The 168644-nt window shown below is 71.4% G+C and carries 148 protein-coding genes, 7 pseudogenes and 1 riboswitch (1 of these 156 running past the window's edge); of the genes and pseudogenes, 93 read left to right on the top strand and 62 right to left on the bottom strand.

The annotated features are described in order from the left end of the window. The 6 genes from HNQ79_RS25915 to HNQ79_RS25940 all read left to right on the top strand — a co-directional run. Nucleotides 1-417, top strand: partial view of a helix-turn-helix domain-containing protein gene (locus HNQ79_RS25915; protein ID WP_311772312.1) — the 3' portion only. The gene continues 384 nt to the left of window position 1, outside the view; the window shows 417 of its 801 coding nt (coding positions 385-801); the start codon falls outside the window, past its left edge; its stop codon occupies nucleotides 415-417. 126 nt (nucleotides 418-543) lie between these two features. Beyond that, nucleotides 544-1089: a hypothetical protein gene (locus HNQ79_RS25920; RefSeq protein WP_185035138.1), complete on the top strand. Its 546-nt coding sequence runs from the start codon at nucleotides 544-546 to the stop codon at nucleotides 1087-1089. A 193-nt stretch (nucleotides 1090-1282) separates the two neighbouring features. Continuing rightward, on the top strand, nucleotides 1283-2167 hold the full coding sequence (locus HNQ79_RS25925) for a hypothetical protein (protein ID WP_185035140.1): 885 nt from the start codon (nucleotides 1283-1285) through the stop codon (nucleotides 2165-2167). Between the two features lie 50 nt (nucleotides 2168-2217). Then, nucleotides 2218-2502: a hypothetical protein gene (locus HNQ79_RS25930; RefSeq protein ID WP_185035142.1), complete on the top strand. Its 285-nt coding sequence runs from the start codon at nucleotides 2218-2220 to the stop codon at nucleotides 2500-2502. A 264-nt stretch (nucleotides 2503-2766) separates the two neighbouring features. Next, on the top strand, nucleotides 2767-3177 hold the full coding sequence (locus HNQ79_RS25935) for a DUF6153 family protein (protein ID WP_185035144.1): 411 nt from the start codon (nucleotides 2767-2769) through the stop codon (nucleotides 3175-3177). A 124-nt stretch (nucleotides 3178-3301) separates the two neighbouring features. After that, the gene (locus tag HNQ79_RS25940; RefSeq protein WP_185035146.1) at nucleotides 3302-3937 is read left to right on the top strand and encodes a DUF305 domain-containing protein; all 636 of its coding nucleotides are present in this window, start codon (nucleotides 3302-3304) and stop codon (nucleotides 3935-3937) included. A 211-nt stretch (nucleotides 3938-4148) separates the two neighbouring features. On the opposite strand, the pseudogene HNQ79_RS34820 reads toward HNQ79_RS25940, so the two are convergent. Beyond that, nucleotides 4149-4532 (bottom strand): annotated as a pseudogene (locus tag HNQ79_RS34820) (DUF998 domain-containing protein); the annotation flags it as partial. Between the two features lie 214 nt (nucleotides 4533-4746). Between HNQ79_RS34820 and HNQ79_RS25950 the strand changes: the two are divergent. After that, the gene (locus tag HNQ79_RS25950) at nucleotides 4747-5802 is read left to right on the top strand and encodes a glycosyl hydrolase family 18 protein (protein WP_185035148.1); all 1056 of its coding nucleotides are present in this window, start codon (nucleotides 4747-4749) and stop codon (nucleotides 5800-5802) included. Nucleotides 5803-5917: 115 nt separating this feature from the next. Here the strand turns inward: HNQ79_RS25950 and HNQ79_RS25955 are convergent, their stop codons facing one another. Both HNQ79_RS25955 and HNQ79_RS25960 read right to left on the bottom strand, forming a co-directional pair. Then, entirely contained in the window at nucleotides 5918-6613 is a 696-nt protein-coding gene (locus HNQ79_RS25955; RefSeq protein ID WP_185035150.1) for an alpha/beta fold hydrolase, read from the bottom strand. Between the two features lie 150 nt (nucleotides 6614-6763). Further along, nucleotides 6764-8014, bottom strand: coding sequence for an MFS transporter (locus HNQ79_RS25960; RefSeq protein ID WP_185035152.1), 1251 nt, complete (start codon nucleotides 8012-8014; stop codon nucleotides 6764-6766). A gap of 180 nt (nucleotides 8015-8194) precedes the next feature. Between HNQ79_RS25960 and HNQ79_RS25965 the strand changes: the two genes are divergently transcribed. Together HNQ79_RS25965 and HNQ79_RS25970 are read left to right on the top strand one after the other, a co-directional pair. Next, on the top strand, nucleotides 8195-9229 hold the full coding sequence (locus HNQ79_RS25965) for a LacI family DNA-binding transcriptional regulator (protein ID WP_373312616.1): 1035 nt from the start codon (nucleotides 8195-8197) through the stop codon (nucleotides 9227-9229). Between the two features lie 155 nt (nucleotides 9230-9384). Next, nucleotides 9385-10581 (top strand): thiolase family protein, encoded by a 1197-nt coding sequence (locus HNQ79_RS25970; RefSeq protein ID WP_185035156.1) that lies wholly within the window; start codon nucleotides 9385-9387, stop codon nucleotides 10579-10581. 187 nt (nucleotides 10582-10768) lie between these two features. On the opposite strand, the gene trxA is transcribed toward HNQ79_RS25970, so the two are convergent. Beyond that, entirely contained in the window at nucleotides 10769-11161 is a 393-nt protein-coding gene (gene trxA, locus HNQ79_RS25975; RefSeq protein WP_185035158.1) for a thioredoxin, read from the bottom strand. Nucleotides 11162-11287: 126 nt separating this feature from the next. On the opposite strand from trxA, the gene HNQ79_RS25980 reads away from it, so the two are divergent. The 8 genes from HNQ79_RS25980 (at nucleotide 11288) to HNQ79_RS26015 (ending at nucleotide 21199) form a co-directional block, all read left to right on the top strand. Further along, entirely contained in the window at nucleotides 11288-12742 is a 1455-nt protein-coding gene (locus tag HNQ79_RS25980; RefSeq protein ID WP_185035160.1) for a dihydrolipoyl dehydrogenase family protein, read from the top strand. Nucleotides 12743-13182: 440 nt separating this feature from the next. Continuing rightward, nucleotides 13183-13638: a cupin domain-containing protein gene (locus tag HNQ79_RS25985; RefSeq protein WP_185035162.1), complete on the top strand. Its 456-nt coding sequence runs from the start codon at nucleotides 13183-13185 to the stop codon at nucleotides 13636-13638. 249 nt (nucleotides 13639-13887) lie between these two features. Then, nucleotides 13888-14763 carry an SGNH/GDSL hydrolase family protein gene (locus tag HNQ79_RS25990; protein ID WP_185035164.1) on the top strand — a complete coding sequence of 292 codons (876 nt, stop codon included), beginning with the start codon at nucleotides 13888-13890 and terminating at the stop codon, nucleotides 14761-14763. A gap of 279 nt (nucleotides 14764-15042) precedes the next feature. Then, nucleotides 15043-16071: an L-threonine 3-dehydrogenase gene (gene tdh, locus HNQ79_RS25995; protein ID WP_185035166.1), complete on the top strand. Its 1029-nt coding sequence runs from the start codon at nucleotides 15043-15045 to the stop codon at nucleotides 16069-16071. A 31-nt stretch (nucleotides 16072-16102) separates the two neighbouring features. Next, entirely contained in the window at nucleotides 16103-17296 is a 1194-nt protein-coding gene (locus HNQ79_RS26000) for a glycine C-acetyltransferase (protein WP_185035168.1), read from the top strand. Continuing rightward, nucleotides 17293-18207, top strand: a complete 915-nt coding sequence (locus tag HNQ79_RS26005; protein WP_185035170.1) for a LysR family transcriptional regulator — start codon at nucleotides 17293-17295, stop codon at nucleotides 18205-18207. Before HNQ79_RS26000 ends, HNQ79_RS26005 begins: the two co-directional genes overlap by 4 nt. Nucleotides 18208-18371: 164 nt before the next feature. After that, entirely contained in the window at nucleotides 18372-20261 is a 1890-nt protein-coding gene (locus HNQ79_RS26010; protein ID WP_185035172.1) for an ABC transporter ATP-binding protein, read from the top strand. Between the two features lie 71 nt (nucleotides 20262-20332). After that, entirely contained in the window at nucleotides 20333-21199 is an 867-nt protein-coding gene (locus HNQ79_RS26015) for a winged helix-turn-helix transcriptional regulator (protein WP_185035174.1), read from the top strand. A gap of 6 nt (nucleotides 21200-21205) precedes the next feature. Here the strand turns inward: HNQ79_RS26015 and HNQ79_RS26020 are convergent, their stop codons facing one another. Continuing rightward, the gene (locus HNQ79_RS26020) at nucleotides 21206-21655 is read right to left on the bottom strand and encodes a nucleoside deaminase (RefSeq protein WP_185035176.1); all 450 of its coding nucleotides are present in this window, start codon (nucleotides 21653-21655) and stop codon (nucleotides 21206-21208) included. 170 nt (nucleotides 21656-21825) lie between these two features. On the opposite strand from HNQ79_RS26020, the gene HNQ79_RS26025 reads away from it, so the two are divergent. Beyond that, the gene (locus tag HNQ79_RS26025; protein WP_185035178.1) at nucleotides 21826-23004 is read left to right on the top strand and encodes a methyltransferase; all 1179 of its coding nucleotides are present in this window, start codon (nucleotides 21826-21828) and stop codon (nucleotides 23002-23004) included. A 21-nt stretch (nucleotides 23005-23025) separates the two neighbouring features. Here HNQ79_RS26025 and HNQ79_RS26030 read toward each other — a convergent pair whose 3' ends face one another. Further along, entirely contained in the window at nucleotides 23026-23409 is a 384-nt protein-coding gene (locus HNQ79_RS26030; RefSeq protein ID WP_229923676.1) for a tetratricopeptide repeat protein, read from the bottom strand. Between the two features lie 143 nt (nucleotides 23410-23552). On the opposite strand from HNQ79_RS26030, the gene HNQ79_RS26035 reads away from it, so the two are divergent. From HNQ79_RS26035 to HNQ79_RS26060, 6 genes are all read left to right on the top strand, one after another. After that, nucleotides 23553-24518: a pirin family protein gene (locus HNQ79_RS26035; protein ID WP_185035180.1), complete on the top strand. Its 966-nt coding sequence runs from the start codon at nucleotides 23553-23555 to the stop codon at nucleotides 24516-24518. Nucleotides 24519-24626: 108 nt separating this feature from the next. Beyond that, nucleotides 24627-25958: an ATP-grasp domain-containing protein gene (locus HNQ79_RS26040; protein WP_185035182.1), complete on the top strand. Its 1332-nt coding sequence runs from the start codon at nucleotides 24627-24629 to the stop codon at nucleotides 25956-25958. 47 nt (nucleotides 25959-26005) lie between these two features. After that, nucleotides 26006-28039 (top strand): CocE/NonD family hydrolase, encoded by a 2034-nt coding sequence (locus HNQ79_RS26045; protein WP_185035184.1) that lies wholly within the window; start codon nucleotides 26006-26008, stop codon nucleotides 28037-28039. A 66-nt stretch (nucleotides 28040-28105) separates the two neighbouring features. After that, on the top strand, nucleotides 28106-28777 hold the full coding sequence (locus HNQ79_RS26050; RefSeq protein ID WP_185035186.1) for an ABC transporter permease: 672 nt from the start codon (nucleotides 28106-28108) through the stop codon (nucleotides 28775-28777). Beyond that, nucleotides 28774-29448: an ABC transporter permease gene (locus HNQ79_RS26055; RefSeq protein WP_185035188.1), complete on the top strand. Its 675-nt coding sequence runs from the start codon at nucleotides 28774-28776 to the stop codon at nucleotides 29446-29448. The genes HNQ79_RS26050 and HNQ79_RS26055 overlap by 4 nt, the downstream gene beginning before the upstream one ends. Continuing rightward, nucleotides 29445-30383: an ABC transporter substrate-binding protein gene (locus HNQ79_RS26060; RefSeq protein ID WP_185035190.1), complete on the top strand. Its 939-nt coding sequence runs from the start codon at nucleotides 29445-29447 to the stop codon at nucleotides 30381-30383. The genes HNQ79_RS26055 and HNQ79_RS26060 overlap by 4 nt, the downstream gene beginning before the upstream one ends. Here the strand turns inward: HNQ79_RS26060 and HNQ79_RS26065 are convergent. Together HNQ79_RS26065 and HNQ79_RS26070 are read right to left on the bottom strand one after the other, a co-directional pair. Further along, nucleotides 30356-31273 (bottom strand): ion transporter, encoded by a 918-nt coding sequence (locus HNQ79_RS26065; protein WP_185035192.1) that lies wholly within the window; start codon nucleotides 31271-31273, stop codon nucleotides 30356-30358. The genes HNQ79_RS26060 and HNQ79_RS26065 overlap by 28 nt on opposite strands. Nucleotides 31274-31431: 158 nt before the next feature. Further along, nucleotides 31432-32595 carry an ABC transporter ATP-binding protein gene (locus HNQ79_RS26070; RefSeq protein ID WP_185035194.1) on the bottom strand — a complete coding sequence of 388 codons (1164 nt, stop codon included), beginning with the start codon at nucleotides 32593-32595 and terminating at the stop codon, nucleotides 31432-31434. 179 nt (nucleotides 32596-32774) lie between these two features. On the opposite strand from HNQ79_RS26070, the gene HNQ79_RS26075 reads away from it, so the two are divergent. The 10 genes from HNQ79_RS26075 to HNQ79_RS26120 all read left to right on the top strand — a co-directional run bounded on the left by HNQ79_RS26075 (nucleotide 32775) and on the right by HNQ79_RS26120 (nucleotide 43706). After that, nucleotides 32775-34073, top strand: coding sequence for an alpha/beta fold hydrolase (locus tag HNQ79_RS26075; RefSeq protein WP_185035196.1), 1299 nt, complete (start codon nucleotides 32775-32777; stop codon nucleotides 34071-34073). 78 nt (nucleotides 34074-34151) lie between these two features. Then, entirely contained in the window at nucleotides 34152-34898 is a 747-nt protein-coding gene (locus HNQ79_RS26080; RefSeq protein ID WP_185035198.1) for a PIG-L deacetylase family protein, read from the top strand. Between the two features lie 228 nt (nucleotides 34899-35126). After that, on the top strand, nucleotides 35127-36095 hold the full coding sequence (locus HNQ79_RS26085; protein WP_185035200.1) for an NADPH:quinone oxidoreductase family protein: 969 nt from the start codon (nucleotides 35127-35129) through the stop codon (nucleotides 36093-36095). Next, on the top strand, nucleotides 36092-37273 hold the full coding sequence (locus HNQ79_RS26090) for an acyl-CoA dehydrogenase family protein (protein WP_185035202.1): 1182 nt from the start codon (nucleotides 36092-36094) through the stop codon (nucleotides 37271-37273). The genes HNQ79_RS26085 and HNQ79_RS26090 overlap by 4 nt, the downstream gene beginning before the upstream one ends. Next, entirely contained in the window at nucleotides 37270-38394 is a 1125-nt protein-coding gene (locus tag HNQ79_RS26095; protein ID WP_185035204.1) for an acyl-CoA dehydrogenase family protein, read from the top strand. Before HNQ79_RS26090 ends, HNQ79_RS26095 begins: the two co-directional genes overlap by 4 nt. Before the next feature lie 134 nt (nucleotides 38395-38528). Beyond that, entirely contained in the window at nucleotides 38529-40130 is a 1602-nt protein-coding gene (locus HNQ79_RS26100) for an ABC transporter substrate-binding protein (protein ID WP_185035206.1), read from the top strand. A gap of 29 nt (nucleotides 40131-40159) precedes the next feature. After that, nucleotides 40160-41125 carry an ABC transporter permease gene (locus tag HNQ79_RS26105; protein ID WP_185035413.1) on the top strand — a complete coding sequence of 322 codons (966 nt, stop codon included), beginning with the start codon at nucleotides 40160-40162 and terminating at the stop codon, nucleotides 41123-41125. Further along, complete coding sequence (locus HNQ79_RS26110) at nucleotides 41118-42026, top strand: ABC transporter permease (RefSeq protein ID WP_185035208.1); 909 nt, start codon at nucleotides 41118-41120, stop codon at nucleotides 42024-42026. Before HNQ79_RS26105 ends, HNQ79_RS26110 begins: the two co-directional genes overlap by 8 nt. Nucleotides 42027-42124: 98 nt before the next feature. After that, entirely contained in the window at nucleotides 42125-43030 is a 906-nt protein-coding gene (locus HNQ79_RS26115) for an ABC transporter ATP-binding protein (protein ID WP_185035412.1), read from the top strand. Next, nucleotides 43023-43706 carry an ABC transporter ATP-binding protein gene (locus HNQ79_RS26120; RefSeq protein WP_185035210.1) on the top strand — a complete coding sequence of 228 codons (684 nt, stop codon included), beginning with the start codon at nucleotides 43023-43025 and terminating at the stop codon, nucleotides 43704-43706. Before HNQ79_RS26115 ends, HNQ79_RS26120 begins: the two co-directional genes overlap by 8 nt. A 45-nt stretch (nucleotides 43707-43751) precedes the next feature. Here HNQ79_RS26120 and HNQ79_RS26125 read toward each other — a convergent pair whose 3' ends face one another. Beyond that, the gene (locus tag HNQ79_RS26125; RefSeq protein WP_185035212.1) at nucleotides 43752-44087 is read right to left on the bottom strand and encodes a hypothetical protein; all 336 of its coding nucleotides are present in this window, start codon (nucleotides 44085-44087) and stop codon (nucleotides 43752-43754) included. A gap of 184 nt (nucleotides 44088-44271) precedes the next feature. On the opposite strand from HNQ79_RS26125, the gene HNQ79_RS26130 reads away from it, so the two are divergent. Continuing rightward, nucleotides 44272-45156: a phosphatidylinositol-specific phospholipase C/glycerophosphodiester phosphodiesterase family protein gene (locus HNQ79_RS26130; RefSeq protein ID WP_185035214.1), complete on the top strand. Its 885-nt coding sequence runs from the start codon at nucleotides 44272-44274 to the stop codon at nucleotides 45154-45156. Between the two features lie 56 nt (nucleotides 45157-45212). Here HNQ79_RS26130 and HNQ79_RS26135 read toward each other — a convergent pair whose 3' ends face one another. Continuing rightward, nucleotides 45213-45617 (bottom strand): DUF779 domain-containing protein, encoded by a 405-nt coding sequence (locus HNQ79_RS26135; RefSeq protein WP_185035216.1) that lies wholly within the window; start codon nucleotides 45615-45617, stop codon nucleotides 45213-45215. A 131-nt stretch (nucleotides 45618-45748) separates the two neighbouring features. Next, nucleotides 45749-47398: a phosphoglucomutase (alpha-D-glucose-1,6-bisphosphate-dependent) gene (pgm, locus tag HNQ79_RS26140; RefSeq protein WP_185035218.1), complete on the bottom strand. Its 1650-nt coding sequence runs from the start codon at nucleotides 47396-47398 to the stop codon at nucleotides 45749-45751. Nucleotides 47399-47614: 216 nt separating this feature from the next. On the opposite strand from pgm, the gene HNQ79_RS34825 reads away from it, so the two are divergent. From HNQ79_RS34825 to cobM, 3 genes are all read left to right on the top strand, one after another. Next, entirely contained in the window at nucleotides 47615-47692 is a 78-nt protein-coding gene (locus tag HNQ79_RS34825) for a 50S ribosomal protein bL37 (RefSeq protein WP_373312619.1), read from the top strand. 241 nt (nucleotides 47693-47933) lie between these two features. Next, nucleotides 47934-49214: a precorrin-6y C5,15-methyltransferase (decarboxylating) subunit CbiE gene (gene cbiE, locus HNQ79_RS26145; protein WP_185035220.1), complete on the top strand. Its 1281-nt coding sequence runs from the start codon at nucleotides 47934-47936 to the stop codon at nucleotides 49212-49214. Further along, nucleotides 49211-49960, top strand: a complete 750-nt coding sequence (gene cobM / locus HNQ79_RS26150; protein WP_185035222.1) for a precorrin-4 C(11)-methyltransferase — start codon at nucleotides 49211-49213, stop codon at nucleotides 49958-49960. Before cbiE ends, cobM begins: the two co-directional genes overlap by 4 nt. Nucleotides 49961-49989: 29 nt before the next feature. Here the strand turns inward: cobM and HNQ79_RS26155 are convergent, their stop codons facing one another. Further along, nucleotides 49990-51141: a cobalt-precorrin-5B (C(1))-methyltransferase gene (locus HNQ79_RS26155; RefSeq protein ID WP_185035224.1), complete on the bottom strand. Its 1152-nt coding sequence runs from the start codon at nucleotides 51139-51141 to the stop codon at nucleotides 49990-49992. 11 nt (nucleotides 51142-51152) lie between these two features. Between HNQ79_RS26155 and HNQ79_RS26160 the strand changes: the two genes are divergently transcribed. Then, the gene (locus HNQ79_RS26160; protein ID WP_185035226.1) at nucleotides 51153-51920 is read left to right on the top strand and encodes a cobalt-precorrin-6A reductase; all 768 of its coding nucleotides are present in this window, start codon (nucleotides 51153-51155) and stop codon (nucleotides 51918-51920) included. Here HNQ79_RS26160 and HNQ79_RS26165 read toward each other — a convergent pair. The 3 genes from HNQ79_RS26165 to cobG all read right to left on the bottom strand — a co-directional run bounded on the left by HNQ79_RS26165 (nucleotide 51917) and on the right by cobG (nucleotide 55503). Continuing rightward, complete coding sequence (locus tag HNQ79_RS26165) at nucleotides 51917-53443, bottom strand: precorrin-2 C(20)-methyltransferase (RefSeq protein ID WP_185035228.1); 1527 nt, start codon at nucleotides 53441-53443, stop codon at nucleotides 51917-51919. The two genes, HNQ79_RS26160 and HNQ79_RS26165, sit on opposite strands and share 4 nt — an antisense overlap. Then, complete coding sequence (locus tag HNQ79_RS26170; RefSeq protein ID WP_185035230.1) at nucleotides 53440-54066, bottom strand: precorrin-8X methylmutase; 627 nt, start codon at nucleotides 54064-54066, stop codon at nucleotides 53440-53442. Before HNQ79_RS26170 ends, HNQ79_RS26165 begins: the two co-directional genes overlap by 4 nt. Before the next feature lie 81 nt (nucleotides 54067-54147). Further along, nucleotides 54148-55503, bottom strand: coding sequence for a precorrin-3B synthase (gene cobG / locus HNQ79_RS26175; protein WP_185035232.1), 1356 nt, complete (start codon nucleotides 55501-55503; stop codon nucleotides 54148-54150). Between the two features lie 114 nt (nucleotides 55504-55617). Further along, nucleotides 55618-55692, top strand: a riboswitch (cobalamin riboswitch). Between the two features lie 91 nt (nucleotides 55693-55783). Between cobG and cobN the strand changes: the two genes are divergently transcribed. Further along, on the top strand, nucleotides 55784-59383 hold the full coding sequence (gene cobN / locus HNQ79_RS26180; protein WP_185035234.1) for a cobaltochelatase subunit CobN: 3600 nt from the start codon (nucleotides 55784-55786) through the stop codon (nucleotides 59381-59383). Nucleotides 59384-59494: 111 nt separating this feature from the next. Here cobN and HNQ79_RS26185 read toward each other — a convergent pair whose 3' ends face one another. Then, nucleotides 59495-60736 (bottom strand): cation:proton antiporter, encoded by a 1242-nt coding sequence (locus tag HNQ79_RS26185; protein ID WP_185035235.1) that lies wholly within the window; start codon nucleotides 60734-60736, stop codon nucleotides 59495-59497. Between the two features lie 274 nt (nucleotides 60737-61010). Between HNQ79_RS26185 and HNQ79_RS26190 the strand changes: the two genes are divergently transcribed. Continuing rightward, nucleotides 61011-63026 carry an NAD-binding protein gene (locus HNQ79_RS26190; RefSeq protein WP_229923675.1) on the top strand — a complete coding sequence of 672 codons (2016 nt, stop codon included), beginning with the start codon at nucleotides 61011-61013 and terminating at the stop codon, nucleotides 63024-63026. A gap of 81 nt (nucleotides 63027-63107) precedes the next feature. Here HNQ79_RS26190 and HNQ79_RS26195 read toward each other — a convergent pair whose 3' ends face one another. The 4 genes from HNQ79_RS26195 to HNQ79_RS26210 all read right to left on the bottom strand — a co-directional run bounded on the left by HNQ79_RS26195 (nucleotide 63108) and on the right by HNQ79_RS26210 (nucleotide 71427). After that, entirely contained in the window at nucleotides 63108-63458 is a 351-nt protein-coding gene (locus HNQ79_RS26195; RefSeq protein ID WP_185035237.1) for an alpha/beta fold hydrolase, read from the bottom strand. A gap of 46 nt (nucleotides 63459-63504) precedes the next feature. Next, nucleotides 63505-68424 (bottom strand): DNA repair ATPase, encoded by a 4920-nt coding sequence (locus HNQ79_RS26200; protein WP_185035415.1) that lies wholly within the window; start codon nucleotides 68422-68424, stop codon nucleotides 63505-63507. A 228-nt stretch (nucleotides 68425-68652) separates the two neighbouring features. Next, complete coding sequence (locus tag HNQ79_RS26205; RefSeq protein WP_185035239.1) at nucleotides 68653-70764, bottom strand: flotillin family protein; 2112 nt, start codon at nucleotides 70762-70764, stop codon at nucleotides 68653-68655. A gap of 63 nt (nucleotides 70765-70827) precedes the next feature. Next, on the bottom strand, nucleotides 70828-71427 hold the full coding sequence (locus HNQ79_RS26210; protein WP_185035241.1) for a hypothetical protein: 600 nt from the start codon (nucleotides 71425-71427) through the stop codon (nucleotides 70828-70830). Nucleotides 71428-71607: 180 nt separating this feature from the next. Between HNQ79_RS26210 and HNQ79_RS26215 the strand changes: the two genes are divergently transcribed. From HNQ79_RS26215 to HNQ79_RS26230, 4 genes are all read left to right on the top strand, one after another. Beyond that, on the top strand, nucleotides 71608-72672 hold the full coding sequence (locus HNQ79_RS26215) for a PucR family transcriptional regulator (protein ID WP_185035243.1): 1065 nt from the start codon (nucleotides 71608-71610) through the stop codon (nucleotides 72670-72672). A gap of 260 nt (nucleotides 72673-72932) precedes the next feature. Continuing rightward, complete coding sequence (locus tag HNQ79_RS26220; RefSeq protein WP_185035245.1) at nucleotides 72933-74060, top strand: amidinotransferase; 1128 nt, start codon at nucleotides 72933-72935, stop codon at nucleotides 74058-74060. 489 nt (nucleotides 74061-74549) lie between these two features. Continuing rightward, a complete protein-coding gene (locus tag HNQ79_RS26225; protein WP_373312618.1) occupies nucleotides 74550-75056 on the top strand; it encodes a nucleoside deaminase in 507 nt (168 codons plus the stop codon). 279 nt (nucleotides 75057-75335) lie between these two features. Then, nucleotides 75336-76019 carry a phosphatase PAP2 family protein gene (locus tag HNQ79_RS26230; protein ID WP_185035249.1) on the top strand — a complete coding sequence of 228 codons (684 nt, stop codon included), beginning with the start codon at nucleotides 75336-75338 and terminating at the stop codon, nucleotides 76017-76019. 2 nt (nucleotides 76020-76021) lie between these two features. Here the strand turns inward: HNQ79_RS26230 and HNQ79_RS26235 are convergent. Then, a pseudogene (locus HNQ79_RS26235) lies at nucleotides 76022-76360 on the bottom strand (glutamate-1-semialdehyde 2,1-aminomutase); the annotation flags it as partial. On the opposite strand from HNQ79_RS26235, the pseudogene HNQ79_RS26240 reads away from it, so the two are divergent. Continuing rightward, nucleotides 76338-76515: pseudogene (locus HNQ79_RS26240) on the top strand (SAM-dependent methyltransferase); the annotation flags it as partial. The pseudogenes HNQ79_RS26235 and HNQ79_RS26240 overlap by 23 nt on opposite strands. 57 nt (nucleotides 76516-76572) lie before the next feature. On the opposite strand, the gene adh reads toward HNQ79_RS26240, so the two are convergent. From adh to HNQ79_RS26260, 4 genes are all read right to left on the bottom strand, one after another. Continuing rightward, a complete protein-coding gene (gene adh / locus HNQ79_RS26245) occupies nucleotides 76573-78096 on the bottom strand; it encodes an aldehyde dehydrogenase (protein WP_185035251.1) in 1524 nt (507 codons plus the stop codon). Between the two features lie 56 nt (nucleotides 78097-78152). Further along, a complete protein-coding gene (locus HNQ79_RS26250; RefSeq protein WP_229923673.1) occupies nucleotides 78153-79451 on the bottom strand; it encodes a GAF domain-containing protein in 1299 nt (432 codons plus the stop codon). 134 nt (nucleotides 79452-79585) lie between these two features. After that, nucleotides 79586-79843, bottom strand: a complete 258-nt coding sequence (locus HNQ79_RS26255; RefSeq protein WP_185035254.1) for a hypothetical protein — start codon at nucleotides 79841-79843, stop codon at nucleotides 79586-79588. 10 nt (nucleotides 79844-79853) lie between these two features. After that, a complete protein-coding gene (locus HNQ79_RS26260; protein ID WP_185035256.1) occupies nucleotides 79854-80072 on the bottom strand; it encodes a hypothetical protein in 219 nt (72 codons plus the stop codon). A gap of 428 nt (nucleotides 80073-80500) precedes the next feature. Between HNQ79_RS26260 and HNQ79_RS26265 the strand changes: the two genes are divergently transcribed. The 4 genes from HNQ79_RS26265 to HNQ79_RS26280 all read left to right on the top strand — a co-directional run bounded on the left by HNQ79_RS26265 (nucleotide 80501) and on the right by HNQ79_RS26280 (nucleotide 82948). Beyond that, nucleotides 80501-80752, top strand: coding sequence for a hypothetical protein (locus HNQ79_RS26265; protein ID WP_229923672.1), 252 nt, complete (start codon nucleotides 80501-80503; stop codon nucleotides 80750-80752). Nucleotides 80753-80923: 171 nt separating this feature from the next. Next, entirely contained in the window at nucleotides 80924-82057 is a 1134-nt protein-coding gene (locus tag HNQ79_RS26270; RefSeq protein ID WP_185035258.1) for a fatty acid desaturase family protein, read from the top strand. A gap of 82 nt (nucleotides 82058-82139) precedes the next feature. Continuing rightward, nucleotides 82140-82322, top strand: a complete 183-nt coding sequence (locus HNQ79_RS26275; RefSeq protein ID WP_185035260.1) for a tail-anchor membrane protein — start codon at nucleotides 82140-82142, stop codon at nucleotides 82320-82322. Nucleotides 82323-82405: 83 nt separating this feature from the next. Continuing rightward, nucleotides 82406-82948: an MOSC domain-containing protein gene (locus HNQ79_RS26280; RefSeq protein WP_185035262.1), complete on the top strand. Its 543-nt coding sequence runs from the start codon at nucleotides 82406-82408 to the stop codon at nucleotides 82946-82948. A gap of 199 nt (nucleotides 82949-83147) precedes the next feature. Here HNQ79_RS26280 and HNQ79_RS26285 read toward each other — a convergent pair whose 3' ends face one another. After that, nucleotides 83148-83456, bottom strand: a complete 309-nt coding sequence (locus HNQ79_RS26285) for a hypothetical protein (RefSeq protein ID WP_185035263.1) — start codon at nucleotides 83454-83456, stop codon at nucleotides 83148-83150. A gap of 140 nt (nucleotides 83457-83596) precedes the next feature. On the opposite strand from HNQ79_RS26285, the gene HNQ79_RS26290 reads away from it, so the two are divergent. Next, nucleotides 83597-84484: an oxygenase MpaB family protein gene (locus HNQ79_RS26290; RefSeq protein WP_185035265.1), complete on the top strand. Its 888-nt coding sequence runs from the start codon at nucleotides 83597-83599 to the stop codon at nucleotides 84482-84484. 16 nt (nucleotides 84485-84500) lie between these two features. Here the strand turns inward: HNQ79_RS26290 and HNQ79_RS26295 are convergent, their stop codons facing one another. After that, entirely contained in the window at nucleotides 84501-85130 is a 630-nt protein-coding gene (locus HNQ79_RS26295) for a class I SAM-dependent methyltransferase (protein WP_185035267.1), read from the bottom strand. Nucleotides 85131-85374: 244 nt separating this feature from the next. Between HNQ79_RS26295 and HNQ79_RS26300 the strand changes: the two genes are divergently transcribed. The 3 genes from HNQ79_RS26300 to HNQ79_RS26310 all read left to right on the top strand — a co-directional run bounded on the left by HNQ79_RS26300 (nucleotide 85375) and on the right by HNQ79_RS26310 (nucleotide 87088). Beyond that, nucleotides 85375-85770, top strand: a complete 396-nt coding sequence (locus tag HNQ79_RS26300; protein WP_185035269.1) for a roadblock/LC7 domain-containing protein — start codon at nucleotides 85375-85377, stop codon at nucleotides 85768-85770. A gap of 112 nt (nucleotides 85771-85882) precedes the next feature. Continuing rightward, nucleotides 85883-86857: a DUF6397 family protein gene (locus HNQ79_RS26305; protein ID WP_185035271.1), complete on the top strand. Its 975-nt coding sequence runs from the start codon at nucleotides 85883-85885 to the stop codon at nucleotides 86855-86857. Nucleotides 86858-86872: 15 nt separating this feature from the next. Next, the gene (locus HNQ79_RS26310) at nucleotides 86873-87088 is read left to right on the top strand and encodes a hypothetical protein (protein ID WP_185035273.1); all 216 of its coding nucleotides are present in this window, start codon (nucleotides 86873-86875) and stop codon (nucleotides 87086-87088) included. On the opposite strand, the gene HNQ79_RS26315 is transcribed toward HNQ79_RS26310, so the two are convergent. From HNQ79_RS26315 to HNQ79_RS26330, 4 genes are all read right to left on the bottom strand, one after another. Further along, entirely contained in the window at nucleotides 87070-87492 is a 423-nt protein-coding gene (locus HNQ79_RS26315; protein ID WP_185035275.1) for a YchJ family protein, read from the bottom strand. The two genes, HNQ79_RS26310 and HNQ79_RS26315, sit on opposite strands and share 19 nt — an antisense overlap. Nucleotides 87493-87590: 98 nt before the next feature. Continuing rightward, a complete protein-coding gene (locus HNQ79_RS26320) occupies nucleotides 87591-87965 on the bottom strand; it encodes an Hsp15 family ribosome-associated heat shock protein (RefSeq protein ID WP_185035277.1) in 375 nt (124 codons plus the stop codon). Between the two features lie 111 nt (nucleotides 87966-88076). Further along, a complete protein-coding gene (locus HNQ79_RS26325; protein ID WP_185035279.1) occupies nucleotides 88077-88790 on the bottom strand; it encodes a DUF2470 domain-containing protein in 714 nt (237 codons plus the stop codon). Nucleotides 88791-88889: 99 nt separating this feature from the next. Beyond that, nucleotides 88890-89510 (bottom strand): L-threonylcarbamoyladenylate synthase, encoded by a 621-nt coding sequence (locus tag HNQ79_RS26330; RefSeq protein ID WP_185035281.1) that lies wholly within the window; start codon nucleotides 89508-89510, stop codon nucleotides 88890-88892. A 264-nt stretch (nucleotides 89511-89774) separates the two neighbouring features. Between HNQ79_RS26330 and HNQ79_RS26335 the strand changes: the two genes are divergently transcribed. From HNQ79_RS26335 to HNQ79_RS26345, 3 genes are all read left to right on the top strand, one after another. Next, nucleotides 89775-90317 carry a heme-binding beta-barrel domain-containing protein gene (locus HNQ79_RS26335; RefSeq protein ID WP_185035283.1) on the top strand — a complete coding sequence of 181 codons (543 nt, stop codon included), beginning with the start codon at nucleotides 89775-89777 and terminating at the stop codon, nucleotides 90315-90317. 199 nt (nucleotides 90318-90516) lie between these two features. After that, the gene (locus HNQ79_RS26340) at nucleotides 90517-90846 is read left to right on the top strand and encodes an alpha-amylase inhibitor (protein ID WP_185035284.1); all 330 of its coding nucleotides are present in this window, start codon (nucleotides 90517-90519) and stop codon (nucleotides 90844-90846) included. Nucleotides 90847-91028: 182 nt separating this feature from the next. Continuing rightward, nucleotides 91029-91607 (top strand): Type-2Aa cytolytic delta-endotoxin, encoded by a 579-nt coding sequence (locus tag HNQ79_RS26345; RefSeq protein ID WP_185035286.1) that lies wholly within the window; start codon nucleotides 91029-91031, stop codon nucleotides 91605-91607. A gap of 200 nt (nucleotides 91608-91807) precedes the next feature. On the opposite strand, the gene HNQ79_RS26350 is transcribed toward HNQ79_RS26345, so the two are convergent. The 6 genes from HNQ79_RS26350 to HNQ79_RS26375 all read right to left on the bottom strand — a co-directional run bounded on the left by HNQ79_RS26350 (nucleotide 91808) and on the right by HNQ79_RS26375 (nucleotide 101507). Further along, nucleotides 91808-92896 carry a serine hydrolase domain-containing protein gene (locus HNQ79_RS26350; RefSeq protein ID WP_229923670.1) on the bottom strand — a complete coding sequence of 363 codons (1089 nt, stop codon included), beginning with the start codon at nucleotides 92894-92896 and terminating at the stop codon, nucleotides 91808-91810. Nucleotides 92897-92944: 48 nt separating this feature from the next. Continuing rightward, nucleotides 92945-95710 (bottom strand): AAA family ATPase, encoded by a 2766-nt coding sequence (locus HNQ79_RS26355; RefSeq protein WP_229923669.1) that lies wholly within the window; start codon nucleotides 95708-95710, stop codon nucleotides 92945-92947. 142 nt (nucleotides 95711-95852) lie between these two features. Next, on the bottom strand, nucleotides 95853-96785 hold the full coding sequence (gene bdeA / locus HNQ79_RS26360) for a bis(hydroxyethyl) terephthalate hydrolase (protein WP_444545297.1): 933 nt from the start codon (nucleotides 96783-96785) through the stop codon (nucleotides 95853-95855). A gap of 297 nt (nucleotides 96786-97082) precedes the next feature. Beyond that, nucleotides 97083-98741, bottom strand: coding sequence for a glycoside hydrolase family 6 protein (locus HNQ79_RS26365; RefSeq protein WP_229923681.1), 1659 nt, complete (start codon nucleotides 98739-98741; stop codon nucleotides 97083-97085). A 396-nt stretch (nucleotides 98742-99137) separates the two neighbouring features. Next, nucleotides 99138-100346: a cytochrome P450 gene (locus HNQ79_RS26370; RefSeq protein ID WP_185035290.1), complete on the bottom strand. Its 1209-nt coding sequence runs from the start codon at nucleotides 100344-100346 to the stop codon at nucleotides 99138-99140. 120 nt (nucleotides 100347-100466) lie between these two features. Further along, entirely contained in the window at nucleotides 100467-101507 is a 1041-nt protein-coding gene (locus tag HNQ79_RS26375) for a PHP domain-containing protein (protein ID WP_185035292.1), read from the bottom strand. Between the two features lie 630 nt (nucleotides 101508-102137). On the opposite strand from HNQ79_RS26375, the gene HNQ79_RS26380 reads away from it, so the two are divergent. The 4 genes and pseudogenes from HNQ79_RS26380 to HNQ79_RS26395 all read left to right on the top strand — a co-directional run. Beyond that, entirely contained in the window at nucleotides 102138-102662 is a 525-nt protein-coding gene (locus tag HNQ79_RS26380) for a VOC family protein (protein WP_185035294.1), read from the top strand. 557 nt (nucleotides 102663-103219) lie between these two features. Further along, nucleotides 103220-103990: a GntR family transcriptional regulator gene (locus HNQ79_RS26385; protein ID WP_185035297.1), complete on the top strand. Its 771-nt coding sequence runs from the start codon at nucleotides 103220-103222 to the stop codon at nucleotides 103988-103990. A gap of 203 nt (nucleotides 103991-104193) precedes the next feature. Further along, entirely contained in the window at nucleotides 104194-104577 is a 384-nt protein-coding gene (locus tag HNQ79_RS26390) for a PA14 domain-containing protein (protein WP_185035299.1), read from the top strand. A 16-nt stretch (nucleotides 104578-104593) separates the two neighbouring features. After that, nucleotides 104594-104824: pseudogene (locus HNQ79_RS26395) on the top strand (RICIN domain-containing protein); the annotation flags it as partial. A 252-nt stretch (nucleotides 104825-105076) separates the two neighbouring features. Here HNQ79_RS26395 and HNQ79_RS26400 read toward each other — a convergent pair. Next, entirely contained in the window at nucleotides 105077-105298 is a 222-nt protein-coding gene (locus HNQ79_RS26400; protein WP_185035301.1) for a hypothetical protein, read from the bottom strand. Then, nucleotides 105292-105807, bottom strand: coding sequence for a winged helix-turn-helix domain-containing protein (locus HNQ79_RS34585; protein ID WP_185035302.1), 516 nt, complete (start codon nucleotides 105805-105807; stop codon nucleotides 105292-105294). The genes HNQ79_RS26400 and HNQ79_RS34585 overlap by 7 nt, the downstream gene beginning before the upstream one ends. A 585-nt stretch (nucleotides 105808-106392) precedes the next feature. Between HNQ79_RS34585 and HNQ79_RS26410 the strand changes: the two genes are divergently transcribed. Next, nucleotides 106393-106899, top strand: coding sequence for a DinB family protein (locus tag HNQ79_RS26410; RefSeq protein WP_185035304.1), 507 nt, complete (start codon nucleotides 106393-106395; stop codon nucleotides 106897-106899). Nucleotides 106900-107401: 502 nt separating this feature from the next. Here the strand turns inward: HNQ79_RS26410 and HNQ79_RS26415 are convergent. The 4 genes from HNQ79_RS26415 to HNQ79_RS26430 all read right to left on the bottom strand — a co-directional run bounded on the left by HNQ79_RS26415 (nucleotide 107402) and on the right by HNQ79_RS26430 (nucleotide 110796). Further along, the gene (locus tag HNQ79_RS26415; RefSeq protein ID WP_185035306.1) at nucleotides 107402-107791 is read right to left on the bottom strand and encodes a hypothetical protein; all 390 of its coding nucleotides are present in this window, start codon (nucleotides 107789-107791) and stop codon (nucleotides 107402-107404) included. A gap of 443 nt (nucleotides 107792-108234) precedes the next feature. After that, nucleotides 108235-109125: a cytochrome c biogenesis CcdA family protein gene (locus HNQ79_RS26420; protein WP_185035308.1), complete on the bottom strand. Its 891-nt coding sequence runs from the start codon at nucleotides 109123-109125 to the stop codon at nucleotides 108235-108237. Between the two features lie 6 nt (nucleotides 109126-109131). Next, entirely contained in the window at nucleotides 109132-109719 is a 588-nt protein-coding gene (locus tag HNQ79_RS26425; RefSeq protein WP_185035310.1) for a redoxin domain-containing protein, read from the bottom strand. A gap of 165 nt (nucleotides 109720-109884) precedes the next feature. Further along, nucleotides 109885-110796, bottom strand: a complete 912-nt coding sequence (locus HNQ79_RS26430) for a helix-turn-helix domain-containing protein (RefSeq protein ID WP_185035312.1) — start codon at nucleotides 110794-110796, stop codon at nucleotides 109885-109887. A gap of 259 nt (nucleotides 110797-111055) precedes the next feature. Here HNQ79_RS26430 and HNQ79_RS26435 point away from each other — a divergent pair, with 259 nt between their 5' ends. Further along, complete coding sequence (locus tag HNQ79_RS26435; RefSeq protein WP_185035314.1) at nucleotides 111056-112072, top strand: helix-turn-helix domain-containing protein; 1017 nt, start codon at nucleotides 111056-111058, stop codon at nucleotides 112070-112072. 272 nt (nucleotides 112073-112344) lie between these two features. After that, nucleotides 112345-112635: a DUF6355 family natural product biosynthesis protein gene (locus tag HNQ79_RS34830; RefSeq protein WP_376699996.1), complete on the top strand. Its 291-nt coding sequence runs from the start codon at nucleotides 112345-112347 to the stop codon at nucleotides 112633-112635. Between the two features lie 242 nt (nucleotides 112636-112877). Here HNQ79_RS34830 and HNQ79_RS26440 read toward each other — a convergent pair whose 3' ends face one another. Then, entirely contained in the window at nucleotides 112878-113474 is a 597-nt protein-coding gene (locus HNQ79_RS26440) for a hypothetical protein (protein ID WP_185035316.1), read from the bottom strand. A gap of 565 nt (nucleotides 113475-114039) precedes the next feature. Between HNQ79_RS26440 and HNQ79_RS26445 the strand changes: the two genes are divergently transcribed. The 3 genes and pseudogenes from HNQ79_RS26445 to HNQ79_RS26455 all read left to right on the top strand — a co-directional run bounded on the left by HNQ79_RS26445 (nucleotide 114040) and on the right by HNQ79_RS26455 (nucleotide 115889). Then, nucleotides 114040-114702: a hydrolase gene (locus HNQ79_RS26445; protein WP_185035318.1), complete on the top strand. Its 663-nt coding sequence runs from the start codon at nucleotides 114040-114042 to the stop codon at nucleotides 114700-114702. Between the two features lie 5 nt (nucleotides 114703-114707). Continuing rightward, entirely contained in the window at nucleotides 114708-115214 is a 507-nt protein-coding gene (locus HNQ79_RS26450) for a DoxX family membrane protein (RefSeq protein ID WP_185035320.1), read from the top strand. Between the two features lie 94 nt (nucleotides 115215-115308). Next, nucleotides 115309-115889: pseudogene (locus HNQ79_RS26455) on the top strand (Dps family protein). Nucleotides 115890-116030: 141 nt separating this feature from the next. Here HNQ79_RS26455 and HNQ79_RS26460 read toward each other — a convergent pair. Then, nucleotides 116031-116282: a hypothetical protein gene (locus HNQ79_RS26460; RefSeq protein ID WP_185035322.1), complete on the bottom strand. Its 252-nt coding sequence runs from the start codon at nucleotides 116280-116282 to the stop codon at nucleotides 116031-116033. 86 nt (nucleotides 116283-116368) lie between these two features. Here HNQ79_RS26460 and HNQ79_RS26465 point away from each other — a divergent pair, with 86 nt between their 5' ends. The 17 genes from HNQ79_RS26465 (at nucleotide 116369) to HNQ79_RS26545 (ending at nucleotide 137123) form a co-directional block, all read left to right on the top strand. Then, on the top strand, nucleotides 116369-117322 hold the full coding sequence (locus tag HNQ79_RS26465; RefSeq protein ID WP_185035324.1) for an alpha/beta hydrolase: 954 nt from the start codon (nucleotides 116369-116371) through the stop codon (nucleotides 117320-117322). Further along, nucleotides 117319-119205, top strand: coding sequence for an amidohydrolase (locus HNQ79_RS26470; RefSeq protein ID WP_185035326.1), 1887 nt, complete (start codon nucleotides 117319-117321; stop codon nucleotides 119203-119205). The genes HNQ79_RS26465 and HNQ79_RS26470 overlap by 4 nt, the downstream gene beginning before the upstream one ends. Before the next feature lie 16 nt (nucleotides 119206-119221). Beyond that, nucleotides 119222-119956, top strand: a complete 735-nt coding sequence (locus HNQ79_RS26475; RefSeq protein WP_185035328.1) for a GPR1/FUN34/YaaH family transporter — start codon at nucleotides 119222-119224, stop codon at nucleotides 119954-119956. Between the two features lie 46 nt (nucleotides 119957-120002). Continuing rightward, nucleotides 120003-120317 carry a GNAT family N-acetyltransferase gene (locus tag HNQ79_RS26480; protein ID WP_185035330.1) on the top strand — a complete coding sequence of 105 codons (315 nt, stop codon included), beginning with the start codon at nucleotides 120003-120005 and terminating at the stop codon, nucleotides 120315-120317. 64 nt (nucleotides 120318-120381) lie between these two features. Continuing rightward, nucleotides 120382-121107, top strand: coding sequence for an alpha/beta fold hydrolase (locus HNQ79_RS26485; protein ID WP_185035332.1), 726 nt, complete (start codon nucleotides 120382-120384; stop codon nucleotides 121105-121107). Nucleotides 121108-121210: 103 nt separating this feature from the next. Continuing rightward, nucleotides 121211-122542, top strand: coding sequence for an ABC transporter substrate-binding protein (locus HNQ79_RS26490; protein ID WP_185035334.1), 1332 nt, complete (start codon nucleotides 121211-121213; stop codon nucleotides 122540-122542). Further along, on the top strand, nucleotides 122542-123507 hold the full coding sequence (locus HNQ79_RS26495; RefSeq protein ID WP_185035336.1) for a carbohydrate ABC transporter permease: 966 nt from the start codon (nucleotides 122542-122544) through the stop codon (nucleotides 123505-123507). Before HNQ79_RS26490 ends, HNQ79_RS26495 begins: the two co-directional genes overlap by 1 nt. After that, a complete protein-coding gene (locus HNQ79_RS26500; RefSeq protein ID WP_229923668.1) occupies nucleotides 123504-124391 on the top strand; it encodes a carbohydrate ABC transporter permease in 888 nt (295 codons plus the stop codon). The genes HNQ79_RS26495 and HNQ79_RS26500 overlap by 4 nt, the downstream gene beginning before the upstream one ends. Further along, the gene (locus HNQ79_RS26505) at nucleotides 124388-127156 is read left to right on the top strand and encodes a helix-turn-helix transcriptional regulator (protein WP_185035338.1); all 2769 of its coding nucleotides are present in this window, start codon (nucleotides 124388-124390) and stop codon (nucleotides 127154-127156) included. The genes HNQ79_RS26500 and HNQ79_RS26505 overlap by 4 nt, the downstream gene beginning before the upstream one ends. A 134-nt stretch (nucleotides 127157-127290) precedes the next feature. Next, nucleotides 127291-128127, top strand: a complete 837-nt coding sequence (locus tag HNQ79_RS26510) for an alpha/beta fold hydrolase (RefSeq protein WP_185035340.1) — start codon at nucleotides 127291-127293, stop codon at nucleotides 128125-128127. 105 nt (nucleotides 128128-128232) lie between these two features. Then, entirely contained in the window at nucleotides 128233-129318 is a 1086-nt protein-coding gene (locus tag HNQ79_RS26515) for an LLM class flavin-dependent oxidoreductase (RefSeq protein ID WP_185035342.1), read from the top strand. Continuing rightward, the gene (locus HNQ79_RS26520; protein WP_185035343.1) at nucleotides 129315-129929 is read left to right on the top strand and encodes an FMN reductase; all 615 of its coding nucleotides are present in this window, start codon (nucleotides 129315-129317) and stop codon (nucleotides 129927-129929) included. The genes HNQ79_RS26515 and HNQ79_RS26520 overlap by 4 nt, the downstream gene beginning before the upstream one ends. 60 nt (nucleotides 129930-129989) lie before the next feature. Next, nucleotides 129990-132866: a helix-turn-helix transcriptional regulator gene (locus HNQ79_RS26525; protein ID WP_185035345.1), complete on the top strand. Its 2877-nt coding sequence runs from the start codon at nucleotides 129990-129992 to the stop codon at nucleotides 132864-132866. A 135-nt stretch (nucleotides 132867-133001) separates the two neighbouring features. After that, nucleotides 133002-134249, top strand: coding sequence for a PucR family transcriptional regulator (locus HNQ79_RS26530; RefSeq protein WP_185035346.1), 1248 nt, complete (start codon nucleotides 133002-133004; stop codon nucleotides 134247-134249). Between the two features lie 138 nt (nucleotides 134250-134387). Continuing rightward, nucleotides 134388-135239 carry an alpha/beta fold hydrolase gene (locus HNQ79_RS26535; protein WP_185035348.1) on the top strand — a complete coding sequence of 284 codons (852 nt, stop codon included), beginning with the start codon at nucleotides 134388-134390 and terminating at the stop codon, nucleotides 135237-135239. Between the two features lie 41 nt (nucleotides 135240-135280). Next, the gene (locus HNQ79_RS26540; RefSeq protein ID WP_229923667.1) at nucleotides 135281-136189 is read left to right on the top strand and encodes a helix-turn-helix domain-containing protein; all 909 of its coding nucleotides are present in this window, start codon (nucleotides 135281-135283) and stop codon (nucleotides 136187-136189) included. Between the two features lie 169 nt (nucleotides 136190-136358). Further along, the gene (locus HNQ79_RS26545) at nucleotides 136359-137123 is read left to right on the top strand and encodes an alpha/beta fold hydrolase (RefSeq protein ID WP_185035352.1); all 765 of its coding nucleotides are present in this window, start codon (nucleotides 136359-136361) and stop codon (nucleotides 137121-137123) included. On the opposite strand, the gene HNQ79_RS26550 is transcribed toward HNQ79_RS26545, so the two are convergent. After that, on the bottom strand, nucleotides 137111-137398 hold the full coding sequence (locus tag HNQ79_RS26550; RefSeq protein WP_185035354.1) for a hypothetical protein: 288 nt from the start codon (nucleotides 137396-137398) through the stop codon (nucleotides 137111-137113). The genes HNQ79_RS26545 and HNQ79_RS26550 overlap by 13 nt on opposite strands. A 431-nt stretch (nucleotides 137399-137829) precedes the next feature. Continuing rightward, a complete protein-coding gene (locus HNQ79_RS26555; RefSeq protein WP_185035421.1) occupies nucleotides 137830-140316 on the bottom strand; it encodes a helix-turn-helix domain-containing protein in 2487 nt (828 codons plus the stop codon). Between the two features lie 407 nt (nucleotides 140317-140723). On the opposite strand from HNQ79_RS26555, the gene HNQ79_RS26560 reads away from it, so the two are divergent. Beyond that, nucleotides 140724-141272, top strand: coding sequence for a phosphatase PAP2 family protein (locus HNQ79_RS26560; RefSeq protein ID WP_185035356.1), 549 nt, complete (start codon nucleotides 140724-140726; stop codon nucleotides 141270-141272). Between the two features lie 191 nt (nucleotides 141273-141463). Here HNQ79_RS26560 and rbsD read toward each other — a convergent pair whose 3' ends face one another. The 10 genes from rbsD to HNQ79_RS26610 form a co-directional block, all read right to left on the bottom strand. Beyond that, entirely contained in the window at nucleotides 141464-141853 is a 390-nt protein-coding gene (rbsD, locus tag HNQ79_RS26565) for a D-ribose pyranase (protein WP_185035358.1), read from the bottom strand. Beyond that, entirely contained in the window at nucleotides 141850-142773 is a 924-nt protein-coding gene (locus HNQ79_RS26570) for a ribokinase (RefSeq protein ID WP_185035360.1), read from the bottom strand. Before HNQ79_RS26570 ends, rbsD begins: the two co-directional genes overlap by 4 nt. Before the next feature lie 57 nt (nucleotides 142774-142830). After that, nucleotides 142831-144786: an ABC transporter permease/substrate-binding protein gene (locus tag HNQ79_RS26575; RefSeq protein ID WP_185035362.1), complete on the bottom strand. Its 1956-nt coding sequence runs from the start codon at nucleotides 144784-144786 to the stop codon at nucleotides 142831-142833. After that, nucleotides 144776-146362, bottom strand: coding sequence for a sugar ABC transporter ATP-binding protein (locus HNQ79_RS26580; protein WP_185035364.1), 1587 nt, complete (start codon nucleotides 146360-146362; stop codon nucleotides 144776-144778). Before HNQ79_RS26580 ends, HNQ79_RS26575 begins: the two co-directional genes overlap by 11 nt. After that, nucleotides 146359-147375 carry a LacI family DNA-binding transcriptional regulator gene (locus tag HNQ79_RS26585; protein WP_185035366.1) on the bottom strand — a complete coding sequence of 339 codons (1017 nt, stop codon included), beginning with the start codon at nucleotides 147373-147375 and terminating at the stop codon, nucleotides 146359-146361. Before HNQ79_RS26585 ends, HNQ79_RS26580 begins: the two co-directional genes overlap by 4 nt. A gap of 278 nt (nucleotides 147376-147653) precedes the next feature. Further along, complete coding sequence (locus HNQ79_RS26590) at nucleotides 147654-148280, bottom strand: histidine phosphatase family protein (protein ID WP_185035368.1); 627 nt, start codon at nucleotides 148278-148280, stop codon at nucleotides 147654-147656. A gap of 13 nt (nucleotides 148281-148293) precedes the next feature. Continuing rightward, nucleotides 148294-148773, bottom strand: a complete 480-nt coding sequence (locus HNQ79_RS26595; RefSeq protein ID WP_185035370.1) for an SRPBCC family protein — start codon at nucleotides 148771-148773, stop codon at nucleotides 148294-148296. Between the two features lie 11 nt (nucleotides 148774-148784). Beyond that, on the bottom strand, nucleotides 148785-150557 hold the full coding sequence (locus tag HNQ79_RS26600) for a carbamoyltransferase family protein (protein ID WP_308437362.1): 1773 nt from the start codon (nucleotides 150555-150557) through the stop codon (nucleotides 148785-148787). 96 nt (nucleotides 150558-150653) lie between these two features. Beyond that, entirely contained in the window at nucleotides 150654-151700 is a 1047-nt protein-coding gene (locus HNQ79_RS26605; protein WP_185035374.1) for an NAD(P)/FAD-dependent oxidoreductase, read from the bottom strand. Continuing rightward, entirely contained in the window at nucleotides 151697-152662 is a 966-nt protein-coding gene (locus HNQ79_RS26610; protein ID WP_185035376.1) for a cucumopine synthase-related protein, read from the bottom strand. The genes HNQ79_RS26605 and HNQ79_RS26610 overlap by 4 nt, the downstream gene beginning before the upstream one ends. A gap of 636 nt (nucleotides 152663-153298) precedes the next feature. On the opposite strand from HNQ79_RS26610, the gene HNQ79_RS26615 reads away from it, so the two are divergent. Beyond that, complete coding sequence (locus tag HNQ79_RS26615) at nucleotides 153299-154165, top strand: SigB/SigF/SigG family RNA polymerase sigma factor (RefSeq protein ID WP_185035378.1); 867 nt, start codon at nucleotides 153299-153301, stop codon at nucleotides 154163-154165. A gap of 343 nt (nucleotides 154166-154508) precedes the next feature. Here HNQ79_RS26615 and HNQ79_RS26620 read toward each other — a convergent pair whose 3' ends face one another. Further along, complete coding sequence (locus HNQ79_RS26620) at nucleotides 154509-157169, bottom strand: carbohydrate-binding protein (RefSeq protein WP_185035422.1); 2661 nt, start codon at nucleotides 157167-157169, stop codon at nucleotides 154509-154511. Between the two features lie 429 nt (nucleotides 157170-157598). Between HNQ79_RS26620 and HNQ79_RS26625 the strand changes: the two genes are divergently transcribed. The 6 genes from HNQ79_RS26625 (at nucleotide 157599) to HNQ79_RS26650 (ending at nucleotide 164690) form a co-directional block, all read left to right on the top strand. Further along, the gene (locus HNQ79_RS26625; RefSeq protein WP_185035380.1) at nucleotides 157599-158654 is read left to right on the top strand and encodes a LacI family DNA-binding transcriptional regulator; all 1056 of its coding nucleotides are present in this window, start codon (nucleotides 157599-157601) and stop codon (nucleotides 158652-158654) included. 149 nt (nucleotides 158655-158803) lie between these two features. Next, nucleotides 158804-160039 (top strand): sugar ABC transporter substrate-binding protein, encoded by a 1236-nt coding sequence (locus HNQ79_RS26630; protein ID WP_185035382.1) that lies wholly within the window; start codon nucleotides 158804-158806, stop codon nucleotides 160037-160039. A gap of 45 nt (nucleotides 160040-160084) precedes the next feature. Next, nucleotides 160085-161062 carry a carbohydrate ABC transporter permease gene (locus HNQ79_RS26635; RefSeq protein ID WP_185035384.1) on the top strand — a complete coding sequence of 326 codons (978 nt, stop codon included), beginning with the start codon at nucleotides 160085-160087 and terminating at the stop codon, nucleotides 161060-161062. Continuing rightward, nucleotides 161059-161904 carry a carbohydrate ABC transporter permease gene (locus tag HNQ79_RS26640; protein ID WP_185035386.1) on the top strand — a complete coding sequence of 282 codons (846 nt, stop codon included), beginning with the start codon at nucleotides 161059-161061 and terminating at the stop codon, nucleotides 161902-161904. Before HNQ79_RS26635 ends, HNQ79_RS26640 begins: the two co-directional genes overlap by 4 nt. Nucleotides 161905-161993: 89 nt before the next feature. After that, entirely contained in the window at nucleotides 161994-163748 is a 1755-nt protein-coding gene (locus HNQ79_RS26645) for an amylo-alpha-1,6-glucosidase (protein ID WP_185035388.1), read from the top strand. 258 nt (nucleotides 163749-164006) lie between these two features. Then, nucleotides 164007-164690 (top strand): hypothetical protein, encoded by a 684-nt coding sequence (locus tag HNQ79_RS26650; protein WP_185035390.1) that lies wholly within the window; start codon nucleotides 164007-164009, stop codon nucleotides 164688-164690. Between the two features lie 259 nt (nucleotides 164691-164949). Here the strand turns inward: HNQ79_RS26650 and HNQ79_RS34015 are convergent. Together HNQ79_RS34015 and HNQ79_RS26660 are read right to left on the bottom strand one after the other, a co-directional pair. Continuing rightward, nucleotides 164950-165036, bottom strand: a pseudogene (locus tag HNQ79_RS34015) (hypothetical protein); the annotation flags it as partial. A 51-nt stretch (nucleotides 165037-165087) separates the two neighbouring features. Beyond that, complete coding sequence (locus HNQ79_RS26660; protein ID WP_185035392.1) at nucleotides 165088-165678, bottom strand: DUF2165 domain-containing protein; 591 nt, start codon at nucleotides 165676-165678, stop codon at nucleotides 165088-165090. Nucleotides 165679-166309: 631 nt separating this feature from the next. Between HNQ79_RS26660 and HNQ79_RS26665 the strand changes: the two genes are divergently transcribed. Next, on the top strand, nucleotides 166310-166684 hold the full coding sequence (locus HNQ79_RS26665) for a hypothetical protein (protein WP_185035394.1): 375 nt from the start codon (nucleotides 166310-166312) through the stop codon (nucleotides 166682-166684). A 611-nt stretch (nucleotides 166685-167295) separates the two neighbouring features. On the opposite strand, the pseudogene HNQ79_RS34020 reads toward HNQ79_RS26665, so the two are convergent. Together HNQ79_RS34020 and HNQ79_RS26675 are read right to left on the bottom strand one after the other, a co-directional pair. Beyond that, nucleotides 167296-167394: pseudogene (locus tag HNQ79_RS34020) on the bottom strand (3-hydroxybutyrate dehydrogenase); the annotation flags it as partial. Nucleotides 167395-167729: 335 nt separating this feature from the next. After that, nucleotides 167730-168104 carry a hypothetical protein gene (locus tag HNQ79_RS26675; RefSeq protein ID WP_185035398.1) on the bottom strand — a complete coding sequence of 125 codons (375 nt, stop codon included), beginning with the start codon at nucleotides 168102-168104 and terminating at the stop codon, nucleotides 167730-167732. Between the last annotated feature and the right edge of the window lie 540 nt (nucleotides 168105-168644).

Raw genomic sequence — 168644 nt, forward strand, 5'->3', positions numbered from 1 at the left:
TCGGCAACCCCTGACTGGACTCAGCGTTTCGACCTGCTGGACGCCGCGTTGCTGACCCGGCTGGACCGTGGCCCCGATCCCTCGCCCGAGGTCGCGCATGCCTGGCGGCTTCTCGCGCGGTCGGCGGGAACGATCCCTGTTGCCCGGATCGCCGCCGAAGTCGGCTGGAGTCACGGCCACTTGGTCCGGCGCTTCACCCATCAGGTCGGGTTGACGCCCAAGGCGACTGCGAGGGTGCTGCGATTCCACCGGTCGGTGGAACTGCTGTCCCGCGAAGGGACGGACCTCAGACAACTGGCGGCCACCTGCGGCTTCTACGACCAGGCCCACCTCAACCGCGAGTTCCGCGCCCTGGCCGACATCACTCCTGCCGGATTGGCCGCCGCACGCCGCGTGGAGGGCGCCCACGAGCTGTGAACGGCGCTGCTCGGCCGGCCGGCCGAACAGCGAGATCAAATTTGTCCAAGCAATTCCGCCCGTGCCGTCTCTAAGGTCCCTGGAGAGTAGGCAGTCGTTCCGCACAGTCACACCAAGGGGATACGCATGTCGGTGCCGAATCCGAGGTCGGGCAACCAGCCCGCACGCCGCGGCCGGTGGGAGCGGTTCAAGGTGACGCGTCCGTTCTCGCCCCAGGACCTGGCCGGTCTGTGGGGCTCGATCCTGGGCGTTGTGGCCCTCGCCCTTGTGCTCGGGTGGGCGCTCGACATGAAGGGCGGTGTGGTGATCGTCGCGGCGATCCCGTTCATCTCGTCCTGGTTCGACTCACGCCGCATCCTGTTCCAGTTCGACGCAGCCGGCGTACGGGTCGCCGATGTACTGCTGCCCTGGAACGACGTCACTCAGTTCGTCGTGGCGACGCCCGAAAGCGGTGAGCACGTGCTCATCGGTGTGCGGCTGCGCCAGGGAGCGACGGTGCCGGCCGGTACGGGGGTCCGGCCGGCACATCCGGCGATGCCGGCGCCGCTGCACGTGGCCGTGCAGCGCGACAAGTTCGACCTGGACAAGATGCTCACCAAGGCACGCAAGTACGCGCCGTCGCACGTCCAGGTAGTAGTGGCCGAGCCGACGGGAGAGCGGGTGGCTTCCTGACACGGGGCACTGGTGACGGGGGCCCGCCGATGTCCGGTGCGACCCCTGGCCAGCTCTCCGTAGACCTGTCCCACCGCCCGGAAAGGCCCCGGCCGGTCCGTGTGCGGCAAGGATGTGAAGCAAGCGGAGCTTCTCTTGTTCCTTGCGTCCAACGGTGTGGTCGGCCATACGAGCACCACAAGGAGAAGACCCGATGAGCTACGACCAGCCCGGCCCGTACGGCGGCCGGCCTCAGCAGCCCGGCCCGGGTCAGCCGCAGCAGCCGGGCCCCTACGGTCACCAGCCACAGGCCCCGCAGGGCGTGCCCCCGCAGGGTCACGGCGGTCCACAGCAAGGAGGGCCCGGCGGCTCCAGCCAGCCGCAGCACCCCGGGCACCATGGGGGGTGGGCCCATCACGGCCAGGTGCCGACGCCTCCGCCGGGTGGAGGTGGCGGCAAGAAGGTCGGGCTCGTCGCGGGCGCCGTGGTGGCCCTCGCCGCCATGGCCGGTGGGGTCTGGTACTTCACCGGGAGCGGGGGCGCGAAGCCGAAGGATGACGGACCCCATCGGCTGACAGCCCCGGCCGCGGTATTGGGCGGCACGTACAGAAGCGTGACAAAGAAGACCGACGAGCCGCGGCCTCTCAACGGGTCCAAGGCGAAGTACCTGGCGGGAACCGGCATTTCAGGGGACTCCCAATCCGTCGTCAACGTGTACTCGACCTCCGCCGAACTGCATGACGTACCGAAAGCGGAGGGCCTGGTGTTCCTCGGTGTCTACGGTGAGGTCGAGGACCCCGGAAAGACTCTCGACGCTGTGTTGGCCGAAATGAAGAAGCGCCCGGACACCACGTTCATCGGCGACCCCCAGGACATGTCACCCGAGGGTCTCGACGGCGCCGTGATGAAGTGCCGGCAAGCCGAGTCGAGGACTCCCTCCCTCCCCGCGCACACCCGGACCGGCGTCAGATGTGTCTGGGCCGACCACAGCACCGTCGGTGTGGTGACTCCCAGCAAGCCCACCGGTGGATACTCCATGGACGAAGCCGCCAGGATCGCGGCGGACCTCCGCAAGGAAGTGCGTGTCGCGGGCAAGTGACCCGTCATGCAACCCTCCGGCACCGCAGTCCTTCAGCGCAGGCGCAATCGATGTGCCCGACGATCTGCAACACGCACGGACCGGGTCTCCCGGGTTTCGGGCTGTCGACACCGAAGCGCGGCTACCGTTTCCTGCCCGAGGAGCACGCGGACGCCGTGACACTGATCATGCGGGGCAACGCTCACATCGGCTTCCGCACTCGGGAGCGCGAACGCCGGGAAGCGATCTTCACCGACCGCACCACCGTGATCGTCGAAGGTGCCGGCCCCTACGCGGAGTCCGACGCACCCGAGGAGTTCGTCGCCGCGATCCGCGGCTGGGCGTCGGCGCGGTAAGCAGGGAGAGGGCCGCGGGGTGGGTGTGCGGGACCGTCATGTGGCTGGACCAGGTGCGCCGGAATGGCTCCTCTCGCCGGCCGGCCCCGTCCTCAAGGATGGTGGCGGGCCCTCAGGGCGTTCGTGGCTCCCGGTGGGCCGGGCATGTGTCCGCGAAGTGAAACAGCCGTGCGGCCGCGGCGACACACCACATCCCGCGGCCAAGATCGAGGCTGCCGGGCAACCAGTGCATCCGTACCCGTGGCCGGGACCTACGATGACCGTATGACCAGCACGATGCAGCCGTCGAGCCGCCGCCCCGTCGGGCGCGGCTTTGTGCTGCTCGTGCTGGCAGTGCTGGCCGGTGTACTGGCGATGCACGGCCTGGGGCCGGGACTCGGTCCCGCGAAGGCGTCGGCCGCCGCCGGTGGCCACGTCATGGCGACGGTCCACGAGGAGTCCACCCCACAGGCGGTGGGGGCCTGCTCGCACACGGATGGCAAACAGGGACACATGGACCACGCGGACGCCACGTGCGCGGCGGCAGGCATCGGCGCTGCCTATGCGCCTCCGATCCTGGCTGCCGCCCTCGATGCGGTCCCCGCACCCATGGCGCCGTCCCGCAGTACGGCATGGTTCCCCGACAGCGGGCGGGCGCCGCCCGACCTCTCCGAACTGCAGCTCCTGCGGATATAGGACCCGCCCGCACGGCCCCCTGGCCGCCCCGTCCTCGGTCGGCGAGGGGTGCCGTGCCCCGGCACATCCTCATTCCGTATCGGCGCCCGCCCACTCGGGCGGCGCATCAAGGAGTCGCATCACCATGAACACCCACCGTTCCCTCGTCCGCCGGGCCTCCGCTGTCGCGGCCGCGACCACGGCCGCCCTCGTCGTTGCCGCCTGCGGCTCGAACGGCGACAGCCCGGCCGGGCACGGCGGCCACGGCTCGAAGCTGCCGACCGCCTCGGCTCCGGCAGCGAAGGGGCAGCACAACACCGCTGACGTCGCGTTCGCCAAGGGGATGATTCCCCACCACCGTCAGGCCGTGGAGATGGCCGACCTCGCCCCCAGCCGCGCGAAGTCCGCCGATGTCAAGAAGCTCGCCGACGAGATCAAGAAGGCACAGGACCCGGAGATCAAGACGCTTGCGGGCTGGCTGACCTCCTGGGGTGAGCGGGTTCCCGCCGACGGCGCGATGGACCACTCGGGGCACTCCGGGCACGGCATGGCCGGGATGATGACGGCCGAGGAGATGGACAAGCTGAAGGCGTCCTCGGGCAAGGCGTTCGACACCGCCTTCATGGACATGATGATCAAGCACCACGAGGGTGCCGTGGCCATGGCGAGGACGGAGCTGGCCGACGGCGCCTTTCCCGACGCCAGGACCATGGCCGACGCCATCATCACCTCACAGACCGCCGAGATCACCAGGATGAACAACCTGCTCGGCAGGAACTGACCCTCCTGACAGTGGGGTGCGCCGGACCGCGACGGCCCGGCGCACCCCCGCCCCTCGATCTCGTGCGGCTCGACATCGGTGTGGACGGCCGGGCCGGCGCTCCGGGGCGGGAATCTCATGCGGCGAATGTGCGGGCAGTGGGGGCAATCGCGACGCCTTCGGATTCCCACCGGACCGCCGGGCGCGTGCACCGCGAAGTACGGTGACGCCGTCAGCGGGGTGCCGGGGCGGTGGCCAGGCGGGCAGTCACCGCGGCCAGCCACAGGAGTCCGAGGCCCGCCCCCGCGGGGAAGGCCAGGACGGAGCCGGCGGAGGCCGTGAACCCGGCGAGGACGGCCACGGGCACGAGACGCGAGGCCACGGCCCAGCCGTGAAAGTCTCGGCCGACGAGGGCACGGGCCAGGACGACGAACGCCGCGCAGAGCACGAGTGACCGGCCATCCCGGCAGCCATGTGTCCGACTCCGTGGCCACTCATCGCCGTTGCCTGCGGGGCGCCCGACGGGAAAGCCCGCCCCGGCGTCGGCGGGCATGAGGGCCGCGGCCCAGAAGGAGACCCCGAAGACGCCCGCCAGCCCGGGCCCCCAAGTGCCGCCCGTGAGCGGGCCTTCCCGGCGTCGTTGAGGTTGCCTGTAGGACCGGCCGGGGACGGCGAAATCATCGGTGCGCACGACGTGGCCCGGAACACGCGTCGCAGCGCGGGCGAGTCGCCGGGACGGGTCCAGGGGCACAGGGCGCGGCGGCACGCCCGTGCGGCCGACCGGCCCACTCCACAGGGCGCCCGTCCTGCCGCACGCAAAGGCTCGGTCCATGAAAGCAACGCTGCTCGCCCTGCTCACCACCGTCGGACTCATCGCCCAGGCGGCGCCGCCGTCGCCCGCCGAGGCGCCCTCCCCGGCTGCCGGGGCACAGGCGCCGCCGCCCCGTACCGTCTCCGCCTGGCTGCCGTACTGGGACCAGGAGACGGCCTACCGCGACGCGCTCGCGCACACCGACCAGCTCCACACCGTCAGCCCGTTCTGGTACCGGGCCGAGGCCGCCGACCGGATCGACCCGCACTACAGCGCCGAGAAGAAGAGCGTCGTCGACGGTCTCCACCGGGCCGGCGTCAAGGTCGTCCCGACCGTCATGGAGACCCTCCCCGCCGGGGCCCTCGACGCGATCGTCACCGACCCGGACCGTCGCGCCACCCACGTCCGCGCGCTGCTGGCCGTCGCCGGGAGGGGTGACTACGACGGGCTGGAACTGGACTACGAGACCCTCGCCCCCACCGGCGACGCCCGGTACAAGGCGGTCCGCGACGGCTACGCCGCCCTCGTCACCGACCTGTGCAGGGTGCTGCACGCCGCCCGCAAGACGTGCGCGGTCGCCGTCACCCCCCAGACGGACGGCAGCGGACGCATCTGGGACTATCCGGCGCTCGGCCGGGCCGCCGACCGGGTGCGCATCATGGCGTACAACCTGCACTGGGAGGGCGGCAGGCCCGGACCGCTGGCCACCCCGCAGTGGTACGACCGGATTCTGACCCGCGCCACCGCCCTCATCCCGCGGGCCAAGATCGAGATGGCGCTCCCCGCGTACGGGTGGGACTGGACGACCGGCGGCGCGACCAAGCACGTCACCTGGAAGGAGGCGGAGGCGCTGCGCAGGCGTACCGGCGCCCCGTACCGCCTGGACCCGGAGTCCGGCTCGCCCCACTTCTCGTACACGGACGCCAACGGGCGCAAGCGCACCGTCTGGTACCAGGACGCACGCGGTGTCGCCGCCCACCTGCCGGTACTGCGCAAGCACGGCGTCAGCCAGACCGGTCTGTGGGCGCTGGGCTTCGAGGACCCGGCGCTTTGGGGGGTACTGGCGCGGGGCTGACCGTATGTCAGCATCCGCATGTCCTCATGTCCTCATGTCCTCATGTCCTCATGTCCTCATGTCCGGACAGGGCGGCCGGCCCCCTCCGGAGGGAACGGGTTGCTCGGATCACGGATCAGATCCAGCCATCCAGCGACGACATGAATCTGTCGAAGTCGTCGCGCTGGATGGTGTGGCCCGCACCCTTGACCGTCCGGACCTCGAAGCCGCGCGCACGCAACAGCGCGGCCCGTTCCTCGTTGATGATCAGGCTCGGGTCGGCCAACTGCACCAGGGACGGCACCACCGCGGTCCGGGGCAGCAGGTCGCGCTCCACGAGCGCAGCCAGGCCGAGCGCGGAAGCCTCGTCCCAGAGCGCCAGCGTCGCCACCTCGACATCGACGTCCTCGGCGTCCCAGCGCGGGTTCATCGCCGCGATGTGCGCCCTGGGGACCGACTTGAACTCGGCGAAGGCCTCGGGGCCGACGCCTCCGGGCAGTTCCAGGTGCCAGGCCGGGTCGGAGTACACCGCGCGCTTCGGGCGCAGCCGGTCCACGGCGAGAGAGAGCGTGAGCCCGCCCAACGAGTGTCCGAGGGCGAGTTCGGCGCCCGCCGGAAGGGTCTCCGCGAGGTCGTCCGCGAAGGCCTCCGGCGTGTACGCGTCGCCGCGCCCGCTGAGGCCGTGGCCGCGCAGGTCGACGGCGATGACGCGGTAGCCCTTGCCGGCCAGCGCGGGACCGACGGTCCGCCACGCGCGGTGGTCGGCCATGATCCCGTGGATCAGGAGGGCGATGCGGTCGCCCTCGCCCCAGGTGTGGGTGTGCAGCTGCACGACGGTGCCTTTCTGGACGGTGTGTGCGGGGCGGCAAAGCCGTCCCGTGGCGTATGTGGTGGCTCTGTGGCCGGCCCGCGGATGCGATGGCAGGCGCTTGGATTCTGCCGACCGGCCCGGCGGCCCGGATCAGCCGGGTGGTCGGGCGGTTCAGCGGACGGTACGGATGGGACGCACCGCGAGGGCGCCCAGCAGCGAGAGGACCGCCGCGACCAGGAAGAGCGCGGTGTAGCCGCCGGTGGCCTGGACGACGAGCCCGGCGATGAACGGGGCGGCGATCTGTGGCCCCGCGTTGGCGACGTTGAGGATGCCCATGTCGCGGGCGGCGTCCTCGGACTTCGGCAGCACCATCGTCACCAGGGCGGTGTCCACGGCCATGTAGCAGCCGAAGCCCAGTCCGTTGACGGCGCCGAAGAGCAGCATCGCGGTCCAGCTCGTCGAGACCGCCGGGAAGATCATCGCGACGGCGGCCAGCAGCGCCGAGACGCCCACGAAGAGCTTGCGACGGTCGTACTTGTCGGACAGCCAGCCGCCGAGAACCGTGGAGACCACCGAGGCGGCCGCGTTGACCATGGTCAGGATCGCCGCGGCCGTCGGCGGGCCAAGGCCCGCGGGCAGGTCGGTGTGGTCCTGGAGGATGTACAGCTGGAAGCCGAGGACCGCGAAATAACCGAGGATGAGCAGCGCGCGTCCGATGAACGCCCAGCGGAAGTCGTGGTGCGCCAGGGCGCTCGCGAAGGAGGCGATCTGCTGCTTCAAGGGCAGCGGGGCCTTGCCGGGACGGCGCTCCTCACGGGCGCAGCCGGTGAACAGTACGGCGGCCGCGGCCACCAATGCGCCGAACACCAGATATCCGGTGCGGTAGTTGTCGGAGAAGGCGGCGCCGATCAGCGCGCCGATCGTGGAGCCGATGGGTATGCCCAGCCCGACGGCGGCGGAGGCCCTGCCGCGCGAGGCGATCGGAACGCGGTCCGGAACGACGGAAGTCAGAGCCGCCTGGTAGAAGTTCATCGCGGCCTGGCCCAGGCACCAGACGAGTGTCACCAGCAGCACGGTGTCGACGCTGCCCAGCAGGGCCATCACGGCGAGGGCGCCGATGCCGCCGCCGAGGATCCACGGGTTGCGGCGTCCGGACCGGTCGGACAGGGCGCCCGCTATCGGGTTGAAGAGCGTGGCGAAGATCGCCGAGACGCCGGAGACCACGGTCATGTTGCCGACCTTGTTCGCCGGGTCGATGTTCGCGATCTGAAGAGCCATCACGAAGCCGGGTACGCCGATGTAGAGCGCGTACATGACGGTGTTGCCCACGAGCAGCAGCGGCAGCAGCCCTCGGGTCGGGTGGTACGCCTTGGCGGAGTCGGTACCGGCTGCTGCGCCGGTACCGGGGGAGGAAAGGGCCACGCTGCCCTCCAGGGTGAAGTGAAGACGCCGACGGGACGGGAGGAACTCCGCCGCGGGCTGCCCAAGGGGTGCGCCGCAGCGTTTCAAGTGCGAGGTGACACGTGTCACTGACGCGTGTCACGCTTTGTAGCACCGAATTCCGGCCAACCGCCAGACCCCGGGGCGCACGCGTCTGGAAGGATGCCGAACGCGATGAGCCAGTCACCGAAGAAGTCAGCCGACCAGACCGTCCCCACCAGCACCGATGTCGCACGCCTGGCCGGAGTTTCACGCGCCACCGTGTCGTACGTGCTGAACAACACCTCGGCCGTACGGATCAGCGAGCCGACCCGTCGACGGGTCCGTGCGGCGGCCGAGGAACTCGGTTACGTCCCGCACGCGGCCGCGCGCAGCCTGCGCGCCGGGCACACCCGTATGGTCCTGCTCCCGACGGCGCACATCCCCGTCGGGCCGCTCTACGGCACGTTCTTCAACGAACTGCACTGGGCGCTGCGCGACCTCGACTACACGGTCGTGCAGTACGGCAGCCTCGGTCTCACCGGTGACGAGGCGGCCCGTGCCTGGGCCGAACTGCGGCCGGTCGCCGTTGTCTCGCTCGGCGAGATCACCCTGAACCCGCGCGGTGTGCAGCTCCTCAAGAGGTCGGGGGCGAAGGCGGTTGTCACCCTCGGCGCGCAACGCGTCGAGGGCGCGCACTCGTTGGTGATGGACCAGCGTGAGGTCGGCATCGCCGCCGCCGGGCATCTGCTGGAGCGCGGGCACCGCAGGATCGGCGCCGTGGTACCGGAGGAACCCGGTCTGGAGATCTTCTCCAAGCCGCGGCTGGCGGGCCTGCGCAAGGCGGTCACCGGCACCGGGGCCACCGTCGAGCCGCTGGCCATGCGCTACGACGAGGAGTCGGCCGCCGCGCTGGCGGCCCGCTGGCGCGACCTCGCTCTGGACGCGGTGTTCGCGTACAACGACGAGTACGCCCAGCTCCTCATGAGGGCGCTCCAGGACGCCGGCGTCGACGTGCCGGGCCACACCGCCGTCATGGGCGCCGACAACCTCCTCATGGGCAAGCTCCTGCGCCCCCGCCTCAGCACGGTGCAGCTGGAGCTGCCGCCCGGCCAGTACCTCGCGGACCTCATCGACCGGCTCGTGCGGCATCCGTCGGAGGATGTGGAGGACAGCGGCCTGATGGGCGCGTACGCGGTGCCCCGCGAATCGAGCTGACACCCCTGTGCCCCGTCCCAACGTTGGAGCGTGTGCCCCGTCCGCCGTTGACAGCCGACGGGACGCGCCACAGACTCGGACGCGGGCGATCAAGGGGGGTTGGTGCCGCCGGCGGGAGCCCGGTCCGAACGCCCTTGAACCCCAGGAGAGTGGCGATGCCCGCGAGCATCCGTGACGTCTACGTCGTCGACGCCGTCCGCACGCCGATCGGCAAGTTCGGGGGCGCGCTGTCGGGCGTACGGCCGGACGACCTCGCCGCACACGTGGTGCGGGAGCTGGTCGGCCGCTCACCGGAGCTCGACCCCGCGCGCATCGACGACGTGTACTTCGGCGACGCCAACGGGGCCGGGGAGGACAACCGGGACGTGGCCCGCATGGCGGTGCTGCTGGCCGGACTCCCGGTGACCGTGCCCGGCGTCACGGTCAACCGGCTCTGCGGATCGGGACTGGAGGCGGTGATCCAGGCCGCCCGCGCGATCGCTCTCGGTGACGCGTCCGTGGCGGTCGCAGGCGGTGTCGAGTCGATGTCCCGCGCCCCCTGGGTCCTCCAGAAGCCCGAACGCGCCTTCCCGGCCGGCCACCAGCAGCTCCACTCGACGACCCTCGGCTGGCGGATGACCAACCCCGCGATGCCCGCCGAGTGGACCGTCCCGCTCGGCGAGGGTGCCGAACAGGTCGCCGACAAGCACAAGATCGGCCGTGCGGAACAGGACGCCTTCGCCCTCGTCAGCCACCACAAAGCTGCGGCCGCATGGGCCGCGGGGCACTACGACGCCGAGGTCGTGCCCTACGAGGGCGTGGCCATGCTCCGTGACGAGTGCATCCGGGAGGCCTCGACGATCGAGACCCTGGCGCGGCTCAAGCCCGTCTTCCGCACCGACGGCACGGGCACGGTCACCGCGGGCAACTCCTCGCCCCTCAACGACGGGGCGGCGGCCCTGCTGCTCGTCGACGACGCCGGACTGCGCGCCACCGGCCGCGAACCGCTCGCCCGGATCCGTGCCTCCGCCGTCACCGGCGTCGAACCCCAGCTCTTCGGACTCGGACCGGTCGAGGCGGTCGGCCGGGCCCTCGGCAAGGCGGGCCGTACCTTCGCCGACCTCACGGTCTTCGAGCTGAACGAGGCGTTCGCCGCGCAGTCCCTCGGCTGCCTCGCCGAATGGCCCGAGCTGGACCCGGCCGTGGTCAACCCGCGCGGAGGCGCACTCGCCCTCGGGCACCCGCTGGGGGCCTCCGGGGCGCGCCTGGCCGGGGCTGTCGCGCACCAGCTCGCGGCAGCGGGCTCGGGCACCGGGATCGCCGCCCTGTGCATCGGTGTCGGGCAGGGGCTGGCGCTGGTCCTGGAACGCTGACAGGACCGGGGCGGCCGACCGCCCGGCGGCCGGGCGGCACACCGCGCTGCCCGGCGGGCCCGCGCACGGACGAGCAGTGCACGCACGGACGCGAGTCACGACGACGGGTGCACGAGCGCGCGCGTACAGGGAAGGGCGCCGCCCGGTGAGGCGGCGCCCTTCCTGGGGCCGGGGGAGGAGCGCGGCGTCAGCCTGCCTCCTGCTGCCCGCCCGCGCCCTCGGTCTGCGCCTTCTCGATCGACGTGCGTACCTCGTCCATGTCCAGGTTGCGGGCCTGGCCGATGATGTCCTCGAGCGCGGCCTCCGGAAGAGCGCCCGGCTGGGCGAACACCGCGACGTTCTCACGGACGATCATCAGGGTCGGGATCGACTGGATCTCGAAGGCGGCGGCGAGTTCCTGTTGCGCCTCCGTGTCGACCTTGGCGAAGACCAGGTCCTCGTGACGCTCGGAAGCCCCCTCGTAGACCGGCGCGAACTGACGGCAGGGGCCGCACCACGACGCCCAGAAGTCGATCAGGACGAAGTCGTTTTCGGACACTACGCTGTCGAAGTTCTCTTTGGTCAGCTCGACAGTGGCCATGGTGTGCTCCTCTTCCGTCATTCAGGACGTCGCCGTATGCCGCACAACGGCGACCGGCGGCGCCCTATTCCGTCGGTGCCCCTTCCCCTGTGGTCCCCGCGCACACCACCGAGCAGACTGTGTTTCATGACATCCGACACAGACAGCGGCACGGACCGCGGGGCCCTTGAGTACGACGTGGTGGTGCTGGGCGCCGGCCCGGTGGGGGAGAACGTCGCCGACCGGGCGCGCGCGGCCGGGCTGAGCGTGGCAATCGTGGAGTCCGAACTGATCGGCGGGGAGTGCTCCTACTGGGCGTGCATGCCCAGCAAGGCCCTGCTGCGGCCGGTCACCGCACGGGCCGACGCCCGCCGCGTCCCCGGACTGCAGCAGTCCGTCCAGGGGCCGCTGGACGTCCCCGCGGTCCTCGCCCACCGCGACTACTACACCTCGAACTGGCAGGACGACGGCCAGGTGGACTGGCTGAAGTCGATCGACGTGACGATCCACCGCGGACACGGCCGCCTGACGGGCCCCCGAAGGGTCACCGTGACCGCGCCCGACGGCGCGCGCACGACACTCACCGCCCGGCACGCCGTCGCCGTCTGCACCGGCAGCCGGGCGGTCGTCCCGGACCTGCCCGGCATCGCGGACGCCGCACCGTGGACGAGCCGGGAGGCGACCAGCGCCAAGGAGGCCCCCGGCCGACTGGTCGTCGTCGGCGGGGGCGTGGTGGGCGTGGAGATGGCCACCGCCTGGCAGGCGCTCGGCTCCCGGGTGACCGTGCTCGTGCGGGGGGAGGGTCTCCTGCCGAAGATGGAACCCTTCGTGGGCGAACACGTCGCCGCCGCCCTGACGGAGGCGGGCGCGACCGTACGCACCGGAGCGTCGGTCGCGGCGGTGGACCGTGACGGCACGGGCCTGACGGTCACCCTGGAGGGCGGAGAGCAGCTCCGGGCCGACGAGATCCTCTTCGCCGTGGGCCGCGCCCCCAGGACCGACGACATCGGCCTGGACACGGTCGGACTCAAGCCGGGAACCTGGCTGTCCGTCGACGACAGCTGCCGGGTCACGGACGTGGACGGCGACTGGCTGTACGCGGTGGGCGACGTCAACCACCGGGCGCTGCTCACCCACCAGGGCAAGTACCAGGCGCGACTGGCGGGCGACGCGATCGGCGCGCGCGCCCTGGGCCGTCCCGTCGACGACACGCCCTGGGGTGCGCACGCGGCGACCGCCGACCACGCCGCCGTCCCCCAGGTGGTCTTCGCCGACCCGGAGGCGGGTTCCGTCGGCCTCACCCTGGCCGAGGCGGAGCGCACCGGCCGCCGGGTGCGGGCCGTCGACTACGACATGGCCTCGGTCGCCGGAGCCGGCCTGTACGCCGACGGTTACCGGGGGCGCGCCCGCATGGTCGTCGACCTCGACACCGAAACGCTCCTCGGGGTCACCTTCGTGGGCCCCGCCGTCAGTGAACTGGTGCACTCCGCGACGGTGGCGGTGGTGGGCGAGGTGCCCCTGTCACGGCTGTGGCACGCGGTCCCGTCGTACCCGACGGTCAGCGAGGTGTGGCTGCGACTGCTGGAGACGTACCGCGGTTGAACACCGGCGGCGGCGGGGCGAAGGCGCGGTACGGCTCGAAGGGTCCCGCCCCGTCGTTGGACCGGAGGCGTCGGCGGAGCCGGGCGCGGTCCGCCACCCCGGAGGGGCAGGACGTCATCTCAGGCATCCGGCACCGGGCTCGCCCATGTGTTTCGTCGGCGCACGAGCGGCTCCCCGCACCCGCCCCGGCGCGGATGCCGACCGTGGGTGAACCGGCACACCCTTCCGGGCGTTCAGGTGAGGGGAAGGGAGATCCCGGGCCCGCGTACGAGCTGTTCCACGAAGCCGTGCCGGTGATCGGGGTGGAGAACTCTTCCGCAGACCCAGAAGACCAGTTGCGCTGCTGAGCGGCGGACTGGACATTCCACATTGTGCCCAGGAGCAGGAAGAGCGGTTGTTCTTCCTGCTCCTCGGCCTGCCTGTCGAGCAAGGAGCTCATCATGCTGGATCGTCGCTCTCTCCTGCGGACCAGTGGCGTGGCGGCAGCCGGCGCGCTCGGTGCCGCCGCCTTCGCCTCGGCTGCCGAGGCGTCCTCCGGGCCGTCCTCCGGACATCACCCGTCCGTTCCCGACCCGACCGAAGGCGTGACGCGCACCCTGCTTCAGGAGAACCCCTCGCCCGCGAAGGGCTGGAAGACCGTGCAGACACTCGTCGAGATACCCCGGCGCAGGCAGTCCGGGCGCCACAGCCACCCCGGAGTGGAGGTCGGATACATCGTCCGGGGCGACGTACTGATGGAGTTCGACGACGGCAGCACGGTACGGCTCCGCACCGGCGACCCCTTCTTCATCCCCTCGGACACGGTCCACAACGCCCGCAACATCGGGAAGGTGACCACGGTGATGCTGTCCACCTATGTCGTCGACGAGACCAAGCCGCTGGTGACCAAGCACTAGCCGAGGCCGCGTCCCTGCACCACGAGCCCGAGGAGTGAACGGGCCGGCCAGGAGGGCGGCAGCGGCAACGTGGCAGGCCTCCTGGTCCCGGCGGTGCCGGATGTCACCCGGCACCGCCGAGGAACGGCTCGCCCGGGGTGAACCCGGCGGGCACCGCTGTCGTAGAGGCGAAGGACACGCCCGCACGCGTCGCGTGCCCGAGGGCAGGCCGGCAACTAGCACGGCCTCTTTCCGTCTCAAGGGGATTCCATGGCTCACTCTCGCCCGTACCCGACACTCCGCGCAGGGATGGTGACGGCCGCCGTCCTCACCGCCTCGTTGCTGACATCCGGAGCCGCCCCCGCCACCGCGGCCGGAGGCTCCGGACCGCGACCCGTCAACCACTACGTGGCCCTCGGTGACTCCTACGCCGCCGGAACGGGCCTGCCCCGGCAGACGGACGCGGAGTGCATGCGTTCCCTGGGCAGCTACCCGGCGTTGCTCGCCGAGACGTACAAGCCGTCCGTCTTCAAGGACGTCACCTGCGGTGGAGCCACCACTCGCTCCCTGTGGAATCACCAGGGCTCGGCCGCACCCCAGGTCGACGCCCTCACCCGGGACACCGACCTGGTGACCGTCACGCTCGGCGGCAACGACCTCGGCTTCTCCTCCGTTCTCACCAGATGCGTCCTGGCCGGTCTCGGCACGCGAGAGGGATCTCCCTGCCGGGACAAGGCGGCGCAGGAGGTGGACGCGGGCTTCGCGCGGCTGAACACGCGCCTGCCCGACATGCTCACCGATATCAAGCGGCGCAGCCCGCGAGCGCGTGTCGTCGTGGTCGGGTACCCCAACCCGTTCCCCGCCGACGGAAGCACCTGCGGTTCCGCGGTGCCCCTGGCCAAGGGTGACGTCACCTGGCTCCACCAGACCACGAACCGGCTGAACTTCATGCTGGAGCTGGTGGCCTACACGAAGCAGGCCGAGTTCGTCGACACCTCGTCGGTGTTCCGGGGTCACGACATGTGCCGGTCGTCCGCCGAACGGTGGATCAACCCGCTGCTGCCGCAGACGTCCGGATCCGCGCATCCCCACGCGGTCGGCCACCTGATCACCGCCGTCGAAGTGTACGAACGGCTCAAGAAGTAGTCACCTCCCTCCCCGGGGCCCGTAGCTGTACTTCGGCCCCGGGGAGGGGGGCCGGATCCGACAGGCCCCGGGCGCCGTCCGCTGTCGGGAGGGCGCGGAATCCGCGTGCGCTGGTGTGCGAATGAAGCTCGGCTTGGGGGCCGGTTAAGAAAACCTCGATGGACGCGGCCCGTCCGGATCGGCAGATTGGTGCACGCAAGCGATCACCACGAACCCTGCCCCGGATCAGCGCTGCCCCGAAGGCGCTGCCCCCACGCCACACCGCCTGGAGCCACAGCCATGAGAGCACTCGTCAAGCACAAGGCCGAGCCCGGGCTGTGGCTCATGGACGTGCCCGAACCCGAAACCGGTCCCGGCGACGTGCTGATCAAGGTGCTGCGCACCGGCATCTGCGGCACCGACCTGCACATCCGCAACTGGGACGGCTGGGCGCAGCAGGCCGTCACCACGCCCCGCGTGCTGGGCCACGAGTTCGTCGGTGAGGTCGCGCACACCGGCGCGGACGTCCAGGACATCAAGGTCGGGGACATCGTCAGCGGTGAGGGCCACCTCGTGTGCGGCAAGTGCCGCAACTGTCTGGCCGGGCGCCGCCACCTGTGCCGCTCCACCGTCGGCCTGGGGGTCGGCGTGGACGGCGCCTTCGCGGAGTACGTGGCCCTGCCCGCCTCCAACGTGTGGGTGCACCGCACCAAGGTCGACCTGGACGTCGCGGCGATCTTCGACCCGTTCGGCAACGCCGTGCACACCGCGCTGTCCTTCCCGCTGGTCGGCGAGGACGTCCTGATCACCGGCGCGGGACCGATCGGCATCATGGCCGCCGCCGTCGCCAGGCACGCGGGCGCACGCAGCGTCGTCATCACCGACGTCAGCGAGCCCCGCCTGGAGCTGGCCCGTCAGGTCGGCGCGACCCTCGCCGTCAACGTGGCACAGAGCAGCATCAAGGAGGCCCAGGCCAAGCTCGGCCTCAAGGAGGGCTTCGACATCGGCCTGGAGATGTCCGGCCGCCCCGAAGCGATGCGCGACATGGTCGACAACATGACGCACGGCGGCCGCATCGCCATGCTCGGCCTGCCCGCCGAGGAATTCGCCGTCGACTGGTCCCGGATCGTCACATCGATGATCACCGTCAAGGGCATCTACGGCCGCGAGATGTACGAGACCTGGTACGCGATGACCGTCCTGATCGAGGCCGGACTCGACCTGCGCCCCGTCATCACCGGCAGCTACGCCTACCAGGACTTCCAGGCCGCCTTCGACGAGGCCGCCACCGCCCGCAGCGGCAAGATCATCCTCGACTGGACCGTCTGACCTCCCCGACTCTTCCTCCAAGGAGCACCTCATGTACGCGTCCGTCCGCGACGAACTGCGCACCACCCTCGACGAGATCCGCGAAGCCGGACTCTTCAAGCCCGAGCGCGTCATCAGCAGCCCGCAGAGCGCCACCGTCGGCGTCACCGCCGACGGGCAGGCGGCCGACGTGCTCAACTTCTGCGCCAACAACTACCTCGGTCTCGCCGACCACCCCGAGGTCGTCGCCGCCGCCAAGGACGCCCTGGACCGCTGGGGCTACGGCATGGCCTCCGTACGGTTCATCTGCGGCACCCAGGAGATCCACAAGGAGCTGGAGGGCCGGCTCTCCACGTTCCTCGGCCAGGAGGACACGATCCTCTACTCCTCCTGCTTCGACGCCAACGGCGGCGTCTTCGAGACCCTGCTGGGTGCCGAGGACGCGGTGATCTCCGACGCCCTCAACCACGCCAGCATCATCGACGGCATCCGCCTGTCCAAGGCCCGCCGCCACCGCTATGCCAACCGCGACCTCGCCGACCTGGAGAAGCAGCTCCAGGACACCCAGGACGCCCGCCGCCGCCTCATCGTCACCGACGGCGTCTTCTCCATGGACGGCTACGTCGCCCCCCTGACGGAGATCTGCGACCTCGCCGACCGCTACGACGCGATGGTCATGGTCGACGACTCGCACGCGGTCGGCTTCGTCGGCGAGGGCGGCCGCGGCACCCCCGAGCTGCACGGCGTGATGGACCGCGTCGACATCATCACCGGCACCCTCGGCAAGGCACTCGGCGGCGCGTCCGGCGGCTACGTCGCCGCCCGCGCGGAGATCGTCGCCCTGCTGCGCCAGCGCTCGCGCCCGTACCTGTTCTCCAACTCGCTCGCCCCGGTCATCGCCGCCGCCTCCCTCAAGGTCCTCGACCTGCTGGAGTCGGCGGGCGACCTGCGCGGGAAGCTCGCCGCCAACACGAAGCTGTTCCGCACGAAGATGACCGAGGCGGGCTTCGACATCCTGCCCGGCGACCACGCCATCGCCCCCGTCATGATCGGCGACGCCGCCGAGGCGGGCCGCATGGCGGAGCTGCTCCTGGAGCGCGGCGTGTACGTCATCGGCTTCTCCTACCCGGTCGTCCCGATGGGCAAGGCGCGCATCCGCGTCCAGCTCTCCGCCGCGCACTCCACCGAGGACGTCGAGCGGGCGATTGCGGCGTTCGTCGACGCACGGGCGACACTGGCTGGGTGATCGACCCCAGACGGCTCCGCATTCTGAGGGCCGTGGCGGACCACCGTACGGTGACCGCCGCGGCCTCCGCGCTGTACCTGACCCCTTCCGCCGTGTCCCAGCAGCTCAACGCGCTGGAGCAGGAGACCGGGCACGCCCTGCTGATCCGCAGCGGCAAGGGGGTGGAGCTGACCGCGGCGGGCGAGATCCTGCTCGCCCACGCCCACGCCGTCCTCGCTCAGCTGGAACGTGCCGAGGCGGAGCTCGCCGACTACGCGGGCGGTGCCGCCGGAGAGGTCATGGTCGCCTCCTTCGCCACCGGTATCGCGGAGGTCGTCGCCCCCGCCGTCGGCAGGCTGGCCACCGCGCATCCCGGCATCCGCATGCGGGTGTGGGACGCGGAGGGCGACGAGAGCCTCCCGCTGGTCCTGGGCGGCAAGGCGGACGTCGCGGTCGCCGTCGACTACCGGGGCGCGCCCCGCGAGGACGACCTGCGCCTGGCGCGCGTACCGCTGTACGCCGAGCCCTTCGACGCGGTGCTGCCCGCGGAGCACCCGCTGTCCGGTGTGGACCACGTCGCACTCGCGGGACTCGCCGACAGCGACTGGATCGGCCCCTACCCCGGCAACCCCTGCCACGACATGGTCCTGCTCGCCTGTGAACTCGCCGGTTTCCAGCCCCGCCTCAAGCACTCCTCCGACGACTTCCGTGCGGTGGTCGCCCTCGCGGGCGCCGGCGCGGGAGTGGCGCTCGTGCCGCGTTCCGCCCTGCGCGGGATGGAACTGAAGGACGCCGTCGTACGTCCCGTGGCGGGGCCCGCGGCGACCCGCCGGGTGTTCGCCGCCGTACGTCGCGGCGCGGAGGAGCACCCGCTGATCCGGCCGGTGCTCGACGCCCTCGTCACCTCGGCGGGCGGCCTCACCACCGGATGACCGGGCGGGAGCGTCAGTACGGCGTACCGGAGCACCCGTGGGGGTGCACTCCGGGAATCGATTGACCCCAAGTCCGGTTGAGGTCCTAGCGTGCGCAGTGCTCCCCGGTCCGGCTCCGCCGACGGGTCACCGAGCAGCGGACCTACACCTTCCGGAGGCACCCCGTGGACATGGAAGTCACCGCGTGGACATCGATGCACAGCGTCATGACCGCGCAGGACGACAAGCGTCCCTTCTCCCGCGCCACCCTGCGCCGCATCCTCTCCTTCGCGGGCCCGCACCGCGCCAAGCTGCTCCAGTTCCTGGCGCTGAGCGTCGTCACCGCACTCCTCGCCGTCGCCACCCCCGTACTCGCGGGCCGGGTCGTCGACGCCATCGTCAAGGGGGACGCCGACGGCACCATCACCCGGCTCGCCCTGCTCATCGCACTGATCGCGGTCGTCGAGGCGGTACTGGCGCTGGCCACCAGGTGGCTGTCGGCCAACCTCGGTGAGGGGCTGATCCTCGACCTGCGCACCGCAGTCTTCGACCACGTCCAGCGGATGCCGGTCGCCTTCTTCACCCGTACCCGCACCGGTGCGCTCGTCAGCCGCCTCAACAATGACGTCATCGGCGCCCAGCGCGCCTTCAGCAACACCCTTTCCGGTGTCGTCTCCAACCTCGTCACCCTGCTGCTGACCCTCGCCGTGATGCTCAGCATCTCCTGGCAGATCACCCTGCTCGCCCTCGTGCTGCTGCCGGTCTTCGTCGTCCCGGCTCGTCGGATGGGCTCGCGGATGGCCCGGCTCCAGCGCGAGGCCGCCGCCCACAACGCCACCATGGGCACACAGATGACGGAGCGGTTCTCCGCGCCCGGAGCGACGCTGATCAAGCTGTTCGGGCGGCCCGCCGACGAGTCCGCCGAGTTCGCCGCCAGGGCCGGCCGGGTGCGTGACATCGGCGTGCGCACCGCCATGGTGCAGTCCACCTTCATCACCGCCCTCACCCTCGTCTCCGCCCTCGCGCTCGCGCTGGTCTACGGCCTCGGCGGCTTCTACGCCCTGCGCGGCAGCCTCGAACCCGGGGCCGTCGTCTCCCTGGCGCTGCTGCTCACCCGCCTCTACGCCCCGCTGACCGCCCTGGCCGGCGCGCGCGTCGAGGTGATGAGCGCGCTGGTCAGCTTCGAGCGGGTCTTCGAGATCCTCGACCTCAAGCCGCTGATCGCCGAGAAGCCCGACGCGCGGAAGGTCCCCGAGGGGCCGGTGTCCGTCGAGTTCGACAACGTCACCTTCGCCTATCCGTCCGCCGACAAGGTCTCCCTCGCCTCCCTCGAAGACGTGGCCGTCCTCGACAACAGGGGTGGCACGGACGTCCTGCACGACGTGTCCTTCCGTGCCGAGCCCGGCAGGATGGTCGCCCTCGTCGGCTCCTCCGGCGCGGGCAAGTCGACCATCGCGCAACTTCTGCCCCGGCTGTACGACGCGGACGCGGGCGCGGTGCGGCTCGGCGGCGTCGACGTGCGCGAACTGAGCACCGACTCGATCCGGGCGACCCTCGGCATGGTCACCCAGGACGGCCACCTCTTCCACGAGTCCGTCCGCGCCAACCTCCTTCTGGCCCGCCCGGAAGCCACCGAGGAGGAGGTCTGGGACGCCCTGCGCCGCTCCCGTCTCGACGACCTCGTGGCCTCCCTGCCCGACGGCCTGGACACCGTCGTGGGGGAGCGCGGCTACCGGCTCTCCGGCGGCGAACGCCAGCGCCTCACCATCGCCCGGCTGCTCCTCGCCCGCCAGCGCGTCGTCATCCTCGACGAGGCGACCGCCCACCTCGACTCGACATCGGAGGCGGCGGTGCAGGAGGCACTGGCCGAGGCCCTGGAGGGGCGCACCGCGGTCGTCATCGCGCACCGGCTCTCCACCGTCCGGGCCGCCGACCTGATCCTCGTCGTCGAAGACGGGCGGATCGTCGAGCGGGGCACCCACACCGAACTGCTGGCGGCAGGCGGCCGGTACGAGCAGCTGTACCGCACCCAGTTCGAGCGCCCCGGATCCGAGGAGCCCCAGCCGGTCGCCTGATCCGTACGGAAGGAGAACCCACCGGCCTACGATGGGCGGATGAGCCCCGACAGCCTCCTGGTAGCACACCCGTGACCCGCCGCCGCCAGACCGACGACACCTGCGGCATCGCCCAGGCCGCAGGCGTCGTCGGCGACTGGTGGACCCTGCTGGTCCTGCGCGAGATCGCCCGCGGGCACGTGCGGTTCGACCGTCTCGCGGCCGAACTGGGGCTGTCCCGCAAGGTGCTCTCCGAGCGGCTGACCACGCTCACCGGGCACGAGGTGCTGGAGCGCCGCCCCTACCAGGACAGGCCGACGCGTTACGAGTACGTCCTCACCGAGCGCGGCCGGGACCTGCTCCCGGTGCTGGTCTCCCTCCAGGACTGGGCCGACCGGTGGCTGCTCGGCGACGGAACCCTGACGGGGACCGCCACGGGCGGAAGCGGCGAAACGATCCGCGTCCACCAGCTCGTCGGCACCCGGATCCCCGACGGGCTGGAGCTGCCCGGCACGGACGGGGACGTCCACTCCCCGGTCGCGCCGGGAGCCCGTGCCACCGTCCTGTTCGCCTACCCCGCCACCGGCGTCCCCGGCGGCCCGCCCCGGCCTGACGTCCCCGGGGCCGCGGGCTGCACCCTGGAGAACCGGCTCTTCGGCGAGGCCTGGCCGCGGTTCGACGCCGCGGGGATCGCCGTACGCGGCGTGAGTACCCAGCTGCCGGGCGAGCAGGCGCGCTTCGCGGCGGCCGAGAACCTGCCCTTCGTCCTGCTCTCCGACGAACGGCTCCGGCTCGCCGCCGCCCTGCGCCTGCCGACGTTCCGGTCGGCCCAGGACCTCCGTCTCAAGAGGCTGATCCTGGTCGTCGACGCGCAGCGCACCCTGCGGCACGCCCTGTTCCCCGTGACCGACATCCCGGCGGCGGTCGAGGAGGCACTCGCCCTCGGCAGCTCCCTGTGACGGCCGCTACGCGCCGATGTCCTCGCCCCACAGCTCGGGCTTCGCCGCGATGAAGTCCGCCATCATCCGCGCGCACCGCACGTCGTTCAACTGCACGATCTCCACCCCGTGCGAGGCCAGCCAGTCGTGCCCGCCGTGGAAGGTCTCGGACTCGCCCACGACCACCCGCGAGATACCGAACTGGCGCACCAGACCGCTGCAGTACCAGCACGGCGACAGCGTCGTCACCATGGTGGTGCCCCGGTACGAACGTTGCCGGCCCGCGTTGCGGAACGCCGCCGTCTCCGCGTGCATCGACGGGTCGCCGTTCTGCACCCGCAGGTTGCGGCCGCGTCCCAGCAGCGTGCCGTCCGCCCCGTACAGGGCGGCCCCGATCGGGATGCCACCCTCGGCCAGCCCCCTCCGGGCCTCCTCGACGGCGGTCGCCAGCCACTGCCGGGCCTGTGCCTGATCCATGGACGTCTCCTGGTCTGCTCCTGGTCCGCGGTGCGGGGCTGCGCTCCCGCACCAGTGTGCGGCAACGGAAGGGACCGCCGCTGACCTGGGGCTCCGTGCACGGCCGCGGGCCCGGCCGACCGGGGGCGGCCGTTTCCGGGGCCGCCGCCCCGGGTTAGCCTGAACCCACGATGAACCGTCTTCCGACGCCCTGGGGCGTGTCCGAGCTCGCCCGCTTTCCCGAGGACCCCCGCGACACGCTGCGCGCGTGGGACGCCGCCGACGAGTACCTGCTGCGGCATCTGGCGGGCACCGCTGAGGTCCCGCCGGTGGACCTCGGCGGCAGCGTCGTGATCCTGGGCGACCGGTGGGGCGCGCTCACCACGGTGCTGGCCGGACACCGCCCCGCGCAGATCACCGACTCGTACCTCGGGCAGCGGGCGACCCGCGCCAACCTCGCCCGCAACGGCGCGGACCCGGACGCCGTCACCCTGCTGTCGACGCGGGACACCCCGCCCGACCGCATCGACGTCCTGCTGATCCGGGTGCCCAAGAGCCTCGCGCTGCTGGAGGACCAGCTGCACCGGCTCGCCCCGGGCCTTCACGAGGGCACGGTCGTCGTCGGCACCGGCATGGTGAAGGAGATCCACACCTCCACGCTGCGCCTGTTCGAGAGGATCGTCGGCCCGACCCGTACCTCCCTCGCGGAGAAGAAGGCCCGGCTGATCTTCTGCACCCCCGGCCAGGTACGGGACCGGAGCGCGGGCCCGTGGCCGGTGACGTACACGCTGGACGCCGACGCCGGAGCCGGCTCCGGGGTGACCGTCACCAACCACGCCGGGATCTTCTGCGCCGAGCGCCTCGACATCGGCACCCGGTTCTTCCTCCAGCACCTGACCAGGAGCCGGCACCTGGCGCCGGGCCCGGGCCCCACCCGGATCCTGGACCTGGGCTGCGGCAACGGAGTCGTCGGCACGGCGGCGGCACTCGCCCGACCGGGGGCGGAAGTCGTCTTCGCCGACGAATCGTTCCAGGCCGTCGCCTCGGCGGAGGCGACCTGCCGCGCGAACCTTCCCGGAGCGGCGGGCAAGGCGGAGTTCCTGGTGGGCGACGGCACCGCGGGCATCCCCGGCGAGTCCGTCGACCTCGTGCTGAACAACCCCCCGTTCCACTCCCATCAGGCGACCACCGACGCGACCGCCCGGCGGATGTTCGCCGGGGCGCGCGACGTGCTGCGACCCGGCGGCGAACTCCTGGTCGTCGGCAACCGGCACCTCGGCTACCACGTACGGCTGCGCAGGCTCTTCGGCAACTGCGAAGTGATCGCCGGCGACCCGAAGTTCGTCGTCCTGCGCGCCGTCAAACGCTGACCGCCGGGCGGGTCCGGGCGCTCAGTGCCCGGCGAGGCCCTCCGGTGACCCGAAGTCGCCGGACAGCGCGGCCGCGGTCCGCAGGTACGGCGCCGCCTCCGCGTGCCGTCCCTGGCGCTCCAGGGTGCGGCCCAGCATCAGCTGCGCGTAGGTCTCGACCGGGCATACCTCCAGCACCGTGCGCAGCTCCTGCTCCGCCTTGGAGAGCTGGGCGGAGTGGTAGTACGAACGGGCCAGCAGCAGCCGCGGCGAGGTCAGCTCCGGGGCCTCCGCCACGAGGGAGGTGAGGACGCGGGCCGCCTTGTCGTACTCCTTCGCGTCGAAGAACAACTGCGCGCGGTCCCAGCGCTCGGCCGCGGTGCCCTGCCGGTAGTACGCGTCGTTGAGGTTGACCTGCACGTTCACTGGTACTCCTTCTGGCCTGTCGGTACGGGATCGGCCGTACCGAGCCGTTCACCCCCTCCAACACACCCCTGTCGTTGAACATTCCACCAAGGGGAGCGGCGTCCGGACTCCGCGATCCCGGCCCCCGGCGCTACGTTGACGCCATGAGCAATCTCGATCTCCAGGCGACCCCCTCGGTCTGCGGCGGGCGCGGCTTCGTCGCCGCCGAACCGGTCCGCGAACTCCTCTCGCCCCGCCGGGTGCAGCTCGGCGCCTCCACCGAGGTGCGGCGGCTGCTGCCCAACCTGGGCCGCCGCATGGTCGGCGCCTGGGCCTTCGTCGACCACTACGGCCCCGACGACATCGCCGACGAGCCCGGTATGCAGGTCCCGCCGCACCCCCACATGGGCCTGCAGACCGTCAGCTGGCTGCACGACGGCGAGGTCCTGCACCGCGACAGCACCGGCGGCCTCGCCACCATCCGCCCCCGCGAACTCGGCCTGATGACCTCGGGGCGTGCCATCAGCCACTCCGAGGAGAGCCCCAGACAGCACGCGCGCCTCCTGCACGGCGCGCAGCTCTGGGTGGCCCTCCCCGATGCCCACCGCCACACCGAACCGCACTTCCAGCACCACACCGACCTGCCGACGGTCACCGCCCCCGGCCTCGCGGCCACCGTGATCCTCGGCGAGCTGGACGGTGCGGCGTCGCCCGGAACCTCGTACACCCCGATCGTCGGCGCCGACCTCACCCTGGCGCGCGGCGCGCAGGCCTCCCTGCCGCTCGACCCGGACTTCGAGTACGCCGTGCTTTCCATGTCCGGCGAGGCGCACGTCGACGGGGTGCCGGTCCTGCCCGGCTCGATGCTCTACCTCGGCTGCGGACGCACGCGGCTGCCCCTGCGCGCCGAGTCCGACGCGAGCCTGATGCTCCTGGGCGGTGAACCCTTCGAGGAGGAACTCGTCATGTTCTGGAACTGGATCGGCCGCTCCCACGAAGAGATCGCCCAGGCCCGTACCGACTGGATGGAGGGCACCCGGTTCGGTGAGGTGAAGGGGTACGACGGGCCCCCGCTGCCCGCACCCGCACTGCCCACGGGCCCCCTGAAGCCGCGCGGACGGGTGCGCTGACGCCGCACCGGCGCACGCGCTGAACAACGGATTCCGCTTGAGTGCGTGTGAAACCGGTGGTGCGAGGAAGGCGCACAGCGACAGATCCGCACCACCGGAGGCACATCCTTGAGTGACAGCGAGAACACCCGCGAGACCACCAGGAACATCTTCGTACTCGGCCTCGACGAGGCCAACCTGCCCACCCTGAACGCGGTGCCGCATGCCGAGGAGTACCGGTTCCACCCGTTGCTCACCATCGAAGAGCTCCAGGTCGGCGAGGTGTCGGTGCCCGACCTCATCGACAAGGCACAGGCCGTCCTGGACGCCTTCGACGGACCCATCGACGCGATCGTCGGCTACTGGGACTTCCCCGTCAGCACCCTCGTGCCGATCCTGAGCGAGCGCTACGGCACCCGCAGCACCAGCCTCGAATCCGTCGTCAAGTGCGAGCACAAGTACTGGAGCCGGCTGGAGCAGGAGAAGGTCGTCGACGAGCACCCCCGGTTCGGCCGGGTCGACCTCGAAGCCGACGACCCCCGGCCGCCCGAGGGCATGAGCTTCCCCATGTGGGTCAAGCCCGCCCTCTCGTACTCCTCGGAGCTGGCGTTCGGCGTCAAGGACCAGCACGAGTTCCGCGAGGCGGTCGGGGAGATAGCCAAGGGCGTCGCCCGGGTGGGCCGCCCCTTCGAGTACGTGCTCGACCAGCTCGACCTGCCCGAGGAGATGACCGGCGTCGGCGGCCAGGTCTGCCTCGCCGAGGAGGCGCTCACCGGCGTCCAGGTCGCGGTCGAGGGCTACGTGCACGACGGCGAGGTCACCGTCTACGGCGTCCTCGACTCCATCAACTACCCCGGCTCCTCCAGCTTCCTGCGCCACCAGTACCCCTCCGCGCTGCCGGAACCGGTGATCGGGCGGCTGCACGACGTCTCGAAGAAGGTGATGCGCCAGGTCGGCATGGACGCCGCGACCTTCAGCATCGAGTACTTCTACGACCCGCAGCGCGACGCCCTCAACCTGCTGGAGATCAACCCGCGGCACTCGCAGTCCCACGCGGAACTCTTCGAGTACGTCGACGGCGTCCCCAACCACCACTGCATGCTCAGCCTGGCCCTTGGCCGCGACCCCGCACTGCCGCACCGCGCGGGCCCGTACCAGGTCGCCGCGAAGTGGTACTACCGCTGGTTCGCGGACGGCACGGTGCGCCAGGCGCCCGGGCCCGAGGACATCGCACGGATCGAGAAGGAGATCCCGGGCGTACGCATCGACATCGTTCCCGACGAGGGCCAGCGGCTCTCCGACACCGAGCAGCAGGACAGCTACAGCTACGAGATCGCGCACATCTTCACCGGCGGCGACAGCGAGGAGGACATCCGCGCCAAGTACGACCGCTGCGTCGCGGCCCTGGGCCTCGACTTCGCCGACACCGTGCCCGGCGGCCGGGACCAGAAGAACCTCTGACACCGGCACCGGACACCGAACCAGCAGGAGAGGAGCGAGACCGCCCCATGCGCCATGTGAGCAACCTCCCGTACGACACCAAGGAGGAGGAGCACGTCGTCGTCCCCGCCCGCGACGGCACCCGCCTGTCGGCCCGGATCTGGCGGCCCGTCGGCTCCGACGGGGAACCGGTGCCCGCCGTCCTGGAGTACATCCCATACCGCAAGCGCGACCTGTCCGCCGTACGGGACTCCATCCACCACCCGTACATCGCCGGCCACGGCTACGCCTGCGTACGCGTCGACCTGCGCGGCACCGGCGAGTCCGAGGGCGTCCTCGCCGACGAGTACCTGGAGCAGGAGCAGACCGACGCCGAGGACATCCTCGCCTGGATCGCCGAACAGCCCTGGTGCGACGGGAACACCGGCATGATGGGCATCTCCTGGGGTGCCTTCGCCGCCCTCCAGACCGCCGCCCGCAGGCCGCCGAGCCTGCGCGCCGTCGTCCTCGCGTCGTTCACCGACGACCGGTACGCCGACGACATGCACTACATGGGCGGCGCCATGCTCTCCGACAACCTCGCCGAGGCGGGCACCATGTTCGCCTACGCCACCTGTCCGCCGGACCCCGCCGTCGTCGGCGAACGCTGGCGCGGGATGTGGCAGGAGCGGATGGAGAACACCCGCCCGTGGATCCTCAACTGGCTGCGCCACCAGCGCCGCGACGACTACTGGCGGCACGCCTCCGTCTGCGAGGACTACACCGCCGTACAGGTACCGGTCCTGGCGTCCAGCGGCTGGGCCGACGGGTACTCCAACGCCGTCACGCGCGTACTGGAACACCTCGACGTGCCCCGCAAGGGCCTGATCGGGCCGTGGTCGCACAAGTACCCGCACCTGGGCGAGCCCGGGCCCGCCATCGGCTACCTCCAGGAAGTCGTCCGCTGGTGGGACCACTGGCTCAAGGGCATCGACAACCACGTCATGGACGGGCCCATGCTCCAGGCCTGGATGCAGGACAGCGTGCCGCCCTCCACCTCCTACGAGGAACGCCCCGGCCGCTGGGTCGGCGAACCCTCCTGGCCCTCCCCGCACGTCACCCCCGTCACCCACCCCCTGCTGCGCCACCGCATCGCGTCACCCGGCCAGGAACCGCCGGAGGGCGGCGGTGAGGCCATGTCCGTGCGGTCGCCGCTGTCGGTGGGGCAGTTCGCCGGCAAGTGGGCCTCGTACAACGCACCGCCCGACCTGCCCTACGACCAGCGCGAGGAGGACGGCGGCTCGCTCGTCTTCGACACCGCACCCCTTGAGGAGCGGACGGAGATCCTCGGCACGGCGACGGTCGAACTGGACCTGACGGTGAGCGAGCCCGTCGCCACCGTCGCCGCCCGGCTCTCCGACGTCGCCCCCGACGGCAGCGCCACCCGCGTCACCTACGGCGTCCTCAACCTGACGCACCGCGACGGCACGGGCGAGCCCGAACTCCTGGAGCCCGGCAGGCGCTACCGCGCCACCGTCCAGCTCAACGGAGCCGCCCAGGCCTTCCCGCCCGGGCACCGCATCCGGCTCTCCCTGTCCACCTCGTACTGGCCGCTCGCCTGGCCCGCACCCCGGCCCGCCACGCTGCACGTGTACGAGGGAACCAGCACCCTCACCCTGCCGGTGCGCCCCAACGAGGAGCCCGACGAGGCCCCGCAGCAGCCCTTCGACGAACCGGAGGGGTGCCCGCCGCTGTCCGCCACCCGGCTCACCCCGCCCGAGGAGCGCTGGGAGGTCAAGCGCGACCTCATCGGCTACGGGTCCACCCTGGAGATCGTCAAGGACCGCGGCACCGTGCGCATCGACGACATCGCTCTCGACACCGGCCTGCGCGCCGAGGAGCGCTACACCGCGACCGCCGACGACTTCACCTCCGTCGCCGGCGAGACGGCCTGGACGATGCGCTTCGCCCGCGACGACTGGAACGTCCGCGTGGAGACCCGCACGGAGCTGCGCTGCACCGAGACGGACTTCCTCGTGGACGCCACCCTCGACGGCTACGAGGGGGAGCGCAGGGTCTTCTCCCGGACCTGGAACGAGACCGTGCCCAGGGACGGCCTGTAGCGTTCGTTCCACTCGTACGGACCGTCCGGACGCGCGGTCACCTGCCCCGAAGGCTGCAATGGACAGGTGACCGCGCCCCCGGACGACTGCCTCGCCCGCAACGACTGGATCTGCGGCGCGTATCTGTCCAGCCGCCGCGAGATCCTCCTCGACGCGGTGCTCCAGCACCTCCACCTGACCGTGGTGTCGGTGCTTCTGGGGCTCCTCGTCGCCGTGCCCCTGGCCCTCGCGGCCCGCCGCTGGCGGTGGGCCGCCGGGCCGGTCCTCGGGCTGACGACGGTGCTCTACACCATCCCCTCCCTCGCGATGTTCTCGCTGCTGCTGCCCGTGTACGGACTCTCCGCGTCCCTCGTGATCGCCGGACTCGTCCTGTACTCGCTGACCCTGCTCGTACGCAACCTCCTCGCCGGCCTGCGCGCCGTGCCCGAGGAAACCCGGCAGGCAGCCCGCGGCATGGGCTACGGGCCGGTCCGGCTGCTGCTCGGCGTGGAACTGCCGCTCGCCGTGCCCGCCGCCATGGCCGGGCTGCGCATCGCCACCGTCTCGGCCGTCTCCCTGGTCACCGTCGGTGCGATCGTCGGCCACGGCGGGCTCGGCAACCTCATCTACACCGGGATGAACTCCTACTTCAAGGCGCAGGTCCTCACCGCCTCCGTGCTCTGCGTGGTCATCGCCGTCGCCGTCGATCTCCTGCTGCTCGGCCTGCAACGCCTGCTCACCCCCTGGACGCGCGCATGAACACCCTCACCGCCGCCTGGGACTATCTCACCGACGCCACGCACTGGAACGCCGAAGGCGGCATCTGGGACCGGCTCGGCGAGCACCTCTTCCTCACCGTCGTCTGCCTCCTGCTCAGCTGCCTGATCGCGCTGCCGGTCGCCCTCGTGCTCGGCCACCTCGGCAGGGGCGGGGCGCTCGCCGTCAACATCTCCAACGTCGGCCGGGCCGTGCCGACCTTCGCCGTGCTGGTCCTGCTGCTCCTGACCCCGCTCGGGACGAAGGGGGAGTGGCCGACGATCGTCGCGCTGGTGCTGTTCGCGGTGCCGCCGCTGCTCACCAACGCGTACGTCGGGATGCGCGGCGTCGACCAGGACACCGTCCGGGCCGCCCGGGGGATGGGCATGACGGGGCGGCAGGTGATGTTTCACGTGGAACTTCCCCTCGCCCTGCCGCTCGTCCTGACCGGAGTGCGCATCGCCGCCGTCCAGCTCGTGGCGACCGCGACGCTCGCCGCGCTGGCGGGCGGCGGCGGACTGGGACGCATCATCACCGCGGGATTCAACCTGGCCAGCACCCCGCAGGTGGTGGCGGGCGCGGTCCTGGTCGCCGCTTTCGCGCTCCTGGTGGAGGGTCTCTTCGAAGTGGGCCACAAGTGCGTGCCCTCGTGGGCGAGGGGGCGGACGGGATGAAGCCACGCCTGTACGCGGCGGTGCTCGCGCTCCTCACCCTCACGGCCTGCGCCACCGGCCCCTCGCTGGAGGACCGCGGCGAGGTCACCGGTGAGCCCGGCGACAGCCACGACCTGACCATCGGCTCGGCCGGCTTCACCGAGAGCGACCTCCTCGCCCAGATGTACGCGCTCCTCCTGCAGAAGGCCGGACACCGCACCGGCATCCTGTCCGTCTCCAACCGGGAACTGTATGAACCGGCCCTGGAGAGCGGCCAGATCGATGTCGTACCCGAGTACGCGGCCACCTTCGCCGACTGGCTCAACGCGAAGACGAACGGCGCGGACGCGCCGCCCGTCGGCTCACCCGACCTGAACGCCACCATGCGCGCGCTGCGCGAGCTCGCCGCGCCGCGCGGGCTCACCGTCCTCGACGCGGGCCGCGCCGTCGACCAGAACGCCTTCGCCGTCACAGAGGCCTACGCGCGCCGGCACCGCCTCAGGACGCTCACCGACCTGGGAAGGTCCGGGCTGCCGGTACGGCTCGCGGCGGGCGACGAGTGCGTGCAGCGCCCGTACTGCGCGCCGGGGCTGAGGAAGACGTACGGCATCGACATCACGGCCGTCGACCCCAAGGGCGTGGGCACCACTCCCGCCAAGCAGGCCGTGCAGAACGGCCAGGACCAGATGGTCCTCACCACCACCACCGACGCCACCCTCGACGCGTTCGGCCTGGTCCTGCTGGAGGACGACAAGCACCTCCAGAACGCCGACCACATCGTGCCGGTGGTGAACGGGCGACAGGCCGGTTCGGCGCGTGTCACCAAGGCACTGGACAAGCTCAACACGGTCCTGACCACCGAGGACCTTGCGTCGCTCAACCAGCAGGTGGACAGCTGGCGCAGGCTGCCGCAGGACGTGGCGCGTGCCTATCTGGAGTCCAAGGGGCTGATCTGAAGGAGCCGCTCCGCGTCGTCCAGCGCCAGCCGGGCGGCCGCGATGCGGTCCCGGACGTCGAACCGGTCGGGCGGGTCCTCATCCCGGGCACACCGCTGCGGCTCCGGCGGCCCGCAGTCGGTCTTCGCCACCGGCAGATCGTCCCGGGCCTGCTCCAGGGAGTTGATGACGACGCCGATCAACAGGTTCACCAGGAGGAAGGAGCTGAGAAGCACGTACGTGCCGTAGTACGCGAGCGACCAGGGGGAGATCAGCAGCCCGGCGTGCACCGCCTCGCCCAGCCCGTCGAGCGACATGAGGATGAACAGGGTGACCACCGCCCGCCCGAGCGACCCGTAGTGCTCGGGATCGGAGGCCGCGAAGCAGAGCCAGCCCACCATCGCGTACACGTAGATCAGCAGCGCGCCGACCATCACGAAACTCACGGTCCCCGGCAGGCACTTCCCCAGGGCGGTGACGATCACCCGCAGCTGCGGCAGAAAGCGTGCGGTGCGCAGCACCCGCGGGAGCCGCAACAGTCGCAGCAGCGTGCTGTTGTCCCCGGTCACGGGGAGGAACGCGAGGAGGACCACCGCCGCGTCGAAGACGTTCCACGGATTGCGGAAGAAGTCCGCGGGCCGGTCGGCGTGCGCGGCCAGCCGCAGCAGCGACTCGGCCGCGAACAGCGCGAGGAAGAGGTGCTCCAGCAGGGCGAGCGGTTCCTGCCAGCGTTCCGCCAGACCCGGGTACGTCTCCACGCCGAGGAGTACGGCGTTGGCGAGGATCGCGGTCATCACCAGGACCGGGAAGCCGCGTGCGTCGACCAGCCGGCCGGCCCTCCCGGCCAGCGCCCGCCGTCTGCCCGCGCGCACTGCGGGGGAGCCGTGAATACCGCGATGCAAGAGGTTCATGAGGTCGAGTCCACCCGGCGTGAGGTAAGCGGATGACGAACGTTGACCGCAGCCCTGTCCGTGCACCACAGCGATCACACCGGACTCAGCGGTTCTCACCGGGGAAGAGGACCGGGCGTACGTCTGTACGGCCCGGCCCGTCGCGCTGCCGTGCGCGTCTACGCGTCCGCGACCGAGTCGAATTCCACCTGGTCGCGCTGGACGCCCTGCTGGTCCGCGTCGACCGAACGCCGCAGCGCCTCGTGCAGTTTCCCCGGGGTCAGCACGCCGACCAGGCGCGCCCCGTCGAGCACCGCCACCCACCCGGCGTCCCACTGGAGCATCTCGCTGAACGCGTGCTTGAGGGGCGCCCCCACCGGAATCCAGGCGTCCATCCGGCGGGCCAGGTCGCCGACGGTGCCCGTGGGGCCCGCGAGCGCCAGATCGTCGGCGGCCACCCAGCCGTGCAGTGCGCCGTCCTCGTCCAGCACGACCGCCCAGCGGGCCCCCTCCGTACGCAGCCGGGCGGCGGCCGGGGCCACCTGCTCGTCGAGCCGTACCCGCGGCGGGTCCTCCAGGTCGTCCTGTTCGACGGTGGTCACCGACAACCTCTTGAGGCCGCGGTCCGCGCCGACGAACTGCGCCACATAAGGGGTGGCGGGTGCGCCCAGCACGGCGGCGGGGGAGTCGAACTGCTCGATGCGGCCCTGCCCGTACACCGCGATCCGGTCGCCCATCCGTACCGCCTCCTCGATGTCGTGCGTGACGAGCAGGACGGTCTTGCGGACGGTGGACTGGAGGGTCAGGAACTCGTCCTGGAGCCGTTCGCGGGCCACCGGGTCGACAGCGCCGAAGGGTTCGTCCATGAGGAGGACCGGGGGGTCTGCGGCCAGGGCGCGGGCGACGCCGACGCGCTGGCGCTGGCCGCCGGAGAGCTGGGCCGGGTAGCGGGGGCCGTAGACCTTCGGGTCGAGGCCGACCAGGTCGAGGAGTTCGGCGGCGCGCGCACGGGCCCTGTCCTTCTTCCAGCCCGTCAGGAGGGGCACGGTGGCGGTGTTGTCGAGGATCGTGCGGTGCGGGAAGAGGCCGACCTGCTGGATGACGTACCCGATGCGCCGCCGCAGTTCGACCGGGTCGGCGCCGGCGATGTCCTCGCCGTCCATCAGGATCCGGCCCGACGAGGGCTGGATGAGCCGGTTCACCATCATCATGGTGGTCGTCTTGCCGCACCCCGAGGGCCCCACCAGCGTGACCAGCTCGCCCTCGGCCACCTCGAAGGACAGGTCGTCGACGGCCGTGGTGCCGTCCGGGTACACCTTGCTGACCTGCTCGAACCGGATCATGCACACACGCTAGGAGCGGCCGGGTCGGCACGCACACGGGCCGGGACTGTCCGGGTGGAGGCGCGGCGACCCGGATTCCGGTCCCGGGGTCCGGGGTCCGGGGTCCGGGAAGGACCGCCCCACAGGGGTGTGCTGAACTGGACGACGAAGACCGCCGCAGCACAGAAGCAGGAGCAGGAGTGAGCAGCTACCGTCAGCCCGGCACGGTGTGCACCGACCACCGCTTCACCGTCCCCCTCGACCACGCACACCCCTCCGGCGAACAGATCGAGCTGTACGCGCGCGAGGTGGTGGCCGCGGGCCGGGCGGCCGACGACCTCCCCTGGCTGCTCTACCTCGAAGGCGGACCCGGGTTCGGCGCCCGCCGCTTCGTCGGACGGCAGGCGTGGCTGGGCAGGGCGCTGAAGGAGTTCCGCGTCCTGCTCCTCGACCAGCGCGGCACCGGCCTGTCCACCCCGGCCAACCGGCAGACCCTGCCGCTGCGCGGCGGACCCGCCGAACAGGCCGCGTACCTCGCGCACTTCCGTGCCGACTCCATCGTCCGCGACTGCGAAACCCTGCGTCCCCTGCTGACCGGCGGCGCTCCCTGGACCGTGCTCGGCCAGAGCTTCGGCGGGTTCTGCGCCACGCACTATCTGTCCACCGCCCCCGAGGGCCTGAACACGGTCCTGATCACCGGCGGCCTGCCCTCCCTCCACGCGCGCGTGGACGACGTGTACCGGGCCGCCTACCCCCGCATGGAACGCAAGGTCGCCGCGCACTACGCGCGCTACCCGCAGGACGTCGCCCGCGCGCGGGACGTCGCCGCCCACCTGGCCGCGGACAGGACCGTCACGCCCAACGGCTACATCCTCACCCCGGAGGCCTTCCAGTCCCTCGGCATCGTCCTGGGCGGCTCGGACGGCACCCACCAGCTCCACCACCTCCTGGAGAACGCCTTCGTGCGCACACCGCGGGGACCGGAGCTCTCCGACAGCTTCCTGGAGGCCGTCCAGTCCGCCCTGTCCTTCGCCGGACATCCCCTGTACGCGCTGCTGCACGAGTCCATCTACGGGCAGAGGCACGAACCCACCGCATGGGGTGCGGAGCGGGTGCGCGCCGAGTTCCCCCGCTTCGACGCCGGTGCCGCGCTCGCCGGGAGCGGACCGCTGCTGTTCACCGGCGAGACCGTCCACCCCTGGCACTTCGACTGCGACCCGGCGCTGCGCCCGCTGCGCGAGAGCGCCGAACTGCTCGCCGCCCGCACCGACTGGCCGCCGCTCTACGACCAGGCCCGGCTCGCCGCCAACGAGGTGCCGGTCGCGGCCGCCGTCTACCACGACGACATGTACGTCGACACCGAGCACTCCCTCGCCACCGCGCGCTCCGTCCGGGGACTGCGGACCTGGGTCACCGACGAGTTCGAGCACGACGGACTGCGGGCCGGCGGGCCGCGCGTACTGGACCGGCTGCTGGCGCTGGCCCGCGGCGAGGTCTGAGAGTGCCGGGGAACGGAGGCGCCAACTCCGTTTCCCCACGGCCGCGTCGGTGTCGGCGGCGGCGCCTATCCTGCCCGTATGACGACAGAATCGGCCTTCGCTCAGCTTCAGCCCATGCCGGACGACTGGCAGCGCGCCCTGGCCGTCGTCGCGCATCCGGACGACCTGGAGTACGGGTGCGCGGCGGCCGTCGCCGCGTGGACCGACGGTGGCCGCGAGGTGACGTACGTCCTGGCCACCCGCGGCGAGGCGGGCATCGACACGCTGGATCCCGCCAAGTGCGGTCCGCTGCGCGAGCAGGAGCAACGGGCCAGTGCCGCGGTCGTCGGTGTGCGGGAGGTCGAGTTCCTCGGCCACCGCGACGGCGTGATCGAGTACGGTCCCGCGCTGCGGCGGGACATCGCCGCCGCCATCCGCAAGTACCGGCCCGAACTCGTCATCACCCTCAACCACCGCGACACCTGGGGCACCCATGCCTGGAACACTCCGGACCACCTCGCCGTCGGCCGCGCCACCCTGGACGCGGCGGGCGACGCCGGGAACCGCTGGATCTTCCCGGAGCTGACGGAGCAGGGCCTTGCGCCCTGGGACGGAGTGCGCTGGGTGGCCGTCGCGGGCAGCACCACGCCCACCCACGCCGTCGACGCGCGGCCGGGCCTCGAACGCTCGGTGCGGTCGCTGCTCGAACACCGCGCGTACATCGAGGCGTTGACCGACGAGGACCCCGAGCACTACTGCCGCAGTTTCCTGACCGCGAACGTCACGGCCGCCGCCGAGCGCTTCGGGGGCGTCCCGGCCGTCCCCTTCGAGGTCTTCGGCCGCTGACCGGCGCTCCGTACCCGCACGGGAGCCGCACCGGCGCCCCGGTGCGCGGTCCGTCCCGCGCCGCCCCGCACCCGTCCCGTACGACCGGCGCGGCATCCCCCAGCTCGGGTGGGCGATGCCGCGCCTCCTCGCGTCCGGCCGATGCGGCAGAGCCCTTCCCCCCAAGACAAGCGACCGCTTAGTATGCGGAGGCACGGTACTGCCGACGACAGCGCGTGGAGGCCCCTGATGCAGGCATGGCGAGTGCACGAGAACGGTGAGCCGGGCGAGGTGATGCGCCTGGAGGAGGTCGACCGGCCGGTGCCCGGCGACGGGCAGGTGCTGCTCAAGGTCCGTGCCGCGAACATCAACTTCCCCGACGCGCTGCTGTGCCGCGGCCAGTACCAGGTCAGGCCGCCGCTGCCGTTCACCCCCGGCGTCGAGATCTGCGGCGAGACCGGGGACGGGCGGCGCGTCCTCGCCAACCCGATGCTGCCCTACGGCGGTTTCGCCGAGTACGTTCTCGCCGACGAGGCCGCCCTGCTGCCCGCTCCCGACTCCCTCGACGACGCGGAGGCCGCCGCTCTGCACATCGGCTACCAGACGGGCTGGTTCGGCCTGCACCGGCGTGCCCGGATCCAGCCGGGGGAGACCCTGCTGGTGCACGCGGCGGCGGGCGGCGTCGGCAGCGCCGCCGTACAGCTCGGCAAGGCCGCCGGGGCCCGGGTCATCGGCGTCGTCGGCGGACCCGAGAAGGCCGCCGTGGCACGGGGACTGGGCTGCGACCTGGTCATCGACCGACGCAGCGAGAACGTCATCGGCGCGGTCAAGGAAGCCACCGCGGGACGCGGCGCGGACGTCGTCTACGACCCGGTCGGCGGCGACGCGTACACCCAGTCCACCAAGTGCATCGCCTTCGAGGGGCGGATCGTCGTCGTCGGCTTCGCGAGCGGCACCATCCCCGCCCCCGCACTCAACCACGCACTGGTGAAGAACTACGCCGTCCTCGGCCTGCACTGGGGCCTCTACGCCCGCAAGGACCCGGCGGCCGTCGTCGGCTGCCACACCGAACTCACCCGGCTCGCCGCCGAAGGCACCGTCAAACCGCTCGTCAGCGAACGCGTCCCCCTCAAGGACGCCGCCGACGCGGTCCAGCGGGTCGCCGACGGGCGCAGCACCGGTCGTATCGCCGTCCTGCCCGAGGGAGCCGCCCGATGACCACCGCCGCCGACTTGCGCGCCCGTACGAAGGAACTGCTCGCCGCGCACCCGCCGGCCACCACCGAGCGCACCGCGTTCCTCAGAGCGCGCTTCGACGCGGGACTGGCCTGGGTGCACTACCCCGTCGGTCTCGGAGGGCTGGACGCGCCGCGCGGCCTGCAAGCCGTCGTCGACGCCGAACTCGGAGCGGCGGGCGCCCCCGACAACGACCCGCGCCGTATCGGCATCGGGCTCGGCATGGCCGCGCCGACCATCCTGCGGTACGGCACCGACGAGCAGAAGCGGCGTCTGCTGCGCCCCCTGTGGGTCGGCGAGGAAGTGTGGTGCCAGCTCTTCAGCGAGCCCGGCGCCGGCTCCGACCTCGCCGCGCTCGGCACCCGCGCCGTCCGCGACGGCGACCACTGGGTCGTCGACGGGCAGAAGGTGTGGACGTCCAGCGCACACGTCGCCCGGTGGGCGATCCTCGTCGCCCGCACCGACCCCGACCAGCCCAAACACCGCGGGATGACGTACTTCCTGTGCGACATGACCGACCCCGGCGTGGACGTGCGGCCGCTGCGGCAGATCACCGGCGAGGCCGAGTTCAACGAGGTCTTCCTCAGCGGCGTGCGCATCCCCGACAGCATGCGGCTCGGAGAGGTGGGGGAGGGCTGGAAGGTCGCCCAGACCACTCTCATGAACGAGCGCGTCTCCATCGGGGGATCCCGTATCCCGCGCGAGGGCGGCATGATCGGCACGGTCGCCAGAACCTGGCGGGAACGGCCCGAACTGCGCACCCGCGACACCCACCAGCGCCTGCTGGAACTGTGGGTGGACGCCGAGGTGGCCCGTCTCACCGGCGAACGGCTGCGCCAGCAGCTCGTCGCGGGGCACCCCGGGCCCGAGGGCTCCGGCATGAAGCTCGCCTTCGCCCGCCTCAACCAGGAGATCAGCTCGCTGGAGGTCGAACTGCTGGGCGACGAGGGGCTGCTGTACGACGACTGGACCCTGCGCCGCCCGGACAAGGTCGACTTCACCGGGCGCGAGGCCGGGTACCGCTACCTGCGCTCCAAGGGCAACTCCATCGAGGGCGGCACCTCCGAGGTGCTGCTGAACATCGTCGCCGAGCGGGTCCTGGGCCTGCCCTCGGAACCCCGCACCGACAAGGACGTCGCCTGGAAGGACCTCGCCCGATGAATCCGACGACCGAACCGCACCAGGCCGACCTTCTCTACTCCGAGGCGGAGGAGGACCTGCGCGCCGCCGTGCGCGCCCTGCTCACCGACCGCAACGACCCCGCCCGGGTCGCCGTCCGCGCCGAGGAGGGCGCGCCGTACGACGCCGGGCTGTGGAAGGCGCTCGCCGCCGACATGGGCGTCGCCGGCCTGCTCGTACCGGAGGAACTCGGCGGGCAGGGGGCCTCGCACCGCGAAGCGGCGGTCGTACTGGAGGAGCTGGGGCGGGCCATCGCCCCCGCGCCGTACCTCACCAGCGCGGTCGTGGCCACCGAAGTGCTCCTCGCCTGCGGTACGGGCGGCTCCGCGGCGTCCTCGCTGCTCGGCGACCTTGCGTCGGGGCGGCGCACCGCCGCGCTCGTCGTCCCGTTCGCCACCGGCCCGGAGGCCCTCCGGCTGCCCGGCGGTACCGCCTGCATGGTCACCGCGGTCGCGGACGCCGCGACCGCCGACGTGCTGCTCGTACCGAGCACCGCGGGCCTGTACGCCGTCGAGCGGGCCGAGGCGGGGGTGGACGTCGCCCCCCTGGTGCCGTTCGACCTCACCCGCCCGCTCGCCACGGTCACCCTCACCGAGGAGGCCGCGGCCGCCGCGACACCGCTTGCCGGTGCCGAAACCGCCCTGGCGGCCGTACGGCAGGGCCTGACCGCCGGCGCCGGGCTCCTGGCCTCGGAGCAGCTCGGCCTCGCCGAATGGTGCCTGGAGGAGACCGTCCGCTACACGAAGGAACGGCACCAGTTCAACCGGCCCGTCGGCTCCTTCCAGGCGCTCAAACACCGCATGGCACAGCTGTGGCTGGAGGTGGTCTCCGCCCGTGCGGCCGCCCGCAACGCCGCCGACTCGCTGGCCGCGGGCAGCCCGGACGCGCCCCTGGCCGCGGCGCTCGCCCAGGCGTACTGCGCCAGGGTCGCCGTCCACGCGGCGGAGGAGTGCGTACAGCTGCACGGCGGCATCGGCATGACCTGGGAGCATCCGGCACACCTGTACCTCAAGCGGGCCAAGGCCGACTCGATCGCACTCGGGGCCCCGGGCGCGCACCGGGAGACAGTGGGCAGGCTGGCGGGGCTTCCCACCCCCGCCTGACCTTGTGACCTGCGGCGCTGTCCCGCCCCCCGGAGGGGCGGGGCAGCGCTCACCCCTTTACATGCTGTTTAATGCACGCATTAATGCATGCGGTTTGCAATAACAGTTGATCTTTATTAGGGGTGTGGGGAGTCATGACGGCCCGATCGATACGCACGGCCACCGCCGCGGCAGTGGCAGGAGCCCTGGCCCTCGGCGCGGCCGCCTGCTCCAAGCCGGGAACGAGCGCCACCGGTGCGGGCTCCGGCGCCAAGGACTCGGCCGTCGTGGGCATCGCGTACGAGCCGGAGTCCCTCAGCCCGCTCCTCGGCTACGGCAAGGACGGCAACTCGAAGATCTTCGACGGGCTGCTCGCCCTGGACGGCTCGATGAAGCTCCGGCCCGCGCTCGCCGTCGAGCTGCCGAAGATCAGCGCCGACGGCCTGACGTACACCTACACGCTGCGCAAGGGCGTGAAGTTCAGCGACGGCAAGCCCTTCGGCGCCAAGGACGTCGTCTTCACGTACGAGACCATCCTCGACGAGAAGACCAACAACGCCGCCAAGACCGAACTCGACGCCGTCAAGAGCGTGAAGGCCGAGGGCGACAGCACGGTCGTCTTCACCCTGAAGTACCCCTACGCGCCGTTCGCCGAGCGCACCGTCCTGCCGATCGCCCCCCAGCACGTCGCCGGCAAGCAGGACGTGAACACGGGCCCCTTCACCACCCAGCCCGTCGGCACGGGCCCGTACGTCCTGACCAAGTGGTCCAAGGGCGAGAAGCTCAGCTTCAAGGCCAACCCCGACTACTGGGGCGGCGCCCCCGCCGTGAAGAAGTTCACGATGGCCGTCGTCAAGGACGACGACGTCCGCGCCACCCGGCTGCGCACCGGCGACCTCGACGGGGCGATCCTGCCGCCCAACCTCGCCAAGTCCTTCAAGTCCGACAGCGGCAAGAAGACGTACGCGGCGAAGTCCTTCGACTACCGCACCGTCACCCTGCCCACCCACCACAAGGTCACGGGCGACACCGCCGTCCGGCGCGCCCTGGACGTGGCCGTCGACCGCCGGACCATGGTCGACAAGATTCTCGAAGGGGCCGGAAAGCCCGCCTACGGGCCCGTCCCCACCGACAGCCCCTGGTTCGCCGCGGGCACCGAGCGCACCCACGACCCGGCCGCGGCGCGGAAGATCCTCGACGAGGCCGGATGGAAACCGGGCGCCGACGGCGTCCGCACCAAGGACGGCGTGCGCGCCGAGTTCCCGCTCTGGTACCTCTCCGGCGACAAGCTCCGCCAGGACCACGCCCTCGCCTACGCCTCGGACGCCAAGAAGGTCGGCATCGACATCAAGACCCAGGCGGGCACCTGGGAGGTCATCGAGCCGCGCATGAAGACCGACGCCGTCCTCGCCGGCGGCGGCGCGCCCGCCGACCCCGACTTCGACCAGTACACCCTGCTGAAGTCCTCCCTCGCGGGTGACGGCTTCAACAACATGGCCTGGTACGACAACAAGGCCGTCGACAAGGCCCTGGAGGCGGGCCGCAGGAGCGGCAAGGACGAGGAGCGCAAGGCGGCCTACACCACCGTCCAGCAGGAACTCGTCAAGAACCCCGGCTACACCTTCCTCACCCACATCGACCACCTCTACGTCGTCAACGACTCCTGGGACGGCCTGAGCACCCAGACCGAGCCGCACGACCACGGCCTGGCCTCCGGCCCCTGGTGGAACGTCGAGGACTGGAAGCCCAAGAAGTGACCACGCGCCGCACGCTCCCCTGGGGGCCGATGGCGCGGATGACGGGGCGGCGGGCACTGTTCGCGGTCCCCGTCCTCCTCGTGGTGACCTTCGGCGTCTTCGCCGTCGCCGCCGCCTCGCCCTTCGACCCCGTGAAGGCCTACGCGGGCACCGCCGGACTCACCTCCTCCCAGGCCAACCTCGACCAGCTGCGCGCCAACCTCGGCGCCGACCAGCCGCTGGTGGCCCGCTGGTGGGACTGGCTCACCTCCGCCCTCACCGGCGACCTCGGCGACTCCAGCGTGATGCGCCAGCCCGTCGCCGACGTCATCGTCGAACGTCTCGGCTGGTCCACCCTGCTGGCCGCCACCGCCTTCCTCCTCGCCATCCTCCTCGGCACCGCCCTCGGCGTACTGGCCGCCCGCCGTCCCGGCGGCTGGCTCGACCGGTGCGCGAGCTCCGCCGCCTACACCCTGGAAGCGGCGCCCGCCTTCTGGCTCGGGCTGCTCGCCATCTGGTTCTTCGCCCTGAAGCTGGGCGTGCTGCCCGCCGGCGGACTCACCGACACCGACAGCGACGTCATCACCCTCGGGCAGGTCGCCTCCCACCTCGTGCTGCCGGCCGCAGTCCTGGGCGTGAGCCAGCTCCCCTGGTTCTTCCTGTACGTACGCCAGGGTGTCGGCGACGCCCTGGAGGAGGACCCGGTGCGCGGGGCACGCGCGCGGGGCACGAGCGAGCGCACGGTGCTGTTCGGGCACGCCCTGCGCTCCGGGATGCTGCCGATGCTCACCCTCGTCGGCTCGCGCGTCCCCGAACTGATCACCGGCGCACTGCTCATCGAGACGGTGTTCAGCTGGCCCGGCATCGCCGCCGCCACCGTGCAGGCCGCCCTCGCCGTCGACTTCCCGCTGCTCGCCGCACTGACCGTGCTCGCCACGGCAGCCGTCCTCGCGGGCAACCTGCTCTCCGACCTCCTGTACGGACTCGCCGACCCGAGGGTGGGCTTCGATGGCTGACCTCACCAAGCCCGCCCGCGCGCCGCGCCCGACGGCGGAGCCCTCCCGGTGGCGCGCCCACGGGCGCACCCGCCGCTCCACCCGCACCCTGCGCGTGCGGACCTCCGCGGTGATCGTCGTGGCCGTGGCGCTCGCCGTCCTCGTCGTACCGCCGCTCGCGAACCTCGACGAACAGGCCGTCGACCTGGCCCTCAAGCTCCAGCCGCCGTCCCTCGCCCACCCCTTCGGCACCGACGACGTCGGCCGCGACCTGCTGCTGCGCTGCGTCTACGGGCTGCGCGTCTCCCTGCTCGTCGGCCTCGTCGCAGCTCTCGTCGCCACCGTCATCGGGACGGCCGTGGGTGCGGCCGCCGCCGCCTTCGGAGGGTGGACGGACCGGGTGGTGATGCGCCTGGTCGACACCTTCTCCTCGGTGCCGCACCTGCTGCTCGGCATCTTCATCGTCGCCATGTTCCGGCCCGGAGTGTGGCCGGTGATCGTCTCGGTCGCCCTCACCCACTGGCTGTCCACGGCACGCATCGTCCGCTCCGAAGTGCTGTCGCTGCGCGCACGCCCGTACGTCGACGCGGCGATTTCCGGCGGCGCCTCCCGGTGGCGGGTGGCCGTACGGCACCTGCTGCCCGGCGTGCTGCCGCAGGCGGCGCTCGCGGCCGTCCTGATGGTGCCGCACGCCATGTGGCACGAGTCCGCGCTGTCCTTCCTCGGCCTCGGCCTGCCCTCCCACGAGGCGAGCCTGGGCAACCTCATCCAGTCCGCGCGCGGTTCGCTGCTCGCGGGGGACTGGTGGCCCACGCTCTTCCCCGGCCTCTTCCTGATCGTCCCGACCCTCGCCATCGCGGGCCTCGCCGGAGCCTGGCGGGAACGCATCAACCCGCGCCGCCGATCGGAGCTGATGCTGTGACCTCCCTGAGCCGCCCCCTCGCCACGCGTGAGGAAACCGTCGTGCGGGCCGCCGCCGCCCCGCTGCTCTCCGTACAGGAACTGTCGGTACGGTTCCGGATGCGCGGCGGACGGCACATCGCCGCCGTCACCGACGCCTCCTTCGCCCTGGCGGCGGGGGAGTGCCTGGCGCTCGTCGGCGAGAGCGGCTGCGGCAAGTCCGTCCTGGCCTCGGCCCTCCTCGGGCTGCTCCCCGGCAACGCACAGACCGCCGGGCGCGCCCTGCTGGGCGAGACCGACCTGCTCACCGCGGACGAGCGGACCCTCGCCCGTACGGTACGGGGCCGCCGCGTCGGACTCGTCCCGCAGAGCCCCGCAGCACACCTCACCCCCGTACGCACCGTCGGTTCGCAGCTCGGCGAGACACTCCGCCAGCTGACCGGGACGCGCAAGCCGGACGTCCGCGCCGCGGTGCGCGCGGCGGCGGAGCGGGCGGCGTTCCCCGCCGACCACCTGGACCGCTACCCGCACGAGCTGTCCGGCGGGCTCGCCCAGCGCGCCGCGACCGCGCTGGCCCTGGTCGGGGACGCCCCGCTGCTGCTGGCCGACGAGCCGACCACCGGACTCGACCGCGACCTGGTCAACCGCACCGTCGACGAACTGCGCCGGCACGTCGACGCCGGCCACGCCCTCCTGATGATCACCCATGACCTCGCGGCCGCCGAGCGCGTCGCCGACCGCGTCGCCGTCATGTACGCGGGACGCATCGTCGAACTCGCCGACGCGGGCGCCTTCTTCGGCACGCCGGGACCGCGGCACCCCTACGCGCGAGGTCTGCTGAACGCCCTGCCCGAGCGGGACTTCGCCCCGATCCCCGGGATGCCGCCCGAACTGGGAGACCTCCCCGAGGGCTGCGCGTTCGCCCCCCGCTGCCCGCACGCCGCCGAAGCCTGTACCGCGCCGCCGCAGTTCGCGGACCGGATCGCCTGCCACTACCCGCCGGACGAGGAGCTTGCCCGTGCTTGAACTCCAAGGCATCACCGCCGGATACGAGCGCGGCAACCCGGTCGTGCGCGACGCCCGGCTCACCGTCGCCGCGGGGGAGTCCGTCGGGCTGCTCGGCCCCAGCGGCTGCGGCAAGTCCACCCTCGCCAGGGTCGCCGCCCTGCTGCACCGCCCCGACGCCGGGAACGTCGTCCTCGACGGCACGCGGGTGCGGGGCTGGCGGCACCGGGCGCCGCGCTCGCAGCGCACCGCGATCGGCGTCGTCTTCCAGCAGCCGCGGCTCTCCGCCGACCCCCGCCTGCGGCTGCGCGACCTGATCGCGGAACCGCTGCGCGCCAACGGACGCCGCCGGGAAGCTGCCTCGCGGGTGGCCGAGCTGAGTGAAACCGTCGGCCTCGGCGACGAGCTGCTGGACCGCCGTCCGCACGAGGTCAGCGACGGACAGCTGCAACGCGCCTGCCTGGCACGGGCGTTGGTGCTGCGCCCGCACTGGCTGGTCTGTGACGAGATGACGGCGATGCTGGACGCCTCCACCACGGCGGCGCTCGTCGCCGTCGTCGAGGACTACCGCGCCTCGCAGGGTGCGGGACTGCTCACCGTCGGGCACGACAGGGTGCTGCTGGAGCGGTGGTGCGACCGCACGGTGCGCTGGCAGGACGTGGCGGCCCCGCACACCGCCCGTACCGCAGAGCTGTGAGGTGACGGAGCGGCAGCGGCCGGGCGGGTGCGGACCGCCGGTGGCTCAGGCGTCGTTGGGGTTGTCCGGCTTGTCGGTCACGCCGTCCAGGCAGCCCCGCACCCACGAGTGCGGGTCCAGGTCCGCCTTCTTGCCGGCGGAGCTCACCCAGCTCTCGCACCCCCCGCCGACGGCTTCGGCCACCTTCGTGCCGTCGCGGTCCACCTTGCGGACCTGGATGCCCCGGTTGTACCCCGCCTCGTAGGCCACGTTCTGCGGCCACAGGGGGCGTTCGTTGAACTGCGAGATCACCACCCACCCCGCCGCGGCGAGCACGGCAACGGCGGAAAGAAGCGCGATCACCAGATTCTTCCGGCGCGGACCCGGGACATGAGTGGTCATATCTCCTGTGAGAACCATGTGAGCACCCTGCCAGACGCCCCGCACGCGTGATCCACCGGGCCCCGGTCGTCGCAGTGTGACGAAACACCCCCCGAACTCCCGCACATTCCCTGCCCGTTGAACGCCTCCACGACAGATACTCGGCGCACCCGATGCGCCGCATCGCCGAACCCGGAGTCCTCACATGTCCCTCACCACGCGACGCGCCGCGGCCGCCACGCTCGCCGGAGCGCTCGTCGCAACAGCGGGCTGGGCGAGCACGCTGTCCGCGTCCGCCACCACGCCCACGGCAGCCCCCGCGCGCCGTCCGCTGCGGCGCGCGCACGCCCACAACGACTACGCGCACCCGCGGCCCCTGCTGGACGCCCTGTCGCACGGGTTCACCAGCGTCGAGGCCGACATCCACCTCGTCGACGGACGGCTCCTCGTCGCCCACGACCCGCAGGACCTCGACCCCGCCCGCACTCTGGAAGCCCTCTACCTCGACCCCCTGGCGGCCCTCGTACGGGCCCACCGCGGCAGCGTGCACCCGGGCCACCGCCGGCCCGTGCAACTGCTCGTGGACATCAAGACGCAGGGCGCGGCGACCTATCTCGAACTGCACCGCAGGCTGCGGCCGTTCCGCCGGATGCTCAGTACGTGCGACAACGGCCGGGTGCGCCTCGGCGCGGTCACCGCCGTGATTTCCGGCGACCGCGCGGCACGCGCCCCGATGGAGGCCCAGCGCACCCGTCACGCCTTCTACGACGGACGCCCCGACGACCTCACCGCGCCCGCGCCGGCCCCCGCCTCCCTCATCCCGCTGATCAGTGGGAACTGGACGTCGAGCTTCGGCTGGACCGGCGTCGGACCGTTTCCGCGGGCCGAACGCGACCGGCTGCACTCCCTGGTGCGCACCGCTCACCGGCGCAGGCAGCGCGTGCGGTTCTGGGCGACGCCCGACCAGCCGGGGCCCGCTCGCGAGGCGCTGTGGCGCGAACTGCTCGCCGCCCGTGTCGACCACCTCAACACGGACGATCTGGCGGGTCTGGAGACGTTCCTCAGGCGCTACGACCGGCAGGGCGGGTAGGGCGGCCGGTGAGCCCGGCGCGCGGCCGGACCCACCGAACAGTCTGCCGGGCGGGCTCAGATCACCCGCGACCTGATGAGAAACCGCACGCCCTCGGGCGCCTCCAGGGAGAACCCGGAACCGCGTCCCTCGACCACGTCGACGATCAGCCGGGTGTGCCGCCACACCTCGTACTGGCTGGTCGACATCCAGAACGGCACGGACTCCTTGACGCCCTCGACGGCGAGGGAGGCGAGGAGCACGTCGGAGCCGCCGGTACGGAACTCGCCGTCCGGGTAGCACATGGGCGCGCTGCCGTCGCAGCACCCGCCCGACTGGTGGAACATCAACGGTCCGTGCGTGTCGTGCAGTTGGCGCAGCAGGCCGGCGGCCGCAGGCGTCAGTTCGACGAGCGGTGACCCGGTGTGCGCGGAGCCGGCGGATGTGCTGTCAACGGCCGGGGTATCGGGGACGGAACTCATCGGTGCAGCCCCTCTCACGTTCGGTGGGTGGTGGCGCTGTACCGCACAGTTTCGTCCCTGGTGCGGCACAGCGCGACACGTTCGCCCGCCAAACCCCGTGGTGGCGCTCCCGGTTCCCCGTGCGGAGCCGGTCAGCCCGCGTCGGCGGTCAGTGCCGCCGAGACGACCGCCTTCGCCTCCTCCTGCACCCGGCCCAGGTGCTCCGCGCCGTGGAAGGACTCGGCGTAGATCTTGTAGACGTCCTCGGTGCCGGAGGGGCGCGCGGCGAACCAGGCGTTCTCGGTGGTCACCTTGATGCCGCCGAGCGGCGCGCCGTTGCCGGGGGCCGACGTGAGGACCGCGGTGACCGGCTCGCCGGCCAGCGTGTCCGCGCCGACCTGCTGCGGCGACAGCCTGCCGAGGACCGCCTTCTCCCCGGGGGTGGCCGCCGCGTCGATCCGCGCGTACGCGGGCTCGCCGAACCGGGCCGTGAGGTCCGCGTAACCCTGCGACGGGCTGCGCCCGGTGACCGCCAGCATCTCCGACGCGAGCAGCGCCAGGATGATGCCGTCCTTGTCGGTGGTCCACACGGAGCCGTCGTGCCGCAGGAACGACGCCCCGGCCGACTCCTCGCCGCCGAAGCCCAGCGAGCCGTCCGCGAGGCCGTCCACGAACCACTTGAAGCCCACCGGCACCTCGACCAGCGTGCGCCCCAGGGACCCGGCGACCCGGTCGATCATCGACGACGAGACGAGGGTCTTGCCGACGCCCGCCGACGCCGCCCACTGGGAGCGGTGCGCGAACAGGTAGGAGATGGCGGCCGCCAGGTAGTGGTTGGGGTTCATCAGCCCGCCGTCGGGGGTGACGATGCCGTGCCGGTCGGCGTCGGCGTCGTTGCCGGTGGCGATCTGGAAGCGGTCGCGCTGCTCGATGAGCGAGGCCATCGCGTACGGCGACGAGCAGTCCATCCGGATCTTCGCGTCCCAGTCCAGCGTCATGAAGCGCCAGGTCGGGTCGGTCAGCGGGTTGACCACGGTGAGGTCGATGCGGTGCTGCTCGGCGATCCGGCCCCAGTACGCGACGGAGGCGCCGCCCAGCGGGTCCGCGCCGATGCGCACTCCGGCAGCGCGCACGGCGTCCAGGTCCAGCACGGACGGCAGGTCGGCGACGTACGTTCCCAGGAAGTCGTAGCGGCCGGTGGTGTCGGCGGCGAGGGCGCGGGTGTACGGGATGCGGCGGACGTCCTTGAGACCGCCCGCGATCAGGGCGTTGGCCCGGTCCTGGATCCACCCGGTGGCGTCCGAGCCGGCCGGGCCGCCGTTCGGCGGGTTGTACTTGAAGCCGCCGTCGGCCGGCGGATTGTGCGACGGGGTGACGACGACACCGTCCGCGAGACCGTCCGTGCGGCCCTTGTTGTACGCCAGGATCGCGTGCGAGACCGCCGGGGTGGGGGTGTAGCCGTCCGCTTCGTCGATCAGGACCCGTACGCCGTTGGCGGCGAACACCTCGACCGCGGTGACCTTGGCGGGCTCCGACAGGGCGTGGGTGTCCGCGCCCAGGAACAGCGGCCCGTCGATCCCCTGTTGGGCGCGGTATTCGCAGATCGCCTGGCTGGTGGCGGCGATGTGGTCCTCGTTGAACGCGGTGTTCAGCGAGGAGCCCCGGTGGCCCGACGTGCCGAAGGCCACCCGCTGGCGGGGTTCGGACGGGTCCGGGTGGAGCGCGTAGTACGCGGTCACCAGCCGGGACACGTCGACGAGATCTTCCGGCCCGGTCTGCTGTCCCGCTCGTTGGTGCGGCATCCGCCCGTTACCTCCATGGTGTGCGTCGCTGAGTGCTTTCGGCCATTCTCCCGGACGGGAGGGGATGAGCGCACGCACGGATGTTCTCCGTGGTGGGGGAGGAGTGAAGTGTGGTGCCGTGGGGTAGCAGGGCCGAAGTCAACGAGTGGAATACCCCGGCGAACGGGTGGAAACTCGTCGAAGTGCACGGAATCACCGAACGTGAGGAGAAGCGCCATGTCGTCCAAGCGTCGCCGCAAGAAGAGGGCACGTCGCAAGAACGGTGCCAACCACGGCAGCCGCCCCCAGTGCTGAACCGCCGCTGACGTGGTGCCGATGTGGCGTCCGCCCCGGAACGCACCGGACGGACGCCACTTCGCTGCCCCGCGCGCAGCTTTTCCGGTGACGGGAGCCCTGCCGCCCCGGGCGGCACGTGGGCCCCGCAGCCCCGGGGTGACAGGGGTGCGCCGAGCGCCGTCCGCCCTGGTCGGAGCCCGGTGACGACCGGCCAGTAGAGTTCGGCTGCGTCGTCCCCCGAGCACCGAGGTTTACGTCCGTGGCCCCCGCAGCACCCGAGAACTCCGCCCCGCCCGCGGTGTCCGTCATAGGCATCGGCGCCGACGGATGGACGGGCCTGCCCGACGCGTCCCGGGCCGCGCTCAGGGACGCCCAGGTCCTGATCGGCGGCGCACGCCAGCTCGCGCTCCTGCCGCAGCGGTGCACGGGGCAACGCGTGACCTGGCCCACCCCGCTGCGCCCCGCCGTTCCGGCCCTGCTCACCGCCCACCGGGGAAGCCGCATCGCCGTGCTGGCCAGCGGCGACCCGATGTTCTACGGCATCGGCCGCGCCCTCGCCGAAACCCTCGGACCGGACGCGCTGCACGTCCTGCCGCACCCCTCGTCCGTCTCGTACGCCTGCGCCCGCATCGGCTGGCCGCTGGAGGACACCGAGACCGTCACCCTCGTCGGACGTCCCGCCGCCCGCCTCGCCGCCGCCCTGCACGACGGGCGCCGCCTGCTCGTCCTCAGCGCGGACGCGGCCACCCCGGCCACGGTGGCCGCCCTGCTGCGCGAACGCGGCTTCGGGCCGAGCCGGATGCGCGTACTGGAGCAGCTCGGCGGCGAGCACGAGGACTGCACGGACGGCACCGCCGACACCTGGCAGCACCCGCCCGGCGACCCGCTCAACGTCATCGCCGTCGACTGCCGGCGCGCCCCCGACGCCCTGCGCCTGGGGGCCGTCCCCGGGCTGCCCGACGCCGCCTACGAGCACGACGGCCAGCTCACCAAACGCCACATCCGCGCCGCCACCCTCGCCGCCCTCGCCCCCGCACCCGGCGAACTCCTGTGGGACGTCGGCGGCGGCTCCGGGTCGATCGCCATCGAGTGGATGCGCACCCACCCGTCCCTCCGGGCGATCGGCGTCGAACGCGACACGGCGCGCGCGGCACGCATCGCCCGCAACGCCGACCGGCTCGGTGTGCCGGGACTGCGCGTGGTCGAAGGCAGGGCGCCCGCCGCCCTGGCGGGACTGCCCGCCCCCGACGCCGTGTTCATCGGCGGCGGCCTCACCGTCCCCGGGCTCCTCGACGCCTGCTGGGACGCGCTGCCGACGGGCGGACGGCTCGTCGCCAACACGGTCACCCTGGAGTCCGAGGCCCTCCTTGCCGCCCGGCACCGCCGTCACGGCGGCGACCTCGTACGGCTCGCCGTCGCGCACGCCGTACCGGTGGGCGGCTTCACCGGCTGGCGGCAGGCGATGCCGGTCACCCAGTGGTCCGTGACCAAGAACCCCCGCACCCCCCTCGCAGCGAGAGCCCCAGGAGACAACGCATGACCGTGTACTTCATCGGCGCCGGCCCCGGCGCGGCCGACCTGATCACGGTGCGCGGCGCCCGCACCCTCGCCGCCTGCGGCGTCTGCCTGTACGCGGGCAGCCTGGTGCCCCGCGAACTGCTCGCCGAATGCCCGCCCGGCGCCCGCCTCGTCGACACCGCCCGGCTCGACATCGAGCAGATCACCGCCGAACTCACCGCGGCCCACGCCGCCGGCCACGACGTCGCCCGCCTGCACTCCGGCGACCCGTCCGTCTTCAGCGCGGTCAACGAACAGATGCGCCGCCTCGACGAGGCCCGGGTGCCGTACGAGGTGATCCCCGGCGTCCCCGCCTTCGCCGCCGCGGCAGCCGCCCTCAAACGGGAGCTGACCGTCCCCACCGTGGGCCAGACCGTCATCCTCACCCGCATCGCCCAGCGCGCCACCGCCATGCCCGAGGGCGAGGACCTGGCGACCCTGGGCCGCAGCGGCGCCCTGATCGTGCTGCACCTGGCCGCCCAGTACGTGGACCGCGTCGTCGAGGAACTGGTGCCGCACTACGGGAGCGACTGTCCGGCTGCCGTTGTCGCCTACGCCTCGCGTCCCGACGAGATCGTGCTGCGCGGCACCCTCGACGACATCGCCGCCCAGGTGAAGGCCGCCGGAGTGCTCCGTACCGCCGTCATCATGGTCGGCCGCACGCTCGGCGCCGAGCAGTTCCGGGACAGCCACCTGTACTCCCCGGCCCGCGACCGGCACACCTGCTGACACGCCTGTGAACCCGGCGGGGGCGGGACTCAGCGCACGTCGCTGCGCCCCACGACCGTCCCCGCCCGGTCGATGCAGAGCACGTCGACCGTCACCGGAGCGCCCCGCAGCACCGACAGCGCCTGGTCGCGGGCCTCCTGCGCCACCAGGTCCCCCAGCGGCACCCCGTGCGCCTGGCACAGCTGGAGCGCCGCCAGACCCGTGTTGGCGGCGGCGATCTCCTCCGCCAGGACCCCGTCCGCGCCGCCCCGCCGCGCCAGCTCCGCCAGGAACCCCTTGTCGACCTGTGAGCGGCCCGAATGCAGGTCCAGGTGCCCGGCCGCCAGCTTCGACAGCTTCGCGAAACCGCCGCAGAGCGTCAGCCGCTGCACCGGATGACGCCGCACGTACTTCAGGACCGCGCCCGCGAAGTCCCCCATGTCCAGCAGGGCGATCTCCGGCAGCCCGAACTCGGCGACGACCGTCTTCTCCGACGTCGAGCCCGTGCATCCGGCCACGTGCGTCAGCCCGGCCGCCCGCGCCACGTCCACGCCCCTGCGGATCGAGTCGATCCACGCCGAGCAGGAGTACGGCACGACGACGCCGGTCGTACCCAGGATGGAGAGGCCGCCGAGGATCCCCAGACGGGGGTTCCAGGTGGAGCGGGCGATCTCCTCGCCGTGGTCGACCGAGACCGTCACCTCGACGTCCTCGCCGCCGCCGTGTTCCTCCGCCACGCGCGCGAGGTGCTCGCGGATCATCTGCCGGGGCACCGGATTCACGGCCGCCTCCCCCACCTCCAGCGGAAGCCCCGGCAGGGTCACTGTGCCGACGCCCGGCCCGGCCACGAACACCACCCCCGAGCCCGGCGGCAGCCGCCGCACCGTCACCCGCACCAGCGCGCCGTGCGTCACGTCCGGGTCGTCACCGGCGTCCTTGACCACCCCGGCCATCGCCCGCCCGCCGCCCAGCTCCTCGACCGCGAGGGCGAACGCGGGCGTCTGGCCGCGGGGGAGCGTGATCGTTACCGGGTCGGGGAAACCGCCGGTCAGCAGCGCCGTGTACGCGGCGGTGGCCGCAGCCGTCGCACAGGCACCGGTCGTCCACCCGGACCGCAGACCGGTGTGCTTGAGTTGGGCGCTGCGCCCGCCCTCGGCCCCGCCCGGCGCCGCGTGCCCGCTCTTCTCGCTGATGTCACCCATGGAGGGACCCGATGCACATACTCGTCCTCGGCGGTACGACGGAAGCCCGCCGACTGGCGGGGCTGCTGGTGGACACGCTGCCCGCGGCCACCCGGGTGACCAGTTCCCTGGCCGGACGGGTCGCGAGCCCCAGGCTGCCCCCGGGCGAGGTGCGTGTCGGCGGGTTCGGCGGGGCCGAAGGACTGGCCGCATGGCTGCGTGCCCATGAGGTGGACGCGCTCATCGACGCCACCCATCCTTTCGCCGGAACGATCAGTTTCAGTGCGGCTGCCGCTGCCGCCGAGGCCCATGTTCCCCTGCTGGCGCTGCGCCGGCCCGGCTGGACGCCGGGCGAGGGCGACCGCTGGCACCCGGTCGGCTCCCTCGCCGAGGCCGCCCGCACGCTGCCCGCGCTGGGGGAGCGGGTCTTCCTCACCACCGGACGCATGGGCCTGGGCGCCTTCGCCGGCCTGGACGAGCAGTGGTTCCTGATGCGGTCGGTGGACGCTCCGCAGGCGCCGCACCCGCCCCGGATGGAAGTCCTCCTCGAACGTGGCCCCTTCACCCTCGAAGGCGAGCGGGAACTGCTCCGCCGCCACCGCATCGACGTGCTGGTCACCAAGGACAGCGGCGGCGCCGCCACCGCGCCCAAACTGGCCGCCGCCCGCGCGGCCGGCATCCCCGTCGTCGTGGTGCGCCGCCCCCCGGTGCCCGAAGGCGTGCCGGTGGCCGACACCCCGGAGGCGGCCCTCGCCTGGCTGCGCCGCCGGCTCGGCGACGGCCGCCCCGCGGACCTCTAGGGGGCCCCCGGATAGCGGCGGGGGGTCCAGACGATCTGTTCCCCGTCGCCCCGCCGCACCCACCGGGTCTGCGACGACCCGACGAGCAGGATCGTCCGCATGTCGACCTCCGCCGGGTCCAGATCCCCCAGCCGTACCGTGCGCACGCTCTCGGCCGGACCTCCGACGTCCCGGCCGAGCACCACCGGGGTGTCCGGCGAACGGTGCTCCAGGAGCAGGTCCCTGGCCTTGCCGACCTGCCAGGTGCGGCTGCGCGAACCCGGGTTGTACAGGGCCAGCACCAGATCCGCCGACGCCGCCGCCCGCAGCCGCTCCGCGATCACCTCCCACGGCTTGAGCCGGTCCGACAGCGAGATCGTCGCGTAGTCGTGCCCCAGCGGTGCTCCCGCCTTCGCGGCGGCCGCGTTGGCGGCCGTCACCCCCGGCAGCACCCGTACCGGAACGTCCGCGTACTCCTTCTGCGAGGCCACCTCCAGGACCGCCGTCGCCATCGCGAAGATCCCCGGGTCGCCGCCCGACACCACGGCCACCCGGTGCCCGCGCCGGGCCAGGTCGAGGGCGAACTCGGCGCGCTCGGACTCCACCTTGTTGTCCGAGCCGTGCCGCACCTGCCCCGGCCGCACCGGCACCCGGTCCAGGTACGTCGTGTACCCCACCAGGGCGTCGGCGGCGGCCAGCGCACCGCGCGTCTCGGGCGTCAGCCACAGCGGCCCGGCAGGACCGGTGCCGACCACGACGACCTCGCCGTCGCACTCACGGCGGGGTGCCGCGGGCGCGGTGTGCGCGGAACCGATCCGGCTGGGCAGTACCGCGACCGCGAAGTAGGGCACCGAATCCGCGTCCACGTCGGCCAGTTCACCGGTGCGCTCGCCGGCCATGGTCGCCCGCTCCACGTAGCGGGCCTCCGCCAGCCGCCCCGACGCCTCGAAGGCGCCGCGCACGGCGGGGAAGGTACGTCCCAGCTTCATCACCACGGCCGTGTCGGTGCTCGCGAGCCGCGCCGTCAGCTCCTCCTCGGGCAGCGTGCCCGGCAGGATCGTCAGCACCTCCTCGCCCTCCACCAGCGGCGTGCCCAGCCGGGCGGCGGCGGCGCTCACCGACGTCACCCCGGGGATCACCTCGGTGGGGAAACGGTCCGCGAGCCGCTTGTGCATGTGCATGTACGAGCCGTAGAAGAGCGGATCGCCCTCGGCGAGCACGGCGACGGTGCGCCCCGCCTCCAGATGCGCGGCGAGCCGGGCCGCCGCCTCCTCGTAGAACTCCTCCAGCGCCGCCCGGTAGCCGCCCGGGTGGTCGGTGGTCTCCGTCGTGACGGGGTAGACCAGCGCTTCCTCCACATGGTCCGCGCGGAGGTGCTTCGCCGCGATGGACCGCGCTATCGACCGCCCGTGCCGGGCACTGTGGTACGCGATCACGTCGGCCTCGGCGATGACCTCGACCGCGCGCACCGTCATCAGGGACGGGTCGCCCGGACCGAGTCCGACCCCGTACAGCCGTCCCGCCTGCTGCTCGCTCACGGTCACTCTCCCTCGCTGGCGATCGCGTTGAGCGCGGCGGCCGCGATGGCGCTGCCGCCGCGCCTGCCGCGCACGATCAGGTGCTCCAGGCCGGACCCGTGGGCGGCCAGCGCGTCCTTGGACTCCGCGGCCCCGACGAAGCCGACGGGAACGCCGATGACCGCCGCCGGCCGCGGTGCGCCCGCCTCGATCATCTCCAGCAGCCGGAACAGCGAGGTCGGCGCGTTGCCGACGGCCACCACCGAACCCGCGAGCCGGTCGCGCCACAGTTCCATGGCGGCCGCGCTGCGCGTCGTGCCGAGTTCCTTGGCCAGCGCCGGCACCGACGGGTCGGACAGCGTGCACACCACGTCGTTGTCGGCGGGCAGCCGCTTGCGGGTGACGCCGCTGGCGACCATCTGCACGTCGCACAGGATCGGTGCGCCGGAGCGCAGCGCCGCACGGGCGTCGGCCACCACGTTCGGGCTGAAGCCGATGTCGCGCACCAGGTCGACCATGCCGCAGGCGTGGATCATACGGACCGCGACCTGGCTGACGTCGGCGGGCAGACCCGCCAGATCCGCCTCGGCGCGGATCGTGGCGAAGGACTGGCGGTAGATCGCCGGTCCGTCCTTCTCGTACTGATGCACTGTGCTGTCGCTCTCTTCTGCGGGCGTGATGGACCGGGCTGGAGACGGAATCCGTACGGCGGGCGTACGGGTGGAACGGTGTCAGTCGCGGGTGCCGCGCGCGGCGGCGACCGCGGCGGACAGTGCGGACGGGCCGCAGGTGTCATCGCCGGGGACGGTGACCGGGGCGGCGCGCGTGCCGTCCCGTACGACGGAGATCTCGTGCCCCTGCGCCGTGGCGACGACGTCGACCCGGTCGCCGTGCGGATGCCCGCACCGCCGCGCGCACCCGGACCAGTAGACAGGAAGCGCACCCCGGGGGCCCACGGCGGCCCCCGCCAGGGCGCGCACGTCGGACAGCGACTTCGCGCAGCCGGGCCGGCCGATGCAGGCGCCGACGCCGCTCCACGGGGAGTCGGGGCCGGTGATCAGCCCGGCGGCGGCCAGGGCGTCCAGCGCACCGGCGGCCCGCCCCGGGGCGAGGCCGGGGACAACGACGCCGCGCCACGGAGTGAGCCGCAGCGTGCCGTCGCCCAGGTCGCGCGCGGTGTCCGTGAGCAGGCGCCACTGCGCGGCGGTGACCCGGCCCAGGGGCACCCCGACGGACAGGGCCGCGCGGGAGCGACCGCGGCCCGTCACCACCCCGGGCCGCGGCAGCGCGGACTCCGGCACGGGATGCGGCCCGTGGGCGCGGACGGCGTCGACCCCCGCCGCGCCCCACGCTCGCACCGCCTCCGCGAGGAGGGGGCCGGGGCCGTCCGGAAGTTCGGACACCCGCCACACGCCCGCGTCCCGCGCACGGTCGAGGAACGTTTCCGCGGCCACCAGCGCCGCCCGCGCCGCCTGCGTACCGGGGACCAGTACCGCGTCCCCGGCCGCGCCGACGCGCAGCAGCGCGCGCCCGTCGCCCCGCGCCTCCAGCGTCACGTCCGCGCCGAGCGAGCACACGTCCCCCCGGCCGTCGTCCAGCGCGAACAGGAACCGGCCGGACAGTTCCACGGCCCGTTCACTGCCGCACAGCAGCGCGTCGAGTTCCGTCAGCCACGGGCCGACGTCGGCGCGCCCCAGACCGTCGAGCCCGGACAGGGGGGACGCCACGACGTTGCGCACCCGCTCGTGGCGCTCGGACGGCAGCAGCCCCGACTCGCCGAGCGACCGGGCCAGTTCGCCGCCGCAGCCGGCGGCCAGCGCGCGCAGTTGCGCGTTGCCGCGGGAAGTGAGGTGAATGTCACCATCGCCCAGCCGCCCGGCCAGCTCGCCGAGGACGCCGGCCTGACCCGCGGTCAGCCGACCTCCCGGCAGCCGCACCCGGGCCAGCGCCCCGTCGTCCGCGCCGTGCAGCCGCAGGGACCCCGGGCACGCGTCACCACGGGTCCGCAGGGGGCTCCCGCAGGACCGGGGTGAACCCTCTGCGGCAGGCGGCGGCGAAGTGGCTGGTCGGGGCATGGCGGCGAGCATACCGACCACGGAGCGGCCCCGGCGCGACGACCAGGTGGGGACCACTTGACCCAGGGCTCTAATATGCCTGGTGGCGGGCCGTACGGTCCGCCGTCGCCACCGACGGCGACAGGGGAGGAAGCCCGGTGCGAATCCGGCGCGGTCCCGCCACTGTGAGCCCGGCCCACCGGCCGGGTGAGCCAGGAACTCCCTTCCCCGTGCCACCCGACCCCGGTCGGGCAGGGGAGTCCCTCCGAACACCGCCCGGGGCGTGGACACCCCGAGGAAGGCACGACGCCGCATGATCCTGCTCCTGTCGACGTCCGACACCGACCTGCTCAGCGCCCGCTCCTCCGACGGCCCGGTCGGTTACCGCTACGCCAACCCCTCCCGGCTCGCCCTGGCGGACCTCCCTGAGCTCCTCGACGGCGTCGACCTCGTCGTCGTACGCCTCCTCGGCGGTGTGCGCGCCTGGCAGGACGGCCTCGACCAGGTGCTGGCCACCGGCCGCCCCGTCGTCGTGCTCACCGGTGAACAGGCCCCGGACGCCCAGTTGATGGCCGCCTCCACCGTCCCCGTCGGCATCGCCGCCGAGGCGCACGCGTACCTGGCGCACGGCGGCCCCGCCAACCTGGAGCAGCTCGCCCGCTTCCTCTCCGACACCGTGCTCCTCACCGGCCACGGCTTCGAGTCGCCCGCCCCCGCCCCCTCCTGGGGCCCGCTGGAGCGCACCGCCCGGCAGGACATCGACGGCCCGACCATCGCGGTGCTCTACTACCGCGCCCACCACATGAGCGGCAACACCGCGTTCATCGACGCCCTGTGCGGCGCGATCGAGGCCGCCGGGGCCCGCCCGCTGCCGCTGTACGTCGCGTCCCTGCGTGCCCCCGAGCCCGAACTCATCGACGCACTGCGGGCCGCCGACGCCATCGTCACCACCGTCCTGGCCGCGGGCGGCACCCGCCCCGCCGAGGCCTCGGCCGGCGGCGACGACGAGTCCTGGGACGCGGGCGCCCTCACCCACCTCGACGTGCCGATCCTCCAGGCGCTCTGCCTCACCGGTTCGCGCGCCGACTGGGAGGACAACGACGAGGGCGTCTCCCCGCTGGACGCGGCGAGCCAGATCGCCGTGCCGGAGTTCGACGGCCGCCTGATCACCGTCCCGTTCTCCTTCAAGGAGATCGACGAGGACGGCCTGCCCGCGTACGTCGCCGACACCGAGCGTGCCGCCCGCGTCGCCGGAATCGCCGTGCGCCACGCCCGGCTTCGGCACATCCCCAACGCCGACAAGCGCCTCGCGCTCGTCCTCTCCGCGTACCCCACCAAGCACTCCCGCATCGGCAACGCGGTCGGCCTCGACACCCCCGCCAGCGCCGTCGCCCTGCTTCGCCGCCTCAAGGAGGAGGGCTACGACTTCGGCACCGAGGAGATTCCCGGCCTCGTCTCCGGCGACGGCGACGAGCTGATCTACGCCCTCATCGACGCGGGCGGCCACGACCAGGAGTGGCTCACCGAGGAGCAGCTGGCCCGCAACCCCGTGCGCATCCCGGCCGCCGACTACCGGCGCTGGTTCGCCACTCTGCCCGCCGAACTCCGCGAGTCCGTCGAGCAGCACTGGGGCCCGGCCCCCGGCGAGATGTTCGTCGACCGTTCCGCCAACCCGGACGGCGACATCGTCCTCGCCGCCCTGCGCTTCGGCAACCTGCTCATCCTCATCCAGCCGCCGCGCGGCTTCGGCGAGAACCCGATCGCGATCTACCACGACCCGGATCTGCCGCCGTCCCACCACTACCTGGCCGCCTACCGCTGGATCGCCGCCTCCGCCGACGACAACGGTTTCGGCGCCGACGCGATGGTTCACCTCGGCAAGCACGGCAACCTGGAGTGGCTGCCCGGCAAGAACGCGGGCCTGTCCGCGGCCTGCGGCCCCGACGCCGCTCTCGGCGACCTCCCGCTGATCTACCCGTTCCTGGTCAACGACCCCGGCGAGGGCACCCAGGCCAAGCGCCGCGTGCACGCCACCCTCGTCGACCACCTGGTGCCGCCGATGGCCCGTGCCGACAGCTACGGCGACATCGCCCGGCTGGAACAACTCCTCGACGAGCACGCCCAGATCGCCTCCATGGACCCGGCGAAGCTCCCGGCGATCCGTGCCCAGATCTGGACCCTCATCCAGGCGGCGAAGCTCGACCACGACCTCGGCATTGAGAACCGCCCCGAGGACGAGGGCTTCGACGACTTCATCATGCATCTCGACGGCTGGCTCTGCGAGATCAAGGACGTGCAGATCCGCGACGGCCTGCACATCCTCGGCGGCGCGCCGGCCGGAGCCGCCCGGGTCAACCTGGTCCTCGCGATCCTGCGAGCCCGTCAGATCTGGGGCGGCACCGCCTCGCTGCCCGGCCTGCGTGAAGCCCTCGGACTCGACGAGTCGGCGGCGCAGCGCACCGCCGCCGACGAGATCGAGGAGCAGGCCCGCACCCTCGTCCAGGCGATGGAGGACGCGGACTGGGACCCGGCCGCCGTCGCGGGCGTCGCCGCCGGTCACCCGCAGTCCGTCGCGGACATCCTCGCCTTCGCCGCCCGCGAAGTCGTTCCGCGCCTGGCCGCCACCACCGACGAACTCACCCACGCCGTCCACGCGCTGAACGGCGGCTTCGTTCCGGCGGGCCCCTCCGGCTCACCGCTGCGCGGCCTGGTCAACGTCCTGCCGACCGGCCGCAACTTCTACTCCGTCGACCCCAAGGCGGTCCCCTCCAAGCTCGCCTGGGAGACCGGGCAGGCCCTCGCGGACTCCCTCCTGGAGCGCTACCGCAACGACAACGGCGAATGGCCCACCTCCGTCGGCCTCTCCCTCTGGGGCACGAGCGCCATGCGCACGGCAGGCGACGACATCGCCGAAGCCTTCGCCCTGCTCGGGGTGCGGCCCCTCTGGGACGACGCGTCCCGCCGGGTCACCGGACTCGAAGCGATCCCGACCGCCGAACTCGGCCGCCCCCGCATCGACGTCACCCTGCGCATCTCGGGCTTCTTCCGCGACGCGTTCCCGCACACCATCGGCCTCCTCGACGACGCGGTGCGCCTCGCCGCCTCCCTGGAGGAGCCGGACGACATCAACTACGTACGCGCCCACACCCGGGCAGACCTCGCCGAGCACGGCGACGAACGCCGCGCCACCACCCGCATCTTCGGCTCCCGCCCAGGAACCTACGGCGCGGGCCTGCTCCAGCTCATCGACTCCCGCGACTGGCGCACCGACGCCGACCTCGCCGAGGTCTACACGGTATGGGGCGGCTACGCCTACGGCCGCGAACTCGACGGCCGCCCGGCCCGCGAGGAGATGGAGACGGCGTACAAGCGCATCGAGGTCGCGGCCAAGAACACCGACACCCGTGAGCACGACATCGCCGACTCGGACGACTACTTCCAGTACCACGGCGGCATGGTCGCCACCGTCCGCGCGCTCAAGGGCAAGGCCCCCGAGGCGTACATCGGCGACTCGACCCGGCCCGAGACGGTCCGTACCCGCACCCTCGTCGAGGAGACCTCACGCGTCTTCCGGGCCCGCGTCGTCAACCCCAAGTGGATCGAGGCGATGCGCCGTCACGGCTACAAGGGCGCCTTCGAACTCGCCGCCACCGTCGACTACCTCTTCGGATACGACGCGACGACCGGCGTGGTCGCCGACTGGATGTACGACAAGCTCACCGAGACCTACGTGCTCGACCCGGTGAACCGCGAGTTCCTCAAGGAAGCGAACCCCTGGGCGCTGCACGGCATCGCCGAACGCCTCCTGGAGGCCGAGTCCCGCGGCATGTGGGCCAAGCCCGACCCGGCCGTCCTGGACGCGCTGCGGCAGGCGTACCTGGAGACCGAGGGCGACCTGGAGGGCGAGGACTGAGCAGGGGCGGGGCGGACCCTCCGGCGTGTGGGTCCGCCCCGCCCGGGTCCCGGCCACCGCGTTCCGTCCGGGTCCCGGCCACCGTTTCTGCGCGCGGCCGGACAGGGGGAGCTATGCGCTCCGGCCCCCGTCCGGCGCGCCGTGCTTCGCCGGAGCGTCGTTGTCGTCGTCGGGGATGCCGGTCAGGTCCTCCACGTCGAAGAGCCGGGCGATCGGCACGTCCGTACTGCTGTGCGCGATGATCGACACCGCGATGCACACGGCGATCAGCGTGTACGCCTCCTCGCCCTGGGGAATGCCGGCCTGGAGGACCAGCAGCCCGTACACCACCGAGGCGAAGCCCTTCGGGCCGAACCATGCCGCCACCAGCCTCTCCCGGCGGTCGAAGCGGGTACCGATCAGCGACAGCAGCATCGAGGCGGGCCGGATGAGCACGATCGCGAGCACCACCGCCACGTAGCCGCCGAAGGACAGGTCGCCGAAGAGCTGCGGGGTGAGCAGCGCGCCGAAGACGAGCAGCGCGGCGAACTTCGCCAGCTCGGCCAGCGACTCGCCGAGCGGCTCGAACGCCGACTTCGCCTCGGGGGAGACGGTGGCGAGGACCGCGCCCGCGGAGAACGCCGCGAGGTAGGGGTTGGCGTGGGTGAGGTGGCACAGGCCGTACAGGATGACGCCGATGGCCAGCGGCAGCAGCGGCTGCAGCTTGGGCTCGGCTCCCAGCAGCGGAAGCCGTACGAGGAAACTCACGAGCAGGGGCAGCACCACGCCGAAGACCAGCCCGAGCAGCAGCTCCAGCCCGATCGCGCCCAGGGACGACTCCGCGCTGCCCGACGTCGCCCCCGCCGCTGCGATGAAGACCAGGACGACGGGGAGGGCCAGTCCGTCGTTGATGCCGCTCTCCACGTTCAGCAACTGGCGCAGCTTCGTCGGGACTTCCTTGCGGCCCACGATCGCGGACGCGAACACCGGGTCCGTGGGCGCCAGCACCGCACCCACCAGGAACGACGTCGTCCAGTCCAGGCCGACCAGGTAGTGCGTCACCAGCGCCATGCCGATGAACGCCAGCGGCATGCCCAGACCCAGCGCGCGGGCCGGGTTCTTCCAGTTCTCCCGCAGCTTGGGCACGGACACGTGCATGCCGTCGGTGAACAGCACCGCGAACAGCGCCAGGTCGGCGGTGACCGACACGATCGGGCTGTCCGGCGTGATGTGGATCAGACCGAGGAAGCCGTCACTGACCAGGGCGCCGCCCGCCAGGAAGAGCAGGGAGGTGGACAGCACCGTCCGAGCCGCCAGGCCCGACAACAGCACCGCTACGAGGAGTGCGACTCCGAAGACGGCGACGAGCAGCATGTCTGAGATCCCCTGTCCGTGAAGAGAGTTGTCCCCCATCGCCGACCAGGCTTCCCGGCACACCGCAGGGAACCCTACACGGCCCTTACGCGGTATTGACGGGTCCCTGCCGACGCACACTGCGCAGTTCACCGCACGTCGGTGAACGCCGACTGCCGGCGGCCCCCCCGGGGCCGGGCTGGACCGGAGAGCCGGGCAGCGGCAGGATCAGTCCGGCCCCGCGCGCCGACGGGGCCGCGGAAACCGCTCGACCAGGGGGAGTTGTCACCGTTCCATGTCCTTGCCCCATCAGCCGCGCGTCCGCACACCGGACCGGCCGCAGACCGGACAGATGATCGTCTGCGGGGACGACGCCCTGGCCCGGCGGCTGGCCGACGAACTGCGCGAGGTGTACGCCGAACACGTCACGCTGGTCGTTCCGGCGGGCCGAGGGGCGGCGGCCCCGGGCTCCGGCGGCCCGGGAACGGTCTCCGCGCTCGTCGGCCGGATGTCCTCCGCGGTCACCAGGAACGCACGGGCCGCCGCCCCGCCGTCCGGCCGCCCGTACACCGAGGACCTGCGGGTCCTGGAAGCGGCCGAACCGGACGACGTGACACTGGAAGCCGCCGGGATCGCGGAGGCCACCGCGCTCGCCCTCGTCTACGACGACGACGAACGCAACATCCGGGCCGCGCTCGTCGCCCGCCGCCTCAATCCCCGGCTGCGCCTGGTGATCCGGCTCTACAACCGCAAACTGGGCCAGCACCTGGAGGAGCTCCTCGATCAGGCCGCCGCCGTCGCCGCCCCCGAGCTGGACCGGGCCGCCCTGGACGCCTCCACGACCGTGCTCTCCGACGCCGACACCGCGGCCCCGGCACTGGCCGCGACCGCCGTGGCGGGCACCCGAAAGATCGTCCACGCGGCCGGGCTGCTGCTGCGGGCCGTGGAACGCACCCCGCCGGGGCCCGGCCGGGTCGCCGACCCAGGGCTGTGCACCCTGGCCCTGCTCTCCTCCACCACCCAGGACCCGGCCGGCGCCGAGGGCTCCGACCGCAGCGGCGGCGAAGCCCCCCAACTCCTTCCCGACGAACGAGCGGTGGCCGCCGCGACCGGCCGGGGCACCATCGTGCTGGAGGCGATCACCCACGCGTCCCCGGCGCCCGCCTCCCGGCTGCGCCGCCGCGCTACCAGCCGGGGGGTGCCGCTGGGCGAGCTGTTCTCACGCCGCTTCCGCTGGTCCCTGTTCGGCGCGCTGGCGGCTGTGCTCGCACTGTCCCTCGCCGCCTGGCGGATCACCGCGGACCACCCCCTGCACGCCGCGTACCTGATCCTGCTCGACGTCTTCTCCATCAACGACCCCGCCGTGGAGGAGTCGGCGGGCCGTCAGATCCTGCAGATCCTTTCCGGCTTCGCGGGTCTGCTGCTGCTCCCGCTGCTGGTGGCGGGCATCCTCGAAGCGTTCGGCACCTTCCGCAGCGCCTCCCAGCTGCGCCGCCCACCGCGCGGACTGTCCGGCCACGTCGTCCTGCTCGGCCTCGGAAAGGTCGGCACTCGGGTACTGGCGAACCTCCGCGAACTGGACATCCCCGTGGTGTGCGTGGAGTCCGACCCGCTCGCCCGGGGGCTCGCCCTGGCCCGGCGGCACCGGGTGCCCGTGGTGCTCGGCGACGTCACCGACGAAGGCGTGCTCGAAGCCGCAAAAGTGCACCGCGCCCACGCCTTCCTCGCGCTGACCAGCCTCGACACCACCAACCTGGAAGCCGCCCTGTACGCCCGGTCGGTCAAGCCCGACCTCCGGGTGGCCCTGCGGCTCTACGACGACGACTTCGCCACCGCGGTCTTCCGCACCCTGCGCGCGGCCCACCCGGGCGCCCTCACCCGCAGCCGCAGCGTCTCCACCCTCGCCGCCCCCGCCTTCGCCGGGGCGATGATGGGCCGCCAGGTGCTCGGCGCGATACCGGTCGAGCGCCGGGTACTGCTGTTCGCCGCCCTGGACGTGGCCGGGCATCCCCTCCTCGAAGGCCGTACGGTCGCCGAGGCGTTCCGCGCCGGGGCCTGGCGGATCCTGGCCCTGGACCCCACCGACGCCCGCGACCGCACCCCCGACCTCGCCTCCCCGAACGCCCGCGGGGACGCCGATGGCGCGTCCCCGCCGCCGGGACTGGTCTGGGACCTGCACCCCGGTTACGTGCTGCGTCCCGAGGACCGCGTCCTGCTGGCCACCACCCGGGGCGGTCTCGCGGAACTCCTCGTCCGCAGCGCGACCAGGCCCTCCGCGGCCGGCGGAGACGCCAGTCCCGTGCCGGGCTGAAAGTCTCCGGCCGTGTCCACGGACGGCGGAGCGCCGGCCCCGGCCGGGCCGCAGCCGGGGCCGGCCCGGTCCCGCCGACGGTCAGCGCAGGCTGAGCAGCGGCACCTTCCGTACGAGAGCGGGGTGCAGCGCGGCCGGCGCCACCGCGGTGGGCCCGCCGGCCGACACGCCGGCCACGGCATCGACCCGCTGGATGCCCAGGTGCGCGCAGAGCCCGGACACCGCGCCGGCGAACCCCGTGGGCGAGGTGCCGGTCGACACCGGGGTACGCCCGCAGCCCGGCCGGGAGGGTGCCAGCACGGTGCAGCCGGCAGCGGCGGACACCTCCTCGCCGCGCGGCGGGCCGGCCCGCAGATGGCCGCCGTGCAGGAGGACGACGGCAGCCGGACCGTCCCGCCGGTCCAGCCGGTACTCGACGGGTCCGTTCGCCAACTCCACCACCTGCGTGGCGCTTGGTCCCCGCGCACGACTCGCGTCATCACAGGTCCTCCGCCCCGGTCGCGGGTGTGCACGGTACACCGCGAAAGCCCGGCCGTCCCGTCGGCGGGCCCGGCCACAGGTCCTGTCCCGCCGACCGTACGATCGCCGATTCCACGGCCGCGATCCGGTCGGCCAGCAGCCCCAGGGCGGCCACCGCCCGCCCGATCCCGTCCTCGCCCGTCCCGCCGAGCGCCTGGCGCCGCACGTACGACGTGGTGATCTGCGACCAGCGGGCCGCCTGCTCAGGGGTGAGGGTGCCGCGCAGGGCGGCGAGCTTGAGCAGACTGGACTCGGCACCGGTGGTGAGGGTCTGCGCCTCGCCCGTGTAGTGGTCGTCCACGACCGCGGCCAGCTCGGCGTCGTTCATGACGGGGCTGATCCGCTGCACGATCTTGTTCAGGTTGCGGTACGAACCCTGCAGCAGGAACGGCGGCTCGGTACGCGAGGCGTCGGCCTGCGCGGCCGAGGCGATGTACGCCCCGTTCACGGCGAGTACGGTCGCGCGTGCGGTCAGCAGGTGGCGCAGCACGGCGAGGACGCGGTCCAGCTCGGCGGGCGCGTACGAGTGCACGAGCCGGTCGGCGCGCGCGCTCGGATCGCCCTCGGCGAGCCGCACCAGCAGGTCCAGGTCGGTGCGGTCGCGCCCGGCCAGCGGGGCGAGCACCGGGTGCGAGGTGAGGGCGTTCTCCACGAAGCTGGTGGCGAACGCGTCCTCCTTGCCTGTCAGTACGTCGCCCAGGTTCCACACGTCCGCCCGGTTGGCGAGCATGTCCGGGATGTGGAAACGCTGCCCCGACCCGGTGTACGGGTTGCCGGCCATGCACACGGCGAAGCGCTTGCCGCGCAGGTCGTGGCCGTTGAGGGTGCGGGTCGCGTCGCACAGGGGGATGAACTTCTGGAGCAGCTCGGGCGAGGTGTGCTGGATGTCGTCCAGGTAGAGGAGCGTGTTGTTCCCGGCCGCCAGCGCGAACGCGATCTTCTCGACCTCCCGGCGGGCGGTCGCGTTCGGGGCCTCGGCCGGGTCGAGCGAGGTGACGGAATGCCCCAGCGCGGGCCCGTCGACCTTCACCAGCAGCATGCCGAGCCGCTCCGCCACGTACTCCATCAGCGTCGTCTTGCCGTAACCGGGCGGCGACAGGAGGAGCAGCAGACCGCTGCTGTCGGTGCGCCGGGCGTCGCCGGCCGTGCCGATCTGCTGGGCGAGGCTGTCGCCGATCAGCGGCAGGTACACCTCGTCGACGAGCCGGTTGCGAACGAACGCCGACATCACCCGGGGCCGGAACTCCGCCAGCCGCAGCCGCTCCCGTTCGGTGGCCACCAGAGCGGCCCGCAGCTTCTGGTACGCACGGAACCCGGGCACGGTGCACTCCGCGAACTCGGTCGTCCTGAACAGGAATTCGTCGAGACGCAGGGGCAGGGAGCGGGTTCGGCGGTCGATACGCGGGTGGTCGCCGAGGAGTCCGGTGACCGTGGCGGTGAGCGGGGCGTCCATCTCGTACCGGGACAGCCCGGGGCACAGCTCGACGGCGACGGCCTCGGCGAGGTCGCCGGGGTCGGCCTCCTCGCCGGACGCGACAGCGTAGGACGTGAGCCAGCCCTCCACGAGCCGCTGCGCGGGCGCGAGCTGCCCGGCCTCCAGATGCGTGCGCACGTCCTCCTCGTAAGGGCAGGTGCCGACCGTGCGGCGGAACTTGTCGAGCAGCGTGCGGGCGGACGCGCTGACCGCGAAGGAGGGCCCGGTGGCCAGCTCCTCCACGAGGTACGCGGCGGCGCCCGCCTCGTCCCGCGCGGGGTGCCGGGGAGTGCCGGCCGGTGCGTCGCGCAGCGCGAAATCCCTTATCGATTCCGCGAGTTCCTCGCGCAGCGCGTCGAGGGCCGGCGAGCCACCGAAGGCTTCCCTGGCCCGTACCAGGGAGCGTGCCTGGCGGGCCCAGATCTCCCGCGCGGCGCCCGGGACGCCGTACGCCCAGAACAGCTGTGCCTTCGCGCGCGCGGCGGCCCGGTGGCCCAGCAGGCCCGCGCCGTCGCACAGACGCAGGACGGTACGGAGGATCTTTGCCGCGTCGTGGTCGTGGACGCCCCGCTCGTACCCCTCGTCGTACGCGGCCTCGGCGCTCCGGCGCACCAGGGCGGGCAGGTCCTCCTCCGCGGCGAGTTTCCGTGTGCCGTGCTCGGCCAGCAGACGGGCCGCCAGGTACTCCGACCGGTACACCCGGCCCGACTCCGACACCAGCGGCTGGTCCCAGTGGGCGCGGGTGGCCGCGAAGGCCGGGTCGGTGACGGGGGAGCGGTAGTCGGTCCCGGTCAGGGCGAAGGCCAGGGTGCCGTCGTCGTGCGGCACCAGGGTGAGTTCCGGGGCGCGGGTGGAGACCGCGAAGCGGTGGCGGCCCAGCCGCAGGGTGCCGCCGCCGTCCGCGTACAGGTCCGTGCGGTCGCGCAGCGCCCGGCCCGCCTCCTGGCGGGCCGCCTTGAGCCGCCCCTCCAGCTCCCCGGCCCGTACCGCCTCACCTGCTTCGCGCAGCTCCTCGACGGCGCGGCGCACCTTCGCAGCCATCGGGTCGGAGGCGAAGCAGGTGTGCACCGCGTCGGCGGAGTCGAGTCCCGCGGCGCGCCGGACCAGTGCCTCCAGCGCCCGCCCGGCGGACGCGGCGAGCTGCGCGGCGCGGCGGGCACGGGCGTCCTGGAGGGTCTGCTTACGGGCGTGGAAGGTGTCGTACACCTCGCCGCGCTGCCGCTCGACCTCGGCGAGGAAGTCCTCGTGATCGGCGAAACGCGCTTCGAGGTTCTCCCATTGGAGCATGAGGGAAGCCAGTTGGGTGTCGCAGTGCTCCGGCGTGCGGGCCGCGGAGAGCGCCCCGGCCACCGACTGGCCCAGCAGCGCGAACTCGGCGGCGAACTCCGCCCGGCCCTCCCGGTCGAGCAGTGTGCGCCGGCGGTTCTCCAGCCCCGCGCGGGACCGGTTGACGCCGCCCAGCACCTCGGCGATGCGCTCCAGGACGACGGTGCGCACCGTCGCGTCCGCGATGTCGAGACCGGCGACGACTTCGGTCAACGCCCGCAGCCCCTGCGCCTGTTCGTCCAGCCGCGCGTTGACCTGACCTGCCTCGGCCACCGTGCCGATCGCCTCGCCGTCGGCGGTCAGCCGCTCCACCTGGGCGTGGTACCCGGCGAACGCCCCGTCCCGCCGAAGGAAGGCGACGGCGCGCTGCCCCGCCGACGCCAGCTCCGCTCCGGCCTCCTCGGCGAGCGTGTCGATGCGGGCGGTGTCCGCGTACCGCATCTCCTTCAGCGTCACCAGGTGCCCCTGCGCCTGCCGCAGCCCGGTGATCCGTGCCACCCACTGCTCGGCGGACGCGGGCGCCTCGCCGCGCGACTGCCGTATCAGCCTGGTGAGGTGGGCGGCCGACGTGTCGAGAGCCTCGTGTGCCTGCCGCATCAGTGCCGTGACGGTCCCGAACTCCTCCAGCACCTGTACGGCCGTGGCCCGCACGCCCTCCAGCGGGGCGCGCAGATCGAGGGCATCCTCGTCGCCGAGCCAGTGGAACCGGTCGGCGGCCCGCCGGCAGGCGGCGACCAGTGCCTCGTACATCTCCCCGGTCGGCGTGGTGCTGCGGGCCTGCTCGGCGACCGACAGACACTCCGACACGCCCCGGACCAGATCCGGGTTGCCGATCCGGGCGAGCGGCCCGGCACCGGTGGGCGCGGTCGCCGCGTACAGGTCGGACACGTACGGGCTGTGCCACCGCTGCACCTGGTGGATGCGGCCGGGCTCCCCGGCGCGCAGGGTCAGCAGCGTCCCGTCGTCGAAGCGCGCGTATCCGTCGCAGGTGAGCGGCGTCGGGACCTGCTTGCGGACGAGGTGGTACGCCAGGAGCAGGGTGCGGCCGGCCGTGCGGGCGTGGAACGCGAACAGTACGTCCTCGCCGTTGGGGGAGCGCACCGCCCGCTCGAACTCCAGCTCCGCGGTGTCCGCGTCGAACGCCTTCACCGTGCCGGAGGCCAGACAGTAGCCGCCGGGGAAGACGACGCCCTGGTCGTCGGGGAGCCGACGGCAGGACTGCCCGATGCCGTCGAGCCGCACGACGGTGCCCAGCAGGGAGTGGAAGACGAGGTAGCGGGTGGTCTCCTCCTTGTACGGGCGGACCCGCAGCAGCAGGAGAGCGCCGACCCGGGCGTACGCGACCTCGGCGTCGGCGAGGGCCTGGAGCGGCTCGTCGACCGGCTCGGAGTGGATGCCGTCGGGAGTCTCGGTGTCGTCGTCGGTCTTGACGGTGAGGGAACCGCCGACGGTGGACAGGAACACGCTGCCGCCGTCGAGGGACAGGTGCGGGTGACGGCCGAGCACCTGGTCCTCACGGGCCGCCGGGACCCAGGTGACGTCGTGCGACGGCGGGAAGACGTGGTCGCGTTCGCCGCGCGCGTCCAGGAAACGGGCCTCGCCCGATGGGGAGAGGGTCCAGCGCAGCACCCGGATGTCCGCGGCCTTCTCACCCGTCTGGAAGACCGCCAGCAACTTGCCTTCCAAGCGGCGCAGTTGCAGCAGACGTGCGCCCCGGTAGTAGCGGTACAGAGCGGCGAACTCCGCGGTGAACGCGGGGTCGTCGAGCAGGCCGGGGACGGCATCGCGCGGAAGGGGGGCGAGGGCGCGGTCGTACAGGGCGAAGACGTCGTCGACCAAGACCTGCGGGCCGGGCGGTCCGGACCGGTTGAAGCCGAGGAGGAGCACGTCACCGACGGCGACGACGTCGCGAGGGGTGCACACCGGCCCGGTACGCAGCCGGTCGGTGCCGGTGAGGGTGAGGTCGGTCGAGCCGAACTCGGCGATACGGGCGGCGTCGAGGGCCTCCGCCCGGCGGGCCAGTTCCCGCGCCTGGGCCGCGAGGCGGTCGCGGAGGACTTCGTAGGTGCCACGGTCCATACCGGGGGAGCCGTCCACCGCGGGCCCGTCCACCGCCGAGTCGCCCACTACGGGGCCGTCCGCCTCCGTACCGTCCCGAAGACCGCCCCGGTCTGCCGCCGTCGTCGCCTGGGTCATCGCTGGTGCCTCCGGGGTGCGTGGTCTGCGTGGTGTGCGAGGTGCGGGTGGCGGGGCGGGGGTTGGGGGGGCGGACACTCCGCCGTTGCTGCTCCCCCCGGCCCGCCCCGTCTAGAGCGCCGCTGCGCCGTTGAGGCCGCTCGCAGGACGCCCGGGCGCGGTGTCCGGAGCCTTCGGCGGCGTCACCGTGCCCAGTTCCGTCACTGGCATGTCCGCCAGCCCCAGCTCCCGTGCCCTGGTGAGGAGTTGTTCGAGCTGTCCGGAGGCGAGGGAGCCCCCGCCGCCCGACATCAGCTTCATCAGCAGCGCCGACACCGTCAGGTTCTGCACGTCCCCCGTGCTCACCGGTCCCAGTACCCGGGTCAGGTCCTCGGTGAAGGACCCCGTGCCGTCCAGCCACGGTGCGGCCAGCGCCTGGGCGGTCTGCGAGTTCTGCACGAAACCGTCCAGACTCCGGCCCATCGAGATCGACGACATCAACCGGTCGAAGAACACGGACTCCCCGCCCACGATGCTGATGTCCGCGCTCTCCAGCCCGGTCGCCAGCACCGTCGCCTGCGCCTCCGCGATCTGCCGCTGGACGTCGAGACCAGCCAGCCGGACGGCCTTGTCCGCCTCCAGCCGCAGCCGGAACTCCTCATGCGTACGGGACGCCTCGTCCAGCGCGGCCATCGCCGCCGCCTTCTCGGTGAGGCCCTCCGCCTCGGCCTTCAGTTTCCCGCCGATCGCGGCGGCCTCCGCCTCGGCCATCGCACGTGCCCCCTCGGCTTCCGCTGCCAGCCGTGCCTGGGTGGCCCCGGCCTCCGCGCGGCCCGCCTTCTCCGTGACGGCCGCCTCCGCGTCCCGTACCCGCACCTCGGCCAGGCCGGCCGCGGCGGCCTCCGCCTCCACGCCCTCGGCGAGCCGCAGCTTGGCCTGCGCGTCGAGGTCGGCGGTCTTCAACCGGGCCTCGGCCAGCGTGAGTTCCTCGGACGCCCGGTGCACCGCGGCCTGCTCTGCGGCCTCCGCCGCCTTGATGTCCTTGACCAGGTTCTCCTGCGCGATGGCCTCGGCCGCGATGACGAGCGTCTGCCGGTCGCGTTCGGCCGCCTCGACGGCCCGCAGCCGCAGGATCGACTCCTCCTGCTCGGCGACCGTGCGGTCCACCGCCACCCGCTCCCGGACGACCTCGGCGATGTCCCGCTTCTCGGCCTCCACCTCCTTGTCGGCGGAGATCCGCGTCAGCTGGGTCTCCCGCTCGCGGGCGATGACCTCCAGCATCCGGTCCTTCTCGATCCGCTCGGTCTCGATGGCGATGACCCGTTCGCGGTTCTTCTGCGCCACCGCCACCTCGCGCGCCTGGTTCTCACGCTGCACCCCGAGCTGCTCCTCGGTCCTGAGGAACGCGCTCTGCGCCCGCAGCCGCTCCTCCTCCACCACCCGGGCGGTCTCCGCCTCCTCCCGTGCCCGTACGGTCTCCACCTCGCGGCGCTGCTTGCTCTCGGCGTCCGTCTGCCGGCGCTCCAGCTCCAGGATGGCCTCGCGGGCGTCCACGTTCTGGCGGGTCAGTTCCTTCTCCTCGTGCCGCTGGTACTCGTTGGTCCGCACCCGCTCCACCGACGTCAGCTCGGTGATCTTGCGGATGCCCTGTGCGTCGAGGATGTTGTGCGAGTCCAGCTGGCTGAGCGGCGTCTGCTCCAGGTGGTCGATCGCCGCGTCCTCCAGGCTGTAACCGTTCAGGTCGGTGCCGATGACCTGGATGATGCGGTCCCGCAGTTCGTCGCGCTTGGTGTAGAGATCGGTGAAGTCGAGCTGCTTGCCGACGGTCTTGAGCGCCTCGGAGAACTTCGCGTTGAAGAGTTCCTGGATCGTCTCCTTGTCGCTGGCCCGGTCGGTGCCGATGGCCTGGGCGACCTTGATGACGTCCTCGACGGTCTTGTTGACCCGTACGAAGAAGGAGATCCGGATGTCGGCGCGGATGTTGTCCTTGCAGATCAGCCCGTCCCGGCCGGTGCGGGTGATGTCGATGGTCTTCACCGAGATGTCCATCACCTCGGCCTTGTGCAGCACGGGCAGCACGACCTGCCCGGTGAAGGTCACGTCGACCTTGCGCATCTTCGAGACGATCAGCGCCTTGCCCTGCTCCACCTTGCGGAAGAGCCGGGTCAGGACCAGCAACAGGCCCACGGCCACGAGCAGGACGACGGCGCCGAGCACGACGGCGCCCACAGTGATGGCATCCATGAGGAGATCCCCCGAGGTGAGATGGGTGGGAAAAGCGGGTGGAGCACGGGCGGACGGACCGCGTCAGCCGCGCGCGGACAGCTCCGCGTCGTACGGCGAGACCCAGAAGTACTCGCCTTCCTCGTCGTAGGCGTACAGCAGTCCGGTGCTGCCGAGGCCGAGTTCCTCGGCGCCGTACTGCCGTACCTGGACGACGGCGGTGGAGCCGTCCCGGGCGGCGACCTCCGCCTGACCGAACCGCGCGTCCACCCGCCCCGTGCGGATGGTGCAGGTCAGACCGACGAAGTCCTGCCGGGACGGACCCGGTTCGTCGGGGAGGAGCCGGCGCAGCTGTGCGACGAGCAGCCGGGTCAGCAGCCCCGAGACGCCGAGGGCGATCAGCAGCACGACGACGTTCAGCAGGTGCAGCCCGGCCCCCGCGATCCCGGACCGGCCGAGCAGGACCGACCCGCTCAGCGCCAGGAACCACGCCGACGCCACCAGCAGCGACATCGCCACCGCCACCCCGCCCAACCCGAGCCCCCCGGCGCCCAGTTCGCCGTCGAAACTGTCGTGGGCAACCGCCCCGCACAGCACCAGCAGCCAGAACCCGACGACCACGACGAGTGCCGCGGTGAACAGCAGCGTGGGGAAACCGGCGGCCGCAGTCATGAACTCGCCCATCGCACGCCCCCCGGCTTCCGATCACCGGCAGGGCTCATCCCTCTGCCGGTCCTTCCCCCCATCGTGACGCGAGAGCACACCCATGTGCATTGCCGTACTCCGGCAATCTTTATGATTCCTTGATGCCGGTTGCCTTCGGCCCGCCACCGGCGGCGAAGGCCGAGAAGGAGGACGAGACCAGTGACGGACCCGGGGACCCCTGAGGAGCAGCATCTGGACGGGTACGCCCAGATCCTCACCGACGCCTGTGCCACCGGCCGCAAACTCACCCGGCAGGAGCGCGAGTCGCTGCGCCAGGGCGGCGAGCAGGCCGCGGAGGCGGGCGTGGGTCTGCGCGCCCTGGTCCGCGCCCACCTCCGCACCGCGCGGGACGTCCGCACCCGCATGACGTCCGCGGAAGCGGGCCACCTCCTCGCCGCCGTCGAGGAAGCCGTGGACGCCTTCGCCGAAGGACACGAACGTGCACAGCACCTGGCGGTACGTCAGGAGGAGGCAGCCCGGCGGGAGTTCATCGACGACCTGCTCTACGGCCGCAGCGACCTGGGCCGTCTCGCCGCCCGCGCCGAGCGCTTCGGACTGCTGCTCTCGCACGCCCACGCCGTCGCGGTCGCGCAGGGGGGCGACCCGTACGAGGACGGCCACCCGGTCACCCGCAGGGTCGAGCAGTCCCTCGTGACCCGCTTCGGCGACCGCCGCATCCTCCTCACCACCAAGGACGGCCGCCTGATCTGCATCGCTCCCGGCGACCAGTCCGACGTCCTCACCCACTTCGCCAAGCAGGCGCATGCCGCCACGGACGGCGGCCGGGTCGCGGTCGGCCGCCCCCACCCCGGAGCCGGCGGCGTCGTCCACTCCTACGAAGAGGCTCTGAACGCGCTCGACCTGGCTGCCCGCATGGACCTGGAAGGGCCGGTACTGCACGCCGCCGACCTGCTCGTCTACCCGGTGCTCACCCGGGACAGGCAGGCCATGAGCGATCTCGTACGCAGCGTGCTGGGCCCTCTGCAACTGGCACGCGGCGGCGCGCAGCCGCTCCTGGACACCCTCACCGCGTACTTCGACACGGGCTGTGTGGCCGCAGAGGCCGCCCGCCGCCTCTCGCTGAGCGTGCGGGCGATGACCTACCGCCTGGAGCGCATCCACAAGCTGACCGGCTCCGACCCCGGCGACCCCGTCCACCGCTACACCCTGCAGACCGCCGTCGTGGGAGCACGCCTGCTCGGCTGGCCCGAACAGCCGCTGTGACAGGCCGGAGCACACCCGCACGACTGCGCACCACGGAGTACGTCGCGTGCGTCCCGCACGACGAGCGCGGCCCCCACGACGGAGAACCCGGCGGGGGCACCCGCTGTCGTGTTCACGCCTCGTAGTGATCTGGTTACGATGGTGCGACGCGCATTTTCGCATGCGGAAGAGGTGGAGATGACGGCGGTGCAGAGAGCTCGCACGCTGACGGTCACGACGGCGACCACACGGAACGCCCGGACGAAGACGGTGGTGTCCCAGTGACGGCAGCTCCCGCGGAGAGCCTGACCGGAGACAGAGAGCCTCTCGACGCGCCGGTCAGCTCGCACAACGAGTGGGACCCGCTCGAAGAGATCGTCGTAGGACGTCTCGACGGCGCGACGATGCCCTCCCGCCACCCCGTGGTGTCCTGCAACGTCCCCCCGTGGGCGGCGCGCTTCCAGGGACTGGCCGCCGGTTTCAAGTACCCGCGCGTGCTGGTGGACCGGGCACAGCAGGAACTCGACGGGTTCGTCGCCCTCCTGGAGTCCCTCGACGTCACTGTCAGACGACCGGACGCCGTCGAGCACAAGAAGCACTTCGCCACCCCCGACTGGTCATCCCGCGGGTTCTGCAACACCTGCCCGCGGGACAGCATGCTCGTGATCGGCGACGAGATCATCGAGACCCCGATGGCCTGGCCGTGCCGGTACTTCGAGACGCACTCCTACCGCACGATCCTCAAGGACTACTTCCGGCGCGGCGCCCGCTGGACGGCGGCTCCGAAACCACAGCTCACCGAGGAACTCTTCGACGCGGACTTCCGCATTCCGGGCGCGGGCGACCCCATGCGGTACATCCTCACCGAGTTCGAGCCGGTCTTCGACGCCGCGGACTTCGTCCGTGCGGGACGCGACCTGTTCGTCACGCGCAGCAACGTCACCAACCGCATGGGCATCGAGTGGCTGCGCCGCCACCTAGGGAGCGGCTACCGCATCCACGAGATCGAGAGCCGCTGCCGTACGCCCATGCACATCGACACCACGTTCCTCCTGCTCGCCCCGGGCAAGGTCCTGATCAACCCCGACTACATCGACCCGGACCGGCTGCCCGAGGTGCTGAGTTCCTGGGACGTGCTGGTCGCTCCCGAGCCCGAACCGATCCGCGACCCCCTGCTCAAGCTCACGTCCATGTGCGGCAAGTGGCTCAACATGAACATCCTCATGGTCGACGAGAAGCGTGTGATCGCCGAACGGCACCACACCGGGACGCTGCGCGCACTGGAGAAGTGGGGATTCGAACCGATCCCGTGCGACCTGCTGCACTACGCACCCTTCGGCGGCTCCTTCCACTGCGCCACCCTCGATGTGCGCCGGCGTGGTGCGCTGGAGTCGTACTTCGACCGGTGAGCAACCGCGCCCCGGTGACCTGCCCGGCGCCGTCGGCGGCGCGTGGGACCGGTTCCGGCGGCATACGCGTGGCGCCCCCTCGCCCGGCCGCCGGCGTCCCGTAGGGCCCTTCGCCTGCTGCACCCCGGAGCCGGCTTTTGTAGGACTCTACAAACAGGCGGCCCCGACCTGCGGATGTGTTCATGCCTTCCACCCCTAACCCTCTGTGCCCGGTTGGCTGTGTACTCCTCACAAGAGACGAAAGAACGGGGACGACTGCCGTGGACCCACACCGATCCGCCGTCCGGGCGCGAACCCCGGGGGCACGGGTCGAGGGTGACGGACGTCGGCCACCGGGCACACAGCCAGTGGAGGCCTCCTGATGACCCGCCGGACCTCCCCGGCGAGCGTCGGCGCCCTCCGCGACGCGACGGGTCCGGACCTCACCCGCACCCCCGTCGCCACCGAGCACATCGCAGGTGTTGAGCCGCGATGACCCCAGAAGGAGCAATTGTGTCCACGCACACCGAGGAAAAGAGTGTCCGGGTGACCGAGCAGGCCTGGCTGGACGAAGCGATCGCGCGGGCGACCGACAGTGTGCGCAACGGCGGCGGCCCGTTCGGCGCGCTGATCGCCAAGGACGGCGAAGTGGTGGCGATCGGAAACAACCAGGTCACCGCCACCCTCGACCCGACGGCGCACGCAGAGGTGAGCGCCATGCGCGCCGCCTGCAAGGTGCTGAACAGCTTCTCGCTCGAAGGTTGCGTCCTGGTCACCTCGTGCGAGCCGTGCCCGATGTGTCTCTCCTCGGCACTGTGGGCGCGGGTCGACCGGATCGTCTTCGCCGCCGACCGCGACGACGCAGCTGCGGCCGGATTCGACGACCGCAAGTTCTACGACCTGTTCGAGAAGACCCCGGCCTCGATGTGGCCGATGCCGGTCGAGCAGCTGCAGGTATCGAACCGGACCGCGCCCTTCGACGCGTGGCTGGCGAAGTCCGACCGCATCGACTACTGAAAGCGGTCGGCACCGCCACGCCGTTCCCGGCCGGGTCGAGGGCTCCACGCCCCCGGCCCGGCCGGTGCCCGTGACGCGCGTGCCGGACCCGCGTGTCCGCAAGTCATCCGGGACTAGACTGCCGACGCCCCCGGCCGTCCCGGCGGGTGGCAGCGGGAGTCCGGGAAAGGCCTCGCGGTGGCGCGTCACGGCGTCGACAGCTCCGACGGGAGGGGGGAAGATGCCGCGCATCCTCCGGTGGCGGCAGACCGGCACGGGCCGAGCGGTGTCGGCGGACGGGTGACCGGCCGACAGGCGCCCACGGTGCTGCCCCCGTCACTGCGCACCCCACTCCTGCTGATCGCCGCTCTCGCCGCGCTGATGGTCGTCGCGCTCGGGATCCGGTACGCCGGCCACACCCTCCCCGACAGGGTGGACGAGTGGATCCGGTCGGCGGTGGACGGCGTGCAGCCCCCGTGGCGGCAGATCGTCCTGTCGACGGACTTCCTGGGAGAGCCCATCGGCGCGGCGGCGCTGGTCGTGGCCGCTGTGGCGGGCTGCCTCCTGCTGGGGCGACCGCGCGCGGCAGTGCTCGTCGTACTCGGCCCCGGACTGGCCGTGGCGGCGACGAGACTGCTGAAACCCCTGGTGGGACGCACCATCCACGACGTGCACCTGTCCTATCCGAGCGGCCACACCGCCTTCCTCACCGCTTTCGCCCTCGCGCTGGTGCTGCTCGCGGTCGGGCGGCCCGGACTCGGCACGGCGACCGGCACACTGCTGGTGCTCGCCGCCGCGGTGGTCGCCGGCGCCGTCATGGGCTGGGCGCAGGTGGCCCTGGCCGCGCACTATCCCACCGACGTCCTGGGCGGCTGGGGCACCGCGCTGGCGGTGACACCGGCGAGTGCGTGGCTGATCGACGGGACCGCCCATCGGCACGCCGCCCGGACGGCCGACGCCGGACGGCCTGCACAGCCCCGCTGACGTCACGCCACACGGCGGAAGACGAGCCTCACCGGCCGCCCGCCCAGCCACGGGCCGGGGACTCCCGTATCCAGCGTCTTGCGGTACACCGCACACGCCTGGGCCACCACGCCGACGGTGTGGTCGATGTCGGCGTCACTGAGCGCGCTGCTCACCACGGACGACGGCGCGAGCACCCCGCCCGTGAGCAGCCGGCGCAGGAACAGGGTGCGGTACTGCTGCGACGGCCGCCGGTGCTCGTCCTGGGTGGCGAAGACGAGATCGCCGGCTCGGCCCCGCACGACGAGGTGGTCGCCGTTGCCCGTCGTGGCCGCTGAGCTGCGCACGATGGCGGACAACCGTCTCGTCCCCCAGAGCGTCATCGACCTCACCCCCGACACCCTGCCCTACTGGAAGCTCCGTGCAACTTCTCGCTGCTCACGGGCATCGAGGACGCGTTCTCAACTCCTACGAGAACGGTTCCTTCCCGTACGTCCTGATCGCGGCCGACCGCGTCCGGCCCCGCCTGCTCCCCGGGCCCGAAGCAGGGGGCCCGGGGAGCAGGGGCCGCTGCCTAGAAGAAGCCGAGCTTCTTCGGCGAGTACGACACGAGGAGGTTCTTCGTCTGCTGGTAGTGGTCCAGCATCATCTTGTGCGTCTCGCGCCCGATGCCCGACTGCTTGTAGCCGCCGAACGCCGCGTGCGCCGGGTACGCGTGGTAGCAGTTCGTCCACACGCGTCCGGCACGGATCGCGCGGCCCGCCCGGTACGCCGTGTTCAGGTCGCGGGTCCACACGCCCGCGCCCAGGCCGTACAGGGTGTCGTTGGCCGTGGCGATCGCGTCGTCGAAGTCGGTGAAGGAGGTGACGGCGACGACCGGGCCGAAGATCTCCTCCTGGAAGACGCGCATCCGGTTGTCGCCCTCGAAGATCGTCGGCTGGACGTAATAGCCCCCGGCCAAGTCTCCGTCGTACTCGATGCGTTGGCCGCCCGTCAGGATCTTCGCGCCCTCCTGCTGGCCGATGTCCAGGTACGAGAGGATCTTCTGGAGCTGGTCGTGGGAGGCCTGTGCGCCGATCATCGTGTCCGTGTCGAGCGGGTGGCCCGGCTCGATGCGTTCGGTACGGGCGATCGCCGCCTCCAGGAACTCGCCGTAGTGGCCGCGCTGGATGAGCGCACGCGACGGGCACGTGCACACCTCGCCCTGGTTGAGCGCGAACATGGTGAAGCCTTCGAGCGCCTTGTCGCGGAAGTCGTCGTCCGCGCCCGACACGTCGTCGAAGAAGATGTTGGGGCTCTTGCCGCCGAGTTCCAGGGTGACGGGCTTGATGTTCTCCGAGGCGTACTGCATGATCAGCCGCCCCGTGGTGGTCTCCCCGGTGAACGCGATCTTCGCGACGCGCGGACTGGACGCGAGGGGCTTGCCCGCCTCCGTCCCGAAACCGTTGACGATGTTGACGACGCCCGGCGGCAGCAGGTCGGCGATCAGGCCCATCCAGAGGTGGATCGACGCCGGGGTCTGCTCGGCCGGTTTGAGGACGACCGTGTTTCCCGCGGCCAGTGCCGGCGCCAGTTTCCATGTCGCCATCAGGATCGGGAAGTTCCAGGGGATGATCTGCGCTACGACGCCGAGCGGCTCGTGGAAGTGATAGGCGATCGTGTCCTCGTCGACCTCGCTGAGCGACCCCTCCTGAGCGCGCAGGGCCCCCGCGAAGTAGCGGAAGTGGTCGATGGCGAGGGGGATGTCGGCGGCCAGCGTCTCCCGGACCGGTTTGCCGTTCTCCCAGCTCTCCGCGACCGCGAGCTCCTCCAGATGTGCTTCCATCCTGTCGGCGATCTTCAGCAGGATGTTCGCCCGGTCCCCGGGCGCGGTGCGCCCCCAGCCGGGTGCGGCCGCGTGCGCCGCGTCCAGGGCGAGTTCGACGTCCTCCGCGGTGCCCCGGGCGATCTCGCAGAACGCACGGCCGTTGACCGGGCTCGGGTTCTCGAAGTACCCGCCGCGCACCGGGGCGACGTACTCGCCACCGATCCAGTTGTCGTAACGGGACCGGTAGGAGACGAGTGCGCCGTCGCTGCCGGGCGCGGAGTATCGGGTCATCGCGGGGCCTCCCTGGGACGGTGCCGCCCGCCGTTGGACGGCATCCGTGGGGGACGCTAACCCCGCCGACGTTGCAGCCCCGTTGCGAACGTCCCGCCGTTCCCCAGCTCCGCGTCGAGTTCCCGTACGCGCGCGTGGACAACCGGTCGCTGTCGTACGGTCGCCACCGACGCGAGCGCCTGCCACGCCACGAGATCGTCCTCGCCCCACGGGCTGTACGCCCAGTCCGCCAGCAGCCCCGGGTCCGCGCGCGCCACGACCGCCGCGCGCAACTCGTCCTCCAGGCGCCGCCGCAACCGGACGACCGCCGGTGCCCGCGACCCCGGCAACAGGGGCCCCGCGTACGCCGCCATCGCGGCGGCCACCGCACCGGACCCCAGCCGTCGGGCGACCGCCGCGAAGTCCGCCTCGACCGGGGCGGTCAGCCGGTACGGCCGCGAGCGCAGCAGATCCGGGCCCAGCAGGCGGCGCAGCCGCGACAGTTCCGCCCGCAGCGTCACCGGCGTCACCGACGCGTCCTCGTACAGCTCGCACAGCAACTCCTCTCCCGTGAGCCCCTCGGGACGACGGGCGAGCAGCACCAGGATCTCGCTGTGCCGCCTGCTGAGCCGGACCCCGGTCCCACGGAGGACCAGCAGCGCCTCGTCCCGGCCCAGGGCGGCCAGCGACGCCACCGGGGCGTCCGACGGCGGCGGGGGAGCGCACAGTGCCAGGTGCGACTCCGCGGCGCGGGCGACGGCCTGGACGAACGCCAGGCTGTGCGGATGGGCGAGGCCGTCCCCGCCGGTGATGTCGACCGCGCCCAGCAGCCGTCCGGTCCGCGGATCGTGCAGGGGCGCCGCGGCGCAGGTCCAGGCGTGCGCCGGCCGCAGGAAGTGCTCGGCGGCGAAGACCTGGACCGGGCGGTCGAGGGCGAGTGCGGTGCCCGGCGCGTTCGTCCCCACCGAGGACTCGGCCCAGCGGGCCCCCGGAACGAAGTTCATGCGCCCCGCACGCCGGCGGGAAGCGGCGTCCCCCTCCACCCACAGCAGCCTGCCCTGCGCGTCGCACACCGCGACAAGATGCTCCCCGTCCCGCGCGTACGCCCCCGTCAGCTCTCGTACGACGGGCATCGCACGGGCCAGCGGGTGGCCGTCGCGGTACGTGCCGAGGTCGTCGTCCGCGAGCTCCACGCGCGCGGGTCCTTCCGGGCTGACCCGGGCCCGCGCGGAGCGCCGCCAGGAATCGGCCACCACGGGCCGCACCGGACGTTCGATGCGGCCCCCCGACGCGAACGAGTCGTACGCCCGGCGCAGTGCGCCCAGCCGCTCACCCGGATCGCACCCCGGTTCCAGAGCCACCCACGCGTCGGTCAACTCGGCCTCCCCGGCGAGGACTTCGGACGGTCCAGGGCCGCAGGGGCCCGCAACCCCATCGTCGTCCCGCCGGGGGAGGGCCACAAGCATCACCGACCACCCGGATACGGCCGCACCGGCCGACCGCCATGCCGCTATCCCGGCCGGTCCTCCGACTGCGCGGCGATGATCAGCTCCTTCATCAGCTCCCGGCTCAGCTCCGGGTCGTCCTCGAAGGGCAGCCAGTCACGCCCGCACCTGCACCGCATCCGCACCAGGTCGCCCCACCTGCCCCCGGCGGAGAAGCCGGTGACCGCCGCGCAGCCGGGGCAGGCCATCGGGCCCTCGCCCGCCACCACGATCGGGGCGAGCATCTCGATCGACCACGGGTCAAGCAGCTCGAACTCGTCCACGACCGCCCGCCTACCGGGGCAGGTTCTCGCCGAAGTCCGCGCCCAACTGCCGCAGGTCGGCCTCGGAGATCCCGCAGACCCCGGCCACCTCCCGGGCATCGGCTCCCGCACGTACAGCCGCCACGGCTTCGGTCTCGACGTCCGCGCGGGCCGCGTTCAACGCGACCTCGGATTCCTGCAGGCGCTGCACGGCGAGCTCCAGCGAGGCCAGGTTCTTCTCGGTTTCCATGCTGCGGATAGTGGCACGGGACCCGAGCGCACGGCCAACCGGCGCGGGCCCGGTCGCTCCTGCTCAACGTGCATGCGCAGCGCGGCCGCGACGCCGCTCCTCGGGCCGGCCGGTCGACGGCGGACCCCGGCCCCGGCGGCGCGTGCCCCGGCGCGGACCTGCGAGCGGCTGCGTGCGGGACGCCGACTTGTCCCCAGGGGGGTGCGGGACGGCGTCGTACGGACGATTCCGGACAGCATGGCCATGCCTCCCGTACCGCCGCAGCAGCCGCCGGGACCGCCGAACGGAGGCGGCTTCGGCCCGCCTCCCGGACCGCCGGGCGGATACGGACCGCCTAACGGACCGCCGGGCGGATACGGACCGCCCGCCGCAGGGGCCCCGGCGAACAGCCGCCCGGGGGCGCCGGCGGCAGGCGCCCCCTGGGGATCGTGCTCGCCGTCGTGGTGGCCGCGGCCGTCGTGGCGGTCGCCCTCCTCGTGGCCAGGGGCGACGGGTCAGGGGAGCCGGCGCCGCCCGTCACCAGCACGACGAAGCCGCCGTTCGGCCTCCCGAGCCAGTTCCCCACCGGCCTGCCGTCCGGCTTCCCCACACTGCCTTCCGGCTTTCCCTCGCTGCCCGCCGATTTCCCCACCGCACTCCCCGGCGACTTCCCCTCCGACTGGGAGACCTTCCTGCCCTGACCTCGCACGGAACACGGTCCAGGGGTGTACCCAGCACCCCTGTCGGAAGGGGTGCCCGCACCCGCACGGCAAGGGTGGTGCCGCCATGGCTGCGACAGGCCGGGCACCGTAGATTTCTGAGTGTCGGCCGCTCCGACGGTCAAACACCCCTCCAGAGACCGGAGTTCATACATGCCCTCAGCCACCGCCGCTGCTGCGGAGCGGTCCTCGCCCGGTGCGGCCACCGGAAGCGACTTCACACCACTCCTGCGCACGGTCCGGGCACGGGGGCTGCTGGAGCGCAGGCACGGGTGGTACGCCGCACGCGTGGCCGTGAACCTGGCCGGATTCGCCGCCGTCATCACCGGCATCGCCCTCCTCGGCCACACCTGGTGGGTCCTGCTGCTCACCGTCCCGTTCGCCCTGGTGTGGACCCGCACCGCCTATCTCAGCCACGACGCCGGGCACGCGCAGATATCGAGCAGCCGTCGCACCGGCACATGGATCTCCCTCACCCACGCCAACCTCATGCTGGGCATGAGCCAGGCTTGGTGGAACGAGAAGCACAACCGGCACCACGCAAACCCCAACCACGTGGAGAAGGACCCGGACGTGGGCGTCGGCGCCCTCGTCTGGACCCAGCAGCAGGCCGCGGGACGCGAAGGCTTCGCCCGCTGGCTCGCCCGCCACCAGGCCCGGCTGTTCTTCCCCATGCTGCTGCTCGAAGGCTTCGCCCTGAAGCTGTACGGCTTCCAGGACCTGCGTCGTCAGAAGGGGCGCGAGCGCAGGACCGAGGCCACCCTCCTGGTCACCCACCTCGCTCTGTACGCGGTGCTGCTGCTCACCACCATGTCCCCCCTCAAGGCACTCGCCTTCGCACTCCTGCACCACGCCCTCTTCGGCCTGCAGCTCGGCATGGCGTTCGCTCCCAACCACAAGGGCATGGAAATGCCCGACGCCGACGGCGAACGCTGGGGTCACCTGCGCCGCCAGGTCGTCACCTCGCGCAACGTACGCGGCGGCCCCCTCACCGACTGGTTCCTCGGCGGACTGAACTACCAGATCGAGCACCACCTGTTCCCGAACATGCCGCGCCCGCACCTGCGGCTCGCCCAGCCCCTGGTCCGCGCACACTGCCGCCAGGTCGGACTGCCGTACGCGGAAACCGGACTGATCGACTCCTACCGGCAGGCGCTGAGCTACCTGAACGAGGTCGGCGAACCCCTCCGGGGCGCGGACGCGGCCCTCACGGCTCCGTCCCGCGCAGCCGCGTCGGGCACGGCGCAGTCCCTCGCGGACCGGCCCCTGAGGGACTCGTCGATCTGAACCGCCACCGCCGGGAACCGTTGCGGCTCCCAGCGCGTTGTCAGAATCAGGAGCGGCAGCCGCCGCGAAGGAGGCGTCGAAGATGTCGAAGAGTTCGAAGGTCGCAGCCGGCGGTGTCGTCGTCGGCATCGCCCTCATCTGGATCATCGGTTTCTGGCCCGCGCTGCTGGTCATGGTGGGTGTGCCCGTCGCCGCCTACCTGATGCTGGACAAGACACAGCGACGCAGGCTGCAGCGCATCACCCGCAAGGAGATCGGTCACTGACCCCCGCCACCGCCCCGCACTGCCGCGGCGGTCGCCCCGTATACGCTCGGTGAAGATCACTGTTACGGGAGAAGGGGCTCCTCATGGGCGCAACGGTCATCGCGGTCAGCAGCAACGACACCTACACGTTCACCAAGCCGAACCGGGACAGCATCACCCTCCTGGAAGGCCTCGGTGTCGAGGGGGACGTCCACGCGGGAGTGACGGTCAAGCACCGCTCACGGGTGGCCCGGGATCCCACGCAGCCCAACCTCCGCCAGGTCCACCTCATCCACCGGGAACTCTTCGACGAGGTACGCGGGAAGGGCTTCGAGGTCGCCCCGGGTCAGCTCGGCGAGAACGTCACCACCAGCGGCATCGACCTGCTCGCCCTCCCCGCCGGCACTCTGCTGCACCTGGGGCCCGACGCGGTCGTCGAGGTGACCGGACTGCGCAACCCCTGCCTGCAGATCGACCGCTTCCAGGAAGGCCTGCTCAAGCAGGTCGTCGGCCGGGACGCCGAGGGCAACCTCGTCCGCAGGAGCGGGATCATGGGCGTGGTGCGTGCGGGCGGCGTGGTCCGTCCCGGCGACGCGATAGACGTGGAGCTCCCCGCGGCACCGCACCGCCCGCTCGAAAAGGTCTGATCCCAGCCGCGGCCCGTCTGCGACGGCCCCCCGCCCGGCGCAGCGGATCGGCGTCAGGCGGGCCGTACCGCCGGCCTGTCGAGGGACTCCAGACAGGTCGTACTCCATTCCGCAGTCCCAGGAAGCGATGGCCACGGCCACCAGCGACACGTCGTCCACGGCCACCGTCCAGCGCGTCGCGACCTCGCCGGGGTGACGATCAGGCCGCCGGCAGTCCGAGCAGGCTCCGCGCCACGCTCTGCGGTGTCTCGTCCCGCTCCCGTGCGAGTGCGATGACCGCGCGGCACGCCAGCTCCGTCACCCCGAACGACAGCGCCTCCGGCGACACCCAGCCGGCGGCCTCGTCACCGCGCTGCTCGTCGTCCTCCGCACAGGCGGCCACGTACACGGCCGCCGCCTCGAAGAGGTTGTGCCGGGGCTCCCGCTCCCGCGGTGTCCGCGCCCCCTGCCGGTCCGGCTCCTGGAGCGACCGGAAGAACTGCCTGACCCTGTTGAGCACCCGGACCACATCCCCATGAGCAGTAGATCGGCGGACCCTGCAAGTGTGCCCCCCACCCGTAGAGTTGAGTCTGCGTCAGCACTACGGCAGTTCGCACGGCAAGCGACCGCGACGCGGCGCGAAGGCAACGGAGGAAGGGACGCCCAGGCGTGAAGCGCTACGACCGGCTCAAGGAGATCCGACAGCTCGACCCGGAACGGGACTTCCTGCAGATCTACCGGATGACCGTGACCTACGAGTTCCCGTGGGACTACACCCGAGCCCTGGAACTGGCCCTCTACCGCACCTACGCCGTGCCCAGCATCGGCAGCCTTCTCGCCGAGACCGCCGAACTCACCGACCGCTCGCAGAAGCGCTACGACGACACCGCCCTCCTCCTGGACACCGTCCTCGAACACGGTTTCACCAGCGAGCAGGGGCGTACCGCCGTCCGCCGCATCAACGGGATGCACCGCAGTTACGACATCACCAACGACGACATGCGCTACGTCCTGTGCACCTTCGTCGTCGTCCCCAAGCGCTGGATCGACGCCTACGGCTGGCGCCGCCTTGGCGACCACGAGCGGCGTGCCGCCGCGGCCTACTACCGCACACTCGGTACGCACCTGGGCATCGAGGGGATCCCGGAGTCCTACGAGGAGTTCGAGCGCTGCCTCGACCGTTACGAGGCGGAGCACTTCGGCTGGGACGAGGGCGCCCGTAAGGTCTCCGACGCGACGCTCGACCTGATGGGCTCCTGGTACGGGCCCATGGCGCCCCTCGCGAGGGGCGCCAGCCTCGCCCTCCTCGACGACCCCCTGCTGAGGGCCCTCCGCTACGAGCGCCCGCACCCGGCGGCCCGCACGGCGGTCCGTGCCGCCCTGCGCCTGAGAGGACGCGCCGTACGTCTGCTGCCTCCCCGCCGTACCCCGCACTACGCCCGCCAGAACCCCGAGATCAAGAGTTATCCGAACGGCTACGAGGTCGCCGCGCTCGGCACCTTCCCCGTGCCGGGACTCCGCGGCTGCCCCGTGCCGCACTCCCGGCGCACCTCGTAGCCGGTGCCGCCCGCGGTCACGCGTACTCACCGAGGGCTTGGCCCTTCTGTCCCGCGCGGGTGGCCAGCACCAGGTAGCGGTTGTCCTTGTCCACGTACGAGCGCAGCCGCCATCCCGAACCCGCCAGCAGCGGACGCAGACGGGGCTCGGCCCGCAGGTCGTCCGAGGTGATCGGGCGTCCGTGCCGCGCCGCGAGGACGGCACGGCCCACCGGGTGGAACAGTGCGAGCAGCCCTCCCGGACGGACGACCCGGGCCAGCTCGCGCAGGTTCTCGTCGGGCCGAGAAAGGTGCGAGATCAACCCCGCGCCGAACACCGCGTCCAGCACCCCCGTTCCCAGCGGGAGCCGGGCCACGTCCGCCTGCACGAGCAGGGCGTGCCGCGCCCTGTCCTTCCGTACCGCCGCGTCCAGCATCTCCCGCGTCAGATCCGCCCCGAGTACCGTCCCCGACGCGCCGACCGCCTCGCGGAGGTACGGAAGTGCCCGCCCCGTGCCGCAGCCGGCATCGAGCACCGCATGGCCCGGACGCAACGCCATGGCGGCGACGGCTTCCTCGTACGCGGGGCCGTCGTCCGGGAAGCGCGCGTCCCACTGAGCGGCGCGGACGCCGAAGAACTCCTGAACCTGCCTGTGGTCATCGGTCATGTCCCCATGATCGCCCGGCCGCACCCCTACTGGCCCTGCGCGCCCGGTCGTCCAAGGTGCGCGGGTTCGAGCCCGTGCCGGCCGCCGGTACCTCCCGTCCCGTTCCGCCAGTGCCCCGGCTGTCGCCCCTCTCGCCCCGGACCGGCCGCCGGGGGCCCCTACTGCTTGCCGCCACGGCGACAGTGGGTAAGGCTTGCGGGAGACCAGGGGGACCGGGGAACGAAAGAACGGGGAGAGCCGAAGCATGGTGCTCAACAAGGGACTTGACTGGCTGCTCGACGACCTGACCAACCGGATCCACGAGGTCCGGCACGCACTCGTCCTCTCCAACGACGGGCTGGTCACCGGGGCGAGCTCGGGCCTGGAGCGGGCGGACGCCGAGCACCTCGCCGCCGTATCCTCCGGCCTGCACAGCCTGGCCAAGGGTTCCGGGCGGCACTTCGGGGCGGGGCGGGTGCGCCAGACCATGATCGAGTTCGACGACGGGGTCCTCTTCGTCACCGCTGCCGGAGACGATAGCTGTCTGTGCGTGCTGAGCGCCGCCGAGGCGGACTTCGGGCAGGTCGCCTACGAAATGACCCTGCTGGTCAACCGGGTCGGAGAACACCTCGGGGTGGCGGCACGTACCCCCGGAGTCTGAGTGACCTGCAACAACGCGCCCATTCCGGGAGTTTTCCACAGGCCGGGCGCGGATCGTGCCCGCGAGCTACGGTCGTCACCGAGAGTGTTCGTACCTCACGGGGAGGACCGTCATGGTCGTACAGGAAGTACAGCAGGGCCGGGGAGCGCGGGCGACCGTGCACGCGGCCGAGATGCACGGGACGGTCACCGCCGTCCGGGCCGCTCAGGAACTCGGCCTGCGACGGAGCGAATTCGATCTTGCGGTGCAACTCGGCCGCATTCGGACCGTCGCGGACGGCGACGGCGGACGGCGCCGGGTCGCCCACGAAGAGCTCGACCGGTTGCGGGAGTCGAACCAGCGGGCCACCCCGCTCAAGGAGCGGCTGCGGACGGCCGGCACCGCGCAGGGCGCGGCCCTGATGGGCATCAGCCGCTTCCGTTTCACCGCGCTCGCCCGTGGCGGGTACCTCAGTCCGGTCAGGTTCCACCTCAACCGGTACCGGGCGGTGGTCTGGACCTACCTCGTCGAGGAACTGACCGACCTCGTCGCCCGCCACCCCGAACTGCTCGTCGGCAACTACCCCAAAGCCCTGCGCGACACCCTCGATGCGGGCGAGGACCGCCGCCCCCGCAACTGGCGCAGCCGACGCCTCGGCCAGCTGCTCAACCGCACCGAGGACCCCTGGGAGCAGGCGGCGCTCTTCAGTTCCCTCCTTCCTCCGCACGAGACCGCGGCGTTGGTGCGCGGCCCGCAGGAGGCGCAGCGACTCGCCGGCCTCGGGGCCGGTCTCGTCGCCGCCGAACCCTCGTCACCGGCGGCCCGCGAGGCCACGCGGCGGCTGCTGGTGGCCGACGATCCGGACGAGATCGCGTGGATCAGGACGAGCCTGGCGCTGGCTCTGCGGGATGCACGGGCCCGCTGCCCCCTGTCCGGCCCGGACCGGAGCTCCGTCGACGCCGGACGTGCGACGGGTCTTCTCCTCAGGCTCCCGCGCCGCGCCCACTGGGCGGTCGGCCGGGCGAAGGTGCGCCACTGGATGATCCGGGTGGTGCGGGGAAACCAGCCGAACCGGGGGAGGGGAGAGGCCGCGGTCCCCGCCCGATGAGGCAGACTGGCCGACGTGTCGTCTCCTCGCCGTGTCTGCCCCGTGTGCCGCCGTGACATCGCGGTCGTCGCCGCGCGCTTCGCCCGCCACGACCCGTCCGGTGCGCGGGGCACGACCGAGCTGATCTCCTGCCCCGGGTCACGTACCACGGCACCCCTCGACCCGGCCGTGCAGCCGTCGCTCGACGGCTACGTCCCACCCGAGTTCCCCGGTCAGTTGCCGCTGTTCTGACCGTCGAGGTAGCTCCAGCGCCCGTCGTCCCGCAGGAAGCGGCTCACCTCGTGCTGGCTGCCGCGCTTCCCCTCGTGCACGTAGTGCGCGCGGAACTCCACCGTCCCCGCCTGGTGGAAGGCGCTGCCGTCCGTGGTGGTGAGAATGTCCAGCCCCGTCCACCGGTGGGTGGGGTCCAGGCCGAGCGTGCCGGGCCGGGTGGCCGGGTGCCACGTGCGGAGCAGGTAGTCGGCATCAAGGACCACGAACGCGCTGTAGCGCGACCTCATCAGCCGCTCCGCGGTCGTCGCCGCCGCTTCCCCGCGGTGGAAACGGCCACAGCAGTCCCCGTAGGACTGCGCGCGCCCACAGGGGCAGGGCGCGGCGGAATCGAACTTCGTACGAGAACGAGGCATCTTGGACATGCCTCCATCCTCCCCGACGCTCTCCCTGCGTCCCGGTCGCACCCCTGGCCGGCCTGCGGAGAACCACGCAATCCTCGTGCGGGCCCGGTCGCGTGCCCTCAGAGGCCGCCCCGCAGCTGCTCCCACTCCCGGCGTTCCCGTTTGGTCGGCCGTCCCGCGCCCCGTTCCCGTACGCCGACGCCGAGCGCCTCCCGGGGCGGACGCGGCGCGCTCCTGTCCACGTAGCACTCGGCGGCGGGCACGGCCCCGACCCGTTTGCGGACCAGCTGGGACACGACGACCACCCGTTCCCACCCCTCCTGCCGCACCCGTACCTCGTCACCGATGCGCACCGGCTGGGCGGGTTTGGCCCGTTCCCCGTTGATCCGTACATGCCCGGCCCGGCACGCCGCAGCGGCCGTGGACCGTGTCTTCATCAGCCGCACGGACCAGATCCAACTGTCGACCCGTACGGTTCCCGCATCCGAACCCATGCAGCCACCCTAATGCCGCCCCGGGCGGTCCGGGCGGCCTCGCCGGCGGGGAGCTCCGCACCCGGTCCGGTGCCCGTCGTCGTCCAGCCCGGTCGCGGGGGCCGCACTCGCTCAGGCAGGAAGCCGGTTGGGATGGGACATCCGCCGGGCCGCGCGGAGCAGCGCCTGGATCTGCGGCCCCGCCTGGTCCATGCCGGTCACGGGAGTGGGGAACGGCAGCCGGACGTCGCTGTGCGTACGCGGGTACTCCAGACGCAGTGTGATGCCCAGCCGGTCCAGGGCCAGCGGCATCGCCCGGGTCAGGTCCGCCGTCCGGGGCGTGGGGACCAGTCTCAGCAGCAGGGGAATCAACTCGGAGTGCGAGTCGAGGAGATGGGTCAGCATTCCCGCTTCGGACGCTGCCAGCGGATCAGGGGCGACCGCTTCCAGTTCGTCGAGGGTGACGTAGGCACGGCCGTCCGCGTCCTCGATGACCGCCTGCCCGAACTCCATGCAGGTGCTTTCGTCGGACTCCGCCGGTGCCCGGTAGGGGGCTGCGAGCAGTCCGGCGACGGTGACCCGGGCACGTACCCGGTCCCGCACCGGCGTGGGGGCGATGTCGGTGAACTCCAGGCGCACGGGGATGCGTTCGCTGCCCGGGGGCGGCGGGACGTCCGGTGTGGGGGCGTGGACGTGGATGCGGCTCATTACTCCCGCGCCGTCGAGCCGGCGCACCTCGGTGTGCAGGCCGTCGCTGACGACCGTCATCGAGTGCGCGGCGGCCAGGACGGTCCGGACGCGCTCGGCGACGGTCGGCTGCGGGGCGCGGGAGCGGGGCAGGCGCATGCTGAATCTCCATGAGGGCAGGACGGGCGCACCAGGGCGGCGACTTAGGTAAGCCTAACCTAATGGCGCGTGCCCCGGTAGGACCCGCCCGTCCCGTGTCTACTGGAAGCGCGCGGTGTCGCCCGCCCCCTCGCGTACGATCTCCGCCTCACCGCTGGAGAAGTCGACGACCGTGGTCGGCACCGTTCCGCAGTCGCCCGAGTCGATCACCGCATCCACCACGTGGTCCAGACGTTCCTTGATCTCCCAGCCCTGCGTCATCGGCTCCTCCTGGTCGGGGAGGAGGAGCGTGCTGGACAGCAGCGGCTCACCCAGGTCGGCGACCAGGGCCTGCGCGACGACGTGGTCCGGGATCCGCACGCCGACCGTCTTCTTCTTCGGGTGCAGCAACTGACGGGGTACCTCCTTCGTCGCGGGCAGGATGAACGTGTAACTGCCGGGCGTGGCCGCCTTGATGGCGCGGAACACCTTGTTGTCCAGCTGGACGAACTGACCAAGCTGCGCGAAGTCGTGGCACACGAGGGTGAAGTGGTGGCGGTCGTCGAGATTGCGGATGGAGCGGATCCGGTTGATGCCGTCACGGTTGCCGAGCTGACAGCCCAACGCGTAGCACGAGTCCGTCGGATACGCGACGAGGGCACCCGACCGGATGCTGTCGGCCACGCTCTTGATGGTGCGCACCTGGGGGTTTTCGGGGTGTACGTCGAAGTACTTGGCCATTTGGCGATTCTAAGTGATCAGTGCCTCCGGCCCCGGCCCCTCCACAGGCCCCCTCCGGCCGCCCACCGGCCTCGCGTCTGTGCGCCCACAACCCGTAAAGCAAGTGGGCACGGTCCTCGTCGACCGCCCCGACGAACGTCCGCCGGGCACGCCCCACGCCGCCCCCGCCCCACGCCGCCCGGCGACACCCCCTAGGCTTCCCCGGCACGGCTGCCGCCGCGACCGGGCGGCCCCACCCGTTCTCCCCCTTCAGGAGCCCTCACCGTGTTCGACCCCGCAGCGAGCCTTCCGTACCCCGACGGCCTCCACCCGGACGCCGCTCCGGCCCCGCACGCCCTGCTCGCCCCCGTGCTCGGCCTTCTGGGTACCTGGTCCGGGCGGGGGAGTGGCGAATACCCCACCCTCGCCGAGGACTTCACGTACGCCCAGGAGGTCACTTTCAGCCACGACGGCCGCCCCTTCCTCCACTATGAGGCCCGGGCCTGGCTTATCGACGCCGACGGGACCCCGCTGCGCCCCTCCGCCAGGGAGAGCGGCTGGTGGCGGCTGCGGCCCGACGGCCGGATCGAGGCCCTGATCACCCAGCCCACCGGCATCGCCGAGATCGCGATCGGCCACGCCGCCGAGGGCACGGTGGATCTGGCCACCCGAGAGGTGGCCCTCGCTCCTACGGCCAAGCAGGTCGACGCCACCCGCCGCCGCTACACCCTCACCGACGACGGCACCCTCGCCTTCGTCCACGACCTCGCCGCCGTAGGCCAGCCCCTGCAGCACCATCTCGCGGCGCAGTTGCACCGCCGGGACTGAGACGCCTTGCGTCCCCGACCGGTTCCTGAGGGACGGGCAACATGCGGGTCGATGAAGAAGACATGGCCGTCCGGTCATCACTTCGAGTGTCTTTGCGCCTGCTTCGGGCCACGTGTGGGGAGCCTGGACTGCGGAAGCGGCCTACGCCACGGCACAAGCCACTTCCTTGCGCATCCGTACGAGTGAAGGACTTCGCAACATGCCCCACACCCCCCGCAAGCGCCTCGCCGTAGCCGTCGCGGCACTCGCCCTCGGTGGCAGCCTCACGGTCCCGGCCGCCACCGCCACCGCCTCCACCGCCTCCTCCGTCACCAGCGTGCGTCTCCAGGGCACCGCTCCCGCATGTGTGTCCCGCGATGTCATCAAGCAGAAGAAGCAGGTGGTCGTCACCAACCGCTGCGGCAAAACCATGCACCTGAAGGTGGTCATCAACAACGGGCCCGACCTCAAGTGCTGGACGTACCAGAACGGCGAGGGCTTCCTGTGGAAGTGGAAGCTCGGCTCGTACGGCAAGATCGTCACCTGCTGACCGCGGCCCCCGAGTGACGCAGGCGGCCGCCGACACGGGATCCCCGGTCGGCGGCCGCCGTCCCATCAGTACCTTGAAGCTGTCCATCGGTACGGCGCCGAGGCCTGATCATGGATCCTGTTCGATCAAGCCCAGCGCAAGCACGGGCCCGGATCCGCGGGCCCCAGGAGGAAACCGCAGCAATGGCAGCAACCTTCAAGACCGTCATGGACGTAAGGCCCGAACACCTCGACCAGGCGAGAGCCGTCGACCACGTGTTTCAACAGGCGATCGCCCCGGCCACCGTCAACTTCGACTTCGGCCACATACGGGAAGCCGCAGCCGCGATCCCCGACAGCTCCATCGTGAAGCTCGTACGGGGCTGGGGGCTGCAGGAGACCGCCCCCGTTGCGGTCATGGCGCTCTCCCTCAAGGAGGCGGTGCGCCAGGCACTGCCCGGCGAGTTCGCCGACGCCTCCTTCTGGGGTGCCGTCGAGCAGGAACTAGTCGGCGCGTTCACCGGCCTCGCCGCCCAGGAGGGCGCGCCGGGCCTCTCGTACTACGAGGAAACCTCCGAGCGCACCAGCTACTACCGCGACCTCTTCTTCGCCCTCCAGAGCGAGGAGACCGGAGAAAACCTGTACGCGATGGCGCTCTGCACCGACGTGAGCGTGGACCTGGACCGAGCCGCCGCGGGTGCGCTGCGACTCACCGACATCGCCCCGTTCCGGATTCGGCTCAACGCCGTCGTCGTACGCCAGAAACTCCGCCTCGCGGCCTGACAGTTCCCAGGATCCCGTAGCACTTCGGCCCCGTAACGCACGGGAACCGCCCGGAGATCCTCGCGAGGCTCCCGGAGAGCCACACCGTCCCGCCGTCCCGGGCCGGTTCGGCCCACGGATGCCACCCCGTCGCAGCGGCCCCGCCACGTGCGGACAGCCCGAGCCCCCTTCGCGGGCACCGCCCCACGCGACGCGACGCGTCACGCAGTGCGGGGGCCCGGTTTCACCGCCTTCGACACGGCGGCCAGCAGGGTCTCCACCTCCGCACCCCAGCGGGAACTGATCACCAGGTCACGGTCCGGGTCCACCCACAGCAGGTGGCTTCCGCCGTTGCCGCGCGCACAGCGACCGGTCACCGGCGCGGCCGGCCACACCGTCCCTCCGTCGTTCAGCCACCAGGACAGCCCGTAGTCGGACTTCACCCGGCACGGAGTCCACATCTCCTCGATCCACCGGAGGGAGACGACCTGCCGGTCACCCCAGTACCCGCCGCGCAGGCACAGCCATCCGATCCTGGCCAGGTCGAGCGCGCCGATCCACAGCCCGCCACCCCAGTGCGCCCCGCCGGACACCACCGGCAGCCGCACACCGTCGAGGTCGACGAACGAGTCGCGGTATCCGTGCCAGGACCAGTCTTCGGACGCCCCGATCGGAGCCATGATCCGCTCGCCCAGCAGCTCGGGCAGCGGGCGGCGCACGAGCGCGGTCAACGCCAGGGCCGCGAGATTGACCCGCACGTCGTTGTACGCCCACCCCTCACCCGGCGGACCGCCCACCGTCTCCGTACCCTCCCGGCGGCCCTGCGCGTCGACGCCGACGGGCTTCCCCCACAGCTCGCCCTCCCACTGGCTCGTCTGATCCAGCAGATGCCGCCACGTGATCTCCCGCCCGTGCCCGTCCGCGAGCTCCGGCAGGTCCACGGCGGCGGACACCGGTTCGTCCAGTCGCAACAGCCCGTCGTCGTACGCCACTCCCGCGACCAGCGACAACACGCTCTTCGTCGCGCTGTACGCCATCTCCGCCCGCCCGGGGTCGCCCCACGAGGCGATGACGCTGCCCCGCCGCACGACCACGCCGCTCGCCCCCTGTCCGTCCAGCAACGGCCCCAGCACCTCGCGGTGCGAGACGTCCGACACCTGGGTGGCGAGATACGAGGCCATGTCCCCGATCCCGGGCACCGGCCGCCCCGCCTGCTCGCGGACCGCACGCGCCACGGCCTCCCCGTCCACGCCCTCCCACGGATCGGCCGCCTCGGCCCCGTTCTCCAGAAACGCCGCCGCCTCGTGCACGACAAGCCCCCTCTGCGATTTTCCGACGAACACTGCGACGAACAGAGCTCAGCTGCCGAGCAGCCTCGCGAGTTCGGTCCTCGACCGTACCCCCAGCGCGGCGAACACATTGCGCAGGTGGTGGTCCACCGTCCGCGGGCTCACCGACAGCCGGACGGCCACCTCGCGATTGGTCGCGCCCTCCGCCACATACCGGGCGATGCGGTGCTGCTGCGGGGTCAGCCCGGCGAGCGACGACTGCTCGGAGGCGGGCCGGGCGTCGACCGCTTCCCCCGCCGCCCGCAACTCCCCGGCCGCACGCTCCGCCCAGCTGCGCGCCGAGCAGCGTTCGAAGCCCACCAGCGCGTCCCGCAGCGGGCCGCGGGCCTCCCGGGTACGACGCCGTCGACGCAGCCACTGCCCGTACAGCAACTGCGTGCGCGCCCGCTCGAAGTCGCCGCCCGCACGGTCGTGATGAACCAGCGCCTCCTCGTAGCGGGCGGCCGCCTCCTCCGGCGACGCCAGCAGAGCACGGCAGCGCGCCAGCAGCGCAGGGGCCTGCGGGTCGGCGGTGCGCCCGGCCCACAGGGCGAACTCCGCGACGGCGGCCGCCGCGCCCTCCTCCGCCGCGGACGGCACACCGTCGGACCCGGTGCCCGCGCGTCCGGCGACCACGGCGGCCTCCACGTAGCACGGCACGGCCAGCATCCGGGTCGCGAAATGACCGCGCCGCGGCCCCGGCCGCACCAGCGGTGCGAGCCGGGCAGCCGCCTCGGCGGGCCGGCCGCGGGCCAGCTCCGCCCGGGCGACCGCCCAGGTGGCGAGGGTCGCCGCCTGCAGGAGACCGTGCGGACCTGCCCCGTCCAGGGCCGCGTCGAAGTGCGCGGCGCACGCCGCACCGTCCCCCTCCACCGACGCCACGAGCGCCAGCACGGCGTGCAGGTGGGCCGCGGTATTGGGCTGCCCGGTACGCCGGGCGGCCTGCAGTCCCTCCTGCGCGTGGGCCCGCGCCCTGGCATGCCGACCGGCCCGCAACTCGGCGTGCGCCAGGTGCTCCAGAACCTTCGGCAGCAGTACGTCGGGGCCCGCCGCACGCACAGTGGCGAGCGTCCTGGCACCCGTACGGCACGCCGCGTCGACCTCGCCGAGTACCAGCGCCGACACGACGGCGCGCAACAGCTCCGCAGGGTCCCCCGTGTCCTCGGCCGCCGTGAGATTACGACGCAGCAGCGCGTGCCCCTGGGCGGTGCGCCCGGTGAGCACCGCACACATGCCGGAGCGGTACCGCAGGACGGCCGGGTCTCCCGCGGACACCGGTATGCGCCCCAGGGCCTCAAGGTATGCCGGGACATCCCCGGTCGCCCAGGCGGCCTCGGCGGCGCCGAGCAGCGCCTCCTGGGCACGGCGCGGATCGTACGGGGCGAGCTGCGCGGCCGCGCCGAGCAGGGCCTCACGGGCGTCCGCGGCGGGACCGTCGCGCAGCAGGAGCAGTCCGCGCACGCACAGCGTCGCGCTGTGCCCGGCACGGGAACCGGGGCGGGCCAGTAGGGCGCGGGCCCGGCCGGCGTCGCCCGCGAGCCGGGCCTGCTCGGCGGCCTCGGCGAGGCGGGCGGCGCGCAGCGTGTCGTCGGCGGTGAGGCCCGCGGCACGGGCGAGCGCCGCCGACCGCTCGGCGTGCGGGCGCGGAGCGACGGCGCCCGCCGCCAACTGCCCCGCGAGCACCGCGTCGTGGCCGGTGGCCGCGCAGGCCCGCTGGACCAGCCGCGGCAAGGACGCCGAGCCCGTCAGCAGCGTGGCCAGCAGTTCGTGCACCGCCCGGCGCCGGGCCGGGGACGCCCGGTGCAACACCGCGCGGCGCAGCAGCGGATGGCGGAAGTGCACCCGGTCTCCGGCGAGATGGAGGGCTCCGGCGCTCGCTCCGGGATCGAGCAGGACACGCTCGGGCAGTGCGGGACCGAGCCCGGCACGCGCCGCCGCACGCACCACCAGCGCCACGTCCGCACCCGCGCCGTCCGGCTCGTGCTCCGCGGCGGCCGCGGCCAGCAGGAGCAGAGTCCAGACCTGCGGCGAGAGACCGTCCAGGAGCGCCGCATGGGCCCGCAACACGCTTTCGCCCCCGGGCAGCGGATGCGGAAGGGCGGTGCGTCCCGCCAACTGCCCGGGGGAGAGGCGGGCGGTGAGCCCGGCGAGCAGAAGCGGATTGCCCGCGGCCGCCCGCAGCAACTCGCCCCGCACCACCGGATCCACGCCGTCCGCGTCCTCGGTGAGCCGGTCCAGCAGAGCGGAGGCCGCACCCTCGTCGAGGGGGCCGGGCCGCACAACGGGCAGCCCGGCGAAGTCCGTCTCGTCCACGGTGCTGAGCAGCACGGCGACCCGGCTGCCCGCCCCCAGCCGCCGGGCCGCGAACCCCAGAGCCGCACGCGAGTCGCGGTCCCAGCTGTGGGCGTCGTCGACGCACACCAGCAAGGGCCGCTCGGCACCGAGTCGGCGCAGGAATTCGAGCAGAACACCCGGCGGGATGCCCGAGCGCAGCACCCGGTCGGCCGGTACGGGAAGCGGACTCGGCGCCGCACAGAGCAGGGCGTGCAGTCCGCTGTGCGGGAGTGACCGCTCGGAGGGTGCGGCGGTGACGTGCAGGGCCGCACCCCCCGAGTCCGCGTGGTCGGCGAGGGCCCGCCGCAGGAGCGCCGTGCGGCCCTGCCCGGGCGGGGCGGCCACGACGAGCGCACCGCCGTGGCCTTTCCTTAGCCGCCCCAAAAGGTCGTCCAGGACGGCGAGTTCACTGCTGCGCCCGTACAGCCGCAGTGGGTGGCGCACGGTCGTGGAGGAGATCACACGGTCACGTTACTTCCGCGTAAACAACGGCGGAAGACTCCCGTCCGGCTGTCGGGCAGGGTGTGGGACACGGTCCCAACGCACGCCGGTCCCGGCTGTGCAGCGGCACAGCCGGGACCGGTTCCGCCGACCTTCGGGAGCGTCAGGAGGTGTGCGGGCAGTTGCCCCGGTACTCCGCGATCGTCAGACTCGGCTGCGGCAGCGGACACAGGAACTGCTCGTAGCGGGTGTCGTTGTCGATGAACCGCTTGAGCCACGAAAGGCTGTACTTGGCGATCGTGGTGTTGGACGTGTTCGGCGTGAAGTGCGAGGCGTTGCGCAGCTCCAGGTACGCCTTGTCCAGCGAGCCGGGCAGCGAACGGTAGAACGGCTCCGAGTGCGACGACACCGGGGCGACCGAGTCGCCGTCCGCACCGACGATCAGCGTGGGTGTACGCAGCTCGGGCCACGTCTTGTCGGTGTTCCAGCCGGTCAGCGGGATCGCCGCCTTCAGCGACGTACGGCTCTTCGCGGCCTCCAGGGAGCCGCCCCCGCCCATGGAGTGACCCATCACGCCCAGCCGGGAGGCGTCGACCCGGCCGCGCACCGAGCTCCGGGTCGTCAAGTAGTCGAGAGCGGCGAGAAGTTGACGGCCACGGCTGGCGGGCTGGTCGGACGTGGTGTTGGTGTCGATGGTGAAGACGACGAACCCCTGCGAGGCGAGCCGCGGGCCGAGCCAGGCGATGGACGACTGGGTCGCGGTGAAGCCCGGTGAGACGGCGACCGCGCCGAAGGTGCCCGCGGTGGTGGACGTCGGGTAGTAGATGGTGCCGCCGCCGAACCCGCTGACGCTCAGCGAGGACACCGACGTCTGCGAGGTGGCGAAGGAGCCGCGGCTCGCCTCGATGCTGGACTGCGTCGGGGCCGGGCCCCGCTCGTACGGATTGTCCGCGGCCTGCGCGCCGGGGACCGTCGCCGCCACCAGGCCGGCGGTGGCCAGGGCGGCGGCACACATGCCCTTGAGGGCGTGGGAACGGCTCAGGGTCCTGCGGTGGCGGCGCGGGGAGGTGCCGTCGGCGAGGAGGAGCTGCTGCACGAGGGGGGTCCTCTCATCGTGGCGGCTCCCGGCCGGGATGGGGATCGGAGCACATCGTCGCCGAGGCTCCGGGTGTCCGGGTGGAGGCCGCCGTTCTTCACTGGCAGACGCCACTCTGGCGGCGCACCCGCGTCGCGCACATCGGCGATATCACCGGTCCGCTCGCGCGGGGAGCGCCCGGGACCCACGGAGACCACGGACGCACGGGGCGAGCGGACGACGGCAGAGGGCCCCCTTCCCGGCAGAACTCCGGGAAGGGGGCCCTCTGGTCCGACTACACCTGCCGGCCGCTCACCTTCAGAGCGCCGGGTGCGCGTTCTTCAGCAGTTCCTGGAACTGGGCGGAGAACCAGTGCCCGGAGATCGGCGCGTCCGGCAGCGCGCCGGACATGCTGTTCCCGTTGCGGGGATTGCCGGTGTACGTCGGGTCGCACATCCGGTCGAAGCCCTTGCCCTCGGGGTTCGGGATCGCCTTGCTCGCACCGTCGGACTCGCCCGGCGGCTTGACCCAGACGTACGCGTCGATGCCCGCGGCGGGCGCCGTCCTCGGCCGTTCACCGAGGCCCGCCCCGGACTGGTTGCACCAGTTGCCGAGGTGGATGCGACGGTCGTAGCGCCCGCCGTTCACGAACGCGTCGACACTCGTCCGCGGCCCGGGCCCGGCCGGCCTCGCCGTACCGCCCCAGCCGTTGCGGGAGGTGTCGATGAGCATGCCGAGCCCGGAGTCGAATCCGAGCGAGACCAGCTTGGCGCGCATGGCCTGGGCGTAGCTCAGCTCGTCGGTGTAGCGGTTCCAGTCCACCCACTTCGACTGGCGTACGGAGGTCCCGTTGACGCTGTCGTCGATGGTGAAGTGGTCCTCCTTGAGCGCGCTGTAGTTGGCGGTGTTGACGATGAAACCGTGCACGTCGGCGAGGGTCGCGCCCTCGGTGGTCGCGGCTTCCTTGAACATCTCCGCGGAAGCGGAGAAGTTGTCGTCCCAGCCCAGCCAGCCGTGGTGGCCGGCGTCGACGTAGTTGTAGACGTTGGGGGCGTCACCCAGCTTGTTCAGGGCGTAACCGACGCCCTTCTGGTAGTTGCCGTTGGCCTTCATCACGTCACAGGCGGGAGTCGCCGTGGGGCGCGGAGTGACGTTGGTGACGAGGTTGGGCAGGGAATCGATCTCCACGGTGGTGACGATCCGCAGTCCGGCGTACTTGGGGTCCGCGAGGATCGCGGCGATGGGGTCGATGTACTCGCTCTTGTACCGGCCGATCTCGGTGGGGCCGAGTTCGCCGTTGGAGGCGAGCGCCGCACAGTCGCGGCCCGGCAGGTTGTAGATGACCAGCTGGACGGCGAGCTCTCCGCTGCCCTTCTGCTTCAGTGCCTCGTCCAGGTGGGCGCGCAGGCCCATGGAGGTGCTGCTGCCCTGGATGGCGGCGATCCGGTCGAGCCAGACGGCGGTCGGCTGCTGGGAGACGGCCGTGCCCCCCGGTTCGGCCGCGGCCTTGGCGGACCACTCCGGGTTCACGTACACCTTGGCGCCGGCGTACGGGTTGTCGACACGGTCACCGGGCGGATCCGTGGGGCCCGGGCCGGGGCCGGGTCCCGTACCGCCGTTGCACGTCACGCCGTTGAGCTTGAACGCGGTGGGTACGGCGTTCTCCCCGCTGACACTGGCGTTGAAGCCGAACGACGCCGAACCGCCGGTGCCGAGGCTGCCGTTGTACGACACGTTCTTCGCGGTGACCGCGGCGCCGGTCTGCGTGAGGGCGGCGTTCCAGCCCTGCGTGACCTTCTGACTTCCGGCGTAGACCCACTCCAGGGTCCAGCTGCTCACCGGGTCACCGGTGTTGGTGACAGTGACGTTCGCGCCGAAACCGCCGTTCCACTGACCTTGCACCTTGTAGTCGACGGTGCAGCCGGGGGCCGCGGCGCCCGCGGAGCCGGTCGCCACAGCGGTGACGCCCGCGGCCATGAACAGTGCGCAGGCCGCCGCCAGACCCGTACGGGTGCGGGACGGCCGTAACGGCTTCGGCGAAGGAGAGGCGGTGGGGGTGGCGCTGGAATGCACGGGGTGCTGCATGAGCGACTCCAGACAACTGAGGTGCTCCTGACAGAGCACCTAGCGAAGGGGGACCGCTCCCACTGGTGAGGCAGACCGTAGCGTCAACCAACGACAAGTAACAGACGTGTCGCGAACTTTCACTGTCGAATATCTTCGACTCTTCACCCTCCTTGACCCGCCAACGCGGACCACTCCACAGTGGGAGCGCTCCCACTGGTGCAAGGCTTGAACGTACGAACCCACACGGTTCAGGACGCCCGGCCACCGGGCGTCCTGAACCGGTGGAACCCCGCACCGCGAGGGTTCCTACATCTCGACCCTCAGCTCCCGCAGTCCCCGCATGACGAAGTGGGGCCTGCGCTCCGGTTCCTGCGCCAGTCGCAGACCCGGCGCCTGTACGAGCAGCGCACGCATCGAAGAGGCCAGTTCGAGACGGGCCAGAGGTGCGCCGATGCAGTAATGGATGCCGGCGCTGAACGAAAGGTGAGGATTCTCAGACCTGGTCAGATCCAGCCGCTCCGGCCGTGCGAAGACCGCAGGATCGTGGTTGGCGGAGCCGAAGAGCAGCGCGACCTCCGCCCCCCGCCCGATCGTCACCCCGTCGATCTCGATGTCGTCGAGCACCCAGCGTTCGAAGAGCTGGAGCGGGGTGTCGTACCGCATCAGTTCCTCCACCGCGGTGGGCAGCAACCCGTCCGGATCGGCCCGCAGCGCTGCCAGCTGTCCCGGATTGCGGAACAGCGCGTACCAGCCGTTCGTGGTCGCGTTCACCGTCGCTTCGTGACCGGCGTTCAACAGCAGCACGCAGGTGGAGATCACCTCCTGCTCACTGAGCCGCTCGCCGTCCTCATGTGCGGCGATCAGCCCGGACAGCAGGTCGCCTCCCGGATCGCCGCGCCTTACGGCAATCAACTCACGGAGATAGGAGGAGAATTCGACCGATGCGCGAACTGCCCGCCGCGCTGTCTCCGGCGACGGATTCAGCTCGTACATACCGCAGATGTCCGCCGACCACGGTCGCAGCAAGGCCCGATCGGACTCCGGAATGCCCAGCATGTGCGCGATGACGGCCACCGGCAGGGGCTCCGCGACAGCGGCGAGCAGATCACCACCGCCCTCCGCCACCAGCCCGCCGACCAGCTCGGAGGCCAACGCGTCCACGAAGGGCGCGAGTTGCGTCACCGTCCGTGGCGTGAAGGCCTTCGAGACCAGGCGGCGGATCCGCGTGTGGTCCGGCGGCTCAAGGTCGAGCATCCCGTGGTCATTGAGCACCTGGAACGGCTCGTGCTCGGAAGGCGGCGCCGCACGCCCGAATTCCTCGTGCGTAAAACGGTGCTGGTACGAGCGTCCGAGACGCCGGTCCCGCAGCAACGCCGACACGTCGGCGTGGTGCGGCACCAACCACTGCCGCGTCGGCTCGAACCAGTGCACCCGGCCGCGGTCGCGCAACTCGGCATAGGCAGGGCAGGGGTCGGCCAGGAACTCCGGCGACCACGGGTCGAAAACATCATCCATGAGCGGACGCTAACCCTCGGGCCACCACCGGGACCAGACCGGCCGGGCGCAGCCCCGCCACCCACCGCAGCCAAGGCACCGGCACCACGAGTGCCGCTGCCGCCACCGGAGCTCTTCTCGTCATGGGTCCTCCCGGAGACGCGCGCGGCTTGCCCCGGTCCAGGCCAGCAGTTTTTCCACGTCCCACGTATTCACCACGCGCTCGGCCGGCACCCCGCATTCCTCTGCCCGCGCGCACCCGATCACCTGCCAGTCCAGCTGCCCGGGGGCGTGCGCGTCGGTGTCCACGGCGAACAGCGCCCCCGCCGCCACGGCCCGGCGAAGCAGCCTGCGGGGCGGGTCGAGCCGTTCCGGTCGGCTGTTGATCTCCACGGCCGTGCCCGCCCTCGCGCAGGCCGCGAACACCGCTTCCGCGTCGAACTGCGACTCGGCCCGGCCACGGCCGGTGACCAAGCGGCCGGTGCAGTGGCCCAGCACGTCGGCGCGAGGGTTGCTGACGGCGGCCACCATGCGACGGGTCATCGCTGCCGCGTCCATCCGGAGCTTGGAGTGCACCGACACCACGACCAGGTCCAGCCGGTCGAGCAGTTCCGGCTCCTGGTCGAGTCCGCCATCGTCGAGGATGTCGCACTCGATGCCCGTCAGGAGCCGGAAAGGCGCCCACTGGGCGTTCAGCTCCGCCACCAGGTCCAGCTGCTCGGCCAACCGCTCGGGCGACAGGCCGTGGGCCACCGTCAGCCGGGGGGAGTGATCGGTGAGTACCGCCCAGTCGTGCCCGAGGTCCCGCGCCGCCCGCCCCATCGCCGCCACAGGGCTGCCGCCGTCCGACCAGTCGGAGTGCAGATGACAGTCGCCCTTCAACAGGGCCCGTAGCTCACTGCCGGCGCCGCCCTCGACGAGCGGAGCCCGGGCTTCCCCCTCCAGGCGTTCCAGGTAAGCGGGCACCCCGCCCGCCAGAGCCTCCCCGATCACGCCCGCGGTCTTGGGGCCGATGCCCTTCAGCGTCTCCAGCGACCCTTTCGCCGTACGTTCGGCCAGCTCGCCGGGCACCAGCCCGCGGACCACCGCTGCGGCAGTGCGGAAGGCCCGCACGCGGTACGTCGGAGCGCGCCCGCGCTCCAGCAGGAACGCGATGCGTTCGAGTGCCTCCACGGCTTCCATCGCCACCTCCGGCCGCCGACGGGGTTCTCGCCGGCCCGTACCGTTCCTCCAGGCTGCCCCGACACGCACGGCGCGGCATCTCGGGCACGCGCCCGCCCCGTGCGTGCGCCCACTGCCGCTGCTGCGCGGTGATCTGCTTCCGGAGGTGTCTTCGACGACGACGGCCGTGCGCCGTTCGGGTTGCGGCGCGCCGGTCGGCGTTGATGCCTGGTCGCTATTCCCAGAGAACTTTCTGTGGCGAGTCGGTGCAGTTCCCGTCGATCAGGGCGACTCGCGTTGCCTCGGCCGTGCACTCGTCGGCGAGGAAGGCGCTGCACCTCTCGACGGTCCCCCCTCCCCGCCTCCTTATCGGACCGTCCAACGGCGCCCGTTTACTGCGGGACGGGGGCGGTCTGCGGGGAAGTCGAGCTCCGGAGCGAATTACGGCATGAGGAGGTCAACACGCGGCGACATGCAGGGACACGAAGTGAGTGTTTTCCGTCCTCGGAGCGAGTTTCGGGAGGAGAGGGGCACACGATGGAGAGGCCGATAGCGGGAGGTACCGGCCTGGGTGTGATCTAGGTCCATAGCTGTCCTAGTTGGGCTCTATGGTCGTTACCGCACCTGGGACCGCAAGAGAGGATGGGACCGATGAAGCACACCGCACCCGAGGGTTACACCAGCGTGGCGCCGTGGGTGGTCACCGATGACACCGGAGCGCTGCTCGACTTCATTACTGCCGCGTTCGATGGCGAGGAGATCGCGCGGGTACCGGTCGAGGACGGCACCATCGGCCACGGTGAGATCCGTGTCGGTGACACCGTGGTGCTCGCCTTCGACCGTCGGCCCGACTGGCCGGTGATGCCCTCATTGCTGCGTATCTACGTCCCGGACGCGGACGCCGCGATGACTTCCGCGGTCGCGCACGGGGCGCAGGTGGTCACCAAGACCGCTGACAGCGCGTGGGGGGACCGCGGTGGCCGGGTACGGGATCCGTTCGGCAACATCTGGTGGGTGGTGAGCCGGGTGGAGGACGTCGCACCGGAACGGGCCGAGGAGCGTATGTTCGAACCGGAGTGCGCCGAGGCAATGCGTGTGGCCCAGGAGACGCTGGATGCGGCACTGAGCGGACGGGCTTCAGGCGTGGCAAGCGCCCCGTGCCGCCCGAGCCGCTGAGCATTTCCTGGTTTGCAATACTGGCTGCCGGGGGGGGGCATGCCTGCGCGATGAGGAAGCCCCTGGCAGGCGAGTCCCCGGCGGAGATCGCTCGCACCTGCCAGGAAGTTCGCGCGGTTGCCCGGCCGTCGGACCGAGGGGTGCCCGCCTCCGCGCGCGTTCGTTGCACTCGTGGACCCCGCAAACATGACAGCGGCGCCCGGATTGCCGACAGTCTCGGTACCTCCGTCGACACCGCCGCCCACTGCTGAACCTCTGCCATCGGCACTCTGCTCGCCGAACGGGGGCCTGCCCGTCGAAGGCCACAGCTCGCGACCAGGCGCATCTTCCGCAGAGCCCGGCGCAGCCCGCCTGAATGATGCGCACCCCCCGGCCGTTCTCGCCCTGACGGGCAACCCTGGGCGCCCCGTAGTTCTTCACGCGTTTCAACGCCGTCGCGGAGAGTTTCACGCCAATTTGCGTCCCGCTCGCGGACAGAGGTATAGACCAATGATATACATGCGCCTGGTGCTCGTCCGAGCGCTCTCCGTCACCACGCCCAGCGAGGACCAGTGACCTTGGCTGCACACGCCGACGCTTCGCGTCTTCCGATCTACCTGCGGGTCGCCGCGCAGATCCACGAGGAGCTGACGTTACGTCACGTGCCGCCCGGAGAACGGCTGCCCAGCGAACGATCCCTCGCGGCCGCCCACCGGGCCAGCCGCGAGACGATCCGCCAGGCCCTGCACCACCTGCGTGAACAGGGCATCGTGGCCACGGACAGGAGCGGCTCGTACGTGCTCCCGGCCGACGACCGTCCTGCGGTGCCGCGCTCGGACGCCACTCCGGTCTTCCCCGGAGGTGTCGTCGCCGAAGCGCTCGCGACGGCGTGCAGCGCGGAACTTCTTTTCCGGCCCGCACCAACGGACATCGCCCGCGTTCTGGGGCTGACGAGCGGTGTGCGCACCCTCGTGCACCGGCAGCAGGTCACCGGACCGGCCGGCGACCTCATCCAGCGGGCCACCACGTATTTCTCCCGTACGGCGCTGGAGGAGATCCCCCAACTAGCCCGCCGGGGGCGCAACATGCGCCGGCGCTTCAAGCCGGACCTGCGCCGTCTCTACCAGTGGATGGACGAAGCCGGACTGCGGCCCGTCTGCGAGGAGACCCTCACCGTGACCCCGCCCCCGGCGCGTGCCGCCGGGACCGCGGACCTCCGGGTCCGCCGCATCGTGAGCGACCAGCTCGATCGCCCGCTGGAGGTCACCGACCTGACCATCACCGCCGGGTCGGGAAGCCTGAACTACCGCTTCTCGTTGGCGGTCGCCCCCGCACTGGCGGCGCGGTAGGGCAACGCGGGGGCGGGGGCGGAGCGTCAGGAATCCGGTACGCACCCTCTCCGCCAGTCTCTTGGGATCTGCCTGCTCGCTCGGAAGGCTCTGGTGCCGGGGGTTCCTGCGAGGGAGAGGGCCTTGAGGGTACGCGCGGCCGGGCATCGCGCAGTGAAATCTGCACCCTCAAGCCGGGGCAGACACCCAACTCCGACAAGTTGATGTCGGCCGTCGACTGGTCCTCGGCCGCCGACTTCGAGGGCCTGGAGGACAACTTCGTGTCCCGGGCGACCGGCAACATCAAGGTCCCGCAGAACGGTACTTACGCCTTCCGGCTGATCAGCGACGACGGCTCGCGCCTGAGCGTCGGCGAACGGACCGTCATCGAGCACGACGGCCTGCACGGCCCCGAACCCAAGGACGGTTCGATCGACCTGGTGGCCGGCTATCAGCCGCTGCTTATCGAGCACTTCGAGCGTTCGGGCACGGGTCGTCCACGTGCGCTCACCCCGTTCCTTCAGTTCGACCGACGGTGCACAGCTGTGGAGCACCGAGGTGTGGTACACGCTGAACCAGCTGCCGGGTACGGCATCCAGCCAGGGTGAGGTGAAGGGCGTCAACGGCAAGTGCCTGGACGTCGACGGCTCCCAGACCGCCGACGGCACGAAGGTCCAGCTGTGGACCTGCAACGGCTCCGGCGCCCAGGCCTGGCAGCCTCAGGCCAACGGCTCGGTACGCAATCCGCAGACGGGCAAATGCCTCGACGCATCCGGCGGCACCTGGAACGACGGAACCCCCGTCCACCTGTGGACCTGTCACACCGGACCCAACCAGAAATGGACCCTGCCGTGACGCCGCCGACGGCGCGCACGGCTTGACGCGAGGGTCATGGCGGCGGGGGCCGGGGCTACTACCGGCTCTCGCCCGTAGCCGGGACCCCGCTGCCCTCCGGCGGATCAGCACAGCACGGTCGACGGACAAGGTCGACGGGCAGATCGTGCGAGCTCAGCGGCGCGCCTCGGGTGCCTCCTGCAGAGGGGCACGCCGACGCGGGCCGCTGAGGGGCGCGGCTGTGGCCGCAGGCATGCGTGCGCGGGGCGCGCTTCACCCTTTTCGGCGGAAGGCGGTGTCCCGTCTGCCTTTCGGCGGGAACCGGGTGGCGCAGATCATGACTCCGGAGGAGACCGCGGAGGCACTGAACGCGATCACGAGGCAGGCGGCGGGCGGGAGTTGGGTGAGTGCCTGGCGGGCGCGGCGCAGGCGGACGGAGAAGTCGCTCGCGGAGCCGCCGGTGCGCCCCGCCCGGACGTCGGCGCGGATCAGCACGCGACGTAGCGGTAGCCGACGCCGCGGACCGTTTCTATGGCCTTGCGGTACGGGGAGCCCAGCTTCCGCCGCAGGCGGGCGATGTGGACGTCGATGGTCCTGTGGTCCGCGGAAACGGGGGAGGACCACAGCGCGGAGTACAGCATCTCGCGGGTGTGCACCCGCAGAGGGTGGGCGACGAGATGTGCGAACAGGTCGAACTCCAGCCGGGTGAAGTGAAGTCGGCGTCCGGCCACCGTGACGGTGCGGGAGTCGGTGTTCACCTGGACCTGCTGCGCGCCGGCCGGTACCGGGGGAGCGTCCGGCGACTCCGCGTCCATGGGCACGAGAACGAGGTACCCCGTCAGGAAAGGCCTGCCCTGCGGGGCCGGGAGCGCGGAGGGCGGAAGTGCGAACCACGAGGCATGAGCCAGCTCACGCCACGGGGCCGGCGGGCCTTCCGCCCGCCGCAATGCGGGGAACCCCGTTCCGCGGGAGAAGCCGGGACCGGGCGTACGGGTAATGCTCACGAGAAGTCGCATCCTCTCTCGGGGCCGCGGCGCCTCGCGTACACGCCGCTCCGCGACCGCACGTGGCGGGTGTTGTCCGTCCTGCGCCCGATCGACACTACCGGTGACCGATCGCGATCGGAATGTAACTTCCGGAAGGTGGGATTCTATGGCTGGATTGTGTCGTGCGACCCCGGGTAACGCCTCGTCGGCCTGCGCGTCGCGGCGCGCCCGGACCCTTTACGGAGCCGCGCGCCACCTGGAGACAACGGCTGCGCGAAATTCGTGATGTTCCGTCAGTTGCCGTGCTGCCGCGCCCTTTTGCGTCTGCGGCGAACCGGAGGCGCCCGAGGTGGCCGGCCGCCCACCGGCGAGCGCCCTACTGGCGCAGCGCGAACTCCGGGTCGTTGAGGGGCGCACGCAGCACTGCTTCCGTGGACTTCGGCCCTGTCCCGCGAAGTGGAACGCCAGCCGGTGCCGCCGTTCCTTTCCTCGGGCATTCGGAAGCAGACGGTGTTCCCGTGGAAGAGCTCGTCCAGGGGCACCGCAGCACTGGAGGAGGTGCCGGCCTCGACAGGGTCGCGGCGATCGGGGATGCTTCGCGCGATGACCAGAATCAATGACACACCCCCCGCGTGGGACGACCGCACCCAGCTCGCTACGTTTCTCGACTACGCACGTGGCACCGCCCGCGCCAAGTGCGAAGGCGTCTCTCAGGAGAACGCGCGCAGGGCTCTCCTGCCGGGCTCACCGCTGATGACCATGAGCGGTGTGATCAACCACCTCCGCTGGGTCGAGTACTACTGGTTCCAAGTGGTCTTCCTCGGCGAGGAAGACCGGGCCCCCATGACGGACGAGGACCCCGACCGCGAGATGCGTATCGCCGTCGACTTCCCCCTCACGCAGTTGCTCGACGAATACACCGAACAGAGCAGCCGCTACCGCGAACTGGTCGCCGGGAGCGACCTGGAGAAGCAGGCTCAGCGAACCATCCGCAACGGCGTCCACGTCGACTTGCGCTGGATAATGCACCACCTCACCGAGGAGACGGCCCGCCACAACGGCCACCTGGACATCCTGCGCGAGATGCTCGACGGCACAACCGGCTACTAGATTCGGCGGAGATCACCGGCGGGGCCGGAGTCGGAGCGACGCGAGGGTGCCGGTGCCGCGAAAGAGGTAGCCGCGCTTGCCGGACCCTGCGCCCGCGTGAGCCTGGGATCCCGGCCCAGCTCGGTGCCCTGCCGCTCAGCCCCGAAACGATCCAGCGTCCGGCCGCAGCGGCCGAGACCAACCCCGGAAGCTGCTGATTGCCCTCGTCGGGATCCATGCGCTCTACCCGCACCAGGCCCGAGCGCTGCCCCGGACCGGCGCTGACCCGCAGCACCTGTGCGCGGTGTGCAACATCACTCCGGAGACCGGACTCCGGCACACCCGCTTCTTCCACCCCGGCCCCACGGACAGCCACGACGTATCCGGCTGCAACGTGGAAACATCGTGACCGACCTCCACGCTCACCTGCTCGCCGCCCTCGCCGGGATCGGCGGTGAGCTGGAGCTCCCAGCTACCCGTAACGGGCACTTCGGGGGCGCGGTCATCCTGGAAGGCTGCGCGGTCAGCGCCGGCCGCCGCCGACGCGGCGGTCGTCCGCCAGTCCGGTGAGCGGGCCGAACTCGCAGGCAAGCTGGCTCCACGTCAGAACCTCGCCACAGCGGGCCGGGAACTCCTTCGGGTTGAACTCGGGCATGGTCCAGGTGCCAGTGCCCCGGTCCCGCAGCCACAGGTCCCCGTCACCGTCGACCACAGTCGGCGGGACCGGTACGGGCTCGGCCTGATCGGTGGGCTCCCAGGTGACCCGGCCCGGGTGGGAAGCCCGGCGCAGCTCGGTGGTGGCCAGCCGCGCGGCCAAGTCACGGGTGGACTCATCGGCCTCCTTGACCGACGCGAGTCGGAACGCGTCGTCAAGTACGGGCAGGGCTGGATTCTTGCTGCGCTTCGAACTCATACGCTGACTACCTCCGGTAGGGGGCGTCACATCCGTTATGGCACCCCGCAGAGGAATACGGTAACCGAGGCGGGAGCCGGGCGGGCTACGGCCACTGTCCAGCGGAGGCGCTGGCACACCGTGCGGTGGGGGTAGGCGGTGAGCTGGTCCTGAGGCTGGCCCAACCCGTGGTGGTACGCGTCGGCGTCGGAGCGTGGAGATTTTTGGACCCGGTGCAGGCGGGGGGCTGCGCTCAAATCCTCCCTACCCTGAACCGGCCATCCACCCGGTTCGCGAAACAGCCGTTCGCCAACCCGTCACGACGTGGGACGGGTTCTCGCACCGGTGGCGCAGATCGCAGGCAGGCGGCTGACCGAGCTCTGGTGGACGTGTTCGCAGAGTGGTAGCACTGCGTGCCCGAAGGCCACCGCGCTGGAGAAAGGTCACACGATGCGCCGTGACCATCAGTCGTTATGTCCGGAAACTGAGGTCGGCCCGGTCTGGGTACGAGAGGAGCGGCGCGCTCGCAGGCGACGGATCACCCAGGCTGTCAGGAGCAGAAGGCCCAGGAGCACGGCGATCACGGCGGGCCCGGCACTGTCCAGGGTGTGCGCGAGTGCCCGCTGCACGGCCCCGGCTCCGTCGATGACAGGGTCGGTGGTGGCGGGGTCGCGCTGGACACGGATCTCGTACCAGCCGTAGTACGCGACGTACAGGCCGACGAGGAGGAGGAGTCCGCCGCCGATACGGGGCGCGAGCGCGCCGGCGCGGCGCAGGTGGCCCACGGCGGTGCTGCGGGTGAGGGCGACGGTGAGAGACGCGACGCCCACGATCAGACCCATGCCTACCGCGTACGCGGCGAACAGGATGATGCCCTGACCCGTGGAGCCGCTGCGGAACGCGGAGACGACGATGGCGAGGAACGGCGCGATGGTGCAGCCCAGGGACGCGGTGGCGTACGCCATACCGAACAGGGCCATCGAAGGGACGGAGCGGGTGACCGTGGGTGCGCGTCGGACTTTCGGCATCAGGGCGGGCAGCCGGCGGCCGACGAGCAACCATGCTCCGGCCGCGCCCATCAGGATGCCGAACGTGATGGTGAACCAGGGCAGATGTTCCTGGACCTGTCCGGCGACGGGCTGGATGGCCAGGCCGAATATGCCGAAGAGGGCGGCGAAGCCGACGGTGATCGAAATGGTCGCGGTCAGGGCCCGGCCGACGGCGACGGCGCGGGTGGGGCTGTCGTCGCCGAGGACGAGGAGGGACAGGTAGGCGGGGAGCAGGGCGAAGCCGCACGGGTTGACGGCGGCGAGTATGCCCGCGGTGAGCGCGAGGGCGAGTGGCAGGTCGGACATCGTGGTTCAGCCGGTCAGTCCGGCGACCTTCTCGGCCAGCCCCTTGCCCCCGGGCAGGACCCCTTCGTAGACGGTCCTGCCGTCTTTGTCGAGGATGACGTAGCGGCTCTGCTCGGTGACCTTGAACCGCTTCCAGAGCTCGCCCGTCTCGTCGGACAGCTGGGGGAATCCGTCGGTCCCCGTGTCGGCGACGAAGTCCTTCATGGCGGTGTTCTTGTCCAGCCCCGCCACGCCGACGACATTGGCCTTGCCCGCGTGGTCGGCTGCGACCTTCGCGGTCTCGGCGGCCTGGGCCTTGCACTTGGGGCACCAGGGTGCCCAGAACCACAGCACGGCCGGCTTGCCCGCAAGCGTCTCGCCGTTGAAGGGCGTGCCGTCCACCGTGGTCGCGGTGAACCGAAGCGCCTGTGGCACCGCGGGTCCGGCGGTTGTGGTGTCGCCCGAGTCGGGGGAGGCGGACGGCTGTGCCGGGGACGAGGCATTCGAGGGCGAGGTGCCCGCTGCCGCGTCCTCGGCGCCACTGCCGGCACCACATGCGGTGAGGGTGAACAGGGCGGCGGCGAGGGCTGCTGGGAGGACGGTGCGGGCGCGCATGGAAGTCTCCTGTGTGCTGGGGATGAGTGTGACAGTAGATCCTCCGCTCCGACCGGGACGGTGGGGTGCTCTTACGGTTTGATGACGTCAGGTGCCGAGCCGGGCCGACCAGAGGCGCCTCGAAGCCCGCGCCAATGCCGACGGGGCACGACTGGCGCCGGCAGCTCAGCCCCGATCCACGGTGCGCAGGGCACGCGCCAGCCACTCCAGCTCCCTGGTGGCGTCGGGCGAGGCATGCTGCCCGCGCACACGGGCCACGAGCGTGCGATAACGCTCCGCCTGCGCCTCGATCCCGGCCTCCAGGCTGCGCAGCACGGCAGCCCGGTCCGCGTCACCGAACAGTTCGGACAGCACCTCGGCCGCTGCCCGCCCTTCGGGAGCGACCCCGCGCCCCCTTGCCTCCACGACGCTCTGTACGACGTGCTTGGCCCACCAGATGGACGCGCCGGGGGGACGGCTGTTTCCCGGCGCGGGCGTGTTGAGCTCCAGCCACGTGCGAAACCGGGTGCGAAATGCGGGCTCCCGTACCAGTTCGGCCAGTTCGATCCAGGCGTCGACCTGCTCGGGTGCGGGATCGTCGGGCAACTCGACGCTGTAGGTGCGTATGCGGTCGCGCAGGTGCGGGTCCAGATCGAGACTGCCGAACACCTCCTCCTTGAACTCGTCGACGATCTGGTCTCGTTCGGCGGCGGAAAGCCGCGCCAACCGGTTCATCAGGGCTGTCTCCTCAGCGGTCGAACCGCGTCTCGATACGGTGGACAGGACGGCCCGGCTCACCCTGAGCGAGCGGATCTGCGCGTCGAGCGCGGCCACGTGCGCGTCGGCGACCTCGGAGACCGTGGCGCGTCCGCCCAGGACGCGGCACACCTCGTCGAGGCCCAGGCCCAGCTCTCGCAGGGTGCGGACCAGCTCGACACGGGCCACGGACCCGGCGTCGTAGAGCCGGTAGCCGCTCGCGGAGCGCGCCACAGGCGGCACCGCACCCTCGTCCGACCAGAAGCGCAGGGTACGCACCGGCAGCCCGGTGCGGTGCGCGAGCCGGCCGATGGTGAGCAGGGTGGGGCGTTCGTCGTCCATGAGTGGGATCTTGGACCCTCCAGCCGCTGGAAAGTCCAGGTCTTGCGCAGAGACAGTCATATCCCCGTTGTCGGACGAGCGAGCTGCGCGTGCGGCACCCGGACCCTGAGCCTGGGAACGTCGCAGGGCGAATGGTCCGGAAAGGGTGTTGCGGGATCCGCCCGCCGCGTCCGACGATCATACGGTCGCCCCGTGGAGGCGGCGGCCGGGAACGACACCGCAGCGGAAGGTGTCCCTGCTCCGTGACGGGGGGTCTGTGGTGCTGCGTATCCATTTCACCGCGGAGGACCTCGCCCGTACCCGGGTGGCGGCTACCCTCGGCGCCGCTGCGGAGACGTATTACAGCCTGGAGATGTTGTGCCGGCCTTCGCTCCCGCTGCCCTTTCAGCGATGGCGCTCCAGCGTGGCCGGCCGGCTGAGCAAGGACGCCCGGCCCCTCACCGCGCTGCTGCCCGTCCGAGGCCCGGGTCTCGACCTGCTGGCGCTGGCCGGCGACTCGCCCGACATCGGCCACGCCGTGGAGGCCCTGCTGCGGGCATCCCCCACTCTGATGCGCCGCGAGGTGGGAACCGTCACTGTCGATCCCGCCCACATGTCATGGGCGCGGGCCGTCGCCGACGGGGACAACGATGCTCGGCGGTTGCTGGCCGCCGGTCTCGTGTCCTGCCACCAGGCGACGGTGGCACCGTACTGGGCGGCTGCCCGAACGCGGCTGGACGCCGTGCGCGCGCAGTACGCCCGCACGTTCCTGGACGGCGGAGTCGACGCTCTGCTGGCCTCGCTGAGCCCGCAACTGATGCGCTGGCGTCCGCCCGTGCTGGAAGTGCGCTACCCCCGCCCGGTGGAGGTCCACCTGGGAGGCCAAGGGCTGATCCTGGTGCCGACCTTGTTCTCCTGGCACCGGTCCAGCCTGTTGCACGATCCGTACGACGACACGGTGGTGCCGCGGCTGACCGTCCCCGCGGTGACCGACCCGGCCAACGGCACCGCCCTGTGGCACCCGGGGGGCGTCACGGCAGACGAAGCCCTGGGGGCCCTGCTCGGACATACCCGGGCCGCGGCGCTGCGCGCAACCGCCGACGGCTGCAGCACCACCGAGCTGGCCGCGCGACTGGGGGTTTCCCCGCCGGCCGCCAGCCAGCACGCCAAAGCGTTGCGCGACGCGCGTCTGATCACTACCAGCCGGCGCGGTGGTTCCGTACTGCACACGACCACCGCCCTGGGCCGGGAACTGCTGGACGGGGCCCAGCAGCGCGGCCCGGCCGCGGCCCATTGAGCCCTGGCTCCAGTGCGTGGCGCACGTCCAGGCAACCAGTTGAACGCGCAAGGCGTCACCGCACGAAGGGGCAAGCCGCGAACCACCTTTAAGGCACAGCTTCACAGCTTGCTGTAGATCTGGTAGTTCCCCATAGTTCCGAGGGACCGGAGACCTTCTCCTTCCAAGGAGTGCCCATGAAGCTTTCCCTCGGCCCCGTACGGGTCGCCGCAATGGCGGCGTCAAGCGCCGTACTGGCCCTTCTGGCGGTTCCCGGAGCGGCTCACGCCGGGATGGAGCGCGCGCCCGGAGCGGGACAGACAGCCACGAGCGCATCCGTGCCATGCGGTTTCTACAGGTACACAGTCCGCGAGTCGCGATTCGCCGGGTACAACCACTGCGGCCCTACGACGGTACGGGTACACGTAGACGTAGCGGGCGGCGGGAGCGGGAACGACTATCACCTGTGCGTCAGCCCCGGCGCCAAGGACTTCCCGGGCGCGGGGCCGAATTACCTCAACGCCTACTACATCGGCGGTGCCGGCTGCCCGAGCGGCCACAAGTCCGCGCACACGCCTCACTGAGCGGCGTGCGCAGAGGGCCCACCGGCCCGATGACGGGGAGGCGTTCCCGCCACACCTGAGGCTCCTGTGTCGTGGTGGGGTGCGCGGCGCCGCAACTAGACAGCGGCGCAGGGGCCCTGCCGGGCCCTGTACCCCGCCCTGCCCGTCCTCGCACGCGGGCGGGGGTACTGACGGACCTGGAGTCCAGGTCGCAGACCGGTGGGTCTCAGCGAGGCGCGGAAGAACTCACGGGGTGCCGTGCGTCAGTTCATCAGGTGCCAGTGGTGGCCGTTGCCCATGTGCGGGGCCAGTGTGCGGGCCCGCTGCCACATGCCCTGGAACTGCTGGGCGGGGCGTTGCTGCTCGCCGTGGAGGGCGTTGAGGACGAGCAGGGCGCCGGTGAGGGCCGGGATCGCCCACTGGGCGCAGGACAGGTGGCGTTCGGCCCGGTCGGTGTCGACCGGGTGGCGGTCGGCCTTCCTCGCGTCCTGGGGGTCCTGGGAGGAGGCGTGTTCGATCTTCTTGCCCAGGACGCGGGCGTAGGCCGTGGCGGCCAGCGCGGTGCCGGTGAGGACGGTCTTGGCCAGGGTGGAGGCGGCGACGCCCTGCTGGGTGGCGACGCGTGCGGCGTTGGCGCCCAGCAGGCCGCTGGAGCCCACCAGGTGCGCCCCGATCGCGACGGCGTTGACCGGCGTCCATTTGGCCCAGGCCGAGCTTGCGGTCCGGGCGCTCTCCTCCCAGCTGTCGCCCTGCTCCTTCGCCGCGCAGTTGAGGCCGACCGCGCCCATCAGGGAGCCGCCGAACCATGCGGCCAGACCCACATCGTGCAGGCTGCGCAGGACGGTATTGCGTTCGGACATGGGGTGACTCCTCTTGCGGCGACGGGAGCGCCGACAGGCCCGTCGGCGCCTCCGCCACCGTCCCCCGAGCGGTTCGGGAGCGCCATCCGGGTTGGTCCGAACGGCCCCCGGGAGTCGTTGGCGGAGCCGGCGGCTCCGCAGGGTCGCCGGGCCGGGCGCCCCGCAGCGCGTCGGCCTCGCAGCCGAGGACGACATGCCCGCGGCGAGTGACCGACTCGGTGCTGCCGCGACAGGGAGGGTGCAACGGGGCGCAGCGGCGGCCCGGTCAAGAACGAGGTCTTCGAGCTGGGTTCGCCCGTGCCACGGTGCAGCCCGCACTTCGCCGCCCCCGGACGGGGATCCGTGGTCCCGCCCGGAGGGCCGGGATGCGATGCCCGTAGGGACGAACCCGCCGTTCGCGTGCCCGTGACACTGCGCGGCCGATGGTCCTTGACCGGTTGTGCGCTGTCGTGCCAACTCCTGGGCGCAGGAGGTCAAAGCGGTCGATCCGGTCGCTCGTAGCTTGAGGAAGTGCCGAGCCGCGGATACGGCGGGCACGTTACCGATTGCTTCGAGAGGACCCCTCATGTTCGACATCAACAAGGTGCAGGCCGCCCCCAGCAAGGATCTGCTCACGCCCGACAACTCGGTCATGCTCTTCGTGGACCACCAGCCGCAGATGTTCTTCGGCACCGGGAGCGGCGATCGCGCAGCGATCATCAACAGCACCGTCGGTCTCGCCAAGGCGGCTCGGGCATTCGATGTGCCGGCCGTCCTGACCACGGTTGCCGCCGATTCGTTCTCCGGACCCCTGCTGCCCCAGCTCGCCGAGGTGTTCCCCGGGCAGGAGGCCATCGACCGTACGTCCATGAACGCCTGGGAGGACGAGGCGCTCGTGGCGGCGGTGAGGGCGACCGGGCGCAAGAAGATCATCTTGTCCGGCCTGTGGACCGAGGTCTGCCTGGTGCTGCCCGCGCTGTCCGCGCTGGAGCAGGGATACGAGGTGTACGTGGTCTCCGACGCCTCCGGCGGCGTCAGCCCGGCCGCCCACGAGCACGCGCTCCAGCGGATGATCGCTGCTGGAGCCGTCCCGGTGACCTGGGTGCAGGTGCTCCTGGAGCTGCAGCGCGACTGGGCGCGCCAGGAGTCGTACGGCGCGGTCATGGAGATCGTCAAGGCCCATGCGGGCGCATACGGCCTGGGCGTCGTGTACGCGCAGAGCGTCATCGGCGCGCACGCCGCCGGCTGACCCCTGTGGACACCGGCATTCTGATCCTGCGTCTGCTGGTGGGACTGCTCGTCGCCGGCCACGGTGTGCAGAAGATCAGTTCGCACCTGGGCGGCAGGGGACTCGACGGCGGCACGGAGGAATTCCGCGCGGACGGTTTCCGCGGCGGTGCCCTCACCGCCCTGGCGGCGGGCGGTGGCCAGATCGGATCGGGCCTGCTGCTCGCCGCCGGCCTCCTGACCCCGCTCGCCGCGACCGGCGCCATCGGGGTCATGACGGTCGCGCTCACGGTCAAATGGCGCCACGGGCTCTGGGTGCAGAACGACGGATACGAGTACCCGCTCGTCCTCATCGGTACCGCCGCCGCTCTCGCCGCCACTGGACCGGGGGCCTGGTCCTTGGACGCGGCCATCGGCCTCGCGCCGTACCCCCAGTGGTGGGCGGCGCTCGTGCTCGTGGCCGGTCTCGGCAGCGGACTCCTCACCCGGCTCGTCCTGCACCGGCCCGCCGCCCCGGCGATCGCCGACCGCTGAGCACGAGCCGCACAGAACGGGTCCGGCCGCCCGTGTGCCCCGACCGGGCGGCCGGGCCCTTCCCCACCCATCGTCCGAACAAAAGGAGCATTTGATGGACACCCTTACGACCCCGCTCGGTGGCGGCCAGCCGCTGTCGCACCAGAAGGGCGCCGGGACCCAGGCGTTCGGCACGCTCAAGCAGTTGCCGATCGGGCTCGGCCACGACACCCGCATGTACGCCTGCCAGCGGCTGAACCGCGTTCTCGCCGACACGCAGATCCTCTACTCCCTCTACAAGAAGCACCATTGGCTCATGCGGGGCGCGACCTTCTACTCGCTTCACCTGATGCTGGACAAGCACGCGGAAGCCCAGCTGGTCATCGTGGACGCGCTGGCCGAGCGGGTCCAGAGCCTCGGCGGCGTCGCCGTCGGGGACCCGCGCCACGTCGCGGAACTGACGGCGATCCCCCGGCCACCGGACGGCGTGGAGCCGGTGCCCGTCATGCTGTATCGCGGCTCCTCGACGCACACGAGCGGATCCTGATCGACGCCCGGGACGCCGCCGCCCGGCTCTCCGCGGAGGGGGACGAGGGCAGCACCGACCTGCTCGTCTCCGATGTCGTACGCACCGGCGAGGCGCAGGTGTGGTTCCTGGCCGAGCACCTCGTCGACACCCCTCTGGTGCGCGGCTGACGGACACGTACGCCGACCCGCACGACGTCGTCGTGGGCGGCGGCGAGTGCTCCTACCGTGCCTGCGTGCCGGGCAGGACCTTGCTGCCTCCCGGCGCCGTCCGAGCGGAGGCCCGGTCGGCCGACGGGGCCCGACAGGCGGTCACGACGGCACCGGACCGGGCGCGGTGACGACGCCGGCCGGGCCGGCCCCGGCCGTGTGAAGGCCCTCGTCCACATCGCCGCGTCCATCGCGGACGAGGACGAGCACGATCCCGTCCTTGGCGTTGACCGCCACCGCCGGCAAGAACCTCCCGCCGGCAGCCGAGCGGTTGATGCTCCGGCGCGCAGGCTCGCACATCACCGAAGTGGACGCGTCGCACGCCGTGGTCGTCTCCTGTCCAGGCGTGGACACCGACGTGATCCTCGACGCCGTACGGGCGACCCGCCGAGCACCCCGGCCCGCGTCCTCCCGTACATCCCCAGAAGGAGAAAACCCTCATGAAGAACCGTCCGATCCTCGAACCCGCCGCCCAGGCCTTCGCCGACGCCACCTCCCAGCCGCCGTACCTCTACCAGATCCCCGTCGCCGAAGGCCGTAAGGCCGTGGACGGTGTCCAGAGCGGTCCGGGCGTTCCTCTGCCCGAGGTCGACGAGGAGTGGATCACCGTCCACGGCGGACCGACCGGCGATGTCCGCGCCCGGGTCGTCCGCCCCCGCGGCGTCACAGGACCGCTTCCCGTCGTCCTCTACCTCCACGGCGCGGGGTGGGTCTTCGGCAATGCCCACACCCACGACCGGCTCGTCCGCGAGCTCACCGTCGCCACCCGGGCGGCCGTGGTGTTCCCCGAGTACGACCTCTCGCCCGAAGCGCGCTACCCCGTCGCGATCGAACAGAACTACAGCGTCGCCCAGTGGATCGCCCGCGAGGGCCACCACAAGGACCTCGACGGCACGCGGATCGCCGTCGCGGGCGACTCCGTGGGCGGCAACATGAGCGCCGCCCTCACCCTCATGGCCAAGCAGCGCGGCGACGTCGTGTTCGTCCAGCAGGTCCTCTTCTACCCGGTCACGGACGCGAGCTGTGACACCGACTCGTACCACCTGTTCGGCGAGGGCTACTTCCTGCGCCGCGATGCCATGCAGTGGTTCTGGGACCAGTACACGACCGCCGAGGCCGAGCGGGCCCAGATCACCGCCTCCCCGCTGCGTGCCTCCACCGAGCAGCTCGGCGGCCTGCCGCCGGCCCTGGTCATCACTGCCGAGGCCGACGTTCTGCGCGACGAGGGCGAGGCGTACGCGGCGAAGCTCCGCGCCGCCGGAGTCCCCGTCACCGCCCTGCGCGTCCAGGGCGTCATCCACGACTTCGTGATGCTGAACGCACTGCGCGAGACACAGGGCGCGTCACTCGCCATCGGTCTCGCCGCCGACACACTGCGCAAGGCCCTCGCATGACCGGGCCGTCGACGAGCATGCCGGTGGCGGGCGTGGTCCCCGCCCCGCGCCGGGAGCGCGAGCACGCCGACCTCCTCGTCCGCAACGCCAAGGTCTTCACCGGTGACCCCGACCGGCCGGAGGCCAGAGCCGTCGCGATCCGCGACGGCAGGGTCGCGGCCCTCGGTGACGACCACGACCTCGCCCACCTCGTCGGGCCGGAAACGAAGGTCGTCGACGCCCTCGGCCGCCGGGTGATCCCCGGCCTCAACGACTCGCACCTGCATGTCATCCGGGGCGGCCTGAACTACGTCCTGGAACTGCGCTGGGACGGGGTGCGCAGTCTGCGTCACGCCCTGGCCATGCTGCGCGAACAGGCCGGTCGCACCCCCAAGGGACAGTGGATCCGCGTCGTGGGCGGTTGGACCGCCGAACAGTTCGCCGAGCGCAGGATGCCGACCGTCGCGGAGCTGAACGCCGCCGCGCCCGACACCCCGGTCTTCGTCCTGCACCTGTACCAGTCGGCGCTGATGAACCGCGCCGCCGTCAAGGCCGCCGGATTCACCCGGGAAACCCCCGACCCGCGTGGCGGGCAGATCGTACGAGGCCGGGACGGCGAACCCAACGGTGTGCTCCTCGCCGCCCCGAGCGCGCTCATCCTGTACTCGACCCTGGCCAAGGCGCCGGCTCTCGACGAGGCCGACAAGCGGACGTCGACGCGCCACTTCCTGCGCGAGCTGAACCGCTTCGGGCTGACGTCCGCGGTCGACGCCGCCGGCGGGTTCCAGAACTTCCCCGACAACTACGCCACGGTCGTCGACCTCGCCCGCTCGGGGGAGCTGACCCTCCGGATCGCCTACCACCTCTTCCCGCAGACGGCCGGACAGGAACTCGCCGACCTGAAGCGCTGGACCGAGACGGTCAAGCCCGGGGACGGGGACGAGTGGCTCCGGCTCAACGGCGCCGGAGAGAACCTGACCTGGGCCGCCGCCGACTTCGAGAACTTCTCCGAACCCCGGCCCGAACTCGCCGCGGGCTACGAGAGCGAATTCGAGAGCGCCGTCCGGCTGCTGCTCGAGAACGGCTGGGGCTTCCGGCTCCACGCGACCTACGACGAGACGATCCGCCGCGACCTGGCCGTCTTCGAGAAGCTCGCGGCCGAAGGGCTGTTTCCCGGGGGCAACCGCTGGCTGTTCGACCACGCGGAGACCGTCTCGGCCGACAGCCTCGGCCGGATCGCCGCCCTCGGCGGGGCCGTCTCCGTACAGAACCGGATGTCCTTCCAGGGCGCCGCGTTCCTCGGCCGCTACGGCGCCGAGGCCACCTCCCACTCCCCGCCGGTCCGGGCCATGCTCGACCAAGGACTGACCGTCGCCGCCGGAACCGACGCCACCCGGGTCTCTTCGTACAACCCCTGGGTCGCACTGCACTGGCTGGTCACCGGGCGCACCGTCGGCGGCACCGCCCTCTACCCGGCCGCCAACCTGATCGACCGGACGACCGCCCTCGGCCTCTACACCCGCGGCGGCGCGCAGCTCACCGGCGAACAGGACGTCAAGGGCGTACTGCGAGAGGGGTGTTACGCGGACCTCGCGATCCTGTCGGACGACTACCTCACCGTGTCCGAGGCCGTCATCCCCGACATCGAGTCCGTCCTCACGGTCGTCGGCGGCCGCATCGTCTACGCGACCGCCGAGTACGAGGGCCTCGACGAGACAGTCCCGCCGGTGAGCCCCGAGTGGAGTCCGGTGGCCCACTTCGGCGGCTACCAGAACGGTGCTCAGCAGGCGGTGTCCGTGGCCGAGGCCGTCGCCGAGTCCGAGCAGCACCGTCGCTGGCGCGTCGCCCGCGGCTCCGTCCCCGACACGACGCCGTCCTTCGTCGACCCCTGCTTCGCGCACTGAAAGAGAGATCCACCCGATGTCCGCAACCTCCTCCGCCGCCGACGGCGACGTTCCGGCCAGCTCGCCGGACGCGCCCCCGGAACGCCGTTTCGAACCGGACCTCCGGTCGATGACACGGATCAACCTGCGCCCCATCGCCTCACCCATGCCGCTCGGCTTCTTCACGATAGCCATCGCCTCCGTGATGACGGGCTGCCTCCAGCTCGGGCTCTTCGACGAGGAGGCCCGCGCCGCAGTCGCCTTCACCGTGCTTCCCGCCTCCGTCCTCCAACTTCTGGTCAGTTTCCTGGCGTTCGGCGCCCGTGACGTGATCGCGGCGACGCTGATGGCGGTCTTCGCCGGCAGCTGGCTGCCGTACGCGCTCATCATGCTCAGCGACGCGGCCGACGGCCTCCAGGTCCTCGGCGTGTTCAACCTGGCGCTCCTGTGCTTCGGGGCCCTGATGACCGCCGTGACCGGGCCCAAGCGCGCGCTGTGGCTCGTCCTCGCGGTCTCCCTGCCCCGCTGGGCGGCCACCGGCCTCGGGGGCATCACCGGCGCCGAATGGCTGACGCGCACGTCCGGCGCGCTCGGCCTCGTGGTGGCGCTGGTCGCGATGTACACGGCGTTCGCCCTGATGCTGGAGGACATGCGCAGCGAGCAGGTCCTGCCCATCGGTCGCAGCGGCCCCGCCCACCTCGCAGTGGAAGGCGACCTGGCCGTCCAGCTCCGCAACCTGGAACGCCAGGCGGGCGTGCGCCGCACGCTCTGACCACAGCCACGCACTCCGTCACCCTCACGACCGCCCAGGAGCACCCATGGAACCGCAAGTGACGGACCGGGCCGACAAGTCCCGCTACGAGATCCTCGGCGGCGACGGCAACACCGAGACCGCGGGCTTCGCCGAATACCACCTCTCGGAGGGCGAGATCGCCTTCCTCCACACCGAGATCGACAACCGGTTCGCCGGCCGAGGCCTGGGCGGGCTGCTCGCCCGCGGGATCCTCGACGACGCCCGGACCCGAGGACTGCGCGTCCTGCCGTACTGCCCCTTCATCCGGGGCTGGATCGGCAAACACCCCGAGTACACCGGCCTGGTGCCCGAGGCCGACCGCGCCCGCTTCGGCCTGTGAGGCACCGCGCATCCCCTTCCCCTGTCCCCAACCACATCCCCCTTCACCCCTGAGGAGTTCCTTCATGTCCCGACACGCCCGCCCCACCGTCGTTCTGGTCCACGGCGCCTTCGCCGACGCCTCCAGCTTCGCCCGCGTCATTCCCGAGCTGACCGCCGCCGGCATGGACGTGGTGGCCCCTGCGGTGCCCAACCGCAGCCTCGTCGACGACGCCGCGTACATCGCCTCGGTGATCCGCGCCGTCGAAGGCCCCGTGATCCTGGTCGGACACTCCTACGGCGGTGCCGTCATCACCCTCGCCGGCACGGAGGACAATGTCCGCGCACTGGTGTACCTCGCGGGATACGCGCTGGAGGAGGGCGAAAGCCTGGGCGAGCTCCAGGGCCGCTTCCCCGACTCCGGTCTTGCCGACGCGCTCGTCTACACCCCGTTCCCGGTGGCCGGCTCCGCCGAGACCGGCACCGACGTCTCGGTGGAGATCGAGAAGTTCCCCGCCCTCTTCGCCGCGGACGTCGACCCCGCCCTCGCCGCGGTGCTCGCCGTCTCCCAGCGCCCCCTGGCCGCACGTGCCTTCTCCGAGGCGGCGCCCGTCGCGGCCTGGAAGACCAAACCCTCGTGGGGCATGGTCGCCTCGTCCGACCGCACGATCAACCCCGATGTGGAGCGCTACGGGTACGAGCGCGCCGGCATGACCACCGTCGAGGTCGACTCCTCCCACCTGGTCATGCTCGCCCGGCCCGAGGCCGTGGCGGAGCTGATCCAGGACGCGGCCCGGTCCACGGTCCACTGACCCGATCGTTCAAGGTCGAACGATTAGTCGATAATGTTCGAGCGCTGGTAGCTTCTGATCGCCCCCGAGGACCCCTCGGCGGGCGATCGGAGGAGACACACCCATGAGGTTCGGCGCGAGGCTCGCGCTCGCCGTCATCGCCCTCGCCGCCCTTGCCACCGCCTGCGGTGTTCCGCAGGGCAGTGGTGCGCAGCCGCACACCGCCGTCGACTGCGGGTCGTACGCCAGGTACGGCAAGCACCCCGGCACCAAGGTCACCGTCTACGCGGAGAACCGGGACCGGGAGGCCGACCTGTTCGAAGAGACCTGGGCGGACTTCGCGCACTGCACGGGAATCGACGTCCAGTACGAGGGGGACGGGGAGTTCGAGGCCCAGATCCAGCTCCGGGTCGACGGCGGGAGTGCGCCGGATGTGGCGTTCTTCCCTCAGCCCGGCCTCCTGGAACGCTTCGCGCGGGCAGGGAAGCTCAAGCCCGCGAGCGCCGGGGTCGTGGCTCTCGCGAAGCAGGGCTGGTCGGCCGACTGGAACAGCTACGCGACCATTGACGGCACCCTCTACGGCACGCCGCTGGTCGCGAACGTGAAATCGTTCGTCTGGTACTCGCCGAGGTTCTTCCGCGACAGGGGACTGAGCGTTCCCCGCACATGGTCCGAGCTGATGGCCGTGACGGAGAAGGTCGCGGCGTCGGGCGTCAAGCCGTGGTGCGCGGGCATCGAGTCCGCCGAGGCGACCGGCTGGCCCGTGACGGACTGGATCGAGGACGTCCTGCTGCGCCAGCAGGGCACCGACGTCTACGACCGGTGGACCGCCCACGAGATCCCGTTCAACGACCCGCGGGTGATCAAGGCCATGGACACCGTGGGGTCCATCCTCAAGAACGACCGGTACGCCAACGGCGGTTTCGGCCCGGCCCGCTCGATGGCGTCGATCTCTTTCCAGGAGGCCGGCACACCGGTTCTCTCCGGCGACTGTGCGATGCACCGCCAGGCCTCGTTCTATGCCGACATGTGGCCACAGGGCACCGAGATCGGACCGGACAAGGACGTCTACGCCTTCCTCCTGCCGGGGGCCGACCCGGCCCGCCGCCCCGTACTGGGCGGCGGGGTGTTCACCGCGGTGTTCGCCGACCGTCCCGAAGTACGGGCCTACCAGGAGTATCTGGCCTCCGCGGACTTCGCGAACGCGCGCATGAAGAAGGGCCCGTTCGTCTCGGCGAACAAGGGCGTGGATCCGGCGAATGCCGCCACCCCGGTCGACAGGCTCTCGATCCAGCTGCTCCAGGACTCCAGGACACAGTTCAGGTTCGACGGTTCGGACCTGATGCCCGCTTCGGTCGGCGCCGGGACGTTCTGGAAGGGATCCGTCGACTGGATCGGCGGCGCCGGCACCCGGCAGGTCGCCGATTCCGTCGAACGGTCCTGGCCGAGCCGCTGATGCCGTTCGACGTCGTCGCGCAGCAGCCCAAGCTGCTGTACCTGCTCCAGGGCGTCGCCGCCTTCGCGGCGGTGGTCTCCCTGCTCCTGCTGGCGCTGCACCGGGGGCGGGTACGGAGGAGGGCCGCGGCCCTGCTTCTGCTGGCCCCCGCGCTGCTGTTGCTCACGGTCGGTCTTCTCCTGCCCGGACTGCGCACCCTGGGCCTGTCGTTCACCGGCACCGGGGGAGACACATGGGCCGGCTTCGACAACTACGTGTGGATGGTCACCGACCCCGGAGCGCTGGTGGCGCTGCGCAACACCTTGGCGTGGGTGGTGCTCGTGCCGTTGCTGGCCGCCTCGGTCGGTCTGCTCTACGCGGCGGCCGTCGTACGGTCGCGGTTGCGAGTGTTCGCGCTGTCCCTCGTCCTGATGCCGATGGCGATCTCCTTCGTCGGCGCGGGTGTCGTCTGGAAGTTCGTCTATGCCTACCGGCCCGCGGAGGCCGCGCAGATCGGACTGCTGAACCAGCTCGCCGTCGCGTTCGGCGGCGAACCGAGGCAATGGCTCGTGGACTCTCCCTGGAACATCCTGTTCCTCATCGTGGTGATGGTGTGGACACAGGCGGGCTTCGCGGCCGTCCTGCTGGCCGGCGCGATCAGCGCCGTGCCCGGGGAGCTGACCGAGGCGGCCCTACTCGACGGCGCGTCCCGGCGGCAGATCTTCTGGCGGATCACCATGCCGTCGATCAGGCCCACTCTGCTCGTCGTGGTCCTCGTCCAGGCGATCGGCACCTTCAAGGCCTTCGACATCGTCAAGACCATGACCGGTGGACAGTTCGGTACGGGTGTCATCGCCCACGAGATGTACGACCAGGCCTTCCGTTACGGCGAGACCGGCCGCGGTGCGGCGCTCGCCGTACTTCTCTTCGTCCTCGTCACCCCCCTCGTCGCCCACCAGCTCCGGGCACGGCGGAGGGCTGCGTGAACGGCGTCCGGGAGCAGCTGGCCTCCCGCACCTTCGCGTCGATCGCCATGGTGATCGGGGTCCTCTGGACGACTCCGACACTCGGTCTGCTGATCTCCTCGTTCCGTCCCGAGCAGGAGATCAAGACGACGGGCTGGTGGACCGTGTTCGGTACGCCGCATCTCACCCTCGACAACTACGGCGAGGTACTGTCCGGCGGCGGGAACGGGGCGGGGCGGCTCGCGGAGCACTTCGTCAATTCCGTCGTCATCACCCTCCCTTCGGTGCTGTTCCCGCTCGTGCTGGCGTTCTTCGCCGCGTACGCCCTGGCGTGGATCGAGTTCAGGGGACGGGACGCGCTCGTCGTGGGCATCTTCGCGCTCCAGGTAGTGCCGCTCCAGATGGCCCTCGTCCCCCTCCTGAAGCTGTTCTCCCAGGGCTGGCTGTTCCTGCCCGCGTGGAATCCCACCGGTCCCGCGCGCTTCGGCCAGTTCTGGTTCGCCCACACGGTCTTCGCGCTGCCGTTCGCGGTGTTCCTCCTGCACCACTTCCTGGCGGGGCTCCCTCGGGCCCTGATCGAGGCCGCCCGCGTCGACGGCGCGTCGCACGGGACGCTGCTGCTGCGGATCGTGCTGCCCCTGGCCCGCCCGGCCCTGAGTTCCCTTGCCGTCATCCAGTTCATCTGGGTGTGGAACGACCTCGTCGTGGCGCTGACGCTGTCGGGCGGGACGGCCGAGACCGCGCCGATGACGGTCAGACTGGCGAGCCTGGCCGGGACGTACGGCAATGAGTGGCAGCGGCTGACCGCAGGAGCCTTCGTGGCGGCGTTCGTTCCGCTGCTCGTCTTCTTCTCCCTCCGGCGGTACTTCGCGCGGGGACTGCTCGCCGGATCGGTCAAGGGATGAGCCCCCACCGGCCCGAGGGAGGAGACCTGGCGGTTCCGGGGAGCGCGGGGCTGAGCAGGCCCGGGCTGCGTGGCCGCGAAGCCGAACTGCAGCAGCTGCGCGCCCTGGTCGAGGCGGTGAGGGACGGCACAGGAGGAGCGGTCGCGCTGCTCCTGGGCGAGCCCGGGATCGGGAAGACCGTACTGCTGCAGGAGACCGTCTCGATCGCGCGGGCCCACGGGTTCGTCGTCAGCCACGGACGAGCCGAGGAACTGCACGAGCTGGCACCGCTCGCGTCACTGGCCTCCGGCCTTCTGCACGGTGACCCGCCGCTGCTGTCCAGCAAGGACTTCGCTGACCTCGCCGGCCATCACGACCAGCGCATCTGGCTCGTCGAACGACTGGCCCAGCTGATCGAGGAACGCTCGGCAGGCACACCCGTACTGGTCGCGGTCGACGACGTCCAATGGGCCGACCCGCTGAGCCGGTTCGCCCTGAGTGTCATGCCGGCACGGCTGCTCAGCTCCCCAGTCCTCTGGCTGCTCACGGGCAGGAACGACCCGGAACTGTACGGGCAGGGGCCGCGGACAACGACCCTCCCCCTGCGGCCGCTGTCCGACACGGCCCTGGCCGAGCTGGCACGGGACGTCCTCGGCGGAGACGTGCCGACGCAGGTCGCGGAACTCGTCGACGGGGCCGGAGGCAACCCCTTCCTCGCGACCGAGATGCTCACGGGCATCGTGGTGTCGGGCGCCGACGGGCCGGAGCCGCCGGAGCGGCTGGTCCTCGGTGTACGCGACCGGCTGGCCGCCCTCCGGCCGGACACCCTTCACTTCCTGCGGATCGGCTCGGTCCTCGGCCGCGCGTTCTCGCTCGCGGACGCCGCCGCCCTGTGCGGACGGCCCGCCTGGGGGCTCAGCGCCGAAGTGGACGAGGCGATCGCCGCCGCCCTCCTCCACGACGACGGCGAACGTCTCGTGTTCCGCCACGACCTGCTCCGCCAGGCGGTCTACGCCGATCTCGCCCCCTCCGTACGCCGGGCGCTCCACCGTGAGGCCGCCAGCCGGCTCGTCGCGGTGGGCCGGAGTTCCACCGACGCGGTCCCGCACCTGCTGAAGAGCGCCGAACCCGGCGACCAGGAGGCGATAGGTCTGCTCGGCACGGCCGCCACGGACGTGCTCGCCGCGATGCCCGACCTCGCTGCCGACCTGGCCGTACGCGCCCTGGAACTCGTACCGCCCCACGCGCCCATGCTGTTCGACGTCGGAGAACGGGCCATCGTCGCGCTGACCCGCGCGGGCCGGTACACCCAGGCACGGGTCACCGGCGACAGACTGCTCGCCCGGCAGCCGCCCCTGGACGTCTTCGCCCGTCTGCAGTCCGTACTCGGCGACACGCTGTGGCACCTCGACGACGTGCACGAGCTGACCCGCCGCTCGACAGCGGCACTCGTCGCCGTCACCGACCCGGTGGTCCGCGCCCGGCTCACTGCCCGGCAGGCCCTCGCCCGGTCCCGCGGGCGCGACCTCCAGGCCGCTCGCGAGGCGGGTGAACGGGCCCTCACCGAGGCGGAGCTGTCCGGTGACCGTGAGGCCCGTGTCCTCGCGCTGTGGGGCCTCGGTGAGATTGCCCTCAACGCGGGCGACTGCGCCGCCGCCGTCGAACACCACACGGCACTGAGCGTGTTCGACACGGCCTTCCTGCCCGAGGAGGCCGTCGCCCGGATCCACGTGGACGACTTCGACACCGTACGGCGACTGCTCCGGACGGCGGGCGACGCACCCCTGCGCCCCGCCATGCTGATGTGGGCCCAGGCAACCCTGCACATGGGGCTCGGCCGGCTCGACGACGCGGACGCCGACCTCGTCACCGCCGAGCGGCTCGAAGCGGACCTCCACGTGCCCGGCAACCTGGTCAACATCCGCGTCAACCGCGGCCTCCTCGCGATACTGCGCGGCGACCGCGAAGCCGCGCGGGAACACCTGGACGTCGTGCGGGCGACCATGGCCGAGCGGCCGAACACGGGCAACCACGCCACGCACCAGTACTTCGAGGCCGTCGTCGCCGACGCCGACGGCCATCACGCGGCAGCGGCCGAACGGCTCAGGTCCGTGCAGCGTGACCACCCCTTCCTCCGATGGCGGCTGCTGCGCCCCCATGTCGTCCAGGCCGTGCAGATCGCCCTGCGCGGCGGGGACCGGGCCCTGGCCCAGGACCTCGCGGCCCAGGCGGCAGAACACGCCACCCGCAACCCCTTCGTGCCGACCGCACAAGGGACGTCCGCCCACGCCGCAGGCCTGGTGAACGCCGACCACGCACTCCTGGAGCGATCGGTCCACGTCCTGCTCACCGGCCCCCGGCCGCTGCCCCTCGCCGCCGCGTCCGCCGACCTCGGGCGCGCTCTTCTCGCATCAGGCGACCCCGCTGCGACACCTGCCCTGACCAGGGCGCACGACATCTACGCCCAGGCAGGGGCCGATGCCGAGGCGGACCGGGTGCGGGCCGATCCGGCACAAACCGCCAGCCGTTCCCGCCGTAGCACCGGGGGCCGCCGGCCGCGCCCCGGCCAGGGCTGGGACGCGCTCACGGCCTCGGAACGCAAGGTGGCCCGGCTGATCGCCGCGGGCCACACCAACCGGTCGGCCGCACAGGCCCTCGTCGTCTCTCCGCACACGGTCAACACCCATCTGGCGTCGATCTTCCGCAAGCTCTCGGTGCGCTCACGGGTCCACCTGGCCCGGATCGTGCTCGCGCAGGGCGACGCCGGACCGGTCACCGGCGGCTGAGTGACCTCTGCGCCCCCGTGCCAGGTGTGGTGCGCGGTACGGCAACAGGGGCCGCGGGACCGGACCTAGCGTGACGGGCATACCGCGCCGCTTCGACGCGCGAACCGGCCGTCCCGAAACGAAGGAGCATCCCCATGCCGTACATCACCGTGGGCCAGGAGAACACCAACCCCGTCGAGCTGTACTTCGAGGACCAGGGCGCCGGGCAGCCCGTCGTCCTCATCCACGGCTACCCGCTCGACGGCCACTCCTGGGAGCGCCAGAGCGCCGCGCTGCTCGACGCCGGCTATCGCGTGATCACGTACGACCGCCGTGGTTTCGGGCAGTCCTCGCAGCCGACGACCGGCTACGACTACGACACCTTCGCCGCCGACCTGAACACCGTGATGGAAACCCTCGACCTGAACGACGCCGTCCTGGCCGGCTTCTCCATGGGCACCGGCGAGGTCGCCCGGTACGTGTCCACGTACGGCTCCGGGCGGGTCGCCAAGGTCGCTTTCCTGGCGTCGCTCGAACCCTGCCTGCTCAAGAGCGACGACAACCCGGACGGCGTCGCCCCGAAGGAGTTCTTCGACGGCGTCGTCGCCGCCGTCAAGGCCGACCGCTACGCCTACTACACGGCCTTCTTCAACGACTTCTACAACCTCGACGAAAACCTGGGCACCCGCATCAGCGAGGAGGCCGTCCGCAACAGCTGGAACACCGCGGCCCGCGGGGGCTCCTTCGCCGCGTCCGCCGCTCCGGCGACCTGGTACACCGACTTCCGCGCCGACATCCCCGCCATCGACGTGCCGGCCCTGATCCTGCACGGCACCGCCGACCGCATCCTGCCGGCCGAGGGCACCGCGCGCCCCTTCCACAAGGCGCTCCCGTCGGCCGACTACGTCGAGATCGAGGGCGCCCCGCACGGTCTGCTGTGGACCCACGCCGAGGAGGTCAACACCGCCCTCCTCGCCTTCCTGGCGAAGTGACGCCGCACCGTTGACCCGCGCGGGGTGACGCCGGAACCCCCGGCGTCACCCCGGCCCCCCGTTCCCCGCGTGGGAACCGGACGAGCTCAGGAGAGCAGACACACCATGCAGTTCGGCATCTTCACCGTCGGGGACGTGACCCCCGACCCCACCAACGGCCGCACCCCCACCGAACACGAGCGCATCAAGGCGATGGTCGCCATCGCCCTCAAGGCCGAGGAAGTCGGCCTGGACGTCTTCGCGACGGGCGAGCACCACAACCCGCCCTTCGTCCCGTCGTCACCGACGACCATGCTCGGCCACATCGCCGCCCGCACCGAGAAGCTGATCCTGTCCACGTCCACGACGCTGATCACCACCAACGACCCGGTGAAGATCGCCGAGGACTACGCGATGCTCCAGCACCTGGCCGACGGCCGGGTCGACCTCATGCTGGGACGCGGCAACACCGGCCCGGTCTACCCGTGGTTCGGGCAGGACATCCGCCAGGGCATCAACCTCGCCAAGGAGAACTACTCGCTGCTGCGCCGGCTGTGGCGCGAGGACGTCGTGGACTGGGAGGGCACGTTCCGTACGCCGCTCCAGGCCTTCGTCTCGACGCCCCGGCCCCTGGACGGCGTCCCGCCCTTCGTGTGGCACGGATCCATCAGGTCCCCCGAGATCGCTGAGCAGGCCGCCTACTACGGCGACGGCTTTTTCCACAACAACATCTTCTGGCCGGCCGACCACACCAGGCGCATGGTGCAGCTCTACCGGCGCCGGTTCGCACACCACGGCCACGGCCGCCCGGAGGACGCCGTCGTCGGCCTGGGCGGACAGGTCTTCATGCGCAAGAACTCCCAGGACGCCGTACGGGAATTCCGCCCCTACTTCGACAACGCTCCCGTCTACGGCCACGGCCCGTCGCTGGAGGAGTTCACCGAACAGACCCCGCTGACGGTGGGCTCTCCCCAACAGGTCATCGAGCGGACCCTGTCCTTCCGGGAGGGCGTCGGCGACTACCAGCGCCAGCTGTTCCTGATGGACCACGCCGGCCTGCCTCTGAAGACCGTCCTCGAACAGCTGGACATCCTCGGCGAAGAGGTCGTACCCGTCCTGCGGAGGGAGTTCGCGAAGGGACGTCCGGCCGACGTACCGGAGGCCCCCACGCACGCGTCGCTCCGAGCCGTCCGGGAGGTGTCCGCCGCATGAAGCTGATCGTCGTCTCCGCGGGGCTGAGCACCCCCTCCTCCACCCGCCTGCTCGCGGACCGGCTGGCCGAGGCGGCCCGCGACGAACTCACCGCCCGGGGGCGGACGCCGTCGACCGAGGTCGTGGAGCTGCGCGAACTGGCCGGTGACATCGCCAACCACCTCGTGACCGGCTTTCCGCCGCCGCGCCTGGGCGCCGCGATCGACGCGGTGACGGAGGCCGACGGCCTGATCGTGGTGACTCCCGTGTTCGCGGCTTCCTACAGCGGCCTCTTCAAGTCCTTCTTCGACGTGATCGATCCGGACGCCCTCTCCGGGAAGCCGGTCCTGATCGCGGCCACGGGCGGTACCGCCCGCCACTCCCTGGCCCTTGAGCACGCCGTGCGCCCGCTCTTCGCCCATCTCCGCGCCGTCGTCGTCCCCACCGCGGTGTTCGCGGCCTCCGAGGACTGGGGGTCGGGGGGAGACGCCTACACCGACGGCCTTCCCGGCCGCGTCCGCCGGGCGGGCGCCGAGCTCGCCGCGCTCGTGGCGGCGCGCCCGGTCGGTGCAGAGCCCGAGGACGACGTCACCGTCCTCGAACGGCAACTCGCCGACCTGCGCTTCGACTGAGACGCGTCCCCGGGCCGGGCGACGGCGGGACGGTTCCCATGGTTCATACTGTTCCGCCGTATGAGCATCGACCGAGAGACGACGAGGACCGCGCCCGAGGAGCTCCAGGATCTACGGACGCCCCTCCGCGGCCGGGACGCCGAACTGGCGTTCATCGAGGCGCGGCTCGACGCGCTCGACCGGGGCGAGGGCGGGATCATCCGCGTCGAAGGCCCCGTCGGCATCGGCAGGTCCAGGATCCTCGCGGAGTCCGCGGCAGCCGCTGGGCGGCGCGGGACGAGGGTGTTCGAGGGATCGGCGGACCCCGACGAACAGTTCGTGCCCCTCGGCCCGCTCCTCGACGGTCTGCTCTCCGGCGAGGAACCGCTGTCGGACGCCGTCCGCCTCAGGGACCTCGCCACGACGCCCGGTCAGCGCTTCTGGCTGCTCCAGGAACTGGGGGACCGGCTGCGGGAGACCGCTCGCAACGGCCCGCTGCTCGTCGTCCTCGACGACCTCCAGTGGTGCGACGACCTGACCCTCCTCACCTTCAACACCCTCGCGGCCGGACTCTCGTCGCACGCCATCCTGTGGCTGGTCGCCGTGCGCGGCGGCAGCGTGCCCTCGGGAGTGCGCACGACCCTGGACCGGATCCGGCGGGCAGGCGCACACGAGCTGGCGCTGGGAGCGCTCTCCGACCGGGCGATCACGCGGATCACCGAGGACGTCCTGGGCGCCGCTCCCGCCCCGGACGTCCTGCGCGTCGCCCGACGCGCCGAAGGAGTCCCACAGTTGCTGGTCGAGCTGCTCGGCTCGCTGCGGGAGGCGGTGACGATCGAGAACGGCACGGCCAGGCTGCCGGCCGGACCGCTCGGCCCACGGGAACTCCCCTCTGTGGTGCGCCGCCTCGGCCAGCTGTCCGAAGGGGCACGGGAGCTGGTGCAGACGGCGGCCACCGTGGGCGGCCCGGTCACCGTCGCGCTGCTGGCCGAACTGCTCGGCAGGTCCTCGGCGGCGCTCATCACAGCGGTACGGGAATCGCTCGACGCCGATCTGCTCACCGAAAGCGGCGACCGCCTCGCCTTCCGCCACGACCTGATCCGCGAGGCGGTCGAAGCCGGCCTCCCGCTGCCCCTGCGTCAAGCTCTGCGAGGTCAGGCTGCCGGGCTGCTGCCGAGGGGCACGACCTTTCCCGACGAGCGTCCCGGGGCTTCGGCCGGGAGGACGGCGCCGGCAGGTGCAACGGAGGCGGGGAAAGCGGGACCGGGAGACGCGACGGAGGCCGACCGGCTGCGCACCGCCGCGGCGGAACTCGCGGCCACCGCTCCCGGACCCGCCGCGGAACACAGCCTCAAAGCCTTGGAACTCACCCCGCCGAACGCTCCGGGGCGGCCGAGGGTCATCGCCGAGACGATCCCGCTGCTCTGGCAGACGGGCCGGTCCGCCCAGGCACGTGAGCTGGGAGCTTCCGCCCTGGCGACCGGCGGTCTCGGAACCGAGGACGAGGCGCGCATCCGCCTGGCCCTGGCACGGCTCGCCGCACCGTTCGACTTCTCCGAGGCGGCCCGGCAGGCGCGTACCGGGGCGGCACTGCCGGGAATCTCCGCGGGGGTGAAGGGGCGACTGCTCGCCATGCTCGCTGTCGGTCTGTCGATGGCGGGCGAGCACTCGGCGGCCGAGCGGGCGGCCGCGGAGGCGTGGGAGACCGCAGCGGCAGCGGGGGACCGCTCCGTCGAGGCCACGTTGTCGACGGTCCGCTCGGCCGTGAGTTTCCACCGCATGGACCTGACCGAGGCGTTCCGGCAGGCCGAGCGGGCCGCCGCGCTGGCCGATGCCCTGGGCATCAGCACCTCGCTGTGGGTTCCGGAGGCCTTGTGGCACGCTCTCCTGTCGCACACCACCGGACGCCCGGCAGAGGCGCTCGCCGCCGCGGAGGACGGCATCCGCCTCACCAGGGAGCAGGGCCGGGCAGTGGCCACCCGGATGTGGCTCATGACCAGGTCCCGCATCCTTCTGGAGGCCGGACGGCTGACGGAGGCCCGGGCCGACGCCGAAGCCGCGTCCGCGACGACCGACGATCCCGGCCCGGGCAACCTCGCCGACGTCACCCTCCGGTACGTGATGATGCGCGTCGCCCTCCACACCAACGACCAGCAGACCGCACGGATGTACGCGGCGCAGGCGAGGCGCATGCGGACCGACGACGCACCCGTCGTCCGGCACTTCGGCTCCTGGATGCTGGCGCTGATGGCCGACTCCGAAGGCCGGCCCGACCGGGCCATGGCCGAACTCGACGAGGTGCTGACGTCGCCCGCCGCGGACCGGCCGGCCTACGCCGGCTTGGTCGACCCCGCCGACGCCCCCGTCCTCGTCCGCCTGGCGTTGCGCGCCGGCGCGCACGAACGGGCCGCGCAGGCAGCGGACCAGGCCGAGCGACTGGCCGCGCTCAACCCCGGCCTCACGTTTCTCACCGCGACCGCCGCGCACGCCCGGGGGCTCCTCGACAACGACCTCACCACTCTCGTACGCGCTGTCCGACTGTACGAGAACTGTCCTCGGCCGTTGGCGAGGGCGTCAGCACTGGAGGACGCCGGACGCAGGCTGGCGGCCACCCGCACTTCCGAAGCGGTGCCGTACTTCGACACGGCCCTCGCTCTCTACGCGCGAGCGGGCGCCGAGCGGGACGTCGCACGCGTCCGCCGACGCCTGCGGGCCGCCGGTGTCCGCCGCCGCCCCTCGACGCCCGGACTCTCCAGCGCATGGCCCGAGCTGACGGCCGCGGAGCTGCGAGTGGTACGGACCGTGGCCCGAGGGCTCACCAACCAACAGGTGGCCGAGCACCTCTCCCTCTCGCCGCACACGGTCGGTTCGCACCTGCGCCGGGCCTTCACCAAGCTGGACATCACCTCGCGCGTGGAGCTGACCCGGCTGGCGAAGCACCGCGACAGCGGAGAGTAGTTGCTTCGTATCCCCTGCCGCCGCCATGGCAATGGACGATTCGTGTGATGTGCCGACGCCGTCGCTTCCTCAGAATGGTCAAGAACCGCGGAGTGGAGAAGTCCGCGGGGAACAGTTGGTCGAGAGGAACAGCGCATGACCGCAAGGCTCCAGCGAGCCCGCCCCGGCAGCCCCGAGCTCCAGGCGCTTGTCGACGAACTCGCGGAGCGGCTCGGCCGGTCCGTCGCCGTCGACGACCCGCTGGTCCGCATGGTCTGCACGAGCCGCCACTTCGGCGACGAGGACCCGGTCCGCATCGGCACCCTGCTGCAGGGCCGCGCCGACAACGCGGCCATCCGCTACGTCCTCGACCAGGGCGTGACCCAGTGGTCCCGGGCCGGATTCATCGACGGCCGTGACGACCTCGGACTGCTGCCCCGTTACGTGGCGCCCCTGCGCGAGCGCGGACACCTCCTGGGACTGCTCCTGGTGGTCGTGCCCGAGAAGTCGCTCACGGAGCACGAGACGCGTGCCATCGCGCAGGCCGCGGACGTCATGGCCGCCCAGATGCACGCAGAGCACCTCGCCACCGACACCCGGAAGGCCGACGAGCGGGACCTCGTCCTCGAACTCGTCGGCGCCGACGCCACCGCCCGTACCACCGCACGGCAGCGGGGCAAGGAACTCGGACTGCTCGGGGCGGCCGAGCACGTCCAGGTCACCGTCGTCCAGCTGAGCCGCGCGACCGAACTCGTGCGGCAGTCCGAGACGGCCCTGTGGGGGGCGCTGGAGGGGTTCCGGCAGACGCGTTCGGCCCAGGGTCTCGTCGCGGTCGGCACGGAGCGGGCGACACTGCTCCAACTGCGCGACCGCCCGCCCGGCCAGGACGAGGTCACCGCACAGTCCGCTCGCATCCTGGACGCACTCCGTACCTTCCTGGGCCCTTCGGTGCACCCCGTGATCGGCGTCGGCGGCCGGCACCACGGCCTGGACGACGCATGGATGTCGTACGAGCAGGCGCTCGTGGCGGCACGCGCGGCACGCCGACTGCCCACCCTGAAGAGCGTCGGTGACTGGGAGCTGCTCGGGGAGCTCGCGGTGCTGCTCCAGCTCCCCGAGCACGCCCTGAACGCGTCCTTGGTCCCGAAGCCGCTCCGTACCCTGGGCGACTCTCACGGCGGCGACCGCCTGCGGGACACCCTGCGGTCGTTCCTCGAACACGCGGGATCGATTCCCCGGACCGCGGACACGCTGGGAATCCACCGCACCTCGCTCTACTACCGCCTGCGCCAGATCCAGGAGATCACCGGACTCGACCTCGACAACGGCGCCCACCGGCTCACCCTGCACCTCGGCCTCAGGATCGAGGAACTCCTCTCCCCGGGCGGCGACGGGGCCGTCTGACCACGGACCCGCTTCGACAAAGCGAGGAGGATCCACGGCCCGATTCCTACAGCTCGCGGTGGTGGGGGCAGCGGGCCGCCATCGATGATGTTCGGGACGGGCGGGAACGATGCACCGCCTCCGACCAGGGGAGAGGTCATGAAGGAACTGATCACGACGGACGGTGCGCGGCTCGCGTACCAGGACACCGGCGGCGAGGGCGTCCCGCTGGTGATGCTGCACGGCTGGGGGCAGACGCAGGCGATGTTCCGCCACCAGGTCGAGGGGCTGGCGCCCGGCCGTCGCGTCGTCACCGTCGACTTCCGCGGCCACGGGAAGTCCGGCAAGCCGCGTCACGGCTACCGCATCGCCCGGCTCTCCCGCGATGTGCTCGAACTCGTCGACCATCTCGGTCTCGACCGTTTCGACGCACTGGGCTGGTCCATGGGCGTCTCGGTGTGGTGGAGCTTCATCGACCAGTACGGGACCGGACGGATCCGGCGCTTCGTCGCCGTCGACCAGCCCGCGGCGGTCGCCGCCGTGCCCTGGATGACCGAGCGCGAGCAGCGGGACTCCGGTGCCATCTTCGATGTGTCGGGGCTGCTGTACCTGGGTGCGTCCCTCGCGGGGCCGGAGGGCGACACGGTCCGCGCCGAGTTCGTGCGCGGCATGTTCTCCGGCGATTCCGACCCCGAGGTGCTGGCCTTCGTCGACGAGGAGATCCTGTCGACACCCGCCCACGCGGGAGTACCGCTGCTGTTCGACCACTGCGCGCAGGACTGGCGCGACGTGCTTCCCCGGATCGACGTGCCGACCCTGGTGATCGGGTGTGAGGGAAGCCATGTGCACCCCGATTCGCAGCGCTTCGTCGCCGAACGGATTCCCGGCGCACGCCTGCACGTCTTCGCCTCCGACGTGGCGAACTCGCACTTCCCCTTCCTGGAGAACCCGCAGGCCTTCAACGCAGTGGTGGAGAAGTTCCTGGCCGAGGAGCCGGCGAACGGGGTATGAGTCCGCCCTCCGCCCGCACGCACCTACGGCTAGGAACCCCCATGCCCCTCACACTGATGTCCCGTGCGCTCGAACGGATACCCCGGCAAGCGCCCGATCCGGCCCCGCCCTCCTCCCGCTCGCGGTGGCTGGTCCAGATGCTCTCCGAGATGCCGGAGACGAACGACCCGACCCACGTCTACCTCGGCGTCCATGTCCGTGGGCGTGTCACCGTCGTCCACGAGCGTGCCAGAACCCTGCTGGAGCCGAACGACCTGGTCTTCTGCGACCCGGCCCGGCGGGATCTGCTGCAGTTCGCGGAAGACTGCCGGATGATCTTCTTCCGGGTGCCCCGGTGCTATCTGGGCGTCACGGAGCCGGAGCTGAACCAGGTGCTCGGCGTACCCGTACGCGGGGGCGAGGGGATCGGAGCCCTGGCGTCCGAGTTCCTCACCGCGCTCGCCGCCAAGGCCGAGTTCCAGAGGTCCACCATCGGGGACCGTCGTGCCCGGACGGCCGTGCACCTCCTCTCCGTTCTGGTCATGGAACTCCTCGAAGCGGACACGACGGACGAGGCCCACGACGCGTCCGGGGCCGTCAACGAGATGCTGTCCCGTATCCACGGCTACATCGAAGAGCACCTCATGGACCCGGACCTCTCACCGGAGTCGATCGCCCGCGCTCACCACATCTCCGTCCGCTACCTGCACAAGCTTTTCCAGAACGACGGCGACACGGTGAGCCAATGGGTACGGCGGCGCAGGCTCGAGTTCTGCCGGTTCGAACTGAGCCGCTCCCACCGGAGGACGACCATGGCCGCGGTGGCGCACCGTTGGGGCTTCAGCAGCCCCTCGCACTTCAGCCGCACCTTCCGCGGGGCCTACGGCATGAGCCCCAGCGAATGGCAGGCGCTGGCAACCTCGGCCTTCGCGACGACGACTGACGGCGCGCAGGACGAGCGGAAACGCTGAGCCGTGTGTGCGCCGTCGTGTCAGCGCGGATGCGCGCATGTACCAGAGGTGCCGCCTCCACGGTCCTACCGTGAGTAACCGACCCACGGACCTCTTGCCGGAATTCCGGGCGGGCTCTGACCGTGATGAGGACGCCGACCCATGGCCCGACATCGAGAAGAGACCTTGAATGACCAACCCCACCGTCGTCCTCGTGCACGGTGCCTTCGCCGACGCGACAGGCTGGATAGGCGTCATCTCGGAACTGCGGAACAGCGGTATCCCGGTGATCGCTCCGTCGAACCCACTGCGGGGTCTGACGTCGGACGCCGCCTACCTCGCCTCCGTCCTGGCCCAGGTCGAAGGCCCGGCCGTACTCGTCGGCCACTCGTACGGCGGCGCGCTGATCACCGTGGCCGGCGCCGCCGAGAACGTCGTGGCGCTCGTGTACGTGGCCGCCTACGTGCCCCACGAGGGTGAGAGCCTCGGCCAGCTCCAAGGAGGCTTTCCCGCGCCTCCGCTGACGGGCAGCCTGAAGGAGTGGACCTATCCCCTCCTGGACGGAAACTCCGGAGTCGAGGTCACCATCGAAGAGACGGCCTTCCCCTCCGTGTTCGCGGCGGACGTGCCCGAGGACATCGCCGGCGTCCTGGCAGCGGCCCAACGCCCGCTCGCCACCGCCGCCTTCACCGAGACCGCGTCCGCGGCGGCGTGGCGGACCAAACCGTCCTGGGCCCTGGTGGCCGGGGCGGACCGCGCGATCAGCCCCGAAGTCCAGCGCTTCGGTGCCGCACGGGCCGGAGCCGTCACCGTCGAACTTCCGGACGCCTCCCACGCCGTCCTCCTGTCCGAGCCCACCCGGGTCGCCGACCTGATCAGCGAAGCGATACGGGCGACGAGCCGACCGGCCGGACTGCTCGATGCGAGGCGGATGCCGGTCGATCAGGAGAGGTGATCGTCCAGCTTGCCGCTCACGAAGACGAGTCCGGCCCCGACGACGAGGATCGTCCCGGCGGTCTTCATGTCCTCCGTGCCTTCCGCTGCTTCCCGTTGCCCTTCTTCATAGGTGGTGACGTCACCCTTCTCCCCGCCCACCCACTCGACGCAGGAATCGCCACTCTTCATCGTCTGGCCTTCGCACTCCTCACCGAAGTTCGCCGCCTGGCAGGCCGTCACGAACCAGAAACCGCAGACGAGTACCGCCGCGATACCGCAGAGCCTCATGCCCATGGCAATGGAGTAGGCAACGCTCTTGGCCGCAGGTTTCACCGACTGGTCCCCCGTTCCGTGCAACGCGCGCCCGAGTCCCGGCAGAAGTGTTTCGCGTCCGGACCGCCGACCGTGAGGAGGGCCACGGCGTGACGGGCGACCGTGCAGGTCTCGGCGAGGGCAGCACTGGCCCTCGCCGCATCGGCCGGGGCGGCGGCGATCACGGGCGCAGCGAGGCCCTTACCCACAGCGTTCCCGAGCGGGGCTCGGGAGGTTCTTGTCGTATTTCTGTTCATCGGCGCTTCCTGCTCTTCGGCTCTGTCGCTCTGTGTCGTCGCGCGTGGCCTGGCGCGGTGAGACCACGTCGGCCACACCTGGAAGCTAGGCGTCTCCGCTGGATGTCGGACAGGCCAGACGACAGGCCACATCTGACCGGTCGTACCCCCGCGTGGTTACGACCGGGGCGACGTGCGCTGCTCAGCACGGTTGAGGTGGTCCTGAAGGCGGGCGTGGCGGAATTGATAGACGGCACCGACCTGGCGGAGTACTCCGCGACGGTAGGCGTCGTCGAGGAAGGCGGGGAGTGCCCAGGGGAGTCTGCCGGTGAGGGGGAGCCAGACGCGGGAGAACAGCAGCCACTGGCCCCACGCCGTGAAGGCGAACGTGTAAGAGAGCGCCCCGGTCATTCCGCCCAGGGCTCCTGCGGTCCATCCGTAGCCGAGAGACCAGTCGAGGGGGCCGAGCGGCCCTTGCAGTAGCCCGACCACGAGAACGCCACCGAAGGTGATCGTCAGCGCGAACACCGGTGCGAGGACCAGGACCCGGCGAATGACGGTGGTGCGGTCGGTGCGCAGCATGGCGAGCGGACTGGTGGCGGAGGCGAGATCGACGGGGGCCTCCAGCACGGCGGCGAGGCCGAAGACCATGCCTGCGGCCAGTCCGAAGACGAGCCCGTACACAAGCATGTGGTGCAGCGTCGTCGTGAGCAGCGTGTCGAGGGACGAGGGAGTGCCGTGGAGCAACGCGCGCCCGAACGCGGCCAGCACCTGGTGGCCGAGCCCCATGCTGAGTCCACCTAGGCAGCCGGTGCCGAACCTCGTGAGGACCGAGCGGACGACAGGCGCCCGGGTCTTCGGGCCGTCCCACCGCATCTGGACGCGTGCCGGCTCGAACGTCGTACGGAAGTGGACGGTCATCAGCGCGTACACCAGACCGAAGCCGAGCCCGACCAAGGGGCCGAGAAGAAGACCCTCCAGGAGGCCCGCGCGGAGCCCGGGCACGAGTCCGAGGACGCTCACGTACTGCGGCAGGTAGACCAGCCAGTCGCAGAGCGTGGTCACGAGCGCCGAGGCGAGGACGACGCCGAGAATGCGCGAGGTGCGGCTGAGCGAGGTCCCGAGCTGCCACCAGGCGAGGTCCGGAGTGCCGAGCCGGTCGAGGTGCCCGGCGAGATGGCCCAGCCAGCGCTGCACACGGTCCTGGGTCCAGGCCGGGCGTCGCGCTCCTGCCCCGTGCCGCCGGTAGACGGTCGGCACGAAGCTGCCCAGCAGGTGGTCTTCGAGATCGTTCGGAGTGGGGAATCGTTGTGTGTCGAGCAGGGCGGCCGGGTCGTAGTCCGTGTTGTTGTAGGTGGAACGGACAAGGGTGACCATCAACGGCGTCCTGAGCACCTCGATGAGGTTTTTGCCCGCCTGACTGTCCGGTCGGGCCCGCAGTTCGTCCAGGACCGGTTCCCAGTGCGTGGTGCGGCTGGAGCGGCGCAGGTAGTCGGAAAAGTCCGCGGGGGTGAGGTCGGTGATCGCAATACCCGCGGCCCCGGCGAGCACGTCACTCGCCTCGACGGCCCTGCGGAACTCGGGCAGTCGGCTGGTCAGCAGAGCGGGCAGCGAGGTGGCGTTGAGCGCCAGCAGCGCGTCGCGGTGCAGCCCTCCGGGAAGCTCGTCGAACCCGTCCAGTACCGGCAGGATCCGGCCTGCGTCGACCAGCGCGGCGGCCAGGGTCGAACCGCCGGGAGCAGCCGCGACCAGATCGGGATGATCGCGCAGCAGACGGTCGACCAGCCATTCCCGCAGTGGCTCGGCCGTCGGGTTCCACGAGCCGAGGCTGAAGACGACCGGGACGGGGTCGGCACTGGTACGCGTGGCCAGGTAGTCGAGTACGAACCGCAGTGTCAGGATCGTCTTCCCGGACCCGGCGCGGCCGAGCACCACCAGCCGACCGGACGGAACGCGCCGGTAGACGTCCGCGATCTCGGTCAGGTCCCCCGCGAGGTCCAGCGGGCCCGCACACCCGCCGGGCGGAACGCGGCGTACGTTGTCCCAGTGATCGGCCAGCTCGGCGGGCACGGGCTGCCACCGTACGGGCAGCGGAAAAGGATTGTGCGCGCCACGCTGCTCCACTTCACGCTGCCAGCGGCCTTGCAGCACGTCCGCCAGGTGGTCGGTGACCTCGGACAGCGGCGGCGCCTTGCGGCGGCGTGCGGCGGGGTCCGGTTCTTGGGTCCTGAGTTCGCCCGCTGTACGCTCGCCGACCGCCGCTCGGCCGACCACGGGCTCCACCGGCACCGGTTCACCGGATTCCGGCTCTTCCGTCGCTGGTTCGCCGTAAACACGCTCGACGGTCGCCCGCCGTCCGGGCTTGAGGTCGTCCGGGGGCGCAGTCCCCCTGCCCGCCGCGGCCATCAGATCGCGGCGTTCGTCCGGAGCGAGGTCGAGGGCCTCGGCAAGCAGCCGCACGGTGTCGAGCCGGAAGTTTATGTCCGTTCCCGTCTCCATTCTGCGGATGGTCCGCACGCCGACAGTGGACTTCTCGGCAAGCTGTTCCTGCGTCATCCCCGCTCTGCGACGCCCTTGACGCACCAGATGCCCGAACTCCCCGGCCACATCGCGCCTTTCACCCGCTGGTCTCGGTCCCGGCGACCCTATCGCCCAACCGGCCATACCAGGCCGGTTGGGCGCCAGGACCGACGAGGCCGACTTCGACAGCGGCACAGTAAAGGCCCAGCTCACCGGCTTCCTCGGCGCGTCGGCCCTCGGTGACCGCGATCACCCCGAGCACAGGGCAACGGCCGACGTCAGGGGTACTCCGCCGCCTCACACGTTCCGCCCCGCACCGGCTGACGTCCCGGGGGCGACACGGACCGCCACAGGCCGGCCCATGCCGCCTGAGGCACGCGCGCAGGCCCGTACGAAGGGGCACCGGCCCGTCCGTACGAAGAGATCGCCACCGCGTCGGCGGTTCACCGAATCCTTCGCTCCGTGCGGCGCGACGATGCCGAACTCGTGTTCGCATCGACGTCTGCTGCGATGGCGGGCATGCTGGGTGATCTATGGGATACCCGCAGGGCATGAGGTTGCTGGCGGAAATTCGCGAAGTCGACCGGCGGGTGCCCAAGCGGCTGGCTGCCGAAGTCGCACCCGGCCTTCACCGTGCGCTCTCGGCAGTGGAGGAGACGGCCGAGAGATCCAAGCTGTGGATCGGAGCGGCTGCGGTCATGGCTTGCGCGGGCGGCTGGCGTGGCCGCAGGTGCGCTGTCGCGGGCCTGGCGGCGCTGACGGTGGCGCAGCTGGTGTCCAACGGTGTGTGCAAGCAGCTGGCGGACCGCCCCCGGCCGCCGAAGGAGTGGTTCCCGCACGACGAGGCGGAGGACCGTCCCGACTCCTCTTCCTTCCCCTCCGGGCATACCGCTGCCGCGGTCGCCTTCACTGCCGCCATCACCCCCACATGGCCGCTGGCCGGCGTGCTGTGCGCGGTCCCGGCCGCTTTGGTGGCCGTCGAGCGCGTGCAAAGCGGCGCCCACTACCCCAGCGACGTCGCAGCCGGGGCCGCGGTCGGCCTCGCCAGCGCCTGGCTCGTCCGCCGCGCCCCACGGCTGATCCTGCGCCATGGGCTCTAGCCATTGGGGCGGGGTGCCGGCCGACGGGCCGCCAGACGGCAGTGTCAGGTGGGCGGAGAAGCCCCGACGACCGACGACAGATGAGGTGCCCGGGCCGTGCGTCGCGGGCGGAAGTCCCGTAAGGAAAGACGATCGCCCGGGACGGCCGTCGGCCACAGGGCACGCGCTCGTCCGCGTTCGAGCGCACTCGCTCAGAAGAAGACCCCGCACCTCAGCAGTACGTTCGCGTACGGCCGGGCCTCCCCGGTCCGTACGACCAGGCGGGCGGCCGACGTGAGCGCCTTGAGGTCGTCGTGCGGGATCAGGTCAAGCCGGGGGAAGTGACCGTCCAGAAGCGCCGCGGCCTGCGGGTTGGCGTCACGGATCTCCCGGGCGGCCGTCGCGCCCTCCACGATCAGCTCGTCGAGCAGGCCGTCCAGCACCTCGGCGAACGAGGGGGTCCCGGCACGGAAGGCCAGGTCGACCACGCGAGGGCCGGGCGGGATCGGCATGCCGGCGTCGCAGACCAGAACGCCGTCGCCGTGGCCCAGTTCGGCGAGCGCGCCCGCCAGGTGGCGGTTGAGGATGCCCGACCTCTTCACAGCGCGCCCACCTCCTCCAGCGTCGGGAACGACTCCTGTGCCCCCCGCGCCGTGACCGCCGCCGCGCCCACCCTGACCGCGAAGGCCGCCGCCTCCCGCAGTTCGTCGCCACGGCCCAGCCGCCAGGCCAGGGCAGCCGTGAACGCGTCCCCGGCGCCGGTCGTGTCGAGTGCCTCGACCTTCGGGCTGCCTACATGGTCCAGGGATTCCGTACGGCTGTCCGCCACCAGGGCCCCGGCCGCGCCCAGGGTGATCACGACCGAGCGCGGGCCGAGCGCGAGCAGGGCCGGAGCCCAGTCGTGCGGGGTTTCCCCCGCGCCGCCGCCGAGCATGTACCGCGCCTCGTGCTCGTTGACCACCAGCGGGTCGCAGGCGGCGAGCACCTGCTCGGGGAGCGGGGCGGGCGGGGACGGGTTGAGGACGAGCCGGGTGTCCGGCCCCCGGCCGCGTACCGTCTCGGCCACCGTATCGAGCGGGATCTCCAGCTGTACGGAGATCACCCGGGCGGCGGCCAGCAGCGGGGCCGCCGCCCGGACGTCCTCGGGCGTGAGCCGCCCGTTGGCTCCCGGGGACACCACGATGCTGTTGTCGCCCGAGGGGTCGACGGTGATCAGGGCGACGCCTGTGGGGGCCCCGCCCACCAGGACGCTGTCCGTGTCCACGCCCGCCGCGCGCTGGGTCTCCAGCAGGAGGCGTCCGTGGTCGTCGTCGCCGACCCGGGCGAGGAGGGCCGTCCTGGCGCCGAGGCGGGCGGCGGCCAGCGACTGGTTGGCGCCCTTGCCGCCGGGGTGGACGGCGAGGTCGGAGCCGAGGACCGTCTCGCCGGGCGCGGGGCGGCGCTCGACGCCGATCACCAGGTCGGCGTTGGCCGACCCGACGACCAGCAGGTCGTACCGGTCGTCGGGGGCGTTGGCGTGCATGTGTGTGCTTCCTGCTTTCGTCGGTCCGGGATCAACAGGCCGGTTCACCGGCCGGGTTCAGGAGAAGTCGGCGACGTTCTCCCGGGTGACGACCTTGACCGGCACCTTCACCGTGCTCTCGACCTTTTCGTCCTTCGCGGCCTTCACGGCGTTGCGCACCGCGATCTTCCCCAGTTCGGCGGGCTGCTGGGCCACCGAAGCGTAGAGCGAGCCGGCCTCGACCGCCTTGATGCCGTCCGGGGTTCCGTCGAATCCGACGACCGAGACGGACTTCCCGGCCTTGCTGCCGAGTGCCTTGGCCGCGCCGAGCGCCATCTCGTCGTTCTCGGCGAAGACGCCGGTGACGCCGGGGTGCGACTGGATGAGGTTGGTCATGACGTCCAGGCCCTTGGTGCGGTCGAAGTCCGCGGGCTGCCTGGCGACCACCTTGATGCCCGGGTACGCCCTGAGTCCCTCGGCGAAGCCTGCTCCGCGTTCACGGCTGGCGGAGGTGCCCGCCGTGCCCTGGAGGATGACGATACTGCCCTTGCCGCCGAGCTTGTCGGCCAGCGCGTCGGCGGCGAGCTTGCCGCCCGCCACGTTGTCCGAGGCGACGAGCGTCGCGGTGTCCGCCTTGTTGACGCCGCGGTCGGCGGCGATCACGGGGATGTCCGCCTTGTTGGCGGTGCGGACACCCGGTCCGACGGCGTCCGAGTCCACCGGGTTGACGATGATCGAGGAGAAGCCGGAACTGGCGAAGTTCTGAAGCTGGTTGGCCTGTTGGGAAGCGTCGTTCTGGGCGTCGGTGACGGTGAGGTCGACGCCCGCCTTCTCCGCCTCCGCCTGCGCGCCTTCCTTCATCTGTACGAAGAAGGGGTTGTTGAGCGTGGACAGGGACATGCCGACCTTCGTCGTGCCGCCGGACGAACCGGAGTTGAAGAAGGAGACCGCGCCGCCGACGAGGGCGACGCAGAGTGCCGCACCGGCCAGCTTGAGCGCTCCCTTTCGGCCGGCCCCCGGTGCTCCGGGGGCCGTGCCCGCGGCGGAGGAGGCTCCCGAACCGGCCTTGCGGCGCAGCGTGTCGAGCAGGACGGCGAGCGCGATGACGACGCCGATGACGACCTGCTGCCAGAACGCCGACACGGAGAGGAGGTTGAGGCCGTTGCGGAGGACGGCGAGGATGAGCGCACCGATCAGAGTGCCGGACGCTTTGCCGACTCCGCCGGCCAGGCTCGCCCCGCCGATGACGACGGCGGCGATGGCGTCGAGTTCGTAGCCCTGGGCGGCCTGCGGCTGGGCGGAGACGAGGCGCGAGGCCAGGACGATGCCGGCGACGGCGGCGAAGAGGCCGGACAGCGCGTAGATGACGATCTTCTGGCGCTTGACGCGGAGCCCGGAGAGCCGGGCCGCCTCCTCGTTGCCGCCGATCGCGTACATCGAGCGGCCGATGAAGGTGCGGCCGAGGATCAGCGCGGTGATCAGCCCCATCGCGATCATTACGAGGACCGGGACGGGCAGCCACCCGCCGAGCGTGTCGCCGAGCCCCGAGACGGATTCGGGGAAGGCGATCGGACTGCCCTGCGAAATGACGAGGGAGAGACCGCGGGCGACCGAGAGCATCGCCAACGTCGCGATGAACGGCGGGAGTTTGCCGTACGAGACGAGGGCGCCGTTGACAAAACCGCAGGCGATGCCCGTGACGATCGCGAGCACGACGGCCAGCACGACCGGCACGCCCGCCGACGTCGCCGACCAGGCGAGGACGGTCGCGGACAGGGCCGCCACCGATCCGACGGACAGGTCGATGCCCGCCGAGACGATGACGAACGTGACGCCGAACGCGAGGATGGCGGTGACGGCCGCCTGTACGCCGACGTTCAGCAAATTCTGCGTGGTCAGGAAGTCGCCGGAGAGCAGCGACATCGCCACCACCAGCACGACCAGGGCGCTGAGCGCGCCGTTGTCCAGCAGGACGCGGCGTATCACGGAGACTCCGCCTCTTCCCGTGTCACTCTTGGCTGTCTCAGTGGCCACGGGGGCCCTCCTCTTCCTTCTTCGCTGCGGGGTGTTCGGTGGGGGCGGAGCCCTCGGTGGTGGTCGGGGTGCCGACCGCGAGCGCCATCACCGCGTCCTGGGTGGCTTCGCCCGCGGGGAGTTCCCCGGCGATCCGGCCCTGGGCCATGACGAGCACCCGGTCGCTCATGCCGAGTACCTCCGGCAGATCGCTGGAGATCATTAGAACGGCGTGCCCGGAGGCGGTCAGCTCGTTGATGAGCTGGTAGATCTCGACCTTGGCGCCGACGTCGATGCCGCGGGTGGGTTCGTCGAGGATGAGCACCCGGGTGTCGGCCAGCAGCCACTTGCCGATGACGACCTTCTGCTGGTTGCCGCCGGAAAGGGTGCGCACATGCTGGCCGAGGCCGGACATCCGGACGCCGAGCTGCTCGGCGATGCGGGCGGCGGCCGTGCGCTGTCCCTTGAGGTCCACGAACCCGGAGCGGGTCGCGGAACGCAGGGTGACCAGGCCCAGGTTCTCCTGAACGGAGGCGTCCAGGACCAGGCCCTGGCCCTTGCGGTCCTCCGGTACGAGCCCGATCCCGGCGTCCATCGCGGCGGGCACGTCGTGCCGGACCAGGCGCTCGCCGCGTACGTCGACGGTGCCCGCGTCGTACGGGTCGGCCCCGAAGACGGCGCGCGCCACCTCCGTGCGTCCGGCGCCGACGAGTCCGGCGAGGCCGACGACCTCGCCCGCGTGCACGTCGAAGCTGACGTCGTGGAAGACGCCGTCGCGGGTGAGTCCGCGCACCGACAGCAACGCGTCGCCGGTGTCCGGGCGTTCGCGCGGGTACTGCTGCTCGATGCTGCGGCCCACCATGAGCTGGACGAGTTCGTCCTCGGGGGTCGACGCCGGGACCTGGTCGATGCTGCGGCCGTCACGGAGGACGGTGACACGGTCGCCGAGTGCGGCGATTTCCTCCAGGTGATGGGTGATGAAGACGATTCCGACGCCGTCCTCGCGCAGTTGTCGGACAATCGCGAAGAGTTTGTCGACCTCCTCGGAGGTGAGCACGGCGGTCGGCTCGTCCATGATCAGGACGCGGGCATCCAGGCTGAGCGCTTTGGCGATCTCCACCATCTGGAGCCGGGCGATGCCCAGTTCACGGACCTTGGCGTCGGCCCGCACGTGGACGCCGACCCGGCGCAGCAGCTTCTCCGCGTCCTGGCGCATCCGGCGGTGGTCGACGAGTCCGTAGCGCCGCGGCTGACGGCCAAGGAAGATGTTCTCGGCGACGGTGAGATCGGGTACGAGGTTGAACTCCTGGTAGATGGTGGCGATCCCGAGCCGCTCGGCGTCCTGCGCACCTTCGATGCGCACCTCACGGCCCTCGGCCAGGATGCGGCCGCGATCGGGGCGGTAGGCGCCGGAGAGCATCTTGATGAGGGTGCTCTTTCCCGCGCCGTTCTCGCCGAGCAGGACGTGCACTTCGCCTCTGCGGAGGTCGAAGTCGACGTTGTCGAGCGCCACTACGCCGGGAAAGGTCTTGCGCAGCCCCTCGATGCGCAGCAGCTCGTCCGGTGCGGTCCCCCGTTGCTTTTCCGGTGCGGTCACCGGTCGCTCCTCTGGTTCGGTGCGGCCTCGCCGCACGAGCGGCGTGCGACGAGGCGGGCGGGCAGGGTGACGGACTGCGGAGTCCGTCCTTCGATCCGGTCGGCGAGCGCGCGCACGGCGGCCCGTGCCAGGTCGGCGGTCGGCTGCGCGATGGCGGTGATCGGCGGGTCGGTGTGGACGAACCACGGGATGTCGTCGAAGGCGGCGAGCGCGATGTCGTCGGGGACCCGCAGTCCGCGCGCGCGGATCGCGTCCAGCGCGCCGAGTGCCATCAGGTTGTCGGCGGCGAAGACGACTTCGGGCGGCTCGGCCAGGGCCAGGAAGCGCTCGGTGGCCCGGCGTCCGCTGGCGGCCTGGAAGTCGCCCTGCCCGATGTAGGTGTCGGGCAGGGCGAGACCGAGCTTGCGCAGGGCGTCCCGGAACGCCTCGACGCGCTCGTTGCCGGTGGTGGTCGCGGCGGGCCCGGCGATGATGGCGAGCCTGCGGTGGCCGAGGCCGTGCAGATGCGCGACGAGGTCCCTGACCGCGCCCGTACCGTCCGCCCGGACGACAGGGACGTCGACGCCGGGGATCCAGCGGTCGACGAAGACCATCGGGGTGCCGCTCAGGGCGACGTCCCGCATCAGCGGGGAGCCGCCGTCGGCGGGCGAGACGAGGAGCCCGTCGATCCTGCGGTCGATCAGGGTGCGGATGTGGTGGTCCTGGAGCTCGGGCCGCTCGTCGGCGTTGCCGATGATGACGCTGTAGCCGAGCGCGCGGGCCTCCTCCTCGACGAACCGGGCCAGCTCGGTGAAGTACGGGTTGAGCACATCACTGATGACCAGGCCGAGCGTGCGGGTCTGCGCGGTGCGCAGCGAGCGGGCCACCGCGTTCGGCCGGTAGCCGAGGGTCTCGACGGCGGCGAGTACCCGGGTACGCGCCTCCGCGCTGACGGACGGATGGCTGTTCAGCACGCGCGACACCGTGGCGGCGGACACACCCGCCCGAGCCGCGACATCCTTGATGCCCGCCATGTCCGGACCACCTCCTTGTGGTTTCCGTACACCCCGAAACCGTTGCGCCGACCGGTACGTGGACCAGTGACTCGACGCGTTGGAATCGATTACACGGACGATTGGAATCGATTCCATGGCGCAAAACAAGCCCCCCTCCCGTATCCGAGACCGGATCGTGACGGGAGGGGGCGGCGGTGCGGGGGTGCGTCGGGCCGGTGAGGAGGACGTCGCGGCATCCCCGTGCGGTAAGAAGCCGTCGCCCACCTCGGACGTGCGACGGACCCTCGACACGCGGCTCAGTTCATATGGTGAACGTCGTTGAGAGCCTGCACCGTTGCGGTGCCGTCCGGGTCGTACGTCACCGTCGACAGGGAGGCCGCCGAGACTTCCATGCGGAACAAGGTGCGCGGCGGAGCCTGAAGGGCGAGGCGGATCAGCGTTCTGACCGGTACGACGTGCGAGACGACCACCACCGTGGCACCGCCGTACCGGGCCAGCAGGCCGTCCCGGACGGCGGCGACCCGGTGAACGACCTGTTGCATGGTCTCGCTCGCACCTGAGGGGGCACTCTCGGGCGAGGCAAGCCATGCGCTCAGGTCGTCCGGGTAACGCTCGCGGACTTCAGGAAACGTCAGGCCCTCCCAGGCGCCGAAATCCGCTTCCCGCAGGTCGTTCTCGGCCTGGACGATCAGGCCGAGGTGCGCGGCCACCGCATGAGCGGTCTCCTGGCAGCGCCGCATCGGTGAAGAGACGACCGCCTCGATGCCGCCACGGCGGGTCAGGGCGTCTGCTGCGGCCTCGGCCTGGCGGTGTCCGACCGGCGAGAGTCCCGGGTTGGACCCTCTGCTGCCGGAGAGGCGTCGCTGCGGGGTGAGCAGGGTCTCGCCGTGCCGCAGCAGTACGAGCGTCGTCACGTCACTCACGTCGCAAAGCCACTCACTTCGAGGTCTGCGCGAAGTGGTCCCGTACGGCGTCGGTCTGCTTTTCCATGATGCCGATGATGCCCTCGACCACCTTCAGGTCGGCGTCCTCGGCGATCTCCAGGATCCGCGACCAGTCGAAGAAGCTGCGGGCCGGGTCGTTGGTGATGGGGAATACGCGGATGGTGGCCTCGTAGCCGGCGACCCCACTGGTGGGTGCGACGGCCCGGTAGGACTGGGTTCTGTTGATCTCGTCGCGGGCGGCGATCTCCTGCTGGACGACCTTGCCGCTGAGCGTCAGCCTGAAGTCGTAGCGCCCCGGGACCGATTCGACCGAGCCGCCCTCGACCCAGCTGACGTCGCGGTGGACGTCCATGTCGCCGGGGGACACGATCTCCAGGATCTTCATGGCGTCGCGGATGGTCGCCCACACGGTGTCCGGGTCGGCGTCGAGAACGGTGGAGTGGTACATGGTGTGCTTGCGCTGGATGGGCATGGGTTGCTCTCCTAGTAGTCGTCGCTCCTGGTGACGAGGTGGTTTCCCAGCACCAGGTAGTCGATCTCGGTGCCCATGAAGCAGTTCAGGGCGTCGGTGGGCGTGCAGACGATGGGTTCGCCGGCGACGTTGAACGAGGTGTTGATCAGGCAGGGCGTGCCGGTGAGCTCGGTGAACCTGCGCAGCAGCGCCGTGAGCCGTGGGGTTCCCTCGTGCGTCAGGGTCTGGATGCGCGAGGTGCCGTCCACGTGCACGGCACCGGGGATGCGGTCCTTGTACTCGTCGCGGACGGGGAAGACGAACGTCATGTACGGGGAGCTGGTCTTGCGCCCCATCTCGAAGATCTTCGGGGCCTGCTCCTCAAGGACGAGGGGAGCGAACGGACGGAAGGGTTCGCGGTGCTTGACCCGGGTGTTGATGATGTCCTTCATGTCATCGAAGCCGGGGTTGGCGATGATGCTGCGATGCCCCAGCGCGCGCGGCCCGTGCTCGACGCGGCCCTCGAAATAGCCGATGACGACCTTCTGCGTCAGTAGCTCCGCCGCCTGCTCGACAACCTGGTCATCATCCAGGCGCGAGAACACGACACGGCCGGCGAAGCCCGCAAGGGCCTCCTCGATCTCGGCCTCGTCGTAGTCCGGCCCCAGGTAGGGGGTGACGGGTGCAGCGGCGGCGGCCACGATGTCCGTGGACCCGGTGCCGGGGTCGCCCAGCCAGGCGTGGGCCGCGGCTCCGATGGTGATGCCGGTGTCCGAGGCGCCAAAGCTGACCTGCATGTCCTCGAAGCGGGAACCCTCGAACAGAGGGGTGTTGTTGAGACAGTTCAGGGCGACGCCGCCTTCGAACAACAGCCGGTCGAGATCCGTCTTCCTTTCCAGGTGGCCGATCTGGTGGGCGGTGGCGACGTTCAACATCTGCTGGGCAGCGGCGGCGACACGTGACGTGTATGCGAGGGTGTCCTCGAAGGGCCCGAAATACTCCTCGAACAAGGCGTCGTGACTGCGCAGATCGTCGGTCTGCAGGGGCTTGCTGAAGGAGTAGCGGCCGTCGTCGTGCAGTGTCAGAAGGTTGTCGAGGAACGGGTTCGGAGTCGGCGGGACCGCGTATCCGGCCAGGCCCATCACCTTGTACTCGTCGTTGTTGGGGACGAAGCCGAGGAAGCGGGTGAGGGAGGAGAACAGGGTGCCCATCGAGTGCTGGGCACCGATGACACTGTCCTCGAAAACGGTGATCCTGCCGTCGCGGATCTCGCCCGTCAGCGAGGAGAAGCGTTCGGCGCGGCCGTCGCTGACGAGGAACGCGCAGTCCTTCAGGCCGGCGAGGTAGTAGCCGGTCGTGGCGTGCGCCAGGTGGTGCGGCACGAAACGGACCTTGGCCGGGTGGGGGCGGTGTCCGGTACGGGCCTCGAAGTCCGCAAGCATCGCCTCATGGCTGACGACCTGCTCGAACAGATCGCCCATGTCGGCCATGAGCCGGGTCTTCGCGTCCTGGGGCAGCGGCGAGGTACGGATGCCGTCCCGGATCTCGTCCAGAACCTGCGGAGTCCAGTTCCAGGGGAAGGCGAACACGTCGACGTCGTCGAACGTGATCCCGCCCTCCTTCAGGCACCAGTCGATGGCGTGCGTGGGGAAGTCGGTGGTCTTCTTCTCGCGGTTGAGGCGCTCTTCCTCCACAGCGGCGACCAGGCGGCCGTCCACCAGGAGTGCGGCGGCGGCGTCGTGGCCCAAGAGGTAATGCTTGTTGATGCCGGTCGCGCCGAGGCGTTCGGAGAAGAACTCCGACACCCGACTGAATCCATTACATCCGAGAACAATCACGGGATTTTTTCCTGTCACGGAGCTACTCGCCCTGTTACGGGCCCACTTGGCCCTGTTACGGGCCTACTTGCTGATCAGCAGGTCGCGGAGCTGTTGCCCTGCCGCAGGTGCCTGGCACAGACCCGCGCCGGTGAATCCGGCCGCGTACAGAAAGCGACGGGCGGGAACTTCTCCGATGAAGGCCGTGTTGCTCGGGCTGGCGTCGAAGTCACCGCTCCATGCGCGGTGAAGACCGATGCCGTCCAAGACGGGGAACAGGGTGCCGAGATGGGCGCCGATGCGGCCGAGCCAGGCTTCACGTGTTTCGCCGGCCGCAGGTGCGCCCATGGCGAGGAGGATGCGGTCCTTCCACGACCGGATCCGCAGGCCGGACGTGGCATGCATCGTCATCGGCAGCTCGCGGTGCGGGGCGGGCGGGACGTCGGTGAACAGCATTTCCATCGCATGGGTGGTCAGCGGCAGATCGACCGACGCCATGGCTGCCACCTCGCCGGACCAGGGCCCGGCCGTGCACACGATGCGGTCCGCCTTGATGCTGCCCCGCGGGGTGTGGACGGTGTTGTCGTGATCGATGCGCATGACCGGCGTATGTGTGAGCAGGCGGGCGCCGTGATTGCGGGCGGCGGCGGCGTAGCCGCGTACGATGTCGAGGCCGTCCACGTGGTACGCCTCTGAAGACCAGGCCGCGGCCAGGACTGCACGCTCGTCGATCAGTGGGTTGAGCTCGACAGCTTCTCGGACGCCGATCAGACCGGCCTCGACGCCGACGGCCTCCTGCGCCTGCCGGCCGGCCTCGAATTCGGCGATCTGCTGTTCCTCGGTGAACAGCACCATGAATCCGAGCCGCCGCAGACCGAGGGAGACCCCGGTGTCGCGGGCGAACTGGTGATAGGCGTTCAGGCTGTGCACGGCCCTCTGCCCGGTGCCGGGGTCACCGGGGAAGAAGGTGCGGACCATGCCTGCCGTATGCGCGGATGCCCCACCGCCGAGCCCCCCACGTTCCAACAGCACGGTATCCACGTTGGCTTCAGCGAGGTAGTAGGCAGCGGAGGTGCCGATCACTCCACCGCCGATGACCACGGCTTCCGCGCGTTCGGGCAGAGCACTCATGCCTGCGCGCTCGGCGCCGCGGTGCGCTCCTGACGCAGCCCGTCCTTGGCGTCCCACGGGAACAGGTGCAGGTTCCAGGCTCCCAACAGATTGATGTAGAGAGCCACTTGACTTGTCACGGCCAGGAAGTCGTCACGGTCGAGGTCGTCGAGGCAGTCCAGGAAACGCTGAGTGAAGTCCCAGAGCTTCTCCAGTCCGCAGTAGCCCAGGAATTCGGCCGGTACGCCCACCAGAATGCGCGTCATCTGGTGCAGGGACGCCATCGGCATGTCCGCGACCGCGGCCCGGATCAGACCGCCATAACTGGCATAACCGAGCGGGCGCGTCTCGCCGTTGACGAACAGCAGCGTCGGCAGCACCGTGTCGTGGGTGCCGGCCCGGGAGGGGATCCACCCCTGGTGCATGTCGGCGAGTTCGGGGGGTGCGGTCAGCCAGTTCCGTTCGGTCTCGTTATAGATGTCCTGGATCAGCAGGTCCGCTTCGGAGTGGGCGGCGGTCAGCCGCGGAATGCTGTGCCCGCCCTGCGTGCCCGCCCGGCGGACCTCGACCAGGACTTCCTTCTTCGTCGAATAGACCGCGTCCCACACGGCCTGCCCTGCCTCGAGCAGCGCCGGCAGGTCCTCGGCCCGGATCTGCCCCACGGGTGCGGCCGGCATTGGCTCGGTCAGCGTGCCGTACTTGATGCCCAGGTGCTGCAGCGCGGAACAGAAGACCGTGCCGTTGGGTGCGTCGCGCCGGTCGGCGACCTTCTCGGACGCGTGCGTGTGCAGCAACTTGGGGATCGGTACGTGGTGATACAGGTGCTCGCCCGCTACCAGGGCGTGCCCCTGCAGACTCCGATAGGGCAACGAGTCCCACAGGATGTCGGCCAACTCCGGGTTGCGACCGTCGAGTTCAGCGGTGACAGTGATGCCCAGATCGGGCCAGGCGATGTCTACGAGGCGACCGGCGCTCTCAGTCAAGATGTTCCCCTCTACTTCGTTGCACCTTGCCTGAGGCAGTAGACAGCCCGCCGTGCAGGACCAACCAGGAGCAGAAGGCATGAAGAGATCCACGGGGTGAGACGGCTCTTCGTAGGCTCCTACAAGAACCCGTCGGCTCCTGCGGAAGGCCCCTGACCCGGCCGTCCGGCCGACGAACCTCGGTTCGCAGCAGGCCACTTGGCTCCAGGGCGGCCTCCCCGGGGAGGTCCGGCAGCCCTGAACGGACACCGGCCGCCCTCACATTCCCGACGGGGCGTCGCTGGCGCCGGAGTCGAGCAGGGCGGTGGCGTCCTGACGGACTGCGGTCGATGCGACGGGGCGACGCCTGCCCCCGACGGCCCGACAGATCAGCACGGCGGTCACGGGGGAGGGGGCCGGCCCCGGGGGGTGTTCTCTCCGCTCCGGTTGCACAGCCGAGTTCCCGGCCTCGGGTCTGGCGGTGAGGACTGTGAGGTGTGAGCCACGCGGTGCTCGCGCGTCCCGCCTCGGAGGGGGCACCGTTTGTGCGCTCCTCGGATTCCCCGTAGGCCCTGGTGCATGCGACCTCTGTTCGAGGGCAGGTGTGGGTTCAGGCCAGGCCGCACGGGGGCAGACGGGTACACCGAGGTGGGGACCATGATGACGACAGCAGGACAGGACACGGCGACGGAACAGGGCGCCCGGCAGACGGTATTGCCGCAGATCCAGGACCCGGCGGCGGTGGCGCCCAGGAACGCCCGTGAGCTGTCACGTCTGTTCCTGGACCGGCTGGACGTCCTGGAAGAGGGCACGCACGAGTACGCCTACGCCCGCAACACCCTCATCGAGATGAACCTCTCGCTGGTGAAATTCGCCGCCCGCCGCTTCCGCAACCGCGGCTCGGGGGACATGGAGGACATCATCCAGGTCGGTACCATCGGCCTGATCAAGGCCATCGACCGCTTCGACCTGTCCCGCGAGGTCGAGTTCACCTCCTTCGCTATCCCCTACATCACCGGCGAGATCAAGCGGTTCTTCCGCGACACCACCTGGGCCGTCCACGTCCCGCGCCGCCTCCAGGAACTGCGCACCGAGCTCGCCAAGGCCAAGGAGCAGCTCGCGACCGTCCTGGACCGCTACCCGACCGTCGCCGAACTCGCGCAGCTCCTGGACCTTCCGGAGAAGGAGATCGTCGACGGGCTGGTGGCCTCCAACGGATACACCGCCGGTTCCCTGGACCTCCCCGCGGACACGGGGGAGGGACAGACGGGCAAGACGGCGTCCTACGGCGACCTCATGGGCGACGTCGATCCGGACATGGAGCTTTTCGAGGACCTTCACACCCTCGCCCCGCTCCTGGCGGAGCTCTCCGACCGGGACCGCCGCATCCTGTCGATGCGGTTCGGGCAGGAGTACACGCAGGGCCGGATCGGCCAGGAACTCGGCATCTCGCAGATGCAGGTGTCCCGCCTGCTCACCCGCATCCTCGGACAGCTCCGTGCCGGGATGCTCACCACGAAGTGAGTGCGTCCGTCGCCGGTGCCCCCGCATTGTCTGGATGCGGGGGCAGAAGGCATGGCTCGGACATGACGGCAGGGCGGCGGGTGGGTCCGCGCTTCAGTCGCCTGCGCGGGCCCGTCGTCGTGTCCGCGGTGGGATCGGGCCGGCTCTGCCCCGCCGGCTCGGGGCAGTTGCGGGCCGATCCGGGAAAACCGAGACGCGCTTCCCGGCTGTCTTTGCTCGGCCTGGCCCGCGGCTTTGATGGTAGGACTCTTGTTCCGGCCCCGCCGCGTGCCATCGCGGACGTTGCTGAGACGGGGCAGCCGCGGGACGTCGGCAGCCCCGTCTCAGCGGCTCTGTGAGGGAACTACGGGGCGGACAGTGGCGTGAGGGCGACCTGGTCGATCACCGGTGCGTACGGGGACCGCTGGTCGTACTGGTTGTAGGTGTCCCCGTTGAAGTCGGGCAGTTCGTCGGCGGTGAACGACAGCCGGTTCGTGCCCTGCCTGAGCGTGACCGGGACGGTCAGTTCCCAGAAGTTGTTGAAGTGGAAGGTGGTCGGGAACAGGACCCGGCGGTTCGCGGCACCGTTGACGGACAGGTCCACGTGGCGGGCGACGGGGTCGGGATTGTAGTGAGTGGCGGGTGCCTGTTCGGCGTTGGAGTAGCGGATGGTCAGGGCGTGCCGGCCGGCCCTGGCGGCCGTCACGTCGAGCGTGAGGGCGTTGGCTTTTCCGTTGCCGACGTCGCTGACGGCTTTGCCGGCGGTGGCGAAGGTGTGAGTGGTGGTCACCTTGGCCGCTCCGGTCACGGAACCGGTCTCGGCCTGGTGGACGGTGGGCTTCAGCGTGCCCTGCGATTTCGTGACCCGCAGGCGGTCGAGGACCGGCGCGCCCGAGGTACCGGTCACGGTGATCTTGTTGATGCCTCCGGTCAGGAACAGCTTGACCGTGTTCGTGCCCTTCCCCGTGCCTCCCACGGCGGGCATGTTCGCCGTCTCGCCGTTGACGGCCAGGCTCGCCAGGCCGCCGCCCAGGTGATCGAAGGAGACGGTGGCCTCGCCGTCGGCGGGGGAGTGGACCCAGAACGTCGTGGAGGCGCCGTTGCCCAGCGGCACCGCGCCCGGCCCGGAGACGCCTGCGTGGGTGTGGACGGGCCGGGTCCCGCTGACCGTCGTGTACTCGGCCTCGTACACGGCAGGTCGCGCGGCCGCGTCGCGCAGGCTGAGATCCAGCTTGTCGATGATGGCGTCGCCCTTGGTGGAGCCGAGCTCGGGGTCCTGGGCGGCGAGCGTGATGCGGTGCCGGCCGGCGGTCAGCCGTACCGTGGTGTCGGTGTGCCCCCACACCACCCACTTGTAACCCAGCGGCAGCCGCAGCTCCTGGGGGTCCTTGCCGTCGACGCGCAGGAAGACGTTGGTCGGCCCCTGCTCCTTCACCAGACCGTACTGGTTGTACGAGTTGGCGAAGACGCTCAGGTCGTAGGTGCCGTCCTGCGGGACGTCGACGTCGAAGGCGAGGACCCCGTTGGAGCCGGTGCGCAGACCGCCCACGTTGTAGGTCCCGGAGGTGGCGAACTTGCCGACGTCGGAGGGGGTCCCCTCCGGGCCGTTCCTGGAGTAGCCGGTGCCGGTGTACGTGGCGTTCTCCGCCTCGTACGTCTTGCGCCAGCTCACCGAGGGGGTGGCCGGCGCGCCGGCGTGGGCGCCGGGAGAGAGGATGACCTGGTACGCCGACATCTCGTTCATGTCCCGCATCGGCAGGGTCACCGAGCCGTCCGCGCCGACCTCCGCCTTCCGTTCCGCCAGCCGCAACGGCTGCGCCGAGTCGCCGACCTGGCCGGTCCAGGGGATCTCCTGCACGGTGGCGTGCACGGTCGTTCCGAACAGCTTGGGGTCGACGTTGCGGAAGACGACGTCCGCGTCCCCGCTCTTGCCGCCGAAGATCGCCCGCGACTGCCGCTTGCCCGCGTCGAGGGTCGCCACGCCCTGGAGCGTGTACTGCGCGTTCGGATGCGGGGCCGTCACTCTCACCGTGCGGCCGGACATCTGGCCGTACGCGTTGAACAGCCACCACTGGCCGTTGCCCTTGTTGGCCTCCACGGCGGAGTCGTTGAGGTTGCCGTCCATGTTCCAGTACGCCAGGTCGGCGTCGATCTTCGACTCCTCGATGGCGGAGACCCACTGGACGACCTGGCCGGGAACCGAGAGGTGGTAGTTGTGGCCGTACTCGTTGACGTTGATGGGCAGCGGGCCGACCCCGGTCTCCCTCTCCCAACTCCGGTACCTGGCCACGCTCGTGCGGACGGCGGCGGGCGAGGACAGCTCGTGCCAGGTCATGACGTCCGGCACCACGTCGTGGGACTTGGCGTAGGCGAGGAAGCCCTTGACCTGGTCGAAGAGCTGTGAGGTGTTGGGGCCCGCGATGCGCGCGTCGGGGTCGAGGCTCTTGATCAGGTGATGGACCTCCTTCCACGCCGCGAAGAACTGCTCGGGCCGGTCCAGCCAGGAGACGTTGTCGTAGCTCCAGCGCCCCGAGCCGAACATGTTCCCCTCGGGCTCGTTGAACGGCACGTACACGACGTGTTTCCGGTAGTCGCCCATGATCTTGACCTGTCGGACCTGTTTGGTGATTTTCTCCTTGAAGTCCGCGAGCCGGGCGGGGCCGTCGGCGCCCGGCCACTGGTAGGGGAAGCCGCGGTAGATGTCGGTCATGTAGATGTAGACGTCCTTGCCGCGCGAGTCCACGAACGGCGGCAGTATCTCCAGCGCGTCCGCTCCCGGATGCTGCGGTCCGTCCTGCGCCTTCGTGGACACCGTCCGCAGGTGCATGCCCTCGATGAGGTTGCGGCTCGGCACGCCGTCGCCGTAAATGCCGTACAGGGACCCGGAGGCGCCGCCGTGGAAGGCGCCTGTGTCGGCGGCGAGGTCGATGTCGAGTCGTTCCGGCTGTGCCGCCCGTGCCGTTCCTGATGTGGGACCGGCGAGCAGGGCAGTGAGTACCGCCGTCGCCGCGGCACCCGCCGCCATCACTTTCGTTCTTCGCACTGGGGGCCTCCAGAGGTCCGTGCATCGAGGGGAGGGGCGAACCGGTTCGATCCGTTCGTGCCCTACGGGGAGTTCACGACGGGAGGCACTCAAGGGATCTTCGGGTACCCGCCGCCCTGGTCATCGGCTGCAATGCGGACTCGGATCGAACCGGTTCGAGAGAAGCTAGCACCGGCCAATCCGGCCGGGCAATACATGTGCGGCAGGAGGTCGGCCGTCGGTCGACGGCGGTTCACGGGCCTGCCGAGGGCATCCTGCGCGAAGTGTTGACAGTCGGCAAAGTGCTCCCTAACTTCCTTTCAAGCGAACCGGTTCGACGATCCGGCCGTTCTCTCTTCCTCTGTCCAGCTCTCGCGGACGGGTGGCGCTGCCGCACGTTGAGCAGCGGACCGGTTCACCTAAGGAGTCGCCGTGAACATCGGTGAAATCGCCAAGCGGGCCGGTGTCTCCCGGAGCACCGTCTCCTATGCGCTCAGTGGCAAGCGCACCGTGTCCGACAACACCCGCCAGAAGATCCAGCGGGTCATCGACGAGCTGGGATACCGGCCCAATGCCAGCGCCCGTGCTCTCGCCAACGGACGTACCAGCACGATCGGCCTCGTCTTCCCGCCGGCGGGCGACCACTACACCGGGATGCAGCTGGACTTCATCGGCAGTGTCGTGGAGGCCGCCGCGACGCACGACTACGACGTCCTGCTGTCACCCAGCGGTGTGGACAGCGACCGCTCGTTCCAACGCCTGCTGGGGGAGCGGCGGGTGGACGGCGCCATCCTGATGGAGATCAGGCTGGAGGACGACCGCGTCGATCACCTCGCCGCGCTGGGGTTCCCCTGTGTCGCCATCGGCCGTACCGCCCATCCGGAGAACGGCTGGTGGGTCGGGCTGGACCACACCGCGCTGGCCGCGGCATGCGTGCGCCATCTCGCGGACCTCGGCCACCGTACGATCGCCTTCGTCAACCGTCCCGAGACCCTGTTGCGGACCGGCTACGAGTCCGCCCGCCGCGGGCTGGAAGGGTTCACCAAGGCCGCCGCCGAGCGCGGACTGACCGTGCGGACGTACTGCTGCGGCGACGACGCCGCGTCCGGCCAGGCGTGCCTGGAGCAGATCCTGCACGACGAACCGGCGACCACCGCCCTGGTCACGCTGAACGAGGCGGCTCTCGGCGGCATCTACCGGGGTCTCGCCCAGGCGGACCGTCACGTGCCGCGCGACTTCTCCGTCACCGGAGTGGTGGCCGGCCGCTGGGCCGAGACCGTGACCCCCCAGCTCACCGCGGCGGACGTGCCGGCGGAAGAGATGGGCCGGCGTGCCGTCGAACTCCTCATGGAACGCCTCGACCGTCCGGACGCGACGCCCCGCCACCACCTTCTCGTGCCGCCGATCTCCCTGCGGGCCAGCACCGGACCCGCAGGGCTGCCCGGGAAGGCCGAAGTACCGGCCTCAGCACCCTTCCCGCAGTCCTGACAGCGCCCACCCCGCAACCCCGCCCAACGCCGCCCCACGGTGCTTCGTCCCGCCGCCCCGGGGCTGCTCCGCATGCTCTCGCGCGTCCGAGCCACCGCCGAGCACACCCGTGCCAAGAACTCACCAGTGCAAAGAACTGAGGAACCGTCATGCGCAGATTCTCCGCCCGCCGCCTCACCGCGGCGGTGGCTCTGTCGACCCTGGTCACCGTGACCGGCACCGCCTGCTCCACCGGCTCCGGCAGCGCGGCCGCCGACGACGGGACGTACACCGTCTGGGACCCGTACCCGCAGTTCGACAAGACGTCGGCGTGGGCGAAGCTGCTGGACCAATGCGGCACCGAGGCCGGTGTGAAGATCAAGCGGACGTCCTTCGACACGAGCGACCTCGCCAACAAGGCACTGCTGGCGGCGCAGCAGGACAACTCCGCGGACGTCCTCGTCGTCGACAACCCCGTGGTCCCCACCCTCGCCGAGGCAGGCGTGCTCACCACGACCGGGGAGAACGAACTCGACACCTCCGCGGTGGACGCCAACCTGCTGGCCGCCGGCCAGTCGGGTAGCAAGACGTACGGCACCCCGATCGGCGCCAACACCCTGGCGCTGTACTACAACAAGGACGTGCTGAAGAAGACCGGCGTGGACATCTCCTCCGTCAAGGACTGGCAGTCGCTGACGGCCGCCCTGGAGAAGGTCAAGAAGGCCGGCCACAAGGGCATCACCTTCTCCGCCATCGGCACGGAAGAGGGCAGCTTCCAGTTCCTGCCGTGGTTCTGGGGTGCGGGCGCGAAACTGACCACCCTCGACTCCGCCGAGGCGACAGCCGCGCTGTCCCTGTGGCAGGGCTGGTTGCAGAAGGGATACGCGCCCAACTCGGTCATCAACAACACCCAGACCACCAGCTGGCAGGAGTTCGCGAGCGGCGACTACGCCTTCGCCGAGAACGGCACCTGGCAGCTCGCCAACGCCGAGAAGGCCGGCTTCGACTACGGCGTCCTCCCCCTCCCCGCCGCGAGGGGAGGCAACGCCGCCGCACCGACCGGCGGAGAGTTCGTCACCGTGCCGGTCCAGGGCGACACCGGCCGCTACGCCGTCGCCAAGAAGCTGGTGTCCTGCCTGACCAGCACCGACAACCTCCACACCACCGCCACCGCACTGTCGTACGTGGCGCCGACCGGCGCGGTGCAGGCCAAGCAGGCGGACAAGAACCCGGCCCTGGAACCCTGGATCGAATCCGTCAAGGCCGCCAAGGGGCGCACCAGCGACGACCTGGGCACCAAGTACCCGACGATCTCGGAACAGTTGTGGAAGGCGGTCCAGGCCGCTCTCAGCGGAGCGCTGACACCGAAGGACGCGCTGGCCAAGGCCCAGTCCGCGGTCAAGTAGCACCGAACCCCGGTACGTCGAGCAGTCCAGAAACCCGGTGCGCAGATGACTCACACGACACAGCTCCCGGACCGCCAGCCCGCGCGCGTCCGGAACGGGACACCCCACACCGCCCCACCCCCCACGCGGCAACGACGCCGCCCGTCCTCCCAGCAGTGGGCCGCCTGGGGCTTCCTCGCCCCGGTGACGCTCTACCTCATTCTGTTCTACGCCTATCCGCTCTACCGCAACATCGACCTGAGCCTGCGCCACTACACGGTCCGCTCCTTCGTCCAGGGAGACGCGCCGTTCACGGGCCCGGCCAACTACCTGACCGTCTTCCAGGACCCGACCTTCGCGCCCGCCCTCCTGCACACCGCGCTGTTCACCGCCGTGTGCCTGGCCTTCCAGTACGCCATCGGACTGGCCCTCGCGGTCTTCTTCAACCAGCACTTCCGGTTGTCGACGACCCTGCGCGCCCTGTTCCTGGTGCCGTGGCTGCTGCCGCTCATCGTGTCGGCCTCGACCTGGTCGTGGATGCTCAACAGCGACTCCGGCATCGTGAACGCCGCCCTGCACGCGGTCGGCATCGGCCCGGTGAGCTGGCTGACCTCACCGACCTGGTCACTGGTCTCGGTGATCACCGCCAACATCTGGATCGGCGTCCCGTTCAACCTGGTCGTCCTCCACAGCGGCCTGCAGTCGATTCCCACATCGCTGTACGAGGCGGCGGCCCTCGACGGGGCGAACGCCTGGCAGCGCTTCTGGCACCTCACCTTCCCCCTGCTGCGCCCGGTGTCCGCCATCACGCTGCTCCTCGGGCTGGTCTACACGCTCAAGGTCTTCGACATCATCTGGATCATGACCAGGGGCGGCCCGGCGGACTCCTCCACCACCCTGGCCACCTGGTCCTACCAGCTCGGCTTCGGCAACGCCATGCCCGCCTTCGGACCCGGCGCGGCCGTCGGCAACCTCCTCGTCGTCACCGCCCTGGTGTTCGGCCTGATCTACGTGAAGGTCCAGCGAAAGCAGCAGGCCCCATGACCGCCACGCTCACCTCCCGACCACGCCGCGGCCCGAGCCACTGGTGGAAGACGGCCCTGGGCACCGCACTCACCGCGGCCATGCTCTTCCCCGTCTACTGGATGCTCAACGTCTCCTTCACCCGCGACCAGGCCATGCGCAAGAGCCCGCCGGACCTGTTCCCCGTGCGGGGCACGCTGGACGGCTACCGCAGAGTCCTCGACGAGCAACTGCCCTACCTCGCCACCAGCCTCGTCATCGGCCTGGCGACCGTGGTGCTCACCGTGGCCCTCGCCGCGCCCGCCGGCTACGCCCTGGCCAAGCTCCGCCCGCGCGGCGGCGGCATCCTGTCCTTCGTGCTGCTGGCCGCCCAGATGATCCCCGGCATCATCATGGCGATGGGCTTCTACGCCATCTACCTCAGCCTCGGCATGCTCCAGTCCGTACCCGGCCTGATCATCGCGGACTCCACCCTGGCCGTGCCGTTCGCCGTGCTCATCTTCACCGCCTTCATGTCCGGCCTCCCCCGTGAACTGATCCAGGCGGCCACCATGGACGGAGCCGGCGCCCTGCGCACCTTCTGGTCGGTCGTCCTGCCGATGAGCCGCAACGCGGTGGTCACGGTGTCGCTGTTCACGTTCCTGTGGTCCTGGTCGGACTTTCTCTTCGCCGGCACCCTGGTCAGCGGCGGCGCCCACGAGCCCATCACCCTCGGTATCTATCACTACATCGGCAACAACAACCAGGAGTGGAACGCCATCATGGCCACCGCCGTCGTCGCCTCGGTACCGGCCACCGTCATCCTCGTCCTGGCCCAGCGCTACGTCGCCGCCGGCGTCACCGCCGGCGCGGTCAAGGACTGACCGGAACACCCGAACTCCGCTTCGTGAGGGAACCGTCGCCCCCGTGCCGGACGGCCGGTACCTCCTGCTCGAGAAACGAGTACCCCTCCATGACCGCCGCCCGACCCGGCCCGGCCTTCTCCGTCCACGACATTCCGTTCAGTACCTCCGGCTCCTGGTTCGGCATCTCGCCCGTGGTGGCGGAGAACACGCACGCCGAAGACCTCCACCTCGTCTCCCATCAGACCGGTATGCACGCCGTCCTGCGCCTTGTGCCCCTGAACCACACGGGCGGGCGCGCCTCCACCCGGGTCGAGGCGGCCCCCGACCGGCTCAGCTGGACCGGTCCCGAAGGACGCGTCGACCTCGCCTACGAGTCGCCCGACACCGTACGGCTGCGGGGCAGCGGCCTGAACCTGCGTGTACTCGCTGCGACGCGGGACCTCACCCCGTTCAGCGGCACCTACTTCTACCGGGAGCCGCATGCCGATACGTATGTCTTCACCTCCTACGAGACCGGCCGGCGCTACCGGATCACCCTCCTGACGGGGGCCGTGGCCGAGACGGCAGGGCAGCAGACCCTGGGCAGCGCCGACCGCGGTGTGACGATCGGCGCCGCCGACGGCGGACGCTGGGAGATCGCGGTCGAGGAGTACGAGACCGCACGCCGCCCCTACGCCTCCCCGGCGACCTTCGACCAGGTCGTGGACGCCGCCCGCGCCGCCTTCACGGCCTTCTGCGACGCCGTCGCACCGTGGCGCTCGCCCGACACCCCGGCCGCGGAACTCGCCGCCTACGTGCTGTGGTCCGCCACCGTCCGGCCCAAGGGCTTCGTGACGAGGCCCGCGGTCCTCATGTCCAAGCACTGGATGGACAAGGTCTGGAGCTGGGACCACTGCTTCAACGCCCTCGCGCTCGCCGCGGGGGAACCGGAACTCGCCTGGGACCAGTTCGCACTGCCCTTCGACCACCAGGACGAAAGCGGCGCCCTGCCGGACTCCGTCACCCACTCCGAAGTGCTGCACAACTTCGTCAAGCCCCCCATCCACGGATGGGCCTTCGGCCAACTGCGCCGGCGCCTCACCAGGGACGCGGGGCCCCAGCAACTCACCGAGGCGTACGACACGCTCTCCCGCTGGACGGAGTTCTGGCTCACCGCACGCCGCACTCCGGGCGCCGCTCTGCCCCACTACCAGCACGGCAACGACAGCGGATGGGACAACGCCACCACCTTCGATCCCGAGCGTGTCGTCGTCACCGCCGACCTCGCCGCGTTCCTCGTCCTCCAGCTGCGCGCAATGGCCGACCTGGCACAGGAGTCGGGCCGCCTCGATGACGCCCGCCGATGGACCCGCGAGGCCGACCGGACACAGACGGCGATGTTCGACGAGCTGTGGGCCGACGGCCGGTTCGTCGCCCGCTCGGCCGACGGCGCCACGACGTGGCGCAGCTCCAGCCTCCTCGACCTGATGCCGATCGTGCTGGGCGAGCACCTGCCCGAGAACATCAGCGCCGCACTGGCACACAGACTGGAGACCCACCTGACCGAACACGGCCTGGCAACCGAGCATCCCTCCTCCCCGCACTACCTCCCCGACGGCTACTGGCGCGGCCCGGTCTGGGCCCCCTCCACCGTGCTCATCGAGGACGGACTGCGTCGCGCCGGGCACCACCGCCTCGCCGACGACATCAGCGCCCGCTTCCGTGCACTGTGCGAGACCTCGGGCTTCGCGGAGAACTTCGACGCGCTCACCGGACGCGGACTGCGCGACCGCGCCTACACCTGGACCGCCAGCAGTTACCTTCTCCTCGCGCAGGCCTATGAACAGCGCAGGACCGAGTCGGCCCGGACAGCCGAGGTGTGAGGCGGCCGGAGAGGGGCGACCAGCTCCTCAGGTTCCATCGATAAATCCAGCGGCCTCACTGCCGGACGGTCCTCCTCCTTCCGCCCCCCGCCGCCGGACACACCATCTGTCGGTGGTGGTCGCGACACGGACTGCCCGCAACTGCCGGGGGCGGGGCTTCCCGTCGGGGCGGACGGTGGGACAGACTGGCCCGTCCGGTCCCGTACCACCACACAGACTGGCCCGTCCGGTCCCGTACCACCACTTGGAGCACGTCGGATGAGCAGCAACGTACTGACCCTGTACGCCGGGCCCGCAGGAGCCGACGGCCAGGGGCAGGCACAGGTGGCGAACATGGTCAGTTTCTCCAACGCTTCGGGGCCGGCACCGTCCGCCGTGTACGTGGAGCGAGACCTGCCGCCGGGAGGCACACCCGCGTACCTGGCCGCCCGGCGCGCCGGGGTCCGGTCCTTCGCCCTGTGGGCCGACGATCGACGCCGGGAGCGGGTGGCCACCGTGACGACTCTGTCCGCCGACGGCGGCGTCGCGAAATTCCAGGTGCTCGGCGCACACGGCGAGTTCATCGGCACCCTCACGCGCGAGAAGGCTTTCCGCGGCAGGGCTCTGCGCACCCGCTGGACCGTGCACCAGAGCGGCGGCTGGGAAGCGGTCGGCCTCAAGGGACGCATCGTCTGGTGGTGGATGTGGTGGCTCTTGCTGCCTTTCATGACGGCTGTCCTCGTGATGAGTGTTTTCGACAGCGTCCCCGGCAACGAGGGCGGTCTGGCACGCGCGCCCCGACGTATCCGATGGCGTGCGAACGGGCAGGTTCCGCTGGAGTTCAGGTCCAAGGGCGACAAACTGCATGTGTACGCACCCGGTGTCGACTGGCGGCTCGCAGCCGCGATGATCGCCCTTCTGCGCAGCTTCCACGTCGGCGCGTGGGACTCGGTGAAGAAGTGACGCGGGGGATCACACTTCGGCGTGCGGCGACAGACCCGCAGCCGACTCCGAGAAACTCGCCTGCGACATGACGAACGCCGGCTGGAAGCTGCTGACGCGGCCTTCGTCCGTTCCCCTCAACAGGTTGCGCCCCGGTCCGGCCGAGGTGGCCAACGACCTCTGCCAGGGTTCGTAGCCGTACGTCGCGGCTGATGGTGCATCTTCGCTCGGCGAGCAGGGGCCGCGTCGCACGGATCGCCCGGGTGACGGTCGAGCGGTCCACAGCGAACCAGAAGGCAAGCACGTCATGAGCAGCACCGTGGCGAAGGTGCACGAGCGTGGCCGGGAGCCGGTCGGCGAAAACCATACGGTGCTGGGCGTCGGCCGGTCGCCCGCCTCGCCTGCTCCGTGGTCGGACTCAGGTCCGTTCGGCACCTGCCCGGCCCGTACCGGAAAGGTGCACGAAGAGGAGCGTGAAGGCGGCCAGCGCCACGTTGCGGGCCGCAGGGTCCAGGCCGTTCCAGTCGGAAGACTGCCACATGGCGAACCACTCGCCGCCGATCGCGAGGAAACCCATCCCGAAGAGCAGCATCATCATCACCAGGCCCACGGTGCTCGCCGCGCGGGCGCGGTCGTACGCGTCGCGGCGCAGCCCCGTGATCCAGAACCACGTGGCAACGATGAGGACCGACGCGGTCAGTATCTCCCAGACGACAATGGCGACGTAGACGGCGTTCTGAAGGGTCGGGGACTGGACCGCCCGCCACATCAGGTCAGGATCCTTGAACGTGGTGTCCATACTCAGGACGTGCTGCACGAACTGCTGGTTGGTCCCGAAGTCCGTGATGTTCCCGAAGGCGACCAGGGCCATGTAGAGCGCGCAGGTCGCCGACAGCGCGGTCGCCGTGACGGGCGGCGCGCCCAGCCGCAGGAGTTGGTTCCGCGGGGCGTCCGGGACCGTTCCCGAGGGATGGGAGGCGGTGCCGGCCGGTCGTTGGGCTCGTGCCATGGATGTGTCCTTCCTCGTCGTCCCGCGGGCGGTCGTCCCGCGGGTCGTACTGTCCCTTTCCCACCTGCGCGGCCTTCCAGCCGTCGTGCCGGGCGCCGGTCCCTTTGACGTGTCAGGGAGGCACCTTCGTGCCCAGAAGCGAGGAGCATGTCATCGCCCGTCGGCTGAGCGGTACGCCGGCCCGGACGGACGGGCAGGAACCCCAGATACCGTGACCATGGCCGACGCCCGCAGCACCGGCTGCTGAGCCGGAGATCACGCTGAGGGCCCTGGGCGAGGTCCATCGTGAGGCGGGCCGCCACAGGGCCGGGCACTGCCCTCGGGCCCCTAACCACTCCCGCACCGCCCCTTTGTGCCCCGGGCGACCTGCCTCTGCTCGCAGCATCCTGCCGCCCGAGGTTCACAGTCCGTGGCCGAGCCTGCTGCGTACAGCAGGCTCGGAGAACGGTTCTCAGCCTGTACCAGGGTCCGGGGACGGGCCGGCAAGTGTGTGTCGCCTCCGCCGGGAAAGGTTGTGACGGCCGACCGCCGGACGGAACCGCTCACGCGGCCGTCGCGTCTTGGCCACTGACCTGACGGCACACCGCGACGGGCGTGCCGACCGACGAGCGACACGGGGAGACACATGCGTATGCGCAGGAGGCTCGGAGCGGTGCTGGCAGCGGCGGCGCTGACCGTGGGGATCGGTGTCGTGGCGGCGCCGGCCGCCCATGCGGCACCCGGCTGCTGGACGAACGACGGCGGGATCAAGTGGTACTGCAACAACGTGTCGGGCGCGCCGGTGTACGGCACCATCGGCAACAACCACTTGTACCCGGACCCCACCAGGGTTGTCGGGCACATGTACTCCAACCCGAGTTGGTTCTTCTGCAAGCTCGACGGTCAGGCCTGGGTCGGCGGCCCGCACCCGACCCGCTGGCTGATGACCGTCGCGGACAACGGCCAGCTGGGCTTCATGAAGGACACCGCGATCTACAGCGAGACCGACCCGGTACGGAACTGCTGATCACCGCCCGCCCGACGGGCGCCTGGAAAGGAACCAGCGGCACCAACGTCCGTACGTATGCGGGCCGCTGACACCGCGCGACGCCGGGCACGCCTCCAGCGCGGAGGGCGTGCCCGGCGTCCGGGCAAGCCGCTCTGAACGGCGGCTTGCCCGCCCCGCCCTGCCCTTGTGCGCTGAGGTGGTGCCCGCGTGGACGGACGTTCCGGCCGGGCGGGCCTCTGGAGGTGGCCGAGGGAGACCTTCCAGGCGGGGGCGACGGTGGTGCGGCGCGATGTGCACCGCTCCGGCCGGGTGTGGAGCGAGCAGGCGCTGCGCGTGATCACCGATACCGGCGAGGCGTTGGCGACCGCCTGTGCGCCCGGGGCTCAGGCGCTGTGGCCGGCGCTGTACGCCAAGGCCCGTGTGGACGGTGACCGGTCGGTGCGCACGGAGGCGTTCGACGCGACGGGGGAGTGGGAGCCGGCGCCCGGGGTGTGGCAGGAGACGGCGCTGTTGCTGTGGAAGCCGCCGACGGCGTGGTTCAGCATCAACGCCTTCACCCCGCGCACCGGCCACGCAGCCCACCATGGGTGTACACGAGGGCGCGGCCATCCCCTACGGCGGGTATCCAGCTCCGGAGGGATGCCGTGTACGGCTGCTTGGGCCGCGATCTGTCCTTCGATCAAGGATGTGCGGATGTAGCCGGGGTTGACGCGGTCACTGGTCACACCGCCGGAACGCTAGAGACATCTTGCCGGACATCCCATGTCATCGAACACCTCAGTGTGGCTGAAGGGTGTCAAAAACCATACACATCGCAATGCGTGACGGCCCATCAGCGCAAAGGGCGGAAGGCCGAGCACGGCGGCCAAAACGGTCGTCTCACGCGACGGCAGGGCCCCAGTTGGAGGACCTTACGTATGGCTCGCTGCCCCGCCGACGAGAACATATTCACCTGGCCCGACCCGGCAATGACCCTGAAACAACGAACCGGGGCTAAAACGTCGGGCGGTAACGACATGCCTCCCGCCGGCCTTTTTCCGGCTGGCGTTGGCCCTGGGGAACCTCACGCGAAGTGGACTGGCATGGAACCCGTACTGGAGATCGGCACGCAGCAGTAGCGCGTTTCGTTCACGGAGCCGAGAGGAAGGCCTTCGCGTTCCGCCAGAGGTGCCGCGTGGCAGAAGCTCAGCACTTCGGATCCCATGACGTGCTGGGCGATGCAGTGCTCGTACAGCTTCCCTGCCGTCAGGGCGACTTCGACGGACGGCAGGAGGGTCTCGACGCCGCGTCGGGCGTGGAAGTCTCGTAGCGCTTCGAACGCATGGGCCGCGTCATCGGCAATGCATCCGGTGTCCCAGCGCTCGCTGCGCTGTTGATTCTCCTGACTCGTCCGTACCGGATGCTGCGAGCGGCCGGAGCGCGCCTGGGTCAGTAACACCAGCGAGTGGCTTGGACGGTTTCGGCTCGGGTACGCCCGGCGAAGAGACTGTCCTCCGCGCCGCGTACCGCGAGGACCGAGCCCAAGAGGTGGTCGCCCATCGCTTCGCGGAGCACCACGGAGCCCTTAAGGTACCGGCGGCCTCGCGCAGGCCGGCCGGTTGCCTTTCGATGCATGCCGCTCCAGTTCCCCGGGGTCGGCGTGGGCGGGCTCGTTGCAGTACTCCTACGGACTCGACTGGGCCGACTCGCACGGCCTACTGCTGACGGAGGCAGAGCGCCGACACGTGGTGCAGGCGCGCTCCCACCTGTGCACCGCGCGGCGTCGGCGGTGATGCCCTGCCGGTAGCCGAGCGAGCCGTCGTGGCAAGCCACCTCACACCGGGGTAAGCGCGGAGCCACCTATGTTGGACAGCTGTACCAAACATCACCACGTAGGGCACCGTCTAGATGAATGAGTCCGATGTCTTCAGTGGTCGTAGGCGATCAGGGAGCGTTTGACTGCGGCGTCGGTGGTCCAGTTGTGCCAGATGCCAGCGGC

It is taken from the genome of Streptomyces candidus (assembly GCF_014207445.1).
Taxonomy (GTDB): Bacteria; Actinomycetota; Actinomycetes; order Streptomycetales; family Streptomycetaceae; genus Streptomyces; species Streptomyces candidus.

Excerpts from the sequence above, each read along its gene's own strand:
- HNQ79_RS25920 (WP_185035138.1), top strand. The coding sequence starts at position 544 with ATGTCGGTGCCGAATCCGAGGTCGGGCAACCAGCCCGCACGCCGCGGC.
- HNQ79_RS25925 (WP_185035140.1), top strand. The coding sequence starts at position 1,283 with ATGAGCTACGACCAGCCCGGCCCGTACGGCGGCCGGCCTCAGCAGCCC.
- HNQ79_RS25930 (WP_185035142.1), top strand. The coding sequence starts at position 2,218 with ATGTGCCCGACGATCTGCAACACGCACGGACCGGGTCTCCCGGGTTTC.
- HNQ79_RS25935 (WP_185035144.1), top strand. The coding sequence starts at position 2,767 with ATGACCAGCACGATGCAGCCGTCGAGCCGCCGCCCCGTCGGGCGCGGC.
- HNQ79_RS25940 (WP_185035146.1), top strand. The coding sequence starts at position 3,302 with ATGAACACCCACCGTTCCCTCGTCCGCCGGGCCTCCGCTGTCGCGGCC.
- HNQ79_RS25950 (WP_185035148.1), top strand. The coding sequence starts at position 4,747 with ATGAAAGCAACGCTGCTCGCCCTGCTCACCACCGTCGGACTCATCGCC.
- HNQ79_RS25965 (WP_373312616.1), top strand. The coding sequence starts at position 8,195 with ATGCCGAACGCGATGAGCCAGTCACCGAAGAAGTCAGCCGACCAGACC.
- HNQ79_RS25970 (WP_185035156.1), top strand. The coding sequence starts at position 9,385 with ATGCCCGCGAGCATCCGTGACGTCTACGTCGTCGACGCCGTCCGCACG.
- trxA (WP_185035158.1), bottom strand. The coding sequence starts at position 11,161 with ATGGCCACTGTCGAGCTGACCAAAGAGAACTTCGACAGCGTAGTGTCC.
- HNQ79_RS25980 (WP_185035160.1), top strand. The coding sequence starts at position 11,288 with ATGACATCCGACACAGACAGCGGCACGGACCGCGGGGCCCTTGAGTAC.
- HNQ79_RS25985 (WP_185035162.1), top strand. The coding sequence starts at position 13,183 with ATGCTGGATCGTCGCTCTCTCCTGCGGACCAGTGGCGTGGCGGCAGCC.
- HNQ79_RS25990 (WP_185035164.1), top strand. The coding sequence starts at position 13,888 with ATGGCTCACTCTCGCCCGTACCCGACACTCCGCGCAGGGATGGTGACG.
- tdh (WP_185035166.1), top strand. The coding sequence starts at position 15,043 with ATGAGAGCACTCGTCAAGCACAAGGCCGAGCCCGGGCTGTGGCTCATG.
- HNQ79_RS26000 (WP_185035168.1), top strand. The coding sequence starts at position 16,103 with ATGTACGCGTCCGTCCGCGACGAACTGCGCACCACCCTCGACGAGATC.
- HNQ79_RS26020 (WP_185035176.1), bottom strand. The coding sequence starts at position 21,655 with ATGGATCAGGCACAGGCCCGGCAGTGGCTGGCGACCGCCGTCGAGGAG.
- HNQ79_RS26025 (WP_185035178.1), top strand. The coding sequence starts at position 21,826 with ATGAACCGTCTTCCGACGCCCTGGGGCGTGTCCGAGCTCGCCCGCTTT.
- HNQ79_RS26035 (WP_185035180.1), top strand. The coding sequence starts at position 23,553 with ATGAGCAATCTCGATCTCCAGGCGACCCCCTCGGTCTGCGGCGGGCGC.
- HNQ79_RS26045 (WP_185035184.1), top strand. The coding sequence starts at position 26,006 with ATGCGCCATGTGAGCAACCTCCCGTACGACACCAAGGAGGAGGAGCAC.
- HNQ79_RS26055 (WP_185035188.1), top strand. The coding sequence starts at position 28,774 with ATGAACACCCTCACCGCCGCCTGGGACTATCTCACCGACGCCACGCAC.
- HNQ79_RS26060 (WP_185035190.1), top strand. The coding sequence starts at position 29,445 with ATGAAGCCACGCCTGTACGCGGCGGTGCTCGCGCTCCTCACCCTCACG.
- HNQ79_RS26065 (WP_185035192.1), bottom strand. The coding sequence starts at position 31,273 with ATGAACCTCTTGCATCGCGGTATTCACGGCTCCCCCGCAGTGCGCGCG.
- HNQ79_RS26070 (WP_185035194.1), bottom strand. The coding sequence starts at position 32,595 with ATGATCCGGTTCGAGCAGGTCAGCAAGGTGTACCCGGACGGCACCACG.
- HNQ79_RS26080 (WP_185035198.1), top strand. The coding sequence starts at position 34,152 with ATGACGACAGAATCGGCCTTCGCTCAGCTTCAGCCCATGCCGGACGAC.
- HNQ79_RS26085 (WP_185035200.1), top strand. The coding sequence starts at position 35,127 with ATGCAGGCATGGCGAGTGCACGAGAACGGTGAGCCGGGCGAGGTGATG.
- HNQ79_RS26090 (WP_185035202.1), top strand. The coding sequence starts at position 36,092 with ATGACCACCGCCGCCGACTTGCGCGCCCGTACGAAGGAACTGCTCGCC.
- HNQ79_RS26095 (WP_185035204.1), top strand. The coding sequence starts at position 37,270 with ATGAATCCGACGACCGAACCGCACCAGGCCGACCTTCTCTACTCCGAG.
- HNQ79_RS26100 (WP_185035206.1), top strand. The coding sequence starts at position 38,529 with ATGACGGCCCGATCGATACGCACGGCCACCGCCGCGGCAGTGGCAGGA.
- HNQ79_RS26105 (WP_185035413.1), top strand. The coding sequence starts at position 40,160 with ATGGCGCGGATGACGGGGCGGCGGGCACTGTTCGCGGTCCCCGTCCTC.
- HNQ79_RS26110 (WP_185035208.1), top strand. The coding sequence starts at position 41,118 with ATGGCTGACCTCACCAAGCCCGCCCGCGCGCCGCGCCCGACGGCGGAG.
- HNQ79_RS26115 (WP_185035412.1), top strand. The coding sequence starts at position 42,125 with ATGCGCGGCGGACGGCACATCGCCGCCGTCACCGACGCCTCCTTCGCC.
- HNQ79_RS26125 (WP_185035212.1), bottom strand. The coding sequence starts at position 44,087 with ATGACCACTCATGTCCCGGGTCCGCGCCGGAAGAATCTGGTGATCGCG.
- HNQ79_RS26130 (WP_185035214.1), top strand. The coding sequence starts at position 44,272 with ATGTCCCTCACCACGCGACGCGCCGCGGCCGCCACGCTCGCCGGAGCG.
- HNQ79_RS26135 (WP_185035216.1), bottom strand. The coding sequence starts at position 45,617 with ATGAGTTCCGTCCCCGATACCCCGGCCGTTGACAGCACATCCGCCGGC.
- pgm (WP_185035218.1), bottom strand. The coding sequence starts at position 47,398 with ATGCCGCACCAACGAGCGGGACAGCAGACCGGGCCGGAAGATCTCGTC.
- HNQ79_RS34825 (WP_373312619.1), top strand. The coding sequence starts at position 47,615 with ATGTCGTCCAAGCGTCGCCGCAAGAAGAGGGCACGTCGCAAGAACGGT.
- cobM (WP_185035222.1), top strand. The coding sequence starts at position 49,211 with ATGACCGTGTACTTCATCGGCGCCGGCCCCGGCGCGGCCGACCTGATC.
- HNQ79_RS26155 (WP_185035224.1), bottom strand. The coding sequence starts at position 51,141 with ATGGGTGACATCAGCGAGAAGAGCGGGCACGCGGCGCCGGGCGGGGCC.
- HNQ79_RS26160 (WP_185035226.1), top strand. The coding sequence starts at position 51,153 with ATGCACATACTCGTCCTCGGCGGTACGACGGAAGCCCGCCGACTGGCG.
- cobG (WP_185035232.1), bottom strand. The coding sequence starts at position 55,503 with ATGCTCGCCGCCATGCCCCGACCAGCCACTTCGCCGCCGCCTGCCGCA.
- cobN (WP_185035234.1), top strand. The coding sequence starts at position 55,784 with ATGATCCTGCTCCTGTCGACGTCCGACACCGACCTGCTCAGCGCCCGC.
- HNQ79_RS26185 (WP_185035235.1), bottom strand. The coding sequence starts at position 60,736 with ATGCTGCTCGTCGCCGTCTTCGGAGTCGCACTCCTCGTAGCGGTGCTG.
- HNQ79_RS26190 (WP_229923675.1), top strand. The coding sequence starts at position 61,011 with ATGTCCTTGCCCCATCAGCCGCGCGTCCGCACACCGGACCGGCCGCAG.
- HNQ79_RS26200 (WP_185035415.1), bottom strand. The coding sequence starts at position 68,424 with ATGGACCGTGGCACCTACGAAGTCCTCCGCGACCGCCTCGCGGCCCAG.
- HNQ79_RS26205 (WP_185035239.1), bottom strand. The coding sequence starts at position 70,764 with ATGGATGCCATCACTGTGGGCGCCGTCGTGCTCGGCGCCGTCGTCCTG.
- HNQ79_RS26210 (WP_185035241.1), bottom strand. The coding sequence starts at position 71,427 with ATGGGCGAGTTCATGACTGCGGCCGCCGGTTTCCCCACGCTGCTGTTC.
- adh (WP_185035251.1), bottom strand. The coding sequence starts at position 78,096 with ATGACCCGATACTCCGCGCCCGGCAGCGACGGCGCACTCGTCTCCTAC.
- HNQ79_RS26260 (WP_185035256.1), bottom strand. The coding sequence starts at position 80,072 with ATGGAAACCGAGAAGAACCTGGCCTCGCTGGAGCTCGCCGTGCAGCGC.
- HNQ79_RS26270 (WP_185035258.1), top strand. The coding sequence starts at position 80,924 with ATGCCCTCAGCCACCGCCGCTGCTGCGGAGCGGTCCTCGCCCGGTGCG.
- HNQ79_RS26275 (WP_185035260.1), top strand. The coding sequence starts at position 82,140 with ATGTCGAAGAGTTCGAAGGTCGCAGCCGGCGGTGTCGTCGTCGGCATC.
- HNQ79_RS26280 (WP_185035262.1), top strand. The coding sequence starts at position 82,406 with ATGGGCGCAACGGTCATCGCGGTCAGCAGCAACGACACCTACACGTTC.
- HNQ79_RS26295 (WP_185035267.1), bottom strand. The coding sequence starts at position 85,130 with ATGACCGATGACCACAGGCAGGTTCAGGAGTTCTTCGGCGTCCGCGCC.
- HNQ79_RS26300 (WP_185035269.1), top strand. The coding sequence starts at position 85,375 with ATGGTGCTCAACAAGGGACTTGACTGGCTGCTCGACGACCTGACCAAC.
- HNQ79_RS26305 (WP_185035271.1), top strand. The coding sequence starts at position 85,883 with ATGGTCGTACAGGAAGTACAGCAGGGCCGGGGAGCGCGGGCGACCGTG.
- HNQ79_RS26315 (WP_185035275.1), bottom strand. The coding sequence starts at position 87,492 with ATGTCCAAGATGCCTCGTTCTCGTACGAAGTTCGATTCCGCCGCGCCC.
- HNQ79_RS26320 (WP_185035277.1), bottom strand. The coding sequence starts at position 87,965 with ATGGGTTCGGATGCGGGAACCGTACGGGTCGACAGTTGGATCTGGTCC.
- HNQ79_RS26325 (WP_185035279.1), bottom strand. The coding sequence starts at position 88,790 with ATGCGCCTGCCCCGCTCCCGCGCCCCGCAGCCGACCGTCGCCGAGCGC.
- HNQ79_RS26330 (WP_185035281.1), bottom strand. The coding sequence starts at position 89,510 with ATGGCCAAGTACTTCGACGTACACCCCGAAAACCCCCAGGTGCGCACC.
- HNQ79_RS26340 (WP_185035284.1), top strand. The coding sequence starts at position 90,517 with ATGCCCCACACCCCCCGCAAGCGCCTCGCCGTAGCCGTCGCGGCACTC.
- HNQ79_RS26345 (WP_185035286.1), top strand. The coding sequence starts at position 91,029 with ATGGCAGCAACCTTCAAGACCGTCATGGACGTAAGGCCCGAACACCTC.
- HNQ79_RS26365 (WP_229923681.1), bottom strand. The coding sequence starts at position 98,741 with ATGGCCGCGGGCGTCACCGCTGTGGCGACCGGCTCCGCGGGCGCCGCG.
- HNQ79_RS26370 (WP_185035290.1), bottom strand. The coding sequence starts at position 100,346 with ATGGATGATGTTTTCGACCCGTGGTCGCCGGAGTTCCTGGCCGACCCC.
- HNQ79_RS26375 (WP_185035292.1), bottom strand. The coding sequence starts at position 101,507 with ATGGAAGCCGTGGAGGCACTCGAACGCATCGCGTTCCTGCTGGAGCGC.
- HNQ79_RS26380 (WP_185035294.1), top strand. The coding sequence starts at position 102,138 with ATGAAGCACACCGCACCCGAGGGTTACACCAGCGTGGCGCCGTGGGTG.
- HNQ79_RS26390 (WP_185035299.1), top strand. The coding sequence starts at position 104,194 with ATGTCGGCCGTCGACTGGTCCTCGGCCGCCGACTTCGAGGGCCTGGAG.
- HNQ79_RS26410 (WP_185035304.1), top strand. The coding sequence starts at position 106,393 with ATGACCAGAATCAATGACACACCCCCCGCGTGGGACGACCGCACCCAG.
- HNQ79_RS26415 (WP_185035306.1), bottom strand. The coding sequence starts at position 107,791 with ATGAGTTCGAAGCGCAGCAAGAATCCAGCCCTGCCCGTACTTGACGAC.
- HNQ79_RS26420 (WP_185035308.1), bottom strand. The coding sequence starts at position 109,125 with ATGTCCGACCTGCCACTCGCCCTCGCGCTCACCGCGGGCATACTCGCC.
- HNQ79_RS26425 (WP_185035310.1), bottom strand. The coding sequence starts at position 109,719 with ATGCGCGCCCGCACCGTCCTCCCAGCAGCCCTCGCCGCCGCCCTGTTC.
- HNQ79_RS26430 (WP_185035312.1), bottom strand. The coding sequence starts at position 110,796 with ATGGACGACGAACGCCCCACCCTGCTCACCATCGGCCGGCTCGCGCAC.
- HNQ79_RS34830 (WP_376699996.1), top strand. The coding sequence starts at position 112,345 with ATGGAGCGCGCGCCCGGAGCGGGACAGACAGCCACGAGCGCATCCGTG.
- HNQ79_RS26440 (WP_185035316.1), bottom strand. The coding sequence starts at position 113,474 with ATGTCCGAACGCAATACCGTCCTGCGCAGCCTGCACGATGTGGGTCTG.
- HNQ79_RS26445 (WP_185035318.1), top strand. The coding sequence starts at position 114,040 with ATGTTCGACATCAACAAGGTGCAGGCCGCCCCCAGCAAGGATCTGCTC.
- HNQ79_RS26465 (WP_185035324.1), top strand. The coding sequence starts at position 116,369 with ATGAAGAACCGTCCGATCCTCGAACCCGCCGCCCAGGCCTTCGCCGAC.
- HNQ79_RS26470 (WP_185035326.1), top strand. The coding sequence starts at position 117,319 with ATGACCGGGCCGTCGACGAGCATGCCGGTGGCGGGCGTGGTCCCCGCC.
- HNQ79_RS26475 (WP_185035328.1), top strand. The coding sequence starts at position 119,222 with ATGTCCGCAACCTCCTCCGCCGCCGACGGCGACGTTCCGGCCAGCTCG.
- HNQ79_RS26480 (WP_185035330.1), top strand. The coding sequence starts at position 120,003 with ATGGAACCGCAAGTGACGGACCGGGCCGACAAGTCCCGCTACGAGATC.
- HNQ79_RS26485 (WP_185035332.1), top strand. The coding sequence starts at position 120,382 with ATGTCCCGACACGCCCGCCCCACCGTCGTTCTGGTCCACGGCGCCTTC.
- HNQ79_RS26490 (WP_185035334.1), top strand. The coding sequence starts at position 121,211 with ATGAGGTTCGGCGCGAGGCTCGCGCTCGCCGTCATCGCCCTCGCCGCC.
- HNQ79_RS26495 (WP_185035336.1), top strand. The coding sequence starts at position 122,542 with ATGCCGTTCGACGTCGTCGCGCAGCAGCCCAAGCTGCTGTACCTGCTC.
- HNQ79_RS26505 (WP_185035338.1), top strand. The coding sequence starts at position 124,388 with ATGAGCCCCCACCGGCCCGAGGGAGGAGACCTGGCGGTTCCGGGGAGC.
- HNQ79_RS26510 (WP_185035340.1), top strand. The coding sequence starts at position 127,291 with ATGCCGTACATCACCGTGGGCCAGGAGAACACCAACCCCGTCGAGCTG.
- HNQ79_RS26515 (WP_185035342.1), top strand. The coding sequence starts at position 128,233 with ATGCAGTTCGGCATCTTCACCGTCGGGGACGTGACCCCCGACCCCACC.
- HNQ79_RS26520 (WP_185035343.1), top strand. The coding sequence starts at position 129,315 with ATGAAGCTGATCGTCGTCTCCGCGGGGCTGAGCACCCCCTCCTCCACC.
- HNQ79_RS26525 (WP_185035345.1), top strand. The coding sequence starts at position 129,990 with ATGAGCATCGACCGAGAGACGACGAGGACCGCGCCCGAGGAGCTCCAG.
- HNQ79_RS26530 (WP_185035346.1), top strand. The coding sequence starts at position 133,002 with ATGACCGCAAGGCTCCAGCGAGCCCGCCCCGGCAGCCCCGAGCTCCAG.
- HNQ79_RS26535 (WP_185035348.1), top strand. The coding sequence starts at position 134,388 with ATGAAGGAACTGATCACGACGGACGGTGCGCGGCTCGCGTACCAGGAC.
- HNQ79_RS26540 (WP_229923667.1), top strand. The coding sequence starts at position 135,281 with ATGCCCCTCACACTGATGTCCCGTGCGCTCGAACGGATACCCCGGCAA.
- HNQ79_RS26545 (WP_185035352.1), top strand. The coding sequence starts at position 136,359 with ATGACCAACCCCACCGTCGTCCTCGTGCACGGTGCCTTCGCCGACGCG.
- HNQ79_RS26550 (WP_185035354.1), bottom strand. The coding sequence starts at position 137,398 with ATGGGCATGAGGCTCTGCGGTATCGCGGCGGTACTCGTCTGCGGTTTC.
- HNQ79_RS26555 (WP_185035421.1), bottom strand. The coding sequence starts at position 140,316 with ATGGCCGGTTGGGCGATAGGGTCGCCGGGACCGAGACCAGCGGGTGAA.
- HNQ79_RS26560 (WP_185035356.1), top strand. The coding sequence starts at position 140,724 with ATGAGGTTGCTGGCGGAAATTCGCGAAGTCGACCGGCGGGTGCCCAAG.
- HNQ79_RS26570 (WP_185035360.1), bottom strand. The coding sequence starts at position 142,773 with ATGCACGCCAACGCCCCCGACGACCGGTACGACCTGCTGGTCGTCGGG.
- HNQ79_RS26585 (WP_185035366.1), bottom strand. The coding sequence starts at position 147,375 with ATGGCGGGCATCAAGGATGTCGCGGCTCGGGCGGGTGTGTCCGCCGCC.
- HNQ79_RS26595 (WP_185035370.1), bottom strand. The coding sequence starts at position 148,773 with ATGCCCATCCAGCGCAAGCACACCATGTACCACTCCACCGTTCTCGAC.
- HNQ79_RS26605 (WP_185035374.1), bottom strand. The coding sequence starts at position 151,700 with ATGAGTGCTCTGCCCGAACGCGCGGAAGCCGTGGTCATCGGCGGTGGA.
- HNQ79_RS26615 (WP_185035378.1), top strand. The coding sequence starts at position 153,299 with ATGATGACGACAGCAGGACAGGACACGGCGACGGAACAGGGCGCCCGG.
- HNQ79_RS26620 (WP_185035422.1), bottom strand. The coding sequence starts at position 157,169 with ATGGCGGCGGGTGCCGCGGCGACGGCGGTACTCACTGCCCTGCTCGCC.
- HNQ79_RS26630 (WP_185035382.1), top strand. The coding sequence starts at position 158,804 with ATGCGCAGATTCTCCGCCCGCCGCCTCACCGCGGCGGTGGCTCTGTCG.
- HNQ79_RS26635 (WP_185035384.1), top strand. The coding sequence starts at position 160,085 with ATGACTCACACGACACAGCTCCCGGACCGCCAGCCCGCGCGCGTCCGG.
- HNQ79_RS26640 (WP_185035386.1), top strand. The coding sequence starts at position 161,059 with ATGACCGCCACGCTCACCTCCCGACCACGCCGCGGCCCGAGCCACTGG.
- HNQ79_RS26645 (WP_185035388.1), top strand. The coding sequence starts at position 161,994 with ATGACCGCCGCCCGACCCGGCCCGGCCTTCTCCGTCCACGACATTCCG.
- HNQ79_RS26650 (WP_185035390.1), top strand. The coding sequence starts at position 164,007 with ATGAGCAGCAACGTACTGACCCTGTACGCCGGGCCCGCAGGAGCCGAC.
- HNQ79_RS26660 (WP_185035392.1), bottom strand. The coding sequence starts at position 165,678 with ATGGCACGAGCCCAACGACCGGCCGGCACCGCCTCCCATCCCTCGGGA.
- HNQ79_RS26665 (WP_185035394.1), top strand. The coding sequence starts at position 166,310 with ATGCGCAGGAGGCTCGGAGCGGTGCTGGCAGCGGCGGCGCTGACCGTG.